The organism is Falseniella ignava CCUG 37419 (genome assembly GCF_000301055.1).
GTDB classification, from domain to species: Bacteria; Bacillota; Bacilli; order Lactobacillales; family Aerococcaceae; genus Falseniella; species Falseniella ignava.
The window spans coordinates 663,339-825,142 of sequence record NZ_JH932300.1 but is presented as its reverse complement, the minus strand read 5'-3'; the positions used below and the strand labels follow the sequence as shown (position 1 = coordinate 825,142).

Below are 161,804 nucleotides of genomic sequence, written 5' to 3'. Positions count from 1 at the left end.
ACAACAACTAAGTTCGAAGAAGGAACAACTCTAAATGAAGAAGGAACAGTTGCAGGAGACTATGTAGCAGGGGTTCAACAAGAAGTTGTATACAACTACTACAAGACCGAAACGATTACAACTAAAGGAACGTTCCAAGACCACCATAACTACTATGATGTAGAAAAAGACTTTGACGGCAACGAAATTAGCCGTGAAAAGAATGAAGAAACATCTTATGATGGAGAAAAAACTGAAGGTACAAAAGAAGGAAAAAAATACAAAACAGTTAAAGATGAAAAAGACGGCTATAAACTGACGAAGGTTGAAGGAACAGGAAAACATAACGAAGATGGTTCAGAAGCAGAAGGTAACTATAAACCAAAAGAAAATCTTGAAGTAACTTATTCATATGAGAAAGTGAAACAACCGGGCCGATTCGAAGATACGCATGAGTACTACATCGTTTATACGGACAAAGATGGTAATGAAACACGTCGTGTGAAACGATCCGAACATACAAATAATTATCAAGAAGGATTCCGAGATGAGCATCGCTTCTCAGCAATAACAGAAGAAAAAGACGGCTATAAGTTCGAGAAAATCACAGGAACAAACGACTTAGAGACACCAGACTACTATAAAGATGATAAGACTGAAGGCACGTATAAACCTGGAGAGTATCAGCGTATTACGTATATCTATACAAAGACAGAACTTGATCCAGAAATTCGAGACGAACCTGGTACGCCTGACGAACCTGGTACGCCAGACGAACCTGGTACGCCAGACGAACCTGGTACGCCAGATGAACCTGACACGCCAGATAAACCTGGCATGCCAGACGAACCCGGCACACCAGATGAACCAGGTACGCCAGACGAACCAGGTACGCCAGATGAACCAGGTACACCAGATAAGCCAGGTATGCCAGATGAACCAGGTACGCCAGACGAACAAGGTACACCAGATGAACCAGGTACGCCAGATGAACCCGGTACGCCAGATGAATCAGGTACACCAGACGAACCTGGTACACCAGATGAACCCGGTACACCAGACGAACCTGGTACGCCAGATGAACCTGGTACGCCAGATGAACCAGGCACACCAGATGAACCTGGTATGCCAGACGAACCCGGTATGCCAGAAAAGCCTAATGAGCCAATGAATAAAAATCCAAAACGCAATAATTCTTCTGATAAAGAATTACCGAATACGGGTGAATTGACGGGTGATTTTACGATATTATCTGCAGTATTGGCAATGCTAGGTGGAGTATTTACACTGGGTCGAAGCAAGAAAAGAAATGAAGATTAACTTTTAATTCATTACGGCAGGAACACTGGTCTTAATCGAACTATAATAATAAAATCTTCATAGCTATTAAAATTTATCATAGGAATTAAGCTTACCCCTTAGCTTAATTCCTATTTGTCTTGTGTTGAACATAGGTATCTATAAAAAAGTATCCATGCTCAATGAGGTATAGGAACTATGCCTTTAGTGGCATAATAAAAAGGCTGATGAAAATATTTCATCAACCTTTTTATTAATGATTCTTTTATTTAAAGTAATCTTGTAACCCTTCTGCAATTGCTTGAGCTAATTTACGTTGGTTTTCTTCTTTCGTAAAGTAAGCCAAGTCTGTTTCGTGGGTCATATAGCCGAGTTCTAATAATAGACATGGGCGATGATTGTCCCTTAGGACTTGGAAGTTACCAAAGACAATTCCGTTATTTTCCAATTCGATTGTTTTGAGTCGTTCATTAATTGTTTCAGCAAGCTCATAATCATTTTCATGGAAATAATAGGTTGCGGTACCTCCCCAAGTTGGGTCATCGAGCGCATCAAAATGGATGGATACAAATGCATCAACTTGATTATCGTTACTCATCTGGACAATCTCTTCTAAACCAATCATAATATCTTCTTCACGACTCATGATGACACGAGCACCCATTTTTTCTAGAGCTTCTTTTAGATATAAAGCGGTAGGAAGAGTGTAATCTTTCTCATGCAAAGTACCGTCTAAAGAAGAAGTTCCTGGATCCATTCCGCCATGTCCGGCATCGACGTGGATAACTGCTTCACTGATTGAAGCAGGACGTTCGGGTGTTTCATGGCCAATATAATCGCTCGCAAAGGCCACGTGACTTGAATTTAAGTAGCCTTCAATACCTTCATCATCGCGAACAAAGTAATAATCATGACCGGTTGTATCTTGATTCGTTGACAAGTATTCAAAGCGTTGGTTATAAGTCGGGTGATAAATCACGGGGCTTAATCCATCAGGATACTCATAGAGCGCTTGATTATTTTGTCGCATATAAATGATTTTACTGGCTTCTTCAGGTGTTAATCCCGCTAATAAATCATTGTTTGACGTAATACTTTCGTGTGACTTATCCGGAATATCATTTTGACTTATCAAAGTGACCTCAGAGGTTTTAATATAACCTTGATCATTTTTATAATTTATTTGTAACCAACCATTATTCTCAAAGTTAACTTTAAGATACTCATCGGCTGGGATTTGATGAATAATCGTCGAGTCAGTATGGGCGCTTTGATAAAGTGGTGTCGTTTTTTCAATATGTACTGCGAGTTCTGTGTCATCGATAGGTTGATCTTTATTCAATAACCAACTAGGCACATAACCATTTTGTTGTCCATTCACGACAACATTATACCAACCGTTCCGTTCAGAGACAATTTCTACATGGTCGCCTTTATTTAATGTTGTAATGGCAGCGCTGTTCGTAGCGGCACCCACTCTTAATGTGATAGTCTGGTTTTCAATGGTGTAAACTTCTTCACGGACCAGGGCGGTAACGGTCAGCAATGACACAATTGCAATGGTCATCGCAATAAATAATGGAAAATATTTTTCAGTATAAATTCTGATAATAAAACGTTGCAATGATTCAATCATACGGATCCTACCTTATAGTGATGTTAAAGATAATTATAACGTATTTTACGGTATAAAGCGTCTTTGTCATCGAATAGTAATATATGTCGCCAGAATGAAAAATGTTGACAATTGCACGATTTAAGCTTAAATTATATCTATATACATACTTAAATTCGATGAAGCAACTTAAATATAGAATAATTCAGAGAGCTACTGGGTGGTGTGAAGTAGTCAGCATTCTGTTTGACATTGTGGAGAAGATTCAGTTCCGTTAACGACGTTATCGTTTGAAGGTAAATCATTTTTTGATTACAAAAATAGGTGGTACCACGTTGTAATGAACGTCCTATGGCTATTTGCCATAGGGCTTTTTTAATGAATATGATAGAGAGGTTGATAAGATGATAAAGAAACCAAAAGGCACCGAAGATATTTTGCCAAGCGAGATTTATATTTGGCAGTACGTTGAAGATACTGCGCGAAATGTATTTGAAAGTTATAATTTTGAAGAAATCAGAACACCGATTTTCGAAGACTACGAGTTATTCCAACGTGGTGTAGGCGATGAGACGGATATGGTCTCAAAAGAAATGTATGATTTTGAAGATAAAGGAGGCCGTCGTATCGCTTTACGCCCAGAAGGCACAGCTTCTATCTGCCGAGCTTTTGTACAGCACAAGTTGTACGGACCAGAATATCCAAAGCCTTATAAGCTCTACTACACGGGACCGATGTTTCGTTATGAACGTCCTCAAGCTGGTCGACAACGTCAATTCAATCAAATGGGTGTCGAAGTTTTAGGGACAGACAAATGTGCGATGGATGTTGAAGTCATGGCGATGGCTTGGGACTTATTTGAGGAATTAGGTTTGACTAATATAAAGCTCGTTATTAATACGATTGGTCATCCAAAAGAGCGTCGTCAGTTTATTGACGCATTAATTGAATATTTAACACCGCACCGAGAGGAGCTGAGTGAAGATTCACGCCGAAGACTTGAGACAAATCCTCTACGTATTTTAGATTCTAAAGACGCAAAGGATCAACAATTATTAGTCAACGCGCCTAAGATTTCTGATTATTTAAGTCAAGAGAGTCTCGATAATTTTCAAAAGGTTCAATCAATGTTAGACGCATTGGAGATTCCATACGAGGTAGACCCACTCTTAGTGCGAGGTATTGATTATTATCAAGATACGATTTTTGAAATGATGGTGGAAGATGATTCCATTGGAAGTCAGTCGACCATTTGTGGAGGCGGGCGTTATGATGGCCTTGTTGAAGAATTAGGTGGACCTTCGACACCAGGATTTGGCTTTGGAATTGGCTTAGAACGATTAATTTTATTATTAAAAGACCAAAAAGTTGCTGTTCCAGAAAATGAAGCAGTGGATGTCTTCGTTATTTGTATGGGAGAAACCATTGATGCGATGGCGATGGAGATTATTCAAGCAGCTCGACAAGCTGGTTTAAAAGCGGACCGTGATTATATGGGACGCAGTATGAAATCCCAATTTAAGACAGTTGATAGATTGAAAGCAAAAACAGTCATTGTCCTCGGGGAAGACGAAGTTCAATCGCAAAGCTTTACATTGAAAAATACTGAAACACAAAAACAAATTAGCGTTAATTTATCAGATTGGTTAACACAACCGGATGTTTTTTTCCGTCAAATAACGATGGATACATCGGTAATTGATAACTACTTTAAAGGAGAATAGACATGACACAACGAACAACTTATGTAGGATTAGTTAATGAATCGATGATTGGCCAAACTTTAACTTTAAAAGGGTGGGTACAAAAGCGACGTGATTTAGGAAAATTAATTTTTGTCGATTTAAGAGACCGTGAAGGAATCTGTCAAATTGTTTTTGACTCTGAAATTTTAAAAGACCAAATGAGTGACGTCGATCAAATTCGTACGGAGTATATTATTGAAGTGACCGGTGAACTTCGTTATCGAAGTGAAGACGCAGTTAACTTAAACCATCCGACCGGTAAAATGGAATTAGTTGCAAAAGAATTTGAAATACTCACGCGTAGTAAAGTACCAGCCATCTATATTGAAGATGACCTCGATGCTTCAGAAGAAGTCCGTCTTAAATATCGTTACTTAGACCTACGTCGGCCGAAAATGTTTAAAAACTTGAAGTTAAGACATCAGGTGGTCCAATCGATTCGTAATTTCTTAAATGATGCTGGCTTTATCGACGTTGAAACACCGTTCTTAACGAAATCAACACCTGAAGGTGCACGAGATTACTTAGTGCCAACACGTCGAGAAGCGGGTGAGTTTTATGCTTTGCCGCAATCGCCTCAATTATTTAAGCAATTGTTAATGGCGGCAGGATTTGACCGTTATTATCAGATTGTTCGTTGCTTTAGAGATGAAGACTTACGGGGTGACCGTCAACCAGAATTTACTCAAGTGGACTTAGAGACCAGCTTCTTAACTCAAGCAGAAATTCAACAGTTAGCAGAAGCGATGATTAAACAAGTCATGCGTGAAGTGATGAACTTAGAATTCGATCAACCATTCCCAACAATTAGCTATGCTGAAGCAATGGCACGTTATGGGGTTGATAAGCCAGATATTCGCTTTGAGCTTGAATTACGTGATGTTACTGAATGGGCTGAGGGATGTGAATTTGGCGTCTTTAAAAATACCGTGACAAGTGGTGGAGTTGTTCAAGGGATTAACCTTAAGGGGTTAGCAGATGAGTACTCACGCAAGACAGCCGATGCACTAGCCGATGTTGTGAAGCCTTATGGTGCTAAAGGTCTAGCATGGGTTAAATTAACTGACGAAGGTTTAAACGGACCGATTGCAAAATTCTTTGATGAAAAAGACTTAGCCGTGTTCCAAGAGAAGTTAGCACTTGAAGAAGGGGATATCGTCTTCTTTGTGGCGGATCAACTTGAAGTAACGCAAGCGGCATTGGGTGCTTTACGTAATCATTTAGGTAAAGTTCACCAATTATATGATGAAGATGAGTTTGCCTTTATTTGGGTGGTAGATTGGCCACTCTTAGAGTATGATGAAGAATCAGAGCGCTATGTGGCAATGCATCATCCGTTTACCTCACCACAAAATAAAGATATTGAAGCACTTAAAGCTAACCCGAAAGAAGCTTTAGCAAATGCCTATGACATTGTCCTTAACGGTTATGAATTAGGTGGAGGTAGTGTCAGAATCAATGATAAAGCCTTACAAGATGAAATGTTTAGCTTACTCGGCTTTACACCTGAACAAGCACAGAGCCAATTTGGTTTCTTATTAGATGCGATGGAATATGGATTCCCACCACACGGAGGAATTGCACTTGGATTAGATCGCTTTATTATGTTGTTGGCTAAAGAACCAAATATTCGTGAAGTGATTGCCTTTCCAAAGACAGGTCGTGGTTACGACGTAATGATGGAAGCACCAAACCATGTGGCACAAGATCAATTAGATGAATTACATTTAACAGTGAAAAAAGACTAGTGTTATCACTTAGAAAGGAGTTCGTATGTTATTAGGATCACACGTTTCTCTAAAAGGGAAGGAAATGCTATTAGGATCAGTTAAAGAAGCGGCATCTTATGGCAGTAATGTTTTTATGGTTTATACCGGGGCTCCTCAAAATACGACCCGTAAACCCATTGAGACGTTCAATATTGAAGAGAGTTATCAATTGATGAAAGAAGTGGGTATTGAATTCTTTACAGTACATGCGCCATACATTGTTAACTTAGCCAATACGACGAAGGAAGGCTATCATGATTTTGCGATTGAGTTTCTCCGTGAAGAATTAGACCGTACGATGGCTTTAGGAGCAAATCAAATTACGTTACACCCTGGAGCGCATGTTGGAGCAGGCGTAGATGTTGGCATTCAACAAATTATTCACGGTTTGAATCATATTTTATCTCCAGACGATACAGTTCAAATAGCCTTAGAAACAATGGCCGGGAAAGGAACAGAAATAGGGCGCACCTTTGAAGAGTTAGCCCAAATTATCGATGGGGTCACCCATAATGATAAATTATCGGTTACCTTTGATACGTGTCATGTCTTTGATGCAGGTTATGATATTAAAAATGATTTTGATGGTGTGTTAAATGAGTTCGATAAAATTATCGGCCTCGATCGACTGAAAGTACTCCATATTAATGATTCTAAGAATCCATCAGGATCACATAAAGACCGACATGCTAATGTCGGCGAAGGGAATATTGGTTTTGAGACATTAAATTACATTGTTCATCATCCACAATTAAACGGTATTCCAAAAATTTTAGAGACACCTTGGGTAGCGGATCCAGAAAAAGATAAGGTGAAATATCCTCCTTATAAATATGAAATTGAAATGCTACGAAAAGAAGCGTATAACCCGCAACTAATTAAGCAAATTATCGAAACAAAAGGTCAATAATAAAAAGGGTCCCTAACAATCGATTGAATTGCTAGGGACTTTTAATCCATATTTAAGATTTTACCAGCGTGGTTTATGAGGTAAGTTTAATACATCTAAGATAATCACGGAAGATTCCTCAATGCTCCGTTCCGATACATTAATCACCGGACATTGGAGCTTCTGATAGATACTTTCAGCATAGGCTAATTCCTCGTCAACGCGCTCTTTCGATGCGTAACGTGTCGCGCTACTTAACCCAAATTCACTCATACGTTTTTGGCGATGATTACAAATAATATCTGCATTATTCGTTAGACCAACAATTTTTGATGAAGGAATTTCGAATAATATTGGGGTAATTTCTTTTTCAGGAATTAAAGGTAAGTTCGTTACTTTATAACCTAAAGTCCCTAAGTACATACTCAAAGGTGTTTTACCCGTCCGGCTAACTCCTAAAATTACAATATCAGCTTCTTTTAACGCTTCGGGATTTTTACCATCATCATTATTTAATGTAAATTCAATCGCTTTAATTCGGTTAAAGTATTGATCTGACAACTCAAATTGTGAACCTTTTAAGCCAACGGGTTTAATCCCAGTACGTTGTTCAATATCCTTAGTAAAAGGTTGAATTAAATTATGAATGACTAAGCTATTTTCCGCCGCAAAAGCTTCGGCAATATAAGCTTGATGCGAGTTTGAAATAGTCATAAATATGATGCCGTGGGTATGTTTGGCTGATTCGAGCGCTTCAATTAATTGTTGTTCATTTTCGATTAAAATGTGTTTATGAATCTCGTATTCCATTTCTGGGAATTGAGCGACCGTCGCTTGGGCGACTTTCGTCGCTGTCGCGCCAATCGAGTCTGAAATGATATGAATGTGTAGCAGTTTATTATCGATCGACATAAGCTCCTCCTGCGTGTTGTACCCTTATTTTATCACAACATATGCTTAATTGCATTGAGATAATATCATTTGTTTGAGAGGGGTTGATTTATTGCTTGGGATTCATTATAATGTTAAAGACTTTATAAAGCTATAAAGTACTCAAGCTCGGGAGGGGGGATTCATAATGTCTAAAACTGTAGTTCGTGATAACGAATCATTAGAAGACGCTCTTCGACGCTTCAAACGCGACGTTTCTAAGACAGGTACTCTAAGAGAGGCACGTAAACGTGAATATTACGAGAAGCCTAGTGTAAGACGTAAGAAAAAATCAGAAGCTGCTCGTAAGCGTAAATACTAATTCATTACGACTCGTAATGGGTAGGTCTGATTTAGTTTGAATTGTTCGAGGGAGAATTCATTCTAAAGACCCACAATCTTAATGATTTAATAAAGGTGAGATTCATTTCGTTGAATCTTGCCTTTTTTTATTGGGTTGGAAGGCTAATTTGTAGTAGAATAGAGGTAAGACTATTAGACAAAGGAGTTAATTATTTGAATCCATCAGAATCTTATACGCAAGTCGTCAAAGTAACGAATTCAGAATGGTTAATGAGCTTATTAGGAACGCAAGATAAATACGTTAAATTAATCGAAGATTATTACGATGTCGCGATTAGTAACCGTGGTGAAGATATTACGATTCAAGGTCAAGATGAAGCATCAGTTCTGCAAGTCCGTTCGATTTATTTAAGTATGCTTGAATTGCTAGCAAAAGGATTTCAACCTAAGACCGTAGATTTTGTCACTGCAATTAAGATGGCTAAGAAAGGCACGATTGATCATTTTGTAGATCTTCATTCCGAACAAATCAGTCGTACTTATGATGGTAAGCCAATTTATGCTAAAAATTATGGGCAATTAAGTTATGTTCAAGCAACACGGAAACGAGATATTGTCTTTGGCATCGGTCCTGCAGGAACAGGGAAAACTTATTTAGCCGTAGTTTTGGCGGTACAAGCATTAAAAAATGGTCAGGTGAAGCGAATTATCTTAACACGACCGGCTGTGGAAGCAGGTGAGCGTTTAGGATTCTTACCAGGAGACCTCAAAGAGAAGGTTGATCCGTATTTAAGACCCATCTATGATGCACTTTATTCTGTTTTAGGTAAAGAACATACTGAACGTCTTATCGAACGTGAAGTCATTGAGATTGCGCCACTTGCGTATATGCGTGGACGTACGTTAGATGATGCTTTCGTGATCTTAGATGAGGCTCAAAATACAACGATTGCTCAAATGAAAATGTTTCTTACAAGACTTGGCTTTGGTTCTAAAATGATTGTGAACGGGGACCATACGCAAATTGATTTAATGCCCGGTGTGAAGTCAGGGTTAATTGATGCTGAAGAGAAATTGAGTGGTCTCAAACGACTTGAGTTTGTCTATTTTGATGCTTATGATGTTGTACGTCACCCGGCCGTTGCGGATATTATTCGTGCGTATAGCAATGAAGAGTAAACGGAGGGATTGCATTGATTATCGATATTATGGATGAAGGCGAACGCTTAAACTCAGACCAATATGAATTGATTGAAAGAATTGTTAAATTAACTGCCGAACGACTCTCGCTACAACCAGAAATTGAAGTGGATATTTCAATCGTAACGGATCGCGAGATCCATGAACTAAACTTAAATTATCGGGGGATTGATCGCCCGACAGATGTATTAAGTTTTGCGTTGGAAGAAGGTGAACCAGATTCTTGGTCAGAATTGAGCCAAATGAATGTTGGCTTAAATCGTCATTTGGGCGATATTATTATTTCTTATGATCAAGCTGTTCGTCAATCTGAAGAGTATCGCCATTCTCTTGATCGTGAGCTGGCCTTTTTGACCGTACATGGATTCTTACATCTTAATGGCTATGATCATCAGACCGTAGAAGAGGAACAAGAAATGTTCCAACTGCAAGAGGAGGTCTTGAAAGATTATGGACTTGAACGATAATTCAAAGGCCAAGCAGCAAATTAAGTTATACCAATCTTTTCGTTGTGCACTTCAGGGGATTACAGGCCCAATATTAAAAGAGCGGAATTTCAAGATACAATTAGCTTTTGGACTATGTACAATTCTATTGAGCGCTTACTTTCAAATTCAACGTATTGAGTGGATAATTATCATACTGTGTGTTGGGCTAGTCTTAGCATTGGAATTGATAAATTTTGCGATTGAACGGACTGTTGACCTGGCATCGGATTATCATTATCATGAATTGGCTAAATGGGCCAAAGATGCTAGTGCCGGGGCAGTTTTGTTAGCATCCATCGTCACAGTGATAATTGGCGTACTAATTTTTTATCCTTATCTTTTAAATTGAACGAGGTGATATATTGAACACAAATTTTAAATCTGGTTTTATTTCGATTATTGGACGACCGAATGTTGGAAAATCAACGTTAATTAATCGATTTGTAGGCCAAAAGATTGCAATTATGTCGGATAAGCCACAAACGACTCGTAATCGAATTCAAGGTGTCTTAACGAATGAAGAAGGTCAAATTATCTTTATTGATACACCTGGTATTCATAAGCCAAAACACGCCTTAGGTGACTTTATGGTTCAGACGGCGTTAAAGTCTACCCGAGGTGTGGATGGTGTTTTAGTGGTCGTTAATGCTACAGAACCCATTGGACCCGGAGACCGGGTAGTACTTGATCATGTTAAATTACTAGATATCCCTAAATTTTTAGTGATTAATAAAGTGGATTTAATTGATCAAAGTGAAATTTTTGATATTATTAAAACTTATACCGATGAGTATGAATTCGATGAGGTTATTCCAATCAGTGCAACTGAAGGCTACAATACCGATATTCTTTTAGATAAAATTATGTCTATCTTGCCAACAGGTCCTCAATACTATCCCGCTGACCAAGTGGTCGATCATCCGGAGTACTTTATTGTTCAAGAGTTAATTCGTGAGAAAGTACTCCATTTAACTCGCGAGGAAATTCCACATTCAGTGGCAGTTCAAGTGGAATCGATGCATCGCGATGTGGAAGATCAATCGGTTGAAATACAGGCTGTGATCATTGTTGAACGTAAATCACAAAAAGGAATCATTATTGGCAGTCAAGGTAAGATGATTCGCAATATTCGCAAACGAGCCGAAAAAGATATCGAAGTCTTACTCGGTTCGAAAGCTTACCTTGAAATTTGGGTAAAAGTTCAAAATAGTTGGCGTGATCGTCGTCATTTCTTAAATGAATACGGCTATCGTCCGGATGAATATTAATGGATTAAGTTCATCATGAGAACAAATTTTAAGGGGATTGTTTTATTTACGCGACCTTACCGTGAAAAAGATGGCTTGGTTAAGATTTTTACGGAAGATCAAGGGACCCAGATGTTCTTTGTTCGCGGTTTTAATCAAGCGACGCATACTTTAAAGAGTCAATTGATTCCCCTCACGTATAATGATTATTGGGGAACCATCAATCAAGAAGGGATGTCTTTTCTGCAAGAAGCTCGGACACTAAATTTTTACCGACCAATTCATGAAGATATTGAAAAGCATGCATACGGTATCTATCTTGCGCAATTAATTGATGCGTCAATCAATGACCGAGAAAATCATCCGGAACTCTTTGCTTTGTTGCAAGATGCACTTGAATTGATGGTGAAGTCGACCATGTATCCGGTGATAGCAACCTATGTTGAGTTGTTTTTACTGCCATATTTTGGGGTGCACTTCGATTTTCATCATTGTGTCGTTTGCCATAAACCACATTACGAGATGGATTTCAGTATGAGACTTAATGGGATGCTCTGTTCGGACCATGCCCATCTCGATGAAATGCGTTGGCTACTTTCACCGAAAGTGGTGTATTTGCTACAAGTACTGTCAAAAGCAAAGTTAAAGCAAATTCGATCGATTGATGTCTCTGATGAGACATTGAAAATGTTACGCGATTTTATGAGTGCACTTTACCAGGAGTATGTAGGTATTCGATTGAAGAGTAAATCTTATCTAGATAAACTACAAAAATATTTAACGTAAACCGTTGATTAGCATTGACTAACGAGTGAATTATGTATAAAATTTGGTTAGAGCATTGAATGAAGATAATGAAGCGAATCTAGGACAGTGAGAGCTAGATTGAATCGATGGCAGCTCGTCAAAACTTATATAAATATACTTTAAAGTGCAGATCGTGATCTGAATTAGGGTGGAACCGCGAAGTTAATTCGTCCCTATGATTATTTAATAATCATAGGGACGCTTTTTATATTTATGGAGGAGGAAAAGCATGGTTAATTCTGTCCAAGAAATGATTTTAACGTTACAAAATTTTTGGTCTGAGCAAGGATGTTTGATTTTGCAAAGCTATGACAGTGAGAAAGGGGCGGGGACAATGAGTCCTTATACCTTTATTCGTTCACTTGGCCCAGAGCCTTGGAATGCTGCCTACGTTGAACCATCGAGACGTCCTGCTGATGGCCGTTATGGTGAGAATCCGAATCGTCTCTATCAACATCATCAATTTCAAGTGGTAATGAAGCCGTCCCCAATTAATATTCAAGAATTGTATTTGGCGAGTATTGAACAGCTTGGAATCAATCCCTTAGAACATGATATCCGCTTTGTTGAAGATAACTGGGAGAATCCTTCACTTGGATGTTCTGGTTTAGGATGGGAAGTGTGGATTGATGGGATGGAAGTTACACAATTTACTTATTTCCAAACTGTGGGTGGTCAACGATGTTATCCTGTAACGAGCGAGATTACCTATGGTATTGAGCGACTAGCGATGTATTTACTCAATGTGGATAATGTTTATGAATTACCCTGGGCTCCAGGTGTAAAATACGGTGATATCTTTCAACAACCTGAACGTGAGCACTCGATTTATTCCTTTGAAGAAAGTAACGGTGAGATGTTGTATTCACTCTTTACTCAGTATGAACAAGAAGCATTGCGCTTAATTGAATTAGGCTTGATTCATCCAGCTTATGATTATGTTTTAAAATGCAGTCATACTTTTAACTTGTTAGATGCACGAGGTTATATATCAGTGTCAGATCGTGCTGGATATCTCGCACGAGTTCGTAAAATGGCACGTGAAATCGCACAACAATTTATTGCCGAGCGTGAGAAATTAGGGTTCCCGCTTTTAAATGAAGAATCCCCTACGGAAGGAGCGTCAAAATAAATGGCAGAATATCTATTAGAATTAGGTTTAGAAGAAATTCCTTCACGATTTATTGATGATTTGAGTCAACAATTGGCTCAATTAGTGAACGATTATTTTAAAGCGCAACGTTTATCGTTCGATTCGGTATCGCGCTATTCAACACCACGCCGCCTTGCAGTGATTGTGCATGGTCTAGCAGAAAAACAAACGGATCATCAAGAACTTGTTAAAGGCCCCGCTTTAAGAATTGCTCAAAATGACCAAAAACAATGGACAAAAGCGGCAGAGGGTTTTGTTCGTGGTCAAGGTGCGACGACAGATGATATTGAAATTCAATCGATTAAGGGAGAAGATTATATCTTCGTTAATAAGTTTGAGGCCGGAGTTCCAGCTGAAGAGGTTATTCAAAATATTAGTCAAGTTTTTGATAAATTAGTTTTCCCAGTCAGCATGACTTGGGGAATGGAGAAAAAAGCTTTCATTCGTCCGCTACATTGGATTGTCTCTTTATATGACGATCAAGTCATTCCGATTGAATACTTGTACTTAACCGCAGATCGTTATACTGAAGGACATCGTTTCCTTGGAGAACGGGTATTTCTATCACATCCGAATGCGTATCTCGATACGTTACGTGAGCAATACGTTATAGCAGATGTACAAGAGCGTGAAAATACAATTCGCGAGCAAATCGCGAAGCTTGCGAATGAAAACCATTGGATTGTTCCAATGGATGCATCACTACTTGAAGAAGTGAATAACTTGATTGAATGGCCTACCGCATTTTGTGGGACTTTTGAACCGGAATTCCTTGAATTGCCTCCGGTTGTCTTAACTACGACCATGAAGGAACATCAACGTTATTTCTATGTATTAGATAAGGCAACGGATGAACTCCTACCTTACTTTATTAGTGTACGTAACGGCAATGCAGATCATCTTGAAAATGTCGTTCATGGTAATGAGAAAGTATTGCGTGCTAGATTGGATGATGCGCTATTCTTCTATCGTGAGGATATGAAGCATTCAGTAGATTATTTTGTGGAAAAATTAAGTCATATTAAAGAACACTACCAATTAGATACATTGGCTGCAAAACAAAAACGTGTGATCAAAATTATCGAGCAATTAGTTCGGCCATTGAATTTAGAAGCTGCAGATGTGGAGTCAGCACTACACGCTGCTAAAATTTATAAATTTGACCTTGCGACGTTGATGGTCGATGAATTAAGCGAGCTCCAAGGAATTATCGGTGGCGTCTATGCTGAGAAATTCGGTATTGAATCATCGATCGCCCAAGCAATTTCAGAGCAATATTTACCAAATCAAAGTGGTGGCGCATTGCCTAAATCAATTGCAGGTTCCGTTCTAGCATTGGCTGATAAGATTGATACATTAATTCAATACTTCAACGTAGGTATTATTCCATCTGGATCAAGTGACCCTTATGGACTTCGTCGACAAGCTATTGGGATGGTTGAAATATTAGTAGCAAATCAATGGTCATTGAATCTTGATGCGATGGATCGTATTATACATGCTATGGATACGTCACTTACCCAATCAGACTTAAAGAAAAAAATTGTTGAATTTATTCGTGCGCGCTTAGAAAAACACTTACAAAATCTGCAAGTCGATTACGATATTATTGATGGCGTTGCGCATGCTCATCAACTGAATCCGTATCGTCAAATTCATTTTGCACTAAAACTTCAACAACTTAAACAAGAGCAGCCTGAACTGTTTCAGTCTATGATTGAAGCACTTAGCCGAGTGATGAATATTGCTGGCGATAAAGAGGAAAGTGAAATTTCCATTCAATCAGACTTATCTCAGAGTAATTCGGAAGAAATTTTAATTCAAAAAGTTTCTCAATTACAATCAGAAGATTCCATCCAACAGTGGGTAGATTTAGTTAAGCCAATTAAAGAATATTTTGAAGAGAATTTAGTAAACCATGAAGACGAAACAATTCGAATCAATCGTATGAATACGATGGCTCGTTTATCAAAATATATTCGTCAAGAAATGGATCCGAGATTAATTATTTATAAATTTTAATCATTAAAATGGAGGTGAAAATATGTCCTCATTAATCGATTATGTTCAAGTGAATGTAAAAGCCGGTAAGGGAGGGGACGGGATGGTTGCATTCCGTCGTGAAAAATATGTCCCAGATGGCGGTCCGGCAGGTGGAGATGGCGGTCGAGGTGGGAGTATCTATTTTCAAGTAGATGAAGGCTTAAGAACCTTACTTGATTTCCGCTATCACCGTCATATTAAAGCCAAAAATGGCGAGAATGGCATGAGTAAAAATAAATACGGTGCTGATGCTGAAGATGCTTATATCAGTGTCCCACCTGGAACAATTGTTCGTCGAGCGGATAATCAGCAATTAATCGCTGATTTAGTGGAGCACAACCAAGTTGCACTGATTGCCAAAGGAGGCCGTGGCGGGCGCGGCAATGTTAAGTTTGCTACGCATAAAAACCCAGCGCCTTCAATTGCTGAAAATGGTGAACCCGGTGAAGAATTTGATGTTATTTTAGAGCTGAAGATGATTGCTGATATTGGAATTGTAGGTTTACCAAGCGCTGGGAAATCAACACTCCTATCTGTAGTAAGTAATGCGAAACCGAAAATTGCTGACTATCACTTTACAACGTTAGAGCCAAATCTCGGTGTAGTGAAGGTTGATTCAGACCATGAATTTATCGTGGCGGATATGCCAGGATTAATTGAAGGTGCGTCTGAAGGTGTTGGGTTAGGGATTCAATTCTTAAAGCATATCGAACGAACGAAAGCATTATGGCATGTCCTAGATATGAGTGGAGAGTATGTAGATCCGTTTGAAAGTTATTTAACGGTTCAAGAAGAAATTGGTCAATATAATGAACTGATTTTAGATCGCCCAAGTATTATTGTAGCGAATAAAATGGATACATTCGATGCGAAAGAGAATCTAGAATTATTTAAAACGTCATTAGCAGAATACTATCAATCGATTGACCGGGATCAGCCACCAGTAATAGAGATTAGTGCCTGGCAAAATAAAGGCACGGCTTCACTAATTCAATTGACACAATCTATTTTGGCTTCTGCTGAAGAGATTGCGCTGTTTGAAGAGGAAGCAGAAGATCAAGTGGTCTATCAACTTGAAACACCTGAACCGGACTTTGTAATTCATCAGATCAGTGAATCGGAATGGGAGATTACGGGCGCTCGTATTGAGAAACTTTTTGCAATGACAAACTTAGCACATGATGAAAGTTTGGCGCGTTTTGCACGTCAAATGCGTAGAATGGGAATTGATGATGCCTTACGAGAACAAGGAGCACAAAATGGTGATATTATCACAATCTCAGGCTATCAATTCGAGTTCTTAGATTAGGTGATATTATGGGAAACAATCAAACTAAGCAGCGTTTGGCCATTTTTGATGGCTATAAGGGTTTTTCAATCATTGCGATTATTTTATATTACTTCTATCAACATCTTTTACCTGGAGGCTATTTAGCGGTTAACTTTTTCTTACTAGTCGCAGGGTTCTTTAACTTTAGGTACTTTTATGTTCGCGATCTGCAACATCGACCATTGTCAGCTTTGCATTTTTATCGCCGACGCTTTGAACGATTATTCTTTCCGATGTTGGCAATGATTCTTTCCACGGGAACAATCATCCTATTGTTTGCGAGAGATTTTATGTTCAATTTAAGGAATATGGCGTTATCTTCATTACTATTTGTAAATAATTATTATCAAATTTTTAACGAACAATCCTATTTTGTTCAGGCAGCTAATCCAAGTCCATTTACGCACTTGTGGTATGTTGGAATTTTAGCGCAGTTAATTTTACTAACGCCAGTTCTTTTCTTCTTATTTTATTCATGGCATAGAAAACCATCGTATGCAACGAATATGTTGTTAATTGTGTCTGCTGTTTCTGCTGGATACATGGCGTTTCGCTACCAGGATGGCATGGATCCAACGGGAGTATATTATAGTGTGTTAACTCGTGCATCGGCTTATACTTTTGGGGCAGCAATTGGTCTATTGTTCCCAATCCAACTAAATCCAAAGCCATTGCAACGCCAAGCAAAATTGATTCTTAATAGTGTTGGAACAGTCTGCCTGATTTTGATGATTATTATGATGAAATTTATGTATGGAACGCAACCTTTTGCTTATCGGTTTGGAATGACGCTCTACACGATAGTGGCAGGATTATTCCTAATTGCAACAATCCATTCGGATACATTTTGGCATAAAGTTTTAAGTTTAAAAATCTTTACCTTTTTAGGTCAGCGAAGCTATTCATATTATTTATGGTTCTATCCTGTATATTTAATTATTGCTCGTTTTATCCGGCCTTTGAACCTGTCATTTGGAATGAATATGGCCTGTCAATTTATTATTTTGATGATTTTAGCTGAAATCAATTATCAATTCTTTGAACTACAACGAGTGTCATTACCGTTAGGACAAGATTTTAATATTCGTAAGAGTATATTCCAATTTAAGTTTTTGAAAAATCATCCGCATAAATTAAAATCCATTAAGATTTTTACCGCAAGTTATGCATTAATAGCCATACTGGGTTTTGCGGGGATTATTGCTGCACCTGAAACCAAAGGAGATACGGCGAATAATATTCAATCTGTAATTGAGAAAAACAAAAAACTTATTGAAGAAACACAAAATGAAAATACAGACTCAACTAAAATTGTAAATAATATTGAAGGTCTCGATCAGCAAGAATTATTATATGCTAATGGGCTTGAAGTAACTTTTATTGGAGATTCTGTTTTACTAGCGGCTGCGGATGAGGTGCGCCAAGTCTTTCCAAAGTCGGTCATTAACGGAGAAGTCGGTCGTCAACTCTATAATAGTGTAAGTACGATTCATTCATTAAATAATCAAAATCTAATGAAACCGACAGTGGTAACCACACTTGGCAATAATGGGACTTTCACACCAGGTCAAATTAATGATTATATTAATGCAATCGGTCAAAATCATGATATTTTCTTTGTAACAGCTACTGCGGATCGTTCATGGGTAGCGGATGCGAACAGAGAGATTTACTCGGCGGCAGAACGATTTGGCAATGTTCATGTCATTGATTGGGCAAGTTATTCTCAAAATCATCAGTCATGGAACGAGGATGATTTTGGTCATTTAACCGAAGAAGGCTCCCAAGAATTTGCGAAGTATATTGCAAGTGAATTATTTAGACAGAGGTAATGATGGACGAAAGTAGGTGAATAAATGGAGATACAATTTTTAGGGACAGGAGCTGGCATTCCTAGTAAATTTAGAAATGTGAGTTCTTTAGCCTTGCGTCTCCATGATGAAATTAATGAAGTTTGGTTGTTTGATTGTGGTGAAGCAACTCAACACCAAATATTACATACGACCATTCGCCCCAAAAAAATAGCGAATATTTTTATTACACATATGCATGGAGATCATATTTTTGGGCTCCCAGGCTTATTAAGCAGTCGATCCTTTCAAGGTGGAGAAACATCGTTAAATATATACGGTCCTCCTGGTATTAAGGAGTATATTCAATCGAATCTTAGATTAACGAAAAGTCGTTTAACCTATCCAATTCATATTGATGAATTAAATCCTAAGGGAGGAGAGCTGACAACTTCGAGTGGCTGGTTGGTTAAGTATTTGCCATTGCAGCATGGTGTCTTATCATTAGGATATCGCATTGAGCAACCTGATAAGCCTGGTGAGTTATTGATAGATCAATTAGCAAAATATTCGATTCCAAATGGGCCAATTTATGGCCAATTAAAGCGTGGCGAAATAGTCACATTAGCAGATGGTACGCAATTAGATGGACGAGATTTTATCGCACCTGATCAAAAAGGAAAAATTATTACGATTTTAGGGGATACTCGATTGTGTGATAATAGTCGAATACTGGCTAAGGATGCAGATGTCTTAGTCCATGAGGCAACCCATAGTGGGGAAGAGGGACAGATGGCTTATGCGTATTATCATTCAACCAACATACATGCTGCACAAGTTGCTAAAGAAGCTAATGTAAAATTATTATTACTCAACCATATTAGTCCTCGATATACAAACCAAGACATCCGAGAAATATTAGCAGAAACGCGAAAAGTATTTCAGGAAACGTATATCGCAGCGGATTTAAAGGAATTTGATATTCCAATGGCTTCTGGTTTAGCAGGTGATTCGATGTGATAACCCATTCGATATATGACTGGCAATGGCCAGAAACCCCGGACCAAACAACAATTGCAGCAATCAAAGAACGATATTCGTCTTATTCAGAAGAATTTATTACTCTAGCGATACAGCGTGGTATTCAAACAGTTGAGCAATTTGAAGCAGAAATTGTGTCTCCTCAACCAATATATCACCATCCAAATCAGTTGTACCAAATTGATTTAGCAATCGAGCGGATTACTCAAGCCATTGAGAACCAAGAAGCAATTTTGATCTATGGTGATTATGATGTGGACGGAATTACTAGTACTTTAATTCTCTATGAAGGACTGCAGACACTAGGAGCCAATGTCTTCTATCATTTGCCAAATCGATATACAGATGGATATGGACCCAATATCAAAACATGGGAAAGACTCATTGATGAACATCAACTTAATTTAATTATTACCTGTGATAATGGTGTAATTGATCACGGTGCGGTTCAAAAGATGAAAGAACATCAAGTGGATGTTATTATTACTGATCACCATGAGATTCAAGGAGAATTACCGCCCGCAATCGCGGTGATTCACCCAAAGCATCCCGATGGAAATTATCCCTTTAAAGAATTAAGTGGAGCAGGGGTTGCCTTAAAGGTTATAAGTGCATTATTGGAAGAAGTCCCTTCCGATGCTCTAGAGTTAGCCGCCTTAGGTACAATCGCGGATATGGTACCTTTGATTGATGAGAACCGAACGATTGTCAAAATGGGTCTCGAAGCAATTCGGCGCACGGAACGACCAGGGTTAATCAAATTAATTGAACAAAGCCCTCAAAATTTTGAGTATTTCGATGAAGAAACCGTCTCATTCTCCATCGCTCCAAAATTAAATGCATTAGGTCGGATAGATGACCCTCAAGAAGGTTTAGAGTTACTTCATACGTACGATCCGGTCCGGATCGAGGAAATAAGTCAAAAAATTGAGTCGATTAACGACCAGCGCAAGGCATTAACCGAGCAAATCGAGTCCGAAGTGATAGAAACACTCGAGAGCCTTGCAAAAATCCCACCGATTATTATGATGAGTGGCCCTCACTGGTTGAGTGGTGTTTTAGGTATTTCAGCAGGAAAAATTGCTCGGCTGTACCATCGACCTACACTACTTTTTCAAGAATCAACAGATAAAGCCATATATAAAGGAAGTGGACGAAGTATCGAGGGGATTGATCTCTTTGATAATCTAACCCCTTTTAAGTCGCTAATGCAGCATTTTGGAGGCCATGCTCAAGCTGTTGGGATGACATTGACAAAGTCCAACTATGAAACTTTAAAAACAGAGTTGGAAAGTCATTTTGCAAAATATCAATCCGTTATTGATCAACCCGATTCGATTAAAGTTGATTTAACGGTACCGATTGAAAGAATCAACCAAGAATTTATCGAAGAAGTCAATCAATTGGCCCCCTTTGGGATGGATAATGCTAAACCTATTTTTTGTATCGAACATGTACAAATTAATTCAAAGCGTCGTATTGGACAAGATCAGCAACATATTCGTTTGACACTTGAGCAAGCTGAATATGAATTGAATGCCATCGGGTTCTTTAAGGGTGAATCTTTCGATCAGTTTCAGCTTAATGAAGAAGTGAGTGCGATTGGAACATTGAATATTAATCGATGGAATGGGCAAACCCAAGTGCAGTTAAACTTGGAAGATCTGGGGAGTGATGGAACACGTTGGATCGATGCTCGTAGTAAACAATCGGAAACAATGTTAGCAAAGCTCTCTGAAGCAGTGTACCTTTTCCAATCGCAGTCTGTCTTAGAACGATTTCAAGCTAAGATACGAAAAGATGCCATAATTGCATTATACTCTAATATAAATCAAGTCATGGCATCCTTTACGAATCCGGTGCCATTGGTGATTATGGAATCCCCTGAACGGCTTGAGGATTTGGCAACCATCATTAAAGATCTAACATGGAATGCGATTTATTTAGGCTGTACCCAAGATCCTTTACATTATTGGGCAGGTCCTATTGAAAGAGAAGAAGTAACTAAAGTTTATCGGTTTATGTTACAGTATCCTCAAATGGACTATAATCATTATTTAAATGATATAGCTATTCAATTGTCAATTCCACTTATTAAGGTGCGACAAATTTTTATTATGTTTGTTGAGTTACAGTTTGTTAGAATTGAGGCAGGACAATTGCGACTAAATCCGATTGAGCAACATATCAAAACAGACTATACTAAAACACGATCATATCAGCAATTTGAAGATTATATTCAAAGTGAAGAGCTACTTTATGTCAGCACGGTGAATGATATTAAGAACTATTTTGAAGAGAGGTAAATTATGAACTTAAAAGATTATATTGCAACCATTCCTGATTATCCAAAAGAAGGAATTCTTTTTAGAGATATTACGCCATTGATGGCAGATGGACCGGCATTTGCTTATGCAACACAACAAATCGTTGACTATGCTCGTGAAGTTGGTGCCGAATTAGTTGTTGGTCCTGAAGCTCGAGGATTTATTATTGGTTGTCCGGTAGCTTATGCGATGGAAATAGGTTTTGCTCCAGTTAGAAAACCCAAAAAATTGCCACGAGAAGTGATTGAAGTGGAATATGAGAAAGAGTATGGGACTGATATTTTAACGATGCACCGCGATGCCATCAGTCCAGGACAAAAAGTTATTATTATTGATGACTTATTAGCAACGGGTGGAACCATTGAAGCAACCATCAAACTTGTTGAAAAGCTTGGGGGAGAAGTTGTTGGGTGTGCCTTTTTAATTGAACTTGAAGAGTTAGAGGGTGCAAAGATGCTTAAAGGTTATCCGTACAAATCACTGATGGTCTATTAAAACAATAAAACATTCAAGCGAATCACTTGAATGTTTTATTATTTGTACTAAAATTCTCTGAAGAGCGCAACGACTTTACCTAAGATGGATACGGAATTTAAAATAATATCATCCATATTATCATTTTCAGGTCGAAGGATAAAGTGATCTGGTTTTTTGAAGAAAGTCTTACAGGTGGCTTCATCATCATCAGTCATGGCGATAACGATATCGCCGTTATTGGCTGAGGATTGACGTAAAACGGTCACAATATCCCCATCCATAATACCGATATTGACCATACTTTCTCCTGCAATTTCTAACATATATAATTGACTTGGATCGTAGCGTTTGAGTGGTTCAGGTATAGGGTAGTAATCTGTAGCTTCTTCAACTGCAAGAATCGGGCTTCCGGCAGCGACACGACCAAGAAGCGGGATACTTTGAGGTTCGGCACCGACTAATTCTAAAGCTTTTTCGGTAAGTTCAAGCGCCCGAGTTTTACTCGCATCTTTGATTAGGTAACCGTTAGACTCTAATCGAGCAAGATGGCCATGAACTGTGGATGTTGAAGCCAGTCCAACGGCACTGGCAATTTCTCGCACAGTAGGTGGATAGCCATTGCTTTGAATTTCTTGATAGATTGTTTCTAAAATAGTCCGCTGTTTGTCAGATATTCGTTTCATGGATGTCACTCATTTCTAGGGTTTTATATAGTATAACAAATTTAAACAAGCGACGCAAACAAATGTTCGTATCAAAAACAGGAGGTATCCCATGTTAAGTGAAGAAAAATTAAGACGAATTAAAGAGCTCTCTCAAAAGAAAAAAGCAGGTGATTTGACAGAAAGTGAACAAGTAGAACGTGAAGTTTTACATCAAGAATACTTGCAAGCTTTTCGTCAATCGATGCGTCAACAACTGGATCATCTAAAAGTCATTGATCCAGAAGGTAACGACATTACACCAAATAAGTAGATTCAAATTTCTTTTGTTTTTCCCAGCATAATTCTTTTTTTTATAAATTATATCGGGTATGATAATAAGGTAGATAAAATAGATGAGGAGGGATTCTATGCCAGAATGGGGTTGGATCTTAATAGCAATTCTTGCATTTATTGGAGGACTAGTATTAGGATATTTTACAGCACGTAAGTATATTATGAACTATCTTAAAGAAAATCCGCCAATTGATGAACAAATGATTACGATGATGATGGCTCAGATGGGCCAAAAACCTTCAAAACGCAAAGTTCAACAAATTATGAACTCAATGCGAACACGAAATTCTTAAAACAAATGAGAAGTCCCCATAGTGGGACTTCTTTCATAATGTCTTTTTGAAATCAGATTGAGAGGTTTGGATAGAATGAATATGTTTAGTAAATTAGGATGGTTTTTTAAACAACATATTCGTGAATATATGGTAGGAATTTTGATGCTGATTCTAATTAGTCTGATTACAGCATATGTTCCGATTATTATTGGACAAGTTATCGATGGAATGAATGCGAGCACATTAACTCGAAACGATCTTACTATATATGCAGGAATGTTATTGTTTATTGCGATTGCTCAATATTTTATGCGTTATATTTGGCGTACTAAAATATTCGGAACGGCTGCTAAATTAGAAAATATATTGCGACGTCAATTGTTTGAACATTTTACCAAAATGGACGCGATATTCTTTCAAAAATATCGTACAGGGGATCTAATGGCTCGTTGTACGAATGACCTGCGTGCGATTCAAATGGTAGCAGGGGCTGGAATTTTAACGTTAGTTGATTCCATGTCTCAAGGGTTGTTAACCTTATTTATGATGTTCTTTTTAGTTGACTGGCGTTTGAGCCTTGTTTCAATTATTCCGATACCACTCTTATACTTCTTAATTCGTCATGTCGGATCTAAATTAAACTACCATTCACGCAAAGCTCAAGCAGCATTTTCAAATTTAAATAATAAGGTACAAGAAAGTGTGACAGGGGTCAAAGTAATTAAGACGTTTGGTGAGGAAGAACTGGATATTGAAGATTTTAACAGGTTAACTCAGCAAGTCGTCGATAAAAACCAAAAAGTCTATCAATATGATGCGACATTTATGCCAGTGGGTAGAATGATTATGGGGCTTGCGACCGTAATCAGTATCTTTTATGGTGGTTTTCTAGTGGCTAATGGCCAAATTACGATTGGATTGCTTGTTGCTTTCATCAGCTATTTAACGCGATTAATGTGGCCAATGATTGCCATCGGCCGGTTATTTAATATTTTAGAACGTGGCGCGGCAAGTTATGATCGGATTCAATCAATTTTAGATGAAAAGAGTCATATTATTGAAGCACCGAATGCCATTGAGGCGCCAATCCGAGGTTCACTTTCTGTGGACATTCAAGAATTTATTTACCCAGGTGAGAGTGCTCCCGCACTTCAAGATATTCAATTTAATTTGAAAGCAGGTCAAACATTGGGTGTGGTTGGGAAGACCGGTTCTGGTAAAACAACCATTTTTAAATTATTACTTCGAGAGTATGATCGCTTTAAGGGAACGATCGAGTATGATCATCAAAACATTAAAGACTATTCATTAGATGCGTTGCTCCGTCGAATCGGTTATGTACCACAAGACAATTTCTTATTCTCGACAACCGTTCGTGATAATATTCGTTTTGCGAATATGGAATCTACCCAAGATGATGTAGAAGCAGCAGCCAAATTAGTGAGTGTTCATGATGATATTTTACGGTTTAGTCAAGGTTATGACACACTGGTGGGTGAGCGTGGTGTTGCGTTGTCCGGTGGACAAAAACAACGGATTGCGATGGCACGGGCAATGATTATTGATCCGGCACTTTTAATTTTAGATGATTCTTTATCTGCGGTAGATGCAAAAACGGAAGAGCGTATTGTTCAGTCGATTAAACAAAATCGATCGAATAAGACGACGATTATATCTGCTCATCGTTTGAGTAGTGTTATGCATGCTGATGAAATTATTGTCGTTGATCAAGGTCGTATTACTGAACGAGGTAATCACGATGAATTGATTGCAATAGGCGGCTGGTACAGAGAGATGTTTGAACATCAACAACTAGAAGCTTCCGAGACATTCGAAGAGGAGGAGGTATAATGGTGCAAGAAAAACAATCCGTTTGGTCACAAAAAATTCCGATTAAAGAACAAATCGAAGTGACTCAGCGTATCTCCAAGTATACTCGTCCATATCTAAAACAATTTCTAATGGCAATTGTCTTTTCAATTATAAGTATTGGAATTACCGTAGTGCTGCCAAGACTCGTCCAATTATATATTGACCGTTATTTAAAAACCAGTAATGTAACCCTTCGGATTGCATTGATGTTTGCTGTAATCTATTTAGTTTTATTGGTACTACAATCATTGTTTAACTATCTGACGACGTATATTTTTAATATGGCATCCGAACGGACGGTTCAAAATATTCGGACGATTATCTTTACGAAAGTTAATCAACTTGGAATGCGTTACTTTGATCAAACCCCTGCGGGGTCAATTGTGACACGAGTGACTAATGATACTGAAACATTAAAGAACTTTTGGTTAACCTTCTTCTCGGTATTTGAAGGCATTGTGACGATTATTAGTGTCTTTATCGGGATGTATTTACTCAACCCACAGATGGCACTGTATTTTCTACTGTTTATTCCGATCATGTTCTTAATTATTTGGTATTACCAAAGTTATAGTTCTCGAGTCTATCGATCAATGCGAGAAATTGTCAGTCGTTTGAATTCGAAAATCAATGAGACAATCTTGGGGATGAATATTATTCAAGTTTTCCGACAAGAACATCGTATGATGGAAGAATTTGATAGGATGAACGATCAACATTTTGCTTCGCGTAAAGAAATGATCCGGATGAATGCTTTACTGTTAATGAGCTTAATCGGATTCTTAGAGAGTCTTGCCTTAGCCCTAGTTATTTATATTTTAGGGGGGCAGTTCTTTGATGGATTGGTTGAAGTAGGAATGATATATGCATTTACTCAATATTGTATTCAATTTTTCCGTCCGATGGGAATGATGATGGATAGCTTGAGTATGTTGCAAGAGGGGGTTGTTTCATCTTATCGAATTCTGAGAGTGTTAGATCACCAAGAGGAAGTTCCACATCAACAAGTTGATCCAGCACATCCTGCCACGATTACCAACGCGCATATCGTTTTTAATCATCTAACCTTTTCGTATGATGGGGAACAAAATGTATTAGATGATGTTAGTTTTGAGGTTCCTCCAGGAGAAACCGTAGCGATTGTTGGACATACCGGTAGTGGTAAGAGCTCGATTATTAATGTTTTAATGCGATTTTATGAGTTTCAATCTGGAGATGTCCTAATCGATGGTCAGTCAATCCGTAACTTCTCATATGATACATTGCGTCAAGAGGTTGGACTGGTTTTACAAGATTCATTCTTGTTTTACGGGGATGTCAGTCGGAATATTCGTTTGCTCGATCAAACAATTACTGATCGAGAAGTTGAAGAGGCTGCAGAGTTTGTCAATGCCGATCAATTTATTAATAAATATTCTGAAGGCTATCAACGACGCGTAATTGAGCGTGGAGCAAGTTATTCAAGTGGAGAAAAACAATTGATTTCATTTGCTCGAACCATGGTCCGCCAACCGAAAATTTTAATTCTTGATGAAGCGACAGCGAACATTGATACTGAAACTGAGGAATACATTCAAGAAAGTTTAAGTAAGATGCGTAAGAATCGAACGACCATTGCGATTGCGCACCGACTCAGCACCATTAAAGATGCAGATAATATTATTGTATTGGATCAAGGTAAAATTATTGAGCAAGGTACACATGATCAGCTAATTGCTCAAAAAGGAACATACTATCAAATGTATCAATTGCAAACTATGAATTAAAAAACAAAGGCTAAGATTTTGAGCGAAAAATCTTAGCCTGTTATTATTTGTCATATTAATCACGTCGTTTGTCTTCAGGAATATGATATTGATAATTTGGATTGATTAAGGCATCAAGGCGATCGAATTCGGCTTGAATTTGTTGATCAATGTTGGCGAAGTCCTCTTTATTATAAGCTAAATTGCTGTTATAGGGTATCGGATCGCCAAAGGCAATCCAACCTGTTTGATGGGTAAGGACTTGCCATAAATTTTTTGGTGGTTGAATGGCTACCGGAACGATATCTGCTTTACTTAGTTTTTGGATAAATGCCGTACCAGATTTAATTTGAGTTGAATACCGCGATCCTGTAGGGAATATTCCTAAATTCATCTGATCTTCAGTGAGAATCTTCGTTGCTTGTCGAATTGTTCGAGTGGTTGGTTTTTCGCGGTTAACAGGGAATGCATGGATCTGTTTTATGATCCAACCAATAATTGGTATTTTGAATAGAGATTCTTTGCCCATCATTGCAGTTTTTTGGGGTAAAAGAACTAATATTAAATAAATTGGGTCAATCCATGAGCGGTGTGTAGCAGCATAAATAACCGGTCGATCTGAGATATTTTTTCGACCAATCACACCAGGTTGACCGTGAAATAATAATATTATAAATTTTAAGATGTGTAGTATGATATAATACATAAATAACCTACCTTTTTATTTGGGTTCAAATATTGACTATATTAAAGCATATCTAGCAAATAAAAACAAATGATTGAGAGGTCACTATGAGTAAACCAGCAGTAACATACGAATTAATTAAAGAAGAAAAATATACAGGGGCCCGCTTAGGCATTTTGCATACACCACATGGAAGTTATGAAACACCTATGTATATGCCTGTAGGGACATTAGCAACTGTTAAAGGTCTGTCACCAGAGGAATTAATCGATGCTGGCGCAGGAGTTATTTTAAGTAACACTTATCATCTATGGTTAACACCAGGAGAAGATATTGTGGAACGTGCAGGTGGTTTGCACTCCTTTATGAATTGGCCGCAAGGAGTTTTAACTGACTCGGGTGGTTTTCAAGTTTTCTCGCTGAGTGCCAATCGTAAAATTGTTGAGGAAGGCGTTCATTTCCGCCATCATTTAAATGGCTCTAAATTATTTTTAACACCAGAGCGTTCGATTGAAATTCAAAATGCGCTTGGAGCGGATATGATTATGAGTTTTGACGAGTGTCCGCCCTTTGATCAAACACACGATTATGTCGAAAAATCGATTAACCGAACGACACGCTGGGCCGAGCGGGGACTGAAAGCTCACCAAAAACCAGATCAACAAGCTTTATTTGGAATTATTCAAGGTGCGGGCTATAAGGATCTACGCTTGCAACATGCTAAAGATTTAGTTTCACTGGATTTCCCAGGGTATTCGATTGGGGGACTTTCTGTCGGTGAGACCAAAGAAGAAATGAATGAAGTCTTAGATTATATTACGCCCGTCATTCCAAAAAATAAGCCTCGCTATCTAATGGGGGTTGGAACACCAGACTCTTTAATTGACGGTGTGATTCGTGGAATTGATATGTTTGACTGTGTGCTTGCAACGCGAATTGGTCGTAATGGAACTTGTATGACACATGATGGCCGACTTGTTGTCAAAAATGCAAAGTATAAAGATGATTTTACCCCAATCGATCCAGATTGTGATTGCTACGCTTGTCGTCATTATACACGAGCTTATATTCGTCACTTGATTCATACGAATGAGATGTTTGGTTTGCGATTAGCTTCGCTTCATAATACGCATTTCTTGTTAAATCATATGGCAAATATTCGTCAGGCCATTCGAGACGACCAACTATTAGATTACCGTGAGTATTTCTTTGAGCGTTATGGTTATAATAAACCTAATGCAAAAGATTTTTAGATAGTCATTTAATTTAAAATTTGTTACAATTTAATATATAGTGAAGGAGGAGTATAAATGGAATTACTTCAAGCTTTTTTACCATTTATTGTTTTGATGGGGATTATGTATTTCTTAATGATACGACCACAGAAAAAACAACAAGAAACAAAGCTGAACATGCTTAACAATTTAAAGCCAGGTGATCATATTATCACAATCAGTGGACTTCACGGTGTAGTCGATGAAGTAAATCATACTAAAGGCATTGCTGTGATTGACTGTGAGGGTGTGTACTTAACATTCAACCTTCCTGCGATTGCACAAGTTGTTGAGCCAGTTGAGCCCGTCGTAGATGGTATTGTTGTTGAAGAAGTTGATGTTGTTGAAGATGTCGAGGGTGTTGAAGACACTCAAGAATAATCTAAAAGATTTTTCACATAATCCAAGTAAAGTATTACCTAATTTGGGATAGTTTACTTGGGTTTTATTTATGAAATAAATTGAGTAGAGGAGGATATTGATGCGATATGGTATTTTGACTTTTCAAGAACCTAAACCTGACATATCGCATAAAATATTGCATGTCGATATGGATGCATTTTATGCCAGTATTGAAATTCGAGATAATCCTGACTTGAAAAATCGACCCGTGGTGATTGCGCGTCATCCTCAACTAACTCAAGGTCGGGGCATTGTAACCACCTGCAACTATATTGCTAGACAATATGGGATTCATTCAGCGATGAGTGCTAAAGAAGCCTATGATCGATGTCGCCATGCCGTATTCATCCCTCCGAATATAGATTATTATCGACAAATATCGCAGTCGATTCATCATATATTTAGACAATATACAGATTTAATTGAACCTGTTTCATTAGATGAAGCCTACCTAGATGTGACAGATAACAAAAAGAAAATTAATAGCGGAACCATTATTGCGCAACAAATTCAATCTCAAATTGAAGAAGAGTTACATCTTACTTGTTCGGTGGGTGTCTCGTATAATAAATATATTGCTAAAATTGCCTCTGATTTCAAAAAACCACATGGTATTACAGTGGTAGAACCCACTGATGCAGCCGAATTTTTGAAACAATTAGATATTAAAAAATTTCCTGGTGTCGGAAGAAAAACCTATCCACAATTTATTGAATTGGGAATCGAGTCTGGTGCCGATCTGTATGAAAAAGACTTAGAGTTTTTAATTCAGCATTTTGGGAAATTGGGCTATACTTTATATTATAAGGTTAGAGGTGTATCAAACTTTGAAGTTAAACCTAAAAACCATCGAAAATCATATGGTCGTGAGCGGACCTTTGCGCCATTTTTAGTGACACCAGCTGCAGTAAACGATCAATTAGAACGTCTAGCGCAATTACTTGATCGTAATGGAAGAATTAAAGAGCTTCGAGCTTATACCGTCACTTTAAAAGTACGCTATGAAAATTTTGATACACTGACCCGTCAAACACAATTGTTCCAGCCCGTTACCACACCCGAAGAAGTTGTGCAGGTGGTAAGCAAATTATGGCAAGAGCATGGTGATGCTACTCGATCGGTCAGATTATTGGGTATTACTTTATCTAACTTTGATGATCCACTTTATAGCCCGATGCGTCTTTTTTAATAAACATCATCCGAAAGCATCACGAGACTGAAAAATAGACCGTATAAATATAAAAGAAAGGTGCATCCAGATGTCAACTAAGCATGAATTAGTGATACAACATATTAAATCTTTGCCGATTGGACAAAAAATCTCTGTTCGTGGAATTTCAAAAAAATTAAGTGTGAGTGAAGGGACATCTTATCGAGCGATAAAAGAAGCAGAGCAAATTGGGCTTGTTTCAACAATTGATCGAGTGGGTACGATAAGAATTGAACAAAATAATCAAAAATCAAATCCAACCTATTTAACTTATCGTCAAATCGTACCTATTATTGAAGGAGAAATTTTAGGAGGAGAGACGGGGGTAGATCGTCATTTAAATCGTTTTATTATTGGTGCGATGACCTTGGATCAAATTGAAAAATATTATTTGCCCAATACGCTTTTAATTGTTGGTAACCGCTCAAATGTTCAAAAACAAGCGTTGGAACATAATGTCGCTGTTTTGATTACGGGGGGGTTTAAGCCGAATGATTCGATGATTGCACTAGCAAATCAAAAAGAGTTGCCAATTATCACGTCCCCATTCGATACGTTTACGGTTGCTTCACGCATCAATCGTATGATGACGAATCAAGAAATTGAAAAGGAAATCATGACGATTAAGGATGTTTATATACCCATTGACAAGGCAAATTCTTTAGTCGGTTCTGATTCAGTTCGAACTTTTAATCAATTAACACAATCTACCGGTGTTTCTCGGTTTCCAGTACATTACAACAAACGTTTAGTAGGCATTGTCACTGCAAAGGATGTCATCGGAAAGCAAGAGGAGACACTTATCGAGCGTGTTATGACACGAGAAGTCGTAACGGTTCGAGATTATATGACGATTGCCAATGTATCGCATTTGATGGTCCGTGAAGACATTGAAATGCTCCCAGTTGTGGCCGATAACCTTGAATTAATTGGGATAATTTCACGACAAGATGTAATGCGTGCCATGCATTCAATTGAAAATCAACCACAATATTCTAATACTTATGAAGATGAAGTCATTACACATTTGAATCATTTAATGGTAACGGATAATGAGAATCCTTATGACTTCTCGATTACAGTTCAACCTCAGATGCTAAATTCATACGGAACCTTATCTAATGGTGTTTTATGCGAATTACTATCTTATATTACGAATCAAAAAATTAATTATGTAACAGGCTATAGTAGTATTATTGAAAAGATTCACCTCAACTCATTTAATTTAATTCAACTTTATAATGAGATTCATTTTAAAGTTGAGATATTCCATCAAAATCGCCGTAATGCGCATGCTCAAATTGATATTTTTTATGAAAATTCATTGTGCGCTAAAGCAATTATTACAGCACAAATTATTGAAAGTATGTAAGGAGATTAGCATGTATATTTTAAAACAAGATATAGAAAACTTGATGAGCTACATCCATCAATATGATCGAATTATCATTCACCGCCATCTTAATCCAGACCCTGACGCAATTGGATCTCAACTTGGATTAAAGGAATTGATCCAATATAATTTTCCTCACAAGGAAGTTTATGCAGTGGGCAATACCGCGGAGACATTACAGTGGATGGGCGAAATGGATCGGATTCATCAAAATGATTATTCTGGGAGTTTAGTAATTATTACTGATACAGCAAACCGTCCTCGTATTGATGATGGTCGCTATATACATGGAGATTGTTTAATTAAAATCGACCACCATCCATTAGTGGATGAATACGGTGATTTATCGCTAGTCTATCCTCAAGCGAGCTCGACGTGCGAATTAATTACCCAAATGATTCAACAAAATCCATCGATGTTTCGTATGAATCACGCGGCTGCCTCACTGCTTTATGCAGGAATTGTGGGAGATACAGGCCGATTCATGTTTGATAATACGACGGAGTCTACCTTTGAATCTGCATCATTTTTAATGCAATATGAAGTCGATTTGTTTAAAATACATACTACCTTCAACACATTGTCTTTTCCGATGTTAAAATTCCAAAGTTATTTGCTCGATCAACTGAATGTAAGTGAACCAGGAATTGCCTGGATGAAGATTACGCAAGAAGTGCTACAAAAATTTGATATCACTGAAGAAGAAACCAATGCATTTGTTAATTTACCGAGTGTTTTAGCAGAAGTTTACGCATGGGTGATGTTGGTGGAACAGAAGGATGGCACTTGGCGCATGCGAATCCGTTCAAAAGGCCCAGTAATCAATCAACTGGCTGCAAAATACGAGGGAGGCGGACATCCAAAAGCTAGTGGAGCTAATGCTGCTAACGAAGAAGTTATCAATCAATTTTTAGAGGATTTAAAAGAACAAGTTCAATATTATTTAAACACATTTGAAAGGAGTGAATAAAAATGGATAATCTATTGTTAGAATTACCAAAAGATATTCAAGCTGCTTTAAAAGATTTGGATTTTAAAGAATTAACCCCGGTCCAAACACAAGTTTTGCCTTTAGCAATGCAAGGCGAAAACTTAATGGTCCAATCGCATACCGGAACTGGCAAAACTCATGCTTTCTTGCTTCCGATTTTTCAAAAAATTGATCGCGAAAAAGATGAAGTCCAAGTCGTCATTACAGCACCAAGCCGTGAATTAGCAGATCAAATCTATCAAGCCGCAAATCAGCTTAATAATTATTTAGAAGAACCGGTTTCAATCGTTTGCTATGTGGGGGGAACAGATAAACAGCGCCAAATAGAACGACTATCGCCGAAAAACCAGCCACAAATGGTCATTGGAACTCCTGGACGAATTTTTGACCTCATGTCTGAGAATGCATTGCATGTACAAACGACTCGGATTTTTGTTGTCGATGAAGCGGATATGACGTTGGATTTAGGATTTTTACCGATTGTTGATGAGATTGCCTCGAGAATGCCACAAGACTTGCAAATGATGGTCTTTTCAGCAACGATTCCACAAGAAATACAAGTTTTCTTAAATAAATATATGCCTGCAATGAAGGTCATTCGCTTAAATCCTGGAGAAGTCATTTCTTCAAATATTACGAATTACTTAATTAATGTGCGGGGTAGGGATAAATTAGCATTACTCCATGAATTGTTAACAATTGGTCAACCTTACTTAGTCCTCATCTTTGCGAATACAATTGAATATGTTGATGAAATTCACCGTTACTTAATGCAACAAGGAATGAAAGTTGCAAAGATACATGGGGACATCTCTTCGCGTGAGCGTAAGCGTGTGATGCGTCAAATAAGAAATATGGATTATCAATTTGTTGTTGCAACAGATTTGGCAGCAAGAGGAATTGATATTCCAGGAACATCTATGATTATAAATATGGAGATTCCAACAGATTTGAATTTCTTTGTTCATCGAATTGGCCGGACGGGACGTCATAATTTATTGGGTGAAGCTTATACATTGATTACTCCTGACGATATGGACGACATTGATTCACTTCGATCAAGAGGTATCCCATTTGAATGGATTGATATTGTACAGGGGGATTTCAAAGCTATCGATTCGAAACCAGGACCCGTTAACACGACAGTCAGTCCACAATATCGCGATGATAAAGAAATTAACCGAATTATCAATCAGACACGTAAAAAGAAAGTCAAACCGGGTTATAAGCGGAAAATGAAAGAGCAAATTAAATCGAGACAACAACATTTACGTCGACAAAAGAATAATAAGAAACGTTAAAAAAAGACTCAAACTGTATTTATTTCAAGCACTCGCTTCATAATAAGAGAAGTCAGTACCTAAACTATGCAGTTTGAGTCTTCTATTTATTTATCTCTATCTTTGTCCGAGGGATTATCTTCATTTTTAGGATATAGATCCACAACATCAGTAGAACGTTTTTGATCGGTTTCTTTGTTTTGTTGATTTGAATTTTCGCGTTGATTGAGTTCATCCATCTGACGTTTAATTTCATCTTGAACAGAATCGATGTCAATATCTAGTGTTTTCATGATAAATTGAATGTAATGTGTGTGATTTCTTAAACAGATAAAGAAAATTACCAAGCACAACGTTGACAAAATAAGAAAAGATGAGGATATTAGTGGGAAAATCCAAGATACCGCTTCTAATAATAAAACTGGAGCATATGAAATAACCGTCATAATTTTTAAGCGATCGCGCCAAAGAATCGGGCGTGTGAGACGAAAGTTAAATAGTCCAGCAATTCCATTGATTAGAATCAAATCAAACCAATATCGAATAAAGAACATCATAAAGTAGCTGAAGACAATGGATAGGAACATACTAATTTGATTAGTTTGTGGATAATCTAATAATAACTTGAGTCGATGTGGATTCCCTACAAGATATTGTCCGTTAGGAATTGTAATAACTTGTTGATTTAATACGGCTGTAACATCATCTTGTAAGATAAAAAGTGATAAAAATTTAGTACTTTTCAATGTTGATGGACGTTCTTCATTCAACGCGCGCTGATTTAGCGACTCACGCTTTAAATCATCATCAATAATGAGTTTAAAGTAACTTCCTTCGTAATAAAGTGGCTTGCTGTTTTCCTCAAGCTGTAACACATTATTTTGAATTTCATAATTTGGTAGATACTCAATGGCTTCAGACATTTCAGTACTGATTTGTTGAATTAGAGGAGTTACTTTCAACATGGTAGAGATAGCTAAAATAAGTGTAACAAGTGCCATTCCAAGTTGCAGTATCCACCAATTAATATTGAGTGATTCAATATAATAGCGTGGGTTACGCACACCATGGCGAACAATATTAATTAAATTGCGCATTGACAAAACCTTCTTTCGAGAGATTGATAACAATTATTTCATAAAATCTTAATAAATATTCTGAATAGTTCTACTATACTATTTTTTGTTAATTAATCAAACATACGGCAATGATTGATTTATCAATTGTACTTTGATAAACTAGCAACAGCTTAATTTTTATAGTAAAGAGGGGTCAAGCATTGAATCAATCCATCTCTAAAAAACAGAATAAATCTCATATTCCAGGGCGACTCAATTTTTTATTTTTTGTCACCTTTCTTTGTTTTGCAGCACTGTTTGTTCGTTTAGCATATATCCAACTCTATAGTGGTGAACGATTCTCAAATATGGTTCAACGAACAGAATCCACACTTTCTACCGGAACGGTGCCACGTGGAATGATTTATGATAGCTTTGGTAAAGTATTAGTCGGTAATCGACCAGAACAAGCAATACTTTATACGAGAAATAGCGACTCGGTGGTCTCCCCAAATGACTTAGTAGATATTGCAACCCAACTTGCCTCATTGATCGAGGTGCCAAATACTCATTTAACCGAGCGAGATTTAAAGGATTATTTTATTGTTAAAAATACAAAGACTGTCAATGATCGGTTATCTAAAGAAGAAAAACAACTAAAAGGAACAGATCTTTACCAAGCACAGTTAGATAAAGTTACCTCCGAAGACATTCAGTTTTCAAATGCTGAAGAAAAAATTGCTGCTTTATTCAGACAAATGAATGCAGCGTATGCTTTCTCCACTGTACCAGTTAAAAACCAAAATGTGACTCCGGAAGAGATTGCCCGTGTTTCCGAGCAGTTAGGAAATCTGCCAGGAATTAGTATCGGAACAGATTGGCAACGAATCTATCCACAAGAAGATATGTTAACGTCGATTTTAGGACAAGTTTCTTCTGAACGACGAGGTATTCCAAGTGAAGTGGCCGGAGAATACTTACTTAGAGGTTATGCAATGAATGACCGAGTCGGAATTAGTTATTTAGAACAACAATATGAAGATTCATTACGAGGAACAAAATCACTTTATAATTTTGTGACGGATTCTTCGGATAGTATTATTAAATCAGAACAGCTATTCGAAGGAACGAAGGGCGACAACATCGTGATGACTATTAATTCTGATTTTCAAAAGCGAATTGATGACATTCTAGAAAATGCTCTACGTGATATGCCGCAACAAGGGCTGAACGACCGAGCTTATGTTGTTGCAATGAATCCCAAAAATGGTGATATTCTAGGTATTTCAGGCAAGCGGTATGAATATGATGCCAATGCAGACAATTATAATAAAGATGAAATTATCGATGATACGCTGGGTGCAATTAATTCGAGCTTTGGTATGGGATCGAGTGTCAAGCCAGCGATGGTCCTGATTGGTTATATGGAAAATGTAATTTCAATCGACAATAATCAAATCATTGATGAACCATTAAAATTTCAAGCTTCCCAATGGAAGAGTTCGGTATTTAACCGGGTTGAACAGAATGAGAAAATTGAACTTGATGATATTACCGCGCTACAAAAATCATCGAACATTTATATGATTAAATTGGCAATGCGTATTGGTGGTCAGTATACTTATGAAGAAGAAGGGCGCTTAAGCATTGTGCCTGAAACATTAGAAAAAATACGTCAATATTTTGCTTTATTTGGGCTAGGTGTCGAGACAGGAATTGATTTACCGAATGAATCTGCTGGTTTTCTTCCTGAAAGCGATCAACTCGTTAGCGCGTTAGACTTATCATACGGGCAGTTTGACTTATATACGCCACTACAAATGGCTCAGTATGTCTCAACGATTGCAAATGGTGGAATTCGATATGCACCTCGATTAGTTAAAGAAATTCGCGGAACAGATGCAGATGGTAATTTAGGTGATGTCAAATCAACCATCGAGCCTAAAGTGATGAATATTATCCCAGTCAGTCCAGAGCAAATGGCGCGAATCCACGAGGGGATGCGACAAGTTTCTCATACTGATGAGGGTACAGCACGTTATTTATTCAAAAACTATCCGATTACAGTCGGGTCTAAAACGGGTACAACAGAAGCTTTCTATTCAGGTCCAATTCAATATGCACAAAATCAACCTGTAACGAATGCTACATTTATTGGTTTTGCACCTTATGATGACCCTGAAATTGCAATCAGTGTGGTAGTTCCATTTCTAGAAGAAGAGAACTGGGGACGGATTAGTACCCAGATTGCTCGAGAAGTAATGAATGCATATTTTGAATTAAAGGCAGAAACAAAACAATTGATAGAGGACTATATGAACTCACCAGCCTCTTCCACGGTTGATTAAACAAATAACCCCAGAAGTTTTGGTTCTCTGTCAAATGATGTTGGTGGAGAATTTCCTGCCCAGAGAATTTTTCTCTGGGTTTTTATTGTGCTATCTATTAACTAAGCAGCTAACTAAGCAGCAGAATGTATATTAGCTTCTTCCTTTTCTTTTTCTTGTTGCTTTTCTTCTTTAAATGTTAAGGGGCGTAGGATTAGTTTGCCTTCGGATGTTAGTTTTTGAGTCAGGATAATGCGAGCCTTGAGATGGTCAAAGCGACGGTAACCGTAACCGGTTCGTTTAACGAGCTTGATTTTATTGTTAACTCCTTCAATATAGCCATTAGATAAGGTGTAATGACAAGCTTTCTTGATTCCTTCGAGATAGCGCTTAATGGTATTAAAGCTCTTACGAAGTGGACGAGAGAAGGTATATTTTCGGCTTTCTTCTAACAAGTATTCAATTTCCGAGTCATGATGGTGATTGACGGCAAACTTCATTCGATTGACCCAGTCATAAGCTTGCCTCAAGCGAGGATCTAACTGAATCAAATAGTCCACTCGCATTTTCTCAGTCATAACTCCCTCATAAAGACGATGAGCGTAATAGTTGGTAAAGTCTAACGTTTCGCTATTTTTGAGGATTAACTTCCACTCTTGCTTGAGCTTTCGATAATCACGTGGGCGTTTTGTCTTGAGGTGATTCATCACCTTCACTCGTATTTGATTTAAGGTCCGATTCAGTAGTTGGATGACATGGAAGCGATCAATAATCATTTTGGCATCAGGAAAGAGCTCTTGGAAGAATTTATAGTAAGGACTGTACATATCAATAGTAATCGTCTTCACTTTTCGACGCTCTTGTAGAGAATAGCGCATAAAATAAGCTTCGAGGGTCTTTTGCGTGCGATCTTCTAAGACATCAAAAAGAGTATGCTTATGATTATTAACAAGCACGCAGGACATGGCTCCAACAGCTGATTTAACAGATTTAAATTCATCAATAGCTAGATGTTGAGGTAGATGTGGACGGTAGCTCTTCTCTGCTTCTAAACTCTCTTCAAGTATACGAATCACCGTGGTCACGGATACGTTGAAGTGTTGAGCAATCAAGGACATGGACTGTGTTTGAGCCAGTTCAAAAAGGATCATGTGCTTGATTCGCTTACTAATAAAGGAATGTGCATCCACCAGATCTGTCTGAGCAGTAAAGGTATGCTGACAATGCTTACAATAGAATCGTTGCTTCTTCAAAACTAAACGAATCGCTTGAAAGTCTAGTTGACCTAGAAGAAGCTTGGACTTTACAAATCCGTGGTTGATGATATCTGCACTTGAATGATTGGTAGCACCACAGTGCTGACAAGCTGTAGGCCGGTAGGTTAAAGTGCCAATTAAATGGATTTCATTACGATTCTTATGGCGAACGGTTTCCACTTGGTCTTCTAATTTGATATGTGGGTCTTCAATTTTTAACAATTTTGCGATACAATGGTTCTGAGTCATAGGAACTTCCTTTCTAATGTTTGATTAGCACTTACATTTTAGGAATTCTATGGCTCTTTTTCAATATAAAATAAAAAATGATGCCAATGAGTTTTCACTCACCAACATCATTTATTATAGAACCGAAGTTTTTAGAATAAACTTCTGGGGTTTGTTTTCGTTTAAGGCTTTATAAAACGTTCTTATTAGTTGTAATAATACGCGCCGCCTGTAATAATATTCGCAATCTCATCTAAGGACATATCTGGACTTAATTCGAATGTTCCGCTTTGCATTACAGATTCAAGTTGCCACTCTTCGATGAGTTGATATAATTCATCGGCTGAGTCAATAATTCCATTTGATTCAAGTTGTTGTGCAATTTCATCTGCCGTTTCACCAGGGTCGATCGTAAACGCATGAGTATTTTCATACTGTATATTCTCAGAGGCTTCTTCTTGAGTAGAAGTCGTCTGTGAGGTATTGTTTTCATTTTGTGTTGGCTGATTTTGTGCATTTTTATTTTTTTCTCGAAGTGCGACAATTTCAGCATTTAAGTCATTACGATTTTTTTCTAGTTTTTCAATTTCTTTTGTCAATTTATCGTTTTGTTGTTTTAATTGATTAAATTCTTCTTGATCGACCGAATTGAAAATAGATCCGACGGTATTTCCTGAAACAGGAACATGTCCTTGTAATAAAGCGAAGACCATGGTGATGATTGCAGCAGCTAAAAAGCCAGCGCCCATCATACGCAATGTTTGCTTCTTCATTAATTTCACCTTCTTTATTTATTCTCGATGTAATTATCAATGACCGATTGGACGAGTTGAGTGGATAGGTCAATTTGTTGACTAATTTCACTCATTGTATAACCTTGTGAATAAAGACGGATGATTTCTTCGTACGTATTATCATCAATATCATCAATTGTAATATGTTCGATCAATTCTTCATTGCCATGATTATCGGTAACTAAAACTGCCTCTTCTTGCCCAACAATTAACTCGTCTGGCTCAGTTTCTAAAGAGAAAGAAGGCGGGGTAATTCCTTGATGTTGCTCTAAATGAGCAATACGTTGTTTCAGTTGATACATCTCTTCTGATTGTTGTACCGTAAATTCACTTAATTCACGATCAATATCATTCGTATCTTGAGTAAAGAATGAAGCAATAAGTAGAATGATGGCAATCGCAAGTAATACAATAATTAAAATCCAAATTTCCATAGTAACACCTCTCTCATAAATTAATAGTACCTCAATTAAATATATTATCAAATGTCACGAAAGAATCAATTGTTTTTACTTTACAGTAAGGTGAAAATGGTGTGTTGTAAAATGAATTGCAACACTCAGTAATTTCTGAAATACAAAAAGACATGAAGATTCGTTATACTTAAATCACCACAAAATAAGCAAAGGAGAATCTTCATGTCCACAAATAATTATAACACAAATCAGAACCAATCATTTACTCATTTAGACTTTAAAGAAAGACAGCTAATAGAAAAATGGTTAAATGAAGATATTAGTAAAGCAGAGATAGGCAGACGCCTTGGACGTAACCGCTCCACAATCCATAGAGAAATTAATCGGGGCACTGTAGAACAGATCAAGCAGATTAATGGCTATAATAAGAAAGTCACTGTGTACTACTCAGATTCTGGTCAATCTGTTTATGAAAATAGACGTTTAAAGTGTGTCCGCAAAAAGATTGTTTCTTTCTCGAGCGCTTTCTTCTCTGCGCTGGAGGATGCCTTCACTAAAGGATTGTTTAAAGGTAAACAGCGGCTCTACAACATAAAGACATTTATAGCTCTTTATAGAAAAAAGCATCCTGTAGAGAATATACCAACGTTTAAAACCGTCTATTCATATATACGTCAAGGTCTTTTGTCTATCAAACCACATGACTTACCTGTCATGTATCGTCTGAAACCAAGAAAAAACCAGCATAGTAACCCTAAGGGTAAAAACAAAAGAATCTTAGGTACCAGTATCACCGATCGTCCAGAGGACGTCTTATCAAGAGAAACATTTGGACACTGGGAAGCTGATCTGGTTAAAGGGAAGAAAACGAAAAATGAACCGGCAATCATTACCTTGGTAGAGAGAAAAACACGCTATGCCATTACTAAGAAAATCAGCGACTATAAAAGTCAAACGGTTAAAAATGCCTTTGAAGAGATTCTAGCAGATAACCCTAACCTATTTGCTTCAATAACTTTTGATAATGGTTCTGAATTCTCCTTAATGTCTGAACTCAATACAGACGTATATTTTTGTCATGCCTACGCATCCTGGGAACGGGGCTCAAACGAAAACTTCAATAAACTGTTGAGGGAATTCATCCCTAAAGGAAAATCCATCCATCTTTTTTCAGAAATGGATATCGATCAAGCCACTCAGGCAATCAATAAAAGGATTAGAGAAGTGATAGGGCTACGTTCATCAGAAGAGTATTTTCAACAATGTCGTATTTAAATTTTTTCTTCTCCTAGGGGAAGAAGTAAAGAGATTTTAAGTTCATCGAATCATGTAACAGAAAGTGTTGCATTTAACTTTACAACTCAAGGTAAGGTGAAAATTCCAATAAATGATAAAAAAGTATTTATTTATTTGAAGACCTATGATACAATATTTCAGTACTTATGCTTAAGGCAGCAAAAAGGAGGTCCATAAATGCGAGTAAATATTAATTTAGAATGTACTGAATGTGGAGACCGCAATTATCTAACTTCAAAAAACCGTCGTAACAATCCAGAACGTTTAGAAGTTATGAAATATTGTCCACGTCTTCGTAAAGTAACGCTTCATAGAGAAGTTAAGAAATAATTTGTCAAACCGTTACTCTTGTAACGGTTTTTTGTTATACCTTTTTTTGCTATACTAGGGATATATATGATGAGAAAGGAAGAGCTGTATGGATAAAGCAGAACTAAGACAAAATACTTTAACACAACTAGCTAATCTCACAGGGAGTGAACGCGAAGCAGCAGAATTGAACTTAATGAACCAATTTGAAACATTAATTAAGCAACGAGGATACCGAAAAATTGGATTCTACTATGGTAAATTTCCGGAATTAACGACTACAAAATTCTTTGAAAAATTTCCAGAAATTGATTTTTACTTACCAAGAATTATGCCGAAACGTCAGCTGCGCTTTCACCTTTATAAAGTTGGCGATTCCCTCGAAGAAGAATGGGGAATTCCTCAACCAATTGAATCAGCTCCAGATTTAGATGTGAATGAGTTAGATTTATTAATTGTTCCAGGAGTAGCATTTGAGCCTGCAGGGTATCGAGTTGGGTTTGGTGGAGGTTATTATGATCGTGTATTAAAAGACCTCAAGACACCTACGGTATCTTTGATATTCAAAGAACAATGGAATCAACAACGAGTTTGGGAATTAAATGAATTCGATTTGCCAGTTCAACAAGTAATAATTGATCAACGGGAGACTATCAGTGAATAAACGAATCTCTAAGTACTTTAATGTACCGCTTGTAACCTATGGCTTAATCACTTTAAATATTGCCGTCTATGGCTGGATGTTGTACCATTACCGGACCACTGAGTCGATTGATGCGTTAATTCAAACTGGCGCAATGTACAGTCCACTCGTCTATCTTCAAAATGAGTGGTGGCGTTTTATAACGGCATCATTTATTCACATTGGGTTTGAACATTTTATTTTTAACATGATTACCCTTTATTTTCTAGGTAAAGATATTGAAGCGTTATTAGGACATTTTAACTTTAGCTGTATTTATTTATTCGCCTGTGTTGGCGGCAATTTATTTTCAAGTTTAGCAAATCTGAATGTTTCTGCAGGGGCAAGTACAGGTATCTTTGGTCTGTTTGCTTGCTATATTATTTTGAGTTATTTGAACCCTGATTCCTACACCTTAAAATCTCGCTCAATCACTTTTATGACTTTACTTATTTTACAATTTGTGACGGGATTATTCTCGGTAGGGATTGATACTTGGGGGCATTTAGGAGGGGCGGTATATGGTGCATTAATTACGCTAGTCATTGGACCTTCTTCAAAAGAATTCTTTAGCCAACGGCATCGAATATTTGCGGTGTTCGTGCTAATTATATTAAAATGCGCTTTGTATTATTTCGGATATATGAATACTGTCAGATAAGGAGATCGTTATGTCGCAATTTGTTATTGGAATTGATTTAGGGGGAACCACTTCGAAAATGGCGGTCCTTACACCAGAGGGTGAGATTTTATCAAAGTGGTCAATTCCTACTGATATTGAACAACAAGGGCAAAATATTGTCCCAAATATTATTCAGTCAATTAAAGAGAAAATATATGAGTTAGATTTATCCGTCGAGGAGCTCATTGGAATAGGGATGGGTAGCCCGGGAGCAGTTAATCACAAAGCTCAAACTGTTATTGGAGCATATAACTTAAACTGGGAAACTGAACAAAATGTAGGTGAACAATTTAAGAATGCTTTCGATGCTCCATTTTGTATCGATAACGACGCAAATATTGCAGCTTTAGGAGAGCAGTGGATGGGAGCCGGAAAAGGACATCAAAACGTAGTAATGGTCACCTTAGGAACTGGCGTCGGAGGAGGTATTGTAGTTCAAGGAGATTTGCTACACGGTACTTACGGATCTGCTGGTGAAATTGGTCATATTATTGTGGATCCTGATACAGATATTCAATGTACTTGTGGCAATCACGGTTGTCTTGAAGCGCTTGCTTCTGCTACGGGAATCGTAAATCTCGCTAAAAAGTATATGGAAGAAACAGATATCGAGAGTCAATTAAAAGAAGCTGTTGAAGTGGGTCTACCTTTGGATGCTCGACTAATATTTGACTGTGCCCAATCTGGAGATACTTTAAGTCAACAAATTGTTGATCAATTTTGTCGTTATTTAGGGCTTGCATGTGGTCACCTAAGTTGTATACTCAATCCTTCGCGTATTATTCTCGGTGGTGGCGTTGCGCAATCGGGAGAAATGATGCGGGCAAAAGTAGAATCTTATATGCTGCAGTATACATTCCCAGCCATCCGTAACCACGCTAAATTGGTATTAGCGACTCTAGGAAATGATGCAGGGATATATGGAGCAGCAAGATTAGTTCATAATTATATCAATGACTAGGAGAGGTAGAGAAGGATGACATTATTAAATATATTATTAACATTTATTGGAATATTATTAATCGCTTATGCTATTTATTGGTTTGTTTTATGGGTAATGCGTCAACGCTCAGCAAAAATGATTAACGAAGTTGAACTTTCAAAAATTATTCGCAAAGTTCAGTTAATTGATGTACGAGAACATGCTGATTATAAAGCAAATCATATTTTAGGTGCGCGAAATATTCCCAGTACCCAATTTAAAATGCGATTGAATGAGATACGTTCAGACCAACCAGTGGTTCTTTATGACTTCGGAATTAATAGTGCTTCTCGTTGTGCCAATCTTTTGCGTAAAGCAAATTATTCTGACGTCTATATCCTTCAAGGTGGCATGGAAGGTTGGAATGGGAAAACAAAATCTGATTTATAATCGATAACATTTTAAAAATGAAAAGTACAAAAGGCTGCATGATGCAGCCTTTTTGTATGCGATAAATTATTTAAACATTGGAATTGCGTTCATTACGAGGCTAAATAACATCGTGCCTAGCATAATCGTTACCATTACAATCGCAATCAATCTAACAATATAATCCATTTTACTTAATTTTTTTCGTTTGTTTGATTTATTAAATTTCAACTAATAATCTCCTAACTTTTAATAAGGTTTATCATCTATGTAATAAATTAACATTTATTTTTGTAATTAACAAGATAATGAGTAAAATATGATAGTGTCAAATTATTGTTGGTTTTCCTCTACCATACTTTTATATTTCCCTGAACCCAGTTTCATGGATTCCATATTTTAACCGGCGCCTTTGGCACCGTGCCTCCATCGGCATTCAGTTCGTCGCCGCTCGCTTTCGTTATGAAGACGGGGGTCACTCTTTTGGATTTCAATAACCAGCGATGGTCTCAAAAATCTGTCGACTCCGTGTGTTATTAGAATAGTGTAAGATCGCTACTTTACCACTCCATTCATACTGGCGGGCGTATTTTCGCCCCACACGGCCATCTAATTTATTGACTCTTCGTTCTCTTTCTTCTGTTTTTGTTTGATTTCTTACCCAAGCTTTTAAATCACCACCATTTAGGTCATAAGCACGCGCTTTAGCGATGTTTTCTGCGCCTGTTGTACTCCATCCCAGAGGTCTCGAACTTAAACGAGCACTTAACCAATGGCTAACGTGACCCTCGGCACTACAACCGATATATTGCGACTCTCTTTGTCTTTGGATCGCATCCCAATTGCCTATTAGATAGCGGCGAACCTTTTGAAGCGTTTGTTTCGAGGACTCGGGTAGCGACGGATCGCTGAGTCGCACTTTGAAGTAGTCCTGTAGATAGTCTTTTTCACCTGTATGAAGCCAGCGATGTAACGTGGCGTATAAATGTTCAGTACTGATACCAACACATGCCTGACGAAGATATTTCACCGTATGATAAGGGTCAAGAACAAAGTGCGTCTGAGTCGGGAGATAGTCCAACCCTTTCTTAATCCAGTGAGCCCCGTCACCACTTAAATAAAGAGCCGGACAGGCCGCTAAATCGTATTGTTGGTCGAGATAGTAATAGACGTCTTCCCACAATTCTTCGCTATCTTCGTATAAGCCTGTGAATATTCGACGAACATTTAATGCTTTTCGATCACTTGATCCTAAATTTTCTTTGTATCCTTCATGAACATACGCCAAGCGCATTTCCCGATTCTTCCCATCTTGATAGGCTACATGGTCTTCATCAGCTTCAATGTATAGGCAGTCTACCTGACGTTTTTCTCCCACCGGCAACGTAACAGAATCCGGGCAATACTTATGCACAATATTCTTGACGGTCTGACGACTATGAATCCCGATATGTTCGAAACTATCCAGAGTCGCTTGATAAGAATGCTTACTGGCCTCCTCATAAATGGCTGCTTCTAAATCTAGATCCACGCGCTGGTGAGGTGTGAGCGATAAGTAATCATCCAATAAGTAGCAGAACTCATCCGTTTGCTTATCTTTGTAATAACGCCTTGAAAGTTTAATATCACCGATCAGTGTGGAGATTGTTTTTTCATCATGACTACGATGAACGCGATATCTTGCTTTTCTTCCAGGGCTTTCAAAAAGTGATTCCTCAATCGTTGCACAGAGATCTTCTCCTAAATCGACTGAGAGTTGACGCATCGTATCGCTGATGGTTTTGATACACGTTGAAAAGTCTACTTCCCCTTGAATCGCTTGATGATATAAATCTGTCATCATTTTACTAATTTCTTGCATAACTTGTGTTACAATATTCATGGATAATCCTCTAACTTTCTGTGTGTGTTGGCTACTAACAGTATAGCAGAGGGTTATCTTTTTTGCTTTTAGCTTACCAACAGTTATTTTACACTAAGGTAAAATATGAATAAAATGAGAGTTTTAATACTTTACTATGGAAAAATTCATTCAAATTATGTAATATTATATTGATATGAAAACTATTGGAGGGAGAGCCAAATGTCTGAAGATACAAAAAAACCACGTATTCTAATTATTGAAGATGAAAAGAATTTAGCTCGCTTTGTAGATTTAGAACTTAAACATGAAGGGTATGAAACGGATATTCGTTATGACGGTCGGAGTGGCCTTGAAGCGGCCCTTGATGAAGATTGGGATGTGATTCTATTAGACCTAATGCTACCGGAATTGAACGGTCTTGAAGTATGTCGTCGAATTCGCCCGTTAAAAGATACCCCAATTATTATTATGACAGCACGTGATTCAGTGATGGACCGGGTTGCTGGTCTCGATCAAGGTGCAGATGATTATATCGTCAAACCTTTCGCTATTGAAGAATTATTAGCTAGACTAAGAGCTTTATTCCGTCGTATTCAAAGTGATGAAGAAAAACGCAATCAAGAACAACCAACGGTTCATTACCGCAATCTAACCATTGAAAAAGCAAATCGAATTGTTAAAAGAGGCGATGAAGTTGTTGATTTAACGAAACGAGAATATGAACTATTACTCTTCTTAATGGAGAATATCAATACAGTTATGTCACGTGAAGTATTATTAGATAAAGTGTGGGGTTATACTTCAGAAGTCGAAACTAACGTGGTAGATGTCTATATTCGTTATATTCGTAATAAACTGGATGTTCCAGGACAAGATAGTTATATCCAAACAGTTCGTGGCACGGGTTATGTAATGCGTGACTAATGAATACGACAAATCAAAAAAGCCATCGGCCCATTTCTTTAAAATGGAAATGGAGCTTTGTTATTAGTGTTGTAACGATTCTTATTGCATTTATTAGTTTATCTCGGTTCAAAGTAGTTATTGATCGTGCCGCACATCAAGCGGTTGAAAGTCATTTCCAAGTCATCTACGATGAAGCTTGTAATTTTCTAAGTGAATTTGATCATCCGTTTGTAAAAGAAAAGACAATTTTGTCTCCAGGCAATCAACCTAAACATCCGAATAATGAACTTGCGATTCAGTACTTGCAAGCCATAGATAGTGAATCGATCAATTTGCGATTATTTAATGATTTGAATCAACTTATTTATATGACACGTAATAATACAATTCCTTCGATTAATCACTCGGGTATTTTAACGAATACACATGTCAAAGGAGAAGATTATTTTGTTGCATTCCAACCGATTTATCATAAAGAAAGTGATATAAAAATTGGATCATTACAGATGATTGTAAAACCACAAGGAATGATTCAATTTTTAATGGCATTACAACGTTATTACTATTTAATTTTAGGTATTACTTGTGTTGCTTTTATTCTAATGGCAATAATTTTGAGCCATCGATTCTTAAAGCCATTAACTTCTCTTAATAGTGAGTTGGATACGATTGAGGAAGAAAATTTATCTCAAATTCGTATGATGCGATTGTCTTCAAAAGACGAGTGGAGTGAATTAAATATTCATGTTAATTCATTATTAGATAAACTCGATAAATATGTAACGGGACAGAAACAATTTGTGGAAGATGTATCACATGAATTGCGAACGCCGGTAGCGATTGTTCAAGGACATCTTAAATTGCTAGATCGATGGGGCAAGGAAGACCCTGAGATTCTAGAGGAGTCCATTGCTTCAGCGCTGCAAGAAATTTCACGGATGCAACACCTTGTTCAAGAAATGCTTGACTTATCACGTGCCGATAATGTCAATATTGACTATAAAGACGAAATCACTGAAATATATAGTACAACCGAACAAGTATTTAATAATTTTAAGTTGATCCATGAAGATTTTGATTTTTATATGGATTCAGATATGGAAGGGCAGGATGTTTATGTTCAAGCTTTCCGCAATCATATTGAGCAAGTGTTGATTATATTGTTAGACAACGCAGTTAAATATAGTAAAGATCGAAAAGAAATTCATGTATCGGTCAGCAAGAGTGTGACACAAGTTGAAATAACGGTTCAAGACTTCGGAGAAGGTATGACTGAGAAGGATAAAGAACGTGTTTTCAGTCGTTTTTACCGTGTTGATAAGTCTCGTGTTCGAGAAAAGGGCGGAAACGGTTTAGGATTAAGCATTGCACAGCAATTGATTCGAGGATATAAAGGAGATATTCGTGTTGAGAGTGTCTTTGGAAATGGTTCAATTTTTTACATTACGTTGCCAATTATGACAGATTCTCGCCAGATTTACCGTCGTAAGCAAATTGCAGAAAGAAGAAATATAAAATAGGGTGATATGATGCGGATTGTTCCATTGAGGGCGCTTAAAGATAACTATATATGGGTGATGATACATGACGGCACTGCTGTTGTAGTAGATCCAGGTGAAGCGATGCTAGTATTGGACTATTTGAGTAGCCACTCTTTAGATCTTACACATATTCTCCTCACGCATAATCATGAGGACCATACAGGTGGAGTGAATGAAATTTTTGCCAAATATCCTCAAGTAGAAGTATTAGGACCTGTCGAGACGGATGAATTTAATACTCGAACATTACGTCAAGGTGATACGCTTGAAATATGTAATCAACCAGGATATGTGATGCACACACCAGGGCATACGATGGAGCACATTAGTTATTTATTAGGTCAACATCTGTTTTGTGGAGATGCGCTATTTTCGGCAGGTTGTGGTCGCGTATTTACCGGAGATTATGAAGCAGCTTATCGTAGTATGCAGTGGTTTAAACAACTATCGAACGATGTGCATATTTACGCGGGACATGAGTATACTATTACCAATTTGTTATTTAATCAGTCAATTTTCCCAAATAATCCGGTTTTAGAGCGTGAATTAAAACAAGCATGCAAATATGAGAAGAAAAACATTCCTTCCTATCCGAGCTCCATTCAACATGAACGGACAATAAATTTGTTAATGATGGCGCCGACATTAGATCGTTTTATTCAATTAAGAAAACAACGAGACCAATTCTAAATTACAAAAATCCCACTTCATCTCGAAGTGGGATTTTCTTTGACTAATCGTCGTTGATTTAGCGCCTTTGTTTACCTTCATTACGGCGTGTCGAAGTATTTTTAGTTGGGACTAATCGCTGATTTCTTGAAGATGTTTCTTGTTGAACATTTACTTTACGTTTACGTTTGGTACGAGGTAGAGACTCATAGTATTCACGTTTTTCTTCAACCATGGCTTCAATTCTAGGACGAACTTGGTGGTTGATATATAGTTGTTGTACAATCATAAAGATCCCACCGGTTAAGAAATACAATCCTAGCCCAGCTGCTGAAGCCCAAGAAATCCACCCTAACATCAATGGATTCATTAACATCATCATTTTCGTTGTTTGTTGGGCTTGCGGGTTGGATGAGCTGACGGTACTTTGTTTTTGCATTAACCAACCTTGCAGGAAATATGCTAAGACAACCAGTGCTACAATTAGGATGCTGCGTTTACCTAAGTGAATGCCTAAGAAGGAACTATTTGCAATTTCTTGGGAAGAGCGAATAGCAGCATAAACGGCTGTAATAAACGGCATTTGAATTAATAGTGGTAAACAGCCACCTAAAGTATCGCCAAACATATTAATGTCGTATTTTTTATGAACAGCTAAAAGTTCTTGTTGTAGCTGTGCTTTTACGGATGGATCTTGTGTTGCATCCATTTCAGCTTGAATTTCTTTTATTTCAGGTTGTGCTAATTCCATTTTTGCAGCGCTCATCATGGAACTTTTCGTCATTTTAATACTTGATGGTAGCATAAAAATACGAGTTAAAATTGTTACGATAATTATGGCAAGCCCATAATTTTTTTCGCCACTTGCATTAGTAAATAATCCGGCAATCCAATCTAATAATTGAATTGTTGGGCGGCCAATATATTCGAATACCCAACCGGTAGGCTGACCTGATGCATCGTATTTAATACATCCTACTAATACAAAAGATACAACGACTAAAGCAATCCATTTTTTATAATTCTTTTTAATCTTTTCCATATGTCACTCTCTCCATTTTATTCACATTGATTATCATATAGAATTTTAAAGCATATTTCAATCTTTAGAACAAATGAAACGACGAGTTAATCTATTTTATACGAAGAATGCAATCGAAGAAAGCTTTTGTTATAATAAGAAAGCATAATATTTAGAATTGAGGGATTGGATTGAGTTCAAAGAAATCAACATCAAAATCTAAAGTAAACCAACCTCACCGCTCGTATCTCTACATTGTGATTGGATTAATTTTAGTCTTTATGTCTGCAATTGCACTAATACATACAGGTTTTATGGGGATGCTAATTGTTAATTCATTTCGATTATTTATCGGGGAAGTCTACCCACTTGGATTATTTGCAATTGGTGCTTGGGGAGTGATGATGGTATGGCGCAGTCAAATGGTCAATATTCCCATTAAAAAATTTATTGGTGGAACATTGTTATTAATATCTTTAACTTTATTATTTCATTTGAAAGAATTTAGTGCACAAGAACCGTTATCTGAAGGTATCTATCAGTTAACCTATACTATTTTTAAAAATGAATTTGTTATGGGTCAGTCACAATTATCATTAGGTGGCGGCATGATGGGTGCTTTTTTATATCAAACGATTAACTATCTTTTAGGTATTCAAGGTAGTATAGTTTTTTCATTTTTTTTATTTTGGATTGGATTGTTCTTGGTAGTTGGGATTGAAATATCTATGATCAAAAAATCAATTCAACACTTAGGCAGTCAAATTGGGAAATTATTTCAATCAGCAAATCAATCGATTCAGCAAGCTAGAAATGATTACCGCGAATCTTTTGATCGTTCTGAAGAAGTTGAAGAAAGTAATTCAACAGTACAAACTTCACTTGACACTACCACCGCGAATCCTGTAAAAAGTCATGAGGTGAATTCAGAATATAGATCACAGCCACCAGCCAGACCGAAGAATTCATTTAAGTTAAAAGATAAGTTAGAGCAATTATTTAAATCAAATGATTCTCAAGAACAAACGATAGATTATAGTTATCAATACGACTTACCAATGGCTATCGATCGACCTACTGAATTTGAACGATACACGTCAAAAGACCCGTTAGCATCGACGGCGAAGCGTGAGCGAGAAGAACGTCAGCTAAAAATCCAAAAAGAGCTAGATTTAGATTATTTTGATCAAATTAATCAATCTGAATCGGCGCGTAATCTCACTGGGACTTCACCGATGATTACTACGCATGGTAGAGAAACCATTTCTGAAATCTCACCAAATGATGGCAGTACAGGAGCGGAAAATCAGAGCAAACAACCGGTCGTGCAAGATAGTACAACAGTTTCAGAACAAGATATACCCGCTGATAGGACCTCTTTAACTTCATCGAAAGCGATCTTGTCTTCTGATTTAGTTGAAGAGCAGTCTGGGGTTAATCCAGTTAAGGACCACTCAGAACAATCTGCAGAACATTGGCAAAATAAATCTACAACTGTACAAAATACAACATCGGATGAACTGGATAATTTAATTGAAGAGAATTGCACCAGTAAATCGACAGTTTCTAAACCAAAATCTACGAAACAACCTCAAAGTTATCAATTACCAACGAAGTCGTTACTAAATAAAATCCCACCTGTGGATCAATCTGATGAATATAAACGCATCAATGAAAATATCAAAAAACTAGAAATTACTTTTGAAAGTTTTGGAGTGGATGCTAAAGTCGTTAAAGCAAATTTGGGTCCTTCTGTCACAAAATATGAGATTGAACCTGCAATTGGGGTAAAAGTAAGCAAGATTGTCTCTTTAGCGGACGATATTGCTTTGGCATTAGCAGCACGTGATGTACGAATCGAAGCACCGATTCCAGGCAAGTCACTGATTGGTATTGAAGTGCCAAATATCCAAGTGAGTCCGGTCTCTTTTTGGGAAATTATTGATCCGGCCCTAAAATCAAACAAGATATTAGAAGTTCCATTAGGACGAGATATTTCGGGCTCGGTCTGCTTAGCGGATTTAAGTAAAATGCCGCACTTATTAATTGCGGGAGCGACAGGAAGTGGTAAATCAGTTGGAATGAACGTGATTATTACTTCTCTTTTAATGAAAGCCAAACCGGATGAAGTGAAATTCTTAATGGTTGATCCGAAAAAAGTTGAATTGACACTTTATAATGAATTACCCCATCTATTGGCGCCGGTTGTTACGAATCCGCGTAAAGCGGCTCAAGCTCTAAATAATGTTGTTCAAGAGATGGAGCATCGTTATGAATTATTTGCATCAACCGGGGTTCGTAATATTGAAGGTTATAATGAAACAATTGCTGAGCTCAATCAAACAGAGGGGACAGGGTATCAGCCACTTCCCAAAATTGTTGTCTTTATTGATGAATTAGCAGATTTAATGTTAGTCGCAAGTAACGAGGTCGAAACAGCCATTATACGGTTGGCTCAAATGGCTCGTGCGGCTGGAATTCATATGATTATTGCAACACAGCGACCATCCGTGGACGTTATTACTGGAATTATTAAGGCCAATATACCGAGTCGTTTAGCATTTGCAGTTTCAAGTGGAACAGACTCACGGACAATATTAGATGCCAATGGTGCAGAGAAGTTATTGGGCCGGGGTGATATGTTATTCCAACCGATGGGACGTTCAAAACCATTGCGTGTTCAAGGGGCCTATATTTCTGATGAGGAAGTCGAGCGAATAACAGACTATATTAAAGCTCAAAGTGAACCTGAGTATGATGAAAATATTATTGTGACGAAGGAAAGTATGGAACTAGCAGAGGCGTCGAGTGATGAATTATTCGACGAGGTTGTAGAATTAATTCAAGAGTTGGAAACCGTTAGTATTTCTCAATTACAACGACGTTTCCGAATTGGCTATAATCGAGCTGCACGACTGATCGATGATTTAGAAAGTTTGGGATACGTAAGTGCCCAAGATGGTAGTAAACCGCGTCAAGTTCTAATCAATTAATTTGCGTCATATGGTCCATCCATCATAGATTTTTTCGAATTGCTTTTTAAAAATGAATTGTTTATAATTAATTTATCAATACTTGGGAGGTATTTATGAAAAAATTATTGAAAGCATCATCTGTTGCATTAATGGCGGTAGCTGCTGTAGCTCCTACAGTTCAAGCAGCTGAAGATTTCTCAGCGGTTATCATTACGGATATCGGGGGAGTAGACGATAAGTCATTCAACCAAAGTGCTTGGGAAGGTATTCAAGAGTGGGGCGAAGCTGAAGGTAAAGAACGCGGTAAAGATGGATATGACTATATTCAATCTAATAGCGACTCAGACTTCGTAACAAACTTAAATACTGCAATTTCGGCAGATTTTGACTTAATTTTCGGAATCGGTTTTAAACTTGAAGCTGCAATTGATGATTTTGCACAACAATATCCAGATCGCCACTTCGCGATTGTTGACTCTGTAGTAGATCAACCTAACGTTGCTTCACTTACATTTAAAGACCATGAAGCATCATTCTTAGCAGGTGTCGCAGCGGCTTTAACAACTGAGACAGACCATATTGGATTTGTTGGGGGCGTTGAAGGATTCGTTATCGACCGTTTTGAAGCTGGATTTGTTGCTGGAGCTAAAGCAGTTAATCCAGATATCAACATCACTGTTGAATATGCGGGAAGTTTCGGGGATGCACCTCGCGGACGTCAAATTGCTGCAGCAATGTACGCTAACGATGTTGACGTAATTTTCCATGCTTCAGGTGACACAGGAAACGGTGTCTTCTCAGAAGCGAAAGATATTGTTGCAAATGACCCATCACGCAACATCTGGGTGATTGGTGTTGACCGTGACCAAGAAGAAGAAGGTATTGTAGAAGTTGATGGCGAGGAACGTCATTTAACATTAACTTCAACACTTAAAGCTGTTGGTGAAGCGGTGAAACAATTTACAATCCAAACACAAGAAGAAGGATTCGAAGGCGGCCATTATATTTATGGTTTAGCTGACGGCGGTGTAGAGTTAACTGAAGGTCAATTATCAGATGAAACTCTAGAAAAAATCGCTGAATACCGTCAACAAATAATTGATGGTGAAATTGAAGTTCCTGAAAAACCAGAATAATTAATAGACCTCACCTAGTGATTAATGAGACATTAATCTTTCTCTTGATTAATGTCTCGTTTTTTTGTATCTAAATAATGATAGTCATGAATAGAAAAAATATTTTATGATAGGGTGTCAAGCACAAATGAATATGTCCCGATTTTTGGGTTTTTAGCGTGTAACGAAAGAGGGTTAAAAACTACCGCGCTTCGCTCGCTTGGTTGCCTCGTGATGAAGGACGATACAAAAAGCGCATCGTCCTTCATCACGAGGGATTATCACTACACTTCAATTAGCTCTTTTTTCTTTATGTATTCTTGCTTCTTTAGGTAACGTTGATAAGATTGTCCTTTCCACGGATGCGACATCGGTGGAATGTGTGGTTTCGGTTTAGACTTAGCTTCTTGAATATCTAGTATTTTAGATATGGCTTGGTGTGACGGCATTTCAATTAGTTTAAAGAGTTGATTTTTATGAGAGACAAAGAGTTGTAAATCACGCGTACTAATGACCATAACTTTAGTTTTTCTTGGCAAATGGACTTGCCTCCCATGCTGGTCGTAAAGATGATAGACATGGTTGTTGTATCGAACAGTATGACCAGAGTGAATGACACGCAGGGCAAATCTAGCGAGGATGTAATCGAGATTTGTGTCTGCTGATAGTTTTTCAAAGGCATTTATGCTATCTTTAATGGGATGGGCGAATTTTTGATTAAACTGTGGGAGGTAGTCCCTTAGAAACTGATTCGCTTCATCCATATTACGGATACCATTTAACCGCATTTCTTGAAGTAAGCGGTTTTGAAACGTACCGAAAAGACGTTCAATACGTCCTTTAGCTTGGGGTACTGAGGTCGCTTCCAGTTCAATTCCAAGTGTCTGGCAAGCATATCCGTATTGAGTGAGGGCCTGTTCTTCAAGAGCAGCGCCCTTTTTTGGGGTGTTGACGCCTGAGAAAATGGATCGATAATCTGTCAAAATGCGATGAGGAATACCGTAGTGGGTCAGGAATTGATGTGAGACTTGATAATAGCCTTCAAGTGTCTCCTGTGCTGCGAAATAAGCACCAACGACTGTACCAGTGGCATCATCAATCGCGGCATGGAGATAGTAATAGTTCTCGTCAGCCTCGAACCATTGATGTTCTGAAGCATCCATCTGAAGCAGTTCCCCAGCATATTTGCATCGTGGGCGACTCGGGTGTGCTTTTGAGGCTTCAACGACTTGAACCTCCTGTAAGGTTTCTTTTTCGTGAGGGGTCAGGCCTTTCTTGTCTGCTTTGTCTTCGAGCTCTTTAGCGACACGCCGTTTAGTTCGACGGGTAGCTAGAGGCGAGACAATGTGTGCTTCCTTCAAGATATTTCTTAGCGAGCTTTCAGAGAGAAGGATTTCCTCAACTTCTTGAAGTTTTTCATGGAAGTGTGTGAAGTTAAAGTCATAGTATTTCGAGCGATAGAGCTGAACGATTCGCTTTCGAGTATGACGGTCAATGGTTTTAGAAGGTTTGCGATTGGCATTCTTATGTCTGAAGCCTTTTCGCCCCTCTTGTTTGTATTTAAGAATCAATCGATTGATCTGTCGTCTGGATAAGTTTAATTCCACTTCAGCACGAGCTTTGGATTTCCGTCCATTGACGACAGCCTTGATGATATTATATTTATGTGTCTCATTCATGTTAAGATAATCCTCCATTGAGATCCCTCCTTAGATTTAATATACACTAAAGTGGGACATTTTCATTTACGGTTACTTGAGACATTATCATTTGTAGATGAGATGAATAGAAAAAATATTTTATGATAGGGTTATCATTTTTAACGATTTCAGTTATAATGAAATTATGTATATATTTTTGAGGTTGAAAGGAGGAATTATATGGACAACTCAATAGTGCCCGTAATAGAAATGCGTAATATTTCTAAGCAATTTGGCGATTTTTATGCAAATAAAAATATTAATTTTTCTGTCAATGCGGGTGAGGTTCATGCTCTATTAGGTGAAAATGGGGCAGGAAAGTCCACATTAATGAATATTCTTTCCGGATTGTTGATGGAAACCTCGGGGGATATCTTTGTTCGAGGCGAGAAAGTAATCATAGATACACCGACAAAAGCGAATCAACTCGGAATTGGAATGGTGCACCAACATTTTATGCTAATTGACGCTTTTACCGTCGTCGAAAATATTATGTTAGGTGAAGAACCCCTGAAAGGAGTGCAACTTGACCGTAAATTAGCTCGTCAAAGAATTATAGAATTATCTAAACAATATGGTTTAAGTATTGACCCAGATGCTAAAGTTTCTTCAATTAGTGTCGGGATGCAACAACGGGTTGAGATTCTAAAAGTCTTGTATCGTGGAGCAGATATTCTTATTTTTGATGAACCGACAGCTTCCCTTACACCCCAAGAAATTCAAGAATTAATGGTTACTTTAAAATCTTTGGCAAAAGAAGGTAAAGCGATAATTATCATTACCCATAAATTGGATGAGATTAAAGCCGTAGCCAATCGTTGTACCGTCATCCGCCGTGGTGAATCAATTGATACGGTTGATGTTGCGACCACAACATCACGAGAATTGGCGACGATGATGGTTGGAAGAAATGTGAAAACGACCCGTATCCAAGGACAGAGTAATCCTGGGGCGAATGTATTAGAAGTTAAAGATGTTTGCATTATGAAAGAGAATGGTCTCCCAGCGGTTGAGAATATTTCTTTTGAAGTACGAGAAGGTGAAGTAGTCGGAATTGCAGGAATCGATGGGAACGGGCAATCTGAATTAATCCAAGCTATCACCGGCTTAATGCCAGTAGAGTCCGGTCAAATTATGGTTCAAGGTAAGGATATGGCGAACGCGACACCAAAACAGATAAATGAAATGCATGTTTCGCATGTTCCGGAGGACCGCCATAAATTTGGTTTAGTGTTGGATATGCCTTTGGATCAAAACTTAGTCTTAAAAAATTATTTTAAATCACCATTTTCTAAACAAGGTATTTTAAATTATCGACAAATTAACGATCATGCCGATACATTAATTCGTAATTTTGATGTTCGTACGACTTCTAATCAGGCTCGTGCAGGCTCACTTTCAGGTGGAAACCAGCAAAAAGCAATTATTGCTCGGGAATTAACTAGTGCGCCACGTCTATTGATTACAGCGAATCCAACTCGTGGTTTAGATGTGGGTGCGATTGAATTTATTCATCAAGAAATTATCGCGCAACGTAATGCAAATAACGCGGTTTTACTGATGAGTTTTGAATTAGAAGAAATCTTAAATATTACGGACCGTATTTTAGTAATGTATAATGGTCAGATTGTTGCGAATATTCCAACTCATGAAACGAATGAGGATGAAATTGGATTGATGATGGCAGGTACGACTTATGAAGACGTCTTAGCTTTGCGAAATGAAAGCGAGGTTGAAGCTGAATGAATCAAAAGAAATCATTGAAATTATTAATTCCGATTTTATCAGTAACGATAGGAATGTTATTTGGTGCACTAATCATGCTATTATTCGGTTATGATCCGATTCAAGGTTACCGTGCCTTAGTGGACGGTGCGATTGGAAGTCCATTTAATATTGGGCAAACGATTCGAGCAGCCACACCACTAATTTTTACAGGACTTGGCTTTTCAATTGCTTATACAGCGGGATTCTTCAATATTGGTCTTGCAGGTCAGGCATTATGGGGATGGTTAATTTCTGTCTGGATTGGAATATCATTTCCAGATGCGCCTAAAGTGATTTTGTTACCATGTGCCATTATTTTAGGTAGTCTGGCAGGTGCTTTATGGGCTGCGATTGCTGGCGTTCTAAAAGCTTTCTTTAATACCAGTGAAGTCATTGTCACCATCATGTTGAACTATGTAGCAGTCTATATTACTGACTATACAATTCGAAATATTATTACCGACCGAATGGATGCGACACCTTATATCGGTCCCAATGCAAGTTTAAAAATTCAGTCTCTGACTGATTTAACAAAAGGATCAACCATTCACGGTGGGATTTTCTTAGCTTTAATTTTCGCGTTGCTTGTATATATTTTATTACACTATACAACTTTAGGCTTTGAGCTCAAGACGGTTGGGATGAATCGGTTTGCAGCAACCTATGCAGGTATGGACGCTAAACGTAATATTATTATTGCAATGTTCCTCAGCGGTGCGTTAGCCGGCCTAGGAGGCGTAATGAACGGCCTAGGTGAATTCCGTAATATTTTCCTTACGAATGGTGTAGCACCTGCGATTGGATTTGATGGTATGGCGGTTGCACTATTGGGAGTATTAAATCCGATAGGTATTGTATTTTCTAGTTTATTATTTGGTGGACTAAAAACTGGAGGAACTAGTATGCCTCTGATGGCACAAATCCCAAGTGAAATCGTAGATATTGTGATTGCATCGATTATTTTCTTTGTCGGAGCAAATTATGTAATCACATACTTCTTTGAAAAGAAACAATCGGTTCCAAGAGGTACCGCCTCAAAAACTAGCCAAAATGGAGGTGAAGCTCATGATTAATCGAATTGCATCCATTATATCTTCCACACTTGTGTACTCAGCGCCATTAATATTGACAGCAATTGGAGGGGTATTTTCAGAAAGTAGTGGGGTTGTTAACGTCGGTCTTGAGGGGATTATGGTCATAGGCTCCTTTACTTCGATTGTATTTAACTTAACATTTGGGGGTATGTTTGGAGATTGGACTCCATGGATTGGTTTATTAGTCGGTGGATTAGCGGGTGTTCTATTTGCTTCGATTCATGCGGTAGCAACCGTTAACTTACGAGCAGATCACATTATCTCTGGTACGGTTCTAAACCTTATTGCACCTTCTCTAGGAGTCTTTTTAACACGTGTTATTTTCGATGGTAGAGGTCAAACAGATTTTATTAAAGAATCATTTGGTTATTTTAACTTTCCAGTTTTGAAAGAGATTCCAGTTATCGGTCGAATTTTTTTCCAAAGTACCTCGTTACCAGCTTATTTTGCGATTGTGATGACATTTATCGCATGGTGGCTTTTGAATAAAACACGTTTTGGTTTGAGATTGCGTTCAGTGGGCGAACATCCTCAAGCAGCCGATACACTGGGGATTAATGTATACGGTATGAAATATGCGGGAGTTTTACTTTCAGGATTCTTTGGTGGAATGGGCGGCGCAGTATTAGCCCAATCGATTTCTTTAAACTTCTCTGTTTCAACCATTACAGGTCAAGGATTTATGTCGATGGCAGCGATGATTTTTGGTCAGTGGAATCCAATTGGAGCGATGCTAGCTGCCTTGTTCTTTGGGTTTGCTCAATCACTATCAGTTGTAGGGTCACAAATTCCAGTAATCAAATCGGTGCCACCTGTTTTACTTCAAATTGCACCATATGTCATTACGATTGTGGCGTTAGTCCTATTCGTTGGCCAATCATTTGGTCCTAAAGCGATTGGTAAAACATATATTAAATCTAAATAATGCTCAATTAAAAAGCAGCGTTTGAACAGGTGAATTTCTTCCTATTTTATCGGAAGAATGTGCATTTCAGTCAAACGCTTCTTTTTATTGAATCAAATTCTCTACAAAGTTTTTCAATCGAAACACGAATTCATGTATGTTTCACGATAAAATATGGTATAATCACTAGAGTGAATGAAAGATAAGGGAGCCATGTTTCATGAGTGAATTAGGAAATAAATTAAGAGATGCAAGAATTGAAAAAGGTTATACCTTAAACACCTTACAACAAATGACTAAAATCCAAAAAAAATATTTACAAGCCATTGAAGAAGGGCAATTTGATCAAATGCCTGGCGCATTTTACACTCGCGCGTTTATTAAACAATATGCGGATATGGTAGGATTAGATAGTGAAGAATTATTAATTGAATTGGAAGAAGAAATCGATTTAAATAGTGAATTACCAGAAGCGATGGTTCAAAGTACAACCGATACTTTGCCTTCAAGGACTGAACGCTACTTACAAAAAGAACGAAATAACTTAGATATCTTACTTTCGTATGTTCCGTTAGTATTACTTATAGCGATTATCTTCGCCATTATCATCTCACTAATTATAGCGATTAATAATATTAATCGGATGAATCAACCTGCACCTCAAGTTGAAGAGACGAATGAAATTGTAAGTGTCATTGAACCTGACGAAGCAACGGAATCACTCACAACTCAACGTGTTGAGGAGACAACCATCGCAACAAGTGAGAATGATATTCGTGTAGGAGCACAAACAATTACGTTAATTTCTAATTCTGATGAAGAAACGACGTATCGACTCAATGCACCATTTGATCAATATAAATTTGAGTTTAAAGGACATAATTTCGTGTGGATTGGTGCCTTTGAGGATGGAGAAATTACGTTAGATTCAACTGTCACAGAAGGTGAAACTTTTGAGTATAAAGTGTCAGAAGGAACCCGACGATTACGTCTACAATTAGGTTATCCAGAGGGAGCAGATATTTTAGTTAACGGTACTAAAGTAGAATCGAAAAATGAATATATGAAAGAAACGATTGTTTTTGAACTAGGTGTTCCAGAAACTGAAAGTACTCCTGAAACAGAAGAGTTAACGATTCCGTCTGAGGAAGAAGGTCAATGATATGGCTAAAATGAACATAGCGAATAAATTGACAATTTTAAGGATGTGTTTAATTCCTGTATTTATCATTTTGATGTACTTACCGGCATCTCATGGCGATGTGACGGTGCTTGGAGCGGTTATTCCAGTGAATCAACTTCTTGCAGCTATAGTATTTATTATTGCAAGTTTGACTGATTTTCTTGATGGCTATCTCGCTCGTAAACTTAATCTTGTGACTGCTTTTGGAGAGTTTTTTGATCCGATGGCCGATAAGTTGTTAGTCATTGCCGCATTTATTGTTCTAGTAGAACAACAACGAGTTCCAGCTTGGATTGTTTTAATCATTATTTCTCGTGAATTATTAGTCACAGGACTACGCGTATTATTAGCTCGTTCCAATGGAAAAGTTATGGCGGCTGCTTTACCAGGAAAGATTAAAACCTTTACTCAGATGTTTTCAATTGTTTTTTACTTATTGAATAATATAGGATTTGCCTTAATCTCAGTCGACATTGCCTATATCTTATTAATTCTTTGTTTGATTTTCACAGTTTATTCCGGGATTGAATACTTTTACCAAGGTCGATTTGTCTTTTCAGATTCTTTATAAGTTTTACTTAACTTCTAAAATGAAATATTTTTAGAAGTTTTTTTAAATTAATCAAAAATTTTAAATTATTTTATGTATCTATTATTAGGAGGAAAAATGAAAGTAGAATTAATCACAATTGGAACGGAAATCCTGATGGGTGATATTCTAAATACAAATGCACAATTCTTAAGTCGACAATGTTTGCAATTAGGTTTGGGTGTTTTTTATCAAACTACTATCGGAGATAACTATGAGCGAATTTACAACGCATTTCAATTGGCTTCGCAACGAAGTGATTTAATTATTATAACGGGAGGTTTAGGACCGACTGAGGATGATTTAACCAAAGAGGTCTTTGCTGATTTTTTAGGCGAGACGTTAGAAGTTTGCGATATACAACATGAGAAAAATATTCAGTATTTTGAGAATAAAGGTCGCGAAATGGCTCCGAATAATATTCGTCAAGCTTACACAATATCTAACGGTACGACTTTGATTAACCAGGTAGGATTAGCTTGTGGTTTAATTTACACCTCTGAAAGAACTCAAGGAAGAACTGATTATGTCGTTTTACCGGGGCCGCCTGCTGAACTTGAAGCGATGTTTTTGAATCAAGTGGTTCCTTTTATTAAAAATGAAATACTTAAAAGTGAATCAATGGTTATCCAGTCCCGCTATTATCATTTGTACGATATTGGGGAATCAGCCATTGCAAAACAAATCGAAACGTTAATTACTGCCCAAACGAATCCGACCATCGCTCTTTATGCAAAAAATAATATGGTTACGATACGGGTGACGGCGAATGCTTGTAATGATAAAGAATGCGATATAATTTTATCAAGGATGGAACAGCGCTTGCAGGAGACCCTATATTCTCCTTGGATTGGCGAAGGGGAAGACTTTACGATTGAACAATACATTATTCATCGGTGCCAAAGTTTAGGTTATACGCTTTCAGCTGCTGAAAGCCTGACTGGAGGGTTAGTTCAAGCTAAATTAACGTCCATTCCTGGAGCTTCACAAGTAGTCCGAGGAGGATATGTTACTTACCAGACCCCAATGAAAACACAGCTATTAGGAGTACCTGAACAGACTATCCAACAATATAGTGTCGTAAGTCATGAAGTGGCACAATCAATGGCAGAAAAATTAAGAGAACGAACTCATAGCACGATTGCTATATCTTTAACGGGTGTAGCTGGACCAAACCGGCTTGCAGACCAATCACCTGGGACGGTCTATATTGGAATAGCCTTTAAAGATCAGCCGGTTATTTCAAAGGTTTATCATTTTCCAGCCCCTAATCGTAATGCTGTGCGTAATCGCTCCGTTAATGAAGTTATGCGATTATTGTATAATTTAATCAAATAATAAGAACAAATGTTCTTATTTTCTTGATTATCATGTATAAACAAAGTAGAATAGTATCAGATAAGAAAATGGAGGAACATCATGACAACAAATGATCGTAAAAAAGCCTTAGAGATGGCCTTAAAAAATATCGAAAAAGATTTTGGAAAAGGGGCAGTAATGCGTCTTGGAGAACAAACGAGTATGAAAATATCAACGGTCTCATCGGGATCAATCCTACTCGATATGGCATTAGGAGTGGGTGGTTATCCTCGTGGAAGAATTATTGAATGTTACGGTCCAGAGTCTTCAGGTAAAACAACCGTCGCTTTACATGCTATTGCTGAGGTACAACGTCAAGGTGGCATCGCAGCTTTTATTGATGCGGAACATGCCTTAGATCCAGTATATGCTCAAAATTTAGGCGTCAATATTGAAGAGTTATTATTATCTCAACCAGACACCGGGGAACAAGCTTTAGAAATTGCAGATGCGCTTGTCTCTTCAGGAGCTATTGATATTATCGTTGTGGACTCTGTAGCAGCCTTAGTTCCTCGGGCAGAAATTGAAGGGGAGATGGGTGATTCTCACATTGGACTTCAAGCCCGACTGATGTCTCAAGCTCTACGTAAATTATCAGGTTCAATTAATAAAACCAAAACGATTTGTTTCTTTATTAACCAAATTCGTGAAAAAGTTGGCGTTATGTTTGGTAACCCGGAAACAACACCCGGAGGCCGTGCTTTAAAATTCTATTCAACGATTCGCTTAGAAGTACGTCGTACTGAAACAATTAAAGATAAATCAGATTTTATTGGAAATCGTACGCGAATTAAAATTGTTAAAAATAAAGTGGCCCCGCCATTTAAAGAAGCTGTCGTTGATATTATTTATGGTAAGGGTATTTCAAAAACTGGAGAGATTGTCGACCTCGCATCAGAAGCAGATATTATGCATAAAGCAGGGTCATGGTATTCATATGAAGATGAACGCATTGGCCAAGGCCGGGAAAATGCTAAAGATTTCTTAGAACAAAATCCTGAAATTTTAGCCGAAATTGAAGAAAGAGTCCGCCAACATTATTTTAAAACGGACGCACCTGCTGAAGAATCTGCAGAACAAGGTAGTGAAGAAATATCTACTGACTTACTTTTCGATGAATAATGATTATCTCATTTAAAGGGCAAAAGATATTTGACTATTCTTGCAATTAAGCATAAGATTAAGAAGTGGAAACACAATTAATTATTAAATATAATTGAATAAAAATAAACAATCAAGGAGGTGACTCTTATGGACTTAAAGTTAATCGCCTTTGTGATTGTTGCCTTAATTGTAGGATTAGTAATGGGCTTTTTATTTAAAAAAGCTTCTGATGAACGAAATATTGAAAAAGCAAGACTCAATGCGGATGTTATTGTAGATGACGCTATCAAACAAGCACAAATACTTAAGCGTGAAGCGCTTTTCGAGGCGAAGGAAGAAAATCTTAAGTACCGTAATGAGGTCGAAGAGGAATTAAAAGAACGTCGGAATGAAGTAAGTCGGTCTGAAGCACGAATGATTCATCGTGAAGAAAACCTAGATAATCGCAGTAATTTATTAGATCAACGCGATAGTCAGCTTGAAGCGAAACTAGCTGAGTTTGAAGTAAAACAACAACAGCTAGTCGATAAAGAGCAAGAAATTGGTCAATTGATTCAACAACAGGAAGAAGAACTTTACCGTGTGGCTGCGATGTCACCCGATGAAGCTAAAGCAATTGTTTTGAAAGATACCGAAGAATCACTGACAAATGAAATTGCTACGATGATTCGTGATGCTGAACAAGAAGCTCGTAATACAGCAGATCGAACAGCAAAAAATATTATTTTACAGGCAATTCAACGGACGTCTACGGATATCGTCACGGACAATACCTTAACCGTAGTCCATTTACCAAATGATGATATGAAAGGTCGAATTATCGGTAGAGAAGGACGGAATATTCGAACGTTTGAAAGCCTGACAGGAATTGATTTAATTATCGATGATACGCCCGATACGGTCGTCTTAAGTGGTTTTGATCCAATTCGTCGTAAAATTGCTAGCACAGCACTTGATAAATTAATTCAAGATGGACGAATTCATCCTGCACGAATCGAAGAAATGGTTGAAAGATCACGCAAAGAAATCGATGAGAAAATTCGTGAAGCTGGGGAAGAAGCAATCTTTGAATTGGGGCTTCACTCAATGCATCCCGATTTGATTAAGATTATTGGACGTTTAGCTTATCGTACGAGTTATGGACAGAATGTCTTAAAGCACTCGATGGAAGTGGCAAAACTGGCTGGTTTTATAGCGGTTGAGATTGGTCAAGATGAAATGTTAGCACGTCGTGCTGGACTACTACACGATATTGGGAAAGCGTTAGACCATGAGGTTGAGGGGACTCACGTTGAAATTGGTGCTGAAATTGCACGTCGTTACCAAGAACCGAAAGTGGTTATCAATGCGATTGCTGCTCATCATGGTGATACACAACCAACTTCATTAATATCAGTTATTGTGGCTGTAGCAGATGCTTTCTCCGCTTCTAGACCAGGTGCTCGTAATGAATCATTAGAAAATTATATTCGACGACTTGAACAACTTGAAGAAATATCTAACAGCTACCAAGGGGTTTCAAACGCTTTTGCGATTCAAGCAGGACGCGAAATCCGTGTGATGGTTGAACCAGATCAAATTAATGATGCGCAAGCTGTTAAATTAGCTCGTGATATTAAACTTCAAATTGAACGAGAAATGACTTATCCAGGCAATATTAAGGTAACAGTTATTCGCGAAACGCGAGCTATTGACTATGCAAAATAATTTTTGATATTGAGATTAGGCGATAATGCCTAATCTTTTTTCATTCGCTTAACTTTAGTCTAATGAAGGATTTTGGTATAATTATTATAAAGAACTTTGTTGGGAGGAATTATTATGGTTAAACTATCAGCACTCAATTTGTTCCCAGTTTTTTTACAGGATCAGCCAATTGATGCAATCCGCCGCGGAAGAGAACTTGCTCAAATTGTAGAAAAATTAGGTTATGATCGTTATTGGATTGCAGAACACCATAATTCACCGGGGGTCATTTCAACAGCAACGTCTGTTCTAATCCAATATGTTTTGGATGCAACAGAAAACATTCGTGTTGGTGCTGGTGGAGTGATGTTACCAAATCATACGCCCCTTCAAGTCGCAGAAACTTATGGCATGTTAGACGTTTTGCATCCTGGCAGAGTCGATTTATCATTAGGTAGAGCACCTGGGACGGATACAGAAACAGCTCAATTGATTTATCATGGAGAAACTTCAGAAGAAGGCTTCAAAGACGGCATCCGTGCACTACAAAGATATTTTGGTCCAGCAGAATCACAAGAAAGCGTCATTGCAGTTCCAGCAATTGATCGCCAAGTTCCATTATATATACTCGGGAGTACCACCACGTCAGCCCAGATTGCAGCAGATTTAGGACTGCCATACGCTTTTGCGGGACATTTCTCACCCAATTTTTTAGATAAAGCAATTGAAATATATCGCGAACAATTTGTCCCTTCTGAATATTTGCAAGAACCTTATTTAATTTTAGCGATGATCGGTACGGCGCAAGAGACAACTGAAAAAGCAGAAGAAATGAAGAGCATTTGGGATTTTCATTCGATTCAAATTGCTCGAGGTGAATCTGGCCAAATTCAAACTCCAGATATAAGTTTTTATAATCATTTAACAACGGTCGAGAAATTCTTCTTGAAAACAAGAGGTGGGATTAACCTATACGGTAATCCAGAGGAAGTAGCCAATGTTTGGAAAGATATTAATACAAAATATCATCCCGATGAAGTCATGATTGTTTCCTATTCACCTGAAATTGAACAGCTCGAAGAAAGTTATCGTATCATTAAAGAAGTGATTACGACCCATTCATAGTAATAACAGAGAAGGATGATATCATGAGTAAACCAGCGAAGTTAACGCCAATGATGGAACAATATTTTGAAATAAAAAGAACCTGTCCAGATGCTATTCTTTTCTATCGATTGGGTGATTTTTATGAAATGTTTTATGAGGATGCGCTTACAGCAGCTAAAGTATTAGAAATCACTTTAACTTCGCGAAATAAAAATGATGATAATCCGATTCCAATGTGTGGCGTCCCATATCACGCAGCCAATGACTATATTAAAAAATTAATTGATGCTGGTTATAAAATTGCCATCTGCGAGCAGTTAGAAGATCCGAAGAGCGTAAAGGGTATGGTTAAACGTGGAATTGTTCGAACGATTACGCCGGGCACTTACGTTGATGACCAAGTAGGAGATCGCAAAGAAAATAATTTCTTAGCAGCAATCTACCCGTTAACAGATAACGATTTTGGTCTTTGTTATATCGATATAGCCACAGGTGAAAGTTATTTAACGTGCTGCGGCGATACAGAAATGCTATGGAATGAAATTCAAAGTGTTCATCCCAGTGAAATAATTATTCCAACATTTTTAAAAGAAATGATTTATCAATTTAAAACAGTTGAATCAATTACGTTTACTGAACATGCGTTACCTGAATCAAAAATAGTTTATCCAACCTCACTCATTGAAGAACTTACAAGTAATGAAGCTCCGATTTATGAATATTTATTAAGTTATTTGAATCGTTTGCAAATGGAATCATTTGCACATCTTAAACCTGTCCAGCGTTATGCCATAGATCAAGCGATGCAACTAAATCATTACACTAATATTCAGCTTGAGCTCACTCGCTCGTTACGTACACATAAACGCAAAGGATCTCTTTTATCCTATATCGACCAAACACAAACAGCAATGGGAGGTAGATTGTTAGCGCGTTGGTTAGATAAACCCTTAATTAATCAGCAAAAGATTGAAGCGCGACATAAGAAAGTAGCCGCCTTCTTATCTGCTTACTTTGAGCGAATGGATTTAGTCAATTCGCTCAAAAATATTTATGATTTAGAAAGATTAATATCTAAAATTAGTCTAGGTTATGCTAATCCCAAAGATATTGACCATCTCTATCAATCGCTTTGCGAAGTTCGAACCATAAATCAAATTTTAGATTCGATGAATCAATTCGATTCTTCAGTATCATTTCAATTGTTGAATGATTTTAGTGAATTAATTAACCTTATTTCATCCGTATTGATTGATAATCCTCCTTTATCCTCAAGTGAAGGAAATTTGATTCGATCAGGAGTCCATGAAACATTGGACCAATACCGGGATGCTTTAGAACACGGAGAAGATTGGCTAGCTCAATTGCAAGTTGATGAACGTGAACGAACTGGGCTTAAAACATTAAAGGTTGGCTTTAATAAAGTTTTCGGATACTATATTGAGATTAGTCGAGTTCAAGCAGCAGAATTAGATGATCCCCGCTATATCCGAAAACAAACGTTAGCGAATTCTGAACGTTTCTTTACAGATGAATTAAAAGAGATTGAACAAACGATTTTAAATGCCAAAGAAAAATCAACCGCTTTAGAATATCAATTGTTCGTTGAGCTTCGTGAACAAATTTTGAACTATATTGAGCCACTTCAACAATTAGCGATGCAAGTTGCTGAATTAGATGTCTTATCTGCTTTTGCCTCGTTGGCAGATCAAGAGGATTATGTCCAGCCTCAAATTGTTTCTCAGCCGAAAGATGTTGAAATTATTCAGTCACGCCATCCGGTTGTTGAGAAATTAATTAAAAAAACAAATTTTGTGCCTAATGATTTTTCAAGCACCTCAGAGAATTATTTACATATTTTAACGGGGCCCAATATGTCAGGTAAAAGTACTTATATGCGTCAAATTGCTTATTGCTTTATTCTATGTCAAATAGGAAGTTTTGTTCCTGCGACAAGTGCTAAATTGCCAATAATAGATAAAATATTCACCCGAATTGGTAGCGCAGATGATACGACTTTAGGTCAAAGTACCTTTATGGTCGAAATGATGGAAACTCAAGTAGCGTTGAAAGAAGCTACGGCAAATAGTTTGCTGCTATTTGATGAATTAGGGCGTGGAACAGCAACATATGATGGAATGGCATTAGCCGAAGGGATTATTCGATACATAGCTCAAGAAATTCAATGTTTAACAATTTTTTCTACACATTATCATGAATTAACACGACTCGATTCGGATCTTCCAGCTGTTCGTAATATTCATGTAGGTAGCGAGGAACTAAATGGCGAACTGGTTTTCCTGCATAAAGTATTGGAAGGACCTTCTGACCGTAGCTATGGTATTCATGTAGCACAAATTGCTGGTCTACCAAAGCAAGTAATTCGGCAGAGTGCAGAAATTTTAGAAGCGTTAGAGTCTCAAGCCAAGTATTTGCCGAATGTTAGAGAAACAATACAAGAAAAGAAAGAGATACAAACAACAGCATTAAGTTCTGAGATAATAAATAAAATTAAAGCGTTGGATGTTAATCAATTAACGCCGGTTGATGCGCTAAATCTTTTGGTAGAGCTTCAAAGAGATGTTAACGAAAGTTAGAGGTAAGAGATGGATATTGTTAAACAGATGTCAGATACTTTAGCGAATCAAATTGCGGCAGGTGAAGTGATCGAACGGCCTTCATCCGTCGTTAAAGAATTGGTGGAAAATTCGATTGATGCGCAAGCAACAGAAATTATTGTTGAACTAACAGAAGCTGGTATCGAAGGCATAAAAGTTAGTGATAATGGGATAGGTCTGAGTCAAAATGATCTACGTCACGCTTTTTTGCCTCATGCAACCAGTAAATTGTACGATACGAATGACTTATTTGCGATTCGTACTCTGGGATTTCGGGGTGAGGCACTCGCTAGTATTGCCTCAGTCAGCCACGTTTTAATGGAATCAACTCAACCAGAACAAGATAAAGGATATCAAATCGAGTTAAAAGGTGGAGAAATCATCAGTGAATCCGTTACGAATGCACGATTAGGAACGAGAATTACGGTTGAACGGTTATTTTATAATACACCCGCTCGTTTGAAGCATCTAAAACGACTTCAAACGGAGTTATCACATACAACTCGCTTTATTCAAAATATCTCAATGGCGCATCCTAATATTCGTTTTGAATTGTTTCATAATGATAAGTTAATCTACCGGACAAGTGGCTGGTCAGATTTACTACAGGCTATTGCAAACGTCTATCATCCATCGATTGCCCGTCAGTTAATTTCAATTCAAGCAAGTAATTCAACTTTTAAAGTGGATGGCTATATTTCTCCTACAAATCTAACGCGAACAAATCGCTACTATATGCACTGGATGATCAATGGTCGTCCTGTTCATAGTCATGTACTCGATCGTGGGGTGATTGCAGCGTATGGGCGCCAATTGATGATTGGACGCTATCCAATAACTGTAATGAATGTTCAAGTAGATCCTCGACTCGTTGATGTGAATGTCCATCCAACCAAGTATACCGTTCGGCTAAGTCAAGAAGAGGAATTAGTCGATTTATTTACAGAAGCGATTCATGAACAATTAGAAAAACATCAAAATATACCCCAAATAGAAGTAGAATCAGTTAAAGAAAGGACAGAAGTTAATGAAAAATATTCACCCTATCAATCAAATCTTTCCCGTGATTTATCTGAACCTTCCGAAAACACACTACAATCTAACAAAATCGCAAATTATTTTCAAAGAACGGATTCACCAGCTAGTCTACTTGATTCAGAGTTATCCAATGAACAAGCTGAATCGGTAGAATTTGTCAAAGAGGAAACAAGTGAAGCGGGGCAAGTTTCAAATCAGTTATCATTGGAATCAACAGAAACCAATCATTTCATTGATTTTAATGCCTTAAGGTATGTCGGACAGATTCATGGTACTTATTTAATTGCAGAAAATGAACGTGGGTTTTATTTGATTGATCAACATGCGGCTCAAGAAAAAATTAATTATGAGCACTTTATGGCTGAAGATTATCCGATTCAAGAACAACAGACGTTGTTAATGCCAGAATTAATTCATTTATCGAGTGCACAGATTTCTCAGTTATTAGAAATTCAATCCGATTTAGAACGACTAGGCATTTCAATTGAACCGTTTGGTGAACAAACTTATAAACTTGATAGTTACCCTGTTTGGCTGAAAGATACACAGTTGGATCAATTTATACCAAATTTAATTGATTTATTAATGAATGAACCAAACTTAACTGTGAATGAATTAAAAGAGCGAAGTATTATTATGCAAAGTTGTAAAGGGGCAATTAAGGCGAATCATTACTTGGATTCAAAACAAGCACAATTTCTTATTGAACAATTGGGAACGTTAAAAGATCCATTCCATTGTCCTCATGGGCGTCCTGTTTTAATTGAATTTGTCAATGCAACCATAGAAAAGTTGTTCAAACGAATTCAAGATAGTCATACAACCGATCCGTTTGATCAACGAATAATATAATTAAAGAGAGGAAATATTATGCTCGAGTATCTTAAAGGAACCTTAATCTCTATCCATCCAACCCACTTAGTTATTGAAACAAATAAAATTGGCTATATCGTTATTGCTTCAACACCGTATCATTGGTCTGATCAAATTGGTCAAGAAATTGAAGTGTATTGCGAATTGGTAGTTAGAGAAGATGCGATGACTTTATACGGATTTAAGTCCGAAAGTGAGAAAAAATTATTTCAAACTTTAAATAAAGTCTCCGGTATCGGTCCTAAAAGTGCTTTATCGATTTTAGCAGCAGACGATAATGAGGGACTGGTTCAAGCGATTGAATCAGCTGATAGTACTTATTTAACGAAATTTCCTGGTGTCGGGAAAAAAACAGCGAATCAAATTATTTTGGATCTAAAAGGAGAGCTACAACCGATTACTGATGAAACAGCTGTACCTGATTCACAACAAATACAAATTCACGAAGAAATCTTGGAAGCATTAAGCGGTTTAGGCTATTCGAAACGTGAAGTGACACGGGTTGAAAAGCAACTTAAATCAGAATCATTTGATTCTGTCCAAACTGGTTTAAGCTATGCCTTTAAATTATTGTTAAAAAAATAAAAGGAGGGATATAATTGGATAACGAGCATATCTTATCAGCGGATGAAATTACCGGAGATTTGATGGAGCCGATGCATATCCGTCCCCAACGTTTAGCTGAGTATATCGGTCAAACTAAAATGAAGCAAGAACTATCGATTTATATTCAAGCAGCGAAGTTAAGAGAAGAAGCGTTAGATCATTGTCTTATTTACGGCCCTCCAGGTCTTGGGAAAACAACTATGGCAATGGTGATTGCGAACGAGTTAGACGTCAATATTATTACCTCAAATGGTCCTGCGATTGAGCGTTCGGGAGATTTATTAGCGCTATTAAATGAATTAAATCCGGGAGATATTTTGTTTATTGATGAAATTCATCGCTTGCCTAAAGTGGTTGAAGAAGTGCTGTATTCAGCAATGGAAGATTATTATGTTGATATTGTGATTGGTCAAGGGGCTTCTAGTCAACCTATCCATTTTGAATTGCCACCATTTACTTTAATTGGGGCTACCACTCGTGCAGGAATGCTAAGCCAACCTCTCAGGGATCGTTTTGGAATTATTTCTCATATGCAATATTACAATAACGATGAATTGCAAGAAATTGTCGAGCGCAGTGCTAATGTATTTCAAGCACCGATTGACCAAACAGCCTCTAAGGAAATAGCACGAAGGAGCCGGGGGACGCCTCGAATTGCGAATCGACTATTAAGACGGGTGCGCGATTATGCACAAGTCTATGCCGAAGGGAAAATTAATCAGTCAATAACCCAACAAGCGTTGGATATGCTGAAAATTGATCCGATCGGACTTGACCCTCTGGATCGAAAGCTTCTTAAAACAATGATTGAAGAATATGCTGGAGGACCGGTTGGGTTAGGCACGATTGCTGTTTATATTAGTGAAGATATTGAGACGGTTGAAGATATGTACGAACCATACTTAATTCAACAAGGTTTAATACGCCGAACCCCAAGAGGGCGTATTGCAACACGATTAGCTTATCAACATTTAGGCTATGAATTACCCGAAATGAAAGAGGAAACGAATGATTACGACGAAAGACTTTGATTACCATTTGCCAGAAGAACTCATTGCTCAGACACCCCTAATTGATCGCAGTGCATCACGTTTGATGGTTTTAAATCGAACACAACACACCATTGAAGATACAGATTTTAAACATGTTATCGATTATTTGAATCCTGGAGATGCGTTAGTTATTAATGAGACCCGTGTTTTGCCAGCGCGACTAATGGGCGTGAAGCCTGATACAGGTGGTCACCTTGAAGTTTTATTGCTTACAAATATTGAAGGAAACAGATGGGAAACATTGGTTAAACCTGCCCGCCGCGCAAAAATAGGAACACGCATCGAATTTGGAGATCAACAACAAATAACAGGGATTGTCATTGAGGAATTGGAACATGGGGGACGTATCGTCGAGTTTGAGTATGAAGGTATCTTTATTGAAAGACTGGAAGAATTAGGCCAAATGCCTTTGCCCCCGTATATTAAAGAGCGATTAGATAATCCAGAACGCTATCAAACAGTTTATGCGAAAGAAAATGGTTCTGCTGCAGCCCCAACTGCAGGGTTACATTTTACGAAAGACTTAATGGACCAAATTAAAGCCAAAGGAATTCAAATTATTCCATTGACTTTGCACGTTGGACTTGGAACATTTCGACCTGTGTCGGTTGATAATATCGAAGACCATCAGATGCATGCAGAATTTTACTCATTATCTGAAATGAGTGCCCAGCAAATTAACAAAGTCCAAGCGGACGGCGGAAATATTATTGCCGTCGGAACGACAAGTGTACGAACATTGGAGACGATTGCGCATCGTAACCAAGGTAAAATTGTTTCAGAATCTGGTTGGACGGATATTTTTATTACACCAGGTTTTGAATTTAAAGCGGTAGATCATTTAATTACAAATTTCCATTTGCCACAGTCAACTTTAATGATGTTAGTCAGTGCTTTTTATTCACGAGATGCTATTATGGAAGCCTATCAACACGCTGTTGACCAAGAATATCGTTTCTTTAGTTTTGGAGATGCCATGTTGATTTTATAATTAAGAGGAGGGGGATCGATGCTTTTTAATATTCAAAGTGAGTATTCATTTCTCGAAAGTACACTCCGACTGAACAAATATGCGATCAAAGCTAAAGAATACGGTTATCAATCCATCGGAATTGCGGATACGCATGTACTCTATGGGTCCCTTGAGCTGTATCAATTAGCCAAAAAACATCACCTGCGTCCACTCATCGGACTGCGGGTTATTTTGCCTGGAATAGTGGATTCAGAAGTACCTTATGAATTTCTTTTATATGCTACTTCCAAAATAGGTTATTACCATTTAGGACAACTATCTCGTCAATTGTTAACTGACTCAGTGGATACATCAGTAATCTGGCAATATCTCCAATACCAAGCGCAAGATTTAGTTTATATAAGTTCATCCAATCAAAACGAACTGCTTTATGCAATGGTTCGTGATCAAACGGATCAAATTCAACAATTACATAACTTTTTAGTGCAAATTTTTGGTCAAGACAAAATCTATATCGGAGTTAATTTATTCCCAAGCAATGAATATGAATTGAAACAAGTGGATAAGTGGTCGAAAAAATTGGACATTCCGGTTATTATTAGTCAGTATATTCATGCCTTAAACTCAGAAGATGGTTCGAGTATTCAAATGCTCCAGTCTATTAAAGCAAATCAACCTATGACGAAAGATTTATTAGACCATCAGACCGAATATTATATGCGCCCGTATCATATCGTTAAGGAACAGTGTGCTTGCTTAGGGTACACAGAATGGTTAACGAACACTAGCAAACTCGAAGCAAATATCGCCATTCAAATTGAGCCCAATAAAGAGGTTTTACCGCAATTTCATATTCCAGAAACCTTTGACCATTCAGCAAGCTATTTAAAGCATTTGGTCATGCAACGACTTACTGTTCTCGGCTTAAGCCAAAAAAATTCTTACATTCAACGAATTGAACATGAATTGCAAATTATTCATCAAATGGGATTTGATGATTATTTTTTAATTGTCTGGGAAATTATTCAGTATTGTCATCAACAAAAAATACCGGTTGGACCGGGACGGGGGTCGGCAGCAGGCTCTTTGATTGCGTATCTACTTGAAATTACTCAAGTCGATCCACTCGAATATAATTTAATTTTTGAACGTTTCTTAAATCCAGAAAGACTCAGTTTGCCAGATATTGATATCGATATATCGGATGAATCACGAAGTCGAGTGATTCACTTTTTAGCGCAAGTATATGGTGAAAATCAAGTGGCTCAAATTATCACGTTTAGTCGCTTTGGAGCTAAATCCGTGCTACGAGATATACTGAAGGCTTTAGAAGTCGATGAAAAAACAACCAAACAATGGTTACAATTATTACCTAGTTCAACTAACACGACTCTTTCACTTAAATCAGCTTATGACCAATCTGAAGCTTTTCGAGATTATGTGCATGCTTCAAAGATAAATGAACAAATTTATCGGATGGGTACGACTTTAGATGGATTACCACGTCAATCTTCAACGCATGCTGGGGCAGTTGTTATTAGCCAACAACCAATCGATCAACTTATTCCAGTTCGAAATCGTCCAGGAGAAGTTTTACTCACTCAATTACCTATGGATCAAGTTGAACAGATGGGATTATTAAAGATTGATATTCTTGGTTTAAAAAATTTAACGCTATTAGATCAAATGAAGCAGCAAATTCAAAAGAATACACAAAGTACTGTTGATTGGGGAGGCATTCCCTTAGATGATCCAGCAACATTAAAACTCTTTCAACAAGGTGATACAAATGGGATATTTCAGTTTGAATCAGCCGGCATAAAAAAAGTTTTAAAAACAATCTACCCGACCTCTTTTGAAGATATTGTGGCTGTGAATGCTTTGTATCGTCCAGGGCCTATGAAGCAAATTGAAACATTTAATCGACGTAAACGTGGACAAGAACCGATTCCTACCATCGATCCTTCGACGGATCAAATATTAAAAGCAACTTATGGTGTCATTGTATACCAAGAGCAAGTCATGCAAATTGCGGTGCAAATGGCGGGGTTCACTTATGGTCAAGCTGACTCATTCCGTCGAGCTATTGCTTCAAAGAATTTAAACTTGCTCGATTCATTTCATCAGTCTTTTGTAGAAGGCGCTATCCAACGTAACCATTCACAAGAAATTTCTGAACAAGTTTTTCAATATATTTTAGCGTTCGCAAATTATGGATTTAACCGATCTCACTCGGTAGTTTACTCATATTTGGCATTCCAAATGGCGTATTGCAAAGCCCACTATCCCGCAGAATTTTATGCGGCATTAATAAATAGTGGCTCATCAAGTCGCCAAAGCCAAGTGAATTATATTCAAGAAGCGCAACGTGCTTTAGGTAAAACTTTACCTTTAGATATTAATTTAAGCGAAGCAAACTTTACAGCTCGACCTCAGTTACGTGTTGGTTTTAATGCAATCCGTGGTGTTCGAAAGAGCATGATCGATGCAATGCTTGAGGCGCGTTCTCAAGCTGGAAAATTTACTAGTTTTATTAACTTTCTACAGCGTCTTCCTGAACGTGAACTACATAAAGAATCTTTACAAGCTTTGATTTTAACAGGGTGTTTCGATACTTTAGAATCGAATCGACGAACTTTAGTCACTAACTTAGATAGTTTATTACAAAGTATCCAATATACTCGTTATAATATGTCACTCTTTGAAGCGTTAAATCCAAAAATCAACTATGTTTCTGAATTTTCTCGGTTAGAGCGCATCCGATATGAAAATGATTATTTAGGATTTACACTAAGTGGGCATCCTCTCGAAGCTTATCAAAGTTATTTTCAGAATGGAACGGTGCGATCATTACAATCCATTTTAGCAGATTCTTCGAGTGGTTATGCCGAAACACTTGCTATCATCAAGCAGGTTAAAATTCATCGGACAAAAAAAGGGGATGAGATGGCCTTTGTTACCCTTACTGATATGCAAAGTGAACTATCAGCAGTCTTATTTCCAAGTGATTATTTAAAGTATCGACGTTTATTATCGGAGAATGCTGTTTTGCGAGTGCGTGGAAAGATTGAGTGGCGTAACCAACGTAAACAATTAATTATTCAATCAATCTTAGATGCAACTCCCGATTCGCAGCATACTCATAATGAAAATACATATACACAATGTTTTATACAAATTCATTCTTTCGAAGCATTAGATCAAGCAGCAAATTACATAGGTCAATTTAGCGACCCGACTTATCCAATCGATGTTATTATCGTCAATAGTGAACGAAAGGCTTTCCAACTTGATTCGAGTTATCGATTAAACTATTCAATCCAATTAGAGCAGAAGCTTAAAGGTTTTTTTGGAAATGAATGTGTCGTTTTCAAATAATAATGAAAACAAATGAAATACTTTTAAAAACTTTATGACAATAGTTTATTTTAATGTTAAAATAAAGATTAACTATGTGGATCATTAGAGGTGACTTATGGATATTAAACGTATAGCAGTCGTAACTAGTGGAGGCGATGCACCTGGCATGAATGCAGCCATCCGTGCTACAGTTGAACAAGGAATTCATCATGGCATCGATGTGTATGGAGTTTATAACGGATTTAAAGGATTAGTTGAAGGCGATTTTCGCCTACTAACAACTTCTGATGTGCATCATAATATTCGTCGTGGCGGAACTTTTCTTTATTCTGCTCGCTTTCCAGAGTTTTCAAAGGAAGAATATCAACGAAGAGCAGTCGAACAGTTAAATAATCATAATATTGATGCATTAATCGTTATTGGGGGAGATGGATCTTTTCAAGGGGCATTAGCTTTGACTAAGTTAGGTTTTCCTGCCATTGGAATTCCAGCTACAATTGACAATGATATTCCTGGTACTGAATATACCATTGGATTTGACTCTGCAGTGAGTGTGGCGTTAGATGCAATTGATAAAATTTCTGATACCGCAGCAAGTCATAACCGAACCTTTGTGGTTGAAGTTATGGGACGTCATGCAGGAGATATTGCGATTTGGGCAGGGGTTGCAGCTGGGGCAGATGCGATCCTAATTCCTGAAGAATCATTTAGAATGCAAAGTATTGTACGTCGTATTGCAGCAGGTAGGAATCGAGGGAAAGACTATTCTTTAATCGTTCTAGCTGAAGGTGTCTCAGATGTAAATAGTTTTGTAGAAGAATATAAACAATACTCACCTGATGAAAGTATTCGCGGGGTGACGTTATCACATATTCAACGTGGAGGAACGCCATCTGCTCGTGACCGTGTTTTCGCAACGCTTATGGGGGCCCGCGCCGTTGATTTGATTATTCAAGGTCAATCCGCTATCTACTTAGGGATTAAACAAGAACGTCTTGCTGTCTTTGATATTGTTAAAACTTTGAAGAAAACAGAGCACGCTGTAAGACAAGACTTATTCCAATTGAATATTAATTTAACCGATCGCGGTATATAGGAAGTTATTAAAAGGAGACAATCATGAAAAAAACCAAAATTGTATGTACTTTAGGCCCTGCTGTAGATAGTTTAGACAAGCTCGTCGCTTTAATTAATGCGGGGATGAACGTAGCTCGCTTTAACTTTTCACATGGGAATCATGAAGAGCAATTAGAGCGTATGAATTTATTAAAAGAAGCACGTGAATTAACGGGTCAAAATATCGGGATTTTGCTCGATACTAAAGGTCCAGAGATCCGTACGCATTTAATGGCAACACCGATTGTGGAATTGCATAAAGGGAATTCAATTAAAATATCAATGCAGGAAGTTGAAGGTACGGACGATATGTTCTCAGTGACTTATGAGAATCTAATTCACGACGTGAGTGTCGGAGGTCATATCCTATTAGATGACGGTTTGATTGATCTTTTAATTACTGATTTAGACTACGAAGCGGGTATTATCACGGCAGAAATTTTAAACGATGGTATTTTAAAATCACGTAAAGGTGTCAATGTACCTAATGTATCGCTTAAATTACCAGGAATTACCGAAAAAGATGAAAGTGATATTAAATTTGGGCTAGAACAGGGCATTGATTTTATTGCTGCTAGTTTTGTTCGTCGCTCATCGGATGTGATGGAAATCCGTCAAGTCTTAGAAGACGCAGGACAACCTCATGTTAAAATCATCTCAAAAATTGAAAACCAAGAAGGATTAGATAATTTAGATGAGATTTTAAGTGTTTCTGACGGAATTATGGTAGCTCGTGGTGACTTAGGTGTTGAAATCCCACCTGAAGTAGTACCAATTGAACAAAAGCAAATTATTAAAAAATGTAATCAAGCTGGTAAATATGTTATTACCGCAACGCAAATGTTAGATTCCATGCAAAAAAACCCTCGCCCAACACGAGCAGAAGCGAGTGACGTGGCTAACGCCATTATTGACGGAACAGATGCTGTGATGTTATCTGGAGAAACTGCTTCAGGTGAATATCCTGTTGAAGCTGTGAATACAATGGCAAATATTTGCTTGAATACTGAAGCAAATACATTAGGCTTAGATTCATTAAGTTTAAAAGCTTATGATAAACGTGATTTATCAGAAGCAATTGGTCAAGCGGTAGGACATACTGCTAAGAATCTTAATATTAATACAATTGTAGCGGCTACAAGTTCTGGTCATACTGCAATGATGATTGCTAAATATCGCCCGAATGCAAATATTTTAGCCGCAACATTTAGTGAGGAAACAAAGCGTTCACTTAGTTTGGCTTGGGGGGTTGAAGCTCGTAAAGTAAGACCACCACAATCAACAGACGATATGTTAGATTCTGCGAGTGAACTTGCTCAACAAGTAGGATTTGCTCGCGAAGGAGATTTAATCTTAATTACAGCGGGTGTTCCGGTCTATGAATCTGGAACAACGAACTTAATGAAGATTCAATTAATTGGTACTTTACTTGCAGAAGGGGAAGGTGTCGGTATCGGCAATCATATTGGCAAAGCTGTCATTGCTAAAACTGCTGAAGAAGCCATTAAACAAATGAGTTCAGGCTCTATTTTAGTTACTCAGCATACAGACTCTTCATACAATGAAGCGATTATGCAAGCAGGTGCTTTAGTTGTTGAAGAAGGTGGTATCACATCTCATGCTGCCATTATGGGACTGGAATGCGGCATTCCAGTAGTCGTAGCCGCTAAAGGAGCCCTAGAAGCTATAAAATCAAATGAAATGATTACTGTTGATGCACGTCGAGGACGGATTTATCGCGGAGCAACAGTAAGCATTTAACGACTTCAAGCATATTATCTAGCGGTTTACCACTATTTAATATGCTTTTTATCATTATTAATCAAAAATACTTAAAGAGTGAGGTGGGATTGAATGAATACATTTCAAATCATGGGTAAAGTGAGCGACGAAAATAAATATGCATATTATATCCAAGATGAAGCAAATACAACTTATGAATTAGTAAAAGATTTAGTAGTGTCTCCTATAGAAGTTGGAGATTCTATTTTAGGATTTGGGTATATCGATCGTGATAATCGAGCAAAATTTATCATCGATTTACCTCCAATTATAACGGAAGGCTTTGGTTGGGGTCGGGTCGTCGGACGACGTCCAAATCTCGGATTATTTATTGATGTGGGCTTACCGAATAAAGATATCGTGATTTCTTTAGATGAGTTATCGGATGATATTGCTAAATGGCCGGAACTTGACGCAAAATTATTAGTCCAGATGAGTATCGATGAGCGTCAACGTTATTGGGCACACTTGCTTAAAGCGAATGATATTGAACAATACCGAAAATCTGCTCCTAACAGACTGATGAATCAATCCCTTCAAGTAACCTTATTTGAAGATAAAGGGGTCGGGATGGTGGGGTTATCTCAAGAAAACTTTGAGGTATTTATCCATGAATCAGAACAATTAGATCCACTGAAACTTGGTCAAGTGGTCGAGGCTAGAGTTATAAAAGTTCATCCAAATGGTAAGTTGAATGCGTCCACACGTCCTAGAGCTTTTGAAGCACTTGAAGACGATGCTCAGATGATTCAAGCTGTGCTTGAGAAGCAACCCAATCAATTCTTGCCGTTACATGATAAATCACCAAGTGATGAAATACAAAGGCAATTAGGTCTAAGTAAATCTCAATTCAAAAGAGCGGTTGGACGTTTAATGAAAGCGGATATAGTTACCCAAGTTCGCCAGGAAGGTATTTATTTAAAAACATCGGGTGATAATCAATGAAAGATTATCAGCTAGATTTTAAACGTTTTTTGTTGATTGATGAAGGTAAATCTACGAATACAATTGAAAATTATATGCGAGACTTATCAAAATTTTATTGCTATCTTGAAGAGAACCAAGTGAAAGATATAAAACAAGTCGATTATCGAATTATGTCGAACTTTATGACTTACTTGAATGCCAATCATTATGCAACTTCGACAGTTAATCGTGTGATGTCTACACTCCGTTTATTTTTCAAATATTTGCAATTACAAGGTGAAGTTGAGTATAATCCTACCGAATTAATTCAAGGTGCTAAATCATCTAAACGGTTACCTAAAGTGATTAGTTCAAAACAAGTAGATCAGCTCATGAATGCGCCAAATACATCGACCAATAAAGGGATACGAGATCGTGCCATTTTGGAATTAATGTATGCAACAGGACTGCGTGTCAGTGAATTAATTCATTTAACTCGCGATGATTTGCATCTTGATCTCGGTTTTATTCAAACACTCGGAAAAGGGAATAAAGAACGAATTATTCCTTTAGGTGAAGAAGCCATTTACTGGCTGGACAGGTATTTAAACGAGGTGTATCCTCTATATAATAATAAAAAACCAACAAAAATAATTTTTTTAACCCAACGAGGAAGTGGATTTACACGACAAGGTATTTGGAAAGCATTAAAAGAATATTGTCTAGAAATAGGTCTTGATCGAAATGTATCTCCTCACATGTTGCGCCATTCATTTGCAACACATTTATTGGAGAATGGTGCTGATTTAAGGATGGTACAAGAACTTTTAGGTCATGCAGATATATCTACGACAGAAATTTACACACATATTTCTAAACAACGCTTACAAAAAGTCTATCGGCAAACATTCCCTCGAGCATAGTGGGGGTTAGATAATAAGGAGGATATGATGAAATTTAAACGAATTCATGTTATTGTAATGGACTCTGTTGGTATTGGTGAAGCCCCAGATGCTTCTGATTTTGGTGATGTTGGAGCGAATACTTTAGGTAATATTGCTCGAACAGTAGGATTAAAAATGCCGAATTTACGTGCGATGGGATTAGCTAATATTGCACCAATTGAAGGGATGGAACCTGTTACTAACCCAACAAGTTATTATACAAAATTAGAAGAAATTTCAGCAGGCAAAGATACCATGACAGGACATTGGGAAATTATGGGGTTAAATATCCAGACACCTTTTCGCGTATTTCCAGATGGATTTCCCGATGAATTGATTGAAAAAATTGAAACGTTCTCTGGTCGCAAGGTGGTAGCAAATAAACCGGCTTCGGGTACGGCAATACTTGATGAATATGGTGCTCATCAACTTGAAACAGGTGATTTAATTATTTACACTTCTGCTGATTCCGTTTTGCAGATTGCTGCTCACGAAGAAGTGATTCCACTTGAAGAATTGTATCGAATTTGTGAATATGCTCGTGAAATAACTTTAGAAGATCCATATATGATTGGACGTATTATTGCTAGACCGTATGTCGGAACACCGGGTCATTTTGAACGTACCTCAAATCGACATGATTATGCATTGAGCCCGTTTGAAGATACAACATTAAACTATGTTCAAAATGGTGGCTACGATGTGATATCAGTCGGGAAAATCGAAGATATTTTCAATGGAAGTGGCATTACAAAGGGTAATCGTACGGCAAATAATATGGATGGTGTCGACAAATTATTACGTGTTTTAGACGAGGACTTTAATGGATTGAGTTTTACGAACTTAGTCGATTTTGACTCAGTCTATGGTCACCGCCGAAATGTGGCGGGTTATGGACAAGCTCTAGAAGAATTTGATGCACGTATTCCTGAAATTTTAGAAAAATTGCATGAAGATGATTTATTAATAATTACTGCAGATCACGGGAATGACCCAACCTTTACAGGTACTGACCATACAAGAGAATATGTTCCAATTTTAGTATATAGTCCTTCAATAAAGCAGCCTAAAGAACTAGAAGCTAAGCATTTTAGTGATATTGGAGCAACGATCAGTGATAATTTTAAAGTTGAATCAACTTCAAACGGTCAATCATTTTTAAATCAATTAATCTAGGAGGGACACGATGTCATTTACTCAAACTGTTGAATATTTGAAGCAAAAAGGAATTACCCAACCAGAATTCGGATTAATCTTAGGTTCTGGGCTCGGTGATTTAGCAGATGAAATCGAACAACCAATTTGTCTTGATTATTCAGAGATACCTAACTTTCCAGTATCAACCGTAGAAGGACATGCGGGAGAATTAGTATATGGTCAACTTGCTGGGCGTTGGGTGATTGCGCTAAAAGGTCGATTCCATTATTATGAAGGCTATGATTTAGAAACCGTCACTTATCCTGTAAGAATCTTCCATGAATTAGGTGTCAGCAAATTGGTTGTCACGAATGCGGCGGGAGGAGTTAATACGGATTTTGTGCCTGGTGATTTAATGATTATTACGGATCATATTAATTTAACCGGAGCGAATCCACTCATCGGCAAGAATATTCAAGAACATGGGCCGAGATTTGTAGATATGTCACATGCTTATAGTGCAAAAGCCATTGAATTCCTAGCTCAAATTGGTGAAAAATATCAACCTATGAAACGCGGAGTCTATACTTGGTTAACAGGTCCTACATACGAGACGCCTGCTGAAATTCGTATGGTCCGAACAGTAGGTGGAGATGCTGTAGGAATGTCTACTGTTCCCGAAGTTATCGTTGCACAACATTGTGGAATGGAAGTAATTGGCATTTCATGTATCACGAATTTAGCAGCCGGAATGCAAGCAACTTTAAATCATGAGGAAGTGATTGAAGTTTCTCAAAAAGCAAAACCGAACTTCAAAAAAACATTGCTTGAATTTATTGGTGAATATGCCTAAAATAAGTAGCAATGAATATACTATAAAAGGTGATTATACATGTTAGTCAACTCAAAAACGAACAATGACAAAGTAGTATTAGGTCTCCTTAGTTTAACATTTCCTGAGGATGAGCGAGATTTATCGAATGTAAAAGAATTACTAGAGAGTATCTACCAAGATGATTCACAAGAAATATTTCTCTATCGTGATCCAGAGACTGATAATTTTATTGGTATCTTTGTGGTGGAGTTTAATACGCTTGAATCAAACGATCAACGCCACTCAACATCAATAGTAATTCAACGTTACGGTATTGTCCCTTCATTTATTGATGACGGCATTGATTATCGAATGTATGGTGAGTTGCGAAAAAAATATCCTAATTATGCAATTATAGGAACGATGGATTTATCGGAAAAAGTTGCTCAATGGGGTGAGAAATTTCAGCAAGAAGCTTTGGGTGAATAGGAAGTGATCTTATTAGTAACGAACTCAATGTGACCCTTGATTCATTTCAAGGGCCTTTTGACTTATTACTGCATTTAATTCGAACGCTAGAAGTTGATATTTTTGATATTCCAATCGCTCAAATTACAGACCAGTATTTAACCTATATCCATGCGATGGAAGAAGTCAAACTAGACCGAGTAGGCGACTATTTGGTGATGGCTGCTACTTTATTGGAAATAAAAAGTCGCATGTTATTGCCGATTGAACCAACTCTCAATGAAGAGGAAGAAGAGTATTTTGATCCACGAGATGAACTCGTTCAACAGCTTCTCTTATATCAACATTTCCAAGATATTGCGTTTGAACTTCAGTCCTATCGAGATCAACGTTCGATGTCTTTTGGTCGTCCACCAGCGGATCTCACTGCCTATCAAGAATTTATTCCGCTTAAAGTAGATGCCTATACTTTGAATGATATTGCGAGTGCAATGCAACAAGCGATGGAAAGATTCGAAGAGCGTCAGCCTTTAGAACGGCAAATTTATCATGAAAACTTAACCGTTAATGATCAAATTAGTCGAATTCAACAACATTTTGAATCACTTCAGCCTAATGAATCAATTCAATTTGATGAGGTATTAACAAGTCGAAGCTCGCATGAAATTATTATGACTTTTTTAGCAATGTTAGAACTCGTCAAAAAGAGTTATATTTCATTTATTCAAACAAATAATCATTCACCCATCGAAATGGTTAAATTAAAGGAGCTAATGCCGCATGAAGATTGAAAAAAGGATATTAGGAATTATTTTTGTTGCAGGGGATGAAGGTGTCACTTATCAAGAGTTGGCTCAAACATTAGCTGAAGATTTAAACATCATTCAAGATAAAGTGACCTTACTGATGGAATGGTTTGATTGTAATGATTATTCTCCTATTAAACTTACTTATTACAATCAGACTTTACGTTTTGTGACGAAGAGTGAATTGAGTGAAGATGTTGAGAATTTTGCGAAAGCTCCATTTAATCAAGCGTTATCGAAAGCAGCGATTGAAACACTCGCTATCATTGCTTACCGCCAACCTGTAACTCGGATGACTGTTGATGAGATTCGAGGGGTAAATTCGAGCAGTTTAATTCAGCGGTTAATCAATCGGGATTTGGTTCAAGAAGTTGGACGCATTGAAGCACCTGGGCGACCTGTGCTTTATAGTGTAACAGATTATTTTATGGATTATTTTGGGTTGGAAAGTTTGGATGACCTACCAGAAATTGAACCTTTAGCGTTAAATGCTCAACTAGTATCAGATGAATTATTTGAGCTTTATCCATGGCAATTAAACTCGGAAGAAATTGAAGAGGTCGAGCAATTCGATGAAATCGAAGGGAATGAGTAATAAATGGAAAGATTACAAAAAGTCATGGCCCATAGTGGTGTCGCAAGCCGGCGTAAATGTGAAAACCTTATTGAACAAGGGCGAGTTAAAGTAAATGGACAAGTTGTCACCGAATTAGGAACGAAAGTTTCACCAAGTGATTTTATTGAAGTTGATGGGAAAGTGATTTTTAAAGAAGATTACCGATATATTCTATTACATAAACCAGCGGGTGTTATTACATCAACAGCCGATGAAAAAGACCGTCAAGTTATTACTGATCTGTTACCTGAAATTGAGGAGCGAATCTATCCAATAGGTCGCCTCGATTATGATACAACCGGATTAATTTTATTAACAAATGACGGTGAGTTTGCTAATTTGATGATGCATCCAAAATATGAGATAAGTAAAGAATATGAAGCCCTAGTGGAGGGGATTATTGAAAATGATCAATTAAATCTTCTTCGACGGGGAGTCGATTTAGACGGCGTGAAGACATCTCCAGCAAAAGCACGCCTTTTAAATAAAAAACCTCGACAACAAACCTCTCGGGTCCGTCTAGAGATTCACGAAGGTTGGAATCATCAAGTTAAACGAATGTTTGAAGTGGTAGGGCATCCTGTACAACGTTTAAAACGAGTCAAGATTTCTTTTCTAGAGCTTGGTAAACTTGAGCCAGGGATGTGGCGAGAACTCTCAGCTTTTGAAGTTGATAAATTAAAGAAGATTGCATTTAGTGCCCAAGATGATATAATGAATTAAAAATAATATATGTCTTCAGGGCAGGGTGTAATTCCCGACCGGTGGTAAAGTCCACGAGCTTACAAATGTAAGTTGACTTGGTGCAATTCCAAGACCGACAGTATAGTCTGGATGGAAGAAGCGATAATTCATAAGATATGAATTTTATTTCCCATGCCCTATTTGGTATGGGAATTTTTGCTCCCTGTGACGAAAAAAGAAGGAGCTAGAGGATATGGAACATAGAACAAGAAGATTAGTTTTGTTGTCAATTTTAGGTGGGATGGGAGTCGTCTTAAGGATGTTTGATTTCCCTATTTTACCGGTTGCTCCCTTTTTAAAAGTGGACTTAAGTGAAATACCTGTATTTATAGGTATGCTAACGAATGGACCGTTTGGGTTGATTTGTGTGGCATTTGTTCGAGACCTACTTAACTTTTTAATTAAAGGAGGGGAAGCTGGTATCCCGATTGGAGCAACAATGAGTTTTATTGCATCATTCTCATTATTTATTCCAACACATTTTGTTTTAAGACGTCATACTACGGCGCTAGGGTGGATTGATTATTTAAAAATAGCTATTTATTCTGCTGTTTTACTGGTTGTTACGATGTCATTATTTAATTATTTCATCGCATTACCGATCTATATCCGAGTTCTTAATTTCCAAATTGAATCGAAGATGACCTTTATTAAAGCAGCAGTCATTCCTTTTAATTTGATTAAGAGTTTACTTATGACAGTGATGCAATGGGGAGTAATTCAATTAGCAATTCGTTCGTTCAAACCCTATTTAAATCCCAAATATACAAGGATGTAATTGCCAACTACCAATCTGTAACGCTCTATATTACATATTGATTACATTATGATGTCAATATCGTATTTTTGATAGTACTTTAGGGCATTATTGGCTACAATAAAGAAAAGATATGTTAATATTTATAAGTATTATCTATTAAAATTTACATACTTAGAATGATACTTACAATCAGGAGGTTTCTTATGCCAAAAGATAATGAAAATGATTATAGGGGAACGGAAGGGATGAACCACGATTCACCTTCACAATCTGCTCAAGAACCATGGGATAATAAATTCGAAGAAGATAATTTAAAAGAGCGCCAATTTTCGCGATCAGTTCGTAATCAACCTGCAAAAGAAGCGCGTAATTTATCGAAAGTGTTATTATTAATTATTATAGTAGGATTTATTACACCTTTCTTATTATATATTATAGTGAATGGTGGCAAGAAAAATGATCAAATTGCTACTCGTCCAGCCACAGAAGTCCGTATTGATCGTAACTCAACAACCAAAGAAGAGACGAAAGAGACAACAGCGAACGAGATCACTTTAGCAACAAGAGAAGTCACCAATGAAACCATTGAATCGACAACAGCCCAACCGCAAACAACTCAAGCTCCACCGGCAGAGCCTACACCTGCACCTCAAACACCAAGTCAAGGAAGTGGAACTTATACGGTACAAGCGGGAGACTCATGGTTTGCGATTGCACGAAATTATGGCATTGATGTTTATCAACTTGCTCAGTTTAATGGAGCTTCAATCGACTCACCATTATTCCCTGGCGATACCATTCAAATCCCATAATATCAAAAGATAAGATCCCACGAATCGATTGGGATCTTTTTTATATGAATTCGAAAGTGAGGAATTAATTATGACTATTCAAATTGCCATTGATGGCCCCGCATCGTCTGGGAAAAGTACGATTGCCAAACAAATTGCTCGTCAATTAAATATTGCCTACGTTGACAGCGGTGCTATTTATCGTACAATTACCTATGCATTATTAGAAAATAATATTCAACCAAACGATAGTGAAGCTATCAAGGAACAGCTTCAGCAATTTGATATTGAGCTAATGGCAGATCAAGATTATTTTGAGGTGCGATTGAATCAGCAACCGATTGGTTTAGAAATTCGCTCTGAGCAGGTAACAGCAGCTGTCTCGGAAGTATCTGCTTATCCATTTGTTAGGGAATATGTAAATCATAAATTACAACAATTAAGTCGAAATTATTCGGTAATTATGGATGGACGTGATATTGGAACGGTTGTCTTACCAGAAGCAGAAGTTAAGATTTTTTTAACTGCTAGCGCTGAAGTTCGAGCACAACGTCGATACGAAGAAAATAAACAACGAAATCAATTAACTCAGTCCTATGAAGATATATTGCAAGCAATTATTGAACGAGATAGGTATGATTCTAATCGAAAAATTGCCCCTTTACGAAAAGCTGAGGATGCGATTGAAGTCGACACGAGTAACCTGACGGTTGAAGAAGTCGTGAATAAGGTCATTTCGATGATCCAACCCCAGCTATAGATTGGATAACTTATGATATTGTACTAGACTTAACGATTAAAATTTGGTAAAATTTATATGATTAGTCAACTCTGGCTGATTTTTATATTGGGAACGCTTAGGAGGAAATGGTTTATATGACAGAGTTTTTAGAAAATGAAGAAGTAGTAGAAGAGCCAACGATGGTGACAATGGAAGATGCTTTAGATAGCGTCCGAGAAATCCATAGTGGCGACATTGTTAAAGGGGATGTGCTTGCTTTCGATGAGAATGATCAAGTACGTGTTTCAATCCAAGAAAGTGGCGGACTCGAAGGAGTAGTTCCACGCAACGAGCTTTCAGCAACACCTTTCGAGAACGTAACTGATATTGTAAATATTGGGGATGAAATCGAATTGGTTGTAATTAAGCCTATTAAAGATAAAGAGAATGGAAACTTCTTATTATCTAAGAAAAAAATCGAATCTAAAAAGATTTGGGAAGAATTACAAGCTAAATTTGATAATGGTGAGATTATTGAAGCTCCCGTTAAGAGTGTTGTCAAAGGTGGTCTAGTTGTTGATACAGGTGTTCGTGGATTTGTTCCTGCATCAATGGTAGAAGAACATTTTGTTGATGATTTCACACCTTACGTTGGAAAGACACTTAAATATAAAATTGTTGAGATTGAACCAAGCGAAAATCGCTTAATCTTATCTCACAAAGAAATCGCGCAAGAAGAAGCAGCAGCAAAACGTGCAGAACGCTTAGCAGAGTTAAAAGAAGGCGACATTATTGAAGGTACAGTAGCTCGTCTGGTTAACTTTGGCGCATTTATTGATCTTGACGGGGTTGATGGATTAGTTCATATCAGCCGTATTGCTCACGAACATGTTAATAAACCAAGTGATCACCTAACTCCAGGCGAAGTTGTCAATGTAAAAATTCTTTCTATTAATGAAGAAGAAGGCCGCGTATCGTTGTCGATTAAAGACACGTTAGAAGGTCCATGGGATAATATTGAAGAAAAAGCACCAGAAGGATCAGTTTTAGATGGTATTGTAAAACGACTAACAAGCTTTGGCGCTTTTGTGGAAGTTTTCCCAGGTGTAGAAGGTCTTGTTCATATTTCACAAATTGCACACGAACATATTGCAACACCTGCAGAAAAATTAACTGAAGGTGAAGAAATTAAAGTTAAAGTACTTTCTGTTAACCCAGAAGAGCATCGTTTATCTCTATCAATTAAAGCTTTAGAAGAAAAACCAGCTGAGCTGGAAGCAGAAGAACAGACAAAACATGAATCGACTGCAAAAGAAAGTCGTCAACGTCCACGTCGTGAAAAATCACAACGTCCGCGTCGTCAATCCAATCAAGCTACCTCAAATGAGGAAATTGAATCAGGATTCACTCTAGGTGATATGATAAGCGGTGGAGCTCTTGAAGGTCTATCTTTTGGTGAAGACGAAGAGTAATAAGATCTAATTTGACACAGACTGGCTTAGATTATTAAGTCAGTCTTTTATTATTTTATTGAAGAAGGTGATAATGATGGACGAGATACCTGTAGTAGCACTGGTTGGAAGACCGAATGTCGGAAAATCTACAATTTTTAATCGATTAGTTGGGGATCGTATTTCAATTGTTAATGATTTGCCCGGTGTGACTCGTGATCGAATTTATGCGACGGCAGAATGGTTAGGCAAGCCTTTCCGGTTGATTGATACGGGTGGAATTGATTTAGGTAATACACCGTTAAATGATCAAGTGAAGTACCAAGCGGAATTGGCGATTGAAGAAGCGGATATAATTATTATGGTGACGAGTGTTCGGGAAGGTATTACACACGAAGATGAACGCGTTGCACAAATGTTATTACGTTCGGGCAAACCTGTTCTACTAGCCATTAATAAAGCAGATAACCCTGAGCAACGTCAAATGATATATGAATTCTATAGTTTAGGGCTAGGCGAACCATATCCGGTTTCGGGTTCTCATGGTACTGGGTTTGGAGATTTATTAGATGCGCTTTTTCAAGCTTTACCAGAGCATGATGCAAGTTTTGATCTAGACGAATATGTAAAATTTTGTTTTATCGGACGCCCAAATGTGGGGAAATCAAGTCTTGTCAACCGTATTTTAAATGAAGAACGTGTTATTGTTTCAAATATCGAAGGAACTACCCGTGAAGCGGTAGATACTCATTTTACTGAAGATGGCACAGATTATTTAATGATTGACACAGCTGGCATCCGTAAGCGTGGCAAGGTTTGGGAATCTACCGAAAAATACTCGGTAATGCGAGCTCAAGCGGCGATTGATCGAAGCGATATTGCATGTATTGTTATTGACGCAGAAACAGGAATTATTGAGCAAGATAAGCGCGTTGCAGGATTAGCGTATGAAGCGGGTAAAGGGATTGTCATTATAGTGAATAAATGGGATTTAGTTGACAAAGATAATAAATCTTTTGATGAATTCACCGATAAAATCCGCCAGGAATTTCAATATTTAAGTTTTGCACCAGTTTTATTTGTGAGTGCCAAGACAGGACAACGTCTCCATCGATTACCTCAACTACTAAAAGAAATTCATGATGTACGCCATCAAAGGATTCAATCATCGACGCTTAATACGGTAGTATCTGATGCAGTGGCGATGAATCCAACTCCGACCGATAAAGGACGTCGACTTAAAATTTTCTATATGACACAAGTGGCAACAAATCCACCTACTTTTGTTGTTTTTGTCAATGATGTTGATCTGATGCACTTCAGTTATCAACGTTATTTAGAAAATAAATTGCGAGAATCTTTTGGTTTTATCGGAACACCAATTCGTATTTTAGTTCGTGAAAATAAAAATTAAATAACATGGAAGATTAACTAAAAATGTTGTAATAGCAAGGTTAATATGCTATTCTAATAATTGAGATGCGATTCAATATGTCACTAAGCATATTTTATTGTATTTTCATATGATGAGATATTTGAGGAGGAAATTCAATGGCAAATAAAGCAGATTTAGTAGAACGCGTAGCAGCTAAAACAAACTTAACTAAAAAAGACGTTACAGCTACCGTTGAAGCATTATTTGAAACAGTTATGGAAGCTTTAGCAGATGGTGAGAAAGTTCAAGTAATTGGTTTTGGTACTTTCGAAGTTCGTGACCGTGCAGCTCGTAAAGGACGTAACCCACAAACTGGTGAAGAAATCCAAATCCCAGCTAGCAAAGTTCCTGCATTCAAAGCTGGTAAAGCTTTAAAAGATATTGTTAAATAATTATACCTTTTAGACTAGGCATTTAGGTGCCTAGTTTTTTTATTTGCCTTAGATTGGTTTTATTTGCGTTTATCGTTATAATAGGTTTATTCATAGTTGACGGAGGATAATATATGATTTTTAAATATCAACTTGGTACAGATGGAGAAATCTACCAAGATGCACTATCAATTCGGCGTGCCGTTTTTATTGACGAGCAAGACGTTAGCGAGTCTTTAGAAATTGATGGAAACGATGAACAGTGTTGGCATGTCGTCGGTTATCTCGATGCGCTACCAATTGTAACTGCACGTTTTTATATATTTAATCAATCCGATAAATTATGTCTAAAATTACAACGTATTGCGACCTCTGCTTCATATCGTCGTCAAGGGTATGGTCGAGCATTAATGGAGCAGGTGATTGAATGGGCTCATCAACAAAAAATATCACAAATTCATTTGTCATCTCAGATTCAAGCGATAGGGTTCTATCAAACAGTCGGTTTTAATACTTGTAATGATGCCATCTACTTGGATGCTGGGATAGAACATCAAGATATGATTTATCAAGTAAATAAAAAAGTTTTGTAGTATTAATGTTATTTAAGGAGAATTTCTAATGATACATATTCAAAACCCTCATTTAGAAGAAATAATGCAAGAGTTGTTTGGAACGGCAATTAAATCTCACGATGATTTGACTAAACGAATGATATTATTACTTCAACGTTTGGAAGTCTATTCGACAACAATAGCCCAAGCGATTGAACGTCTTTCGCTTGAAGTCCATTCAAGTTTAACGACTTATTTCGATGATCTTTTACAACTTCAATTGTCCGATCAACGCAGTGTTCTTGAAGTATTGATTGCAGCGGGTTATCTGCCGAAGTTCGTTCAACAATATACTCCGAATGGGCCGATTGTGTATCATGATGTGACAATCATGGCCTATGATGAGACACAGACGATTAAAGAGCGGGTCTTTATCGAGACTGCTTATACAACAACGGACAGCCCTTATAGTGATTTAGTGGAAATCTACATCGAACGTCCAAGAGAGTATCAAAAAGAGGGGACTGTTCCAATCCTCTATATTGCGAATCCGTATGTAATGGGAACGAACAATGATGCCTTTGCACCCGAGGCATTACATTCGATTACTGAAACGCACGAAGACCCGATTCAATCCTATCAATTAACAGATTATAGTAAGCCAGGGCAAACAAGATTACTCCCTGAACTGACTGCATCATTAGAAGAAATTGTTGAACCACCACTTTATGGACGGAATCCTGCAATGAAACGCTATCTGGCTAAAGGCTACGCCGTAATTTATTATGCGGGTCGGGGTGCTTATTATTCGCAAGGTTATAATCTAACCGGATCGATTGAAGAGTTGGATGCAGTTGATGCTACTTTGCGTTGGATTGATGGCGATACTGCGGGATATTATGATCTTGAAGCGACACAGCGCGTCGTCCCAACTTGGTCAAATGGTACGGTGGCCATGACGGGTAAGTCTTATTTAGGAACCTTAGCTATTGGTACCGCAACATATTCAAAGAGTTGCTCTTTAAAAACAATATTACCTGAAGCAGGTATCTCAAATTGGTACGATTACTATCGCTATAATAACTTAGTAGTCGCTCCTCAAGGATATCCTGGAGAAGACATTGATATTCTATCTTGGTTTTGTGAATCGTTTTTAATGAACCCGACGAATGCGACGCAAGCCAAACGCCAACGATTCCGTGAATTATTTGAAGCAATGCGCCATGATATGGACCGTGAATCAGGATATTATAATGAATTTTGGGACCAACGTAATTATTTGAATCAAGCGGATCAGATTCAAGTACCGATGTTAATTATGCATGGTACCAATGATTGGAATGTAAAGATTTCACATCTATTCAAATTAATGGAAGCAACACAGAATAATTCGATTAGCCGAAACTTTGTAATTCATCGGGGTAAACATATCTCAATTCATTCAATTGATAATTATGATTTAATGGATCTGATGGATCGGTGGTTGGATTATTATCTACTTGATTTAGGTGCTCAACCGTTAACGAACGGACAAGGTATCGTTCAATCAAATCTCAACCCAAATCAGTGGGACCAAGTTAATTATGACCAACGGCAACAGATCCGTTTTAAAATTGAAGGTGATCGTCTCATTCAATCAGATATATCAACGAATGATTCAGTTGAAGCAACGATAGATACATTCGAGACTCAGCTCGATTTTCTTTCCGCAAAGGATTGGCAAGAGCAGTTATTAGATCCTAAAAGTACACTTGCGATACGTTATGAGTCAGATTCGCTAGAAAATCAGCTACATTTACATGGTACAATGCGAATACAATTAAAAGTGAAATCCAATCGAAATGAAGGTGCTTTGTCGTGCTTACTAGTCGATTATGGTTCGCATCGAATTGTTAATGAGCGTACACAATCAACATCAACTAAACGGAGTATCGGTCTTTCAACGAAACTACCACAAACTACTTTTACATATGAACTCGATGCATCTGATTCACATATTATCACTCGAGGATGGGTGAACTTGAAAACACCTGTCAATTCTTCGGATGATCAAGGATTTCAAACTTACGAAATAGATATGATTCCAATGGATTATACGTTACCTGAAGGACACCGATTAGGTCTAATTATTTATGGTAATGATTACCTGTACACATTACACCCAACAGAATGTCAAAAGTATCAAGTTCTAACAGAAAGCATACAATTAGTTATAGATTTTTTATAAACAATAAAGGAGGCGGAGATGCAACAGTTTCTTCAATTACTTGATTTACAGTTAACTTTACTACTATATATTGCACTTGGATTTTTTGCAGGACGCAAACAAATACTGACCCATGTGGGGAGAGATGGTATGATGTCAATATTAATTAATGTTTTCTTACCCATTATGGTTTTTAATTCATTTAAGACCGTGACTATTGATTTATTACTCTTAAGTTTGCAAGCGATGATTGCAGCAGTGATTATTTATTCAATCAACAGTTTGATAGCACCAATATTATATCGAAGTTATCCCGAAGAGAAAGCTCGTGTGATGGCATATGGAACTTTAGTTAATAACGCTGGATTTTCAGGCTTACCTATCGCAGAATCCATCTATGGATCAACGGGGGCGATGATGGCTTCAGTCTATTTAGCTCCGCACCGCTTATTTATGTGGACGGTAGGTTTGACAATGTTAGGAGCCAGCCGAAAAGAAGGGCAAAGTACGCTAAATGCACTGCTTAAATTACTGAAAAATCCTTCGATTATTGCTGTTTTTATCGGGTTAGCGCGTGGACTACTACAAATTAACTTACCGCCATTTATCGAACGTGCTTCGATGGGAATTGCTTCTCTTGTTGCACCTTTAGCAATGGTTTTAATTGGGGCAATTATTTCACAAGTTTGTTTAAAAAGTCTTCTAGAACCGGGGGTATTATATTACTGTTTTATCCGTCTATTAGCTATCCCACTCATTGTGTTAATGGTTATGAAGGGATTCTCCCTGGATTCAACCCTAACTGGTGTAGTAGTGATTTTAGCAGGAATGCCGATAGGGACGCCGACAACGGTTTTAGCGGCCCAATATAATTTGGATGTTGACTTTGCTGCCAAATTAACTTGTGTATCGATTATTTTATCGATTATTACTGTACCGCTATTATTAAGTTTTATTTAGAATTTGTTTGTAGAGAGGAATATATTGTGACAACAGTTTATTTTATTCGCCATTGCCACCCCAACTATCTTAATCTCGATGATCGCCAACGTGAGTTAACTGATAAAGGCTTATTAGATCGAGAGCGTGTAACTGATTTTCTTAAAGATAAACACGTTAACTATGCTTATTCAAGCCCCTACCGTAGATCCTATGATACAATCAAGCCATTTGCTGCCAAAGTAGGGATTCAGATTCAAATTGTTGAAGACTTCCGTGAAAGAGCGATTGGCCACGTTTGGCAAAAACCTGAAGTGGATTATATAACAAAACAGTGGGCTGATTTTGATTATCATTTGTCCGGAGGCGAATCGATTAATCAAGTTCAACAGCGCAATATTCGAGCTTTAGAACATATTATACGACAACATCCCATGCAGACCATCGTTATAGGGAGTCATGGGACTGCGATGAGTGCGATTGCCAATTATTATGATACTTCTTTTGGTGTCGAAGACACTTTACGAATTAAAGATCAAATGCCATGGGTGGTTGAATTGAATTTCGATGATTCCGGTCATTGCATCGCCGTTCGAGAGTGGGATATTTAATGGATTATTAATTAAAAAATAGTAAATAAAAATCCTATGGGAAACGAGATTCCCATAGGATAATTTTATGCGTATTAACGATTGATTAAGCTTGTACTTTTTTGTCTTTCATGACGATATTTAAGATAAGCGCAGCAATTGTACCTGCTGAGATACCTGAAGATAACATCATTTGTAACCAGTCTGGTAAGTTTGCTAGGATTCCTGGATTAACGGTAACCCCAATCCCCATTGCAAATGCCACTGAAATAATAAGTAATTCACGGTCACCTAGGTGAATGCTTGTTAGTGATTTAATACCTTGAGCTGCTACAAGTCCGAACATAATAACACCGACACCACCTAATACTGGAGTTGGAATAACTGAGATAATCGCACTAATTTTAGGGAAGATACCTAAAATAATAAGTATGATTCCCGCTAAAATCATCACAGAACGACTTGCAACTTTTGTTAAAGTGATTAGTCCAACGTTTTGTGAGAAAGCAGTGTTAGGCCCTGCACCAAAAATTCCAGAAATAATTGATCCAACACCGTCTGTTAAAACCCCTCCCGCAATCTCATCTGCGGTTGGAATTTTATTTGAAGCTTCCCCAACAGCCATTAAAACACCCGTCGTTCCGATGGCTGAAACTAAGAAAGCAGGTAAAAATGATAAGGTAGAAGCGAAATCAAATTTGACTCCGTAACGGAAAATATGTGGGATTTCAATCCATTTAGCAGCTGCAACAGCTTCTAAATCAACCATATTAAGTGGAATACAGATTAAATAACCAAAAATCATACCCCAAAAAACAGCTCCTGTACTCCAAATTCCTTTACCATAATGATTTAGGAATAAGGTAAAGATCATAACAATAAAAGCTATCCCGATATTTCTTAATGAACCATAATCAGCGGCTCCAACGCCTCCAGCAGCCCAATCAATACTTACAGGTAAGATCGTAATTCCGATTAATGAGACTACAATTCCGGTAATTAACGGCGGGAAGAAACGCATCAATGGTTTAATAAAGCGACTTAAAATTACTTCAAGTAAGGCACCTGAGATGGCTGCACCGACAATTCCTGGAATACCAAATCGTGCTCCAACACTAATTTGAGGATTAACGAAAGTAAAGTCGGTTCCCATCATTGTAGGATATCCTGATCCGATGATACCAAGCTTTCTAGCTTGGATAATGGTAGTAATACCTGACGCAAAGATGGTCCCGCTGACCATAATGGCCATTTCTTCAACGGAGAAATTCAGCGCTGTACCTACTACAAGTGGCACAGCCACAATCCCTGCAAACGAGGCTAAAATGTGTTGTAGTGCTAGTATTAATGATAACCCAAATGGAGGATTCGAATCAATATCATACACCAACTCATTTTTTTGACCCATTGACGACACTTCAATTTGCTTTTCCATAATGACCTCCAAATATCTATAATTACAATTTTCATGGTAACCTATTTTTTTCAATTAATATAGCCAGTTCTATTTTTATATTTAAAAATTTAATCGAATGTTCGTCTTTTGAGTGTTTTTGTAAATGGCTATATAGTATAATATAAATGGAGGTGGTAATATGAAAACCCTGTTGGAAGATATTATTGAGTCGAATGCGTTAGATGAATCATCAAAACGCAATGAATTTATAAGGTATTATCGTCAGAATACGCAGTTACGTAAACAAGTACGGGATTACCTTGTAATACATCAGTATCTTAATCCAGAAAAATGTTTAGATTTAGCACAACTTGCTTATCAAGCATACCCATCAAAAAAAATAATTTATAATATCTGTCAATGTTTATTGACGCTTGAAAATTATGCAGAGATTGAAAATTACTGGCTTTCAAAATTATTTGCCCCAGCCAATCAGCCACCCATTTTAAAATATCGACTCGTAGAATATGAGTTATATCTTAAACAGCTTCAATACGAAAAAGCTATTCAAGTTTTAATAAAAAGCATCAATGATTATCCCAATAACTTTTCAATCAAATTAGAATTAGCACAATTATACGACAGGATGGGTGATTACAAACAATCAGTGATTTGTTACACTCAACTTTTGATCAATTCGCCAAAACAAAAATTTATTTACCAAAAATTATTAAATTTTGCAGCAGATACTCTTACTTCATCCTTTTCTTTAAATGAGTTGTTATTAAATCACCCATTAATAAAAAATGTCAATCATCCGACCGATATCTTAAATCTCGCAAAAATTTATTACTTACAACATCAGTATGATAATGGTTTGTTAACTTTAAATCGATTGATCACTAAGGATCATTCACTTGAGGTAGAGTTGTTGAAGCATCAACTCTTGAATGGTAAAGCATTAAAACCAAACCCGGAACTACTTTTAGAAGCCATCGAGCCTAATGATTATCAGTATTCAAAACTTATAATTGAGGTGGCAACTTATTTTGAATATATCTCTTTTGACCATCCTGATTTTATTCCCATCTTACTAAAGAGTTATCAAGTTGCGAATTCAGATAGCTTAGCTTATCAAATTGCGAGTCACTTAATCCATTTATGTTGTCGACTTAAAAAGCCAAAGGACGGTTTACACTATTTACGCTGTATGGATGATGGCAGCATGCCTGAAGGAACTTTTGATTATCTTTATGGTATACTTTACCAAGCTTTTGATCATCCAAATATTGAACAAACCGCAGAATATTTTGACAATGCAATCAATCAACAAACACCACATCAAGATGCAGTGTTACGATTAGTGAATTGCTACCAAAAACTTGAAATATATGATAAAGTACTTGAAACAATTGACCGTTATCGTCTAACTTATTATGATCGACTTGAATTTGAACGGATTTATGAAGATATTTTGAATCAAATGCAGTATACTAAAAGATGTACCAGCGAAAAGGGGGGATAGAATGGCGTCAAATGAAAATAAACGTCAATTTATTGAATGGATCATGAAAAATTTCAAGCATGTACACCCAACGGTAAATTTCTTAATGAAATATTTGGCTTCTCATCCAGAATTATTGGATCGGATTGAATTTTCAGATGCATCGAAATATGCCCCAAATGGCTTATTTATCTCATATCAGGAAAATCCAATGAACCCATTTGTCTATTACAAAGGGCCCCATAAATATACGGATAGTAATCAAGCATTCCATGATATTCGGTTAAATCAGTTACGGGATGATATTACCTATTATATTGAACTCGATATACCCAATTATTATCAGGAAGTTTTTTCATTTGATATTTATAAAAATAATCCATATATCCCAGCAGAAGATCATCAACTGGATCAACTCGATCATTATTTATCGCAATTAAGTTCTCAGACTAAGTTAAAAGATTTAGAACAACAATTTGATCAGGCAATCGAACGTTCTTCTTTCGAAGAGGCGGAAGTATTACTGAAACAAATCCATGCCATAAGAGGTGAATTATCGTGAAATTAACGCTAAATCATCCTTTATTTCAAAGTGCATTGCCACTTATTCAACAAATTGAGTCTCATGGTTATGAGGCTTATTTTATTGGTGGCTGTGTGCGGGATACATTGTTAAATCGTCCAATTAATGATATTGATATTGCGACCAGTGCGTTTCCGCAAGAGATTGCAGAAATATTTTCGCATACCGTTGACGTAGGAATCGAACATGGGACGATTGGAATCGTCTATCATGGTGAATTGTATGAAGTTACTACCTTTCGAAGCGAATCAACGTATACGGATCACCGTCGTCCGGATGAAGTAACTTTTATCCGAAGTTTGGAAGAAGACACCTTAAGACGTGACTTCACGATTAATGCATTAGCATTTGATGTACGGGGTAAACTCTATGATTATCATGGTGGATTAGATGATCTTCAGCAAAAAATAATTCGTTGTGTGGGGCAACCTTATGAACGATTTAATGAAGATGCCCTTCGAATGATGCGTGCTATCCGTTTTGCCAGTCAATTAGGATTTAAGATTGAAGATAATACGTTGCAAGCCATTGAAACATTGAGTCCAAGTTTAGCGCATATTGCGATCGAACGAATTCGGATTGAGTTTATTAAGTTTTTAGAAGGGGATTATTTTACGCAAACTGCGCATTTGCTAGAAACAACACACTTATCAGCCCAATTACCTGGATTCGATCAAGTCAATGTAAAACGATTACTCGATCGACTGATTGAAAAAGTAAAACCCCTCCAAGCATCAAGATCTCAATACCGCGAACTCATCTGGGCTTTTATTACACAGTTATTGGGATATAGTGAACAGGAGACGATGCGCTATTTGAAAGATTGGACACATAGTAATGATTTTATTCGTCAAGTAGTTCAAATTCGTGAACTTTTAGATTTAATACGTAAGAACCAAGTGACTGCAATGGCAATCTATACGCTTGATACGGGTGTGATTCGACAAGTTCAAGATTATCTTGATGCACATCATCTAAGTGTAGAAAATTATCTTTTACAAAAAGAGCAATTGCCCATCCAAACACGTAAAGAATTAGCAATCGACGGTAAGCGTTTGATGGACATGTTTAATTTGAATCGTGGAGGACCGATGATTGGCGAGATATTAGCCAACCTTGAAATGCGCGTTATTAATAGACAACTTGAAAATAAAAGCCGAGTACTTGAAGATTATGTAAGACAACATTATTCAGTAGTAGGTGATATGAATGTCAAATAAATATCCACGAATTGCGATTGTTGATTTAGAGGCAACCGGCCCCAATATTGAAGATGGAGATGAAATTATTCAGCTTGCAGCTTTAATTATTGAAAACAATCAGGTCGTTGAAGAACGTTCCCAAACCATAAACCCTGGACGATCGATTCCTGAACCCATTCAAAAGCTAACAGGAATTACGGACCAAGATGTAGCAGGATGTCCATCCTTTGAAGAGATTGCTAAAGAATGGTATGACTTACTGTACGACTGTTATTTTGTGGCTCATAATACAGCATTTGATTTAAAAGTATTGCAAGAAGAATTTGCGAAATATCATTTAACGTTTAATCCGAAATCAATCGATACCGTAAAATTGTCTAAAATATTTTTACCTGAAGCTAAGGGATTTAACTTAATGGAATTATCGATGGAATTAGGGATTCCATTCACAGATGCTCATCAAGCCATTGAAGATGCAAGAATGACACGGTATTTAATAACAGAGCTTGCGCAAAGATGTCTTAACCTTGAGCCTACTGAAAGATCAATATTACAATCAATTACCCAAAAAATTGATTTTGGTACCAGTTTTTTCGTGAGTGAACCTGAGCACTTTATCATTAAACCAAATTTAGAAGTTACGCAACTGCCTGAGTTAGAGCCAACAGAATCTTTAGATATTATTCATCATGATGCGTTGTCGTCATCGAAAGTTGATTATATTCTGAATCAATGGAATCAAAATCCGCATTCCATTTTAGAAGATCCAATTCGACCCATCGACACAGCTACAATGATGACATTGATTGAACGAATGCTGGAACATCACTCAACAATCATCGTGACAGAACAAGAATCAACCCAATTAAAAATTAAAATGATTGCGTGTCACCAGCAATGTAATGTTGTCCATTTAAGACATCCACGAAGATATCTTTGTCGAGAACAATTAATAAAGTTGGTACATCTGTTAGATCAAATCAAAATTAATTCACATGATCTCACGATTGTAGCTGCTACCTACTATTGGCAAACGACACGAACCATATTAGATCTTACAACGTTGAATCAAGAACTGGATATCGTTGGTGTGTTACAACGTTACCATAAGAGTGAATCCTCAATTTTTTCTAATTCGTACTACGATGCGATTGAAAAAGCCAAAAAAGCAGACATTATTATGATGACACCCGTTGATTTTCATTATTTATTTAATAGCCCATCAGATTTATATGAATCATTTATGGATCGTTCTGTAATTATTTTAGATGCTTTCGACTATTTTAATTCGATTTCTGATTATTCAGAACTGAAATTACCCATCAGTGAAGGTTTAACTTTGTGGTCTCGTTGGCTCCATTTGTTTTCAGAAGCGGGGCTAGATTATAGTTATCAATTATTAGATCAATTAATCCAATCTGGATATCAATTGACAGATTCGCTTATTAGAGTTTTAAAGCAATTCGATTCAAGTTCGAAACAGCAAGAATCAGTGAGCTTAACAATTGATGCTACAGATCACTTGGCAGAAAAAATTCATCAGACAGTTCAGAGGATGGTCCGAATCGTTAATGAGCTTATTCAGCTTGATAGTCTTTCAATAATAGATCAAGATGCCAACGAAGTGATTAATCAATGGCAACAACGATTAACTGGTTTTATCATGAAGGATTCTAATCAGTTGTTGTATTTAACAGCAACTCGGATTCGAAATGAGTTTTATCGTTTAGTTTTACTAAAGAAACCTCTCATTCTCGAGTCTAATTATTTAAAATATTTGAACCAATTCAACCAAGTATTGTTAATTAGTTTGGGGGGATATCAAGATTATCAACAACAATGGGGATACCATCGCTGGGTTGATCTCGATGGTTTCGATTACTTGAAGCTTCCGCTCTCATTCTATCCACCAGGGGTGCGTGTCTCACTTCCGATCGAATACTTAGCAAGAGTGCAAGATATAGAACGAATGGAAGACTTAGCAGAATATATGAGTAAGCATTTTATGGATCATGCAACAATCATCATTATTGTTAGTAATAAACAACAAGCGAAATCTTTATATCATATATTGATGGATCGACCTTCTCTGGATTCCTATTTAATCCAAGCTCAGTCCGTTACAAGTAATCGACATAAAATTCGTCGGCGAATGATCGAGCAAGATAAAAATATTATTATTCTAACGCGCAAAGGATTCTTAAGTGAAGAATGGCAGCAGTTCAATCATGAGGGTGTAATTATCTTATTTAATCTTCCATTTGTAGCAATGAATCATGTTTGGTTACAAGGTCAAATATCGCTATTTAATGCACCACACCCAAATCAAAATTATGATAATTTCAAAGCGGTACAACTACCTCAAATGATCCTAAATATGAAAAGATTATTGATTCGGTTCAATGAAGACTACCCTGAGTATGCTATTTATTTATGGGATCAACGAATTATGACTAAAGAGTACAGCCAAACAGTCTTTGCCCAGTTAAATAAATTAGCTCAATTTGAAATTGAATAGAGGAATAATAGGTTTATCTTCTGCCAGTTTATGGTATTATTATGTTGTTATACTAAAAGGAGGGCAATCATTTTGAGTCAAAAATGGATTCCTGTTACATCCATGATACTCTTGTCATTAATGATGTTTTTTATTTTCATTTATGCAAGTAGTGTCAGCAGATTAGCACAAGCTGAAGTGGAAGCAAAGGATATTATTGAAGTTGATTATCCGATTGAACAAGTCCATCAATTTAATATGGTTACGGTGAAAGAATCGTATTTTTCTATGTTCTTTACCGATAATGAAGGAGTAGAACGGTATGCCATTATTAAACAAGATGGGGGCGATACGGATTATTATACGAACGAAGATATTATCTCACGCGAAGATGCCATTGGAATTACAAAATATGATAATGAGATTGATAAGGTTATGCAGGCTCGTCTAGGAAAAATGGATAATCGACCTGTTTGGGAAGTTACTTTTAAAGATCAATCTGGTATTATGTCATATTATTATTTGGATGCGACCGATGGGGAATGGATTCAAACGATTGCGAATTTATAAGAAAGAGGAATAAAGATGGATATCATTACAATGAATCAAGCTAAAGATTACGTTGATCAAACTGTGACCGTAAAAGCTTGGGTTACAAATACAAGAAACAGTGGTAAAATCGCTTTTATTCAATTAAGAGACGGAACAGCTTACTTCCAAGGTGTCGTTTTAAAATCAGATGTAAGTGAAGAAGTTTTTGACATTACAAAACATCTTTCTCAAGAAAGTAGTGTCGAATTAACTGGGGTTGTTCAAGAGGATACCCGTTCAAGTCTGGGGTACGAATTATTAGTTAAAGATATTAAAGTATTAGGTGAAAGTCACGATTATCCGATTACACCGAAAGAACATGGAACTGATTTCTTAATGGATCACCGTCACTTATGGTTAAGAACGTCAAGACAACATGCGATTATGTTAATCCGTAACGAAATTATTCGCGCAACGTTTGAATTCTTTAATGACCGTGGATTTATTAAGATTGATCCACCGATTTTAACAGGCAGTGCACCAGAAGGAACGACTGAATTATTCCATACAGAATATTTTGATGAAGAAGCTTACTTATCACAAAGTGGTCAACTTTATCTAGAAGCTGCAGCAATGGCTTTTGGCAAAGTATTTTCTTTCGGACCGACTTTCCGTGCGGAAAAATCTAAGACACGTCGCCATTTAATTGAGTTCTGGATGATGGAACCTGAGATGGCCCATACAGATCATGAGCAAAGTTTAAAAGTTCAAGAAGAATACGTAGCATACTTAGTGCGTAATGTCATCGATCATTGTCCTCAAGCCTTAGAGCGTTTAGGCCGTGATGTATCCTTACTTGAAAAATATACTAAAACACCATATCCACGAATTTCATATACCGATGCGATTACTTTATTAAATAATAATGGTTTTGATGATATTGAGTGGGGTGATGACTTTGGATCACCGCATGAAACGTTTATCGCAAGCCAATACGAACAACCCATCTTTATCGTAAATTATCCAAAATCAATTAAGCCATTCTATATGAAGGTAAATCCGGAAGACCCACGCACTGTTCTATGTGCAGACATGATTGCACCTGAGGGATATGGTGAAATTATTGGCGGATCGCAGCGTGAAGATAATTACGAAATTATGAAACAAAATATTATTGATTTCAATTTAGACTTAGACGCTTACGCTTGGTACTTAGATACGAATAAATATGGTGCAGTAGTCCATAGTGGTTTTGGAATGGGATTAGAGCGTTGTGTAGCTTGGTTAAGTGGTATTGAACATATTCGAGAAACTTCACCATTCCCACGTCTATTGAATCGCCTATACCCATAATTTGAGAGAATGAATCATTAAAGGAAGGAGGGGACGTTAATGTATGAATCATTTTATGATTGGTATAAAGATGGATTTACGAGTATTCCGAATTATTTATTCAATCATTATCATGAATTTGATATTTCAAGTGATGAAATGGTAATTCTTCTTTATATTTTATCGCAAATATCTCAAGGGAATCGGGTTGAAGATATCCAAAGGATAAGTCAGCACTTGGGCTGGAGCGACCATCTTGTGTTAGAGACGATTAATCAATTAGTCCAGAAAGACTATATGGAAATTGAACTTGTTGAAAATGATTATGGAAAAAAGACGGATCATTACACGATACGTCCTCTCTTTGCTAAGTTAGAAGTAACAAGAACTGCAGAACCTTCTGCTGATACCCAAAGTAATACGAACGAAAAATCACTTTATCAAATCTTTGAGCTTGAATTTGGTCGACCTTTATCGCCCATCGAGATTGAATATTTACAAAATTGGCTAGTCAAAGATGGATACGATGAAGATTTGATTATTGTTGCCTTAAGACAAGCTGTGTTAAACCGAGCGTATAATTTGAAATATATCGATCGTATTTTACTCAATTGGTCCAAAAAGAACATTCTAACTGCCCAAGAAGCAGAACGAGAAATTGAACAATTTGAACGAAATCGAACTCAAACAACCGATGTATCTCAACAATCCAAACAATACGAACATATCCAGATACCGATGGATTATTGGAATTCATCGTCATCTTCATAGCGGAGGATACCAATGTATCAAAAATGGCTAGCAATGGAACAATTTTATTATCATGATTTGTGGATACGAGTAATTTTATCTTGTATCGTAGCCGTGATTTTATTTGCTTCTATTTCTTATTACAAAAAACGAATCGTACAATTTTATATTTTTATCTCAATACTTCTAATTGGCTACACGGTTGTATTTGCCAGAAATGGTTATCAGCAATATGGAGAAATGATTGAAACTTCTTTTTTAACAAATCCAGGAACACGAGATTACCAAAAGAAAATTTTTAATGATTTTGCCTACGGTTCCGTAGAGCGAAGTTTTTATCGGAGTAGTTATTTATATAATTCCTACCATCGATTACCGATGTATAATGAAAACGAACTTCAGCAATCGAATGTGACCTATCGGGGAACGGATGGCCAATATTATTATTTTGAATATGATAATGGGATTATTTATTACGTTGGGAATCGGTTTGTTGAATTCCTATCCACGGATGAAACATATCGTATCGGTGCTTATTTTACATTAACAGATAGTCAATTTGAGCAAATTGGGTTTGTACCAGAGTCGCGAAAATATTTTAGATACTATGCTGTCCCTGAAAAAATGAAAGGTTTAACTATTGATGATGAAATAAAATCCAAAGCAATCTATCAATCCCGTGATAATATTTCAGGGTGGTTAACGCCTTAAAAATGAAAAAATCTGTAACGTCTGAGCGATTACAGATTTTTTTAATGCATTCAATTTAATTTTCAGAAGAAGTACCGCTAGCTAACCAATCATCGACTGCTTTAAGATAATCGATGGGTGGATTATATGAAATCGGGCAAAGATAGCCATTTTCATGAAAAAAATCATATGGAATACTTTTACGCTGGGTATTTTTAATAAAGTCATATGCAGTGACAAAAGGTAACAAGTACACTTCATTGACTTGCTTAAAAAAGACGAGCAGAAAAATTATCCCACCTTGTTTAACGCATTGTTGCATATGTTGAACTTGATGTTCAGGTAGGTTGGCCAAGGGAAATCTCAAATGATTGGTTTCTTTTGCTTCAAAATCAATGTATTTTCCTTGATAGACACCATTATAGTCAGTAGTTGAAGCTCGACGATAATATGCTTCCGTAATGCGTGCAGCGCTGCGACGAGGGTAATCTACCTTAACAACTTGAATTGGAGTTGGTTTTTTATGGATAACGGCAAGATTACGTTGTAAATAGTATGTATTACTTTGATTGAGCATTTCTTCCAGAGACATCCCGCGATTGCCATAGCGTATTCGCTGATTTAAATTATTAGGGGAGGATGGTTTCGGTCCATGCCCGGATGGATATTGGATCATTCAATCATTCCTCTTCTTAAAAATATTAAACAAATATTGATTTTGTCTATATTATAGTCCACTTATGTTTACAAATACAATAAAATCATATAAAATAATAGAGTATGTACTAAACAAGATAAATTTCGGAGGTTATATATGACTGCAAAATTTGAAAAAACATCAACGAATGAAGGAACATTAACATTTGAATTACCGATTGAGGCCGTTAACACTGCCCTTGACAGCGCATTTAAAAAGGCTCGTAAAAACATCAATGTACCTGGATTTCGTAAGGGCAAAGTGCCACGTCAAATCTTTAATAATCTATATGGTGAAGAAGCGTTATACGACGACGTGCTTAATGCATTAATTCCATCAGCCTATGCAGAAGCTCTTGAAGAAGTAGAAGTAGATGCAGTAGGACAACCTAAATTTGATATTGAATCATTAGAAAAAGGGAAGCCTTGGGTTATTAAAGCACAAGTTCAAACAAAACCTGCGGTTAAATTAGGGGACTATAAAGGCTTAACCGTTGAAAAACAAGATCGTGAATTAACCGACGATGAAGTAAATCAATATATCGAGACACGTCGTGAAAGTTTAGCTGAACTTGTAGTTAAGGAAGATGCCGCTGAGTCAGGAGACACGGTTGTCATCGATTATGAAGGTTTCGTTGATGAAGTTGCATTTGACGGTGGTAAAGATGAAAATTATTCACTTGAATTAGGATCTGGCCAATTTATTCCTGGATTTGAAGACCAATTAATTGGTGCAAAACCTGGCGAAGATGTGGAAGTCAAGGTTACTTTCCCTGAACAATACCACGCTGAAGATTTAGCTGGTAAGGAAGCTATCTTCAAAGTAAAAGTGCATGAAGTTAAAACAAAACAACTTCCAGAATTAGATGATGAATTCGCGAAAGATATCGATGATGAAGTTGAATCATTTAAAGAATGGGAAGAGAAAGTTCGTCAAGAACTTCAAGAATCAAAAGAAGAAGCTGCCAAAGAAGTCGTTGAAGATTTAGCACTTCGTCAAGCTGTTGAGAATGCTGAAATTGATGGAGGTATTCCACAAGCAATGATTGACGAAGAAATCAATCGTCAAGTAGAATACTTCTTAAATAATTTAAGTCGTCAAGGCATTAATCCAGAAATGTACTACCAAATTACTGGATCAACTGAGGAAGATTTACGTAATCAATTTGCTGAAGAGGCTGAATTACGCACTAAGACGAACTTAGTCCTCGAAGAAATTGTGAACGTTGAAGAATTAGATGTCAACGAAGACGAAATTAACGAAGAAATTGAAAGCTTAGCAGCTCAATATGGTATGGAAACAAGCAAAGTTCGTCAATTTGTAACAGAAGAAATGCTATCAAATGATATCAAGATGAAGAAAGCAATGAATTTAATTATTGATTCTGTTGAAGAAAAATAATTAAAGGCAATTGTAATATAGATAAGGGGATGCAAAAGTCAATTAAACGATGACTTTATTGCGTCCTCTTTTATATCTATCAATTTGGAAAGGAGTTCTTTATTATATGAGCCGAAACATACATGATCAAGAAGATTTTTTTTGTTCTTTTTGTGGAAAATCTCAAGATGAAGTTAATAAAATCGTAGCCGGCCCAGATGTCTATATTTGTGATGAATGCGTGGAATTATGTCGAATGATTATTAAAGAAGATATTAATCAAAATTATTCATCAACTGAAATTACGATTCATACACCACATGAAATCAAGGCAATTTTAGATGAATACGTGATTGGTCAAGAACAAGCGAAAAAAACTTTAGCTGTCGCAGTCTACAATCATTATAAGCGCATTCAGCAAGAAGTTGATGACGATGGTGTCGAATTACAAAAAACAAATATCGCTCTGATTGGGCCAACTGGCTCAGGAAAGACCTTTTTAGCTCAGACTTTAGCACGTATTTTAAATGTTCCATTTGCAATTGCTGATGCAACCACGTTAACCGAAGCAGGTTATGTTGGAGAGGACGTAGAAAATGTTCTACTAAAACTTGTTCAAGCAGCAGACTATGATATTGACATGGCAGAAAAAGGAATTATTTATATTGATGAAATCGATAAAATTTCTCGTAAAAGTGAAAATGTTTCGATTACTCGAGATGTCAGTGGTGAAGGAGTCCAACAAGCTTTGCTTAAAATTCTTGAGGGGACAGAGGCGAATATCCCGCCTCAAGGTGGTAGAAAACATCCGAATCAAGAGTTTATTAAACTGGATACTTCAAATATTTTATTTATTGTTGGAGGTGCCTTTGCGGGTATCGAAACAATTGTTAAAGAACGGTTAGGAAGCAAAGTGATTGGTTTTGGTTCTAACTCAGGACACTTAGATCCAGATAAGAGTCTCATGCAACAAGTGACGTCAGAAGACTTACTTAAATTTGGATTAATCCCAGAATTTATTGGTCGAATCCCCTTAACAGCCGCCCTTGAACAGTTAACAGTCGATGATCTTGTGAAAATTTTAGTTGAACCAAAAAATGCTTTAGTAAAGCAATATAAAAAGCAACTGGCATTAGATGATGTTGAATTAGAATTTGAACCGGAAGCATTGAAGGTGATTGCTCAAATGGCAAATGAGCGTGGTACAGGTGCACGTGGACTCCGATCAATTATTGAGCATGTGATGCTTGAAGTTATGTATGAAGTCCCGAGTCGTGATGACGTACATAAAATCATTATTACAAAAGAAAATGTCGAAGGAATTTCATTACCTGAATATTATGACGAAAACAATAAAAAACTCTCTTCATAAAGGGGGATCTTATGAAATATCATACAATTGAAATGTTGACCAGTGCGGTATCACCCGCTCAGTATCCGGCGCCAAATTTGCCTGAAATAGCTTTAGCTGGTCGATCCAATGTCGGGAAATCATCCTTTATTAACGCAATGGTCGGGCGACAAGGCGTGGCTCGTACATCAAGTCAACCTGGTAAAACTCAAACATTAAATTTTTATGAAATTGATCACCAATTCCGTTTTGTTGACTTGCCTGGTTATGGTTATGCTCGTGTTTCGAAACGAGAACGCGAACGGTTTAACCAATTTATCTCGGACTATTTACATCAACGTGAGAATCTAGTTGCTTTACTATTATTAATGGATTTTCGTCATCCGCCTACAGTTTTAGACCTTGGCATGAAGGAATTTGCGGATGAACTTGAAATCCCCTACGCGATTGTGACAACAAAAATTGACAAAATTAAACGTAGTCAATATTCAAAACATATTCATTCTTTCGTTCAATTGTTAGATTTACCAAGTGATGAAGCATTATTTTTATTTTCATCGGAAGACCGAACAGGTGCTGCAGACCTTTGGGATGTAATCCACTCACTAGTTGAGTGATAGTGACTTGAAAAGATTTTTATAATTAAGAAGGGGATCTTATGGCACGTATTCCAAATGAAATCGTGAATCAAATTTTGTCTGAAGTGAATATTGTCGATTTGATTAATTCTTATATTCCATTACAAAAACGAGGAAATAACTATTTATGCGCTTGTCCTTTCCATGAAGATAATAATCCTTCCTTTTCCGTGTCAGAAACAAAACAAATTTTTAAATGCTTTAGTTGCGGACGGGCAGGAAATATTTACAGTTTTATTCAAGAATACGAACACGTTGGCTTTGTCGATGCGGTCATCAAAGCAGCTGAATTTGCTAATATCAAACTACCGGATATAGTAACCCAATCAACGAAGGTAAATCCTAAAATAGAAATTTTATATCAAATTCACCAAAAAGTCGTTGAATTTTATCATTATTATTTAACACAGACACATCACGGGGAGAAAGCGCTAGATTATTTAACACAACGCGGCATAAATGCAGAAACAATTGAACGGTTTAATATCGGGTATGCTCCAAATAATTCTGAGTTAATCTACCAAATATTACAAAATGAAGATTTCACGGATGAACAGTTGATTCAATCTGGGATTTTCTATCAAAATGATCGAAAACAAATGATTGATCGGTTTAAAAATCGATTAATTATTCCATTGAGAGATGAACAAGGGCGAACCATCGCTTTATCGGGTCGCTTGATTGAAGACAATCCATCCTTAGCAAAGTATATTAATTCACCCGAGACAGATATATTTGTGAAAAGTCGCTTTCTATTTAATATTGATTTAGCTCGACAAGCGGTACGACAAAGTGAAGAATTATTAATAACAGAAGGCTATATGGATGTGATTTCATTAAGTCAAGCAGGGTTTCTCAATAGTGTTGCTACGATGGGGACGGCTTTTACCTCAGATCATCTCCGACAAATTAAACGAATCACTCGTCACGTAAAATTAGTTTTTGATGGTGACCGTGCGGGTCAAGATGCGATGAGTCGTGCAATGGATCGTTTAATTGACGAATCATCTCTATCAACAGAAGCGGTAATCATTCCGGAAGGAAGAGATCCCGATGATTGGATTAAACGTTCTGGAAAGGCTGGTTTTCAGACTCTCTTAGATAAGAGTAAATCATACTATGATTTTAAAAAAGCGTACTTAGCAACCTCATATAATTTGTCTTTAGATAATGAAAAAGCCCAATACATCGAGCAGTTGATTAAAACGGTGGCGCTCATTCCATCTTCAATCGAACAACAGTTGAGAGTCCAAGAGATTGTTGCAGAATTTCAGTTAAATGAAGCGATTGTCCAAGAGCAATTAACTCGAGCAACGCGATATCATGAAAAGGAAATTAAACAACAATCCCATTCGTCAAAAATAACCAAAACAGATATACCTGCTGAATCTTTTGTGACTTCAAAAATAACGGTCGAATCTAAAAAAGCATATCAGGCAGAACGCACAATTTTATTCAATCTTATCTATCACGAATCAGCATGGAAATATATCCAGCAACTAGATGAAATACCGATTATGTACCATGATTTAAGTAATCGGGCATTCTTAGCGCTAGATCGATATTATTATGAAGGAAATCATTTTCCCATGACACAAATTGTCCATCAAATTGATGACGGTGAATTAAATCAGTGGCTTCAAGATATTATGTGGTCAGATGAGGTGTTTGATTTTAATGAACAAGAGATGGCAGATTGTTTTGGAATTTTAAAAAAGGAATTTATCGGTCAAAAAATTGATGAACTACGAACAAAGTTAAAACAAGCCAAACAAGAAAATAATCAAACAACGAGTCAAGAAATTTTCCAACAAATTTTTCTATTAATGAAAGAATATAAATAAGAAGGAGTGGATATGTATGACAAAAGATAAAGCAACATCTTCAGATAAAGGGTCAGAAAAATCTACCAAAGAATTAAAAGTGACGGTAAATCAAGCAACGGAACAAATTATTGCTGAAAAATCTGGACTCGGTCAAATTCATTATGACGAGCTTACAAAACGAATTGCCAGTCCATATGAACTAGATTCAGATCAGATTGATTTATTAATTCAAAAAATTGAAGATAATGGCATTGCGGTTGTAGGGGACGACGGCGGTCCTACGAAAGCGCAAATGGTTAAAGAAGATGAACGTTCATCGGAACTTCAGGAAGTAGAAGAACCAGACGAAGATCCAACTAAAATGAAAGTTAGCGATCCAGTTCGGATGTATTTGAAGGAAATCGGTCGAGTTGACTTACTAACAGCTGAAGAAGAAGTGGAAATCGCAAAACGAATTGAAGCAGGAGATGAAATAGCTAAACAAGAACTCGCAGAAGCAAACTTGCGTTTAGTTGTTTCGATAGCTAAACGCTATGTCGGACGGGGGCTATCATTTCTTGACTTGATCCAAGAAGGAAATATGGGTCTGATGAAAGCCGTCGAAAAGTTCGATTATCATAAAGGGTTTAAATTCTCGACTTATGCTACTTGGTGGATTCGACAAGCCATTACACGTGCGATTGCCGACCAAGCACGTACGATTCGGATTCCGGTTCATATGGTTGAGACAATTAACAAATTAGTTCGTATTCAACGTACACTATTACAAGAGCTTGGACGAGAACCGACACCCGAAGAAATTGGAGCAGAGATGGATTTACCTGCAGAAAAAGTGCGTGAAATCTTAAAAATTGCTCAAGAGCCTGTCTCACTCGAAACGCCAATCGGTGAAGAGGATGATTCTCATTTAGGTGACTTCATTGAAGATGAAGGAGCTTTAAGTCCCGAAGCATTTACAGCAGGTTCTCTTTTAAGAGAACAGTTAGAGGAAGTTTTAGATACATTAACAGACCGAGAAGAAAATGTTTTAAGATTACGCTTCGGACTGGATGATGGCAATATTCGCACTTTAGAACAAGTTGGAAAAGTATTTGGTGTAACTCGTGAACGCATTCGTCAAATTGAAGCTAAAGCTCTTCGTAAATTACGCCATCCAAGTCGTTCTAAACAATTAAAAGATTTTTTAGAATAATTATTTGACAACATCAAGTAGACTACATCACTTGATGTTGTTTTTTTATCAGGTAAAATAAAGTCATATTATTAATAAAGGATGAAGATATGAATTCAAAACAACTTTCTAAGCGGTTGCAATGGATTGCAGATAGTATTATTAAATATGCACCTAAACCAACCCGTTTAGCAGATATCGGTAGTGACCACGCTTATTTACCATCTTACTTAGCCCAAGGAAACTACATCGAGTTTGCTATTGCAGGAGAGGTGGTTAAAGGCCCCTATCAATCAGCCATCCAAGAAGTGAATCAACACCAATTAAATGATCGAATTGATGTAAGATTAGGTGATGGCTATGATGTCATTCATTTTGAGGATAAGATTAATACGGTTAGTATATGCGGGATGGGCGGTGGGCTCATTGTAGATATTTTAACACGAGGACAACAAATCGGTCATCAACCTAAGCTATTAGCACTTCAACCTAATGTGGGCGAAAGAATCGTTCGCCAATGGCTAAATGATCATCATTATCAAATCATTGATGAATATATTATTCAAGAAAAAGGGCACTTTTATGAGATGATTATCGCCCAATCTAATCCGAATACTAAAGTAACTATATCAGACAAAGAATTAATGTTTGGTCCATTTCTTTTACAGGAACGAAATGATACCTTTATCGAAAAATGGCGCAATGAATTAGAGAAAATGAAATATATCTTAACCTCCTTGCAGTTGAGTAAAAAGGGTGACCATACTAAAGAATTAGAAGTCAAACAAACAATTAAAGCAATAGAAGAGGTGATTTCTTAATGGAATTTTTATTATCAAATTTTATTCATCAAATTGAAGCCATTTATCCTTTAGACTTAGCAGAGGAATGGGATCCTGTTGGCTTACATTTTGGAAATTTAAATTCAACTGTTTCTAGAATTATGACTACCTTGGATGTCACTGAATCAGTCGTTGAAGAGGCTATCTCGCAAAATGTCGATACGATTGTAGCACATCATCCATTGATTTTTTCATCGATTAAACGTTTAGACGATGGACAAATGAATATCGAATTGTATCGGACGCTTTTATCAAATCGTATCAATGTTTATGCAATGCATACGAATGTAGATCGTCAGCAAAATGGAATGAATGACTGGTTAGCGAACCGACTAGGATTAATCAATGTAAGAGACTTAGCTAATCAACCTCTCAATACAGAAATGACTCCAGAACTAGGAAGGGTAGGAGACCTTCCAGAAGCATTATCCCATAATGAATTATATCAACATATTTTAAAACAACTTGGCGCACCTTACTTACAAGTTGTAAATCCGTCTACCGATTTATATCACCGCATTGCAATCGTAGGTGGCTCTGCTTATGAATCAATTGAAGCTGCAATAAAATGTGGTGCGGATGCATTTATTACAGGAGATGTGACTTATCATAAAGTATTAGAAGCTTCAACACTACCGATTACAACGATTGATGCAGGTCATTTTATTGAACAGTGTTTTATTAAAGAAATGGCTCAAATACTCCATCATCTTGTTCCTGAACATGTTACAATAATAGAGAGTCAAACAAATCGGGACCCTCGTCAACTTATAATCAGAAAGGATGTCTAATTTTATTATGGATTTATTTGCCAAAACTCAAGAGAGACTAATTCGTTACGCTAAGATTAATACTCGTTCCGATGAAAGCTCGCCAACGATTCCTTCCACGGAGATTCAATTCGATTTATTGAATCTATTAGTAGAAGAATTGAAAGAAATCGGGATGTCAGAAGTCGAATTGAATCCAGAGAATGCTTTTGTCACAGCAACGTTACCATCAAATGTTGAACACGACGTTCCAACGATTGGTTTTATTGCCCATGTTGATACAGCTGATTTTAATTCAGAAAATGTTACACCGCTAATTCATGAAAACTACGACGGATCAACGGTTGTTTTAAATGAAGCAGAAAATATTGTTATGACACCAGAAGACTTCCCAAGTTTGAAAAATTATCTGGGGCAAACATTGATTACAACAGATGGAACTACCTTACTAGGTGCAGATGATAAATCAGGAATTGCTGAAATTATGACCGCAATGGAGTATTTCATTCAACATCCTGAAATTTCGCATGGAAAAGTTCGAGTTGCTTTTGGTCCAGATGAGGAAATAGGACGAGGCGCTGATCATTTTGATGCAGAAGGATTTGGTGCAGATTTTGCCTATACAATGGATGGGGGTCCACTCGGAGAACTGCAATATGAAAGCTTTAACGCTGCTCAAGCGGAATTAACAATAACAGGTCGAAACATCCATCCAGGTACTGCCAAAGGAAAAATGATCAATGCGATTACGATTGCAAATGAATTTATTAATGGCTTACCACAAGAAGAGGTTCCTGAATATACAAGTGATCGTGAAGGATTTTATCATGTGTTGTTACTCGAAGGTTCTGTAGATGAAGCGCAAGTTAAGTTAATTATTCGTGACTTTGATCGAACATCATTTGAGGCGCGTAAAGAACATGTCAAACAACTAGTAGATTCAATTAATGGTCAATATTCAACACAACCGATTGCGTTAAATTTATTTGACCAATACTATAATATGGCAGAAGTCATCGAAAAAGATATGACACCGGTAAATTTAGCGAAAGCAGCCATGGAAAAAGCCAATATCACCCCAGATATTAAACCAATTCGAGGTGGTACCGATGGCTCAAAAATTAGCTTTATGGGGATTCCAACGCCAAACATTTTTGCGGGCGGCGAAAATATGCATGGACGCTATGAGTATGTAGCCGTTGAAGTAATGGTGAAAGCCACAGAAACAATTTTAAATATCATTGAGTTAAACGCCAAAGCTTAAAAGCTATAGAAGGAGCGAAAGATGGCACTTCAAATTATTACAGGGGATCACGCTATTAATAAAAAAGCTGTGATGATCAACCATTTGCATCAAATTTTTACCCACAATCCATCTGCTGAGATTTACTATATTATTCCAGATCATATTAAATTTGATATGGAAACAACGATGCTGGATCAATTAAAGCAAATTCAAGGTGGAAATCAAGCCGCGATGCTAAATATACAAGTTGCCAGTTTTTCGCGAATTAGCTGGTTTATGATGCCTCATTATCATAATGAGGCTCCTTCTATATCTAGTATAGGTAAAAAGATGATTTTAAGAAGTATTTTGAGCGAATTAAAATCTCAACTTGTTACATACCGCAGTCAAATCACTTATCAAGGTTTTATAGATAAGCTTTATAACCAATTCGAGGAGTTTATTCAAGGAAATATTGATCAAGTAACACTCGAACAATTGATTGAGGCAATAGATGAGGAAGAAATCGGAACGCTCAACCAATATCAATCCAGCCAAAGATTAAATGAAATTAACACAATTTATACGACTTATATTGATAAACTTAATCAATTAAATATTAACTACCGTAATGATTACTTTGAATTGATCGATTATTTAGAAAATTTACTACCGCAAGAGAACTTATACATTGCAATCGATCATTATGAGTATTTTACGGGGGAACAGCTTTATATTATAAATCAATTAATCCGTGTAGCACATACAGTATGGATTCAATTACCGATTGATTCGGATCATCTTTTAAATACATCTCATTATTCATTTGAACAAGTTGCAAAAAATACCTATTTTCAACTAAAACGTCTGTGTAACGTTAATGGACTGAAACAATTGAATGATTGGCAAATCAATGGTCCAACTTATCCATATCATTCAGATATTTTGGCCGTTGCAAAAACTTATCAAGCCTTGAATGAATTTAAACCGGTTGAAAAATTGAGTTTAGTGCAATCCGAACACATTGAATTATGGCATAACGATACAATCCAAACGGAAATGAAGCATGTGGTCAATCAAATTCATTATTTAGTTAGTCAAAAAAAATATCGTTACCGTGATATACGAGTATTAACAAGAAATTTTGATTGCTATGGTTCCTTAATCGAACCTTATTTTAAAATGAATAATATTCCTTGTTTTATTGATAATACACAAGAAATGCAACACCATCCCTTTGTATTATTATTAGAGGGACTATTAAACTTATCCATTCAACAATGGAATTATACCTCAATTATGGCCGTTTTAAATTCAAGTTTTATTTTACCATCATTCTTGCAAAATGATCAGATAAGTCCAGAAGAATTAAGGATTGAAAAACAACATCAAGTCAATCAATTAGAAAATATTTTAATTGAAAATGGGTTGTTTGGTTACCGATTATACCAAATCGACTATCCATGGCATTATAGTAATGAATCTTTACCTTACTATAATGCGAAAGGCGAGAAAACGGAGCAAACGATTGAAGAGATGGTACAACCTTGGCGTAACTGGCTCCATCAACTCTCGCAAATACTAAAACGTCCCGCAGAATTAACTGGCGAATCTTTCGCAAAATGGGTCTATCAAGTGATGGAGCATCTGAAACTAAAAGAACAGTTAATTTTTGAAAGAGATTATTTAATCCAACAGGGCCGAATTGAACAGTCAATGGAAGAAGAACAAGTGTGGAATACAATGATTGATTTACTCGATGAATTTTGTTTAATTTATCAAAACCAAACTGAAAGTTATGAAACATTTGTCCAAATTTTATTGGCTGGAATGAATGAAGCGAGTTTCCTCATTATTCCACCGACAATGGATCAAGTGATGATTTCAAGTATGATTAGTCCACGTACTCAGCCAACCAAAATCACATTTGTTATTGGAATGAGCCATCAAACCTTACCACAATCCATTCAAGAGGACTCATTAATGACTCGACAAGAACGTGAGTTACTACTTTCTATGGATTTAATGCCGCATCAATCCATTCAACATACACCAGCTGTTCAGTATCAAGCAGAATCATTTTTATTTTATAAATTACTTTTAGCTAGTACCGAACGATTATATTTAAGCTATGCTCAAGTCGTCGAGGACCAAACGGTCGAACGAAGTCCATATATACAAGAATTGTTAAATTGGGTTGAATTGCCTACTTATCATTTTAAAGTAGATCCGACTGAAGAATTGACTCAACCCCATCCAAGTTCATATGGGCGTTATTCTATTGAACGAAGTAAAGTGATGTATTTAAATCGGTTCTATTGGCAACAATCGGTTAATTATTTACCACCTTTGCGTAAATTAATTGCAAGTATGAAAGAATATGAATTGCAACATAGCATTCCTGATGCTGGACGAATCGATAATTTGGTGAAAAGATCAGTTGAAGATTTTATCCAACCCGTGTCAATTAATCCTGAAACGGCTCGTCAATTATATGGAGATCAACTTTCATTATCTGTCTCGAAAATTGAAGAATATTATCGAGATGCTTATTCGCACTTTCTACTTTATGGATTGAAATTAAAAGAACGCATTGAGTTTGAATTAGATCCAGCTCGAACGGGAGACTTCTTCCACGAATATTTAGATCAAGTGACCCAACAGGCAACAAATCACTATCAACGGTCGCTATTGACCTTAGATGACGCGGCGCTGTTGGATATCATTCACTTGATTGAAAATCAATTAAGTCATCATTTCAAATTTCAAATTTTACATAGTTCGGCACGTATGAAATTTATTCATCAATTGATGAACCAGGAGATGCGTCAAGTGTTGAACAATTTAATCAAAAAAGTTCAAATAACCCAATTAGAACCAGTCCTGACAGAAGCAATTTTTGGCTTGAATCCAATACTACCTCTTAGAGGGCTGTACTATCAACTTGATTCTCAACGGACACTGCAAGTGACAGGAAAGATTGACCGAATTGACCGTCTTCAATTAGGGGAGGATACTTATTATCAAGTTGTCGATTATAAATCGTCACAAAAAGAATTTAACTTAGTTGAGCTATTTTACGGATTAGATATGCAAATCTTAACGTATTTAAAAGTGATTCACCAAAATTATCCGAACGCTTTCCCGTTAGGTGCTTTCTATCAACCGATTACCCATATAAATGAGTTAGCAACACATGACGTAAAAGATGAAAAAGAGCAAAGTTTAGCGGATTATACATATCGTGGTTTTATTACGCTACCAGAAGTGAAGATGCAACAAATCGACTCAACTTTAGAGCCACAGACAGCAAGTTTAATTTATCCTGTTAAATTAAAGAAAGATGGTTCATATGATGCCTACTCAAATCGTTTTAATGAAACTGACTTTCAGTTGCTGTCGAACTATGTTGATTATTTATTTGTTGAAGCTGCAAACCAAATTCAATCAGGAAATATTGCACTCACTCCATATCGTGATGAACGCTTTACGACCTCATTACAACCTGGATTTAGAACAATTACTGGTTTTGACGCCACTGAACATTACCATCTGTACCGTCACAAACAATTACGGAAAAAAGATATCATTCAGAAAATTGAACAAATATTACAATCTCAACAAGAGGAGGTGAGCGAATGAGCCGTCAATTTAATCAACAACAATTAGCAGCAATTGAAGCGAAGGGGTCAAATATTCTAGTATCCGCATCAGCCGGCTCAGGTAAAACAACCGTTTTAATTGAACGAATCATTCGTCACGTACTCTCTGATTATGCGAGTTTGGATCAACTATTAGTGGTCACTTTTACTGAGATGGCAGCGAATGAGATGAAAGAACGGCTAGAAATGGCCTTAAAACAACAAATTAATCATTCAAAAGATCCGGAACTCAAACGTAATTTAATGAGACAACTGAGTATTTTACCTGAAGCACATATTCGTACGTTACATTCATTTTGTTTGACGGTAATACAACAATTTTTCTATCTAGATGATATTGATCCAGAATTTACGTTACTCACAGACGCAACCCAAATTGAATTGTTAAAAGAAGAAGCCTGGGAGGCATTACTTGAATTAATTATCGATGATTCACCTTCGATTAAAGTGAGTTCAGATGAATATTTAACACTCCTAAGGTCATTTAGCAAAGGACGTAATGATGATCGTCTGTATCAAATGATCAATCAACTCTGTGAGTTCGCTCGAAGTAATCCTGATCCACTCGGCTGGATGGAAAATATAAGTCATCCAGATCATTTCTTGCTAGATTTTTCAACCCCATTCTATCAAAGAAGTCTTATTGAATATTCGATGCAACTAATCAAAGAGGCAAAACATCAATGGCAACTCGCACTGCAATTGACAGAATCGTTAAGTGAAGCTACCCTTGAAAAGTATGCGACGTTTATTCAAGAAGATGCACATATTGCAGAATCATTGATACAATATTTTGAAAATAACCAATATGAAGAAGCCATCAATCTTATTCATCAACATTCATGGAAACGTTGGGCGAGTTACCGGCGTGATGATGAAGACAAAGAAATTATTCAACTCGCTAAAAAATATCGTGATCAAGCAGTCCAACGAATTAAAGAATTAACAAATTTTTTCCCTTACTCCTACTCACAGATGCAAACACATCTAGAGGGAAGTCAAGTCATTGTCAATTCGTTATCTCATTTAGCCATCGGATTCTACTATCAGTTTCAACGCTTAAAACGTCAAAATAAATTGATCGACTATAATGATTTAGAACATATTACGCTGCAATTATTAGCACCAATGGATCCGAAGACAAGAGAACGTCAGCCGAGCATTGCAGCTCATTTCTATCAAAATCAATTTAAAGAAGTAATGGTCGATGAATATCAAGATATTAACGAATTACAAGGATTAATCTTACATTATTTATCACATGAAACGAAATCAACGGGTAATCTTTTCATGGTAGGGGATGTGAAACAATCAATCTATGGATTCCGCATGGCCGATCCAAGTCTTTTTCTTTCAAAATACGAACGCTATCAAACATCCACAGATCAACAATTGATTATTTTAGATACAAATTATCGTTCAAGGGATAATGTTTTGGGGTATACGAATGACGTTTTTGAACGAATCATGGATAAAAATCTTGGCGAGATGATATATGCTGAAGCAGAATCACTCAAGACGGGCTTTCCTTATTTTATTGAGCAACAAGCTGATTCCGATTATAATGCTGAATTTTTACTCTTTAATAAAGACACTATGATGGAGTCAAATGAAGATTTAGAACGGGAATTCGACACCAGTCGAGAAGCAGAAGCCCATCTAATTGCTCAAAAAATTCGCTATTTAATTGATTCAAATCAGCAAATTTATGATAAATCTAATGGCGGATTTTACCGTAAGATTGAGTACAATGACATTGTCATATTGTCATCCACAAAAAATTCTTTCTTGACACTTCAGCGTATTTTTGATCAATATGAGATTCCTTTGTTATCTCAAAAAATTGAAAGTTATTTCCAACGTCAAGAAATCCAACTGATGTTAGCTTTACTTAAGATTATTGATAATCCGCATCAAGATATTCCGCTGGTCGCAATTTTACGCTCTTATTTTGTCGGTTTATCCGATGAACAATTAAGTTTGATTCGAATTTATAGTCAAACAACAAGTTATTTTCAAGCAGTCCTTGCGTATGCGAATGCAGAAGATACGACCACGATTGATCAAGCTCTGCAAGCCAAATTACAACGATTCTTAAGTCAATTGAGACATTGGCAACGTTTATCCGATGAGATTTCTTTGTCTGAATTAATTTGGCAAATATATATGGAAACAGATTTTCTCAGTTATAACGCTGGATTAAGCAATGGTCTGCAGCGCACGTCTAATCTACACGGATTATATCAACGAGCTTCAGATTTTGAATCACATCATTTTCGTGGTATCTTTGGATTCATTCGGTATATTGAGAAAGTGATTGATCGAGATAAGGATCTTCAAGAACCTATCTTATTAGATCATGGTCAAAATTATGTTCGTATGATGACCGTTCATGCAAGTAAAGGGTTGGAGTTTCCGATTGTCTTTTTAATGAATACAGGTCAAAAAATGAATCTCAAGGAATTGCGTGAGACGATGGTGCTTTCCAAGGAACACGGCATTGGGATAGACTATATCGACAACGAGCATCATTTAAAGTATCCAACTATTCATAAAGAAGCAATTAAAAAAATTAGGGAACGTCAATTAAAATCTGAAGAAATGCGGAAGCTTTATGTCGCTTTGACCCGAGCGGAACAAAAGATATATATCGTTGGAACCATTGCAAGTCAAAATAAATGGGAAGAAATGCAGCAGCTTTTATTAGATCTTGATGATCAATCAAAAACCATCCCCTTAATGCATCGGCTTAAAGCTTCAAGTTGGTTAGATTGGCTGCAACAAGCTCTCTATTATCGTTCCTTAAATTCTTCGAATGCGGTTCATATTTATACAATGGATCAATTGATTTCAAAGATGGTCGATGAAAATAATGTTCCACAGGATAATTTGATGCAATATTATCAGAAAAACTTTGCGTTAACAGCACATGAGACACCTGATGATACATTACTGGATTCAATGTTATTTCAATATTCATTTCCACTCAGTACTAAAACGGCTAGTTACCAATCGGTCTCTGAATTAAAACGACTTTTTGAAGAACCCTTAATTGATAAAGCCAATTATTTAACTGCGAACCCAACGACTTTGAATTTATCTGAAATTGAGAGTGAGTTAGCTGGAATTCGTTATACGCAAGGAACTTTTAATGAACCAAAACTGATTCAATCGAATAAAAATCAATCTTTAACTCCAACGGAAAAGGGGACATTGATTCATTATTTAATGCAATCATTGAGCTATCAATCTTTTAGCGATATTGAGATTACACACTATTCAACAGAGTTAGTGCGACAAGTCCAACTATTGAGCCAAACGATTGATTCAAAGTTTTCATTAATTGATCTAGAAATATTAAATAAAATTATTTCTTATTTAACTTCTGAGTTAGGACAATTCATTATTCAACATTATGACAAGGTGAAGGTGGAACAAGCATTTTCAATGACAATTCCGGCGTCGAAATTATATCTTTCGTCGAAAGATCAGGAAGACACCTTAAAATATCATCCAGAAGATCAAATCTTAATTCATGGGGTCATTGATGCTTATCTAATTGTAGAACAACGAGTTATTTTATTGGATTATAAAACAAATCGCTATCAGGCATACTCTAACCAAAGTAAAAAAGAACAAATTAAACATTTGTCTAATACTTATCGTCTCCAACTAAGTCTATATGCACACGCACTATCGCTCGTTCATTCAATCGATGTTACGGAAGTTTATTTAGTATTAATAGATTTTGAAGAAGTAGTCCCATTAACAGATTTATACCAATTTTAAAGATAAAGAACGTCTACTCCAATCTAGAAGATGGAAGTGGACGTTCTTTTGAATTTATTTTATAGGGGTGGGTCGTAATTAACCGGTCGACTGTAATCTCCAGCTGCATTCCATAATAGGAATTCATGGACTCCTAATTCTTTCAAGGCACGAATTTGGTCTTCGACTTCTTGAGGTCCGTAGTACATATAGGTTCCTTCAGGAAGGTAATCTGCTGTAAAATCTTGCAACCAAGGGCGTGTTTTCACAGGGTTCACTACTTCTGCGAGCACATTCGCTTCTTCTTGCATATAGGCTTTTGTAAAGTCATAAGGGTACAAATCTGGATAGTCAAAACCAAAGAACCCTTCACTCCAATGCGACGGATAAATCATGGATGAAACTACATCGACTCGTTCAGCCATCAGTTTGAAGTCTTGCCCAATACCACGTACATCTGGGGCATTTCCTGCAACGGCAGTGTAACCAAAGACATCGGCACTAATCTCTACATCGTAAGGCGCTAACTTTTCACGTGCATAATCTAAAAAATCCGCAATGGCTTGAGTTCTTTCTTGTCCTTCTAATTCTGGATCTTCACTGACATAAGCGGCATATTCTCCCAGTTCATATTCCAAATCTTGACTAAAAACATGGAAACCTTCTGGAAATCGAATATAGTCAAATTGAATTTCTTTAAATCCGAGTTTTGCTGCTTCTTCAGCAATCGAAATAATATAGTCCCATGTTTCTTGTAAAAATGGATTAATAAATTTAGATCCGCCACCGTCCGACCAAATTTCTCCGGTTGAAATGTCATGGAATGATAAATCCGGTCTGAGTTCGGCTAATCTCGAATCTTTAAAGGTGACAATACGAGCAATTGGATATATTTGTTTCGATGCTAACTTTTCTAAAATCTTATGGTAATCCACTGTAGCAGTAATATTTGCCTCAATATTTGGATTATCTGTCTCAAAAGATTGTAAAATATTTCCCCAATCATCTTTAAAGTTTAAGACGACAGCATTAAGTTCTGTTTGATCAATATAATTAATGATTTCGTCAAAATATTCTGGATTGGAAACATTTGACTCTGTTAAGTAGATACCCTTAACTCCATCTACTGGGTAGGGGATATCGATTTGACTAACATATAATAAATCAGCCGGGAGACTATCTGGTTTTACGAGCAAAGGGTCGGTTGGTATTTGTAAATCTTTATAACGATTGACAGCATTTTTTTGAACGCGATCTTGAAATTCTTTCAATTCTTCTGGAGAATAGGTAACTTCCGAGAGCGATTCGGTGGATTCAGAATTGTCGCTATTATTTTGAGATGATAATAAGGTATCGCATCCAACGATAATTGCCATGGCACCCAATAAAAGTAAGCAACGCTTTAAAATTTTTAACGTCATATTTCCCTCACAAACTATTCTTTAGATTCCGATAAATTGACTAGGTAGATTTTGAAATTAATTAATTGAGTATTGATTGGTTCAAAATAACCTAAAATTTTCTCTAAGTTAATATGGTTTGTTGTCATTAATGTTTCAACTTGTTCAAAAATTTGATAAAAGCGATTGTAATCAATTTCTGGGTCAGATAGCGAATGATAGATTTGTTGTTCGCTTTGGATATTCGCTTGATAGTCCTTGCTATAAACCGCTAAATTCTCTTGTAGCTGATTCAACAAATCAATCTGTTGAATCACTTCTTGACGATCAAGTAATTCTGCATCTGTAAATGTCGTAAATTCTTCAATGTACTTTTCTAAAGCAACCAGTTGTTCTGATAATAGACCTAATTGATATTCACGTTCCGAAACATTGATTTGAATAGCAGAATTTTCATCACCAAATGCTGTGAGTCCATCTTCAGAATTAAGCGTTGCTTCAAAGTCACGCTGGATATTCTCTTCTTCATTTTGAATCTCATTTAAAATATTGATGATTTGAGTCATATTATCTTGCAAGGCATCAATTGTTCGTTTTGAGCGTTCGAGTGAATTGTCACAACCAAATAATAGGGTTGAAATCAATAAAATTGATAGATATTTTGTTATTTTTTTCATGGTTTTCTCCTAATTTTTAAAAATAGATATTAAGGGGCCCTTAATATCATTGGAAATTTCTTTATAACATAGTTTAGTATATAATATCTAAAGGACAGATTCAAACGAGTCAAATCATAAATATGAGAGGAAACGAAGATGTTATTTTCTTTTTTAATCGCAATATTTGTCATCATATTTGATCAATTGATTAAATATTGGTGTGTGATGAATTTACCATTCCAACAGCCTCAAGTCTTCATACCCAACTTTATAAATTTGACGTATCTCCATAACTATGGTGCTGGGTGGGGAATGATGCAAGGGAGAGCATTATTTTTTATTTTTATCACGATATTTATTGTTGGATATTTGTGTTATTTAATTTATAAACATCAAAATGATTCACCAATTATTCGATGCACCTATGGATTGTTACTCGGTGGAGCAGTAGGTAATTTGATTGATCGCGTACGATTAGGTTATGTCATTGATATGATTCAATTAGACTTTATAAATTTTCCGGTTTTTAATATTGCTGATGCGGCCTTAACACTAGGGTGTATCGCTTTAATACTCATCATTTTTACCGATCAAGAAGGAAAGGATTATCTATAATGATAAAATATGAAGAATTCACTTATGTGCTAGACGGCGAAGAAGATCGACTAGATCGAGTACTTTTAAATTATTTTCCGAAAGAGAGTCGCTCAACCATTCAAAAATGGATTAAAGACCAACAAGTAACCGTGAACGGTAAACAAGTAAAGGCAAATTATGTGACCAACGGAGATGAGACAGTCACAATTCAAATTCCGATTGATAATGAGGACCCAATTGAGATTACACCTGATAAATCACCGCTTGATATTATTTTTGAAGATTCTGAGCTGATTATTATTAATAAACCTAAAGGACTAGTTGTGCATCCTTCAAAGGGACATCCAAATGGAACTTTAGTCAATCGCCTAGTTTATCATTTTCAAAACACATTGAGTGATGAGGCGGGATCTTTTCGACCGGGAATTGTTCATCGAATTGATAAAGATACTTCTGGATTAATAGCAATTGCTAAAAATAACTCAGCACACCGAGTTCTCGCGCAACAATTAATGGATCGGACGATGGGGCGGATTTATACCGCCTTAGTACTTGGTGAAATTGGTCCACAATCTGGTATCATTGATATTCCATTGCGGCGCGATTCGAAGAACCGTTTGAAATATACGGGCGATGCAGCAGGGAAGGAAGCCATCACGCATTTCAAAGTAATTGAACGGTATGTGGGAGCCACACTTGTAGAAGCAAAACTCGATACTGGACGAACGCACCAAATTCGAGCTCATTTTGATTATATCGGACATCCCATTGTTGGTGACCCTTTATATCGATCTGCAATACACGGTAGCGCCACATCGCTAAATTCTTTAAAGGATGGTCAATACTTACATGCCTCGAAATTACATTTAATTCATCCGGTCACTCAGCAAGAAATGAAGTTCGAAGCACCCATGCCAGATTCGATGCGCCAACTGTTAGGCAGCTTAACACCCCTTAATCCATGATTTATGATATAATAAATAAGTATTATCTGAGGAGGGGTGCGAATGTCAAACAATCAAAAAATTCTTGATAAAATTCGAAATTTATTAACTTTAGCCGAAGATGCCTCGGATACTGAAGGTCAGACTGCTTTACTCATGGCTCAAAAATTAATGCTAAAATATAAAATTTCACAACAAGAAGTGGATGCATCAAATCCTCAAGAGATTGTTATTAAATCCCTATCGGTTTATAAACGGATTTATTGGTGGGAAAAAGATTTGGTAAAGATTATTGCTAAAAATTTCCGAGTAATGTTTTACATCCAAAGTCATCGCCTACCTCACCAAGAAAGTGTTCAGCGCAAATTAGTCCTTATGGGGTTTGAGGAAGACGTTGAATTAGCGTACGAAGTTTATCATTTGGCAGCACAAATGATGAAACACTATGCGTCTATAGCATTAAAAGAAATTGATTCTGATACAACAATTGCAATTACACGAAGATCTTATTACCAAGGGTTCTTAGATGGCCTGAAAGATAAGTTTGATCGCCAACGTCATGAGTTTTCAGAAGATAATCCAATTTATGATTTAGTGATTCAAACACCTTCTGCCGTGAAAGAAAAATTTGAACATGAGATTAATGGCCGTTTGAAATTTAAAGCGCCTGAGTATAACGAATCGAGTCAAGCGTATAGCGATGGATATCATAAGGGAAATACAGTAGATTTGATGGCCCGTCATATTGAACAAAATTCAAGTGAACCTAGGAGGAATTCATAATGTCATTGTTACTCATTTTCTCGCTCTTAGCTGGCTTGTTGAACATGGTGCCACCCTCTGTCAGTGAAACAATCGAACCGATAGCGGAGCTGGCTACTTATAGCTATCTGCATTGGAATGATGTCTATCGATTCCCAGATCCAAGTTTGATTGAAGGTGCAGTAATCCATCAACCGATTCCTCTGGAAAATGTTTATCAAGGCGAGGTAAATATTAAGTATCCCGCAGGAGAAGCGAGAGGATTTGAACCCAATACCTTGGTCGTGAACGGTCATCCCTTTTACTATACTGACTTAAAAGGGAATCGCGGATATGGAGAAGATTTTGAAACCCTTAATGAAGCACTTGGACGCAATGAAGCTGTCCGAGTCGGTAAGCGCGGAATTGAAACTTTTTTTGGGCATTATTATAATTTATCAGATAATGGCGTTTTTAATCCACTCCACGATCAAGATTTGTTACATATTGGTTCTGAAGTAATTGTGACGAATGAAGAAGGATTAAGTAAAGGGTATTATATTACGCAAACCATTGAATTTCTTCATGCAAATCAAGACCAACAATTTTATGGCGATTATTATATGCCACAGATGGCTTATAATGGGACGGGGGAAGAATTAGTCTATATTCAATATTGCCGTTGGGACATTGAATTAGGCCTATTAATTACGAATATCGGACATCGGATTTGGTAGAAGTATGTTTATTTATTTACTTGAAGTCGAGCTATTATTAGAAGATTGTTATTCATTAAAAGATAAGCGTCGCATAATTCGTTCAATTTTAGATTATGCCCGTAATCAACTCAAAATTTCTAGTTGTGAAATATCCAATCATGATACTTATAATCTAACTCGTTTAGGATTTGTCACGATCAGTAATCAACGAAATTTAGCTAAAGATATGCTAGAGCAATGGCTTGAACGTATCATTTCATACTATCCTGTTCAATTGCAACACTATATTATTGAAGAGCGATAATAAATTAAAAGGTTAAAGTTTGTTTATCCAACAGACTTTAACCTTATTTTTATGCATAAACAAAGTATAAATTTCTAATTATCTTTTTATATTTTCTTAAATGCTCGTAAAGCCTTATTCTATGTGCTTTCGAGTATTTTTACTGTAGGAAGATACTTCACGTTTCTTTGCATATTTCCTCATGTCTTAGCTGTCAGAAGTGGTAAATAAGTAGTAAATTCATTTGTACTACTAAGCAACAAGACGCTCCTGTTGCTTCTCTTTATTCAAGCGTTTCATTTCTGCCATTGCAGAATCGAATGTTGCATGTGCGTAATAGTTCAGCGTCATGGCTATATTAGCATGTCCCATAATGTACTGTAATGCCTTTGGATTCATTCCTGCATTTGCATAGTTGGTACAGAATGTATGTCGCAAACTATGTGGAGTGATGTGTGGCAATTTATCCTCGTTATACTTATTGTATTTCTTAACAAGACCTTTCATCATGCCGTTGTAATCACTTGCCACTTTTGGATAGTTCTTTCTATTAAGAAAGAGGAAATCACTATATCCATCAATCTCAACACGCTTATCATTCTTTCGATTCGCTAACACTCGCTTAAATGCTTGATAGGCTTCTTCAACCATAGGAACTTGACGTTCGCCACTTTTGGTCTTTGGTGTTTCAATGTAGTACCCAATTTCAGTATCTCTCAATAGCTGATGGTCTATATTGACAAGACGATTCTCAAAATCTAAATCTGGAAGTGTCAAACCACCAAACTCTGAAATACGAAGACCTGTTTTTAAGAGTATCAGAATTTCATCATAATTTTTGCTGTAGGTTTTATCAGCTTTTGCAAAGGCTAACAGTTTTTCTTCCTGTTCTTCTGTTAGTACGGTCTTAGGGACAGTATCATCATCAAGAACTGCTTTCAGTTGAAAGTCAAATGGATTCTTCCGAACACAATCATCTTGTATAGCAATATAGAATGAAGCCTTTAAAGAACGTTTGTAGTTATTGATGGTTTGATAAGCATAACCATTTTCACTCATTCTAATAGCCCATTCTTTAGCGTCTGATGGCTTAATACTGTCAATACTTCTTACACCTAACTTGTCTTTCTTCAAAATATCCATAAGATATTTGCGTCCAGTTTCAGTGTTTTTTCTAACCTTTGGTCTTTGAGCGTTCTGTTTTGCGTAAAGCTGGCAGAGTGTCATTTTCTTTCCTACAACATCAATACCATCATGAATGTCTTTCTGTAACTCTGCGATTTTCTCTCTAAGTGAGATACAATCACGCTTTCCTGCTGGTACTCGGTCTGTAGCCACAAGTTTCCACGAGTAAACAAATTGCGGTTCTCCAAATGAATCTATATATTTGTATAAGTATCTTCCGTCTTTTCGTTGGCTCTCTCCAGTCTTTAAGATTCGACCTTTATTGTCACGTCTTTTTTCTGACATGGCATTTGCTCCTTTCCTTTATGGAAAGAGCCTTGATACGACTTAATACTATTTTATCATATACAAGACCCTTTGGCGACGCTAGATTGCGTCCAATGTATCTATAATTTTTTCAAATTGTTTTCGTTTAATCTGAATACGATTGCCATTCATAATCAGCCAATTTGCATTTTTATTTTCCTCTGCCAAGCGTCGTAGCTTGTTTTCGCCAATACGAAAATATTTTGACGCTTCTTCAATGGTTAGGGTATAACGTTCCCAAATAGGAATGTCAGTCTGCTTCATAAAATCCTCCTTTCCAAATCACTTATTTGGATTTCATAAAAGTTGTTTTACCAGCAATCGAACAGCTTTAGCAAAGCTCACGGGAGTTCCACCCCTGCATGGTTCTCATGTAGCCATACTCATTGCCTGCGACGGTTTTATCACGCTCGGACTATTGACTGTATGGGAGTATCATTATCACGATAAGAATGTCGTTGCAGGCAATCCTGCTAAAGATTGCTTCTCGGATCACTAACATGAATCGCTCGCTATCTTTATAAGATAGGTCATGGCGGTTAGTTCCGTTGGCTCTTTTCTTATCGAAACGTATTCGATTACTTTTATTCAGTTTTCAAAGAACAATGGCTCGTTAGCCTATCAAAACACATTGAAAGCTCAATATGCTTTGGTGGAATAACAAACCTCCCTGTTCGGGAAGCGTGGAATGGTTTAGCACGCTTCCACGAAAGGAGAGAGGATATTACTTAATTTCAAATGACAAAATCTTTGTAATCAGTCTGGTTTCCATTCTTCCACGTAAGACTTCATCAACGACCATACTTTGATTGCCATATTCATCTTTCATAAGTCGTAGGGAACGCTTCGTTATGTACCCTCTGTAATGATGTAGAATCTGGTTAATCGCTTCGGTATCGCCATCTGTTGCCTTTACAATGAGAGGAAAGGGAATCATAGGATATTGTGTTTTCATTCTTCAAATTCCTCCATAAACTTTTTAATTAAGGCTAGTCCACTGGTTCTATGCCGATAGACAGTAGAACGGTTCAATTTCAACAGGTCTGCAATTTCTGAATCGCTCATGTCCATAAAGTAAAACAGCAGTAGAATTTCACGTTTCTTGTCTGGCAACTCACGTAATGCTTCACTCAACAAATCATTTTCAACGCCTACTGATAACCCATTGAGTGTAAAAATCTGAAAGTCAGTTGAATAGTTATCTGTTGTCGCAAACTGGCTAACAAGATAATCGCCAACATCCGAAAAGGACACCTCACGCTTTGCAATCCTTGAAAGATAAAGCATATAATTCTTTCGCTCGTCTTCCATAGCACGTTTACAGATATAGTCAAACTGATTTTCTATTGTGGTCTGAAAAGAAGATGGTTTCATGTTTCTCACCCCCTTTCTGTCTAGGAAAGGAAGTGAGCCTTGCTCGTTTATCTCCTTTCACTCTTAGTCCCAATGTGAAAGGGGGATTTGTTGCATTACTGATAAATAAACTTTGTAAAAAAGTTCTGAATAGCCAAAAAAGCATATAAACAGATTTATTTCTCTGTTTACATGCTTCTGTTATTCTATCTATATGATTTATAAAACCACATTGGTGGACGTACTTATCTATTGCAGATAGACGACTTTTTTTGACAAGAACCCAATGTAAGGAAATTTATTGTATATGATGTACTTCATGGCGACGTTGACCTCCAACAAACCGCCATTTGGAAGTAATATACAATATTTTAACAGCGTAAATAGCACTACCATATAACGGTTTTTTTTATTGGCGTTTAGTAGTGCTTTTTATTAAATATAAACCTATAAACCATATAACACGTTTTTCTATACCTGTTTTTAATTCAGTAGGAACAATAAAATGTATAGAGGTGGTCTACTATGCGTAAAAAAGAAGATAAATATGATTTTAGAGCCTTTGGTTTAGCCATTAAAGAAGCTCGATTGAAACGAGGTTTAACTCGTGAACAAGTGGGAGCATTGATTGAAATTGACCCACGGTACTTAACTAATATTGAAAATAAAGGGCAACACCCCAGCATACAAGTTCTTTATGACCTTGTATCGTTACTTCATGTTTCCGTTGATGAATTTTTCTTACCTGCTAATAACTTGGTAAAAAGCACCCGACGATTACAGATAGAGAAATACATGGATAGCTTTACAGACAAAGAACTATCCTTAATGGAATCTTTAGCCAGCGGTATCAACGAAGCAAGAAACATCGAAGACTAATTAAAAGAATCCATACATAACGGAAAGAGCCGATAAAATGAGATTGTATTAATCTCATTTTATCGGCTCTGCGTCTTTGCGTCTGGCTCTGTAATCACAGTTACTTTGAACTGCTTTATTTCAATTAAATTTTCTTGTCTGCATTTCGGACAATAGAGGGGGAATTTTTTTAATTCAGTATCTTCCCTTATCTTTAATCGTGTTTTATTTCCACATACAGGACACAATATCCACTTGTAGTTTATAATAACTATCTCCTCCTTTACACTTTAATTCAAATCTTTATTAAAAAATATTTCATCTTATTTAACAAGAAACCATATTTATATAACAACATAAAATACACTAAGTTATTTTATTGAACATATATCGTACTTTATCTATCCGACTATTTGGACGACGGGGCTGGCAAACAGGTTCACCGGTAGTAACATGGTACCCTTTTAACTCTGTTAAACAAACACTACGTCCATTTGTAAAGAAAGTTAAATCACTACGATATTCTTGAATACACCGAGCAGGGATTTCTCCACTAAGAATGACCTCATTATTTTTCAATTGAGTGTCTACGATGTTCGCACAATATTTAGGAGCATCGTTGTATGCTCGTGAAAGATATTCCTGTGGCGCATAAATTTTAAAACTAAGATATGGCTCTAACAATTCTGTTCCAGCTTTTTTTAAGACTTGTTCCAATACAATAGGAGCAAGCATCCGAAAATCTGCTGGAGTACTAACAGGGCTATAGTATAAACCGTACTTAAAACAGATTTTACAATCCGTCACATTCCAACCATATAATCCTTGTTCGCAACCATAGCGTATCCCTTCCATAACTGCATTTTGAAATGATTGATTTAAGTATCCAAGAGAAACCGAGCTCTCATACTGCATTCCACTTCCCAACGGAAGCGGTGATACAGATAAACCAATGGAAGCCCAGAAAGGATTTGGCGGCACTTCGATGTGAATGGTATATTCTGCATTTTTTAACGGTCTCTCCATATAAATGACTGTAGGCTCTTTTAGTTCTATCTCCACATGATACTTTTCTTGCAACAGTGCACTAATCACTTCCATTTGTACTTTCCCTAAGAAAGAAAGTATAATTTCATGTGTCGTAGAATCCACGTAATATCGTAGAAGCGGATCACTATCTGAGATTTCCAAAAGGGCATCAAGCAACATTTCTCTCTGTTCAGGTTTACTCGGTTCAACAGTTGTTTGTAGTAGAGGGTGCGGATTTTCAATCTTTTTTCTCTGTGGCAATAGTTTTGTATCTCCAAGAACACTATTTAACTTCAAAAACTCATTTTGCAAAATAACAATTTCTCCAGAATAAGCTCTATCAATCTTACATAATTCACCATTTATTGAAGTATACATTTCTGTAACTTTTATTTTTTCTTTTTCTGATACTCTAACCGAATCTCGTAAATGTAGTACTCCACTATAAAGGCGTATATATGCAAGACGTTGTCTTTTTTTTGTATATTCAATTTTGAAAACATTTCCGCAAAGTTCAGACGGACCTCGATGTGTTGATGAATAAAATTTATTAGTAATAACTTCTATAAGGTTATCAATCCCTATATTACTTTTTGCACTTCCATGATAAAGAGGGAACAGAGAACAATTCTGAAATCTTATGCTTTCCTCTTGTTCGAGTTCCAATGCTTCTAATGATTTACCGGACATATATTTCTCTAAAAGGTCATCGTTTCCCTCTATTACCGTATCCCATTGTTCAGATTCGGTAAAGTTCGTCACACACATATTAGGATACAGTTCTACCTTCTGTTTGATTACAATTTCGGCAGAAAGTTTCTCTTTAATATCCTGATAAACCGTTGATAAATCAATTCCATTTTGGTCAATCTTATTGATAAAAAAGATTGTGGGAATCCCCATTTTCCTAAGTGCATGAAATAATATACGAGTTTGTGCTTGTACGCCATCTTTTGCAGAAATCAGTAGAATTGCCCCATCTAAAACTGATAATGAACGATATACTTCTGCTAAGAAATCCATATGTCCTGGCGTGTCTATGATGTTCACCTTCGTATTTTCCCACTGAAAAGAGGTTATTCCTGTCTGAATTGTAATTCCTCTCTGACGTTCTAAAAGCGTATTATCCGTCCTCGTTGTACCTTTGTCCACGCTTCCTAATTCTGTAATCGCTCCACTGTTATATAATAAGCTTTCTGTTAAGGTAGTTTTTCCTGCATCAACATGAGCTAAAACTCCAATATTAATAATTTTCATGTGATTTTCCTCCATTCAAAAACCCAAAAGGGCATAAAAAACCCAGTGATAAATACTCTTATCACTGGGATTTTTATGCATAACCATAGGCATACAAAGCATACAGATATTCTCCGGATACTTTAGAATCACATGATAAAGGTATTCTTAAACTGGGTACAAAAAACTAAGCCCTCCTAAAAAAGGACATCCAATTATTTGTTCCCACTATCAAATTGACAGTTTATTTAAGAATACCTTGCCGCATATTTATTAACTCCTTTTAAATAGATACTTAAATAATAGCACGTAAGAGCATATTTGTAAAGGAATCTCCAATTTTTTATCAAAGAGAGTACGTGATTACAAAATAGCTGTAATAATGTACCAATATTTGTTATTCTATAATCTTCCAATTACTCCCGTTCTTTTCAAGTACCAAATCAAATTGAGATACCTGCGTTGCTTTGGTCTGCTGGTCGATATACTCCACTGTCAGCGATACCGTGACTTGATTATCCTTACGATTGTGAATAGGATTTACCAGTTCTTGAAAGATGTACTCTTTTCCGATTGGTTTTAATATCCCGTCATTCACATAGTAGGAAAGTTCACTGGCTGTCGCTGTAGGATAGAGCTTGAAGAACGTCGTTAAAAATTCATTGATTTCATTGGTTGTAATGGAATCAACCGTCCCCTCACTTTCAATGGCTTTTGGTTTATAACTTGATTTCTTAGGTATGTTGGTAATGGTCGGATTCTTAACCAGTACCATATTTCCAGAACCATCTACATAGACACTCACTATATAAGCAGAGTGGACGGTCTTTGTATTTTCTCCCTCTGTAATGAGCTGGTCTACACTGTAGGTTACATTAAACTCATTGTCGCCAGTTGGCTCTACCGTCCATATCTGAAATCCTCTTACAGAAGACGATACAGGAATATCTTTGCGTACTGTATCAACATTGAGAGCTTGAAGTTCATCTGTCAGATAGCCTTTTAGACTTTCCATTCGATTATCAATGGACTTATCGGATTGCTCCCATGAATAGTAGACTTTCGCAAAGTTCTCTACAAAATTTTCTACATGATGAGTATCAACGTATTCCTTTTCTATGATAGTTGTTTCGTGAATAGTATGAGTATCTATAGCTGTAAAGTGCTTGAATATCGCAAAGCTGAAACTAAGCCCTAAAAGTACCCACAAGGCAATCACAACCTTTTTATGAGGATTGACCTTATAGTAGACACGAGGTTTCTTTTCCTTTGGTATCTGTTTTTCTTTATTCTGATTTTTTCTAAATTTCATCATTAAATCTTCCTTTCTCATTGTTTGATTCGTCCTGCTCCCACTAAATGCTGTTGCCAGTAGGGGCTTGTTAAGTCGGCATAACCGATTGGGTCGCCTGCATGAAACATACGGTTATTGCCAAGGTATATCCCAACATGAGTAATATAAGAGCCAGCGTTATAGGTAGAATGAAAGAAAACCAAATCGCCAGCTTGTGCTTCCGATAGTGGGATATGCTGGGTCACATCATATTGCTGTTGTGCGGTTCGTGGTAAGTTAATTCCAGCTTTTCCATACGTCCATTGTGTCAGTCCGCTACAATCAAAAGAAGTAGTCGGGGAAGCTCCACCGTAAACGTATCGCCAGCCCTCATATTTCAGTGCTTCGTCCATGATGGCTTGTACCGTATCATCATCAAACTCTGTTGTGACAAGATACTGCGTTACCAGTTGCACATAAAACATATTGCCATAGTTGTATCGCCAGCCCCCATTGATAGGTATGGCTATGGGATTGGGGTAAGACACTTTTTCGCCACCTGAATACTCTTTTGAGAAACTTTGAGCCAGTTCAAAGGTATATTTATTTCCACGATTAGCCACATACCCTAAGAAACCACCACCATAATTGTAGGACTGGATAACCGATTCTAAATCTACACTGAGCCTTTCGCTACTGGCTAATAATTCACTGAAATACTTCACACCTTGCTTAATGGATTCTTCTGTACTCAATGAATTAGGTGGAAGACCGAGGGATTCCGAGGACTGCATAACATCTTCCGCAGTACCGCCCGATTCCACCTGTATAATCGCAAGAAGTATGTTGACATATTCTTCAACGCCATATTCTTTGGCATATTTTTCTACCATAGGCTTATGAGCCAGCACTTCTGCGGAAACATTCACACCTCCATAATGAATATTGGAAATTCCGCTGTCCTGTTCATCTGAAAATAAAATGGCAACAAACAGAAGCAGTGAGAAGACCATCAAGAATAATCCAGAACCACCAATCACTAAAGTTTTCAACTTCATGGTTTCTTACCGACTTTCTTAATGGTGGCGGTTTTGATTGGTGGTCTACTTCTTGTATTTTGTAGTGGTACTCTTTGAACAGTAGACGGACGTTCTTTTGTGATTGGACGTTGTGAAGTTCTATCTGCTGTAGTGGTTGAAGTTGCTGGCTTTTGAACGGTTTTTTCTTGAACGGTATTGCCTTGGCGTTCCACTTTTGGACTTGAAAAATCGGACTTAACTGCTGGACGCTCTTGTTTGGCTTGTTGAGATTCCTTATATGAAGTCTGAATATTAGACTGTTTTGAGGTCTGTTCATCATGATATTGTTCTTGTCTTGTAGTCGGTCTTTCATGAACAGAAGAAGCAGGCTGTTTTTTCTGTTTGACCTGTTCCATTTCAGAGCGACGCTTCGCAATGGTTTTTCGCCTTTGTTCCTGCTGTTCCTTGCGTCCACTGGCTCTGTCCGCTTTGGTTTGAGAAATACTACTGGTTAAATCACGGACATTCTCTTTTACTTTGGATTTTCCTTGATATACTGCATATCTTGCATTGGTCGGCAAATCTTTAACCTGTTCTTTCAAACCACTAGCAGTGTCTACCATTCTGTCTTTGGTATCAGCTACTGTACCGATGGTTTGACCGATACGTTTTCCAAGTGTTGATTTTTCCTTTCCGTCTGGTCGGGAGTGATCTGCTTGTGTCCTTGCAGAACTCCCCGAACCCGACTGTCCTTTTTTACCTGTAACAATGGCAGACCCAGCCCCTAGAGTAGTCATGGAACGTCCAAGTTTCCGCTGTAGACGGTGCATGTGAGCGTGCATAAGCATACGAGGTTTTCTCATCACACGACTTCCCACACTTTGAGAATCGTTACTCTGTAGAGAAAACATACTCATTAAATCGCCCAGCTTGAAGTAGATTCCTGCAAAGGTCACAATCTGTAGAAAAGCAATCAAAAAGAACGGATAACCAGCCGATAAGGTATAGAGCATGGTTGAAATACTAAATGCTGTCGTAATAATCAATGTGATTCCAGCTCGTGTCAAAATGGTATTAAAGAGCTTTGTTATGGCTCGTTTTGACATACCATCAAATGATGGAATCATGCTTAAAATAAAGCTCACAGGCAGAAACATAGCATAGATGATAAAAAGTACCTGCGAGAAAATCATGATTCCTGTTAATAGGAATACAAATATGGAAATCCCAATATTGAAGACAAATAGGAAGAAGACTGTACCTAAACGGTTAATGGTCTTTGTAATGGTTAGATTGGTATTGCTTCTGTCTTCAATTTCTTCCGCAACAATTTTTTCTCTGTCTTCGCCATTGTTGGAATCTGGGCTGGTGGAGAGCAGGCTTTCCACACGGTCAATACCGATACTTTCAATGTCTGAACTGTTGTATTGAAGCAGTAGCCACGGTTGCTGAACCTGTATGGAAAACAGGCTATCTCTGATTAAGTCCACGCTGTCCTTGCCTTGACTATCGGAATGGGGCATGACAATCTTCGTGCCAAGTGATAAACTGGCATTACTGATGTCTGATGAAAAGTCATTGATTTTTTTAATGTAGTCGGGAGCGTAGGCAATAAAGGAAGCCGATAGGATAAACACCAGCACAAAATTCATAATGGCATGAATTGCCTTTGTGGTTTCTCTCTTTATCAGTCCCGTATAGGCAACATAAACCCCAAGAACCAAAATCAAGAGTAAGAGGAATCCAACATAGAAACCCTCTGTTGAAAATCCGTTTGCACTCACACCAGCTAAGGTCTGCATATTCTTACCAATGGAATCTGCTGTAGCGGAAATGAAGTCTAAGGAATAGGCTTCCTGTACTAAGTAACCTGTCGCATTGGAAACATACAAACTGATTGTCCAAATAAAATTGGTAATGGCATATAGTCCATACATGACCTGTTTTCCAATCCCGTCCGACCAGTTCCACGGAAGCCAGCCCCAGCTATTATCCACATAAAAATCCAGTTGATAGTTTTCAAGTGGGTATCGGCTGTATTCATTTGCCACATTGACCGTATCATCTACCAAGCCCGCAGCTTGAACCACCGTTCCCAGCATGGCTAAAAGAAAAATGGCAATCACAAGTGTGAAAGCCACTGTCATTGCCACTTTACCTAGACGTTTCAGCGTCCAGTTTGATTTTATTCTGTTTACTATTGATGGTTTCACATTTACACCTCTTTTCGCACAGGTGGTCTGGTATCAAAGGCATGGAGCAGTTCTTCAAATACAGGGTGGAACTGTATCACACCGACACGACCATATAAATCACTGATAAGGCATTGCCCGTTTTCCAAATCACGCAATCGCTTCTGATTGTTTTCGTCCTCTGGGTCTACACCAAAAAAGGCTAAGGTCTTTTTAATCTCGTTAAGGTCAGTGGAACGAAATGCAAATTTTAAGCCGAGGTTATTTTTCAGTTTTTCATCTAAGAGGTCGTCTGTATTTTGGGTCACGAAATATACCCCAGCGTTCATAGCACGACCAGCCCGAACCAGCTTCATAGATAGTGTTTTTCCTTGTGCTACCTGTAAAAAGCTCCATGCTTCGTCTAAATCTACAATCTTGAAAATGCTTTGGTCTGTATGGATAAAGTCTAAAGCAAAGGTACTAATGACAATCAGCATAGCAACGGATAAAAGCTCCATAGTGGTATATTCCTCAAAGGAAGTTTCCTTATCGGGAAGTACCAAGTCCGCAACCTGTATAATGTTCAGTTGTTTTTCTAAGCTGATAGACTGCTCCACATAACCATTACTGAATAATAAATGTGCAAAGTCATAGTCTGTAAAACTTTCGATATGGTCGGCTATACTGGTACTTAGTGGCGTATTCTCAACCCGTAATTCCTCAATCACTTTCATCAACCCTCGTACTTCACTATTGGTTACTGCACGAATGGCTTTTCTAAGGATTGGGAAGCGTTCCCCATCACGAGAGGAAATCCCCGTAAGGAATGTCAGAATATCAATAGCCAGTGATTCAGAATCTTTGGGATTTTTCATAATCACATAAGGGTCAAGTAAGCCTTTGTTTTTCTCATCAGAAGTCAGAGTGACGATATTGATTTCATGGGAAATCTCTGGCAAGGTTTCTTTCCATCTGCCACGTTCTGCTTTTGGGTCTACAATCACTGCTTGTGCCCCATAAAGCACCGCATAATAGACGATAAGGTTATTCGCAAAGGATTTACCACCACCCAGCGAACCAACAAAAGCCGACGCTAACGCATTGGTTACTGAACCCTTAACCCCTTGACTGGCAAGAGCAGGTTTCAGATAGACATTGCGTCCAGTATCTAAGCTGTAGCCAACATAAATCCCCTCATTTTCCCCCAGCATTTGAGTAGCACCAAAACCTAAACCAGCGAGGAAATCAGAGGTCACGTATTGAATATAATCATTCATATAACGCTTGCTGGCAGGTAAAAATTCTTCATGTAAGCCGAGCATATCCCCAAATGGTCGTACCAGTTTTACGCTTAAATCGTCATAAAAATCTTTCACTTCATTACAACGACGTTTGAGTTCGTCAAGATCATTTGCTGATACCCTTACCACATAAGACAGCTTGTACATAGATTCCTTGCTTTGGTCTAAATTGGTTTCCAGCTCATTCACACTTTCCAGAGCTTCCGCCACATTGGAGCTGGTTTCATTATCACTTTGCCAAGCGTGGTTATCCAAGTCTTTCAGTTCTTTCTTTTTATTGCGGACAGTAGATAGGGCTTTACGATTCGCTACAATTTCCACATTCATTGACGTATCAATCGGGAATGTAAATTGCTGTTGCTGGTAGTAGAAGATTTCAGAGGACGGGAAGTCCAGTTCTCCGACAATGCTGTTAATGGTAAAGTAAGCTACATAGACGGTTTCATCTTCCTGCTGGATTTTCAAATATCGCTGTTTTTCTTCCACCAAACAGCGAGTAGGCTTAATCAAGTCATAGTATTTAATCAGCGTTTCATTATCCAGCTTTTTCTTTGATAGATGGTACTCATACTCTTCATAGGCAGTGCCTGTCTGTCCGTAAAGGTGTTCAATCAGATAGCCGAAGTCGTCCTTATCTAACCTGCGGATTTTGAAACGACGAGAGATTTTATTTTCTAAGAGCTTTTCCATCTTCTGAAAACGCAGGATTTCATCATTACTCATACTAACAAAATCGCCCATCAGCTTATGGTTCACATCATAGACAAAATCAGACAAAGCATTTTTTGCTTCAACGGTAAGACTTTTCATAGAAAACTCCTGATCGTTGAGAAGCAACTTAAAGCCGATAAAGAAACGGTAGTTCACTTGATTTTCGCCAATCATGGATATTAAAGCGTCTGTCTGTTGGTCGATTTTGTCATAGGCAACCGCTTTGAGCTTGCCAGTGACTTCATTTTTGGAACGCTCTTGTGCAGAACGTATGCTGGATTCTGTACTGATTTGTAAAGCATGAATTTTGCCATCACGATTTTGTGCGATAAGCTGTCTGAAAGAATCATGCACTTGTATTTTCTGTTCTGGACTTAGAAATGAGTAATTGTAAGGAACAAGCTCATAGTAAGCATAACATTCCCCGTCTTTATTCCAGACGAGATTGTTTTCAATGTATTTAATTGGATATGCCATAAAATTCACTCCTAACTGCTGTAATGGCTTCTTGTGGCTGGTTTCTGCCAAGCGTTACTTTTTTTCCTGCATAGGTCAGCTTTGGTCGCAGTGCATAAGCAATGACAGACTTCAAAAATCCATAAGGCTTTTTACCATCAAAAGTTTTTGTAGACATAAACCATGTGAAAGCCACAGGAATCCCAAAGTATTTGAGAAATGCTCCCTCTATCATGGAAAGAGGGGGCAAGTTGCCAAGTATCATCACTGCAAAGAGTGACACGACAAACCATGTCATTTGCGTAAAGGTTATGGGAAACGGAAGTCTAAAATCATTGATAGAATACAGTACCTTTTCCACAGACCAGATACTGGTATAGCTTCGTATTTTCTTCATGTAATCAATCCTTTCATAAAAAATAGGGGTAGCTGATTGAGCCACCCCGTAAAATAGAAAATCTGCCAGTAGTAATGTACCGACAGATTTAATAGACGATTTCAAAAATCCCATGATTGGTTGAGATAAACGTTCCTGAAAGGTCTAAATCCCGACCATAGGCTTGATAATCAATATAGTTTTGAAGACTAGCTGGTACTTCGCCTAAAGCACCCGTTTCTTCAATGTAGTAGCGTGCCACGTCATACATATCATCACAATCGGAATGAATGATAATATCCTCTTGATGTTCGCTTAGTTCTTCAATGCTTGAAAAATGAGTGAGCAGAGCAGATAGCTCCGATTGTAATTCTTCGGGTAATTCCGATACCATTTCCCATAGTCGATTGAGTTCGCCAATGGAAGTGTATTCGTCAACCGTAAAGGGTAACTCGTAGTCATGAATGGCGTATTCCTCATATTCATCATTCAAGCCGATTTTCTCTTTGACTTCCTCAAAGTCAATGGGAAAGGTAAACCACGCACCGACCAATTCGCCCTCATTGTATTTGCCTAAATTCGCAATATAGACTTGCATATCGTCCATATATTCACGTCCTTTCTTTGTAGAGATTCAAAAATCCCTACCGCACTTCGTTTGGTGTACCATTCCTTTGCGGAACATAAGAAAACCACTTATATTCCACAAAAGAACGGTTTTATTTAAGCACCAATAATGCGATTGAATAGCTCTAGTAAAATGTCTTTTACTCCAGCAGCGTTGAAGACTAAGCCAACCGCAATAATCGCAATAATTAAAAAGCCAATCAGTTTGCTAAACTCACGCTTGAAGCCAAGATACAAGCCAATCACAACGATTGCTAAAAGCACCAGTGATTGAGCGTTTGATAGAAACCAGTTATAAAGGTTTTGTCCAAAATTCATAAAAATGTTCTCCTCTCTATATTCAATGAATTTGTATTTGAGTTATTTTTTTGTTGTTATCACGTCCTGTTCTTTTACTGACTGTTGCTTCAAAATCTGCTTGTGTCGGTCTGTCAGTTTCGCATGGTCGAGAATGTCTTTTACAACCTGCGTCTGGTTGATTTCATCAAGTTTAATCGCAACCTTTAAGGTCGGGGCAACTTGATGAGATAGCCAGTTCAGCGTCCTTTGGAAGGAGTAAGGCTCTGGTTTTGTGGTTAGTTTTAATCGTTCACGATTGTTCCCAATAAACCAAGCCCATTCTTCATTCAGTTTCCAATCAGAACGAGGTTTGGAATCGTCTTTATCTACAAAACGGATATACCGATTGATAATTTTAAAGGCGGTATGCTCTGGATTGTCATAGACGAGTAAATCACGGACTACATAATAGGCACGCTCATTTTTCAATCGAATCTCAAAACGGTTTTTTACTTCTGCGTCTTCAATGGGAATATCATTTTTCTTGTACTGCTCGTAGTCCTTTTCATAGATACAGAAATAAACTTCACTTTGTAATGAACCGATATAGAGGGTGTTTCCCATACATTCCTTTTCCTCTTTGCGTACCAGTTCGCCACTGCGATAGCTTTTAAAACTGCGGAAGACGGAGATACATTCTTCCTGTTGGCACTTTTCAGTGAGTACAGGGATATTCAAAATCCCTGTCTTATCGTTAATGGCAAGGTCAAGGCGTTTCATCACACCGCCAGCCACCAAAACGTCCATAAAGAACTCATACCAGCTTCTTTGTTGTGCCAGAAGATAGCTTTCAAATTGTCTGCACCCACGACCTTTCAATTCCACCAGAACTCCTTTGTCCAGTTCATGGGAGCAAAGGACGAATATGTCGCCTAAAGCATAATGCTCTGAATAAGAATAGAAACCATAGTCCTCATGAAGAAAATAGGACAGTTTCAGTTGTAAGATGTTTTCGACCACCTGCTGTACGTCTGTTGTCGGAAAGCGAATCCTTACATAATCAAACAGCATTTCAAGGGGAGCGTCGGGATTGAAGCGTTCCAGAGCTTCCCAAAGGGACTGCTGTAAATCCTCTGATGGCTTGACTTTTCCTGTTTCAATATCGCTTAGATACTGCCTTGTAATACCAGTCGCAACAGCTAAACGGTTTTGAGATAGTCCATAAGCCAAGCGTTTTTCTTTTAAATGCTGTAACCAAGTTTGTTCATTCAGTAAAAATCCCTCCAATCAAAAAGGCGTATGTCAACTTTTAAAGCCCATTTGACATACGCTGAAATTTTGTAAATCCCTTGTAACCAAAGGATTTTCTAATGTTTTTTTGACTGTTTCCTGTCGATTTGTACCCCCCTGTTAGATACGGGGGGTTAAGTGCTGGCGTGGCTATTGCCACACCAGCCAGCAAGATCAGTCCACACCTGCGACTTCCGCTTCGCACGTCGCCTGCGTGGACTGTCTGCTGTTGGATAACTTTTTAATTTCCTCCAAGAAATCATATCCTTTTGGTACAAGGGGAGTATAAAACTCTGATATGACACTTGTTCCTACATCAACATAGCCACGACCTTTGATTCGCTTTAAGAAGAAATCCTTTTGTACGTCACTGCCAAACATCATGCCATAGCCCATTTCAGACATACGACCTAAAGCCACTCTGAAATTAAACTGATCACGGATTCCGTCGCCTAAATATTTTGCGTCTGGACGTTGACAAGCCAGTATTAGAAAGAAGCCAGCTTGACGACCTAACATGACAATCTGTTTCAGCTTATTCATAACTGCGGTGTTTTCTTTTGTTCCCAGCATTTCCATGAAAGCGACGTATTCATCAAAGATTAAGAAGTGTGCCGGGAGACCTAAGTAAGCATAATTTTTGCCAGTCTTATAGTTCTTCATCTGCTTCATTTCCTCACTACGTTTCATCATTTCTTCATAGAATGTTTCAATGCAAGAAAGCAAGTCTTCTTTTCTATAGTAGACATTTGCCATCACAGAACCTAAGTCCGCAAGGTCAGCATTTTTCGGGTCAAGAATATACAGTTTTGAATCTGTATGAAGCAAGGCTTCAATCAGTGTCAGTATAAAGTAAGTTTTACCGCCACCTGTACCACCAGCAATCAACATATGAGGGAGCTTATCATATTCCCACCATACGTTTTTCATTAAGCGAAGTTTACCATCTTTAGCTTCTACTTCATCAATAGAAATACGACTGGCTATGGTGTCATAGAGCAAAGTATATTCCACATAGGAATCCTTTAACTCTTTATCCGTCAGCTCACAGTACAAGCCACTCTCTAATTTCTTTTCCAAGTGTAAGAGTTGGTCTTGATATTTTCCCAGCGTGATTTCCACCCGTATCTGTATCAAGCCATTTTTAAGTCGATAATACATTTTAGGGAAGTAGGTTATCTTTTCCTTTGTACGACCAGCACTATCTTTAAAGAAACCCTCTGTTTTGACCTGTTCAGATTCATACCACTTGTTTTCAAGTATCATCTTTGCCAGTTTTTGACGGTGGTAAAGTTGTTTAACCGTATCATAGCGAACCCGTTTGAATACAAACGCTACCAGCAAGCAGATAAGAATTGCGACACTGAAACTGATAATTAAATAGGGAATGTCAATCTTATCTGCTTGTGATAGGTTAAAATCCTGCCAGTTGATCTGCTGGATTGTCTTCACATGAAACAGTCCGACAACCAGCAGGAAAACAGGCAGGAGTGACGCTATCGTAAAATGAAAGACTAAATCTTTACCAGATGGGCGAATCCTTTTACCACGCTGTTTCATGCGAAAAAGTCTCCTTTCTACCTAGCGACTATTTGTCTTGTGTCGGTTCTTTCTTTGCTTGTGGTTGAGCTTTGAATGAACTAGAATCCTTTGTCAGCACAATATCGTCTGCCTTGATATACCAGTCAACATCTGCTCCTTGATAGGTGGCAGTAGCAACGGTGTCCGCAATGGGATTGATAAGTTCCACCCGTGCGTTATAATCAAACTCTTTCAAAGGCACGCTGGCAGGAATACTTACTTGAATCATGCGTCCTTGTCCTTTGGATTTTAAGTCATAGGTACGTTCCTTGATTTCATCTGAAACCGACCCGTCTTCATTTTGGATTCTCACTTCACGACGTAGAGCAGAGAATTTCAATTCTCCAAAAGTCGTGTCTTTATCTAATACAATGCCATTTGCTAATCTCATCATTTTTCCTCTCTTTCTTTATTCTTTTATCATGTCGTCAGCATGTAAAAGGTAATTTGTAAAACCACGAGTGCCGATTTTGTAGCCCTCTGCGGTAATACGTGGATTGACTAACTTCACACGTTCCTCAAAGCCGAAATGTTTTTCGCCAGCTTCAGCAGGAAGCACCACCACAATATCATCTGCTCTTTGAACATCAGAATAGAGATTATAGCTTCTTGATAAGACAGTTAGCCGTCCGTTGATTCTTCGCTGAACGACTTTATCCTCGCCAGCAAATTCTAAATTGCCGAATGTTTTTTCCATGTTGGGAATCACAAATTTAAGTTCCATATTTTTACCTATCCTTTCTTTTTTATTGGCTGAATGAATGTTTGATGGTCTTAAAGAGTGGGGAACGACCTTTTGATTCTTGATTTTTTGTTTTCATAAGTTCACTTCCTTTCAAAATCGGGTAAAAAAATAGACACCTCATTTTTTGAAGTGTCTACCTATTAAATATTCAAATTTTATTGGAAGTATCTTTATATCTTCACTTTTCAAGGATAAATCGTCGTATCAAAGCTCATTCATAAGTAGTAAATTAGTAGTAAATTGAGTGGTTTTGACCTTGATAAAGTGTGATAAGTCCAGTTTTTATGCGGATAACTAGATTTTTATGCTATTTTTTGCTTAAAAATTTTGATTATCCATATATTCTAGATTCTGGTAGAGTTGAGGATACTGATGACAAATTGGATTACGTGGGTGACAAACATTTCGGCCAAAATAGATGATGGATTGATGTGCCTGTGTTAAATCTTCCGCAGGTAAGATTGATACAATATAGTCTTCAATTTGTCGTACGGTCGCATTTTCCGGAACGATTTCATGGTGTTTACATACACGACTCACATGGGTATCTACCGCAAAGGCTGGGATATCAAAGGCAATGCTCATGACAACATTGGCAGTTTTACGACCTACTCCAGAAAGACTTTCAAGTTCTTTCCGCTCTTTGGGCACCACTCCATCAAAATCAGACATAATTTGTTGACTACACTCAACGATAAATTTTGATTTATTCCGAAACAATCCAATTGATTTCAAGTAAGGTTCGATTTCTTTTGGGGTTGCTTTGGATAAATCTAAAGCGGTTGGATAATCTTTGAATAATTTTCGTGTCACTTTGTTAACTGCGATATCCGTCGTCTGAGCACTCAGCATGACAGCAATTAATAGTTGAAAAGGGGTGTCATACTCTAAAATAGTTTCAACATCGGGATATAACTTAATAATCTCTTGGATAACATAACAAGCACTATCTTGTGTTAACATTATTTTGCTCCTTCACTAACTTAATACTAGACACATCTTTTGAGTCTGATATAATAATTTGTGGCTATAATTATTTTTTAGGTCATTAAATAGATACATCTACTATATCATAATGATGGGGGAAGTAAATTGATTGAACTAAGTCATCTTACAAAATCTTATCGCACAAAACATCGACATATCAAAGCGCTCGATGATGTATCTTTAACTATTAATCCTTCAGAAATTGTAGGAATTGTAGGTGAGAGTGGGGCAGGTAAATCAACTTTACTCCGGTGCATCAATTTATTAGAAAAACCTGATCAAGGAACCATTAAAGTAAATCAACAAGATGTCATGTCACTTAAGCATCAGGAGTTACGTCTATTGAGACAACAGATTGGGATGATCTTCCAACAATTTAATCTTTTAGCAAATAAAACCGTTGCTGAAAATATTTTATTGCCTGTTCATATTGCCCATTCTAAACATTATACACCGCCAGAAGAATTGCTTGAGTTCGTTGGATTATCCGATTATCGACATGCGTATCCAAGTCAATTATCCGGCGGACAAAAGCAGCGAGTAGGTATTGCACGTGCTTTAATTAATCAACCTAAAATATTATTGTGTGACGAACCCACTTCTGCCTTAGATCAAACAACGACAGAAGAGATTGTTGATTTACTTAGACAAGCTCAAAAGCAATTTGATACGACAATGGTGATTGTAACGCATGAGTTGGATGTGATTAAACAATTGAGCTCTCGCGTCGTCGTTATGGAACGTGGACAAATTGTGGATCAATTTCACCATCAAAATGTAGAATATAAAATGCCTCGACATAACTATCGTCAACGTGTTAGAGAGGAGTTAGGTCAATGGAATGGTCATATCTAATCGAACGAATTACTGAATATTGGCCGAAATTATTTATCAGTTTAAAAGAAACAATGATTATGATGGGATTTAGTACCTTAGCTGCAGTTGGTGTTGGATTACCTTTAGGCACTTTCTTATTTTTAGCAGCCAAACAAGATTTACTTGGTCAAAAACGTTGGGCACGAATAGCTCATTCTCTCTTGAGTTTAGTTATTAATATCATTCGCTCATTCCCATTCTTACTACTCGTTGTAGCGTTACAACCCGTAGTTCGGATGCTTTATGGACGGGCTACTGGAAATCCGGTTGCAGCATCATTTTCAATGATGGTGATTGCATCAGCTTTATACGCTCGTTTTGTAGAACAGTCCTTATTTGATGTCCCGATCGGAATTATCGAGACAGCTCAAGCCATGGGAGCAACGATCTGGCAAATTGTGTTTAAATTTTTATACGTAGAAGCTCGCAGTTCATTAATTATTGGATTTACAACTGCATTTGTTAGCTTCTTATCGTACTCAACAATTATGGGGGTTATTGGGGGAGGTGGTATTGGCGACTTTGCGATTCGTTACGGCTATCAACGATACGAATCAGATATCATGTACTTTGCAATTGTACTAATTATTATTCTAGTACAAATATTTCAATACTTTGGGCTAAAACTCGCTCAAAAAATTGATAAACGATAAAACACATTCGAAAAGGAGATTTTTTAGTAGTGAAAAAATTAGTAAAAACTTTATCTATTTCAGCACTTGCATTATCGACTGCTTCTAGCTTACTAACAGCCCAAGCAGAAGAAGAGCATGTATTACGCGTTGCTTCACACTTACCACCAATGACAGATATTGTCGAATTAGCAGCTAAAAACATCGCAGAGCCTTATTCAATTGAATTAGTAGAAGTTTCTGATAACATTCAATATAACGAAGCAGTATTCCATGATGAAGCTTATGCAAGTTTTGCTCAACATCAACCATTTATGGCAATGTTTAACGAAGAACGTGATGCTGATTTAGAAGCAATTCAGCCTATCTATAATGCGGTTGTAGGTTTTTATTCACCGGTTTATCAATCAATTGAAGATATTGAAGACGGGGCTGAAGTTGCCATTCCATCAGATCCAACCAACGAAGCTCGTGCACTATTAATTTTAGCACAACAAGGTCTAATTACACTTGAAGAAAAAGATGCATTACCAACAGTGGATGATATTAAAGAAAACCCTAAAAACCTTCAATTTACTTCCGTTGATCTACTAAATTTAACTGGAGCTTATGAAGATGGAGTAGAATTAGTATTTAACTATCCAACTTATATTGCAAAAATTGACTTAACACCAGAAGATGCACTTTTCTTAGAAGATGAAGAAGACAATACTTTTGCAATTACAGTAGTGGTTCGTAAAGAAAACGTTAATAGTGAAGCTACGAAAGCATTAAAAGATGCATTCACTTCTCCAGAAGTCTATGAATTTTTAGAAAAATTATCCGAAGAAGGACACCTTCGTCCAGCATTCGAGCTTGAAAGCGACGAAACGACCGCAGAATAATTTATTATATTAAAAAAGATGAATTCTCACCTCATAATGAGAATTCATCTTTTATTTTTATTTATGAATCAAAGTTAAACCACTTGCGAGCAGAATTGACACTCGCATTTTTTGTAGCTTTCGCAAGCGATTTGACAATATATTTTGAATTTTTATTTAAAATCGCCGTCATCTGTTTAATCGCATAATTAGAAGCAAATGTTCGAAGCTGTCGTTGCTCACGCTCTTCATATTGTCCTAAGTATGATTGGGTAATATAACCAACACGTAAAGTTAAGAATGCATTAATCGAGCCTTCTAGAACTGAACTAATAATTAAATTCGTTATTGGAACCATCCCAGGAATCATTGAAGCTAAGCTCTCACCAACAACCGATGTAATGACCGGTTCAAGCTGTGATTCAATAAGATCATAATCCTCAATGGAACGTGCTGCTAAAACAGCTGTAATTACCTGACTATATAGGCGAAACAAGCTCTGTAAGGTCGGATAGGTCTCATATAACCTAGCTAATTGATAGATCATACGCCCTAATGTATACAAGACCATTGCACTATCTAAAACACCATTTTGACTGATCGCAGTACTTATAAATAACGCATTCGCATTTTCTTGAATAATTTGATTAGATTCCGATTCTAATTGCGATAACATCGATTCAATCTGTGTTTGATAAAGTTGAATCTGTTGTTCAACTTCATCCTCATCGATGATTGAAGCAATCTCAACTTCAGGTAACTTTTCAGGTACAACACTGATATTCGGGTTATGACGTACAATTCGCTCCATTTGAATTAAGTATTTTAACAACTCCTGACGTGTATAATTGTGCGGTAAAGTTTTCATTGCTTTGGGTCCGTGATAAATTCGCCAAACACGATAAAATAAATAACTAAGTAAGAGTAAAATAATCAAAGTCACTGCCAAAGCAAGATACGTATGAATTGAAGCCAATAATCGGTAAAACAACATAAATTGATTGATTAAAAATAGTGTGGCAATGACGCCAAAGATATGGGTTATTAATCGAAATAAACGCTGTATATCTTGTAACCAACTTGACATACTATCCATCCTTTCATTTGTTAGCTTACGGTGTTTGAAAAACTTGTTTTATTATAGCATAATAATAGCGTATAGCTCATCTAATAAGATTGAAGGAGTTTAGAATTGAATAAATGTTTCACATTAAATAAGGAATTAATACTACAATTATCAAAATTTGTTTTAGTAGGTGGAAGCGCCACGTTCGTAGATATGGTGATTTTGTATATTGCTAATAGTGTATTAGGAATCCACCATTTGATTGCTGCAACAATCGCTTTTATCATAGCAACATTTTATAATTATTACTTATCCATGCGTTTTGTTTTTAAAAGTCGATACGATGAAACAGGTAAGCGCAAAGAAATGATTATTTTTTATACTTTAAGTGTGTGTGGACTCATACTAACAATTATCGGTTTAGCTATCTTAGTCGATGGTTTCCAGCAACCGGTGATGCTATCCAAAATAATTGCAGGGGTTTTTGTGATGATTTTTAATTTTGTTACACGAAAAATATTTTTAGAGCAAGCAGAGTAGGAGTAAACTATGAAGTTATCCATTGTCATTCCATTTTATAATGAAGCAGAAGCTATCGAGTTAACCCACGATACAATTGCTCAAGAATTAGGAGAATTGAGTTCGATTGAATTAGAATTAGTCTATGTTAATGATGGCAGTTCAGATAAAACACTCCAATATATTCAACATTTTGCCGAGTTAGACTCACGTGTAAAGTATATTAGTTTTAGTCGAAATTTTGGCAAAGAAGCTGCGATTCTTGCTGGACTTGAACACGCAACGGGAGATTTAACTGTCTTAATGGATGGAGATTTACAACATCCTCCCTATGTCGTAAAACAAATGATTGAAGCCTATCATGAGGGTTACGATATTATAAGTGCAAAGCGGACGAGAGAAGGAGAGAAGAAAATCCCTTCGTTTTTTGCCCGGATGTTCTATCGCGTGGCAAACCAGTCGATGGATATTTCACTTCAAGACGGGGTCTCGGATTTTAGAGGTTTTAGCCGTAAAGCACTTAACGCGATCTTATCTTTAAGAGAATACAATCGATTTTCAAAAGGCATTTTCAGTTGGGTAGGGTTTAAAGAGAAAGTGATTCCCTATAAAAATGAAATTCGTAAACAAGGTCAAACGAAGTTTAATTTTTCAAAGTCCATGAACTATGCGATTCAAGGTTTGATTTCATTTAATAGTCAACCGTTGAGACTTATTATCCATATTGGAATCGGATTGGTTGGACTTTCAATCTGTTATTTAATTTGGCTATTAATTGAATTCTTTATGTTTAAAGATCGAATCGTCAGTGGTTATTTCACGACAATTTTTACAATTATATTCTTTGGAGGAATTCAGCTTTTATCACTAGGAGTATTAGGAGAATATATCGGTAAAATCTATTATGAAACGAAACACCGACCGCATTACATTGTGGATGAGACGAATTGTTATCCGTCGGAGAAAGGGGAGCCATATGTTGAAGAGACAAACTAAAAAATCTTTTTATCCTCAACACAGTATGATGCTACTGCTCAGCTTTTTAATGCCACTTTCGATTGTAACGATTACTTGGTATTTCAATGAATTCTATCCGTTCGGGGATAATACTGTAATGGCAATTGACTTTGGTAACCAATATATTGACCTATTTGCGTTTATGCGTCAAACCATTTTGGAACGCGATTTGGGCGCGTTGGTCTATTCATTCAATAAATCAATGGGCGGTTCAACCGTTGGGATTTGGGCTTATTACTTACTAAGTCCATTCAATTTGATTTATTTATTATTTCCAAAATTAGAAATTGTCAGCGCGGCACATTTAGGAATCTTCTTAAGATATGGCTGTATGAGCTTAGCCATGGCTTATTATTTATCAAAACGCCAAAGTAAAGATAATGCTAATTTAAAGATTGTTTTATTCAGTACTGCATACGCATTATGTGGATTTAGCGTATCCTATCAAATGAATCCTCTATTTATGGATGCTTTAATTATGCTTCCGCTTATCTTAATTGGACTAGAAGAATTGCTCGATGGCGGAAGACCATTTAAGTTTATTGGACTACTCGCATTTACGATTTTTATCAACTTCTATATGTCATTTATGATTTGTATTTTTATTGTCTTTTACGCGATTTACTACATTATGACGCATCAATGGCAAGTCAGTGAATCTCGTGAAAAACGTTTTGAAATTTTATGGAAGCGACTTTATCCAGTTGCTTTGAGTGGAATCTTATCGGTTGGATTAATTGCATTTTTTATCGTCCCATTATTTTTCAACTTACTTTATAGTAAAGGGGAATTAAATTCAGGAATGCGTTTTGCTTGGGAATTACAAATCAATCCTTTAGAAATATTTTCAAAATTCATGATCGGTTCTTTTGATAATAATTCCTGGTCTGCAGGACCTAATCTACCAAATATTTTCGTCAGTTCACTACCTCTGATTGGTTTAATATTATATTTCTTTGAACCGCGTATTACTAAATATGAAAAAATTGGAGCAACAGGCATCTTTATAATTTTCTTTATTTCGATTGTCCATAAATTTACCAACCAACTGTGGCATATGGGACAATCTCCAGCGGGATTCTTCTATCGTTTTTCTTGGTTAATCTCATTTTTCATTATTTTATTAGCGTACCGCTACTTTGAGAAAAATAATCGAATTAAAACAACGGAATTATTCTTTATTGCAGCGGTATTATTATTTGTGTTGAGTTTTGTGATGTTACAAGATCATACGTTCTTAACATCGGCTCAGCTTCAAGCTTCTGCTTTTTGTTTTGCCTTAGTAGGGATTTTATTAGTTTCAAAACATCGATATAAATGGGCTGCCATCGCCGTGATTCTAGCTGCTGAGTTAGGATCTAATATGTATTTATCCCAATCACGTATGAATTATCCTAGTTTAAGCTTGTTTAAAAATTCAATCGCAATTTCCCAAGAATATGTTGATAAAATTCGACCAGATGACGATGAGTTTTACCGAATTAATCCTTTATTCTACCGGGATAAAAATGATCCCTTTATGCAAGACTTCGCTGGTTTTACAAACTTTAGCTCGAACTTAGAAAATAATACCCGTAATTTATTTTATCGTATTGGAAGTAATGGAATTAATGCTGCTACAACCTATAATGGTAGTAAAATTACGGATGCCATCTTTAATATTCAATATCATATTAAGGATTTACCGTACACAGGTGATTCCGACCAAGCACAATATAATTTCAGAGAAGATTTTTCGCGTCCAGGTGTCTTAACAAGTGAAAACTTAATCGACTCTACCGATCGATTTGAAATTTACCGTAATCCAAACGTCTTACCGATTGCTTTTGGTGTGAATGAATCCGTTATTCAACTCGAATTGATCAAAAATCGACCAATGAATAATCATAATGCCATTGGCCAAGCAATAATAGGAAGAGATGATATCTTTCTACAAGATATTGAAGCTGAGCTTGATTCGATGGAAAACCTCGAAGTCATCACAGAAGATCAAAATAATTTTACGGTTAAACGTCAAAATGATTATGAAGAAGGTGTGATCACATATCGGTTCACTCCAACTACTGATGATGATTATTATGTACAACTACCTGATTCCATTCGCTTTATGGATAGTAATAACAATCGATTCTTATTAAATGGTCAGCGGTTACCGATGATTTCAAGTTATAGTGAAACACAATTAGTCAACATTGCTAGTCATGCGAAAGGAATTGAACAAACTTTTTCAATTCGGACTGAAGCCAATCATCCGATTGATTTAAGTCAATTACGCTTTGCTAGATTGGATGAAAGTTTGGTCGAAAAACTGGTCGCAGAGCGTCAACCAAGCGGACTTCAAGTAAAACATAGCAGTAGTAACTCAATTGAAGGAAATGTAAATATTACCGATGACTCATCATGGATGTTTACTTCAATTCCATATGATCGAGGATGGCGCATTCAAGTAGACGGAAAATCCGTTGATACTCGTGAAATATGGGAAGGGTTGCTCGCATTTCCGATTCAATCCGGAGAACATCAAATTAAAATGGTATATCGACCGGTAGGATTAATAGCTGGAATTGGGATATCTATTGTATCTATTATTGCATTAGTGGTGTGGATTATGTATTACAATCGACATTTTATCAAAGCCAAATAATCCTCAATTCGCCTTTAACTGTTTAGGTTAGAGGCGATAATTTTTCTTATTCAGTAATATTTTGTATACTTACTATAAATAATTAATTGATGTGAGAAGGGGGCTAATATGTTTTTTAATATTAATTTACTATTTAATGGAAATTGTCAAGAAGCTTTTGAATTTTACCATCAGATATTAGGTGGGGAAGCATTTAATCCAACGATTACATATGGAGAAATTGATCCTGAAATATCCGATGAACTGAAAGACAAAATTTACTATACTGAGTTATCATTTGGCGACTTTACTTTAAGAGGACAGGATGAAGCACTTTCCGGAAGTTTCTTAGACCGGACGAATACGATAATTAATTTAGATTTCGACAGCTCTTTAGTAGGGGAGGCACTATACCAAGATTTATCCGACGGTGGCACCATTATTGAACCTTTAGATACGCTCATCGATGGTGTGCAATATAGTAAATTTATTGACAAATTTGGAATCACTTGGGAAATATTAATCCATATTTAATTTTTGACCTGAAATTTTCAGGTCTTTTTCATTTTTGTATTGACAGCGTTTTAATAAGTGATTAATATTAGAATTATATTATTAAATTAAAATATTGAGGAGGAAATTAACTTGAAAAAGTTACGCAATTGGTTATTAATTTGGCTGCTTCTTGCAGGAGTATTAAGCCCATCCGTTGCGATGGCTACAGAGCTATCAAATGAAACTGGTGATACATCACAAGTCATATCGCATGTGTTAGATTCAATTGAAGAGACCACCCTTGAAAATATCGAGGAACACTTAGAAATTGATTCCGATAAAGCACAAGTCGATGCATTGGATGAAAATATAGAAGAAAGTCTCCATGACTTTTCAGAAAACACTGAAACTGAAATTTTTGATGTTGAAACAGAAGAAGTTTCAGAGGAAGTGACAAACAATCTAGATGAAGACGTGGATAATAGTGAAATTGAAGTTAATGATGATAAGATTTCAACTGAAACGACTGAAGTCAAATCACAAATAAGCGATGAATCTTCACAAAATGAAGCATCAGAAGATCTTATTTCAATTATTGTTCAAACAAAAAATATTGCAGCGCTTCAACGTGGAATTGATCGCCATGACGCAAGATTTAAAGAATCATTAATCGAGGCTGAGAATGAAGTTCAGTCAACAGTTGATGAAATTATCGCTTCCTTAAAAGAACAAGGGTTTGATATCCAGACAAATCAATATTTTTCTGCTTCCTTCACAGGATTTTCAGCTAAAGTTGATTCAGCAACTTATCAAGCTTTGTTAAAGCATCACCAAGTTCAAAGTGTCAATATTCAGCAACAATTCAAGCAACCTGCTTCGCCTCAAATGCATTCGAGTGGTAGTCTAGTTGGCCTTGATCCAGCGTACTACGAACAATTTGGTTACAAAGGGGATGGGATGGTTGTCTCTGTGATTGATACTGGTGCGGATCCAGAACACCGCGATTTTAACTTAGATCCGGACGTACCTGTTCGTTACAATGAAGCAGCCATGCAAGCGTTAATCGAACTATTAAAACTTCCAGGAAAATATTACTCATCGAAAATTCCTTATGGATTTAACTATGCAGATAATGTTCAAACGATTAAAGACGTCGATGAACATGGGCTTCACGTTGCAGGAACCATTGGAGCCAATGGGAACATTGAAGAAGGTGGAATTCAAGGTGTCGCACCGCATGTTCAACTTCTAATTATGAAAGCATTCACTAATGACCAAGCCCATAGTTCTGTGTTTGAAGATACTTGGCTTAAAGCTTTCGACGACTCCATCAAACTGGGAGCAGATGTTATCAATATGTCGTTAGGTAGTGCCTCTGGATTTACCCTTGATGGAAATTCACCTACCGCATTAGCCTTTAAAAAAGCACGAGAAGCAGGAATTATTCCGATGGTTGCCGCTGGGAATGACCGAAATACGGCATGGGGACAAGATGCACCTAACCTTGCTGCCAATCCAGACCAAGGTGTACTCGGATATCCTGCAGTATTAGAAGACTCAATGGCCGTTGCATCAAGTGAAAATAGACAGTATATGGAAACTTACGTGTCAATTAAGACCGGTGAAGAAGAAGTTACCGTCAATGTACTAGGTAAGACGCCATTTGAAGATAATTTCTCAGAAAATTATCATTCCATTGTTGATAAAGGGAAAGGTCTGCAAAGTGATTACAACGAAAATGAAGATTTATCTGGCAAATATGTATTGATACATCGTGGAGATATATCTTTTGGTGAAAAATATGCCCGAGCGGTAGAACATGGTGCAGCTGGGGTAATTATCGTTGACAATATTGAACAAGATTACCCAATGAATATGACAGGAATTGAAGAGAATCCTGATGTGCCAGTCATGTTTATTCGTAAAAAAGATGGTGAGAAGATTTTACAATTAATTAGTCAATCGGATCGAAATCCTGTGCAAGTTAAAATTCCTCACGGTAAAGAATCCTTTGAAAACCCACAATTCAAGCATATTAGTGAATTTTCATCTTGGGGCCCTACAACAGATTTACGGTTAAAACCAGATATTACAGCGCCAGGTGGCCATATCTATAGCTTAATGAGTGATAATCGTTACCAAGATATGTCTGGAACTTCGATGGCTACACCTCATATGTCAGGTCTTGCTGTTCTATTAATGCAATACCTATATGAAAATAACTTCTTAACGCGTCAAGAAGATGGCAAGGCCGATCCAAAACAAGACGACTTAACGATGCTAATGTTAATGAATACTGCCGTACCGATGGTAGACCCTAATAGTGAAGACCAAACATACTATAGTCCTACTGTGCAAGGTGCTGGGTTAGTTAATATCGCTAATGCGATGAAGAATAAAGTTACGGTAACCGCTACAAATGAACGTGACACGCTTAAAGATGGTAAGCTAGAGTTACGCGAAGTAGGCGAAGAATTTAATGTTCAACTCGAACTTAAGAACTACGGGGATGTCGATCAAACCTATCAACTAAAATATGAATTAATTCATTCAACTGTTGATCAAGATTCAAATCGTTATACAGAAACAACACGAAATGTTCAACGCGTTGCTTTAGGGGAAATTACTGTCAAAGCAGGCGAGACATTGAGTATTGAAAAAATCTTAAATACTTATGGTATTCCAGCAGATCAATATATCCATGGCTTCTTCATCTTAGAGGCTCAAGGGGAAGATACACCAAATCTTACTGTTCCATTCTTAGGTTATAAAGGGCAATGGGATCAACCTCGAATTATCGACCATATGATCGATTTTGAAGGACCGGATAAAGTTAATTATCCAATTATGGAATATTTCAATGAACAAGGGGAGTTGACTGGTGTTGATAAATCGGCTTTCGTTCGTTTAAATGAAGGCAATGGATGGAACTATTGGACAGCCTATAATGTTGACAATAAACCAACTGTGTTTGTGTCACAAGTCAATATTGAAGGACAAACAAATAATTTGACACCTGTATTATCTTTCTTACGTGATGCAGTCAATGTTGATTTTAGAATTGAAGATGCGAATAACCAAATCATTCGCAACCTAATGCATGAAAATCGCATTGTTAAAGTTGGTAAACTCTATATGGATAATGGACGCTATAATTTCCTTCAACAAATGAGAAATGCTACTTGGGATATGCGCGATGCGAACAACGAATACGTGGCAGATGGTATTTACAAATATGTTATCGAAGCTGAAATCGACTACCAAGGTGCACAACGCCAACGCTATGAATATCAAATTGTGGTCGATAATACACCACCTGAAGCAGAAGTAACAATTGAGGATAATCGTGTTACCATAAAAGCAACGGATAATTTATCAGGAATAGATTATATAGAAATTTACAACCCTGAAGGAGGCTGGATTTCAGGGCCTGCGATTGATCGCAAAGCAACCCCAATGTTGTTAGAAACTGAACAAATCATTGAATTACCAGATTATTTACAAGAAGCAAAAGTATTGATGCTCTACTTAAGAGATAATTCAGGTCAAGTAACGCGCAAAGTAATTCGTGGTCAACTTCCAGAGGAACAGCCTGAAGATCAGAATCAAGATGAAAATCAAGATGAAACTGAAGAAAGCGAACAAGGAGAGCAATCTGAAGAATCTGATCAATCTGAGAATCCTACGGATGAAGTGGAAGATCAACCCGTTGTAATTGAAAATCAGCAAATTGATCCTGAAGATTATACTTTTGAGATGGGAGCAACAACGAAAGAATTGCCACTCATTACCATCAATCACCCAGGTGTTTATGGTATTTATGGTGAAAATGATGAAATTGCTGGCTTCAATGCAGAAGTGAAAAACTTCAAGGAAATTCATCGAGCTGAATACATAATTCGGAACTCAAAAGGTGAGGTAATTAAAGAACTTACACCTGCTCAAATATCAAAGTTAGGTGACTTAACAAAAGTCTACGGTGAATATGATATTAAAGATATTCAAGAATCTGATCAATATAATTTAGAATTGATTGTTTACACTTTATCTGATAATGATAAGCTTGTGAAGCAACAAATTTCACGTCCATTTAGAATTGATCGTCAAGCACCGAAAGTTAATATTCAACAAATTGAAAGTCAAGACGGACGCTTATTGATTGAAGTAGATTATGAAGAAGATATGAACTATATCGAAATCTTTGTCAATAATCATCAAATCCTCAGGGAAGATGTTACATATGATACATTATTACCTAAGATGATTAAAGGTAAAAAAGTATTTGAGTTACCTAAAGTATTGATTGGTAAAACCGTACAAATTCGTGCATACGATGATGCAAACCAGACTATTTTTGAAATGGATTTGAAAGATCCAACTCAACCAGAAGAAACGACTCAAGAGAGTCAAACAACTACCGAAGAAACAACTCAAGAGAGTGAAACAACTACTGAAGAGACTACGGAAGAAGTAACTTCGGAAGAAACGACTCAAGAGAGTGAAACAACTACTGAAGAAACTACGGAAGAAGTAACTTCGGAAGAAACGACTCAAGAGA

Annotated in this window: 140 protein-coding genes, 2 pseudogenes and 1 riboswitch; of the genes and pseudogenes, 106 read left to right on the top strand and 36 right to left on the bottom strand. The window is 37.1% G+C overall.

Annotation, left to right across the window (positions count from 1 at the left end):
• A partial coding sequence (locus HMPREF9707_RS08930; RefSeq protein ID WP_006701404.1) for an LPXTG cell wall anchor domain-containing protein occupies positions 1–1,299 on the top strand: 1,299 nt, incomplete at its 5' end.
• 244 nt (positions 1,300–1,543) lie between these two features.
• On the opposite strand, the gene HMPREF9707_RS08470 is transcribed toward HMPREF9707_RS08930, so the two are convergent.
• Positions 1,544–2,914: an N-acetylmuramoyl-L-alanine amidase gene (locus tag HMPREF9707_RS08470; RefSeq protein WP_006701403.1), complete on the bottom strand. Its 1,371-nt coding sequence runs from the start codon at positions 2,912–2,914 to the stop codon at positions 1,544–1,546.
• A 383-nt stretch (positions 2,915–3,297) separates the two neighbouring features.
• Between HMPREF9707_RS08470 and hisS the strand changes: the two genes are divergently transcribed.
• The 3 genes from hisS to HMPREF9707_RS03870 are packed head-to-tail and all read left to right on the top strand — an operon-like array spanning position 3,298 to position 7,317.
• Positions 3,298–4,617: a histidine--tRNA ligase gene (hisS, locus tag HMPREF9707_RS03880; protein ID WP_006701402.1), complete on the top strand. Its 1,320-nt coding sequence runs from the start codon at positions 3,298–3,300 to the stop codon at positions 4,615–4,617.
• 2 nt (positions 4,618–4,619) lie between these two features.
• Positions 4,620–6,386, top strand: coding sequence for an aspartate--tRNA ligase (gene aspS, locus HMPREF9707_RS03875; RefSeq protein ID WP_006701401.1), 1,767 nt, complete (start codon positions 4,620–4,622; stop codon positions 6,384–6,386).
• 25 nt (positions 6,387–6,411) lie between these two features.
• Positions 6,412–7,317, top strand: coding sequence for a deoxyribonuclease IV (locus HMPREF9707_RS03870; RefSeq protein ID WP_006701400.1), 906 nt, complete (start codon positions 6,412–6,414; stop codon positions 7,315–7,317).
• 60 nt (positions 7,318–7,377) lie between these two features.
• On the opposite strand, the gene HMPREF9707_RS03865 is transcribed toward HMPREF9707_RS03870, so the two are convergent.
• A complete protein-coding gene (locus HMPREF9707_RS03865; RefSeq protein WP_006701399.1) occupies positions 7,378–8,208 on the bottom strand; it encodes a pyruvate, water dikinase regulatory protein in 831 nt (276 codons plus the stop codon).
• Positions 8,209–8,374: 166 nt separating this feature from the next.
• On the opposite strand from HMPREF9707_RS03865, the gene rpsU reads away from it, so the two are divergent.
• The 13 genes from rpsU (at position 8,375) to HMPREF9707_RS08925 (ending at position 22,450) form a co-directional block, all read left to right on the top strand.
• Positions 8,375–8,548, top strand: a complete 174-nt coding sequence (gene rpsU, locus HMPREF9707_RS03860; protein WP_006701398.1) for a 30S ribosomal protein S21 — start codon at positions 8,375–8,377, stop codon at positions 8,546–8,548.
• 194 nt (positions 8,549–8,742) lie between these two features.
• Positions 8,743–9,708, top strand: a complete 966-nt coding sequence (locus HMPREF9707_RS03855; RefSeq protein WP_006701397.1) for a PhoH family protein — start codon at positions 8,743–8,745, stop codon at positions 9,706–9,708.
• A gap of 14 nt (positions 9,709–9,722) precedes the next feature.
• Complete coding sequence (ybeY, locus tag HMPREF9707_RS03850) at positions 9,723–10,196, top strand: rRNA maturation RNase YbeY (RefSeq protein ID WP_006701396.1); 474 nt, start codon at positions 9,723–9,725, stop codon at positions 10,194–10,196.
• Positions 10,180–10,566, top strand: coding sequence for a diacylglycerol kinase family protein (locus HMPREF9707_RS03845; RefSeq protein WP_006701395.1), 387 nt, complete (start codon positions 10,180–10,182; stop codon positions 10,564–10,566). Before ybeY ends, HMPREF9707_RS03845 begins: the two co-directional genes overlap by 17 nt.
• A gap of 13 nt (positions 10,567–10,579) precedes the next feature.
• Positions 10,580–11,485, top strand: coding sequence for a GTPase Era (era, locus tag HMPREF9707_RS03840; protein ID WP_006701394.1), 906 nt, complete (start codon positions 10,580–10,582; stop codon positions 11,483–11,485).
• 15 nt (positions 11,486–11,500) lie between these two features.
• Positions 11,501–12,250 carry a DNA repair protein RecO gene (gene recO, locus HMPREF9707_RS03835; protein ID WP_006701393.1) on the top strand — a complete coding sequence of 250 codons (750 nt, stop codon included), beginning with the start codon at positions 11,501–11,503 and terminating at the stop codon, positions 12,248–12,250.
• A 250-nt stretch (positions 12,251–12,500) separates the two neighbouring features.
• Entirely contained in the window at positions 12,501–13,403 is a 903-nt protein-coding gene (gene glyQ / locus HMPREF9707_RS03830; protein ID WP_006701392.1) for a glycine--tRNA ligase subunit alpha, read from the top strand.
• Positions 13,404–15,446, top strand: a complete 2,043-nt coding sequence (gene glyS, locus HMPREF9707_RS03825) for a glycine--tRNA ligase subunit beta (RefSeq protein ID WP_006701391.1) — start codon at positions 13,404–13,406, stop codon at positions 15,444–15,446. It begins immediately after the preceding gene.
• A 22-nt stretch (positions 15,447–15,468) separates the two neighbouring features.
• Positions 15,469–16,776, top strand: a complete 1,308-nt coding sequence (obgE, locus tag HMPREF9707_RS03820) for a GTPase ObgE (protein WP_006701390.1) — start codon at positions 15,469–15,471, stop codon at positions 16,774–16,776.
• An 8-nt stretch (positions 16,777–16,784) separates the two neighbouring features.
• Entirely contained in the window at positions 16,785–18,629 is a 1,845-nt protein-coding gene (locus tag HMPREF9707_RS03815) for an acyltransferase family protein (protein ID WP_006701389.1), read from the top strand.
• A 24-nt stretch (positions 18,630–18,653) separates the two neighbouring features.
• Positions 18,654–19,607: a ribonuclease Z gene (gene rnz / locus HMPREF9707_RS03810; protein ID WP_006701388.1), complete on the top strand. Its 954-nt coding sequence runs from the start codon at positions 18,654–18,656 to the stop codon at positions 19,605–19,607.
• A complete protein-coding gene (recJ, locus tag HMPREF9707_RS03805; RefSeq protein WP_006701387.1) occupies positions 19,604–21,934 on the top strand; it encodes a single-stranded-DNA-specific exonuclease RecJ in 2,331 nt (776 codons plus the stop codon). The genes rnz and recJ overlap by 4 nt, the downstream gene beginning before the upstream one ends.
• Before the next feature lie 3 nt (positions 21,935–21,937).
• Complete coding sequence (locus HMPREF9707_RS08925; RefSeq protein WP_006701386.1) at positions 21,938–22,450, top strand: adenine phosphoribosyltransferase; 513 nt, start codon at positions 21,938–21,940, stop codon at positions 22,448–22,450.
• Positions 22,451–22,497: 47 nt separating this feature from the next.
• Here the strand turns inward: HMPREF9707_RS08925 and lexA are convergent, their stop codons facing one another.
• Entirely contained in the window at positions 22,498–23,115 is a 618-nt protein-coding gene (gene lexA / locus HMPREF9707_RS03795) for a transcriptional repressor LexA (RefSeq protein WP_006701385.1), read from the bottom strand.
• A gap of 91 nt (positions 23,116–23,206) precedes the next feature.
• On the opposite strand from lexA, the gene HMPREF9707_RS03790 reads away from it, so the two are divergent.
• The 4 genes from HMPREF9707_RS03790 (at position 23,207) to HMPREF9707_RS03775 (ending at position 27,343) form a co-directional block, all read left to right on the top strand.
• Positions 23,207–23,407: a DUF896 domain-containing protein gene (locus HMPREF9707_RS03790; protein WP_006701384.1), complete on the top strand. Its 201-nt coding sequence runs from the start codon at positions 23,207–23,209 to the stop codon at positions 23,405–23,407.
• A gap of 97 nt (positions 23,408–23,504) precedes the next feature.
• Entirely contained in the window at positions 23,505–23,723 is a 219-nt protein-coding gene (locus HMPREF9707_RS03785; RefSeq protein ID WP_006701383.1) for a YneF family protein, read from the top strand.
• Between the two features lie 75 nt (positions 23,724–23,798).
• Positions 23,799–25,556 (top strand): ABC transporter ATP-binding protein, encoded by a 1,758-nt coding sequence (locus HMPREF9707_RS03780; RefSeq protein WP_006701382.1) that lies wholly within the window; start codon positions 23,799–23,801, stop codon positions 25,554–25,556.
• Entirely contained in the window at positions 25,556–27,343 is a 1,788-nt protein-coding gene (locus HMPREF9707_RS03775) for an ABC transporter ATP-binding protein (protein WP_006701381.1), read from the top strand. The genes HMPREF9707_RS03780 and HMPREF9707_RS03775 overlap by 1 nt, the downstream gene beginning before the upstream one ends.
• A gap of 55 nt (positions 27,344–27,398) precedes the next feature.
• Here the strand turns inward: HMPREF9707_RS03775 and HMPREF9707_RS03770 are convergent, their stop codons facing one another.
• Positions 27,399–28,028 carry a lysophospholipid acyltransferase family protein gene (locus HMPREF9707_RS03770; protein ID WP_006701380.1) on the bottom strand — a complete coding sequence of 210 codons (630 nt, stop codon included), beginning with the start codon at positions 28,026–28,028 and terminating at the stop codon, positions 27,399–27,401.
• Between the two features lie 86 nt (positions 28,029–28,114).
• Between HMPREF9707_RS03770 and tgt the strand changes: the two genes are divergently transcribed.
• The 6 genes from tgt to HMPREF9707_RS03740 all read left to right on the top strand — a co-directional run bounded on the left by tgt (position 28,115) and on the right by HMPREF9707_RS03740 (position 34,578).
• Positions 28,115–29,260, top strand: a complete 1,146-nt coding sequence (tgt, locus tag HMPREF9707_RS03765) for a tRNA guanosine(34) transglycosylase Tgt (protein WP_006701379.1) — start codon at positions 28,115–28,117, stop codon at positions 29,258–29,260.
• 57 nt (positions 29,261–29,317) lie between these two features.
• Complete coding sequence (gene yajC / locus HMPREF9707_RS03760; RefSeq protein WP_006701378.1) at positions 29,318–29,662, top strand: preprotein translocase subunit YajC; 345 nt, start codon at positions 29,318–29,320, stop codon at positions 29,660–29,662.
• A 100-nt stretch (positions 29,663–29,762) separates the two neighbouring features.
• Positions 29,763–30,872 (top strand): DNA polymerase IV, encoded by a 1,110-nt coding sequence (gene dinB / locus HMPREF9707_RS03755; protein WP_006701377.1) that lies wholly within the window; start codon positions 29,763–29,765, stop codon positions 30,870–30,872.
• Positions 30,873–30,942: 70 nt separating this feature from the next.
• Positions 30,943–32,265 (top strand): DRTGG domain-containing protein, encoded by a 1,323-nt coding sequence (locus tag HMPREF9707_RS03750; RefSeq protein WP_006701376.1) that lies wholly within the window; start codon positions 30,943–30,945, stop codon positions 32,263–32,265.
• Between the two features lie 10 nt (positions 32,266–32,275).
• A complete protein-coding gene (locus tag HMPREF9707_RS03745; protein ID WP_006701375.1) occupies positions 32,276–33,256 on the top strand; it encodes a DHH family phosphoesterase in 981 nt (326 codons plus the stop codon).
• Between the two features lie 2 nt (positions 33,257–33,258).
• Entirely contained in the window at positions 33,259–34,578 is a 1,320-nt protein-coding gene (locus HMPREF9707_RS03740; protein WP_006701374.1) for a DEAD/DEAH box helicase, read from the top strand.
• A gap of 86 nt (positions 34,579–34,664) precedes the next feature.
• Here HMPREF9707_RS03740 and HMPREF9707_RS03735 read toward each other — a convergent pair whose 3' ends face one another.
• Positions 34,665–35,654: a DUF1189 family protein gene (locus HMPREF9707_RS03735; RefSeq protein WP_006701373.1), complete on the bottom strand. Its 990-nt coding sequence runs from the start codon at positions 35,652–35,654 to the stop codon at positions 34,665–34,667.
• A gap of 182 nt (positions 35,655–35,836) precedes the next feature.
• Here HMPREF9707_RS03735 and HMPREF9707_RS03730 point away from each other — a divergent pair, with 182 nt between their 5' ends.
• Positions 35,837–37,963, top strand: a complete 2,127-nt coding sequence (locus tag HMPREF9707_RS03730; protein WP_006701372.1) for a peptidoglycan D,D-transpeptidase FtsI family protein — start codon at positions 35,837–35,839, stop codon at positions 37,961–37,963.
• Between the two features lie 113 nt (positions 37,964–38,076).
• On the opposite strand, the gene HMPREF9707_RS03725 is transcribed toward HMPREF9707_RS03730, so the two are convergent.
• The 3 genes from HMPREF9707_RS03725 to HMPREF9707_RS03715 all read right to left on the bottom strand — a co-directional run bounded on the left by HMPREF9707_RS03725 (position 38,077) and on the right by HMPREF9707_RS03715 (position 40,654).
• The gene (locus HMPREF9707_RS03725) at positions 38,077–39,447 is read right to left on the bottom strand and encodes an ISL3 family transposase (protein WP_006701371.1); all 1,371 of its coding nucleotides are present in this window, start codon (positions 39,445–39,447) and stop codon (positions 38,077–38,079) included.
• Between the two features lie 185 nt (positions 39,448–39,632).
• On the bottom strand, positions 39,633–40,199 hold the full coding sequence (locus HMPREF9707_RS03720; protein WP_006701370.1) for an endolytic transglycosylase MltG: 567 nt from the start codon (positions 40,197–40,199) through the stop codon (positions 39,633–39,635).
• A 14-nt stretch (positions 40,200–40,213) separates the two neighbouring features.
• Positions 40,214–40,654: a hypothetical protein gene (locus HMPREF9707_RS03715; RefSeq protein WP_006701369.1), complete on the bottom strand. Its 441-nt coding sequence runs from the start codon at positions 40,652–40,654 to the stop codon at positions 40,214–40,216.
• Positions 40,655–40,858: 204 nt separating this feature from the next.
• Here HMPREF9707_RS03715 and HMPREF9707_RS03710 point away from each other — a divergent pair, with 204 nt between their 5' ends.
• The 6 genes from HMPREF9707_RS03710 (at position 40,859) to HMPREF9707_RS03685 (ending at position 44,977) form a co-directional block, all read left to right on the top strand.
• Complete coding sequence (locus HMPREF9707_RS03710; protein WP_006701368.1) at positions 40,859–41,911, top strand: IS30 family transposase; 1,053 nt, start codon at positions 40,859–40,861, stop codon at positions 41,909–41,911.
• 198 nt (positions 41,912–42,109) lie between these two features.
• The gene (rpmG, locus tag HMPREF9707_RS03705; RefSeq protein WP_006701367.1) at positions 42,110–42,262 is read left to right on the top strand and encodes a 50S ribosomal protein L33; all 153 of its coding nucleotides are present in this window, start codon (positions 42,110–42,112) and stop codon (positions 42,260–42,262) included.
• Positions 42,263–42,350: 88 nt separating this feature from the next.
• Positions 42,351–42,905, top strand: a complete 555-nt coding sequence (locus HMPREF9707_RS08465; protein WP_006701366.1) for a 5-formyltetrahydrofolate cyclo-ligase — start codon at positions 42,351–42,353, stop codon at positions 42,903–42,905.
• A complete protein-coding gene (locus HMPREF9707_RS03695) occupies positions 42,898–43,584 on the top strand; it encodes a rhomboid family intramembrane serine protease (RefSeq protein WP_006701365.1) in 687 nt (228 codons plus the stop codon). Before HMPREF9707_RS08465 ends, HMPREF9707_RS03695 begins: the two co-directional genes overlap by 8 nt.
• Before the next feature lie 10 nt (positions 43,585–43,594).
• Positions 43,595–44,566 (top strand): ROK family glucokinase, encoded by a 972-nt coding sequence (locus HMPREF9707_RS03690; protein ID WP_006701364.1) that lies wholly within the window; start codon positions 43,595–43,597, stop codon positions 44,564–44,566.
• A gap of 15 nt (positions 44,567–44,581) precedes the next feature.
• Positions 44,582–44,977 carry a rhodanese-like domain-containing protein gene (locus HMPREF9707_RS03685; RefSeq protein WP_006701363.1) on the top strand — a complete coding sequence of 132 codons (396 nt, stop codon included), beginning with the start codon at positions 44,582–44,584 and terminating at the stop codon, positions 44,975–44,977.
• Positions 44,978–45,043: 66 nt separating this feature from the next.
• Here HMPREF9707_RS03685 and HMPREF9707_RS08720 read toward each other — a convergent pair whose 3' ends face one another.
• A complete protein-coding gene (locus HMPREF9707_RS08720) occupies positions 45,044–45,187 on the bottom strand; it encodes a DUF4044 domain-containing protein (protein WP_006701362.1) in 144 nt (47 codons plus the stop codon).
• Positions 45,188–45,446: 259 nt separating this feature from the next.
• Complete coding sequence (locus HMPREF9707_RS03680) at positions 45,447–46,838, bottom strand: ISLre2 family transposase (protein WP_006701361.1); 1,392 nt, start codon at positions 46,836–46,838, stop codon at positions 45,447–45,449.
• 201 nt (positions 46,839–47,039) lie between these two features.
• On the opposite strand from HMPREF9707_RS03680, the gene HMPREF9707_RS03675 reads away from it, so the two are divergent.
• Genes HMPREF9707_RS03675 through gloB form a run of 3 tightly spaced genes read left to right on the top strand, consistent with a single transcriptional unit; the run spans position 47,040 to position 49,957 of the window.
• Positions 47,040–47,744 carry a response regulator transcription factor gene (locus HMPREF9707_RS03675; RefSeq protein WP_006701360.1) on the top strand — a complete coding sequence of 235 codons (705 nt, stop codon included), beginning with the start codon at positions 47,040–47,042 and terminating at the stop codon, positions 47,742–47,744.
• Positions 47,744–49,246 (top strand): sensor histidine kinase, encoded by a 1,503-nt coding sequence (locus tag HMPREF9707_RS03670; protein ID WP_006701359.1) that lies wholly within the window; start codon positions 47,744–47,746, stop codon positions 49,244–49,246. Before HMPREF9707_RS03675 ends, HMPREF9707_RS03670 begins: the two co-directional genes overlap by 1 nt.
• A 6-nt stretch (positions 49,247–49,252) precedes the next feature.
• Complete coding sequence (gene gloB, locus HMPREF9707_RS03665; RefSeq protein WP_006701358.1) at positions 49,253–49,957, top strand: hydroxyacylglutathione hydrolase; 705 nt, start codon at positions 49,253–49,255, stop codon at positions 49,955–49,957.
• Positions 49,958–50,015: 58 nt separating this feature from the next.
• Here gloB and yidC read toward each other — a convergent pair whose 3' ends face one another.
• Positions 50,016–50,978 (bottom strand): membrane protein insertase YidC, encoded by a 963-nt coding sequence (yidC, locus tag HMPREF9707_RS03660; protein ID WP_006701357.1) that lies wholly within the window; start codon positions 50,976–50,978, stop codon positions 50,016–50,018.
• Between the two features lie 1,571 nt (positions 50,979–52,549).
• On the opposite strand from yidC, the pseudogene HMPREF9707_RS09325 reads away from it, so the two are divergent.
• Positions 52,550–53,950: pseudogene (locus tag HMPREF9707_RS09325) on the top strand (DNA translocase FtsK); the annotation flags it as partial.
• Positions 53,951–54,045: 95 nt separating this feature from the next.
• Positions 54,046–55,068, top strand: coding sequence for a BMP family lipoprotein (locus tag HMPREF9707_RS03650; protein ID WP_006701355.1), 1,023 nt, complete (start codon positions 54,046–54,048; stop codon positions 55,066–55,068).
• Between the two features lie 263 nt (positions 55,069–55,331).
• On the opposite strand, the gene HMPREF9707_RS03645 is transcribed toward HMPREF9707_RS03650, so the two are convergent.
• Positions 55,332–56,744 (bottom strand): ISNCY family transposase, encoded by a 1,413-nt coding sequence (locus tag HMPREF9707_RS03645; protein ID WP_006701354.1) that lies wholly within the window; start codon positions 56,742–56,744, stop codon positions 55,332–55,334.
• A gap of 183 nt (positions 56,745–56,927) precedes the next feature.
• On the opposite strand from HMPREF9707_RS03645, the gene HMPREF9707_RS03640 reads away from it, so the two are divergent.
• The 35 genes from HMPREF9707_RS03640 (at position 56,928) to HMPREF9707_RS03470 (ending at position 97,232) form a co-directional block, all read left to right on the top strand.
• Positions 56,928–58,493: an ABC transporter ATP-binding protein gene (locus HMPREF9707_RS03640; protein ID WP_006701353.1), complete on the top strand. Its 1,566-nt coding sequence runs from the start codon at positions 56,928–56,930 to the stop codon at positions 58,491–58,493.
• The gene (locus tag HMPREF9707_RS03635; RefSeq protein WP_006701352.1) at positions 58,490–59,587 is read left to right on the top strand and encodes an ABC transporter permease; all 1,098 of its coding nucleotides are present in this window, start codon (positions 58,490–58,492) and stop codon (positions 59,585–59,587) included. The genes HMPREF9707_RS03640 and HMPREF9707_RS03635 overlap by 4 nt, the downstream gene beginning before the upstream one ends.
• A complete protein-coding gene (locus HMPREF9707_RS03630) occupies positions 59,580–60,533 on the top strand; it encodes an ABC transporter permease (protein WP_006701351.1) in 954 nt (317 codons plus the stop codon). Before HMPREF9707_RS03635 ends, HMPREF9707_RS03630 begins: the two co-directional genes overlap by 8 nt.
• A gap of 199 nt (positions 60,534–60,732) precedes the next feature.
• Entirely contained in the window at positions 60,733–61,674 is a 942-nt protein-coding gene (locus HMPREF9707_RS03625) for a helix-turn-helix domain-containing protein (RefSeq protein ID WP_006701350.1), read from the top strand.
• Between the two features lie 10 nt (positions 61,675–61,684).
• Positions 61,685–62,266 (top strand): CDP-diacylglycerol--glycerol-3-phosphate 3-phosphatidyltransferase, encoded by a 582-nt coding sequence (gene pgsA / locus HMPREF9707_RS03620; protein WP_040443078.1) that lies wholly within the window; start codon positions 61,685–61,687, stop codon positions 62,264–62,266.
• 96 nt (positions 62,267–62,362) lie between these two features.
• On the top strand, positions 62,363–63,622 hold the full coding sequence (locus HMPREF9707_RS03615; RefSeq protein ID WP_006701348.1) for a competence/damage-inducible protein A: 1,260 nt from the start codon (positions 62,363–62,365) through the stop codon (positions 63,620–63,622).
• An 81-nt stretch (positions 63,623–63,703) separates the two neighbouring features.
• Positions 63,704–64,765, top strand: coding sequence for a recombinase RecA (recA, locus tag HMPREF9707_RS03610; RefSeq protein WP_006701347.1), 1,062 nt, complete (start codon positions 63,704–63,706; stop codon positions 64,763–64,765).
• Positions 64,766–64,894: 129 nt separating this feature from the next.
• Entirely contained in the window at positions 64,895–66,454 is a 1,560-nt protein-coding gene (rny, locus tag HMPREF9707_RS03605) for a ribonuclease Y (protein WP_006701346.1), read from the top strand.
• A 114-nt stretch (positions 66,455–66,568) separates the two neighbouring features.
• On the top strand, positions 66,569–67,558 hold the full coding sequence (locus tag HMPREF9707_RS03600; protein ID WP_006701345.1) for an LLM class flavin-dependent oxidoreductase: 990 nt from the start codon (positions 66,569–66,571) through the stop codon (positions 67,556–67,558).
• 23 nt (positions 67,559–67,581) lie between these two features.
• On the top strand, positions 67,582–70,137 hold the full coding sequence (gene mutS / locus HMPREF9707_RS03595) for a DNA mismatch repair protein MutS (RefSeq protein WP_006701344.1): 2,556 nt from the start codon (positions 67,582–67,584) through the stop codon (positions 70,135–70,137).
• A gap of 9 nt (positions 70,138–70,146) precedes the next feature.
• Positions 70,147–72,048, top strand: coding sequence for a DNA mismatch repair endonuclease MutL (mutL, locus tag HMPREF9707_RS03590; RefSeq protein WP_006701343.1), 1,902 nt, complete (start codon positions 70,147–70,149; stop codon positions 72,046–72,048).
• 18 nt (positions 72,049–72,066) lie between these two features.
• A complete protein-coding gene (ruvA, locus tag HMPREF9707_RS03585; RefSeq protein WP_006701342.1) occupies positions 72,067–72,654 on the top strand; it encodes a Holliday junction branch migration protein RuvA in 588 nt (195 codons plus the stop codon).
• Between the two features lie 62 nt (positions 72,655–72,716).
• Positions 72,717–73,706 (top strand): Holliday junction branch migration DNA helicase RuvB, encoded by a 990-nt coding sequence (gene ruvB / locus HMPREF9707_RS03580; RefSeq protein WP_051007503.1) that lies wholly within the window; start codon positions 72,717–72,719, stop codon positions 73,704–73,706.
• Positions 73,684–74,718, top strand: coding sequence for a tRNA preQ1(34) S-adenosylmethionine ribosyltransferase-isomerase QueA (queA, locus tag HMPREF9707_RS03575; protein WP_006701340.1), 1,035 nt, complete (start codon positions 73,684–73,686; stop codon positions 74,716–74,718). Before ruvB ends, queA begins: the two co-directional genes overlap by 23 nt.
• 18 nt (positions 74,719–74,736) lie before the next feature.
• Complete coding sequence (locus HMPREF9707_RS03570) at positions 74,737–78,078, top strand: DNA polymerase III subunit alpha (protein ID WP_006701339.1); 3,342 nt, start codon at positions 74,737–74,739, stop codon at positions 78,076–78,078.
• Between the two features lie 103 nt (positions 78,079–78,181).
• Positions 78,182–79,156, top strand: a complete 975-nt coding sequence (gene pfkA, locus HMPREF9707_RS03565; protein WP_040443076.1) for a 6-phosphofructokinase — start codon at positions 78,182–78,184, stop codon at positions 79,154–79,156.
• Between the two features lie 23 nt (positions 79,157–79,179).
• Positions 79,180–80,937, top strand: coding sequence for a pyruvate kinase (gene pyk / locus HMPREF9707_RS03560; protein WP_006701337.1), 1,758 nt, complete (start codon positions 79,180–79,182; stop codon positions 80,935–80,937).
• A gap of 93 nt (positions 80,938–81,030) precedes the next feature.
• Positions 81,031–81,903, top strand: coding sequence for a S1-like domain-containing RNA-binding protein (locus HMPREF9707_RS03555; protein WP_006701336.1), 873 nt, complete (start codon positions 81,031–81,033; stop codon positions 81,901–81,903).
• On the top strand, positions 81,900–82,787 hold the full coding sequence (xerD, locus tag HMPREF9707_RS03550) for a site-specific tyrosine recombinase XerD (protein WP_006701335.1): 888 nt from the start codon (positions 81,900–81,902) through the stop codon (positions 82,785–82,787). The genes HMPREF9707_RS03555 and xerD overlap by 4 nt, the downstream gene beginning before the upstream one ends.
• A gap of 27 nt (positions 82,788–82,814) precedes the next feature.
• Entirely contained in the window at positions 82,815–83,984 is a 1,170-nt protein-coding gene (deoB, locus tag HMPREF9707_RS03545) for a phosphopentomutase (protein ID WP_006701334.1), read from the top strand.
• A 10-nt stretch (positions 83,985–83,994) separates the two neighbouring features.
• A complete protein-coding gene (locus tag HMPREF9707_RS03540) occupies positions 83,995–84,798 on the top strand; it encodes a purine-nucleoside phosphorylase (protein WP_006701333.1) in 804 nt (267 codons plus the stop codon).
• Between the two features lie 39 nt (positions 84,799–84,837).
• Entirely contained in the window at positions 84,838–85,248 is a 411-nt protein-coding gene (locus tag HMPREF9707_RS03535) for an RNA-binding protein (RefSeq protein ID WP_006701332.1), read from the top strand.
• Positions 85,249–85,277: 29 nt separating this feature from the next.
• Positions 85,278–86,018 carry a segregation and condensation protein A gene (locus tag HMPREF9707_RS03530; protein ID WP_006701331.1) on the top strand — a complete coding sequence of 247 codons (741 nt, stop codon included), beginning with the start codon at positions 85,278–85,280 and terminating at the stop codon, positions 86,016–86,018.
• Positions 86,008–86,628, top strand: coding sequence for an SMC-Scp complex subunit ScpB (gene scpB / locus HMPREF9707_RS08920; protein ID WP_006701330.1), 621 nt, complete (start codon positions 86,008–86,010; stop codon positions 86,626–86,628). Before HMPREF9707_RS03530 ends, scpB begins: the two co-directional genes overlap by 11 nt.
• A gap of 3 nt (positions 86,629–86,631) precedes the next feature.
• A complete protein-coding gene (locus HMPREF9707_RS08915; RefSeq protein WP_006701329.1) occupies positions 86,632–87,372 on the top strand; it encodes a pseudouridine synthase in 741 nt (246 codons plus the stop codon).
• A 7-nt stretch (positions 87,373–87,379) separates the two neighbouring features.
• Positions 87,380–87,499: riboswitch (FMN riboswitch) on the top strand.
• Between the two features lie 87 nt (positions 87,500–87,586).
• A complete protein-coding gene (locus HMPREF9707_RS03515; RefSeq protein ID WP_006701328.1) occupies positions 87,587–88,171 on the top strand; it encodes an ECF transporter S component in 585 nt (194 codons plus the stop codon).
• Positions 88,172–88,356: 185 nt separating this feature from the next.
• Positions 88,357–88,965 carry a LysM peptidoglycan-binding domain-containing protein gene (locus HMPREF9707_RS03510; protein WP_006701327.1) on the top strand — a complete coding sequence of 203 codons (609 nt, stop codon included), beginning with the start codon at positions 88,357–88,359 and terminating at the stop codon, positions 88,963–88,965.
• A 70-nt stretch (positions 88,966–89,035) separates the two neighbouring features.
• Positions 89,036–89,704, top strand: a complete 669-nt coding sequence (gene cmk, locus HMPREF9707_RS03505; RefSeq protein ID WP_006701326.1) for a (d)CMP kinase — start codon at positions 89,036–89,038, stop codon at positions 89,702–89,704.
• 116 nt (positions 89,705–89,820) lie between these two features.
• Positions 89,821–91,137, top strand: a complete 1,317-nt coding sequence (gene rpsA, locus HMPREF9707_RS03500; RefSeq protein ID WP_006701325.1) for a 30S ribosomal protein S1 — start codon at positions 89,821–89,823, stop codon at positions 91,135–91,137.
• A 76-nt stretch (positions 91,138–91,213) separates the two neighbouring features.
• The gene (gene der, locus HMPREF9707_RS03495; protein ID WP_040442909.1) at positions 91,214–92,530 is read left to right on the top strand and encodes a ribosome biogenesis GTPase Der; all 1,317 of its coding nucleotides are present in this window, start codon (positions 91,214–91,216) and stop codon (positions 92,528–92,530) included.
• A 137-nt stretch (positions 92,531–92,667) separates the two neighbouring features.
• On the top strand, positions 92,668–92,943 hold the full coding sequence (locus HMPREF9707_RS03490) for an HU family DNA-binding protein (RefSeq protein ID WP_006701323.1): 276 nt from the start codon (positions 92,668–92,670) through the stop codon (positions 92,941–92,943).
• A gap of 113 nt (positions 92,944–93,056) precedes the next feature.
• The gene (locus tag HMPREF9707_RS03485; protein WP_006701322.1) at positions 93,057–93,515 is read left to right on the top strand and encodes a GNAT family N-acetyltransferase; all 459 of its coding nucleotides are present in this window, start codon (positions 93,057–93,059) and stop codon (positions 93,513–93,515) included.
• Positions 93,516–93,543: 28 nt separating this feature from the next.
• Positions 93,544–95,703, top strand: a complete 2,160-nt coding sequence (locus tag HMPREF9707_RS03480; protein WP_006701321.1) for a CocE/NonD family hydrolase — start codon at positions 93,544–93,546, stop codon at positions 95,701–95,703.
• An 18-nt stretch (positions 95,704–95,721) separates the two neighbouring features.
• Positions 95,722–96,642 (top strand): AEC family transporter, encoded by a 921-nt coding sequence (locus tag HMPREF9707_RS03475; protein ID WP_006701320.1) that lies wholly within the window; start codon positions 95,722–95,724, stop codon positions 96,640–96,642.
• A gap of 26 nt (positions 96,643–96,668) precedes the next feature.
• Positions 96,669–97,232: a histidine phosphatase family protein gene (locus HMPREF9707_RS03470; protein ID WP_006701319.1), complete on the top strand. Its 564-nt coding sequence runs from the start codon at positions 96,669–96,671 to the stop codon at positions 97,230–97,232.
• 85 nt (positions 97,233–97,317) lie between these two features.
• Here HMPREF9707_RS03470 and HMPREF9707_RS03465 read toward each other — a convergent pair whose 3' ends face one another.
• Positions 97,318–98,646 (bottom strand): nucleobase:cation symporter-2 family protein, encoded by a 1,329-nt coding sequence (locus HMPREF9707_RS03465; protein ID WP_006701318.1) that lies wholly within the window; start codon positions 98,644–98,646, stop codon positions 97,318–97,320.
• A 160-nt stretch (positions 98,647–98,806) separates the two neighbouring features.
• Between HMPREF9707_RS03465 and HMPREF9707_RS03460 the strand changes: the two genes are divergently transcribed.
• The 8 genes from HMPREF9707_RS03460 (at position 98,807) to HMPREF9707_RS03425 (ending at position 107,717) form a co-directional block, all read left to right on the top strand.
• A complete protein-coding gene (locus HMPREF9707_RS03460; RefSeq protein ID WP_006701317.1) occupies positions 98,807–100,132 on the top strand; it encodes a tetratricopeptide repeat protein in 1,326 nt (441 codons plus the stop codon).
• A 1-nt stretch (position 100,133) separates the two neighbouring features.
• Complete coding sequence (locus HMPREF9707_RS03455) at positions 100,134–100,673, top strand: YpiB family protein (protein ID WP_006701316.1); 540 nt, start codon at positions 100,134–100,136, stop codon at positions 100,671–100,673.
• Positions 100,670–101,914, top strand: a complete 1,245-nt coding sequence (locus tag HMPREF9707_RS03450) for a CCA tRNA nucleotidyltransferase (protein ID WP_006701315.1) — start codon at positions 100,670–100,672, stop codon at positions 101,912–101,914. The genes HMPREF9707_RS03455 and HMPREF9707_RS03450 overlap by 4 nt, the downstream gene beginning before the upstream one ends.
• Positions 101,904–104,414 carry an exonuclease domain-containing protein gene (locus HMPREF9707_RS03445; RefSeq protein ID WP_006701314.1) on the top strand — a complete coding sequence of 837 codons (2,511 nt, stop codon included), beginning with the start codon at positions 101,904–101,906 and terminating at the stop codon, positions 104,412–104,414. Before HMPREF9707_RS03450 ends, HMPREF9707_RS03445 begins: the two co-directional genes overlap by 11 nt.
• 72 nt (positions 104,415–104,486) lie before the next feature.
• Positions 104,487–104,963, top strand: a complete 477-nt coding sequence (locus tag HMPREF9707_RS03440) for a hypothetical protein (RefSeq protein ID WP_006701313.1) — start codon at positions 104,487–104,489, stop codon at positions 104,961–104,963.
• 15 nt (positions 104,964–104,978) lie between these two features.
• Positions 104,979–106,277 carry an asparagine--tRNA ligase gene (gene asnS / locus HMPREF9707_RS03435; RefSeq protein WP_006701312.1) on the top strand — a complete coding sequence of 433 codons (1,299 nt, stop codon included), beginning with the start codon at positions 104,979–104,981 and terminating at the stop codon, positions 106,275–106,277.
• Between the two features lie 39 nt (positions 106,278–106,316).
• Complete coding sequence (locus HMPREF9707_RS03430; RefSeq protein WP_006701311.1) at positions 106,317–107,027, top strand: DnaD domain-containing protein; 711 nt, start codon at positions 106,317–106,319, stop codon at positions 107,025–107,027.
• Between the two features lie 12 nt (positions 107,028–107,039).
• Positions 107,040–107,717 carry a hypothetical protein gene (locus HMPREF9707_RS03425; RefSeq protein ID WP_006701310.1) on the top strand — a complete coding sequence of 226 codons (678 nt, stop codon included), beginning with the start codon at positions 107,040–107,042 and terminating at the stop codon, positions 107,715–107,717.
• A gap of 55 nt (positions 107,718–107,772) precedes the next feature.
• Here HMPREF9707_RS03425 and recU read toward each other — a convergent pair whose 3' ends face one another.
• On the bottom strand, positions 107,773–108,372 hold the full coding sequence (gene recU, locus HMPREF9707_RS03420; protein ID WP_006701309.1) for a Holliday junction resolvase RecU: 600 nt from the start codon (positions 108,370–108,372) through the stop codon (positions 107,773–107,775).
• A gap of 138 nt (positions 108,373–108,510) precedes the next feature.
• Between recU and tig the strand changes: the two genes are divergently transcribed.
• The 10 genes from tig (at position 108,511) to addA (ending at position 125,047) form a co-directional block, all read left to right on the top strand.
• Positions 108,511–109,794 (top strand): trigger factor, encoded by a 1,284-nt coding sequence (gene tig / locus HMPREF9707_RS03415; protein ID WP_006701308.1) that lies wholly within the window; start codon positions 108,511–108,513, stop codon positions 109,792–109,794.
• A 106-nt stretch (positions 109,795–109,900) separates the two neighbouring features.
• Entirely contained in the window at positions 109,901–111,145 is a 1,245-nt protein-coding gene (clpX, locus tag HMPREF9707_RS03410; protein ID WP_006701307.1) for an ATP-dependent Clp protease ATP-binding subunit ClpX, read from the top strand.
• 11 nt (positions 111,146–111,156) lie between these two features.
• Positions 111,157–111,741: a ribosome biogenesis GTP-binding protein YihA/YsxC gene (gene yihA, locus HMPREF9707_RS03405; RefSeq protein ID WP_006701306.1), complete on the top strand. Its 585-nt coding sequence runs from the start codon at positions 111,157–111,159 to the stop codon at positions 111,739–111,741.
• 41 nt (positions 111,742–111,782) lie between these two features.
• Complete coding sequence (dnaG, locus tag HMPREF9707_RS03400) at positions 111,783–113,606, top strand: DNA primase (protein ID WP_006701305.1); 1,824 nt, start codon at positions 111,783–111,785, stop codon at positions 113,604–113,606.
• Positions 113,607–113,622: 16 nt separating this feature from the next.
• The gene (gene rpoD, locus HMPREF9707_RS03395) at positions 113,623–114,780 is read left to right on the top strand and encodes an RNA polymerase sigma factor RpoD (protein ID WP_006701304.1); all 1,158 of its coding nucleotides are present in this window, start codon (positions 113,623–113,625) and stop codon (positions 114,778–114,780) included.
• 89 nt (positions 114,781–114,869) lie between these two features.
• Positions 114,870–115,580, top strand: coding sequence for a tRNA (adenine(22)-N(1))-methyltransferase (locus HMPREF9707_RS03390; RefSeq protein WP_006701303.1), 711 nt, complete (start codon positions 114,870–114,872; stop codon positions 115,578–115,580).
• Positions 115,580–116,392, top strand: a complete 813-nt coding sequence (locus HMPREF9707_RS03385) for a Nif3-like dinuclear metal center hexameric protein (RefSeq protein WP_006701302.1) — start codon at positions 115,580–115,582, stop codon at positions 116,390–116,392. Before HMPREF9707_RS03390 ends, HMPREF9707_RS03385 begins: the two co-directional genes overlap by 1 nt.
• A 7-nt stretch (positions 116,393–116,399) precedes the next feature.
• Positions 116,400–117,635 carry a peptidase T gene (gene pepT / locus HMPREF9707_RS03380; protein WP_006701301.1) on the top strand — a complete coding sequence of 412 codons (1,236 nt, stop codon included), beginning with the start codon at positions 116,400–116,402 and terminating at the stop codon, positions 117,633–117,635.
• 21 nt (positions 117,636–117,656) lie between these two features.
• Complete coding sequence (locus HMPREF9707_RS03375; RefSeq protein WP_006701300.1) at positions 117,657–121,238, top strand: PD-(D/E)XK nuclease family protein; 3,582 nt, start codon at positions 117,657–117,659, stop codon at positions 121,236–121,238.
• On the top strand, positions 121,235–125,047 hold the full coding sequence (addA, locus tag HMPREF9707_RS03370; RefSeq protein WP_006701299.1) for a helicase-exonuclease AddAB subunit AddA: 3,813 nt from the start codon (positions 121,235–121,237) through the stop codon (positions 125,045–125,047). Before HMPREF9707_RS03375 ends, addA begins: the two co-directional genes overlap by 4 nt.
• 59 nt (positions 125,048–125,106) lie before the next feature.
• On the opposite strand, the gene HMPREF9707_RS03365 is transcribed toward addA, so the two are convergent.
• Positions 125,107–126,447, bottom strand: coding sequence for a putative glycoside hydrolase (locus tag HMPREF9707_RS03365; protein ID WP_006701298.1), 1,341 nt, complete (start codon positions 126,445–126,447; stop codon positions 125,107–125,109).
• Between the two features lie 14 nt (positions 126,448–126,461).
• Positions 126,462–127,103 (bottom strand): hypothetical protein, encoded by a 642-nt coding sequence (locus HMPREF9707_RS03360; protein WP_006701297.1) that lies wholly within the window; start codon positions 127,101–127,103, stop codon positions 126,462–126,464.
• A 138-nt stretch (positions 127,104–127,241) separates the two neighbouring features.
• On the opposite strand from HMPREF9707_RS03360, the gene lspA reads away from it, so the two are divergent.
• Genes lspA through HMPREF9707_RS03335 form a run of 5 tightly spaced genes read left to right on the top strand, consistent with a single transcriptional unit; the run spans position 127,242 to position 130,390 of the window.
• Positions 127,242–127,700 carry a signal peptidase II gene (lspA, locus tag HMPREF9707_RS03355; RefSeq protein ID WP_006701296.1) on the top strand — a complete coding sequence of 153 codons (459 nt, stop codon included), beginning with the start codon at positions 127,242–127,244 and terminating at the stop codon, positions 127,698–127,700.
• Entirely contained in the window at positions 127,700–128,647 is a 948-nt protein-coding gene (locus tag HMPREF9707_RS03350) for an RluA family pseudouridine synthase (RefSeq protein ID WP_006701295.1), read from the top strand. The genes lspA and HMPREF9707_RS03350 overlap by 1 nt, the downstream gene beginning before the upstream one ends.
• Positions 128,648–128,689: 42 nt before the next feature.
• Positions 128,690–129,409 (top strand): DUF2786 domain-containing protein, encoded by a 720-nt coding sequence (locus tag HMPREF9707_RS03345; RefSeq protein ID WP_006701294.1) that lies wholly within the window; start codon positions 128,690–128,692, stop codon positions 129,407–129,409.
• A complete protein-coding gene (locus tag HMPREF9707_RS03340; RefSeq protein WP_006701293.1) occupies positions 129,409–130,104 on the top strand; it encodes a hypothetical protein in 696 nt (231 codons plus the stop codon). Before HMPREF9707_RS03345 ends, HMPREF9707_RS03340 begins: the two co-directional genes overlap by 1 nt.
• A 4-nt stretch (positions 130,105–130,108) precedes the next feature.
• Positions 130,109–130,390 (top strand): DUF503 domain-containing protein, encoded by a 282-nt coding sequence (locus tag HMPREF9707_RS03335; protein ID WP_006701292.1) that lies wholly within the window; start codon positions 130,109–130,111, stop codon positions 130,388–130,390.
• Positions 130,391–130,621: 231 nt separating this feature from the next.
• Here the strand turns inward: HMPREF9707_RS03335 and HMPREF9707_RS03330 are convergent, their stop codons facing one another.
• The 4 genes from HMPREF9707_RS03330 to HMPREF9707_RS03315 form a co-directional block, all read right to left on the bottom strand.
• On the bottom strand, positions 130,622–131,839 hold the full coding sequence (locus HMPREF9707_RS03330; RefSeq protein WP_001291561.1) for a tyrosine-type recombinase/integrase: 1,218 nt from the start codon (positions 131,837–131,839) through the stop codon (positions 130,622–130,624).
• An 81-nt stretch (positions 131,840–131,920) separates the two neighbouring features.
• Positions 131,921–132,124, bottom strand: a complete 204-nt coding sequence (locus tag HMPREF9707_RS03325) for an excisionase (RefSeq protein WP_000814511.1) — start codon at positions 132,122–132,124, stop codon at positions 131,921–131,923.
• Between the two features lie 460 nt (positions 132,125–132,584).
• Complete coding sequence (locus tag HMPREF9707_RS03320) at positions 132,585–132,815, bottom strand: helix-turn-helix domain-containing protein (protein WP_000857133.1); 231 nt, start codon at positions 132,813–132,815, stop codon at positions 132,585–132,587.
• The gene (locus HMPREF9707_RS03315; RefSeq protein WP_000804885.1) at positions 132,812–133,234 is read right to left on the bottom strand and encodes a sigma-70 family RNA polymerase sigma factor; all 423 of its coding nucleotides are present in this window, start codon (positions 133,232–133,234) and stop codon (positions 132,812–132,814) included. Before HMPREF9707_RS03315 ends, HMPREF9707_RS03320 begins: the two co-directional genes overlap by 4 nt.
• Positions 133,235–133,738: 504 nt before the next feature.
• Between HMPREF9707_RS03315 and HMPREF9707_RS03310 the strand changes: the two genes are divergently transcribed.
• Positions 133,739–134,092: a helix-turn-helix transcriptional regulator gene (locus HMPREF9707_RS03310; RefSeq protein ID WP_001227347.1), complete on the top strand. Its 354-nt coding sequence runs from the start codon at positions 133,739–133,741 to the stop codon at positions 134,090–134,092.
• A gap of 59 nt (positions 134,093–134,151) precedes the next feature.
• Here the strand turns inward: HMPREF9707_RS03310 and HMPREF9707_RS08705 are convergent, their stop codons facing one another.
• The 15 genes and pseudogenes from HMPREF9707_RS08705 to nth all read right to left on the bottom strand — a co-directional run bounded on the left by HMPREF9707_RS08705 (position 134,152) and on the right by nth (position 149,131).
• Positions 134,152–134,337, bottom strand: a complete 186-nt coding sequence (locus tag HMPREF9707_RS08705; protein ID WP_011058338.1) for a cysteine-rich KTR domain-containing protein — start codon at positions 134,335–134,337, stop codon at positions 134,152–134,154.
• A 100-nt stretch (positions 134,338–134,437) separates the two neighbouring features.
• The gene (gene tet(M) / locus HMPREF9707_RS03300) at positions 134,438–136,357 is read right to left on the bottom strand and encodes a tetracycline resistance ribosomal protection protein Tet(M) (protein WP_000691736.1); all 1,920 of its coding nucleotides are present in this window, start codon (positions 136,355–136,357) and stop codon (positions 134,438–134,440) included.
• Between the two features lie 15 nt (positions 136,358–136,372).
• Positions 136,373–136,420, bottom strand: a pseudogene (locus HMPREF9707_RS09320) (hypothetical protein); the annotation flags it as partial.
• A 313-nt stretch (positions 136,421–136,733) separates the two neighbouring features.
• A complete protein-coding gene (locus tag HMPREF9707_RS03295) occupies positions 136,734–137,669 on the bottom strand; it encodes a conjugal transfer protein (RefSeq protein ID WP_001224320.1) in 936 nt (311 codons plus the stop codon).
• Entirely contained in the window at positions 137,666–138,667 is a 1,002-nt protein-coding gene (locus HMPREF9707_RS03290; RefSeq protein ID WP_000769868.1) for a bifunctional lytic transglycosylase/C40 family peptidase, read from the bottom strand. The genes HMPREF9707_RS03295 and HMPREF9707_RS03290 overlap by 4 nt, the downstream gene beginning before the upstream one ends.
• Positions 138,664–140,841 (bottom strand): CD3337/EF1877 family mobilome membrane protein, encoded by a 2,178-nt coding sequence (locus HMPREF9707_RS03285; protein ID WP_000804748.1) that lies wholly within the window; start codon positions 140,839–140,841, stop codon positions 138,664–138,666. Before HMPREF9707_RS03285 ends, HMPREF9707_RS03290 begins: the two co-directional genes overlap by 4 nt.
• A gap of 2 nt (positions 140,842–140,843) precedes the next feature.
• Positions 140,844–143,291, bottom strand: coding sequence for a conjugal transfer ATPase TcpF (gene tcpF / locus HMPREF9707_RS03280; protein WP_006701291.1), 2,448 nt, complete (start codon positions 143,289–143,291; stop codon positions 140,844–140,846).
• Positions 143,275–143,667 (bottom strand): conjugal transfer protein, encoded by a 393-nt coding sequence (locus HMPREF9707_RS03275; RefSeq protein ID WP_000723888.1) that lies wholly within the window; start codon positions 143,665–143,667, stop codon positions 143,275–143,277. The genes tcpF and HMPREF9707_RS03275 overlap by 17 nt, the downstream gene beginning before the upstream one ends.
• A gap of 88 nt (positions 143,668–143,755) precedes the next feature.
• A complete protein-coding gene (locus tag HMPREF9707_RS03270; protein ID WP_000342539.1) occupies positions 143,756–144,253 on the bottom strand; it encodes an antirestriction protein ArdA in 498 nt (165 codons plus the stop codon).
• 116 nt (positions 144,254–144,369) lie between these two features.
• On the bottom strand, positions 144,370–144,591 hold the full coding sequence (locus HMPREF9707_RS03265; protein WP_001009056.1) for a hypothetical protein: 222 nt from the start codon (positions 144,589–144,591) through the stop codon (positions 144,370–144,372).
• Between the two features lie 42 nt (positions 144,592–144,633).
• Positions 144,634–145,839 carry a MobT family relaxase gene (gene mobT, locus HMPREF9707_RS03260; protein ID WP_006701290.1) on the bottom strand — a complete coding sequence of 402 codons (1,206 nt, stop codon included), beginning with the start codon at positions 145,837–145,839 and terminating at the stop codon, positions 144,634–144,636.
• A gap of 177 nt (positions 145,840–146,016) precedes the next feature.
• The gene (locus HMPREF9707_RS03255; RefSeq protein ID WP_000813488.1) at positions 146,017–147,402 is read right to left on the bottom strand and encodes an FtsK/SpoIIIE domain-containing protein; all 1,386 of its coding nucleotides are present in this window, start codon (positions 147,400–147,402) and stop codon (positions 146,017–146,019) included.
• A 28-nt stretch (positions 147,403–147,430) separates the two neighbouring features.
• Entirely contained in the window at positions 147,431–147,817 is a 387-nt protein-coding gene (locus tag HMPREF9707_RS03250; protein WP_000985015.1) for a YdcP family protein, read from the bottom strand.
• A gap of 15 nt (positions 147,818–147,832) precedes the next feature.
• Complete coding sequence (locus tag HMPREF9707_RS03245) at positions 147,833–148,147, bottom strand: YdcP family protein (protein ID WP_000420682.1); 315 nt, start codon at positions 148,145–148,147, stop codon at positions 147,833–147,835.
• Positions 148,148–148,486: 339 nt separating this feature from the next.
• Positions 148,487–149,131 (bottom strand): endonuclease III, encoded by a 645-nt coding sequence (nth, locus tag HMPREF9707_RS03240; protein WP_006701289.1) that lies wholly within the window; start codon positions 149,129–149,131, stop codon positions 148,487–148,489.
• A 129-nt stretch (positions 149,132–149,260) separates the two neighbouring features.
• Here nth and HMPREF9707_RS03235 point away from each other — a divergent pair, with 129 nt between their 5' ends.
• From HMPREF9707_RS03235 to HMPREF9707_RS03225, 3 genes are read left to right on the top strand one after another with little or no spacing between them, the layout of a single operon-like run.
• Complete coding sequence (locus tag HMPREF9707_RS03235; RefSeq protein ID WP_006701288.1) at positions 149,261–150,010, top strand: methionine ABC transporter ATP-binding protein; 750 nt, start codon at positions 149,261–149,263, stop codon at positions 150,008–150,010.
• Positions 149,992–150,684, top strand: a complete 693-nt coding sequence (locus HMPREF9707_RS03230; RefSeq protein WP_006701287.1) for a methionine ABC transporter permease — start codon at positions 149,992–149,994, stop codon at positions 150,682–150,684. Before HMPREF9707_RS03235 ends, HMPREF9707_RS03230 begins: the two co-directional genes overlap by 19 nt.
• Before the next feature lie 29 nt (positions 150,685–150,713).
• Positions 150,714–151,547 carry a MetQ/NlpA family ABC transporter substrate-binding protein gene (locus HMPREF9707_RS03225; protein ID WP_006701286.1) on the top strand — a complete coding sequence of 278 codons (834 nt, stop codon included), beginning with the start codon at positions 150,714–150,716 and terminating at the stop codon, positions 151,545–151,547.
• A 61-nt stretch (positions 151,548–151,608) separates the two neighbouring features.
• Here HMPREF9707_RS03225 and HMPREF9707_RS03220 read toward each other — a convergent pair whose 3' ends face one another.
• Positions 151,609–152,613 (bottom strand): DUF697 domain-containing protein, encoded by a 1,005-nt coding sequence (locus tag HMPREF9707_RS03220; RefSeq protein WP_006701285.1) that lies wholly within the window; start codon positions 152,611–152,613, stop codon positions 151,609–151,611.
• A gap of 105 nt (positions 152,614–152,718) precedes the next feature.
• Here HMPREF9707_RS03220 and HMPREF9707_RS03215 point away from each other — a divergent pair, with 105 nt between their 5' ends.
• From HMPREF9707_RS03215 to HMPREF9707_RS03195, 5 genes are all read left to right on the top strand, one after another.
• Complete coding sequence (locus HMPREF9707_RS03215) at positions 152,719–153,132, top strand: GtrA family protein (RefSeq protein WP_006701284.1); 414 nt, start codon at positions 152,719–152,721, stop codon at positions 153,130–153,132.
• 9 nt (positions 153,133–153,141) lie between these two features.
• Positions 153,142–154,107 (top strand): glycosyltransferase PgfS, encoded by a 966-nt coding sequence (pgfS, locus tag HMPREF9707_RS03210; RefSeq protein WP_006701283.1) that lies wholly within the window; start codon positions 153,142–153,144, stop codon positions 154,105–154,107.
• Positions 154,088–156,772: a YfhO family protein gene (locus tag HMPREF9707_RS03205; RefSeq protein ID WP_006701282.1), complete on the top strand. Its 2,685-nt coding sequence runs from the start codon at positions 154,088–154,090 to the stop codon at positions 156,770–156,772. The genes pgfS and HMPREF9707_RS03205 overlap by 20 nt, the downstream gene beginning before the upstream one ends.
• A gap of 108 nt (positions 156,773–156,880) precedes the next feature.
• Positions 156,881–157,285, top strand: a complete 405-nt coding sequence (locus HMPREF9707_RS03200) for a VOC family protein (protein ID WP_006701281.1) — start codon at positions 156,881–156,883, stop codon at positions 157,283–157,285.
• Between the two features lie 111 nt (positions 157,286–157,396).
• The coding region (locus HMPREF9707_RS03195; protein WP_006701280.1) for a S8 family serine peptidase at positions 157,397–161,804 on the top strand (4,408 nt) is incomplete at its 3' end.

Coding starts and splice junctions, on each gene's coding strand:
- HMPREF9707_RS08470 (WP_006701403.1), bottom strand. CDS start 2,914: ATGATTGAATCATTGCAACGTTTTATTATCAGAATTTATACTGAAAAA.
- hisS (WP_006701402.1), top strand. CDS start 3,298: ATGATAAAGAAACCAAAAGGCACCGAAGATATTTTGCCAAGCGAGATT.
- aspS (WP_006701401.1), top strand. CDS start 4,620: ATGACACAACGAACAACTTATGTAGGATTAGTTAATGAATCGATGATT.
- HMPREF9707_RS03870 (WP_006701400.1), top strand. CDS start 6,412: ATGTTATTAGGATCACACGTTTCTCTAAAAGGGAAGGAAATGCTATTA.
- HMPREF9707_RS03865 (WP_006701399.1), bottom strand. CDS start 8,208: ATGTCGATCGATAATAAACTGCTACACATTCATATCATTTCAGACTCG.
- rpsU (WP_006701398.1), top strand. CDS start 8,375: ATGTCTAAAACTGTAGTTCGTGATAACGAATCATTAGAAGACGCTCTT.
- HMPREF9707_RS03845 (WP_006701395.1), top strand. CDS start 10,180: ATGGACTTGAACGATAATTCAAAGGCCAAGCAGCAAATTAAGTTATAC.
- recO (WP_006701393.1), top strand. CDS start 11,501: ATGAGAACAAATTTTAAGGGGATTGTTTTATTTACGCGACCTTACCGT.
- glyQ (WP_006701392.1), top strand. CDS start 12,501: ATGGTTAATTCTGTCCAAGAAATGATTTTAACGTTACAAAATTTTTGG.
- glyS (WP_006701391.1), top strand. CDS start 13,404: ATGGCAGAATATCTATTAGAATTAGGTTTAGAAGAAATTCCTTCACGA.
- obgE (WP_006701390.1), top strand. CDS start 15,469: ATGTCCTCATTAATCGATTATGTTCAAGTGAATGTAAAAGCCGGTAAG.
- HMPREF9707_RS03815 (WP_006701389.1), top strand. CDS start 16,785: ATGGGAAACAATCAAACTAAGCAGCGTTTGGCCATTTTTGATGGCTAT.
- rnz (WP_006701388.1), top strand. CDS start 18,654: ATGGAGATACAATTTTTAGGGACAGGAGCTGGCATTCCTAGTAAATTT.
- HMPREF9707_RS08925 (WP_006701386.1), top strand. CDS start 21,938: ATGAACTTAAAAGATTATATTGCAACCATTCCTGATTATCCAAAAGAA.
- lexA (WP_006701385.1), bottom strand. CDS start 23,115: ATGAAACGAATATCTGACAAACAGCGGACTATTTTAGAAACAATCTAT.
- HMPREF9707_RS03790 (WP_006701384.1), top strand. CDS start 23,207: ATGTTAAGTGAAGAAAAATTAAGACGAATTAAAGAGCTCTCTCAAAAG.
- HMPREF9707_RS03785 (WP_006701383.1), top strand. CDS start 23,505: ATGCCAGAATGGGGTTGGATCTTAATAGCAATTCTTGCATTTATTGGA.
- HMPREF9707_RS03780 (WP_006701382.1), top strand. CDS start 23,799: ATGAATATGTTTAGTAAATTAGGATGGTTTTTTAAACAACATATTCGT.
- HMPREF9707_RS03775 (WP_006701381.1), top strand. CDS start 25,556: ATGGTGCAAGAAAAACAATCCGTTTGGTCACAAAAAATTCCGATTAAA.
- HMPREF9707_RS03770 (WP_006701380.1), bottom strand. CDS start 28,028: ATGTATTATATCATACTACACATCTTAAAATTTATAATATTATTATTT.
- tgt (WP_006701379.1), top strand. CDS start 28,115: ATGAGTAAACCAGCAGTAACATACGAATTAATTAAAGAAGAAAAATAT.
- yajC (WP_006701378.1), top strand. CDS start 29,318: ATGGAATTACTTCAAGCTTTTTTACCATTTATTGTTTTGATGGGGATT.
- dinB (WP_006701377.1), top strand. CDS start 29,763: ATGCGATATGGTATTTTGACTTTTCAAGAACCTAAACCTGACATATCG.
- HMPREF9707_RS03750 (WP_006701376.1), top strand. CDS start 30,943: ATGTCAACTAAGCATGAATTAGTGATACAACATATTAAATCTTTGCCG.
- HMPREF9707_RS03745 (WP_006701375.1), top strand. CDS start 32,276: ATGTATATTTTAAAACAAGATATAGAAAACTTGATGAGCTACATCCAT.
- HMPREF9707_RS03740 (WP_006701374.1), top strand. CDS start 33,259: ATGGATAATCTATTGTTAGAATTACCAAAAGATATTCAAGCTGCTTTA.
- HMPREF9707_RS03735 (WP_006701373.1), bottom strand. CDS start 35,654: ATGCGCAATTTAATTAATATTGTTCGCCATGGTGTGCGTAACCCACGC.
- HMPREF9707_RS03725 (WP_006701371.1), bottom strand. CDS start 39,447: ATGACTCAGAACCATTGTATCGCAAAATTGTTAAAAATTGAAGACCCA.
- HMPREF9707_RS03720 (WP_006701370.1), bottom strand. CDS start 40,199: ATGAAGAAGCAAACATTGCGTATGATGGGCGCTGGCTTTTTAGCTGCT.
- HMPREF9707_RS03715 (WP_006701369.1), bottom strand. CDS start 40,654: ATGGAAATTTGGATTTTAATTATTGTATTACTTGCGATTGCCATCATT.
- HMPREF9707_RS03710 (WP_006701368.1), top strand. CDS start 40,859: ATGTCCACAAATAATTATAACACAAATCAGAACCAATCATTTACTCAT.
- rpmG (WP_006701367.1), top strand. CDS start 42,110: ATGCGAGTAAATATTAATTTAGAATGTACTGAATGTGGAGACCGCAAT.
- HMPREF9707_RS08465 (WP_006701366.1), top strand. CDS start 42,351: ATGGATAAAGCAGAACTAAGACAAAATACTTTAACACAACTAGCTAAT.
- HMPREF9707_RS03690 (WP_006701364.1), top strand. CDS start 43,595: ATGTCGCAATTTGTTATTGGAATTGATTTAGGGGGAACCACTTCGAAA.
- HMPREF9707_RS03685 (WP_006701363.1), top strand. CDS start 44,582: ATGACATTATTAAATATATTATTAACATTTATTGGAATATTATTAATC.
- HMPREF9707_RS03680 (WP_006701361.1), bottom strand. CDS start 46,838: ATGAATATTGTAACACAAGTTATGCAAGAAATTAGTAAAATGATGACA.
- HMPREF9707_RS03675 (WP_006701360.1), top strand. CDS start 47,040: ATGTCTGAAGATACAAAAAAACCACGTATTCTAATTATTGAAGATGAA.
- HMPREF9707_RS03670 (WP_006701359.1), top strand. CDS start 47,744: ATGAATACGACAAATCAAAAAAGCCATCGGCCCATTTCTTTAAAATGG.
- gloB (WP_006701358.1), top strand. CDS start 49,253: ATGATGCGGATTGTTCCATTGAGGGCGCTTAAAGATAACTATATATGG.
- yidC (WP_006701357.1), bottom strand. CDS start 50,978: ATGGAAAAGATTAAAAAGAATTATAAAAAATGGATTGCTTTAGTCGTT.
- HMPREF9707_RS03650 (WP_006701355.1), top strand. CDS start 54,046: ATGAAAAAATTATTGAAAGCATCATCTGTTGCATTAATGGCGGTAGCT.
- HMPREF9707_RS03645 (WP_006701354.1), bottom strand. CDS start 56,744: ATGGAGGATTATCTTAACATGAATGAGACACATAAATATAATATCATC.
- HMPREF9707_RS03640 (WP_006701353.1), top strand. CDS start 56,928: ATGGACAACTCAATAGTGCCCGTAATAGAAATGCGTAATATTTCTAAG.
- HMPREF9707_RS03635 (WP_006701352.1), top strand. CDS start 58,490: ATGAATCAAAAGAAATCATTGAAATTATTAATTCCGATTTTATCAGTA.
- HMPREF9707_RS03630 (WP_006701351.1), top strand. CDS start 59,580: ATGATTAATCGAATTGCATCCATTATATCTTCCACACTTGTGTACTCA.
- HMPREF9707_RS03625 (WP_006701350.1), top strand. CDS start 60,733: ATGAGTGAATTAGGAAATAAATTAAGAGATGCAAGAATTGAAAAAGGT.
- pgsA (WP_040443078.1), top strand. CDS start 61,685: ATGAACATAGCGAATAAATTGACAATTTTAAGGATGTGTTTAATTCCT.
- HMPREF9707_RS03615 (WP_006701348.1), top strand. CDS start 62,363: ATGAAAGTAGAATTAATCACAATTGGAACGGAAATCCTGATGGGTGAT.
- recA (WP_006701347.1), top strand. CDS start 63,704: ATGACAACAAATGATCGTAAAAAAGCCTTAGAGATGGCCTTAAAAAAT.
- rny (WP_006701346.1), top strand. CDS start 64,895: ATGGACTTAAAGTTAATCGCCTTTGTGATTGTTGCCTTAATTGTAGGA.
- HMPREF9707_RS03600 (WP_006701345.1), top strand. CDS start 66,569: ATGGTTAAACTATCAGCACTCAATTTGTTCCCAGTTTTTTTACAGGAT.
- mutS (WP_006701344.1), top strand. CDS start 67,582: ATGAGTAAACCAGCGAAGTTAACGCCAATGATGGAACAATATTTTGAA.
- mutL (WP_006701343.1), top strand. CDS start 70,147: ATGGATATTGTTAAACAGATGTCAGATACTTTAGCGAATCAAATTGCG.
- ruvA (WP_006701342.1), top strand. CDS start 72,067: ATGCTCGAGTATCTTAAAGGAACCTTAATCTCTATCCATCCAACCCAC.
- ruvB (WP_051007503.1), top strand. CDS start 72,717: ATGGAGCCGATGCATATCCGTCCCCAACGTTTAGCTGAGTATATCGGT.
- queA (WP_006701340.1), top strand. CDS start 73,684: ATGATTACGACGAAAGACTTTGATTACCATTTGCCAGAAGAACTCATT.
- HMPREF9707_RS03570 (WP_006701339.1), top strand. CDS start 74,737: ATGCTTTTTAATATTCAAAGTGAGTATTCATTTCTCGAAAGTACACTC.
- pyk (WP_006701337.1), top strand. CDS start 79,180: ATGAAAAAAACCAAAATTGTATGTACTTTAGGCCCTGCTGTAGATAGT.
- HMPREF9707_RS03555 (WP_006701336.1), top strand. CDS start 81,031: ATGAATACATTTCAAATCATGGGTAAAGTGAGCGACGAAAATAAATAT.
- xerD (WP_006701335.1), top strand. CDS start 81,900: ATGAAAGATTATCAGCTAGATTTTAAACGTTTTTTGTTGATTGATGAA.
- deoB (WP_006701334.1), top strand. CDS start 82,815: ATGAAATTTAAACGAATTCATGTTATTGTAATGGACTCTGTTGGTATT.
- HMPREF9707_RS03540 (WP_006701333.1), top strand. CDS start 83,995: ATGTCATTTACTCAAACTGTTGAATATTTGAAGCAAAAAGGAATTACC.
- HMPREF9707_RS03535 (WP_006701332.1), top strand. CDS start 84,838: ATGTTAGTCAACTCAAAAACGAACAATGACAAAGTAGTATTAGGTCTC.
- scpB (WP_006701330.1), top strand. CDS start 86,008: ATGAAGATTGAAAAAAGGATATTAGGAATTATTTTTGTTGCAGGGGAT.
- HMPREF9707_RS08915 (WP_006701329.1), top strand. CDS start 86,632: ATGGAAAGATTACAAAAAGTCATGGCCCATAGTGGTGTCGCAAGCCGG.
- HMPREF9707_RS03515 (WP_006701328.1), top strand. CDS start 87,587: ATGGAACATAGAACAAGAAGATTAGTTTTGTTGTCAATTTTAGGTGGG.
- HMPREF9707_RS03510 (WP_006701327.1), top strand. CDS start 88,357: ATGCCAAAAGATAATGAAAATGATTATAGGGGAACGGAAGGGATGAAC.
- cmk (WP_006701326.1), top strand. CDS start 89,036: ATGACTATTCAAATTGCCATTGATGGCCCCGCATCGTCTGGGAAAAGT.
- rpsA (WP_006701325.1), top strand. CDS start 89,821: ATGACAGAGTTTTTAGAAAATGAAGAAGTAGTAGAAGAGCCAACGATG.
- der (WP_040442909.1), top strand. CDS start 91,214: ATGGACGAGATACCTGTAGTAGCACTGGTTGGAAGACCGAATGTCGGA.
- HMPREF9707_RS03490 (WP_006701323.1), top strand. CDS start 92,668: ATGGCAAATAAAGCAGATTTAGTAGAACGCGTAGCAGCTAAAACAAAC.
- HMPREF9707_RS03485 (WP_006701322.1), top strand. CDS start 93,057: ATGATTTTTAAATATCAACTTGGTACAGATGGAGAAATCTACCAAGAT.
- HMPREF9707_RS03480 (WP_006701321.1), top strand. CDS start 93,544: ATGATACATATTCAAAACCCTCATTTAGAAGAAATAATGCAAGAGTTG.
- HMPREF9707_RS03475 (WP_006701320.1), top strand. CDS start 95,722: ATGCAACAGTTTCTTCAATTACTTGATTTACAGTTAACTTTACTACTA.
- HMPREF9707_RS03465 (WP_006701318.1), bottom strand. CDS start 98,646: ATGGAAAAGCAAATTGAAGTGTCGTCAATGGGTCAAAAAAATGAGTTG.
- HMPREF9707_RS03460 (WP_006701317.1), top strand. CDS start 98,807: ATGAAAACCCTGTTGGAAGATATTATTGAGTCGAATGCGTTAGATGAA.
- HMPREF9707_RS03455 (WP_006701316.1), top strand. CDS start 100,134: ATGGCGTCAAATGAAAATAAACGTCAATTTATTGAATGGATCATGAAA.
- HMPREF9707_RS03445 (WP_006701314.1), top strand. CDS start 101,904: ATGTCAAATAAATATCCACGAATTGCGATTGTTGATTTAGAGGCAACC.
- asnS (WP_006701312.1), top strand. CDS start 104,979: ATGGATATCATTACAATGAATCAAGCTAAAGATTACGTTGATCAAACT.
- HMPREF9707_RS03430 (WP_006701311.1), top strand. CDS start 106,317: ATGTATGAATCATTTTATGATTGGTATAAAGATGGATTTACGAGTATT.
- HMPREF9707_RS03425 (WP_006701310.1), top strand. CDS start 107,040: ATGTATCAAAAATGGCTAGCAATGGAACAATTTTATTATCATGATTTG.
- recU (WP_006701309.1), bottom strand. CDS start 108,372: ATGATCCAATATCCATCCGGGCATGGACCGAAACCATCCTCCCCTAAT.
- tig (WP_006701308.1), top strand. CDS start 108,511: ATGACTGCAAAATTTGAAAAAACATCAACGAATGAAGGAACATTAACA.
- clpX (WP_006701307.1), top strand. CDS start 109,901: ATGAGCCGAAACATACATGATCAAGAAGATTTTTTTTGTTCTTTTTGT.
- yihA (WP_006701306.1), top strand. CDS start 111,157: ATGAAATATCATACAATTGAAATGTTGACCAGTGCGGTATCACCCGCT.
- dnaG (WP_006701305.1), top strand. CDS start 111,783: ATGGCACGTATTCCAAATGAAATCGTGAATCAAATTTTGTCTGAAGTG.
- rpoD (WP_006701304.1), top strand. CDS start 113,623: ATGACAAAAGATAAAGCAACATCTTCAGATAAAGGGTCAGAAAAATCT.
- HMPREF9707_RS03390 (WP_006701303.1), top strand. CDS start 114,870: ATGAATTCAAAACAACTTTCTAAGCGGTTGCAATGGATTGCAGATAGT.
- HMPREF9707_RS03385 (WP_006701302.1), top strand. CDS start 115,580: ATGGAATTTTTATTATCAAATTTTATTCATCAAATTGAAGCCATTTAT.
- pepT (WP_006701301.1), top strand. CDS start 116,400: ATGGATTTATTTGCCAAAACTCAAGAGAGACTAATTCGTTACGCTAAG.
- HMPREF9707_RS03375 (WP_006701300.1), top strand. CDS start 117,657: ATGGCACTTCAAATTATTACAGGGGATCACGCTATTAATAAAAAAGCT.
- addA (WP_006701299.1), top strand. CDS start 121,235: ATGAGCCGTCAATTTAATCAACAACAATTAGCAGCAATTGAAGCGAAG.
- HMPREF9707_RS03365 (WP_006701298.1), bottom strand. CDS start 126,447: ATGACGTTAAAAATTTTAAAGCGTTGCTTACTTTTATTGGGTGCCATG.
- HMPREF9707_RS03360 (WP_006701297.1), bottom strand. CDS start 127,103: ATGAAAAAAATAACAAAATATCTATCAATTTTATTGATTTCAACCCTA.
- lspA (WP_006701296.1), top strand. CDS start 127,242: ATGTTATTTTCTTTTTTAATCGCAATATTTGTCATCATATTTGATCAA.
- HMPREF9707_RS03350 (WP_006701295.1), top strand. CDS start 127,700: ATGATAAAATATGAAGAATTCACTTATGTGCTAGACGGCGAAGAAGAT.
- HMPREF9707_RS03345 (WP_006701294.1), top strand. CDS start 128,690: ATGTCAAACAATCAAAAAATTCTTGATAAAATTCGAAATTTATTAACT.
- HMPREF9707_RS03340 (WP_006701293.1), top strand. CDS start 129,409: ATGTCATTGTTACTCATTTTCTCGCTCTTAGCTGGCTTGTTGAACATG.
- HMPREF9707_RS03335 (WP_006701292.1), top strand. CDS start 130,109: ATGTTTATTTATTTACTTGAAGTCGAGCTATTATTAGAAGATTGTTAT.
- HMPREF9707_RS03330 (WP_001291561.1), bottom strand. CDS start 131,839: ATGTCAGAAAAAAGACGTGACAATAAAGGTCGAATCTTAAAGACTGGA.
- HMPREF9707_RS03325 (WP_000814511.1), bottom strand. CDS start 132,124: ATGAAGCAGACTGACATTCCTATTTGGGAACGTTATACCCTAACCATT.
- HMPREF9707_RS03320 (WP_000857133.1), bottom strand. CDS start 132,815: ATGAAAACACAATATCCTATGATTCCCTTTCCTCTCATTGTAAAGGCA.
- HMPREF9707_RS03315 (WP_000804885.1), bottom strand. CDS start 133,234: ATGAAACCATCTTCTTTTCAGACCACAATAGAAAATCAGTTTGACTAT.
- HMPREF9707_RS03310 (WP_001227347.1), top strand. CDS start 133,739: ATGCGTAAAAAAGAAGATAAATATGATTTTAGAGCCTTTGGTTTAGCC.
- HMPREF9707_RS03295 (WP_001224320.1), bottom strand. CDS start 137,669: ATGAGAAAGGAAGATTTAATGATGAAATTTAGAAAAAATCAGAATAAA.
- HMPREF9707_RS03290 (WP_000769868.1), bottom strand. CDS start 138,667: ATGAAGTTGAAAACTTTAGTGATTGGTGGTTCTGGATTATTCTTGATG.
- tcpF (WP_006701291.1), bottom strand. CDS start 143,291: ATGGCATATCCAATTAAATACATTGAAAACAATCTCGTCTGGAATAAA.
- HMPREF9707_RS03275 (WP_000723888.1), bottom strand. CDS start 143,667: ATGAAGAAAATACGAAGCTATACCAGTATCTGGTCTGTGGAAAAGGTA.
- HMPREF9707_RS03270 (WP_000342539.1), bottom strand. CDS start 144,253: ATGGACGATATGCAAGTCTATATTGCGAATTTAGGCAAATACAATGAG.
- HMPREF9707_RS03265 (WP_001009056.1), bottom strand. CDS start 144,591: ATGAATTTTGGACAAAACCTTTATAACTGGTTTCTATCAAACGCTCAA.
- HMPREF9707_RS03255 (WP_000813488.1), bottom strand. CDS start 147,402: ATGAAACAGCGTGGTAAAAGGATTCGCCCATCTGGTAAAGATTTAGTC.
- HMPREF9707_RS03250 (WP_000985015.1), bottom strand. CDS start 147,817: ATGATGAGATTAGCAAATGGCATTGTATTAGATAAAGACACGACTTTT.
- HMPREF9707_RS03245 (WP_000420682.1), bottom strand. CDS start 148,147: ATGGAACTTAAATTTGTGATTCCCAACATGGAAAAAACATTCGGCAAT.
- nth (WP_006701289.1), bottom strand. CDS start 149,131: ATGTTAACACAAGATAGTGCTTGTTATGTTATCCAAGAGATTATTAAG.
- HMPREF9707_RS03230 (WP_006701287.1), top strand. CDS start 149,992: ATGGAATGGTCATATCTAATCGAACGAATTACTGAATATTGGCCGAAA.
- HMPREF9707_RS03220 (WP_006701285.1), bottom strand. CDS start 152,613: ATGTCAAGTTGGTTACAAGATATACAGCGTTTATTTCGATTAATAACC.
- pgfS (WP_006701283.1), top strand. CDS start 153,142: ATGAAGTTATCCATTGTCATTCCATTTTATAATGAAGCAGAAGCTATC.
- HMPREF9707_RS03205 (WP_006701282.1), top strand. CDS start 154,088: ATGTTGAAGAGACAAACTAAAAAATCTTTTTATCCTCAACACAGTATG.
- HMPREF9707_RS03200 (WP_006701281.1), top strand. CDS start 156,881: ATGTTTTTTAATATTAATTTACTATTTAATGGAAATTGTCAAGAAGCT.